The organism is Ruegeria arenilitoris (assembly GCF_013030265.1).
In the GTDB taxonomy this organism is placed as follows: Bacteria; Pseudomonadota; Alphaproteobacteria; order Rhodobacterales; family Rhodobacteraceae; genus Ruegeria; species Ruegeria arenilitoris_E.
In genome coordinates this window covers 56,763-279,879 of sequence record NZ_WPZQ01000002.1, presented here as the reverse complement: position 1 = coordinate 279,879, position 223,117 = coordinate 56,763, and the positions used below count along the sequence as shown (strand labels likewise).

The window sequence follows — 223,117 nt, the reverse complement described above, 5'->3', positions numbered from 1 at the left end:
GAAAGCCAAATTGGATGCCGGCGCAGATGAAGCGTTGACCCAGTTTTTCTTCGAGGCCGAAACCTTCTTCCGTTTCCGCGATGCCTGCGCGAAGGCCGGAATTGATAAGCCGATCGTGCCGGGCATTCTGCCAATCGAGAACTGGAAAGGTGCACGCAAGTTTGCTCAACGCTGTGGTGCCAACATCCCGACTTGGTTGGAGCAAGCGTTTGAAAAGGCAGTGCGAGATGGTCGCGAAGATTTGCTGGCCACTGCAATCTGCACCGAATTGTGCTCGGACCTGATCGAAGGCGGCGTCGATAAGCTGCACTTCTATACACTGAACCGACCCGAGTTAACGCGAGATGTTTGTTTTGCACTCGGTATTGTTCCGAAAGCTGAACTGCAAAACGTCGCCTGATTTCAAACAAGGACCCCTGTGCTGCCGGGCTGCTTCGTCAGTCCGGCTCTTTTTTATCTGGTTTTGCAACAGTACATCACCCTTACCGCGCGAAGACAATCTCACGCGGCTCATCCTATTGTTCGCCCAATACACCTCAATTCTTTGAGAAATTTGACAAAAAAACGTTAGCCCTCAAACTGGGCTTGTGTAGTTTAAAGAGTGTTTTGAGTATGGAGCCAGTTAACAGGATCCAGGCCCGGGTAGATGCGCTCGAGGCTCTTGGCCTCGGCCAATCGGCGGACGCCGAAGAAATTCGTGATGCATGGCGTCGTATCGCCTTTCATGCGCATCCGGATCACACCGATGGGGATTATTCCAATTTCTCCAACGCTAAAGCGGCGTATGACTATTTAAGAAAAGAGGGTTTCGCCAGCAAAGAAAGGCAAGGATCGGCGCAGCCGCGGCGACCCAAGCTGCGTAAACGTGTTGTCGAACTGGATGAAGACCAGATCGAGGCCTGCCATATCTTGCTAAACCCTGATTTGGCCATTCCGTACCGTCCAGATGGAATGGTTCAAAGCAATGATACTGCTTCCGTTCGCGACAACGCGCGGGCTTCGGATCATGTACCGGATGCCATTGGGTGTTACGGACGCGATCTGACCTTTTTTGTAGCGACCCCTGTCTGCGAAGGCTCAAACAGGGTTGCTTTGCCAACATCTATTCTGTCCAGCTGTCGCCGGAAAGAAACCGAAATCCTTGCGTTTCAGTCAAAGAGTTCAGGCTCAGGTGAAGTGGTTATTCCGGATTCGATCCGTCAGAGTAAATTCCCCGGCGCGCGAAGCGTGAGAATTCGTTTCGAAGCTGACGAACAGATGCGGGATGAGTTCTGGATCGCAAGCTAACCAATGATCGGGTGAAGAGCCCGGCCGATTAAGCCGGGCTTTCGATACTGAACCGTCGGTTTAATTGGACACAGGGCCTTCCGATGTGAATTTTGGAATGACGCTGGTCGAGGCGTCCGATGTTTCGATACCGGGCCAGTTGCCTTCGGCCAGATTGATGTTGCCCGGAACGTCTTCTTCCCAGAAGCCAACCACAACATCAGTGATGTTCAGGTACAGTTTATCATCGACAATCCGCCACAGGTTCGGGTTGGCCGGAACCTTGCCGCCTTTTGAAACGCCATAGGCGCAGTGGCCATCATATTGCGGGGCGTAATAGGCCGGGTTTTCCAGAAACTTGTCGCGGTTTTCCTCTGTCGAGAACGCCCAAGTGGACCCATTGTATTCCGCAGTAATATCCGACTGACCACGCACCGCTTCTGGTTGCGACTGTCCAACCGGCACCTGAGCAAGGTCACGGTAGGCGACGACATCGTAACCTGAGACGGCAAATCCGGTTCCATCAACATATTGCGGGCCAGCAAATGCCGGAACGGCCAGCGTCACAGCCGCGGCAAAGGTCAGGGCAAAGCGTTTCATGTGGTCAATCCTCTTATCTCAACTGTTTCCGGGCGCCGTTGTGGCGGGACTGGCATGACAATATGCGATTCTGGTGCACTTCGTAGTCCTGCTCGCGGCGGTGTGACATCCAACGAGGAAACGTGAGGAGATCGTCGCGGAATGTTACAAAGCCAGTGCAACATCGGGGCTTGGACTTTGACTTTTGCAACATTAGCTGTTGTGGCACCGGGTGCGCAGCCCGACAAAGGCATGAAAGGTAAGAGATGAGCGAGAACGCGACCTATACACCACCGAAAGTCTGGACCTGGGACAGCGAAAGCGGTGGACGCTTCGCAAATATCAACCGGCCCATTGCCGGCGCGACCCACGACAAGGATCTGCCAATCGGCAAACATCCTATGCAACTTTATTCACTGGCAACTCCCAATGGTGTCAAAGTGACTGTGATGCTGGAAGAACTGCTGGCACTGGGTCATGAAGGTGCCGAGTACAATGCCTGGCTGATCAATATCGGTGAGGGCGACCAGTTCAGCTCGGGTTTTGTCGAGGCAAACCCGAACTCCAAGATTCCTGCCCTATGGGACAGATCCGGCGATGAACCCATCCGAGTTTTTGAAAGTGCATCGATTTTGTTCCATCTGGCCGAGAAATTCGGTGAATTTCTGCCAAAATCAGGAACCGAGCGCACCGAAGTCATGAACTGGCTGTTCTGGCAGATGGGCAGCGCGCCCTATCTGGGTGGTGGTTTCGGTCATTTCTACGCCTATGCCCCGGAAAAATGGGAATATCCGATTAACCGCTTTGCCATGGAAGCCAAACGGCAACTGGACGTGCTAGAGCGTGAACTGGCAACCAAGACCTACATCGCCGGTGAAGACTACAGCATCGCCGACATGGCAATCTGGCCGTGGTATGGCCAGCTTGTTCTGGGTCGTCTCTATGACGCAGCAGAGTTCCTGGACGTCGAATCCTACAAGAATGTGATGCGTTGGGCCAAGGCGATCGACGAACGGCCCGCTGTTGTGCGCGGTCGCATGGTGAACCGTCCTTTCGGTGAACCTCACATGCAGTTGCATGAACGCCATGACGCCAACGACTTCGAGACACGCACGCAGGACAAGCTGGAACCTGCGGCCGAGTAAATAGCATCAAGGGAAGGGCCACGTCGGAGCATTAACTCCGCGTGGCCTTTTCATTTTAGAAATCTCTATTTTAGGATTGGCGGCTTTTCCGGATCACTTCCCGGAATGGGCCTTGAGATTTGCCGGACTTCTGGCTGAGGCAACTCAAAACGCAATCCGACATTGGCCAGCGCTGCGGCCGTTGGCTCGTCTGCATTGAAGAAACCAACATCCAATGCACCGGCTTCAATGCCAGAAAAGGTAAGCGCCTCCGATACGGCTTTGGCGAGCGCGGCCTCGGCCCCATCCGAGGCGCCGACGAACCCAAGCAAATGCCCCTGCCCGCCAAGGTCGTTTTTTGTGCCCACCAGAAACGCAGCACTGGCAAGCCCCGCAGCGGTCGCCAATTTGGTGTCCAATGCCGTGAGCATCCTGTCCGGCAATCCGGAAGGAGGCAGAAACTCCGCCAGTCTCTGTTGTACTTCTTCCGGCCCATGCTGAAGGGTGCTGGCAAGCCAGCCCAAAGCCTCAGCTGGAATCAACATGGATGAAGGGGCCGTATCCAGGTTCAGACCCAGTCCGATCCCCTGCCCGGACAACATCGCTGCCAGTACCCGGCCAGACAGTGCAACATAAGGTGCCGGTCGGCCCGCGAAACCAGCCAATCGTTCTTCACGATCAAATGCCAGTACAAAGCGGCCGTCTGCCACCTCAAACAGTTCGGGTAATATGTTTTCGTCCCGTGCCTCTTCGGTCAACATCAGGAACAGTTCGCAATCAGCCAGCCGTTCGAAAAACCGCAGCCGCGCTGCATCGTCCTGTGGGTTTGCCTCCATCTCGGCATGGGCAGCATCCAGGGCCGTTGTGTCAGTCATTCAGCACCTCTTGTACCCGCGCACGCAAAACCGGCAACAGTTCAGCTTCGAACCACGGGTTCTTCTTCAACCATGCCGTATTGCGCCACGACGGGTGAGGCAAGGCAAAGACACGCGGCGCATGGTCTCGCCAGTTTCGAACAGTCTCCGTGACAGGTGTTCGGGCGCCCAGGTGATACTTATGTGCATGGCCGCCAACCAACACAGTCAGAGGCACTTCACCCAACTCCTCCATCACCTTGTCATGCCACGTGTGGCCACAGATCGGGGGCGGCGGCAAGTCGGCCTTGCGGTCGTTATAGCCGGGAAAACAGAAAGCCATCGGCACAATGGAAATCTGCGTCCTGTCATAAAACACGTCCTCATCCAGGCCGAGCCATTCACGCAATCGATCACCCGACGGATCGGTAAACGGACGACCGGATTCGTGGACGCGCGCACCGGGAGCCTGGCCTGCGATCAATATTCGTGATCCCGATTGAAACCAGACCACGGGGCGCGGTTCATGCGCCGTATAGGTTTGCGCAAATGTATCTGCGCATAGACGGCAGGACCGGATCTGATCGGCCAGCAAATTCATAGGATGATAAGGTTTCCTCAATCCAGCTTGTTCATTGCTTGTCATGAAGATAATGGTCCTGCGATTTCGATCCAGTGGTGGAGCCACAGGTCACACAATCCTGAACAACGACCGGAACGCATTGATCATTTGTTTCATATTTCGACATAATGTGGCCAACATGGATCGGTAGCAGAAACGCTGGTGATACGATCCGACGAATGACAGACATCAAAGGAACGATCAGCAGGTCGTGAATGCTTGAATTTGAGAACGTCAGCAAATCCTTCTGGACCGGGACGCGCCGAAAGGTGATCCTGGACAATGTCTCTTTCCGGGTCGAGCTGGGCAAATCCCTCGGGGTTCTGGCGCCGAACGGGACAGGAAAGACTACTCTTATCAACATGATGGCCGGGCTTGAGCAACCCGATGAAGGCGTTATACGCCGCGAATGCCGGGTCTCGTTTCCGATGGGGTTCACCGGTGGCGTTTCCAAACGCATGTCCGCTCTGGAAAACGCGCGATACATCGCCAAAATCTACGGTATGGATCCGGACTATGTCGAAGCCTACTGCCGTTGGCTGTGTGGCTTGGGTGAATATTTCAACCAGCCGCTGGCCACTTATTCGGCTGGCATGCGCGCGCGGTTCACATTTTCGCTGATGTTGGCGCTGGACTTCGATATGTACCTTATCGATGAAGGAATGCCCTCTACCACGGACGTGGAGTTCAACAAGAAGGCCGGTGAAATCCTGCAGGAGCGTTTACGAACCACGACCCTGGTGATCGTTTCGCACAGCCCCAAGATACTTGAAAAATTCGCACGACAAGCGGCTGTGCTTGTCGATGGGCAGCTCTACATGTTTGAAACCTTGGAAGAGGCAAAGCAGCTATATGACTACCAAACCCAAGGCTAAAAAATTCAATTCAGGCGACGCGCCGCAAGGGGAAGGAACCGCTGAAGCACGCTCGGAAGCGATTTCCCGAATCCGGCGGGCAACCCAACCCCCCACCGCCACCGGCGAAAGTCAGCCGGGCATTGAATTGGATGCCATCAAACGCGAAGGGTTGACTGGCCGCCAGTTACGAGTAGCTCGTCGACTGGCGCAAAAAAATGGGTTGGCGGCCACATCCGATTACGATGCAGTTCGGTTACTGCGTCAGAAAGGCATTGATCCGTTCCAGCGCACCAATCTGCTGGAACTTGCGGCCTCATCGGGTTCTGAAGCAAATAGAGAAACTGACCCTAAAGACACTATTAATATCCAACTGCCCCAAACGGTTAAAAGGGCACAGGAAAACTTACCAGGGCCAGAGTTGAGCCCCGCCCAACGTCGTGAATATGAGATCGGGCAAATCCAGAAAGACGTCGCCAAACGTCGTCGACGCAAACTCATTGGGCTATTCGCGCGTTTGGCTGTTTTTGTTTTGCTGCCCACGATAGTCGTTGGATATTATTTCTACCGCGTGGCAACGCCCATGTACGCAAGCGATTCCGCATTTTCCATTCTGCAGGCAGATGGTGGTGGAGCGATCGGAGGCTTGCTGTCGGGAACGCAATTCGCCACAGCACAGGATTCCGTTGCGACCCAGGAGTTCCTTGAATCCAAAGATGCGCTGCAAAGGCTCGACAAAGATGTCGGGTTTACCGAGATTTTCCAACAGGATTGGATTGATCCAATTCAGCGCCTGTCCCCCGATGCGAGCCTTGAAGAGGCCTATAAGCTATACAAAAAAATGATCACGATCGGGTATGACCCAACCGATGGTATCATTCGGATGGAAGTTGCCGCACCAGATTCTGAAACCTCGGTTAATCTGTCTAACCTGCTGATTTCTTATGCCGAAGAGAGAATTAATGGGCTGACCGAATTGAAGCGCGAAGATCAGATGCGGGACGCCTTGAGGGGCTTCGAAACTGCGCAAGAGGAACGCCGAAAAGCACAAGAGAACCTGATTGAGTTGCAAATGCAGGGCGCCGTGCTTGATCCGGAAAATGTCCTTGCAGGCATGCGCGGGCGCATCAACGAAATCGAAGTTCAGTTACAGGACAAAGAACTGCAACTTGCAGCGCTTCTGGACAATCTTCGACCAAACAAAGCCAAGGTTGACGGCGTCAGGGCAGACATCGAACGACTGGAAGCCGTTCTTGCCGAACTGAATGCCGAAATGCTGGACGCGTCTGCAGGCGAAAATTCGCTTGCCCGATTGAGCGTTCGCATTCAGATGGCTCAAGCCGATCTGGCGGCACGGGATATGATGCTCCAAACCGCTTTGCAGCAGATGGAAACAACACGCACCGAGGCTAACCGAAAGGTTCGGTATCTTACGGTGTCCGTAAACCCGGTGGCCAGTCAGGAACCCACCTATCCACGCAAGTTTGAAAATACGATTTTGGCTTTCCTGTTGTTTGCTGGTATCTACCTGTTGATTTCGCTTACAGCGTCAGTCCTTCGTGAACAGGTATCCTCGTAAGACTCATGAAACATGTAAAAATCGCCGATCTGACAGTTGGCAACGACCTTCCGCTTACCATCATCGCCGGTCCCTGCCAGCTTGAGACCGCGGACCACGCTCAGATGATCGCGGGCACAATGAAAGAAGCCTGCGAAGCCGCTGGTGCACAATATGTCTTCAAGGCTTCGTATGACAAAGCCAACCGGACCTCGCTATCCGGCAAGCGCGGAATGGGTATTGATGCAGGACTCAAGGTTCTGGACGATATCCGCAAAACCATGGGCATACCGGTTCTGACCGACGTTCATTCCGAAGCGCAATGCGCGATCGCTGCCGAGGCCGTGGATGTGCTGCAGATCCCGGCCTTCCTTTGTCGCCAGACAGACATGTTGCTGGCCGCAGGGAACACTGGCGCCGTGATCAACGTCAAAAAGGGTCAGTTTCTTGCCCCTTGGGAAATGCAGAACATCGTCACCAAGATCGAAAGCACCGGCAACCATAATCTCCTCCTGACCGAGCGTGGGGCTTCGTTTGGCTATAACACTCTGGTCGCGGACATGCGGTCGTTGCCGATCATGGCGCAGACTGGCTACCCAGTCGTCATGGATGCAACGCATTCGGTGCAGCAGCCTGGCGGCCGCGGCGGATCATCAGGCGGGCAGCGAGAATTTGCACCCGTTATGGCCCGTGCCGCAGTTGCGGTGGGTGCAGCAGCAGTATTCATGGAGACCCATCAGGATCCCGACAATGCACCCTGTGATGGGCCAAACATGATCTACCTGGATCAGATGCCCAAGCTCGTTGACACGTTGATGCGCTTTGATGCGCTGGCCAAAGCCAACCCAATTCAAATTTAACGATCGAGATATTTGATGACCAAGCCAATCCCCGAGGTGACTCCGAACACCTGGAATTTTCTGCGCGACCCTATGATCACTCCCACCGGATTTCGCGAATATGACGCCCGCTGGAAATACCCTGAGGAGATCAACCTGCCCGGCATGACTGCCCTTGGTCTGGGACTGGGTACGCAGATGCATAAGCGCGGCATCGAGCCGGTAATCGCGGTTGGCAACGACTATCGTGACTATTCTCTGGCCATCAAGAATGCGCTGATCCTTGGGCTGATGCAGGCCGGTATTCAGGTCAAGGACATCGGCCCGGCTGTCAGCCCGATGGCCTATTTTGCACAGTTCCATCTGGACGTGCCTGCGGTGGCAATGGTCACTGCCAGCCATAACCCCAACGGCTGGACCGGCGTTAAGATGGGCTTTGACAGGCCTTTGACCCATGGCCCTGACGAGATGTCCGAGCTGCGCGATATCGTGCTGAACGGTGAAGGCGTCGCCCGTGAAGGTGGCTCTTACGAATTCGTTGATGGCGTGAAAGAGGCTTATATCAACGATCTGGTGGGCGATTTCAAAATGTCACGTCCGCTCAAGGTGGTTTGCGCCACCGGGAACGGCACAGCTTCGGCCTTTGCCCCCGAGTTATTTGAGCGGATCGGCGTCGAAATCGTACCCAGCCACAACGAGCTGGACTACACTTTCCCCAACTACAACCCGAACCCGGAAGCCATGGAAATGCTGCATGACATGGCCGACACCCTCAAAGCCAGCGGCGCCGATCTGGCGCTTGGCTTCGACGGGGATGGCGATCGTTGCGGCGTCGTTGATGATGAAGGCGAAGAGATTTTCGCCGATAAAGTCGGCGTAATCATGGCCCGCGATCTGGCCAAGCTGCATCCCGGCTCGACCTTTGTGGCGGACGTCAAATCCACCGGCCTGTTCGCCAGCGACCCCGAGCTGCAGGCGCATGGCGTCAAAGCTGACTACTGGAAGACCGGTCACAGCCATATGAAGCGTCGCGTCAAGGAAATCGGCGCGCTGGCCGGGTTTGAAAAGTCAGGACACTACTTTTTGGCCGAACCTATCGGGCGAGGCTATGACTGCGGAATGCGCGTAGCCGTCGAGATCTGCAAACTGATGGACCGCAACCCGGATCAGAGCATGTCTGACCTGCGCAAGGCCCTGCCTAAAACATGGTCGACCCCGACCATGTCGCCCTATGCAGCCGATACCGAAAAGTATGACATCCTCAAACGGTTGGTCGACAAGCTGGTCGCCAAGGCGGATGCAGGCGAGACATTTGCCGGACGTCCGATCAAGGAGGTCGTGACCGTAAACGGTGCTCGGGTCATTCTGGACAATGGCAGCTGGGGTCTGGTGCGCGCGTCGTCGAACACCCCCAATCTGGTTGTCGTCTGTGAAAGCAGCGAAAGCGAAGACGAAATGCGCGCTATTTTTGCGGATATTGACGCCGTCATTCGCACCGAGCCCAATGTCGGTGACTACGACCAGACAATCTGATCACTGAAACAATACGGGGCACCTTAGGTGCCCCGTTTTCGTTTGGCTCGAAACATAGCTCAGTCGCCACCGAACAATTTCAGAAGACCTTTCTTGGCCTCTTCTTCGAGTTTGCTTTTGAGCGCATCCTCGATCTGATCGCTGTCGGTGATTGTGGTATCCAGTTCATCCCCGACCTTCTTCAGGACCTTGTCCTTCGCATCCTGTTCAAGTTCCTTGACCTTACCTTCGGCCGCAGCCTCGATCACTTTGGTCAGGTCAGGCCGGATCGATGGGTCGCTCCATGGTCCGACGATACGAACGGGTACTGCGATACCCTCGCCTGAATTTGCCCTCAACGCGACTGGTGTGAAGAGATAGTCAATGTCACGGGCACCCAGCCCGACACGCCCTTTGCCATCTGCCCTGTAATTCTTGAGGGTCATTAACAGATCTTCATTGGTCAGGTTCCCACCATCCATGGTGAAGCTTGCGGTCAGGCTGTTGAAGACCGTCGTCCCTCCTGACACGTTGCCGCGCCCCATCAGGCGATCGAGATCAATACCCGAGATGACGCCGCTTTCAACATCAAGGCTACCGGATCCGCTGAGCGAATTCATAATTTGATTTTCCGTTTGCCCCACCCCAAGGAATTTGAGGGAACCTGATCCGGTGCCGGACAGACGTTCTATGCCACCCAGAGTACTCAGTGCCTGCTGGATGTTTATCCCGGTCGCTGTCAGATCTCCCCCGACCGACAATCCGTTTCTGTTGTTCGCAACGACCTGACCATTCAGTTGCCCCGAAAACAAAGTAGCCGGATGCATTTTCAGAACGGCCCGTGATCTATCAAGGCTCATGGTCAAATCACTCGCGCCAAAGGTCATGCCCGGCACGGCGATTGAGTTGGCTTGCAGCCGGATATTGCCATTTGCCAGCGACAAAGCAGACGCATCAATCGGGTCATTGGACCAACCCTCTGAAACAGGTGCTGCAGCGCTGCTCCCGCCACCGGTTGAGGTGCTGGTCGCTTCGGTTCCGGCAATCTGTGAGAGATCAAGATCCCCGCCATTCAGTCGCGCTGTCAGATGCGGGGGATCAGAAATGACAATGTCGGCCTCTCCATCGAACCGATTGTTATCCAGAACGGCGCTCATCCCGCGCAATGAGATGCGACCATCTTTGGTATAGGTCATTTGGCTCGAGACATTCGCAACCTGCCCCAGCCCGTATGGGACCGAAACTCCGCCCTGACCAAACGCCGCCAACATCTGTTCGGTGCTGGATGTCTTGATCCGGGTCTTGCCATCCATTTCACCGGCAATGTTCACTCGGCCCGAGAAACCGATATCTCCTCCCGGAGCTGTCATAGTCAGCTCAAGCGGCGTTACCACGCCGGATGCGAATGCGGGCAAATCCGGGATCGTAAGGTCTACTTCAGCGCTCCCGCCGGGTACTGACATGCTTGCCTGCATCTCCATAGGGGCGTCGATTTCAGGCCATCTGGCCGCCAGATCAACATTGGCGAAATCCATCTTAATCTCGCCATTCTCGACATAGATCAGCCTTGCGTTGGTCAGTTCCAGACGATCAAGGGTAATTGCACCCGGCTCCGCTGCGGAGGGTGTACCTACCTCATTCGCCGGTACGGTCGCACCCGACTGCGCCACAGTGAGTTCCCAGTTCCCGCGCCCTTCGGACAACTCAAGCCGCAACACGGGGTCCTCTGCCAACACGCGTTTGATTCGCAGATCGCCTGCCAACAACGCTGATGCGTCCACGCCCACAGCCAGACTATTGGCGCTCAGCATTGGTTGTGGACCAGCCCATGATGCGTTTCCAAAGGTGACCGGACCTGTTTCCATTCCCAGAACAGGCCAGAAGGACAAGCGCACGTCGCCGGAAAGGGTCAGTTCACGTCCGGTCTGCGCACGCACCTGTTCGGCCAGTATGGCGCCGAGTTTATCCCCCGGCATCAACAACAACGCGCCTATGACCAGCCCGAATGCTGCAACCAGTATGAATAGGATTCGCACCAACCATTTCATGTTTTGCCCTCTGCCTTTTCGGCTTGTCTGCTCGATGACAAGTCAGCCCTGTGCGCGCAACATTTGCAAGGGGAAGCGTTCCCCACTATATGCCGCGCCATGACCACGAACCCGCCAAACCTCCGCCCCGACCTGGCCCCTGCCGCCCGGATCACCGAGACGCCACGTTCGAACCAGCCTACCATCGGCATGGTCTCATTGGGCTGTCCCAAAGCACTGGTCGACAGTGAACGCATTCTGACCCGCCTTCGTGCCGAAGGATACGGCATATCACCCGACTATTCAGGCGCGGATGCCGTGATCGTGAACACATGCGGGTTTCTCGATAGTGCCAAGGCGGAATCGCTGGATGCGATCGGCGAGGCACTGGTGGAAAATGGAAAGGTCATCGTGACCGGCTGTCTGGGGGCCGAACCGGATTACATTCGCGAACATCACCCGCGCATCATGGCCGTCACCGGCCCGCACCAGTACGAACAGGTTCTGGATGCTGTTCACTCGGCCGTGCCGCCGGACCCGGATCCGTTTGTGGATCTGTTGCCCGCCAGCAGCGTACAGCTCACCCCGCGTCATTACAGCTATCTGAAGATTTCCGAGGGCTGTAACCACAAATGCAAGTTCTGCATCATCCCGGACATGCGCGGCAAACTCGCCAGCCGGCCAGCACATGCAGTTCTGCGTGAGGCGGAAAAACTGGTCGATAATGGGGTACGCGAGCTATTGGTCATCTCGCAAGACACCTCAGCCTATGGGCTGGATCGCAAGTATGATGTGAACCCGTGGAAAGACGGTGAGGTGCGTACCCACATAACCGATCTGGCCCGCGAGCTTGGAAAGTTGGACGCCTGGGTCCGGCTTCACTACGTATACCCCTATCCGCATGTGCGCGAACTGATCCCGCTCATGGCTGATGCGGGGTGTAACGTGCTGCCATATCTGGACATTCCCTTCCAGCATGCCCACCCCGACGTCTTGAAACGCATGGCTCGCCCCGCAGCAGCAGCCAAAACCCTGGATGAGATTGCAGCCTGGCGCGCAACCTGCCCGGACATCACCCTGCGGTCGACCTTCATCGTGGGGTATCCTGGTGAAACCGAGGCAGAGTTCCAAACACTGCTGGACTGGTTGGACGAGGCACAACTGGATCGCGTCGGGTGTTTTCAGTACGAAAACGTGGACGGTGCAAGATCGAATGATCTGCCGGATCATGTCCCCGCCGAAGTCAAACAAGACCGGTGGGAACGTTTTATGGAAAAGGCTCAGGCGATCTCAGAAGCCAAGCTGGCCGCAAAAGTCGGACAAAGGATCGAAGTCATCGTGGACGAGGTCGATGGCGACGCGGCAACCTGCCGGACCAAATCCGACGCTCCCGAGATTGACGGCAACCTGTTCATTGATGAAGGCTTCGAGGCCTTGAAGCCGGGCGATATCGTGACGGTCGAAGTGGATGAGGCCGGTGAATATGATCTGTGGGGCTGAACTGTCTGACATTCTGATCAGACAAACCCACAGTACCGCTGATGAAGTGCGATAGGCAAAGCGTGACCCAAGTTTATTGGCAAACAGCGCGCCTTTGACCGATCATAGACATGAAACCCTGTCCCAAACGGAGGTTCTCATGTTTCGCGTGTTTCGACCTATCCCACGATGCGCTGCTGTCATCGTCGCAGTACATCTGCTCTCAGGCCCGGTTTCCGCGCAGAGCTATGACAGTAGTGTTTCCGGCTTCATTACGGTTGGATCAGTCAAGCTGAGTATTCACCAGCGAAGTCAGCATCATGTTCGCAGATACTATTACGCTCCGACTATCCGGCACTACTCAACCAGACCACATGTTAGCTATGGCTCAACCTATAAAGTCCGACCACATCATGGGGTCAAACGTCACAAATACAAAGGCTACTACTATCCAGCGCCAAAGCGGTATGTGTTCAAACATCGAAAACACCGGTTCGGGCTGCGGTTTCAGAACTAAGAATTGTGGAGCGCTGGCTAAATCAAGCTGAACAACACAACCAGCCAGGCAACCCCAGCTGCTACTGCAGTTAGCGCCACGGCTGCGCTGGCTGCATCTTTTGCCTGCCCTGCCAAAGTGTGATGTTCGGTTGAGGTGTGATCGACCGCACGTTCGACAGCTGTGTTGAACAACTCAGCCGCCAGAACCAGGATTCCCAACGCGAGAATCATGGCACGTTCGCCCGCAGTCAACGGCAGCCAAAACGCCAATGCAGCCGAGAACACATTGAGCCATCCCCAGACACGGAACGAGTATTCCTCGCGCCAGGTCGTGATCACGCCCTGCCAGCTCCAGCGTGTTCTGTCACGCAGTCGTTGAAAGAAGTTCAGCATTTGGCCTTCCGGGCGCTTGGTTCAGTTATTGAACAAAACCAGCATTTACACGTTATGGCCAGAAAAGAAAAACCGCCAAACGGCGGCTCGAACTTTGATCGAATGTGCAGGCGGCCCCCAATAGGACCGCCTGCGGAATGCTTATTGTGTGACCGGGTTACATACGGTCTGACCTGCTTCGGTCGTGGCCAGCTGGTAACCTGCCGAGCAGCTTGCGTTGCCTTGCTTGTCATAGCTAGGCTGTACGTAGATCGGGGTCGGTTCTTCCTGCTGCGAGCACGCGGCCAGAACAACTGCGGTTGCGCAGAGAGCAGCGAATTTGAGTTTCATGTCCATCAATCCTCTATTACTTTTCTGATATTGCCCAGTTTTTCGGGGCCGTCGTCAGAATACGGGCTTGTCACCAATCTGGCAACCGAATCGATAACGGCTTCGTGATTAGAAGCGAAACCACGCTTGCCCGGCAACCTGCAGGTGCATTGATCGGGCCTGCCGCTACCCTTTTTGCCCGATCAGGCTAAGCTGTGTCATCGACATAAGCCAAATCGGAGTAGCCAGATGTCAGATGCACCCATCATCGCACAGAAATCCCCCTTTCCCGTCGAGGTAACCGAGGGCAAGAGTTATTTCTGGTGCGCATGCGGCAGATCCAAACGTCAGCCCTTCTGTGACGGATCACATAAAGGAACCGGAATCGAGCCGGTTAAATACACAGCAGAATCGAGCAAAAAGGTCTTTTTTTGTGGGTGCAAACAGACTTCCAAGCCCCCTCTGTGTGACGGATCTCATCAACAGTTATGAAGGTGTCTATCTCAGCTCGTTGAGGGTTTTGGCATTGGCGCAAAATTCTGGTGCGGCGATCGCCTGAGACTGCTGAATCGATAACCAGATCGCGCAATTTTCGCTGCATTCTGCGGCACGACAGCGCGTCACCATCTCGGCATAATCGTTGGCAGTAAGCCGCCCTTCAACCATCGCTTCGGTAAGGGAAACACCCATGCACCTGGCGACGGATCGGGTCAGCCAAAAGTGTTTTTCGATGTCGCCAAGCGAAGTTCGAGCCATCAGTTCATCCGCCGCTGATTTGCCTTAAGTGCGGCGAATCGCTTTCGGTTTGGGCAGTTTTCGGGGGCATGCGGCGCATTTTCATTCTGATCCAACCATTCAGGACAAGCGCAAGCCCATTCACACCCCCTGCAGGATTGAATCATCTCGGCCCAGCCTTCCTGGCTCAGTCGACCGACCTTATGGGCTGCTACAAGATCAGTTCCCGTGGCCTGCCCCATTCTGAGGATCAGGCGAACATGCGTCATAATTTGACCCAGATGCATCATCGAACAACCGCCTTACGGGATGAGATTCTGCAACAACTCCCGATTTCTGCAGTATTCCGGAGTTTGCTGCGAAGACGCGCTTTTCTGAAGAAAGGATTCGCAGTGGCTCGGATTGGGGCAGTTGGTGCATTTCAGAACAGCATCTGAAATCTCATCCACAGATACCTGCCCTTCGATGGCAGCGGTTTCCAGATCCACACCCAGCTTTGTGGCCATTTGATCCACGAGGCCGGCATGGTGTCGCAAAGTCTCACGGCTGGACATACGGTTTCCTTTCCCTGTCGCGCTTTGGGAAAAGGTATCAATCAAACCGATCTTTGCCCTTGATTCAGGTCAAGCACCGATACCGAGGTGATCCAGATAGAACCGCGTGGCATCCTGCACCCTACGAAAACGATCGCCGCCAAGCTTCTTGCCGCCATACCAGCGTGTCACGATGATAACGTGGTTCTCCATTTCAGCACGCTCCATCATCCGCAGGATCACCATGGCAGCCCCGCTTTCACCGTCATCGGCTTTCAGGGCTCCGGTCGGCAAAACAGCGGCCCAAGTGTTGTGCGTAGCCTTAGCGTAACTCTTGTAGGATTTGAGTTCCGCCAGAACAGCGTCAACATCCGCCCGGCTGGATGCAGAGGCGCCGGTGACAGCGTATTTTGATCCGCGATCGGTCAGCACCACGCCAAGGCGCGTCAGTTCTGTCATTGTGTCAGTCCCAATTGGGCCGCCGTTTCCAGAACGGCCTGCACGCGCTGAGCGTTGGGGGGGTGTGTGGCCAAAAAGCGGTCACCCGGATCAGGAATACGCTTGAAGTACTCCATTCCGACCAAGGGGTCATAACCCGCTGAATGTGTAATCACCGTACCCAGCCGGTCAGCCTCAAGCTCGAACCCCTTGATGTATACCTGCACCCCGACATCTGCACCCAGCTTTTGCGCAAGTTCAACACCCTCGTCATCAGCGCCATAATCCCGGGCCAAATTCCCAAAAATCTGCGCGCTTTCCTGAGAGTTTTTGGCCTGACGCGCAATATGATCCAGAACATGGTGGGCTGCTTCGTGCCCCATGACGAATGCCATTTCATCCGCGTTTTGCGTCGATTCGATCATCGTCTGGGTAAAAATAATGTAGGGTCGTTTCTTGTCATCCAGCGTCTGAAACGCATTGACCTCGGCATTTGGATCAGGATCGACAAGAATTCCGAACTCGCAATTCAGGTTGTTGGCCTGACGTCGGCAGGTATCGGTGGCGGCGGCGCTGACGGCGCGGCTGACTTGCCGAAAATCGCTCGCTTTCTGCTGCAGTTCCGGCGTTGAGGGATTCCACTGTTCTGCAGTGATGAAGCCAGACCCGCGCGGGCTAAGGCCGCAGGCAGAAACCAGCATGACCAGCAACAAGACATAACGGAGCATTCCGGGTCCTTTCAAAATCATGCCGGAAGGAAACCTTAGCGCGACACCTTCGGGCTTACCACACCTTCTGTTCCGAACAACGGGTTGCATTACTGCATTCGGATCGGCACTCTGACATCATGTTTTCGATTGAACATGAATTCGACTCGACGATCATTACTCTGGTGGACGAAGGCCCCAAGCCTTTGCAAGAGGATATCGTAATCAACAGTTTTGCCGAATGCGTGACGCTTGAGCAGATAGACCCCCGTACGGAACAGGTCCAGAAGATCACACTGTCACCGGAACAGGTCCGCGATCTGGCCGCTGCCCTCGATTTACCAGAGGGAGTCTATCAGATCCGGGAAACACCACCTGATCAAAGTGAATAGCAATTGCCAGACACCGCCTGATCCATCCTAAACACCTGTAGCAGTCTACAGCGTGGTAAGGCTTTGCATCGACTTGTGTTTTGTTCTTTGTGCCTCCATAGCCAATGTGATCTCCCGCCAAGCCGCCGCAAGGTATCAGAGATGTAGGACAGTTTTTTGCATTTGCCCTTGAAAAGGCCATGCACCTGTCCGAGATACACACTGCTGATGTAAAGGAAGTTAACATATGTCCTTGAAAAATCCGGCCGCACTGGAATTTCTGCTGTCGCGCCGATCCCGCCCGGCGAAAACCCTGATCGCACCTGCCCCAACACGGGAAGAACTGGAACCTTTGCTGACAGCCGCTGCTCGCAGCCCGGATCACGGCAAGCTTGAGCCCTGGCGCTTTATCGTTCTGCAAAAAGGCGCGATGCCGCGTCTAGCGGACCTGACCGAGAAACATGGGCGGGCATTGGGCAAAAGCCCCGAGGACATCGCCAAAGCCAGAAACCAATTCGATCTGGGACAACTCGCAGTAGCCGTCATCGAAGTGCAAAAGGAATCCCCCAAGATTCCAGCAATCGAACAAACCTATTCCGCCGGTGCAGTGTGTTTGGCGTTGCTGAATGCAGCTCTGGCTGCTGGATGGGGAGCAAACTGGCTGTCGGGCTGGCAAACTCATGACCGTGATTTCTGCAAGGAAGCCTTTGGTCTCGCTGAAAATGAACGTGTCGCTGGCCTGATTCACATCGCAACCGAAGGCACCACACCACCTGAACGTCCACGCCCGGACGTACCTGTACTGACCGAATGGGTTTCCGAATGATCGTTGTCCAGTCATTTCTCAAAGCCATCGGACAGATCGGGGATCCGCGTTTTCGCAAAGTTCTGCTGCTGGGCGTTGGCCTGACATTTGCCCTTCTAGTGGTCAGCTATGCAGGGTTCCTATGGCTGATCAACACGCTTGTCGGAGAACAGGTAACCCTGCCGATTTTGGGTGAAGTGACGTGGTTGAACGATCTTCTCAGTGTCTCATCTTTCCTACTGATGATGGTGCTATCGGTCTTTTTGATGGTGCCGGTGGCCTCGGCCATAACCTCGATGTTTCTGGATGAGGTTGCACAAGCGGTCGAGGACAAACACTATCCCTCCCTGCCCGCGGTCCCACGCATACCTTTTGGCGACGCATTGATGGATACGCTCAGCTTCCTAGGCGTCCTTATCGTTGCCAACCTGCTAGCTCTGATCCTTTATGCGATTTTCACGCCCTTCGCTCCGTTCATCTTCTGGGCCATGAACGGTTTCCTGTTGGGTCGGGAATATTTCACATTGGCTGCGATGCGGCGATTGGGCCGTGAAGGAGCGCGTAAACTGCGGGCAAAACATGTCGCAACGATCTGGATGGCCGGAACACTGATGGCCATTCCGCTATCCGTACCTCTCGTGAACCTCCTGATCCCGATCCTCGGGGCCGCGACGTTCACCCATATCTATCATGGGCTGTCAGGGACCAGACCCTGACTGTCAGCCCATCTGGTTCAGCCAGTCGAAATCCCGGACCGAGATCACGCCCGAGATGATAATCCCTGCAATGATCGCCCAGATCACTACCGAGATACCGGTGGTGATCCACATCTTTTTCTTCAGGTGATGCACTTCTGGCGCCCCTGCATGGGTACCCGGAACAATCTCACCCAGATCGCCCTGCGTTTTGATCCGCACGGGCAACACGATCAACAAGGTCAGGAACCAGATTACGGCAAACAGGACCAGAGCTGCTGTAATCGTCATAGTCGGCCCTCCGGCTTAGGGGTTACACCTGCTCCAGTTCAACAAGGCAACCATTGAAATCCTTGGGATGCAGGAACAGAACCGGTTTGCCATGCGCACCGATTTTGGGCTCTCCGGAACCAAGGACGCGCGCACCGGTTTCCTTGAGATGATCGCGGGCGGCAATGATATCTTCAACTTCGTAGCAGACATGGTGAATGCCGCCAGCAGGGTTCTTTTCCAGAAATCCATTGATCGGGCTGTCATCGCCCAAAGGATACAGCAATTCGATCTTGGTGTTGGGCAGTTCGATAAACACCACGGTTACACCATGATCGGGCTCGTCCTGAGGCGCGCCAACTTTTGCGCCCAGCGCGTTGCGATACTGCTCGGAAGCCGCTTCAAGATCCGGAACGGCAATCGCGACGTGGTTCAGGCGACCAATCATGGAACTCTCCTCTGTTCAGCGTTGCTGGGGTTATGGGGGTTGCCCCAACAAAGGGCAAGTGCGCCAAATTGCCCATTAACCCTGTGTTAGCCAGAAGTTCCTAGCGTGAGGCATCTGCTGAACAGGAGTTTTGCCATGGACGATTCGGGCCCATTCGCCACCTCTCCCGCCCTTCCCAACGCTACCCGGCCGTTGCTGGGGCAGACCATCCTTGTCGTTGAAGACAGCCGGTATGTCTGCGATGCAATGCGGCTGATGTGCATGCACAGCGGGGCGAGAATTCGTCGCGCGGATTGTCTGAAATCAGCACGCCGTCACCTTCAGATCTATCGCCCTTCCGTCATTGTCGTTGACATGGGACTGCCCGATGGGTCCGGTGATGAGTTGATTGCCGAGCTGGATCAGGCAACTCCCCGGATCAGCGTCATTCTGGGAATGTCGGGTGATGACGGTACGGAAGCAGCAGCGATGAAGGCTGGTGCGGATGGGTTCCTCGCCAAGCCGCTGACGTCGCTTGCTTATTTCCAGAAGAGTATTCTGGAACTTCTCCCCGAAGATCGCCGCCCGGGGGGCCTCCATGCTGTACGCGACGAGGTGATCCACCCGGACCCGATGGCTTACCAGGACGACATGGCACATATCGCTGACGTACTGACAGGTCCGACTGACAATCGCACGCTGGACTATGTGGCACAGTTCCTCAGGGCGGTCGCACGGGATGCCGAAGATATGGTTCTGGCTGAAGCCGCACAGCAACTGGCGGCATCACAGTCACAGGGCGCACCCGTTACCGCGCAGACCGCACGAGTAGCAGGTTTGGTGCAAAACCGGCTCAAACACCGGGAGGCCATCTAATATGACGATCGCTTACATCATCACAGCCACCGTTCTGTGCCTGTGGCTTTACCGCCAGACCAGAAGCACGGCGCGGTCAATTCGCGACAACCGTCAAAGCGTGGACAACCCACTTGATTGAACCTCAAAGCAAAGGCTCTATCGATCTTGATCAGAAGGATTTGAGCTGCACAAAACAGAACCGCCCGCACGTGGCGGGCGGTCTGACTATCAGTCTTGTGGGATGATGCGAAGACCCAGTTCCATCAACTGATCCGAAGTCGGGTCTGATGGTGCATCCATCATCAGGTCTTCGGCACGCTGGTTCATCGGGAACATCATGACCTCACGGATGTTGGCCTCATCAGCCAGCAGCATCACGATACGGTCGATACCTGCAGCACAGCCACCGTGTGGCGGTGCCCCGTAGTGGAACGCGTTGAACAAGGCACCAAAGCGGCTTTTGACCTCTTCTTCGCCATAGCCAGCCAGTTCGAAGGCCTTCAGCATAATCTCGGGCTTGTGGTTCCGGATTGCACCTGAAACCAGTTCGTACCCGTTACATGCCAGATCGTACTGATAGCCGCGCACATCCAGCGGATTGCCCTGCAGCGCTTCCATACCGCCTTGCGGCATCGAGAACGGGTTGTGCTCAAAATCAATCGCGCCGGTTTCTTCGTCCTGTTCATAGATCGGAAAGTCCACGATCCAGGCAAAGGCAAAACGATCTTTTTCGGTGAGGTTCAGCTCATCACCAATCACGTCGCGTGCCTTACCAGCGACCTTTTCAAAGGCTTTCGGCTTGCCGCCCAAGAAGAACGCCGCATCGCCAACGCCCAGACCCAACTGCTGACGGATTGCCTCGGTCCGCTCGGGGCCAATGTTCTTGGCCAGCGGGCCTGCCGCCTCCATCCCTTCGCCCTGATCGCGCCAGAAGATGTAGCCCATACCGGGCAGACCTTCTTTCTGGGCAAAAGCGTTCATACGGTCACAGAACTTGCGGCTGCCACCGGTTGGTGCTGGGATCGCGCGGATTTCGGTGCCTTCCTGCTCTAGCAATTTTGCGAATATCGCAAAGCCAGAACCACGGAAATGCTCAGACACAACCTGCATCTTGATTGGGTTCCGCAGGTCGGGCTTGTCGGTGCCGTACCAGAGCGCTGCATCCTTGTAGGAAATCTGCGGCCATTCCTGATCAACCTTGCGGCCACCGCCGAATTCCTCAAACACGCCGGTCAGAACCGGCTGGATCGTGTCGAACACGTCCTGCTGCTCAACAAACGACATCTCGAGGTCGAGCTGATAGAAATCGGTGGGTGAGCGGTCGGCACGCGGATCTTCGTCGCGGAAGCAAGGCGCGATCTGGAAGTACTTGTCGAAGCCCGACACCATGATCAGCTGTTTGAACTGCTGCGGAGCTTGCGGCAGCGCGTAGAACTTGCCCGGGTGCAAACGCGAGGGCACCAGGAAGTCACGCGCACCCTCGGGCGACGAGGCGGTGATGATCGGTGTCTGATACTCGCGGAATCCCTGATCCCACATCCGTTTGCGCATGGATGCAACAACGTCCGAACGCAGGGTCATGTTCTGCTGCATCGCTTCACGGCGCAGGTCCAGATAGCGATAGCGCAGGCGCGTCTCCTCGGGATATTCCTGATCGCCGAAGACCATCAGCGGCAGTTCGTCGGCGGCACCCAGCACTTCCAGCTCACGCACGTAAACTTCAACTTCGCCGGTCGGAAGTTTCGGGTTCACCAGTTCCGGGTCACGCGCTTTTACGGTGCCGTCGATACGGATACACCACTCGGAGCGGACCTTCTCCAGCTCGGCAAAGGCTGCGCTGTCGCCGTCGCACAGAACCTGTGTCACGCCAAAATGGTCGCGCAGGTCGATGAACAGCACGCCGCCGTGATCTCGTACCCGATGCACCCAACCGGACAGGCGAACGGTTTCACCAACATTGGCGGCGGTCAGAGCGGCGCAGGTGTGGCTGCGATAGGCGTGCATGGATCATATCCCTTCGGGCGCAAAATTCGTCGCGCCGATACACCGCGATCGCCCGTAGAAGTCAAGGGTTCGCCGCTCTATCGCATGCGATGTTAAGCAAAAGGCAGACAAATTCTTATTTTTTGGTATGTTTTCCGCATAGTGAACTTGAATAGTTTTTCCCGGTTTACGGGAGCCAGGCCATTTTGAAAGGAGATGTTGGCAAATGTGGCAAGCTATTTTCGATCGCATTTTGAGCGACTTCATCACCCGTGGGACGCTGCGGATCAGATACCCCGACGGGAGCGAACGCGAATATGGAGACGGGACTTCACCCGCGGCACAAATCTCGCTGCATGAAGCAGCTCTGCTGCCGCGCATGGTCAAGAACCCCGAGATGGCCTTTGGTGAAGGCTATATGGATGGTTCGCTGTCTATAGACGAAGGCGGTTTGGAAAACGCGATGCGGATTGCGATTCGCTCGGCAGCCGCAAACCCATTACCCATCGTTCAACGAATTCAGATGCGCGCCGAATACCTCATGCGCCCTCTGATCCAGCGCAATTCGGTGCCTCTGTCAAAACGCAATGTTGCGCACCATTATGACCTGTCGGATGATTTCTATCGTCTGATGCTGGATCCGGACATGCAGTATAGCTGTGCGTATTTTCAGACGCCGGACATGACGCTCGAGGAAGCGCAGAAGGCCAAGAAGGACCATATCGCCCGCAAGCTGTGCCTTGAGCCGGGGATGAGGGTACTGGACATTGGTTGTGGTTGGGGTGGCCTCGCTTTGACGCTGGCACAGAAGCACGGCGTTCAAGTCACCGGCCTCACACTGTCCGAAAATCAACACAGGACTGCAAACCAGCGCATTCAGGCGGCAGGCCTGCAGAAGCAAATTCAAATCCGGCTTATGGACTATCGAGAGGTTGAGGATCAGTTTGATCGCATCGTATCTGTCGGCATGCTGGAACATGTGGGTGCACCCCAGTTTCAGACTTATTTCGACCGGATTTCCGATCTGCTGCATCCGGAAGGTGTTGCCCTAATCCATTCGATTGGGCGCAACGGTCCGGCCACCAATCAATCCCCGTGGCTGAGCAAATATATCTTCCCGGGCGGCTATGTCCCGTCGCTAACCGAGCTGGTGGGCCCGGTATCACGTACAGGGATGTGGTTTCTGGATATCGAGAGCCTTCGATTGCACTATGCAAAAACACTGAGGTGCTGGCGCGATCGGTTCGAGCACAATCTGGATCAGGTTCGTGCGATGTATGATGACCGATTTATCCGGATGTGGCGGTTCTATCTGACGGCCTGCATTCTGGTTTTCGAGGAACGCGATCAGACTGTTTTCCAGTTGCAGCTTGGTCACAAACGAGATGTGGTGCCACTGACAAGAGATTACCTCTATCAGTCACCTCAGCCCATGCGTGATGCTGCGGAATAGCTGATCAACTCAGAATGGCCGTTGCACGTTGCCGGAATAAAAGAAAATGCCCAGACCGGCTGCAAAGATGATGTTGCCGGCGATAGCGTGCAACAGAACCGCGTAGAAGAATGACCCACGCTTGCGATAGGCCCACGAGAACAGAAGCCCGCCAGCAAACGTCATCACTGCAACGATCCAGCTCCAGTACATCAGATGTGCGAATGAAAAGATCGCTGCGTTCAGTACATCGGCTGCGCGCCCCGTTGGCAGTATCCCGTGATACCGGCGGTAGAACAGTGGTCTGAAAAGCAGCTCTTGCGGCAGGGCAGACAGCAACGGATAGCCAACCCAAATGAAGGCCAGCATTTCCGGCCTATGGATCAGCAGAAAGAATGCTGCATCAGGGCGGGTCGCTTTGACCAACACGGTGCAAACGGCAGCCATTGCCACCGTGAACAGGACTACCTCTCGCCAGGACCAGTTTCGCCATCCATAGCGCAGTTCAGCCCACGAAAATCCCGGAGTGTTATGCAGCAGAATGATCCCAAGACCGGTGAATGCAAACAATGCCGGGAACATCCAGTTGGGTGGAAACAGCACAGCGATCAACAGTGGCGCCGCGATGAAAAAAGCACCAAATTCCAGTCGCAACCGCATCTCAGGAACAGCGGCTCTGGTCAATTCCCCCTGTTCGCTCACTTTATTGCCAGCTCCACGCGGATCAGCCCCCTCAAGGAATTACCCATATGCACATTCTTCGCCTCATGCAGATCGGTCAAGGTCAGAGTCGCTTCGGTAACCTTTTCTGTTTCCAGCAATTCTTCGCGCAGAATACCGGGCAGCAATCCCGACGAAAGTGGCGGTGTCAGCCAGCGCCCGTCTGGCGTTTCCAGAAAGAGATTGGTGATCGAGCCTTCACAAAGCTCCTCCTTCTCGTTGAGGAACAGTAACTCATCCATATCATCAGGCAGAGACGCCCGGGCCGTATCATAAATCGCCCGTCGGGTTGTCTTGTACCGCAGCCAAGGATCGGAAGAGTCCAACCGAATATCCGATATCCCAAGCCGCCAGACCGATAGGTTTTCAGCGAGGGGGCCGGTTGTGACTTCGTACTGTCCCGCCCTATCCAAGGTCAGCCTGCAGCGCAGGGGATCGTTTCCGGATACCGGGTTCAACGCTTGGATCGCCAAGTCGGAATCAAATGGAATGCCCAGGGCATCAGCAGACCGCGCCATACGCGCTAGATGCCGCTGCAGGCGCACGAAACCCTGCTCAGGCCGAAAGGCCAGGGTTTCGATCAGGCGGAAATCAGGCTCAGTTGGTGGGCAAACCGGGCTTTCCATAGCGCTTCCTCATATTCGGACGGGGCTGTGCTGTCCCACACAACGCCGCCACCCACATTCAGCGTGGCCTCGCCGTCTTCAACCATCAGCGTACGGATAGCGACGTTGAATTCGGACCTACCGTCTGGTGCGGCCCAACCAATCGTGCCGCAATAGATATCACGCGGCCATGGCTCAAGATCCGAAAGAATCTCCATCGCACGAATTTTGGGAGCTCCGGTGATTGAACCACAGGGAAACAGCGCGGTCAAAATGTCTGACAACCCGGCCCCTACCTGCAGTTGCGCCTGAACCAGTGACACCATCTGATGCACGGTGGAATAGGTCTCGACCTTGAACAGCTCAGGCACTTTAACCGTCCCTGGCAACGCAACCCGACTGATATCGTTGCGCAGCAGATCGACGATCATCAGATTCTCCGCCCGGTTCTTTTCATCCTGCGACAGAAACGCGCGACGCCGGGCATCCTCGGCCAAATCCTCGCTGCGCGGTTGCGTACCCTTCATCGGGCGGGTTTCAATCCGACCATCGGCGTCGGTTCTGAAAAATAACTCCGGCGACCGGCTGAGGAGGTCAGGCAATCCATCCTGCTGAACCAGCGCACCGTGACCTACGCGCTGACTGGATGTGAGCGCCGAATAGAGAGACGCGCTGTCACCCTCAAGTTTCAGATCGATCGGAAAGGTCAGGTTAGCCTGATAAATATCCCCGGCCCCAATCGCATCGTGAACTGATTGGAAGGCTTTGGTATAGCGCGCTTCATCCCATCGGGGCTGAAATTCCGTAACGCCGGATGATCCTGAGGGCAAATCAAGCTTCGCCGGCTGTTCGTAGACGCCAAAACACAACAACGGCAGGCGACGCCCTTCGGGCAGACGATCAGCAAGGCGGGTCTCCAGCACATATCCAAGCTCATAACTGGCATATCCTGCCAGCCATGCACCTTGCGCGCGTGCATCATCCAGCGCCGCCAAAGCCTGGGGCACGTCTTCCGCAGTGTCTGCGCGGATCACCTGAACAGGCCGATCAAAACTGGTTCCCGGCCCGGTCGGTCCCTGATCGAAACGAATACGCAATTGCTTCCTCATTTACCGTGTTGCGCGATATAGAGAATACGGTGTCGAGGGAAAGGGGGGAAAGCGGCAAATTCGCTCCTGTTTCCGATACCCCTTGAACCTTTTCGCGCTGTCCCTATAACGCACGACAATTTGGGCGCTTGGGCGGCGCCCGTGACTCGTGCAAAATCGAAGGGGCCAGGCCATGCCGAAGAGAACCGACATTCAGTCGATCATGATCATCGGGGCGGGCCCCATTGTCATCGGACAAGCCTGCGAGTTCGACTACTCAGGCGCACAAGCGTGTAAGGCGCTACGTGAGGAAGGGTACCGGGTTATCCTGGTGAACTCAAACCCGGCCACAATCATGACCGACCCCGGGCTGGCGGATGCCACCTATATCGAACCCATCACGCCCGAGGTTGTCGCCAAGATCATCGAGAAAGAACGTCCCGACGCCCTGCTGCCCACCATGGGCGGACAGACCGGCCTGAACACCTCGCTGGCGCTGGAAGAGATGGGTGTGCTGGAAAAGTTCGGTGTCGAGATGATTGGCGCCAAGCGTGATGCCATCGAAATGGCCGAGGACCGCGCCCTGTTCCGCGAAGCGATGGATCGCCTGGGTATCGAAAACCCGAAAGCCGAGATCGTGACGGCCCCCAAGGACGAGAGCGGAAAGAAAGATCTCGACGCCGGTGTAACACTGGCGCTGGATACGCTTGAAACTGTGGGGCTGCCTGCAATTATCCGCCCCGCCTTTACGCTGGGCGGTACCGGTGGCGGCGTGGCTTATAACCGCGAGGATTACATCCATATTTGCCGTTCAGGTATGGATGCCTCACCCGTAGGCCAGATCCTGATCGACGAAAGCCTGCTGGGTTGGAAAGAATATGAGATGGAGGTGGTGCGCGACACTGCCGACAACGCCATCATCGTCTGTTCGATCGAGAACGTTGACCCGATGGGCGTGCATACAGGTGACTCGATCACCGTGGCCCCTGCCCTGACTCTCACTGACAAAGAATACCAGATCATGCGCAATCACTCGATTGCCGTGCTGCGCGAGATCGGCGTCGAAACCGGTGGCTCGAACGTGCAATGGGCGATCAACCCGGTCGATGGCCGCATGGTCGTGATCGAGATGAACCCGCGCGTCTCGCGGTCTTCGGCGCTGGCTTCAAAAGCGACCGGGTTCCCGATTGCCAAGATCGCGGCCAAGTTGGCTGTAGGTTACACGCTGGACGAGCTGGATAACGACATCACCAAGGTCACACCGGCCTCGTTCGAGCCGACCATCGACTATATCGTCACCAAGATCCCGAAATTCGCCTTTGAGAAATTCCCGGGATCTGAGCCCTACCTGACCACCGCGATGAAGTCGGTGGGAGAGGCCATGTCCATCGGCCGTACGATCCACGAATCGATGCAGAAAGCTCTGGCCTCAATGGAATCAGGTCTGACCGGGTTTGATGAGATCGAAATCCCCGGACTGAACGTTGGCCTCTGGGAAGAGACCAGTGACAAAGCTGCCGTGATAAAGGCGATCAGCCAGCAAACGCCTGACCGTCTGCGCACCATTGCACAAGCCATGCGCCACGGCCTTACCGATGACGAGATTTTTGGCGTCACCAAGTTCGACCCGTGGTTTCTGGCCCGCATCCGCGAGATCATCGACGCCGAACGTCAGGTCCGCAAGGACGGCCTGCCGGTGACCGAAGAAGGCATCCGCAAGCTGAAAATGCTGGGCTTCACTGACGCACGTTTGGGCAATCTGACTGGCCGTGATGAAGACAACGTTCGCCGCGCGCGCCGCAACCTCGGGGTCAATGCCGTCTTCAAACGCATCGACACCTGCGCCGCCGAGTTCGAGGCACAGACGCCGTACATGTATTCGACCTACGAGGCCCCAATGATGGGTGAGGTTGAGTGCGAGGCACGCCCGAGCGACCGCAAAAAGGTCGTCATCCTCGGCGGTGGCCCAAACCGGATCGGTCAGGGCATCGAGTTTGACTATTGCTGCTGTCACGCTTGTTTCGCGCTGACCGAGGCTGGGTATGAGACCATCATGGTCAACTGCAACCCCGAGACGGTCTCGACCGACTATGACACCTCGGACCGCCTGTATTTCGAGCCGCTGACCTTTGAACACGTCATGGAAATCCTGACGAAGGAACAGGAAAACGGCACTCTGCACGGTGTGATCGTTCAATTCGGGGGCCAGACACCGCTGAAACTGGCGAACGCATTGGAAGCAGAAGGCATTCCGATCCTCGGCACCACACCGGACGCCATCGATTTGGCCGAAGACCGTGAACGCTTCCAGGCACTGGTCAATGAACTGGGTCTGAAACAGCCCAAAAACGGCATTGCTTCGACCGATGAACAGGCGCTGGAAATCGCCGAAGAGATCGGTTTCCCGCTGGTGATCCGCCCCTCTTACGTTCTGGGTGGCCGCGCGATGGAAATCGTGCGCGATATGGATCAGCTGCGCCGCTACATCAACGAGGCCGTTGTGGTCTCGGGCGACAGCCCGGTTCTGCTGGACAGCTATCTGGCCGGTGCGGTGGAACTGGACGTCGATGCGCTATGCGATGGCACCGACGTTCACGTTGCAGGCATAATGCAGCATATCGAAGAGGCAGGCGTCCACTCGGGTGACTCGGCCTGTTCGCTGCCGCCCTACTCGCTGTCGAAAGAGATCATCGAGCAGATCAAGGATCAGGCATTCAAGCTGGCCAAGGCGCTGAACGTTGTTGGCCTGATGAACGTGCAATTCGCGATCAAGGATGATGAGATCTACCTGATCGAGGTAAACCCGCGCGCTTCGCGGACTGTCCCATTCGTGGCCAAGGCCACCGACAGTGCGATTGCATCGATCGCTGCACGTGTGATGGCGGGTGAGAAGCTTTCGAACTTCCCGATGCGCCCAGCATATCAGGAAGGTCAGGATACCAAGATCGCCGATCAGATGACGCTGGCCGATCCGGACATGCCGTGGTTCTCGGTGAAAGAGGCCGTGCTGCCTTTTGCCCGGTTCCCTGGCGTCGACACGATCCTCGGCCCAGAAATGCGCTCGACAGGTGAAGTCATGGGCTGGGATCGCGATTTCCCGCGCGCCTTCCTTAAGGCGCAAATGGGTGCCGGGATGGTGCTGCCGTCTTCGGGTCGTGCCTTCATCTCGATCAAAGACGCGGACAAGACACCCGCAATGCTTGAGGCCGCACAAGTGCTTGCCGCACAAGGCTTCTCGCTGGTGGCAACCCGCGGGACCCAGACCTGGCTGGAACAACAAGGCGTCGCTTGTGATGTCGTCAATAAGGTCTACGAGGGTCGCCCGGACGTGGTCGACATGCTGAAAGATGGTCAGGTGCAGCTGGTGATGAACACCACCGAGGGTGCGCAGGCTGTTGAAGACAGCAAGGCAATCCGGTCTATCGCGCTCTATGACAAGATCCCCTACTACACCACAGCTGCAGCCAGCCATGCAGCGGCACTGGCGATCAAGGCACAGGCCGAAGGGGATGTCGCGGTGAAATCCCTGCAGGGATAAATCCCATCATTGTCAGATGATCAAAGCCCCGGTTCCGCCGGGGCTTTTTTTGTTCTTCCACGACCAACCAAGGCGCCGCATGATTGCTACGTCAGTCAGGGAGAAAACCCGTGAAACTTTTTACCACCTACGGATCGAACAACCTGCCGCGAGCTATCCGTTTCTATGACGCAATCTTCTCGGTCTTAGAACAACCGCGCCTGCCCGGGTGGTCAGAAGGCTGGGCAGGATGGGGTACGGAACCCGATGAAGGAGTCGGATTCTGGATATGTGCCCCGTATGACGGAGTGCAAGCAAGCAACGGTAACGGTACAATGATCGCCTTTCCGGCAAAGGATGCGGGTCAGGTTCGCAGGTTCCACGAGGCCGGGCTAGCAAATGGTGGAACAGACGAAGGTGGACCGGGCGTCAGAGATCGGTATGAGCCTGATTTCTATGTGGCTTATCTGCGCGATCCGGATGGCAACAAGCTTTCTTGCTTTTGTTATCACTACGACCCGGAAAAAGATAAGGGCGGCTGATCCAGCCGCCCCTGTTTGTTCACGCTGCCGCCAGTCTTCGTTTTTCCTCTCGCGAGAAAAAGATCATGTAGAAGACAGGGGCCGCGACCATGGTGAGGATCGTGGCAAAGGCCAGACCACCCATGATCGTCACCGCCATCGAGACAAAGAACGCGTCTGTCAGCAATGGCGCCATGCCCAGGATCGTGGTGATGGCAGCCAGCATGACGGGGCGCAGACGCGAGACCGAGGCTTCGATGATGGATTCGCGCAGGGGTTTGCCCGTTTCGCGTACCAGATCGATTTCCTCGACCAGAACGATACCGTTCTTGATCAGCATACCCGACAGGCTGAGCAGCCCCAGCAGAGCGGTGAAGGTAAAGGGAAGTCCTGTACCAAGCAGACCAATCACAACACCATTCACCGACATCGGCACCAGCAGCCAGATAATGATTGGCTGACGTATCGCGTTGAAAAGCAAAACGGAAATCAGCACCATGATCAGCAGGCTGAGTGGTAACTGCTTACCCAGGCTCTCCTGCGCATCGCCCGAATCCTCGAACTCGCCACCCCACTCCATCTTGTAGCCAAGTGGCAGTTCCATATCCTCGATTGCACTGCGCACTTCGGAGTGAACCTGAGCCGCCGTCAATTCGGGCGGGATTTCTGCACCCACCGTAATCGTAAGCACTCGGTCACGTCGATGAACCAGCGTATTGAGTGATTTGTACTCGAACCCATCCACCATTTGTTCGATTGGTACAAACTTCTGGGACTGGTCCGAATACACCACCTGATCGACAATCGAGTAATCTCCGTCCGCCGGACGGCGCAAGATGATCGGGATCAGGCGATCCCGCTCGCGCAGGACACCTCCGGTGATACCATCTGTCGAGAACTGCAGGGTGGCCGCGATATCTTCACGGGTCACACCGGCGGTCTGGGCGCGTTCGGTCGCGTAGATCGGCTGTACAGCCAGTTCCTGTTCGCGCCAGTCGTGGTGCACGTGCAGGGCATTCTCGGATGCCTCGGACATGCGCTGCACGGCCTCGTCAGCAAGCTGCCGCAACACAACCGGGTCGCTGCCCGAGAAGCGCGCCTGAATCGGATCACCACCACCGGGACCGAAAATCAGCCGCTTGGTGCGGAACTCACCTTCGGGGAACTGCGCCGAACCGAATGCGGCAAGATCAGCCTGCAGCGCCGGAATGTCATCCAGCGACTCTGTGCGGATGATCATGTGGCCGTAGCTGGGGTTTGGCTTTTCTGCTGCGTAGGTCAGCATGAAGCGTGTCGCCCCCTGCCCCACGAAGGTAGCGACAGAGACCACGTCATCACGCTCGGCCAGCCATTCTTCGAACACGGCCATATCCTCGGCTGTACGCGCGATGGGCGTGCCCTGAGGCAGTTTGTAGTGAACAAAGAACAGCGGCGTGTTGGAATTGGGGAAGAACTGCTGCTTCATCAGACCAAAACCTGCGAAACAGACAACCGTGACCCCGACGAGACCCACAACAACCAGCCAGCGGAAGCGCAAGGCCCAGCTCAGGATGCCCCCATACACACGGAACAGAATTCCGCCATAGGCATCTACCTCACCCTCTTTACCCTGCTTGAAGAAGTAGTGACCGAGAAGAGGTGTCACCGTGATCGCAAGCACCCAGCTGAGCAGCAGTGAGATGCCGATAACTGCAAAGAGCGAGAACAGGAATTCGCCTGTTGCGTCCGGGCTGAGGCCGATGCCGGCAAAGGCCATGATGCCGATAACTGTCGCGCCTAACAGCGGGACTTGTGTTTTCGACGCAACCTCTTCTGCCGCATCACGCGAGGACTTGCCGCGCAGCATCGAGATTTGCATCCCCTCGGCCACAACGATGGCGTTGTCCACGAGCATACCCATGGCAATGATCAGGGCACCAAGCGAAATACGCTCCATCTCGATCGAGAACAGGGACATGAAGAGCAACGTGCCGACCACTGTCAGCAACAGGGTCGAGCCCACTACTACAGCCGCGCGCCAGCCCATGAATATAGCCAGCACCAGAACAACGATTGCCACTGACATGGCGAGGTTCACGAGAAAATCGTTCGAGGCTTGCTCGACCACGACGTGCTGCTGATAGATCGGCAGGATCTCGACGCCAAAGGGAATTTCATTGTCGAGCTCTGCGAACTTGGCATCTGCACGTTTGCCAACCTCGACAATGTTCTCAGTTGCAAGACCCGCAATCCCGAGAGTGAATGCTTCGGTCCCGTTGAACCGGATCATGATGTCAGGGTCGTTCTGGCGACCGCGATAGACATCGGACATGTCGAACAGGTTGATGACCTGTCCCTGCGAACCAACCGACAATCCGGCAATGGCCGAAACACTGTCAGAGCCTTCCGCAGTCAGAATTGTTGTCCGGTCACTGTCGGATCGAAGCGAGCCTGATGCGTTCACTGAGTCGGCATTGGCAATCGCCTCATTGATCGCCTGCAGCGGAACGTTCTGGTTTACGGATATCGACAGGTCGGGTTCGACAAAAATCGCCTCATCCGGCAAGCCCTGGACTTCGACATCGGCAACGCCATCGACGGTCAGCAATTCCCGTCGCAGAAACGTTGCGAGCTCATGCTTTTCCGCATCCGAGAATCCTTCGGCTGTGACTGCGTAAAATAGGCCAAAGACGTCACCGAACCCGTCGTTTACATAGGGAGTGCCGACGCCAGAGGGCAAACCGCGTGCCGCATCGCGCACCTTGGCGCGCAGGCGGGTCCAGATGTCAGGCAGTTCAGAACCGTCATAGGTGGATTTGATTTCCACCTCGATCAGCGACTGGCCCGGCTGGTTGACCGAGGTGATGACATCCACCTCGCCCATTTGCTGGATGGCGGATTCCAGAGGCTCGGACACTTCCAGAGCCACTTGTTCTGCAGTCGCACCGGGATATTGAGTTGCTATGACCGCCTGTTTGATGGTGAAGGCTGGATCCTCGAGCCGCCCGAGGGACGAGAACCCCCAGATGCCTCCGAACAATGCGATCAGGATAACGAGCCAAGTGTAGATTGGCCGGTCTATAGACGCGCGCGCGATATTCATCTGTCCGCCCTTCAGTTCGCAAAGCCGCTAAAGCGGCGTACGGCCTGACCGTCGGTCAGAGTACCACCGCCGGCGACAACGATCTCATCCCCGTCGGACAAGCCCGACAGGACACGAACATCGCCCGTTTGCGTCGGTTCGATCGTTACCGGAACGCGACGGATGGTGCCTTCCTCAGCGCCAACCGGGGAAAAGACCATCACGCCCAGCTCTCCGTCGGCGCCTGCAACGATTGCAGTGGCCGGGACGACGATGCCGGTGCGCTGATCCTGTACCTGCACATTCACTGTGACAGAGGACCCGGGAAGAATTTGCAGACCTTCCGGCGGGGTCAGGCCGAACTGGATGCGGAATGTCTGGCCAACGCTGGAGGTTTCAGCGTCGAACTCACGAATCTCGAGCGGGAAGATTTGATCGCTGACAGGGAATTTCGCAGTGATCGTGATGTCATCCTGCTGGCCGGAGCGCTGGAACAGGATTTCAGGCACGTCCACCTCGATCCGCAGCTCGGACATGTCGTGGATCCGAACGATGGGGGTGCCGGCAGAGATGGTGGTGAATGCCTCGACCGCACGGCTGGAGACCAGCGCATCGAATGGCGCGGTCAGAGTGGCATGCTCCAGCTCGTATTCCGCATCGCGCAAGGCAATCGCGGCCAGTTGAGCGTTGGTCTCGGCATCATCGACGGCGACCTGGCTGGCCGTTGTGCCACGCAGACGTGACAGACGGGCGACTGTGCGGTCGGCCTGCTCTTTCTGCAGGCGGGCGCGGTCAAGCTGAAGCTCGAACGGTTCCTGATCCAGGCTGGCGATCAGATCGCCCTTTGCAATCACGAACCCTTCGGTCACCGGCATATCAACGATTTGCCCTGCGACCTGAAAGGCCAGGTCAACCGTCTGGCGTGCAGCGACACGGCCGAAGAACTGGCGCGAGAAACCTGGGGCTGTTTCACGTACCAGCATCAGTTTTACCGGTTTGGGGGTTTCTTGAGCGGCAATTGGTGATGCCAGAACGGCCAGAGCGAGGCCCAAAGAGGTCAGGAGTTTCATTTCTTCAATCCCTCGGGAATTCCCGTTTTCAGTATGTTGTCTCTGATTTTGCGCGCCAGACGCGCGAATTCTGCGGTTTCTTCGGCGTTCAGGCCGGAGGCGGTCTGAAACAGCTCTCCGGCGACTGTCACCAGCATGTTGCGGGCTTCTTCGCCCTGCTCGGTCAGGACCAGCAGCCAGGCACGGCGATCTTCGGGATCACGCTGACGCGCGAGATAACCGGCCTCTTCCAGCGCATCTGCGGTGGCAGTGATGGTGGACGGCACGGTCAGCATATCAGCCGCCAGAATGCCCATGCGTTTGGGCTGATCCAGCTTGATCAGCATGTGACATTCCTGATGGCTCAGGTCGGTTTCGATGCAATCAAAGCTCTCTTCGAGTTTCCAGTATAGCGCATAGACGCCCATCATCGCCTGAATCTCAGGCGTGAGGCGTCCTAGTCGGCTACTGATGTCATCCGGCATGGTGGGGCTCCATGGAAGTTAGGCGCCATATACTTCGAAATCTGAACTATTCAAGATGTGAAGTTGAAATCGGCAAAATACCCCATATTCCGTTAGGTAAACATCTCTTGATCAAATCCTGCGGTGACTGCATTTTGGGCAAATCCGAAACATTCAGGACCCGCCATGTATACGCCCGCCATCACCGGTACCGGTGTTTTCACGCCAGAGAACGTCATCACGAATGCAGAGCTTGTTCAGGCGTTCAACGCATATGCGGACAAGAAGAACGCTGAAAACGCCGAGGCAATTGCCGCCGGACGCATGGAACCGATGCAACATTCCTCGGAGGAGTTTATCCTCAAGGCCTCGGGCATCGAAAACCGCTATGTGATGGACAAAACCGGCGTCCTTAACCCCGACATCATGTACCCCACGTTACGTCAGCGGAATGATGACGAGCCCGGGATCATGACCGAGATGGCGGTGGACGCCTGCAAAAAGGCTCTGGCACAGGCCGGACGCACGGCAGAAGATGTTGATTTGGTGATCTGCGCGGCCTCGAACCACGAACGCGCCTATCCGGCAGTTGCGATCGAAATACAGCAGGCGTTGGGCATCAACGGGTTCGGCTTTGACATGAATGTCGCCTGTTCATCCGCGACCTTTGGCATTCAGGCAGCTGCGGACATGGTCCGGTCCGGCTCAGTTCGTTCGGCACTTGTGGTGAATCCCGAGATCTGCTCTGGCCATCTAGAATGGCGTGACCGCGATTGCCACTTTATCTTTGGGGATGTGGCGACGGCCACCTTGATCGAACGGATTGAAAATGCAGAAGGTCCGCATTTCGAAATCCTGTCGACCCGCTGCGCCACCGAGTTTTCGAACAACATCCGCAACAACAACGGCTTTCTGCGTCGCTCACGCCCGGACGGTATGATCGATCGCCGTGACATGCAGTTCATGCAGAACGGTCGCAAGGTGTTCAAAGAAGTGCTGCCGATGGTCAGCCGCCACATCAGTGATCACATGGACGCCGAAGGTGTCGAGAGCGGTGATCTGAAGCGGCTTTGGCTACATCAGGCGAACAAGACGATGAACGACTTCATCGGTAAAAAAGTTCTGGGCCGCGAACCCGAAGCAGGTGAGCAACCCAATATCCTGCAGGATTATGCCAACACCTCTTCTGCCGGGTCGATCATTGCGTTTTCCAAACATTCAGATGATCTTCAGGAAGGTGATATCGGCCTGATCTGCTCGTTCGGAGCGGGTTATTCTGTGGGCTCTGTGATCGTCAAAAGGCACAAATAAGCCAAAGTTCTCAGACATTCTGAACCTACAAAAGGTACGGCGCGTACGTGTCGCGCCATACCTTTCTGCAACCTGATCTCAAGCATTCTTCAGAAAATCCAAATCGTCTCTTAATTCCCGGTCGCCATGTGAACCCAATGCAATAACGCATATTGGTTCACGCTGCGTAAGGAGAGTTGCGCCATGCGAAAGAGTACGAGAGCTGGAATGGCCGCATTGGTTGCTGCACCGTTCCTTGGGTTAACAGCAGCCGGTAGCGCAATGGCCCAACCAGAGGTTTGCGATGCACGAACCGCACGCATCGCGGCAAACGCCGGTGACTACGCAGCGATGTGTGAGTGTACGCATGTCACGCCAAGCTTCCTGAAGCGCCTTCAAAAACGCTCGGATTTCGAAACCACCCTATTGAACACAGGACAAATGTGCCCCGGACTCGCAGGTTTGTTGAGTGACCTCCCGACGGCCTCCATTAATAGCCCCTCGAGCTTTGAAGGGCGTGAGACCGATTTCGCGGAGTTTGGTTCGTCGACAGAATTTGATTCGGGGTCAGGCAACAACGGAGGAAACCCCGGTAACGGCGGAGGTAGTGACGCCCCCGGTGGTGGGGGTGGAAATGACAACCCCGGCAATGGCGGCGGCAATGATGGTCCCGGTGACGGTGGTGGAAACGACGGTCCCGGTGATGGCGGCGGAAACGACGGTCCCGGTGATGGCGGCGGAAACGACGGTCCCGGTGATGGCGGCGGAAACGACGGTCCCGGTGATGGCGGCGGAAACGACGGTCCCGGTGATGGCGGCGGAAACGACGGTCCCGGTGATGGCGGCGGAAATGATGGCCCCGGTGATGGTGGCGGAAAAGGTGGCGGCAAAGGCGGTGACGGCGGTGGCAAGGGTGGCCACGGCGGAGGCAAAGGCGGTCACGGCGGTGGAAAAGGTGGCGACGGCAAGGGTGGTCATGGTGGCGGCAAAGGCGGCCACGGTGGCGGCAAAGACAATCGTTGATCACAATCGCCACGATTGGGGGCACTAGATGTGCCCCCACTGCCCAATTCGGCAATGACGAACCGGAAACAGGTAATCGATAGCTTTTCTGGGCAAGCCCTGACTGCAGCATGGCCGTTGATCAGACGCCCGATCGATCGAGTACGAGAATTTCAACGTGGTCTGCCGCTGTTTTTGCCCCTGTACGAAAATGGTCAGGGAACCCACATGGGGTGTACGCGGATTCAGCCATACCCATTTGGGCAAGGCTGAATCGTCAGCTAACGCTTTCTTCCTCGAGATGCAGCTTCATCTCGATCAGGACCTGCTGCAACATGCTGGTTTCCTTCAGCAAGCGCTTGGCCTCGTTTACCGTGATGATACCGTCCTCAATCGCGGCCTGGTACTCGGTCATCAGCATCGCGAACCTCTGACTGAGAGCGATGACATCAGAATTCACACCGCCTGTACGCGGTGCTTCCGTGTTTCTCCCGTCATATGACAGAGTGATGTTCTTGAGATCAGCCAGCGCCGAAGTCACATGCGGATAGGTCGCTACCGCCTCGAGCCGGGCAACGGCATCAACTGGCATAAACCTGTCGGCATGTTCGGCATTGTCGGAATAGTATCTGCCTAGCGTTGCTTTGGATTTTCCGGTGATCTCGCACGCGGCTTCGATTCCAACATCCTTAACCAATGCTTCGGTATGTTTTTTCAGATAGGCCCCGATATCTGCCATGTTCGTACCTTTGTTACCTGCGATGCCCTTTCCATCTGCTCTTGCGGGGGAAAGGGCGGGAAAATTTCCCATACTCGATTCATAATTGAAATGTCATACATTGGCTATCCCTCAGATAAACGAGGGCTTTTGTGAGTGAGTGGCGGCAGTTCATGCCGGTAACGAGTGATTGCAAGGCAGTATTTAAGCCTTGCGCTGTTTTGGCCATATGTTGGCCGACGGCGCCGCTGTTGTGGAAGCGGGGGTATCCATCCCCAAGAGCATCAGCTCGGCCTCTGCGACCGCGACGGCGGCGTCGCTTGGACCAGTTACATTGATCACTTGCCCGATTGGTTTCAGCAATTTAGACCCGCGCCATGGCAAAGCTTTACTTTAATTACTCGACCATGAATGCGGGCAAGTCGACCGTGTTGTTGCAGGCCTCGCACAACTATCGCGAGCGCGGCATGGATACTTACCTGATGACCGCCGCGATCGATGGGCGTGCGGGATCTGGTCGGATCGCATCCCGCATCGGAATCTCGGCCGAGGCAGATACGTTCCTGCCCGAAGATGACGTGTTTTCCATGATCGATTCCCGGCTGAAGCAGGGGCCTGTGGCTTGTGTCTTTATCGACGAAGCCCAGTTTCTGTCCGAAGAACAGGTCTGGCAACTGGCACGGGCCGTGGATGATCTGAAAGTGCCCGTACTGGCCTATGGGCTGCGCGTCGATTTTCAGGGCAAGCTGTTCCCCGGCTCTGCTGCGCTGCTTGCGCTGGCCGACGAGATGCGCGAGGTCCGGACCATCTGCAAATGCGGTCGCAAGGCTACCATGGTGATTCGTCAGGACGAGAACGGCAATGCCATCACCGAAGGGGCTCAGGTGCAGATCGGCGGGAACGAGACCTATGTCTCGCTCTGCCGCAAACACTGGCGTGAGGCGGTCGGGGTTTAGACAGGATTGGGCAGCGGTCGCCCGGCGACAAAGGCTGCAACGTTGTCCAGCGCCATATGGCCCATGTCGGTGCGCACCTCTTCGGTCGCTGTGCCCAGATGAGGTAGCAGCGTGACGTTCTCCATCTCTCGCAATACCTGTGGGACAGCGGGTTCGAATTCGTAGACATCAAGTCCCGCCCCCGCGATTTCACGGGCCTGCAACGCAGTGATCAGAGCGGATTCGTCCACAACTTCGCCCCGGGCGATGTTGATCAGAATACCCGAAGGTTTCATCGCTTCAAGCACGGGCGCGTTAATCAGATGCCGCGTGTCAGCACCGCCGGGAACAGCCAGAACAAGGAAATCGACCGAAGCGGCAAGTTCAAGCAGATCGGGCACGTAGTCTGCATTAAAGTTGAGCTCTTTTCGACTGCGCGCCAGATAGGCGACCTGCATTTCAAAACCGAAATGACAGCGCCGGGCAATGGCCTGCCCAATCCGGCCCATACCGACGATTCCGACCCGTTTGCCGGTCACGTGATGACCCAGCATCTGCGTCGGGTGCCAGCCCTGCCATTCGCCAGAGCGAACCAACCGTTCCCCCTCGCCCGCGCGCCGCGCAGTGGACAACAACAGAGTCATGGCGATGTCGGCTGTGGCGTCGGTCACTGCTCCGGGCGTGTTGGTTACTTGCAGGCCGGCCTGATGCGCGGCATCGACATCAATGTGATTGTAGCCAACACCGAAATTGGCGAGCAGTTTGCAGCGCGGTGACGGAACCTCGGCAAACACCTGATCTGAAAACTGATCACCCAGAGTTGGAATCACGATGTCGAACTCGGACAAAGCGCGCGCCATCTCGTCATGGCTCAAAGGCGCTGTTGATTCGCGAATTTCCACGTCGAAATCCGCTCGTGCACGTGCTTCGACCGCAGGTGTCATAGGTCGCGTAATCCAGAGCTTCATCAGTGCATCCTTCCGCCCACAGGAACCTTGCCATCAGGTCCGATCAGAACGATCTCACCCTTTTCATCCGGCAGGCCCAGCACCAGAACCTCGGACATGAACTTACCGATCTGGCGCGGAGGGAAGTTCACCACGGCCATCACTTGCTTGCCCACCAATGTGGAAGGGTCGTAATACGCGGTGATCTGCGCGGATGTCTTGCGCTCACCAACGTCGCCGCCGAAATCGATCCACATCTTGATCGCGGGCTTCCGCGCCTCAGGGTAAGGCTCGGCGCGGGTAACCTCGCCCACACGGATATCGACCTTGAGAAAGTCGTCAAAGGAAATCTCACTCACGCGACAGCTCCTTGGATCGGTTGGTTGCGGCTTTGACAGCGCGATGCAGCAGATCGGGAAAGCCTTTTTCCTCATGCATCAGCACTTCGAGCGCAGCTTGAGTCGTCCCGTTTGGCGAAGTTACATTGACCCGCAACTGAGACGGGTCCTCTTCTGCAGCCATGGCCAGCGCCCCCGCCCCGGCGACGGTGGATTTTGCCAGCTTCATCGCCAGCTCGTGTGGCAGGCCGTGCGCCTCACCCGCCTTGGCCAGAGATTCGATGAGGTGGAATACATAAGCCGGACCGGATCCGCTGAGACCCGTTACGGCATCCATCTGCGCTTCATCTGAAAGACGAACAGTTTCGCCGATGGCCGAAAGCAGGTTTTCCGCAAGCGTCAGGTCATCATCGGAGGCACTCTTGTTGCCAATCAGCGCCGTGATCCCCTGACGAATCGCAGCAGGTGTGTTCGGCATCGCCCGGACAATTGGCGTATCCTCTCCCAGAACACTTTCAAATGTCGCCAGTGAGGTTCCCGCAGCGATGGATACGAACAGGCTGCCACCACCGCCCAGCGCCTGAATGGCTGGCAGCGCTTCGCCCATCATCTGCGGTTTGACTGCAACGAGGACGACAGCAGGCGCTTCGGGCAGTGGCGTGTTGATATTGACGCCCTGCTCTTTCAGCCAATCGGAAGGGAATGGGTCAATCACCCAGACGGATGCGGCGGGCAGACCGTGATCCAGCCAACCCGCCAACATTGCGGACCCCATCTTACCGCATCCCAGAAGCACAAGCCCCTGCTCGGCGACACGTGACATGTCCATGATTGCCCCTCCCCTAAAAGCGTGGTTCGGGGCAAAGCTTTACGCGCGGCCGTAGGCCTCTGCAATGGCGACTTGCATCGCTTCTTCGGGCGTACGGTTGCCCCAGGTCACCAGTTGGATCGCGGGGTAATACCGCTCGGCGCTCAGCACCGCAGCGCTGATCATGGTATCGATCTGTTCAGGGCTGGCCATCTGACCACCCGCCAGAACCAGCCCGTACCGATAAACCATCAGCTTCTGGTTGGCCCAATAGGTAAATGCGCCTGCCCAGCATTGGTCATTCATCTTGTTGAGCAACTCATACAGCTCATTCTCACGCCCGGCCGGAGGCTCCATCTCGAAGGAGCAAACCATACGGAGTGTTTCGTCATAGTGGGACCAGGCGAGCGTGATCGAGTAAGTGCGCCACTGTCCTTCGACGGCCATGGCGATTTGATCGTCGCCGATGCGGTCAAAATCCCAGTCGTGATGTTCGGCCAGATGTTCAACAATATCGATTGGATGAAGGTCTTCTTCGAGAAACTGCTCGGAAAGGGCCATAATGCCACCTCACTACTCTCTAGCATTTCGGGGCTGGCAGCGCCCCAGCGCTAGTTGCCTGCTCTACAAGCCGGGCTTCCCCCGTAGGCCTGTACTAAATATGGTGCGACGCGAGCCGGGTTCTGGCAACCCTATTTATTGGGGATAACAGCAATAAGTTGTGGACAGCTGACAACGGCAATCAAAATATTGGCACAAATTGCAGCTTTGTCTTGATTAAATTCTGCGATGCGTCAAACTACACCGCACCGCACAACCCGACATTGGATTGCGCGGCGGTTAGTTTTGTCCCGAAAATCTGGATTCTGGTGAGGCGCGCTGGCGTTATTTATCCAGCTTTGCCTCGAGCGCAGCAATGCGCTCTTCGAGTTTGGCGTTTTCTTCGCGCGCTTTCTGCGCCATGGCGCGCACGGCGTCGAATTCTTCACGCGTGACGAAATCACGATCGGCAAGCCACCGGTCGATCATGGACTTCATCGCGTTTTCGGCTTCTTCCCGCGCACCCTGTGCCACGCCCATGGCGTTGGTCATCAGTTGGGAAACGTCATCAAGAATCTTGTTGCGGGTTTGCATGGCTTTACTCCGATATCGCGATTGGTCTCTATATGGGTAAAGAATGGCTCGGGCTCAAGGTTGACTTGCCCCTCTAACCCCGGGCAATGAGACGCACATGCAGGCTGTTCTGAATTTCCCCGATCTGTCGCCCGAACTCTTCTCGATCTCAGTATTCGGGATGGAGTTCGCCCTGAGGTGGTACGCACTGGCTTATATCGCAGGTATCCTGATTGCCTGGCGCATGGCGGTGATGGCGTTGCGGCGCCCGGCTTTGTGGCGGGACGACACGCCTCCGATGAAACCCGAACAGGTCGAGGATCTGATCACATGGATCATTCTGGGCGTGATTCTGGGTGGCCGGTTGGGTTTTGTGCTGTTTTATCAGCCCAGCTATTACCTGTCGCACCCGGCAGAGATCGTGAAGGTCTGGCAGGGCGGCATGGCCTTTCACGGTGGCCTGCTGGGCGTTGTGATCGCCTCTTACCTGTATGCGCGACGCCATAAGATACCGCTTCTGTCTCTGGGAGACCTTGTGGCTTACACGGTTCCGCCGGGCCTGCTGCTGGGCCGACTCTCGAATTTCGTGAATGCCGAATTATGGGGGCGACCCAGCGAACTGCCTTGGGCGGTGATCTTTCCCGGTATGGCTGCGCAGGACTGCCCCGGCGTCGTGGCCGGAATGTGTGCAAGGCACCCGTCACAGCTGTATGAGGCGGCGCTGGAAGGTGTGATACTGGGCGCCGCGTTGATCTGGCTGGCCTATCGCCGCGGGGCGTTTCACAAGCCCGGCCTGATCATGGGGCTGTTCCTTGCCGGGTATGGCGTCTCGCGCTTTATCGTCGAATTCTTCCGTCAGCCTGATGCGCAGTTTGTGTCACCGGGCAACCCGCTGGGACTGGCATGGCATGCTAGCGGATACGGCCTGACAATGGGTCAGTTGCTATCCCTGCCCATGATCGCACTTGGCCTGTGGTTCGTGCTGCGCGCCCGGCGGGCTGTATGACACTGTTGGACCACCTGATCGCGCGCATCCGGCAGGATGGCCCGATGAGCGTGTCCGACTATATGGCCGAATGCCTGTTGCACCCAGAATTGGGTTACTACAGTACACGTGACCCGTTGGGCGCCAAAGGGGATTTCATCACAGCCCCAGAAATCAGCCAGATGTTTGGCGAGTTGATCGGATTGTGCCTGGCACAAATCTGGATCGATCAGGGTCAGCCATCCCCCTTTTCGCTGGCCGAGCTGGGACCCGGGCGCGGCACCCTTATGGCTGACATTCTGCGCGCGACGCGAAACGTCGCGGGTTTTCATGAGGCGGCTCAGGTGCTGCTGCTGGAAGCATCTCCAGCGCTAAGGGATCTGCAGGCCAAAACGTTGAACGGGTTTGAGGTGCGCTGGATCAACACCATCTCTGACCTACCTGAACAGCCCCTGTTTCTGGTGGCCAACGAGTTCTTTGATGCCCTGCCCGTGCGCCAGTTCATTCGTGACGGTGAAGGCTGGCGCGAAAGGTTGATCGGCGAAGATAGCGGGGCGCTGGCATTCGGACTTGGGCCAGACGCCGCACAAGCCGCTCTACAGGACAGACTGACAGATACAAAGGATGGTGATCTGGTCGAACTCTGTGCCGCGGCGATTCCCGTTTTGACCTGCATCGCCGAGCGCATTTCCAACAAAGGTGGAGCAGCTTTGATCGTGGATTATGGCGACTGGCGTTCGCTGGGCGATACGTTGCAGGCCCTGCAGGCCCACGAGCGCTGCGACCCCTTGGGCGACCCGGGTCAGGCTGATCTGACGGCTCATGTGGACTTTGAACCGCTGGCTCTGGCAGCACGTGCCACAGGCTGCGCGCATTCCCGTCTGACACCACAGGGTGTGTTTCTTGAACGGCTGGGCATCACCGCGCGGGCGCAGGCATTGGCAAAGTCCCTGAGCGGTTCGGAGCTGGAAGAGCTGATTGCCGCACATCGCCGGTTGACGCATCCTGCGGAAATGGGAAACCTGTTCAAAGTGCTGGGCCTTTTTCCGGCACATTCGGCGCCACCACCGGGACTGGAATCATGACACTGGAAATTCTCACCTCGGACATGCTGTCGCCCGTCAGGCATGGTTTCTTCAGCCGTCGCGGCGGCGCGTCATCAGGTATCTTTGCTGGTCTGAACTGCGGCTATGGTTCATCCGACCAAACCGAGGCCGTTGCGCTGAACCGAAAGCGGGTGGCAGATGCCATGGAAGTTGAACCCGAGGCGCTGATCGGAGTGCATCAGGTGCATTCTCCAACAGTTGTGACGGTCGACGGCCCTATCAGTGGTGACAAACCAAAGGCTGATGCAGTTGTGACCGCAACGCCCGGGCTGGCCCTGACGATCCTGACGGCTGATTGCCAGCCGGTCCTGTTTGCAGATCCTGATGCGAATGTGATTGGTGCCGCCCATGCAGGTTGGCGCGGAGCTTTGGATGGTGTTCTCGAAGCCACTCTGGATGCGATGGAAGCCCTGGGGGCACGCCGCGAAAACACACGTGCCGTGATAGGCCCGTCGATCTCGCAACGCGCCTATGAGGTCGGGCCTGAATTTATGGACGATTTCATGGCCGAATCTCAGGAAAACGCCCGTTTCTTTGCAAATGGGCAGGATGACCGGCTGCAATTTGACCTGCCGGCCTTTGGCCTGCACCGGCTCAGACAGGCCGGTGTCGGGCAAGCCGAATGGACAAGACACTGCACATATTCCGACCCGGAAAGATTTTATTCTTACCGCCGTGCGACGCACGCAAGTGAAGCCGATTATGGCCGCCTGATTTCCGCCATAAGATTGTAGAATTTGCACCAAATAAGGCAGGCATGCCCCTTTTTTGCCACATTTGTTGTGTTTATCAGACTCAGAATCGTATGAAATTTTTGCCAGTGCTCAGATGGTTATCTGATTTTCGGACATTTGAATTCTGGCATCCGAAGTAAAGAGGTGCTGCCAACCTTCATTTCCGTCCTGAATTCTTCCCGGAACAGCCTTATCGCTGCCGCAAATCGGCGCCACGGTTAGTCCAGATGGGAAAAAGGGGCCTTAGACCCCAACAGAGCAGGATCAGTGAAATGAAGACTAAATCTCGCTTTCTCAGCGCCGTTGTCGCGGCCATCAGGGAACAGGAATTGGAGATGCCCTGGAAGCGAGTTTCAAGTCACTCTGTCAGAGTTGCCCGCCGCCTAGCGGCGAAACGCTGACAAAGGACCCCAAAAGGACCAAGCTGCCGGTCCCGATGGGTAAGACACATCAGACGTTGTTCCGGTCTGGTGTGACCAATGCCACAGAAGTTTGCTTGTGGCAGTGTTACGGAGCATGTGTGCGCAAGCAATTTAGGCTTGCGGGTTACGAGTTTGTCTGGGGGGTCAATGTGTTGACCAATGGAATGCGAAATTCATTCGCTGTGCACCGCCACACCGGCGGTCGCCCGGGGGTTACCCATTTATTTCAAGACAAAGAACTGAAGTCGTCAGGCGAGTTTGCACGGGGGGTGTCGCCGCCTGATCGAAATTTAGAGGGGTCGGAATACATATGACTATTCCAAATACGCTGGCGCGCGCCGCCAGAAATGCTGTTGAGACGTCGGCATTATTGCGGGAAGCTCCGCGGCCGGGAACAAAACAGAAGGCGCAGCTGCGACGCTATGAAGTCAGCACGTTGTTGAAAAACGGGGATGTTTCACAAACGCGCCACATCGCACCTGCTCTGCCAGTCTTTGAAGACGCGTTCTGCGCCTTTACACGCGGATCGCTGGTCGAAACCGAACAAGGGCCTATGGCGATCGAAGACTTGTTGCCGGGCGATACGGTTCTGACACAGGATGGCACGTCTGAGACTGTGTTGTGGAAGGGATCTGTCACTCTGATCCCGGGGCGTGAAGATTCACGCGGTCGCACTCGGCCACTGACCCGATTCATGGCAGATACATTTGGCATGCAAAAGCCGATGTCAGGTGTGATTGCGGGTCCGGCAGCGCGGCTACTGGGAACACCTTCGCATCTGCGTCATTTGAATGGCGGCGAACCGATGCTGACGCCGGTCGGCGAGTTTCAGGACGGGATGGGTGTTATCGAAACGCAGCCGCCAACGCCGGTCGAGCTGTTTCACATCTGTCTGAAGCGGCATTCGGTGATCCGGGTTGATGGCCTTCAGTTCGAGACCTATCACCCCGGCGTAAACGCCATCAGGATGATGAGCCATTCGCTGCGCTCAATCTACATGAACCTGTTTGCGCATGTTGAATCGCTGCACGATTTTGGCCCACTATTGATGCCACGTGCCGGAGATGGAGAGATTGACGCTATATCAGCGTGAGTAAGTTAACGATTACTGCAGTGTGGGGGCATTATGCAGATATTACTTGGTTGGGCCATTTCATTGGCCGTTGTAGCGATCCTGCCTGCGTGTAGGGCACCACTTAAACGCGTCGTGTTTACGCCGTCCGGTTCATTCGTTCTTCTAACACATCGAACGGAACCCCGGGCTCATCTTTTGCACCGCGGATAACAAGCGAAGTCTTGACGCTGGCCACGTTCGGCGTGGTCAGCAATTCGCCTGTCAGAAACTGCTGAAAGCTGCTGAGGTCAGGCGCCACGCATTTCAGGATAAAATCAACCTCGCCGTTCAGCATGTGACATTCACGGACCAGAGGCCATTCACGGCATCTTTCTTCGAAGGCGCTCAGTTCCGTTTCGGCCTGACTCTCAAGACCGACCATCGCGAAAACCTGAACCTCAAAACCCAGTTCGCGAGAGTTTACTTCGGCGTGGTAGCCGCGGATGTAGCCGGTTTCTTCCAGAGTACGAACGCGTCTGAGACATGGAGGAGCCGAGATACCAACACGTTTCGCGAGCTCAACATTGGTCATACGACCGTCTGCCTGCAACTCCGCCAGAATCTTGCGGTCAATCTCATCCAGCCGTGTCGTGACCATGAAATGCTCCTGAATTTTTCGGTTCTTATATCAGCACCCCGGCGATGCGCAATATTGTTTCGCATTTGCGCAATATTCTTTGTTTTCAATATGGTCGTTTTTGTCGTGGTATTCCGGTAGCGCATGACAGATGCGTGAGCGGAAGGGGCTTTAAGCAGCGCGCCCCGGTCGTTATATCCAAGCGCGACGGACTAAGGGTCCGCAGAGGCAGATCGAGTGGGGGTACCATGGCCGAAACGAAACACACCAAGGTTCTGATTATCGGATCAGGGCCAGCCGGATACACCGCCGGCGTCTATGCCAGCCGTGCGATGTTGGAACCTGTCCTTGTACAGGGTATCGAGCCCGGTGGACAGTTGACGACAACAACGGATGTCGAAAACTATCCCGGTTTCACCGAGGTTCAGGGCCCCGACCTGATGATCAAGATGCAGGAACACGCCACGGCCATGGGGTGTGAGGTCATCGGCGACATCATCAGCGATCTGGATGTCAGCCAACGTCCGTTCACTGCAAAGGGTGACAACGGAACCACCTATACTGCAGACGCCGTGATCCTTGCGACAGGCGCCCGCGCCAAATGGCTGGGCCTGCCTTCAGAGGACAAGTTCAAAGGATTTGGTGTTTCAGCTTGTGCAACCTGCGATGGTTTTTTCTATCGCGGGCAAGAGATCGTAGTGATCGGTGGCGGCAACACCGCCGTTGAAGAGGCTTTGTTCCTGACGAATTTCGCCAGCAAGGTCACACTGATCCATCGACGTGACGAGCTGCGGGCCGAGAAAATCCTGCAGGATCGCCTGTTCAAGAACGAAAAGATCGAGCCGCTGTGGTTCCACGAACTGGACGAAGTGATCGGCACCGACGCTCCGCTGGGCGTCGAAGGGGTCCGCGTGAAGAATGTAAAAACCGGCGAGATCACTGAGATTCCCTGTAAGGGCGTCTTTGTTGCCATCGGCCATGCGCCCGCGAATGAGCTGGTCAAGGACACGCTTGAGACACATATGGGCGGCTATGTCGTGACCAAACCGGGTTCGACCGAAACCTCGGTTCCGGGTGTTTTTGCAGCCGGTGACCTGACCGATCATATTTACCGTCAGGCGGTGACATCAGCTGGCATGGGGTGCATGGCCGCCCTGGATGCCGAGCGTTTCCTGGCAGAGCAGGAATAAGCGCGTGATTGAATTCTCCGGCCCGGTCTGGAGAATTCTGTTCCAGTCTCAGGCAGGGTCCCCGCTCGACCCTGCCCGAGCACCAGAAGGCCGGTTTCACCATGGTGGTCAATCCGCGCTCTATGCGTCGCTTAGTGAAGTAGGGGCCGGAATTGCAATCCGGCGCTACGTCTCAGCGGGTGATCCGGCACGGGTTATCCAGCGATGTCAGGTCACCGCATCGCTGCATGATTTGCGCGGCCGACCTGAAGTATCCTTGGTCTGGCAGGACATAGCCGCCGCTGACCTCCCCTCGCCGACATGGGCCTACTCCGACAAGGCGCGCGCAATAGGCGCACAAGGGATGCTGTATAGCTCACGATCCCGCCCCGACCTGAGTCATCTGGTGCTGTTCGACATAACACCGACAACCATCCGAACAGTGGGCCAGCCCCACCCCTGGCACCCTGACGCTTACCTCTCTCTTGACCCATGACCGCTGCCAAAGCAGACTTGATGCAAACATGGCAGTAAGCGGGTGGGATCATTGAAGAGTGCTCTTTGGCAGGGCAGCTGGGCAACCCGCATCCGGATCGCAAGCGGTCTGGCCCTTTTCGTCTTTGCCTTTTTTCATTTTATCAACATCGGTCTGGGCCTGTTTCATACCGATTATCTGCATGGAATGCAGGATGGTCGTGTCGCGGTGACGCGGCATCTTATCGTAAGCCTGATCCTGTACACCGCGCTTCTGTCCCATGCCGGGCTGGCATTGGCCTCGGTTGCCCAGCGCCGCACCCTGCGCATGCCATTCAGCACCGGCCTGCAGATTGTTTTGGGGTTGCTGATCCCACTGCAGCTTATCTCTCACATCATCCAGACCCGTTATGCCAATCTGGCTTATGACGTGAATGACGAGATGGGTTACATCATCATTCTGATGTGGCCCAATTCCGCCATCTGGATGCAGAGCATTCTGTTGTTACTGGTCTGGATCCATGGCTGCATTGGCCTGCACATGTGGCTGCGCATTACAAGTTGGTGGGGAAAGCTGGCCCCCTATCTCATTGGCATTGCTGTATTTGTTCCAAGTTTCGCTTTGACTGGCGTACTAACCGAAGGTCGGCGCATCTGGATGGACTTTGCCGACGAAGATCTGCGCGAGCAGTATATCGAGCACTATAACTGGCCCACACCGGAACAGTTTCAAACGATGTTCAGCATCAAGGACAACGCCCTGATGGCATTCTGGTTCTCGCTGGGTGTGACTGCACTGGTTTACATCGGGCGCAAGCTTTGGCGGCGCAGACATTCGGTTCGCATCCGGTATGTGCATGGACCCGATATTGTGGCCGAAAAGGGTATGACTCTGCTGGAGATGTCTCAGGCCAACGGGATTCCGCACACAGCGCTATGTGGTGGCAAGGGCCGCTGCACCACTTGCCGTGTCTTTGTCGAAGACGGTGCTGACAGCCTTCCCCCGCCCAGCGAGGTCGAAGCGCGAAGCCTGTCAGCCGTAGATGCCCCCGAAGGCACGCGTCTGGCCTGCCAGATACGCCCAACTGAACCTATTACGGTTTTCCGAGTGTTCCGCCCCGATGGCGGGCGCAATCGCGCACATGCCAGTCAGGGGCAGGAACGGCAACTGGCGGTTCTGTTTCTGGACATGCGGGGTTTCACGGCCCGAACAACGGGTCAGCTGCCCTATGACATCGTTTTCCTGCTGAACCGTTTCTTTGACGCAATTGTTCCGGCGATCACCGCAGACGGCGGCGTGGTTGATAAATACATGGGTGACGGCCTGCTTGCCGTATTCGAAACGTCAGATACTGAAAGCTCGGCCAAGGCGGGTTTGAAGGCTGCAATGGATGTCGGACGTGCCCTGCAACGGTTCAATCAGCAACTGGAGGCCGAGGGCAGCCCCGAAATCCGTATCGGCATGGGATTGCATCTGGGCGATCTGGTTCTGGGGGAAATCGGCGCGGCCGGTCATGCATCGCGCACCATTATCGGCGACGCAGTCAACGTCGCCAGCCGTCTTGAAGCGGAAACCAAAGGGTTGGGTGCAGAGCTACTGGTCTCGGCCGAAGTTTTGCGCGCGGCCGGCATCGATTGTGATCGGCTGGATCTCAGCCTGTTCCAGCTGCGTGGCGTCGCTGATCCGGTTCCTGCGTTGCCCGTCACTCGGGCCACAGAACTGGAAGGGAGTGTTGCCACACCGGAACAGACCATCTCGGCATGACGAAATTGTCCGCATTCGGGGGGAAAATGATCGCCCTGAGACCATGAGACTGGAAAATCCTTCCAATCCTAAGAAAAACCGCGCATATCCTCCTTTGTTTCATGAACGCATATGGACTTTGAATAACCACCGGGGCAAATGCCCCAAAACACCCAAGATTCACTGGCAAAGACGCACCACGACAAGAGTATTCCCATGACGATGTTAAGTAATTTGGCCCCGATCCCCGAACTGTATGTGTCTTACGACTCGGCCCAGAAGCTGAAGGTCGAGGCCGCCGATCTGACCAGTTGGGATTTGAGCCCACGCCAGATCTGCGATCTGGAACTGCTGATGAATGGCGGATTCAACCCGTTGAAAGGTTTCCTGAGCGAAGCGGATTACGACAACGTAGTCGAAAACATGCGTCTGGCAGACGGGACGCTTTGGCCGATGCCCATCACGCTGGATGTGAACGAAGACTTTGCGGCTCAGATTGAGCTGGGTCAGGACATTGCCCTGCGCGATCAGGAAGGTGTCATTCTTGGCACCATGACGGTGACAGACCGTTGGACACCCGACAAATCGCGCGAAGCCGAGAAGGTCTTTGGCGCAGACGATCAGGCGCATCCGGCGGTAAACTATCTGCACAACGTCGCGGGCAAGGTTTATCTGGGTGGCCCGGTCACCGGCATTCAGCAACCCGTTCACTATGACTTCAAAGCGCGCCGTGACACACCAAACGAATTGCGCGCCTATTTCCGCAAGGTCGGCTGGCGCCGCATCGTCGCCTTCCAAACCCGCAACCCGCTGCACCGCGCGCATCAGGAACTGACTTTCCGCGCTGCGAAAGAAGCGCAGGCCAACCTGCTGATCCACCCGGTCGTCGGCATGACCAAGCCGGGCGATGTGGATCACTTCACCCGCGTGCGTTGCTACGAGGCGGTGCTGGACAAGTATCCGGCCTCGACCACCTCGATGTCGCTGCTAAATCTGGCCATGCGTATGGCAGGCCCGCGCGAGGCCGTCTGGCATGGCTTGATCCGTGCCAACCACGGTTGCACGCATTTCATCGTAGGCCGCGACCACGCTGGCCCGGGTAAGAACTCGGCCGGAGAGGATTTCTATGGCCCCTACGATGCGCAGGATCTGTTCCGTAAATACCAGGATGAAATCGGCGTCGAGATGGTCGATTTCAAACACATGGTTTATGTGCAGGAACGCGCGCAGTACGAACCGAACGATGAGATTCTGGACAAGGACAATGTCACGATCCTGAACATTTCGGGCACAGAACTGCGTCGCCGTCTGGCCGAAGGTCTGGAGATACCGGACTGGTTCAGCTTTCCCGAGGTTGTCGCTGAACTGCGCAAGACACGGCCGCCGCGCAGCCAGCAGGGCTTTACCGTGTTCTTCACCGGCTTTTCGGGTTCGGGCAAATCGACAATCGCAAACGCGCTTATGGTCAAGCTTATGGAAATGGGCGGGCGACCGGTCACACTGCTGGATGGTGACATCGTGCGTAAAAACCTGTCATCCGAGCTGGGCTTTTCGAAAGAGCACCGTGACCTGAACATCCGCCGCATCGGTTATGTGGCCAGCGAGATCACCAAGAATGGCGGCATCGCCATCTGCGCCCCGATCGCGCCCTATGCAACCACACGTCGCGCCGTTCGCGAAGACATCGAAGCTTTCGGTGCCTTCTGTGAGGTCCATGTTGCCACCAGCATCGAGGAATGCGAACGCCGAGACCGCAAAGGTCTGTACAAACTGGCGCGTGAGGGCAAGATCAAGGAGTTCACCGGAATCTCAGACCCTTACGACGTACCCGAGAGCCCGGAGTTGCGTGTCGAAACTGAGAATGTCGAAGTCGACAACTGCGCCCATCAGGTTCTTTTGAAGCTGGAAAGCATGGGTCTGATCGCAGGCTAACGCCCTGTAGAAACATCAAGAATGCCTCCAGATTCTGGGGGCATTTTCTTATTGCAAAACGGCGAGTTCATTCCCCAGAGACTCGCTTTGGCGATTGTCTCAGCCTACCGGCGCAAACAGGTGCTAAACCATTTGCGGCAGATCGACTTGCCCGCGCATCAGGACATGGCCCTTTCCGGCAACCTTGATGCCGGTCATTGCCTCAGTCGGACCCACGCGTGTGACCGTAGCTTGCCCGGGGCGCCCCATGTCGTGGCCCTGTTCCGCTGTAAAGCTGTCCTTTTGCATCAGGCCATATTTCCACAGATAGGCAGCCATCGCGCCAGTCGCTGATCCGGTGAACGGATCTTCGGGCGGGCTGGGCGGGGCGAGCAACAGGCGTGAGAAGGTATCGCCTGCCTCGGTCGCACCCTGCAAAGTCACCAGAAAAGGTTCGGCCATGTCCGACCCCGAATAGCCGGCCGCCTCTGCCACCTTGCGCAGCGGCCCTTCGACCAGATGTGCGGCGCGCAGGGCCTGATGGTCACGCAGAACGGTGACGCAGAAGGGCAGCCCGGTCGAGACCAGTTGCGGCGGCGAGATGATCGCATCTGCGGGCAGACTGATTGCCGAGGCCACCAGATCAATCGGCACATGGACCCCGAATTGCGGGGCAACCTGCGTCATTTCGATCTCATCTCCGATCAGATGGATTGCGACGATCCCTGCCCCGGTTTCAAGCGTCAGTTCATCGCCTTTGAACAGACCGCGCGACCGCATGGCGGCCACCGTGGCAATCGTGGGATGACCAGCAAAGGGAATTTCGCGGCTGGCGAGGAAGTAGCGGACACGAATATCCGCGACATCCGATGGGCCGGTAAACGTGCACTCCACCAGCGATGTTTCGCGGACATAGGCGGTGCAGACATCCACCGGCAATATGGCCCCGCCGTGGACAACAGCGCAGCCGTTACCTCCGAATGCCCGGTCACTAAAGGCATCCACCCAGTCAAAGTCGAACCAGCTCATGCCGCATCTCCCATATGCATTTCGTCGCGTCAGGGACGCGCCCTGCCGGTTCGCATGTTTCACCGCTGTAGCGGCGGATGTCACGTATTTTCAGAAAGTCTGGGGCCGTTCAGTGAACGGCCACCGGCGACAGGTCGTGCTGTCGCGCCAGCACAAAGGCCAGCTTGCGGTCAGATACCAACGCAAGTTGCTGACCATCGGAGTCGTGGACAGCATAAAGCTGGTCCAGATCTCCGGCCTGATCCTGCAGATCCTGAGGCAGGTCGGCTACGTCGACAGCCTTCACATATACGATCCGGTCGCCTTCGGTGTTGATCTCAATCGGTGTATTCATGCCTTACCCCTTTCTTATGTTGATCGTTTGCACCACGGTTTCGGGCACGGCGCGGGTCAGGTCGACATGCAGCAGACCGTTTTCCATAATCGCCTCGCCCACTTCGACACCATCTGCCAGCACGAACATGCGCTGAAACTGGCGCGCGGCGATGCCCCGGTGAAGGAACACACGTCCCTCACTGTCGTCGCGTTGACGGCCCCGGATAACCAGTTGGCGATCCTCGATCGTGATCGACAGGTCCTCTTCAGCAAAACCGGCCACGGCCAGTGTAATGCGGTAGGAAAGATCCGAGGTCTGTTCGATATTATAGGGCGGATACCCTTCATTTCCGGCCTTTGCAGACCGTTCAAGAAGGCGTTCCAACTGCTCGAACCCCAAAAGATGCGGGTATGAGCCAAGAGTAAGTTTCGACACGTTATTATCGTCCTTCATTGTCAAAGCGACGTGTTGTGCGGCCCCGTAGCGGCAACCGTACATAACAGAATATGGGAAGAAACCAGGATGTCCACAAGGTCTAGGCGGATTCACCGGAACACACTATTCTGTGTGGAACGCACCACCAGAATACTGAGTCGTCCATGAACGCACCCACCGACCTTTCGATGAAAACCGATGAAGTTCTGCGGGTTGAGCTGGAGGTTTTTCGTCGTCAGCACCGTGATCTCGATGAAGCCATCGAAGCACTGCAGGCCAAGGGCACAGCCGATCAGCTGACCGTAAAACGTCTGAAAAAGCAGAAACTGCGCCTGAAGGACATCATACGACTGATCGAAGATCGCCTGACCCCCGATATCATCGCCTGAGGCGCGCGTACCGCATTGCCTGACAGGCGGATTTGGCTATAGTGCGCGCTCTTTCCGAAGGCAGGGACGTAAGCGGATGAGCGATGTGAAAGTGGGGATCATCATGGGCAGCCAGTCGGACTGGCCCACGATGAAGGAAGCAGCAGATATTCTGGATGATCTGGGCGTGGCTTATGAGGCGCGGATTGTCTCGGCCCACAGAACACCTGACCGGCTTTGGGATTACGGAAAGACCGCTGTTGAGCGCGGATTGCAGGTGATTATTGCCGGTGCCGGCGGTGCGGCGCACCTTCCCGGAATGATGGCGTCCAAAACACGGGTTCCCGTGGTCGGCGTACCGGTGCAGACACGGGCGCTGTCGGGTGTCGACTCGCTGTATTCAATTGTTCAGATGCCCAAGGGCTTTCCTGTGGCGACCATGGCAATCGGTTCCGCAGGTGGTGCAAATGCGGGCCTGATGGCTGCGGGTATTCTTGCCCTGCAGGATGAGGCATTGGCCGAACGCCTGGATGCATGGCGCGAGGCGCTCTCGGCCTCGATCCCCGAGGAGCCAAGCGATGACTGAGGCGCTCGCCCCCGGGGCAGTAATCGGAGTTCTGGGCGGTGGTCAGCTAGGCCGCATGCTTTCTGTAGCAGCCTCGCGTCTGGGTTTTACCACCCATATCTATGAACCCGGTGCAAACCCGCCCGCAGGTCAGGTTGCAGATCGCGTTACCACCGCCGCCTACGATGACGAAGCCGCTCTGACGGCTTTTGCGAAATCCGTGGACGTCATCACCTATGAATTCGAGAACATTCCGACCGAGGCTCTGGATCTGCTCGAGGCGCATTGCCCCATCCGACCCGGGCGCGAAGCGCTGCGGGTCAGTCAGGACAGGTTGACCGAAAAGACGTTTTTGAAAGGGCTGGGGCTGAATACGGCGCCTTTCGCTGACATTACCGATCTGGACAGCCTGAACACGGCGATCGAAGAAATCGGCACGCCTGCGATCCTCAAGACCCGCCGCTTTGGCTATGACGGTAAAGGACAGGCACGGCTGCACGCACCTGAAGACGCCGAAACGGCATTGGCTGACATGGCAGGGGCTCCGGCCATTCTTGAAGGGTTCGTGGATTTCTCGCATGAGGTGTCGATTATCGCTGCGCGCGGTCTGGATGGGCAGGTTGCCTGTTTCGATCCGGGCGAGAATGTGCACCGTGACGGTATCCTGCACACAACCACAGTCCCTGCCCGCCTGCCCCCTGCACAACGGACCGACGCGATCCTGTTGGCGGCAAATATCCTTAACGCGCTGGATTATGTCGGTGTGATGGGGGTCGAGCTGTTTGTAACGCCGCAGGGCCTGATCGTGAATGAAATCGCACCGCGCGTTCACAACTCGGGGCACTGGACCCAGAATGGCTGTGCCGTCGATCAGTTTGAACAGCATATCCGCGCTGTGGCGGGCTGGCCGCTCGGGGATGGGCAGCGTCACTCAGACGTGGTGATGGAAAACCTGATCGGACACGATATGGACCGTGTGCCGGAACTGGCCCGCGAACGGGACGTGGCCCTGCATCTCTATGGCAAGGCCGAGGTCAAGGCTGGTCGCAAGATGGGGCATTTCAACCGGGTCGTTCGCTGAACGACCCCGGTTTCAGCCAATGAATCGCGTCGCGATGTCACCGGACATATGGCTGATACGACCCGCCGCAACAGTAGCCGCAATCCGATGGGTTTCGGCATCCAGTATCACCAGATCGGCGCGTTTACCGGGTGCCAAAGTACCACGATCATCCAGGCCCAGAACTCTTGCGGGGCCTTCAGATACCAAAGCCCAGGCCCCAGCCAGATCAAGCAACCCGGTTTTGGCCACCATCAGCGCGGCACGACGCGGGCTGGGATAGTGATAGTCCGAGGCCAGTGCATCACACAGCCCCATCGTGATCAGGTCCAACGCACTGACATTTCCCTTGTGCGAGCCACCGCGAACCACATTGGGTGACCCGAGAATGATATGATCGCCGTTCGAACGCGCCGCCTCGGCCGCGTCGAGCGTTTCAGGGAATTCAGAGATCGAAACGCCCCGATCACGCCACCATGCCCTTGTTTCTGCGGTGGCATCGTCGTGACTGCCCAGCCGGATACCTTGTTGACGCAGTTCTGCGCACAATGCGTCAAGCGCGTCCGGGACCTCTTCTTTTCTCGCATGCATATTCAGCAGCATATCAAAATGAGCGTCCGGATTGCGCCCCGCCTTGAGCGCCTGCCCCGTCAGTCGTGGCGGTTTGCGACCTTCGGCCAGACGGTCATGCGGCAGATGGTCGTTGAAAACGACGTAGGGCACCTGCCATTCGGCGATGCGGCCTGGCAGATCTGCATAATCCTCAAGCATGTGGGTTTCAAACCGCAACTGCGGGATCAGATCGGTCACTGTGCTGCCTTTGACAGACGCGATGGCATCAAAAACTTGTGCCGCAAATTCTGGTCCCCGTACGCCGCCTTCCCAGCTATGAAACTGGGCCAGCACGGCTGTCGTAATTCCGTTTGCCGCCAGCTCGGCCTCGACCGAAAGGATGCCTTCGGCCATTTGCTTCATTGCTCCGCGGCGCGGTGCGATATGGCGCTCGAACCCGTCACCATGCAGATCGATGATTCCGGGCAGAACGATATATCCCGACAGGTCAACCTGACGCCCGGTTCGATCCTGTTGAACAAGCCCGTCGCCGATGCTGAGTTCTGCAGGCACAACGCCTTCAGCGGGCAGCAGGACATCCGCGCCCGTGAATGTCAGTTCAAGTGATGTCATCGCGTAGGTTCCGACTCTGGTTCCGAGCAATCCTGCCCGATGCAGATCTCGTCTATTATGTCCATGACCCCATCAAGCCAAGTGATCTGCGGGTCAAACTGACCGTACTCAATAAAGTGTAACGCCTGCGCCATGACACGCGGGTTGTTCATCATGAATGTATGGGTCACCGGCAGGACGATATGATCAGCCATGCCCTCGACCTTGGTTGTTTCGACCGACACCTTGCCGTCATCCGTGCCATCAATCAGGGATGACCAAATCGGGTTCAGGGAATTCTCACCTGCAATGACGCCCAGCTCAAAATCTACCGGCGGCAGGCGGCGCGGCAGACCTTCTGGTCCTGTGCCTAACGCAAGACCCGCCGGTCCGTGCAACAGGCCAAACACCTCCCAGTCGCCCAGTTCGTCGACCAGCTGACTGCCCTGATTCGGCGGGCCCAACATGACGACGCGGCCGAGATTCTCGGGGTGGCTATCCTGCAGCCAATAGCGCAACAGGATGCCCCCCATCGAGTGAGCCACGATATTGACCTTGTCATCGCCACACGCGGCGAATGCATCCGGCAGGGTCTGATTGGCCAGATCCGGGATCGGCAAATCCGTCGAAGGGTACCCCGGTCGCACAACGGTGTAGTCGTGAACCCGGAACAACTGCTCCATGACTGAGAACGAGGCTTCGGTGCGCGCAAGTCCATGCAAAAGCACAACGCATTTAGCGCTGGCAACAGCGGGTGTCAGGAACAGGAGTATTGCGACCAGAAACCTCATGCCAGCCAGATAAGGCCTATCTTGCGCGGTTGGAACCCCTAGCGGCGCTTCAACCGCACCACGGCCAGTGCGATACCACCCAGCACCAGCATTGCTCCGACCATCAGTTTCAGACTTGCAATTTCGCCCAGCAGGATCACTCCGGCAATGATCGCAATGATCGGGACGCTGAGTTGGACAACCGCCGCTGCAGCCGGAGCAAGTAGCGGCAGAACCCGGTACCACAGGGCGTAACCCATCCCGGATGTGACCGCACCCGACAGGATTGCAAGCAGATAGCCAACAGCGTTGATCTGCCACTCAGCCCCAAACCATAGCAGAGCCAAAGCGGTAACCGGCAAAGCCGCCACGAAGTTTGCAGCTGTCCCGGCCAAGGCATCCGGCTCGGAGCGTCCGGCCAGCGAATAAGCGGCCCAGCCAACCCCGGCGGCGATCATCAAGGCGGCCCCTGTAAGATCGACCCGCAGCGCACCCGATGGCCACAACACAAACGCTAGGCCCGCAAGCGCTATGGCAGCACCAAGCATTTGCCGGGTGGTAGGGACCGCGCCGAATGCGGTATTCGCCGCAAACATGGTGATCTGGACCACACCAAACAGGATCAGCGCGCCAAGACCTGCATCCAGTGTCAGATAGGCCACCGAAAACCCGATCATATAGAGCGATAGCGCCCCTGCCCCGATGATCCTGCGCCTGTTCCGCAATGGCAGTTGCGTGCCACGCATAAGGACAAGAAGTGAAAGAACCAAGGCCCCGGACAATACCCGGACCACAGCAAAACTGGCCGGATCGCTGGCCGCGCTGTCGACCGCCAGACGGTTCAATATCGAATTTGCCGCAAAGGCGCACATGGTCAGGGTGGTCAGCAGGAATAGTCTCATATCAACCGGATAGCGGTTTAACAGAGTTTTGGACACTCACTTTCCTGCGGGCATAAGCTGCAAAAGGAAACGGGGCCGCCCAAAGGCGACCCCGTTCTTATTTCTCAGTGCGGCCCCTTTTCGGCAGCTTGGCCTGTTGGCCAAGCGCCTGTCGGGTTCGTCAGAATTCGCTGGTGCGAACTCGACGTGCTTACATCATGCCGCCCATGCCGCCCATGTCGGGCATGCCGCCTGCAGCAGGTGCGTCTTTCTGCGGCTTGTCAGCAACCATTGCTTCGGTGGTGACCAGCAGGCCAGCAACCGATGCCGCATCTTCCAGAGCGGTACGGACAACTTTGGCCGGGTCGATCACGCCGAACGAGAACATGTCGCCATATTCTTCGGTCTGGGCGTTGAAGCCAAATGCAGCGTCAGTGGACTCACGGACCTTGCCCGCAACAACCGCACCGTCAACACCTGCGTTCTCGGCGATCTGGCGCAGCGGCGCTTCGATAGCCTTACGAACGATGTTGATGCCTGCGCTCTGATCAGCATTTGCGCCTTCCAGGGCTTCCAGTGCTTTGCCGGCCTGAACCAGAGCAACACCACCGCCTACAACAACGCCTTCCTGAACAGCAGCGCGTGTTGCGTTCAGAGCATCGTCCACACGGTCTTTACGCTCTTTCACTTCAACTTCGGTCATGCCGCCGACGCGGATAACGGCAACACCGCCTGCCAGTTTGGCAACGCGCTCTTGCAGCTTCTCACGGTCGTAGTCCGACGAGGTTTCTTCGATCTGAGTGCGGATCTGAGCAACACGTGCTTCGATCTCGGCTTTCTCGCCAGCACCGTCGACGATGGTGGTTTCGTCTTTGGTGATTTCGATTTTCTTGGCGGTGCCCAGCATGTCCATGGTGACGGACTCGAGCTTCATGCCCAGATCTTCGGAGATGACCTGACCGCCGGTCAGGATCGCGATGTCCTGCAGCATGGCTTTGCGGCGATCGCCGAAGCCCGGTGCTTTGACAGCAGCAATTTTCAGGCCGCCGCGCAGTTTGTTGACAACCAGAGTTGCCAGCGCTTCGCCTTCGACATCCTCAGCAATGATCAGCAGCGGCTTTTGCGACTGGATCACCTGCTCGAGCAGCGGAACCATCGGCTGCAGCGAGGACAGTTTCTTTTCGTGCAGCAGGATCATGCAGTCGTCGAGTTCTGCAATCATCTTGTCTGCGTTGGTGACGAAGTAAGGTGACAGGTAGCCACGGTCGAACTGCATACCTTCGACAACATCGGTCTCGGTTTCCAGACCTTTGTTTTCTTCGACGGTGATAACGCCTTCGTTGCCAACTTTCTGCATCGCGTCTGCGATCTGCTGGCCGATTTCGGCTTCGCCGTTGGCCGAGATGGTGCCAACCTGCGCAACTTCTGCCGAGTCTTTAACTTCGCGCGAGGCGTCTTTGATGCCTTCAACAACCTTGGCAGTCGCCAGGTCGATGCCGCGCTTCAGGTCCATCGGGTTCAGGCCAGCAGCAACCTGCTTCAGACCTTCGCGAACGATGGCTTGTGCCAGAACGGTTGCGGTGGTGGTGCCGTCGCCGGCTTCGTCATTGGTGCGGCTGGCGACTTCTTTCACCATCTGCGCGCCCATGTTTTCGAACTTGTCTTCCAGTTCGATTTCCTTGGCAACCGAAACACCGTCTTTGGTGATGCGCGGTGCGCCGAAGGATTTATCCAGAACCACGTTGCGGCCTTTGGGGCCCAGGGTCACTTTAACAGCATCGGCCAGGATGTTCACACCTGCCAGCATGCGGTTACGGGCATCAGTGTCGAACTTGACGTCCTTTGCAGCCATGTCGTTTCTCCTTGAGAAAATGTATTGGAATGAAGATCAGAGAAGCGCGTGGGCTTACTCGATGATCCCCATGATGTCGCTTTCTTTCATCATCAGCAGCTCTTCGCCGCCGACGTTGACCTCGGTGCCCGACCATTTGCCGAACAGGATCTTGTCGCCAGCTTTAACAGCCATTGCGATCAGTTCGCCGCTGTCCTTGCGTGCGCCTTCGCCGGTTGCAACGACTTCGCCTTCGCTGGGCTTTTCTTTTGCACTGTCAGGAATGATCAGGCCGCCTGCGGTTTTCTCTTCGCTTTCGGTACGGCGAACCAGCACACGGTCATGAAGCGGTTTCAATGCCATCTTTGCAGCTCCTTGGGCTCAAAGTTTATCTATCCTCCCCTCGCCGTCTGGCGAGGCGTTAGCACTCAAGGGTAGAGAGTGATAACGACGCATAGCTAGGGGGTCGGTCAGAGCGAGTCAACAATATCGGCTGAACTTTTTTGATCTGCCTGATGGCTTTGGCAGGATCAGTTGGTTTCTTCCCAACTGTAGGCCCAGTGTTTCAGGCCCTCGGCCCCGGTCTCTGACAAGGCATAGACACCCTTTTCGACCTTATCGAACCAGCCGTAGTGATTGTCACGCATCAGGCGCGTCGCCGCTGCGACCCCAGTGGCCTTGGCTACGTCGGCCCCTTTGGCCGCACCGCAATCCGCCAGATGTGCCGCGCATTTCAGAGCATCCTGACGATAGGCTGTGACAATTCCGTGCCGGGTCGCGCCACCAGAATTGGGATCGCCTTGCAACCGGTCAAACTCGCGCAAAAGTCTGGCTTTGCGGATATTGGACTTACGCGGCGCATAAGGACCGGGGTCACATTGCACCTCAACCCTGCCATCTTGCCGGACCGTGATCAGCCCCAGACCCAGACGGCGACACAGGGCCAGATTGTCCCGCAGCGCCCGGCGTGCGGTCTTTCCTGTGGGCTTACATACTGCAATATACACCTGATCCGTCATCTTCAGCCGCGCTATGGCCTGATGAAAAAGGGCCAGCGAAAACCGCAGCTTCAGTTCAACGATCACGGGATCCTCCCCCTCACGCAGCGCTACGATGTCGGCTGCGCCCACTTCACCTTTCACGGCATAGCCCTGACGCTCCAGCAGCGCTTTGACGGGTGGGTAGAGATCCTGTTCGCGGTCCATTCGGCCATGCTAGGCAGTTTGGCCGGGAATGCCAGATGTCACGGGCAAAACTTCGAGATCAGACGGTTGCACCTTCTGACGCAGCAAGGCAACACTGTCCCTGAGCCAATAATCACACTGCCGGGATGGAACCGATGCGCCTGTTCAGCTTTTTCCTCTGTCTATTGCTGCCTCTGTCTGCACATGCAGCCTGCGAAGGGCGCGATCTTCGGTTGGATATGACTGCCGAACAACACCAGCAACTGGATGAAGCCGTGAGCCAAATCCTGTTTCCCGAAGGCAATCATTGGATCGCCCGCAAGGGGGATACGGTCCTGCATCTGATCGGCACCCTGCACACCAATGATGAGCGGATGGGAGAGGTGATCGAACGCCTGTCACCCGCACTGAGCGAGGCTGACGCGTTCTATTTCGAAATAACGCAGGATCAGATGGAGGCGTTCCAGAAGGACCTTGAAAAGGACTTCAGCCCTGTGCTGATCACCTCCGGGCCAACTCTGATCGATCTGATGGGCGAAGAGGACTGGGCCGTGTTTTCCGCGGCACTCGCTGAACGCGGAATTCCGGACTGGATGGCAGCCAAGATGCGCCCATGGTTTTTGAGCATGATGCTGGGCCTGCCACCCTGCCTGATGACCACCCCCGATGCGGATCGCGGCATGGACAAGCGCCTCTCCGAACTGGCTGAGGCGAAAGGCATCCCCCAATACTCGCTGGAACGCGTTGAGGACGTGATGAACATGTTCGACAGCCACCCGATCGAAGAACAGGTACAATCGCTGGTTCGGCTGGCCGGTGCGCTGCAGGCCGGGGATGATCACCTGATCACGATGGCCAACGCATATCTCGAAGAAAAGCACGCCGAAATCCTGCAGCTTGCCAAGCTTCAGGGGCTTGAGGCATCCGGCCTGACACCGGAGGAATTCGATGCCGAATGGAAAGGCTTTGAAGACCAGTTGCTGGTGCAGCGCAACGCTAACTGGATGGAGCAGATTCTGGACATCAAGGACCAGACCATCGTGATTGCGGTTGGCGCCGGGCATCTGAGCGATGAATACGGGCTGCTGAACCAGTTGCAGCAGGCCGGGTACACCCTGACGCGCGCTCCGTTCTAGCAGGAACCGGCAGGTCTCAGACCAACCGTCGCAGACGGGCTGCTGCAGGGTGACAAGCGGGATTGGCCGCCCTATAAGGCGCGCAAATTTCCAATCCTCAGGACGCTGATATGACAATCCAAGTATTTGGTCACAAATCCCCCGATACAGACTCGACCGGTTCGCCCATCCTGTGGGCCTGGTACCTGAACGAAGTCAAAGGTGAAAAGGCCGAGGCCGTGCTGCTGGGTGAGCCCAATACCGAAGCGGCGTTCATGCTGCAGCGGTGGGACCTGCCCAAGCCGCAAATCATCGAGGACGTAGCCGAGGATGCACCGGTTGTCATCGTCGACACCAACAACCCGGCCGAGCTGCCCGCCAGCATCAACAGCGCCGATATCCGCGCCATCATCGACCACCACAAGCTGGTTGGCGGTCTGGAAACCAAAGGCCCGATCGACATCACCGTGCGCCCGCTGGCCTGCACCGCTACCATCATGGTCGATCTGATGGGTGACGACGCCGCAAAGATGCCCGAAGCCATCAAAGGCGCGGCACTGACCTGCATCCTGTCCGACACGCTGGAGTTCCGCTCGCCCACCACCACCGCGCATGACCGCGCCGTGGCCGAAAAACTGGCAGCTGATCTGGGGCTGGACGTTTCGGCCTATGCAGCCGACATGTTCGCGGCGAAATCAGACGTGTCCTCGTTCTCGGACGCGGAACTGATCCGCATGGACAGCAAGGAATACGAAGTCGACGGCACCAAGTTCCGCGTCTCGGTTCTGGAAACCACCGCGCCGGGCGTTGTTCTGGACCGCAAAGCCAGCCTGGCGAGCTCGATGGTTGACGTTGCCAAGGAAGACGGCGTTGATCAGGTTCTGCTGTTTGTCGTCGATATCCTGAACGAAGAGGCCACCCTGCTGGTTCCGAACGATCTGGTCAAAGGCGTTGCTGAGAAGAGCTTTGGTGCAACCGTTGATGGTGACGCTGTGGTCCTGCCCGGCGTCATGAGCCGCAAAAAGCAGATCATCCCGAACCTGAAGGTCTGAACTAAAAACTCAGCTTCAAATATTGATGCAGCAGTTTTGTGTCCACGCGGGTCTATAACCCCGCGTGGACATTCCTTTTACAATCCATAGATTACTTTGCCTTTCTCAATTGCACCTGTGGTTGAAAACGACCAAAGTGCATGCACAAACAACGAAAGTGACGGAGAAAGATCTTTGTTTAGAAATACTGTGCTTGTTGGCGCTCTTATCCTGCCAATTGCAGCCTGCTCGACCACTTGGGACACGACAAATCTTGACAGCGACGTGAAAAAACAATCCGTCAACGCCGTGGCTGCAAATCAGATTAAACTGACAAGTTCCAACTTTGATCCTGCGACCCAAGTCAAGCTGGGCGAATTACAAGTGACCGTTAACAAAACCACTGCTTTCAACGCCGATCCTACTGTCGAACAGGTTGAGCAGAAACTCCGCGAGGATGCGGCAAAACTTGGTGCACTTGAGGTTGTTGAAACTGAAATTTCATCCGTAAAGATATCGCCTCTGAGTTGGGGTTCGCGCAGCGGGACTGGCGTTGCCGTTCGCCCAAAGTAAACAACCTTTGCCTTAAAGGGCGTCCGTTTCGGGCGCCTTTTTTTGCCAACAAGTATTTTGCGATGAGCATATCCGCTGTTAGCCTGAGCCCTAAACTCGGTGACCTATTGGATAAATATCGTGACCTCGCGCAAATTCAGCACCACGCGGGATATCCTGCGATTTGAAGGCAAGGACAAAGCTGCCTATTGGCGCCGCTTTGCCATGCTTCTGACGCTGTCCGTTGTGATTGCCACGATGGGTATGCTGCGCAATTCCGGGGCCGTGGTGATTGCGGCGATGCTGGTTGCACCCCTGATGACACCCATTCTGGGCGTTGCGGCTGCGATGGTGATGGGTTGGCTGAAACGCGCGTTGACCCTAGCGCTGATCGTGTGCTGCGCCGCGGTTCTGTGCGTTCTCATGGCGTGGTTCATGGTGTATGCGGCCGACGTTCCGCGGGGCGTTCTGATCCCTGATCAGGTTCTGGCGCGCACCGACCCGGGAACCGAGGACCTGATCGTTGCTTTGGCCGCAGGTGTCGCCGGGGCCTATGTTCAGGTCAACCGGTCCGAGCTTAGCCTGTTGCCCGGCGCGGCGATCGGTGTCTCGCTGGTTCCGCCGCTTTCGGCATCGGGAATTCTGCTGTATTTCGGCGAGCCAGCCGAGGCCTATGAGGCCGGTCTGCTGTTTGCAACGAACCTAGGTGCGATCATCCTGTCAGCCTGCGCCGTGTACATCGTTTACGCTGCCCGCTCAGTCGCGTTTGGCAAAGGCAGGCGCAAGCTCAACTTCACGGCAAGTGTGTTCGTGACGCTTGCCTTTCTGGCCGTTGTGGTCATTCAACTGGGGAAATCGACCTACAATCGCTATCTGGAAACCCGCACCGAAGCCGAAGTGGCGCAGGCCATTCGGGATTGGGCCGATCCGGTTTCGGTCGAAATCATCCGCATAGACGTCAACGCAAAGCGGAAGCAGGCCGAAGTCTGGCTGATCGTCGACCTTCCGGCAGAAGCTCAGTTCAAAGTCTCGTCCGTCGCCGGTTTGTTGCCAGAGCAGCTGCGTGAAAACCCCTTGGTCGACGTGCTTCAGGCCGAGCTTGGCCCCGGTTACCTTGCAATCATCCGGTATCAGACACGCATCGGCGCTCAGATCATTCTGGGCACTGAGAACGTGCAACAGGCACCTGATGTCGAAGAGATCACTGAAGACAACTAGCAGCAGCTTATGTGCGATGCGGGATGGTCAAGGCGCAAAAGCTTTGCCATAGCTGTCGCGACTCCGATTTCTGACCCAGAGGCCCTCATGACCCAGATCGTCACCTCGCTTGCCGAGATCTCCGACCGCTACAAGGCACTGTTCGTCGATCTGTGGGGCTGCGTCCACAACGGCATCACCGCCTATCCCGAAGCTGTCGAAGCGCTGAAAGCCTATCGTGAACGCGGTGGCAAAGTGGTTCTGGTTACCAACTCTCCCAAACCGCGGGCGGGCGTTGCCGAACAGCTGACGCATTTCAACGTCCCGGCGGATTCCTATGACACCATCGCCACCAGTGGTGATTCAGCCCGGTCTGCGATGTTCCGCGGTGAAGTGGGCGAGAAGGTTTATTTCATGGGGGAATGGGAACGCGACGCCGGTTTCTTTGAACCTCTGAAACTGCTGGATCACCCGCTGCACGTCGAACGTGTGCCACTGGATGAGGCCGAAGGCATTGTGTGCTGCGGCCCGTTCGATCCGATGGCTGACCCGTCAGTGAACCGTCCTGATTTTCTTTATGCCAAGCAAAAAGGTCTCAAGCTGCTCTGCGCGAACCCCGATATTGTGGTTGATCGCGGTGAAATTCGGGAATGGTGCGCAGGCGCGCTGGCCAAGCTCTATACTGAAATGGGCGGTGAGAGTCTGTATTTCGGGAAACCCCACCCGCCAATCTACGATCTGGCCCGGCGGCGGTTGCACGCCCTTGGGGTGGATGTCGTAGATTCCGACATTCTGGCCATTGGCGATGGCCCTCATACCGACATCGCAGGCGGCATGGGTGAAGGCATTGATTCCCTGTTTATCACCGGCGGTCTGGCTGCATCCGAGACAAAAACGTCGTACCAGCCTGACCCCGATGCTCTAAACGACTATATTATAAAGGAAAAAATCAACCCAACCTACTCGATCGGCCGCTTGCGTTAGTCAAAAAGGGGCTTGATTTTCTGCGCCTGCAAAGTAATAAAGTTGCCAACCTGCGGCCATGGGTGATTTTTTGTTTCCCGGCCATCATTGAGTGAGGGCGACATGTTGGACAATCTTCCACGCGGAACGATCTGCATCGAAGACATCGAAATGGGCATGACCCGGCACCTGCGCAAAGTGGTGACGGACGAAGACATTGAGATGTTTGCTCAGGTTTCAACCGACCGGAATCCTGTGCATCTGGACGATGACTATGCACGCGACACTATTTTCGAAGGCCGTATCGCACACGGCATGCTGACGGCCGGTCTGATCTCGGCAGTTATCGGCGAACAGCTTCCCGGTCATGGAACGGTCTATATGGGCCAGTCCCTGAAGTTTCTGGCACCCGTTCGTCCCGGAGATATGGTCTACGCCGAAGTTAAGGTGATCGATATCGACTTTGCCAAGCGTCGGGTAAAACTGGACTGTCACTGCGCGGTTGACGGCAAAAAGGTCCTGATTGGTGAGGCAATGGTTCTGGCGCCGTCCAGAAAGTTCGACTGAACCTCAGCCTACCTTCCATGTTCAGAGGGCGCCTATCACGGCGCCTTTTCTAATTGGCGGGCTTTGCAATCGGTCGAATTGTCGTAGAACTTGCGCATCAAAATTCTTCATTCGAAACGATTTCAGTATCTGCCATGGCCGCCTACCGCTCTTATATGATCTGCAGCAGCCCGCGCAGCGGCAGTACTTTGCTGTGCAAACTGCTCGAAGCGACAGGCATCGCCGGGAAACCTGAATCCTACTTCCATTCGCCCAGCCTTGAAGACTGGCTGGAAAGTTATGAGCTTGAGATCGGCGACTATCCCAATGTTGATGCAGCGCGGGTTGCTGTCTTTCGGGCAGCGCATGCAAAAGGACTGGCGGGCTCGGACGTGTTCGGATTGCGAATGCAGGGAAAGAGTTTGGAGTTCTTTCTGGAACAGCTCGGGAAGTTGCATCCCAATCAATCAACTGATGTGGCGCGGTTTCAGGCCCAGTTTGGCAAGCCCCTGTTCATTCACCTGACCCGCAGCGACAAGCTTGGACAGGCGGTCTCATTCGTGAAGGCAAGACAGACCGGGCTGTGGCACAAAAACTCGGATGGCAGTGAGCTAGAACGCCTCTCTCCTCCGGCTGAACCTGTCTACAACCGGGATGAGCTTGAGCGATGTAAGCACGAGTTCGAGGTGTTAGACGCAAGATGGCTGGATTGGTTTGCACAAGAGGGCATTAGTCCTGTGACCATTCATTATAATCAGCTTGCCCGAGATCCCAATGGCGAACTTGCAAGGGTGCTTACTGCTATGGATCTTGATCCCAGCGTCGCGCATGCAGTGGCCACACCAACCGCAAAACTGGCGGACAGCACCAATCAGGACTGGGTCCGGCGGTTTCGGACAGAAGATGCTGTACCCCGGGCGCGTTATTGACTGAATCAGGTGCTTGAACCCGGCCCCCAGTCCCGCTAGGCAAACGGAATGCAGATCATTCGGGATTTCCAGTTTGTTGAGCCAGAAGACCGAGGCGCCAGTGTTGCGATCGGCAATTTTGATGGCGTTCATATCGGTCATCAGTCGGTGATTGACCTTGCCCGCAATGAAGCACCGGATGCGCCGTTGGGTGTGCTCACATTCGAGCCTCACCCACGCGAATACTTCGCGCCCGACGCCCCGCCATTTCGCCTGATGCGCGGCAATGCCCGCGCCCACCGGCTTGAGAAACTGGGCGTACAGAAACTTTACGAATTGCCGTTCAACGCTGCTCTGGCCGGGTTGTCGCCCGAGGACTTTGCCCGAAACGTAATCTGCGACGGTCTGGGGTTGGCACATGTCGTGGTCGGGGCCGATTTCTGTTTCGGCAAGGGTCGCAGTGGGACAGCCCAGGATATGGAACGGTTCGGGCGCGAAATGGGCTTTGATGTCACAATCGCCCCCTTGATGGAAAGATCGGAAAACATTGTGTCATCAACTGCTATTCGCACAGCACTGACCGAAGGTCGTCCACGCGACGCGGCTGCAATGCTGGGGCACTGGCACCGGATCGAAGGCGAAGTAATAGGAGGAGAGCAGCGCGGGCGAGAGCTGGGCTTTCCCACGGCCAACATGTCGATCGAAGGGCTGCACCCGCCAAAATTCGGGGTCTATGCCGTTCTGGTCGACGTTCTGGATGGGCCGCATAAGGGCAGCTATCACGGCGCGGCCTCGGTCGGGACCCGGCCGATGTTCAATGGCGAAATCCCCAATATCGAAACATTTCTGTTCGATTTCTCCGGCGACCTTTATGGCTCTACCCTGTCTGTTGGTCTCGTCGATTACTTGCGCCCCGAAATGAAGTTCGACGGGCTGGATGGGCTGGTTGCCCAGATGGATTCGGATTGCAGTCAGGCGCGCGATATTCTGGCCGAACTATGAGCAAGGATCCGATTGAACGCGCAGGCCTGTCGCCGCGTTTCTGGGAACGCAAACCCATGCGCAAGCTGAACAAGCGCGAATGGGAAGCTTTGTGCGACGGTTGCGGCAAATGTTGCCTGAACAAGTTGGAGGATGAGGACAGCGGCGAGGTTGCCCTGACCTGCGTTGCCTGCCGCTTGCTGGATGATGAATCCTGCCGTTGCACGCAGTACGAAATCAGGCATCAGTTTGTTCCGGAATGCATCGTAATGACGCCGGACAATATTGATGAACACGCCTACTGGCTGCCCCAAACCTGCGCCTATCGGCTGCTTTGGGAAGGCAAACCCCTTTACGACTGGCACCCGTTGCTATCTGGTACGCCGAACAGCGTCCATGCGGTCGGCGTATCGGTTCAGGGACGCACCGTCTCGGAGTTCGAAACTCCCGAGGACGAGTGGGAAGAATACATAATTGAGGAGCCTATCTGATGCATTTCGCCTCTGACAATTCCGGACCGGTTCATCCGGAAGTTCTGGCCGCGCTGACCGAGGCCAATCAAGGCTATCAGATGGCCTATGGCGCAGACACTTTGATGAACGAAGTGCGCGATCAGATCCGCGGTATTTTCGAAGCGCCGGGGGCAGCAGTCTATCTTGTCGCCACGGGAACTGCTGCTAACTCATTGGCTCTGGCCACACTGACAAAGCCATGGGAAACCGTATTCTGCTCACCGGTTGCACATATCCACGAGGATGAATGCAACGCGCCGGAATTCTACAGCGGTGCCAAGCTGACGCTGGTTCCGGGTGAGGACAAGATGACGCCCGAAGCCCTGCGCGAGTCGATTCTTGCCGAAGAAACCCGTGGCGTTCACGGCCCTCAACGTGGTCCGGTTTCGATCACGCAGGTGACCGAGCGTGGGTCGGTTTATTCGCTGGGCGAACTGCAGGCGCTGTGCGGCGTCGCCAAGGAATATGGGCTGCCTGTGCATCTGGATGGTGCACGTTTCACCAATGCAATGGTCGCGCTGAATTGCTCGCCCGCTGAAATGACGTGGAAATCCGGTGTAGATGCGGTCAGCTTTGGCGGCACCAAGAACGGTCTGATGGGGGTCGAAGCGGTAGTCTTTTTTGACGAGAGCAAAGCCTGGGAGTTCGAGCTGCGCCGCAAACGCGGGGCGCATCTGTTCTCCAAGCACCGCTATCTGTCGGCGCAAATGGCGGCCTATCTGCAGGATGATCTGTGGCTAAGGTCAGCGCGTCAGGCCAATGGCAACTGCGCCCGCCTCGCCGATGGCCTGCGTGCAGCAGGTGCTGAGTTCTTGCACGAGCCCCAAGCCAACATGATTTTCGCCAGCTTCCCGCGCAGCAAACACCGCGCCTTGCACGACGCCGGTGCGGTCTATCATCTGTGGGGCGCTGAGCTGGAAGGCGAAGACGAAGATGAAATGCTGGCCTGCCGACTGGTGTGTGACTGGTCGATCGGCGAAGATCAGATCGACCAATTCATTTCGCTGCTCTGAGCCTATTCTGACCGGGTGTTCTCTTTTGCACCCCAGAACCTGAGCATCTGTTCAGCCGTTTCGTGTGGATGGGATATGGGCAGCATGTGCCCTGCCCCATCTATCACTCGGTCCGATGCAGATGGCAGACGGTTCTGAAGTCCGGTGTTGATCACCTGAATCGTGGGCTGAGTCCGTGATCCCCGCAAAAGCAGGACTGGCATCGTCGCGCGATCCGGTTGACCGGCTTTCAACAAACCAAGCCGGTCATCAAACAATACATCCTCAACCGGGGCGACCAGTTGGATACCCCGCTCCATCGCTGCCCGTGTTCGTTCGGGTAAATCCGGCCAACGGGGGCCGTCATCCAAAGTCCACATCCGATTGAACAACCGTGCAGCGAGCCTGTAGTCCTTTGCGGCAAGCGCAGTCAGATAGGGCTGAGCCTCGCGGTCATGATCCTGAACCAGATGTGGCGCATCGTGTTTCACGACGGCGAAAAACACGGGTTCGATTAGGACAGCACTGCGCACAAGCTCGGGATATTCGACAGCAAGCCGCAATGCGATCATCCCGCCGAACGAATGGCCGATGACATCCATTGGCTCGGTCAGTTGATCCAGAGCCTGTCTTGTTACAGCTTCAAAGACATCGCCCTCACCATCCCAGTCCGGGCTTTGCCCGTGAAACAGCATGTCCGGTGCAATCAGTGTCGCCTCATCCTTCAGCGCGGCGGCCAATCCGGCCCAGGCCCTTGAGTGGGCTATGGTGCAGTGCAGGGCGAGCACTTTGCGCTCCCCCTCTCCTAATTGCCGGACGAAAGTCGCTTGCGACGATGAGGCTTCGTCCTTCACCCCTTGGTCTCCGCCAGATGCCGGTCCAGATCATCCAGCCGATCCTGCCCCCAGAATCGCTGACCATCCGGCGTGATGTAGAACGGTGCACCAAACACGCCGCGATCCACCGCCTCTTCAAGATTTGCTGCGTAGGTTTCGGCGCCCACCAACAAGCCGCTGTCAGCCAGTTTGGGATCAAATCCCGCCTGCGTCAGGCAATCCCGGATGACATCATCCTGCGCGATGTCTTTATCCTCGGCCCAGCAGGCCCGCAGGATCGAGTGGCACAGTTTACCCACATCGCCTGAACCGTCCTGAATAGCGGCAATGATTGCATATGATGACGGCGCTGCATTTGTTGGCCAGTGCGCGGGCTGCAGATTGAAATCCATTCCCAGATTGCGGGATTGGCGCAGCAGTTCCTGCGCCCGGTATTCTATACGGGAAATGTGCCTGTCTTTGGGCGGCGTTCCCCCGGTACGGCCGAACAGAGCGATAATGTCCAAAGGTTTATAGGCGATCGTTGCACCATGTTTCGCCGCAACTTCCTCGAGTCGCATGCCTGCGAGGTAGGAATAAGGCGACAGTGTCGCAAAAAAGTAGTCAATGTCGGCCATGTGCACTTTCTCCGCTACGTTATCTTTGCGGGACGGTAAGGCCATGCTAAGCGGTGTCAACATCACGAATCTGTCACATTGCCATTGCTGCCCGGGGATTTTCAGCCGATGCCGACACTTCACGAACCCAAGCTAATCGCTGGGAACGCCAATCTTCCTCTTGCCGAAACCATTGCCCGCCGAATGAGCCTGCATCGCGGTGTTGACCAGGGTCTGGTCGACGCACGTGTCGAACGCTTCAACGACGGCGAGATCTTTGTCGAGGTCTTCGAAAACGTGCGCGGCGAGGATATGTTCATCATCCAGCCGACCTCGAACCCGGCCAACGACAATCTGATGGAGCTGCTGATCATCGCCGACGCACTGCGCCGCTCATCAGCGCAGCGTATCACCGCAGTCATTCCTTACTTTGGCTACGCCCGTCAGGACCGCCGCACCAAGGCCCGCACACCGATCAGCGCCAAGCTGGTCGCGAATATGCTGACCGGCGCGGGGATCGAACGCATCCTGACCATGGACCTGCACGCCGCCCAAATTCAGGGCTTCTTCGATATGCCCGTGGACAACCTCTATGCCTCGCCGATCTTTGCTCTGGACGTGAAAAACCAGTTCAAGGAACAGATGGATGAAATCATGGTGGTTTCGCCGGATGTAGGTGGCGTCGCCCGTGCTCGTGAGCTGGCCAAGCGGATCGGTGCACCTTTGTCCATCGTCGACAAACGCCGCGAAAAGGCGGGTGAAGTTGCTGAGATGACAGTTATCGGTGATGTGAAAGACAAGATCTGCCTGATCGTCGACGACATCTGCGACACCGCCGGAACACTCTGCAAAGCTGCGCAGGTTCTGATGGATAACGGTGCCAAGGAAGTTCACTCGTACATCACGCACGGTGTCATGAGCGGCCCTGCTGTTGAGCGAGTGACCAACTCGGTCATGAAGTCGCTCGTTCTGTCCGACACCATCCAACCGACGCCTGAAATCGCAAAGGCATCGAATATCCGTATCGTGCCAACAGCACCGATCTTCACACAGGCGATCCTGAATATCTGGAACGGCACAAGTGTTTCTTCGCTATTCGAAGACAAGACGCTGACACCGATCTACGAGTCGCTGTATCACGCGAAGTAATCCAAAACGGGCGGCCTGCTGAGGCCGCCCGGTTTCCTTTCTGGTCAACTGCGCGACGATAACTGCAGATGGCCGCCTTCCCAACCTTCTTGACTGCGACCCGTTTAATGTTTGCAATGATCCAATGTCGTTGCATGCGCTCTGAATGTTGCTCCGTAGCCAAAAGGGACAGGTTGTTGCTGGAATACTCCACGTTTCGAGAACGTCCGATCCCCGTAACCACAAACCCTCCTACAGCTTTGGACTATCGAGAGTTCCCTGTGGATCAAAGTGATCGGCGCGCTCAGGAGCCTCTGGTCGATCTGGCTGACTACGAGATACCAAGTTTCAATTATTACGCCCGCAGGGACGGCCTGAACACGCCCTACCGGCGTTGTTTTGCCACTTCGGACCCACATGTGCGAGTTCGCAAAGCTCTGGCTGAACGGCTTGCGGATATCAATGAAGAGCTCGCCAATCTGGGCATTGAGATTTATGCGCTGAATGGATTTCGCCCGATCTCGGTACAGCAGGAACTTTGGGACTTTTTTGTTGCCCGGGCGCGCAGGTCATTGAAAACTCCGACCGATGAGGAATGTATCGCCTTTGCGGGCCGGTATTGTTCGGACCCCCGCAGCTTTGATCCTGATGACCCACGCACTTGGCCAACGCACATCACCGGAGGCGCGATCGATCTGACGTTGCGAAACAAAGATACTAAAGAACACCTATTCTTCGGCGGAATTTTCGATGATCCCTCGGACATTACGCACACCACCTATTTCGAAGAGATCCTGTGTTCGGTGGATGGCGATCCGGAACAATTGTCGCTCAGCGATCAGGAGGCTCTGCAAAATCGTCGACTATTATACTGGGCGATGTGCAGTGCCGGATTCACGAATTACGCATATGAATGGTGGCATTTCGATCTTGGAACGCAGCTTTGGGCGGCAAATCGGTCACTCGCTGCCGCTGGCGAACCAAAGCATGCTTGGTATGGCCCCGCGTCGACATAGCTTGCAGGCCAGAGCAGGCACGTTCAGGAGATATCCCAGTCATCCTCGTGCGCCACTTCCCCGATCGCGGTCCATGCGGCGCGAATGCGGGCGATGCGGGTGTCGGACCATGTACGGAACACAGCGTTGAAGCCCTCGGCTGTGATATCCTCGGCTTTCACTTCGGCACGCAACGCAGACGAGGTATCCACATCCCAGAGGGAGACACCAATCTGTAAAACCGGAGGCGACCGGAACGGCTGACTGAACCTAACTGATTTGCGCCTTTCGCGCGGTCCCTGACCAGTCCACATGCTGCCACCATCGGAAAACTCCGAGAACAACAATACTTCGCCTTGGTCGATGCCGATGGGATGGGTCCGAAAAGTTTTCATTCTGTGATCTTTGTACTTGAATATAAAAGCCTTAGCCTGCCCCAGCAGGAAAATCACCAATAAAAAAACGGCCCCGCCTGGCGGAGCCGTTCATAATGATCAGAAAGTCACGGAGCCTTACAGGCTCATGTGCGTCCCAAGGGCTTCCATATCGGCCAGCAGCTTGGCAGCATCGTCGACGATGGTTTGATCATCGCCAGTCTTTGCCGCCTCGTGCGAAGCGCGGGCCTCAGCGATCAGGTCGTCCAGATGCGACCGGGTCACTTCGGCTACCGGAATGGCCTTTTCGGCCAGAACCGACAGGCCATCGCCGTTGATCTGAGCAAACCCACCGGTGACCAGGTATTCGCTGGACCCTTCGGGTGCTTCGACCTTCAGGATGCCCGGGCGCAGCGTGGTAATTGTGGGGGCATGATCGGGCATTGCCGTCATGTCCCCGTCCGCGCCGGGAATCTGGACCGCGGTGACCGCGAGCGAAGCAAGGCTCCGCTCTGGGCTGACGAGGTCGAATTGCATCGTGTTTGCCATCAGGGATACTCCTTAGGCGGCTTCTGCGGCCATCTTCTCCGCTTTGGCGATCACTTCTTCGATGCCGCCAACCATCAGGAAGGCCGCTTCGGGCAGGTGATCGTATTCGCCAGCGACAACCGCTTTGAACGACGCGATGGTCACATCCAGAGGAACCTGAACGCCGGGCGAACCGGTGAAGACTTCGGCCACGTCGAACGGCTGCGACAGGAAGCGCTCGATCTTACGGGCACGTGCCACGGTCAGTTTGTCCTCTTCCGACAGTTCGTCCATGCCGAGGATGGCGATGATGTCCTGCAGCGACTTGTAGCGCTGGAGGATCTGCTGAACGTCGGTCGCAACCTTGTAGTGCTCTTCACCAACGATGGCCGGGTCGAGCAGACGCGAAGTCGAGTCGAGCGGGTCAACCGCAGGGTAGATACCCTTTTCCGAGATCGCACGGTTAAGAACGGTGGTCGCGTCAAGGTGAGCAAACGAGGTTGCCGGCGCAGGGTCGGTAAGGTCGTCCGCAGGCACGTAGATCGCCTGAACCGAGGTGATCGAGCCCGACTTGGTCGAGGTGATGCGTTCCTGCAGGGCGCCCATGTCGGTGGCCAGTGTCGGCTGATAACCCACCGCCGAAGGAATACGACCCAGCAGAGCCGAAACCTCGGAGCCCGCCTGCGTAAAGCGGAAGATGTTGTCGACGAAGAACAGAACGTCGGTACCGGACTGGTCGCGGAACTGCTCGGCCAGTGTCAGACCGGTCAGAGCAACACGTGCACGTGCTCCCGGAGGTTCGTTCATCTGACCGTAAACCAGGGCCACCTGCGATTCCGACAGGTTGTCCGGCTTAATAACGTTCGATTCGATCATCTCGTGGTACAGGTCGTTCCCTTCACGGGTACGTTCACCAACACCCGCGAACACCGAGAAGCCCGAGTGCACTTTTGCGATGTTGTTGATCAGTTCCATGATCAGAACGGTTTTACCAACGCCGGCACCGCCGAACAGGCCGATCTTACCGCCTTTGGCGTAAGGGGCCAGCAGGTCAACAACCTTGATGCCGGTCACCAGGATTTCCGACTCGGTCGACTGTTCGTCGAACGCAGGTGCGGGCTGGTGGATTGCGCGGGTTTCAGATGCAACGACGTCACCCTTTTCGTCGATCGGCTCGCCGACAACGTTCAGGATACGGCCCAGAGTAGCATTGCCAACCGGAACCGAAATCGGTGCGCCTGTGTCGGTTACTTCCTCGCCACGGACCAGACCTTCGGTCGCGTCCATCGCGATGGTGCGGACAGTGTTTTCACCCAAGTGCTGAGCAACTTCCAACACCAGACGTTTGCCGTTGTTGGTGGTTTCCAGCGCGTTCAGAATTTCAGGCAGCTGATCTTCGAAGTGCACGTCGACGACGGCCCCGATGATCTGTGTGACTTTGCCTTTTGCATTCGCCATGTTTCGTCTCCGGTTTTCTTACAGCGCTTCGGCGCCGGAAATAATTTCAATCAGCTCGTTGGTGATCACGGCCTGACGCGAACGGTTGAACTGGATCGTCAGCTTGTCGATCATCTCGCCCGCATTGCGTGTCGCGTTGTCCATCGCGGACATCCGTGCACCCTGTTCAGACGCTCCGTTTTCGAGCAGAGCCGAGAAGATCGCGGTCGCAACCCCCTTGGGCAGCAAATCGGCCAGAATGGCCTCTTCGCTGGGCTCGTAGTCGAATACCGCACCGCTGTCGTCACCCTCGGTGTCCTCGAACGAGGCGGGAATGACCTGCTGTGCCGTCGGGATCTGGGTCACAACGTTGACGAACTTCGAGTAGAAGATCGTGGCAACGTCGAACTCACCCCCGTCAAAGCGGGACAAGATGTCCTTCGCGATGTCCTGCGCGTTGGTGTAACCGACGCGCTTGACCTCACTCAGGTCGATATGTCCAACGAACAAATCGCCAAAATCACGCTTGAGCGCGTCGCGGCCCTTCTTGCCGACGGTCAAAACCTTGACTGTCTTGCCTTTCAGGCGCAGCTCTTCCGCTTTGACACGGGCCAGCTTGGCGATGTTCGAGTTGAAGCCGCCGCAGAGGCCGCGTTCAGCTGTCATGACAACCAGCAGATGGACATCGTCACTGCCCGTACCACGGAGCAGCTTGGGGGCGCTGTCGCTGCCCCCGACCGAAGCCGCCAGCCCCGCCATCACGGCATTGAACCGCTCGGCATAGGGACGCGAGGCTTCGGCAGATTCCTGGGCGCGGCGCAGTTTTGCAGCCGCGACCATCTGCATGGCCTTGGTGATCTTGCGGGTCGATTTGACCGACTCGATCCTGTTTTTAAGGTCCTTAAGATTTGGCATATGCCCGCCTCTCCCTTAAGCGAAGGTTGCGGCGTATTCGTCCAGCGCAGCCTTGATCTTGTCGGAAGCGTCACCCTTGATCTTGGGATCTTCGTCCGTGATCCACTGAAGCAGATCCGCGTGCTTGCCACGCAGGTGCGCCAGCAGGCCAGCTTCGTAACGGCCAACATCGGACACGTCGATCTTGTCGAGGTAACCGTTGGTACCGGCGAAGATGACGCAGACGATTTCAGCGTTGGTCAGCGGCGAGTACTGCGGCTGTTTCATCAGCTCGGTCAGACGTGCACCACGGTTCAGCAGCTGCTGAGTCGCGGCGTCGAGGTCGGAACCGAACTGCGCAAACGCAGCCATTTCGCGGTACTGAGCCAGTTCCAGTTTAACCGGACCCGCAACCGACTTCATCGAGTTGGTCTGAGCCGAAGAGCCCACACGCGAAACCGACAGACCGGTGTTCACAGCAGGACGGATGCCCTGGTAGAACAGTTCGGTTTCAAGGAAGATCTGACCGTCGGTGATCGAGATCACGTTGGTCGGAATAAACGCCGAAACGTCACCACCTTGGGTTTCAATAACCGGCAGAGCGGTCAGCGAGCCCGCACCGAAATCTTCGTTCAGCTTCGCCGAACGTTCCAGCAGACGGGAGTGGAGGTAGAAAACGTCACCAGGATAGGCTTCACGTCCGGGCGGACGGCGCAGCAGCAGTGACATCTGACGATACGAAACAGCCTGTTTCGACAGGTCATCATAGATGATCAGAGCGTGGCGGCCATTGTCACGGAAGTATTCGGCCATCGCGGTTGCGGCATAAGGTGCCAGGAACTGCATCGGGGCCGGGTCGGACGCGGTTGCGGCCACAACGATCGAGTAGTCAATCGCACCGGATTCTTCCAGTTTCTTCACCAGCTGGGCAACGGTCGAGCGCTTTTGACCGATCGCAACGTAAACGCAGTACAGCTTCTTCGACTCGTCGTCGCCTGCTGCTTCGTTGTAAACTTTCTGGTTCAGGATCGCGTCCAGAGCAACGGCGGTTTTACCGGTCTGACGGTCACCAATGATCAGCTCACGCTGGCCACGGCCGATCGGGATCATCGCGTCAACCGATTTCAGGCCGGTTGCCATCGGCTCGTGAACCGATTTACGCGGGATGATGCCCGGCGCTTTAACGTCTGCAACACCACGCTTGGTTGCGTTGATCGGGCCTTTGCCGTCCAGCGGGTTACCCAGACCGTCAACAACGCGGCCCAGCAGTTCGTCGCCGATCGGAACGTCCACGATCGAATTGGTGCGCTTAACAGTGTCACCTTCTTTGATGTCACGGTCGGAACCGAAGATAACAACACCGACGTTGTCGCTTTCCAGGTTCAGCGCCATGCCCATGATGCCACCGGGGAATTCGACCATCTCACCGGCTTGCACGTTGTCTAGGCCGTATACACGGGCAATCCCGTCACCGACGCTCAGCACGCGGCCGATCTCGGCCACTTCGGCTTCCTGACCAAAATTCTTGATCTGGTCCTTCAGGATTGCAGAAATCTCTGCAGCTTGGATTCCCATTTATCCGACCTCTTTCATTGCATTCTGTAGGGAGTTCAGCTTCGAACGGATCGAACTGTCGATCATTTTCGAGCCCACTTTAACGACAAGACCGCCGATGAGGCTTTCATCAACGGTCGCATTGATTGTTACGGTCTTGCCCACACGCTCGGACAGCGTATTGGACAGTTTTTCCATCTGAGTTTTGGTCAGCGCCTTGGCCGACGCAACATCCGCGGTCACTTCACCGCGCTCATCCGCCAGCATGTCACGCAGGACCTGAATCAGTTGCGGAATAACAAACAGGCGGCGTTTCTCAGCCATCAGGCCCAGCGTATTGCGCAAGATGGTGTGCAGACCCATCTTGTCGGCAATCGCGGTAATCGCTGCTTCCTGTTCGGAGCGTGAAACCAGCGGCGAGGCGATCAGGTCGCGCAAGTCGGCGCTTTCGCCCAGAGCTGCTGCCAGATCATTGATGCCGGTTTCCAGACCTGAAAGGTCATTATTCTCTTTTGCGATCTCAAAGATCGCGGTGGCATAGCGCTCGGCGATGCCTGTGGAAATCGAAGCTGGTTCGGACACGTCCACCCTTCCGATATTTTGGGCCCCGAATTCGCGTTGCGGCAGCTACCCCGGGGGCGTGAAGAAACCCCGGCCAGACGGTCGGGGATCAAAATCACCGGGGGTCTAGCAGAGCCGAACCCAGCTCGCAACATATTATAGTGGTGACGGTTTTATCCACAATCTGTTTAAATTCATGCACTTAAGTTGAGTGCGACCCTTTTTATCAGCCGATCCGGTTGAAAAATGTTACCAACTTGCAGGTTTTTGCGATTCCTGTGACCTTTTTCCCGCATTTTTGGCCGCCGCAATACCGCTCCGGGGCACAAAGAGATCAGGCAGGCTTTAGCAGTCCATCCAGCGCTTTGATCGGGCGTTTTTCGGTGTCCTTGGTCACCGTGCCGCTGGGTGGCCGGATGAGTTTACTCACCTCGACCATCAACACGCCACCCGCCATCACAGACGGAATGCGCTGGCCTGTTCTCTCAATCAGGTTCCCGGATTTTAGCCAGAACCGGCGGAATGACGGCGGCATATAGAGCGCTGAACAATGGTTCTCGGGCACGAAGTGATGAGCCTTGAGCTGCTTCTCAAGCTGACTGGCAGTATAGGGGTGACCAAAGCCAAAGGGTGTCCGATCAGACCGGGACCAGAGGCCACCCCGGTTTGGCACGATGAACATAGCCTTGCCCCCCGGCCCCAGAACGCGCCAGCACTCATCAAGCAATTGGCTTGGTCTTTCTGAATTCTCAAGCCCGTGCATGACGACCAGCTTGTCTACATGCCCGGTTTCAATCGGCCACATCGTCTCTTCGGTCAGGACAGAAACGTTGGGCATACCTGCGGGCCAGGGCATTACCCCTTGCGGACCGGGCATCAGGCCAATCACCCGACGGGCATCAGCCAGATATGGACGCAACAACGGGACGGCAAAACCAAAACCAGCGACCGTCTGACCTTTGGCTTCGGGCCACAAATTGATTAACCGACCGCGAATGGCCGCTTGTGCCGCACGCCCCAGTGTGCTGCGGTAGTAAAAGTTCCTTAGATCCTGCACATCAAGATGCATTGCGGACACCCGGTCAATCGGCTTAGCTGGGCGCAGTCTAGCAACGAAAGGGCAAAAGGCCATGCCTCTTGAGATCGTCACAATTCCTTGCCTCAGCGACAATTACGCCTTTCTGGCCCATGACGCCACCAGCGGCGAAACCGCACTGATTGATGCCCCCGAAGCCGGGCCGATTCTGGCAGCCCTTGCAGAGCGTGGTTGGCAACTGAGCCATGTTCTGCTGACGCATCACCATTGGGATCATGTCGATGGTCTAGCCCCCATACTGGAGAAACACCCTGCAAAAGTTGTCGGGGCGGCGGCAGACGCGCATCGTCTGCCTCCTTTAGACTTGCAAGTTTCCGAGGGCGATACATTCGAGGTTGGTGGTGAACCGGTCGAGGTGCTGGATGTTTCGGGCCACACTGTCGGTCACGTTGCATATTACATGCCCAAAAGCAGCGTCGTGTTTACGGCCGACAGCCTGATGGCGCTGGGATGCGGCCGTCTGTTCGAAGGAGATGCCGCACAGATGTGGGCCTCGCTCAGCAAACTCGCTGCCCTGCCGGATGATACGCTGGTCTGTTCAGGTCACGAATACACGCAATCCAACGCCAGATTTGCCGTCACGGTCGATCCCGACAACCCCGACCTTAAAAAACGTGTCGCCGATATCGATCGCGCACGCGCTGCCGGAGAAGCGACCGTGCCGTCATTACTGGCCCTGGAAAAGTCGACAAACCCGTTTTTGCGTGCCGCTGACCCGGCGATTCTGGCGTATTTGGGGATGGAAGGCGCGGACCCTGCAGACGTATTTGCAGAAATCCGGTCTAGAAAAGACCGGTTTTAGGGCTTATTTGACGCTCCTCACGGCCACGGTCACGGGAAATGTGACTGTCAAGTGAAAGAAAACCCTTGAAGCCGGGGCGCGATCAACCAAACTCTAATAGTATGAGGACATGGTTGGGATGGGGATCCTGCCGATACTCGACCCCCTTCCGGCCCAATACAGAGGAGCACCCGCGTGCCTTCATTCTCGAGCACATTAGAACAAGCCATTCACGCGGCCCTGGCGGCAGCGAATGAAAGGCGTCATGAATTCGCAACGCTTGAGCATCTGCTGCTTGCGCTGCTGGAAGAGCCAGACGCGATCCGCGTCATGAAAGCCTGCAGCGTCGATCTGGACGAACTACGCAGTACATTGGTCGAGTTCATCGATGAGGACCTGTCAAATCTGGTCACCGATATCGACGGCTCTGAAGCGGTTCCAACCGCTGCCTTCCAGCGGGTAATTCAGCGCGCAGCAATCCATGTTCAAAGCTCAGGCCGTACCGAAGTCACCGGCGCCAACGTTCTGGTGGCAATCTTTGCCGAGCGGGAAAGTAATGCGGCCTATTTCCTGCAGGAACAGGATATGACCCGCTATGACGCGGTGAATTTCATTGCGCATGGAGTGGCGAAAGATCCGGCATATGGCGAAAACCGCCCTGTGACGGGTGCCGACCAGGTCGAGGACGAAGCGCAACCTGCCGCGAGCGAATCCGAACAGAAAGAGAGCGCCCTCGGTAAGTACTGCGTGGACCTGAACGCCAAATCGCGCGCAGGTGACGTTGATCCACTGATCGGTCGCGCCTCGGAAGTCGAGCGCTGCATCCAGGTTCTGTGCCGCCGCCGCAAGAACAACCCGCTGCTGGTGGGTGATCCAGGTGTTGGCAAGACTGCGATTGCCGAGGGTCTGGCCCACAAGATCGTGGCCGGTGAAGCACCCGATGTGCTGTCCAACACCACGATCTACTCGTTGGACATGGGCGCCTTGCTGGCTGGCACCCGCTACCGCGGTGACTTTGAAGAGCGCCTGAAAGCGGTGGTGACCGAACTTGAGGATCACCCGGATGCGGTGCTGTTCATCGATGAAATCCACACCGTAATCGGTGCAGGTGCCACTTCCGGTGGCGCAATGGATGCGTCGAACCTGCTGAAACCTGCCCTGCAGGGCGGTAAGCTGCGCACCATGGGCTCGACCACGTACAAAGAGTTCCGTCAGCACTTTGAGAAAGACCGCGCGCTCAGCCGCCGGTTCCAGAAGATCGACGTGAATGAGCCTTCGGTCGAGGACAGCGTAAAAATCCTGCGCGGCCTCAAGCCGTATTTCGAAGAGCATCACGAGATCAAATACACTGCGGATGCGATCAAGACCGCGGTCGAACTGGCCGCGCGCTATATCAACGATCGCAAGCTGCCGGACAAGGCGATCGACGTGATTGACGAGGCCGGTGCCGCACAGCATTTGGTCGCAGAAAGCAAGCGCCGCAAGACCATCGGTGTGAAAGAGATCGAGGCCGTCGTTGCCAAGATCGCGCGCATTCCACCCAAGAACGTCACCAAGGATGATGCCGAGGTTCTGAAAGATCTCGAAGCCTCACTGAAACGGGTGGTGTTTGGTCAGGATGAAGCCATTGAAGCGCTGTCCAGCGCGATCAAGCTGGCCCGTGCCGGTCTGCGTGAGCCTGAAAAGCCAATCGGCAACTACCTGTTCGCCGGTCCAACCGGTGTTGGTAAGACCGAGGTGGCGAAACAGCTGGCGGATACGCTGGGTGTGGAACTGCTGCGCTTTGATATGTCGGAGTACATGGAGAAGCACGCGGTTTCCCGTCTGATCGGCGCGCCTCCGGGTTATGTCGGGTTCGATCAAGGTGGTTTGCTGACCGATGGTGTCGACCAGCATCCGCATTGTGTGTTGCTGCTGGATGAGATCGAGAAAGCACACCCTGATGTGTTCAACATCCTCTTGCAGGTGATGGACCATGGTGAGCTGACCGATCACAACGGCCGCACAGTGAACTTCCGCAACGTGGTTCTGATCATGACTTCGAACGCAGGCGCACAGGAACAGGCCAAGGCCGCCATCGGCTTTGCCCGTGATCGCCGCGAAGGTGAGGATACCGCCGCGATTGAACGCATGTTCACGCCGGAATTCCGTAACCGTCTGGACGCAGTGATCTCGTTCGCGCCGCTACCGAAAGAGGTCATCCTGCAGGTGGTCGAGAAGTTCGTACTGCAGCTTGAGGCACAATTGCTGGATCGCAATGTGACCATCGACCTGACGCCAAAGGCTGCCGAGTGGCTGGCTGACAAAGGCTATGACGACAAGATGGGTGCGCGACCACTGGGCCGTGTCATTCAGGAACACATCAAGAAGCCTCTGGCCGAGGAGCTCCTGTTCGGCAAGCTGGCCAAAGGCGGTGTGGTCCGCGTATCTGTGATGAAAGGCGAGTTGAACTTGGAAATCCTCGGCCCTGATCAGCCGCGTATTCCTGGCGACAAGCCGCCATTGCTTACCGCAGATTGATTGCGCAACGTTTCAAACAGAAAACCCGCCTATCAAGGCGGGTTTTTTCGTCTGAGGCCAACAGCATGATTGCATGGCGGAACTAAGGGCGGGTTTGGGCCAGAGAACCCGACGACATTAGCGGATGCGTGGTTGACTGTTTCGCACCGGGCAAGGCACCGGTAACTGCTGTGATTGGCTGCCCTGTGCCGCGATATAGGCCGACAGGATGCTGTGCGCATAGCGCGGCCCATTAACCCCCTGAGACAGGGCAGACAGGACCGCAATGCCGACATCACGTGCTTTGCGAAACCGCCCAGCCTTGGTGGGCACAAAATACTCAAAATCTATGAACCGAATCTGGCGCCCGCTCCAGCACATATCTCGAAAGGCCGGGCGCCCATGTGCCAGATTTGCCGAATGTAAACGCGCCAAGGCCTGCCCAGCGGCGCGGCATGCTTTGAGTTTGTCCGCGGTCGTAACGTTTGCTTTCTTGCAAAGCTTGGTCAGGCTGGTGCCGGCGTCTTCGACCGCCATAAAATCCGGGCCTTCCGCTAATATCCTCGGTACGGCCGCGCCGAGACTCCAGAGAAAGCGATGAGCCCGCCGATCTCGGTCAAACGCCTGTTCAGGCTTGCCCTTGACCAACCAAAGGTGCGGAGCAAAACGCTCAATGCGTTTTAGCCAAAACCGGGTACCTCGTTGGGACTGGCAAAAAGTCACACGTTGATATGGGGCGCGCAACGCCTCATCCACTGAATTGTGTATCTCTGCCTTCTTGTCCGTCACGTTCTGCTCCGATTAACCTCAGGTAATAGATAGGAATTCCGCGCGTACATTTCACCTTATGTGGGTCAACATTCCGGTCGGTTCCGACCATTTTTTGCAATTTAGGATGTGGCATTGGTCAATACCGCTTAGTGAAATTCAGTTCGGTCCGAAGGTATTGCGCGCAAGCCTTGGTTGGTTTGGTCCGAGCGTCCGTGAAGGAAGCCGAGTTAATCCAGAAACCCAAAGCCCTGGTCGGCAGCAAAGTGCGGCCCCCACCCTCCACTGTTGGCAGCAAACTGACACAAATGATGTTCTTGCAAATCTGATCGTGCAGTTGCTCTATAACCGGACAATTCTGCTTTTGCGCGGGCGCAGGACACATATTTCGACGGAATCGTTCTCCCCTCGCGTTTCATAGTTACGTTTGAAACGCGAAAGGGAATTTGATGACCAAGACCGTCGCTATTTGGAGTGCTGCTTTCGCCCTGTCGGCCATCGCAGCCATTGCCACCGCTCAGCACAGATTTCGATATCACGACGAAACGAAAACCCGGCCCCTGAATTTAGTGGCTGCCACTGTCGATCCGGGCGCCAGTACCTCTGAGATTTCCGAGACCCGCAAAGCTCTCCGCGTCTCGGCAAATGGAATTCCCGACCACCTTGTCGGGCGCTTTCCCAACCGAGGTAACCCACACAGTATTTCTGCGCAGAATGTAAGCTTGAAGGTACCGGCCAACCCAAAGCCCAGGGGGACAGTCACGCCGCTTGAACTGGGCTGGAACTTTGGCGTGTCACTGAACGGTGTAGTGTTCGACCCGCTGGCAGCCGAGTTTTGGCACGGTGATCCCAGATCGGGTTGGTCCTACAACGCATTGGGCGGCGCGATCGCGCTGGGGCTTGATGAGAACCATGCGCACGTTCAACCAAACGGGAAGTACCATTACCACGGCATTCCGACGGGTTTAATTGAACTGCTGGACTATTCACCAGACAGGCACTCTCCACTGATCGGGTTTGCCGCAGACGGGTTCCCGATTTACGCAATGACAGGCATTGTGAACGGGAAGGTGACGGAAATGACGTCCTCTTATCGTTTGAAAAGCGGCAACCGACCGGGAGGTCGCGCGCCCGACGGCAAGTACGATGGCACTTTCAACGAGGATTTTGCCTATGTTCCCGGGCTCGGAACTCTGGACGAGTGCAATGGCGCATTCACCACTTCTCCCGAGTATCCGGAGGGAACCTACGCCTACTTTCTGACCGAGGAATATCCGGTCATACCCCGGTGCTTTGCCGGTTCACCAGACAAGAGTTTTCGCTTCGGGCGACGCTGACCGACCCACGCATTGGTTAGCGAGTTCTGACGTTATCTTTCGGTGAGTTTCAGCTCGATCCGCCGGTTTTGCGCCCGTGCCTCCGGCGTGTCCGCCGGGTTGACGGGCTGGAACTCACCAAAACCGTTCGCAGCAAGCCGATTTGGCGGGATACCCAGCGCGTCGACCATATAGCGCACCACGGACAAGGCGCGGCCCTGGCTCAATTCCCAATTGTCGCGATAGCGGCCGGAACCGGCCAGAGGAACGTTGTCCGTATGACCATCGACCCGGATCACCCAGTTCAGACCCTCGGGGATTTCGGCAGCAACGCTGCGTAGGATCTCGGCGACCTTCGCAACCTCCTGGCGCCCTTCCGGGGACAAGACAGCCGAGCCCGTATCAAACAGAACCTCGGATGAGAACACGAACCGGTCGCCTTCGATGCGGACGCCTTCCTGATTGCCCAGAACATCCCGAAGTCGGCCAAAGAACTCGGACCGGTAACGTTGCAGATCTTCGGCCTGTGCAGTCAGTTCCAGATTCTGCCCCGCCAATGCTTCGGCTTCTGCCTCCAGGCGAATGCGCTCGGCCTCTTCCAACAGGCGGCGTCGGCGTTCCTCGGATGCAGCGCGAGCCAGCGCAGCATTCAGGTCCTGTCCAAGCGTCTGGATCTGAACCTCGGCCGCAGCATTGCGATCCTTGTAGTCATCCAACAGCGCTTGCAGCGATCCCAGTTGGCCACGCAATGCTGCGATCTGCTGGTTCAGCAGAGCCGTTTCGCGTTGCGCCTTTGCCGAGATTGCCTTTTCGGCAGAGATCGCCTCGCGTGCAACAGCCAGAAGCGCTTCGCGTTCTTCGGCCAATGTTCTCTGAGACTGCGCCTCCAGCTGTGCTTGCGTCTGCGCCTCCAGCGCCGCCCTCAGCTGCGCCTGCAGCTCTTCGTTATCCAGCGCTCCAAACTGACGCTCAAGCTCGGCCCGGGCCGCTTGTGCAGCAGCCAGCAGGGTCAGGGTTTCCTCGGCCTCTTTACGCTGGGCTTCCAACGCCAGCGTCATCGCAGTCAGCTCCGCATCGGCATCCTGCAATCTGTTGCGCAGGTTATCGGCTGCGGCAGCCTCGGCCAGCCTTGCGGCCTCTTCATCGCTGAGCTGTTGTTCAAGTGCCGTAATCTGGGCTGCACGGTCTTCACCGCTTTGTTCAAGATCAGCAACCAGAGCCTCCAGTGCCTCGCGCCGAGCGGCAGCAAGGCGTGCGGCTTCGGCCTGAGCATCAATCTCATCCCGGCTTTGAGCCAAGGCAAGATTCAGAGCCTCTTGTTCGCTCAGAAGCTGCTCGCGTTGTGTTTCGAGGGCTGCGATATCGCCAAGTGCACGTTCCTGATCCGCCAACAACGCGGCGACCTGCGCCTCAAAATCCGTAATGCGAAGCTGCGCCTCATCCAACGCGACAGCCTGCCTGTCTCGCTCTGCTGTAAGTGACGAGATCAGAGCCTGCGCCTGCGTCAGATCGCTTTCAGCCTGAGAAAGCGTCGTGTTCAACGCCCCGAGCCGGGCTTGCAGCCGGCTGTTTTCGCGTTCTTCCAGACCGAGGGCCGCTGCAAGGGCCGAAACCTCGTCAGACAAGGCGGTCAGTTCATCCTCTTGTCCGGAAATCGTTTCGCGCAGCACGAACTGAACCACCATGAAGATGGTCAGCACAAAGGTCAGCACCATCAGAAGACCCGTCATCGCATCCACGAATCCGGGCCAGACAGAGCCCTGAAAACGTTGACCGGTACGCCGGGACAGTGCCATCCGTTACTCTCCCTCGGACGTCGTGCGAACGGCACCGCGTGGCAGGGTCAGCGCTTTGACCAGCAGTTCGAAATCCTTGCGCAATTCGTTCATGCTGTCCTGTCGCCCTGCAGAAATCTCTTCGAGAATACGTAGCAACTGAACGTCCATCGAACGCAGACGCATCCGGCTTTCAGCATCGATCCCCTCGCCTGCACCATGTTCGCGCATGTGATCCAGAAGGGCGTCCTGACTCAGAGCTACCCTTTCGAGCGCCGCTGTCACGCCTTCGCCTTCGGACTGACGTTGGTTCATATCGCCAATCACGTTCACCAATTGTCCCAGCTTAGCAGAAACCTCCGCTCTTTCCTCCTCCTGCGCTGAGAACAGATCCTGCAGCGCATCCATTTGCGCGGACATCGCATCCAGAACCGGAGTCAAAACCGCCAGTTCAGCACCACCTTCATCGCCCGAAGAAAATCCGACGCGGGTGATCGTCGACAGCCATTCCTCAAGCTCGCGATAGAAGCGGTTCTGTCCATGTCCTGCAAACAACTCGAGCAAACCAACAATCAGCGATCCGGCGAGGCCCAGCAGTGACGATCCAAAGGCCACGCCCATGCCTTGCAACTGGGCTTCAAGCCCTGTCATCAGACGGTTGAATACCGCCAGCCCTTCCTCACCTTCCTGCGGGTTCAGGCTGCGGATCGTGTCAACGATGGCAGGAACCGTTGTGGCCAGTCCAAAGAAGGTGCCCAAAAGGCCAAGGTAGATCAGAACGTTCGTGATGTATCGCGTGATCTCACGCTCTTCCTCGATCCGTTCAGCGACTGAATCCAGAATCGATCGAGTAGAGGTCGAGCTGATTTGCGAACGCGCCCCGCGCGAGCGGAGCAACGATGCAAGCGGTGCCAGCAGCTGCGGCGGGCTGGTGTCATCTCTTTCGACACCGCCGACAAAGGCTTCGATCCAGCGAACTGATCCGATCAGTTGGGTTACCTGATAGAAACAGGCGAATACGCCGATGACGAAGACCAGCAGGATGAAACCGTTCAGGTAGGGATTCGCATAAAAGACGGGCAGCACATAAGGCAGCGCCATAAAGACCCCAAGGCCCGACAAGCCAATTGCGATCAACATCATCACGATCTGACGAATGGGATGCGAGAATTGCGGTCTCGCGCCCTGCTGTGCCTGCGCCATGCGCGTCATTCCTGGTATTGCCTGCTCTGAGGCAAACCTACCGAATTAACAGTCGCTAGGCCAAGGGTTTATGCAGTAAGACTGCGGACCCGTTGCGACAACCACTCAAGATCCGGATCGCGTAGTCCGATTTCGGCCAGATGTTCAGCCGTATTGTACAGATATTCGGTGTTCGGACCGCGTCCGCCCACCGCATGGGCGATGATATTTGCCTGCTCTTCCAAAGGCATACCGCCGCAATACTGAACGTGATGCGGATCAATCACGTAAGTCACGGCGTTTACGACCTGTCCATTGTCCAGATCAACGTCCAGAATACGCTCGACATAGGCCGAAGAAATCAACTCACGTTCGCGCAGCTCGTCCAGCGTACGCTCTTCATGCCCGGCTTCGACGGCCAGGGCCAGACCGGTACAATTCGCATCACGTTGTTCATCCAGCGCCAACACAAGGCCTGGCTTGTCTTCGGTTCCGCGATGGTGGATCGAACTCATGCAGAATGAGCGGGCATATCCATGCAAAGTAGCGCGTTCGCTGCGCGCCACGGGAAATCCGGGATTCCACAGCAGCGATCCATATCCGAATACCCACATTGTCATTGCACTGGTCCTTGCCCGTTTGCGCCTATAAACATCAATTCCGAGGCAGGAAAAAGGGCCATTATTCTCATGCGCGGTCTCATACGAGTTCTTATCTTTTTAACGATTATCTGGAGCGCCTATTGGTTCGTCGCCGGCTACGGGCTGCGCAGCGCGGTCACCAGTTGGTTCGACAAGCAGCAGCAACTGGGCTGGCAGGCCGATTTCTCGGATGTGGGTACGGCAGGATATCCGACCCACCACATGACACGGCTGGATAATCCGGCACTGGCCGATCCCGTCAACGGCACAGCATGGAGCGCGGATTGGATCGAGTTCCAAAGCCCTGCAATCTGGCCCGGGCGTCAGGTGTTGCGTTTTGCCGATACGCCGCAGCGCCTGTCTTATTTCGATGAAACGGCGACCATTCAGGCCAGCGAGCTACAAGCAGAGCTGCAATTGCAACCGGGGGTCGCGCTGGAGTTGGAAAAGATGGCCCTTACCGCAGGACCATGGACCATTTCGAGGGAAGATGAGACTTCAGCAGCGGGTGACACACTTGGCCTGATCATGGCGCAAAGTGAAACGCCCGAGATTTATGCCGTCACGGCAACCATTGATGGGTTCACCCCGGGTGAAGACCTTCGCGGCCTTATGCGGACCGCTGCTTCGCTTCCACAATCCTTCGAGACGCTGGAATTGGACATGACGGTTACGTTTGACAAGCCGTGGGATCGGAGTGCGCTGGAACAACGCCGCCCGCAGCCTGTCGCCATCGATCTCGGGCTTGCTGAGGTCAAATGGGGTGAACTGCGCCTGTTCGCCACCGGAGAGTTGAACGTTGACGAACAGGGAATTCCGACCGGTGAGATCGCCGTCAAAGCTGAGAACTGGCGTGACATGATCGCAATGGCCAATGCCGCAGGCGCCCTGCCCGATCAAGCAGTTGATCCGGTCACCCGCGCGCTGAAGTTGCTGGCAGGCCTGGGCGGCAATCCCAACTCACTGGATCTGCAGCTGAATTTCCGCGACGGGTTCGTGGCGTTGGGCCCGTTGCCATTGGGTCCTGCACCGCGGTTGATACTGCGCTAGCGGCAGTACGGGCCGCTGCGATAACGGGCTGTATCCAGATGGAAATGGTCCCGGTGGTAGCGGTCCGAGTTCGGCCCCAGCACAGTACCAAACGGCCCACATGCGCCACGCCAAACTTTGATCAATTGCTTCTGCGAGGGATTCTTGCGCCAGCCATTGAGGACTGTCACAACCTCGCCATCCGCCATTTTAAAGCCCGAGATATCAATGGCCCGACCCTTGCCGTGTTCAGAAACTCGCGCGCCCTTGCGATTGTTCCGGGTGCGGCAGGCATAATGGGCCGCAACCTGCAGCTCAACAATCGGGCCACGGCGTTTGAAGGTGGGCTTGACTGACTTGTCGACCCAGTTGTTTAACGCGATGGCGGTCCCGCAATCCATGGTCGACGGGCGGCTTAACCTCACTCCGGATACCGATGTTATCTGCACGGCATCCTTGATGCCGCAGGCCTTGATCTTACCCGGCACTTTACCGACAGGTTTGCCCTGAATTGCGATATCACCACATACCGAGTTTTTGCGGAGCTTTCTTTTCTTGAAAAGTATCTCCTGCTCCAGCGCTTCAGGGCGCAGATATGGTTTCAGAGACACATCAGGGCTGAGCAGAGGCAGATCCGCAGGTCGTGCCGCAGCGGCCATCACCTGAGGAGACTCAGGCCTCAGCTTTGGCTGTATCTTTGGAATCGCTGCAATCGGCGCTGCACTAGCCAGAAGTAGCGCTGGCATCGCAGTTACATTGCCGGTTTCAGCAATTGGTCGCGCAACAGGAACCAAAGAGGTTTCGAGGGGTTTCGAACCGGCCGTGACTGGCGACAGCACTGCAAAACAGATCAGAAAACCGCCTCGAACAAGCCTCATGTCGTGGCCTTTCCTCGTCCAAAATCCGGGGCATCCGTATCCTGACCTGCATCAATGATGCCGCGCCGGATGGCCCGGGTACGGGTGAAGTAATCGAACAGCTGCTCTCCATCACCGGTACGGATGGCGCGCTGCAGGGCAAAGAGCTCTTCAGTGAAACGGCCCAGAATCTCAAGCGTTGCGTCCTTGTTCGTCAGGAACACATCCCGCCACATTGTCGGGTCCGAGGCCGCGATCCGCGTAAAATCACGGAAACCGGCGGCCGAATATTTGATCACCTCAGTATCTGTCACCCGCCGCAAATCATCTGCAACACCCACCATCGTATAAGCGATCAGGTGCGGTGCATGCGACGTCACCGCCAAAACCAAATCGTGGTGGTCAGCGTCCATCTCATCGACATTGGCGCCCATGCCTTCCCAAAGCGCTCGCAGTTGTGCGACGGCGTCGGGATCAGAACCCTTAACCGGAACCAACAGGCACCAGCGATTGTCAAAGAGCTCGGCAAATCCGGATTCCGGACCAGAATGCTCGGTTCCAGCCAGAGGGTGAGCGGGAACAAAATGCACGCCGTCGGGGATATACGGCCCGACAGCTTCGATCACATGACGCTTGACTGATCCGACGTCCGTGACAGTTGCGCCCGATTTCAGCACCGGGGCGATATCCTGCGCCACCGGTCCCATCGCACCAACAGGCACACAAAGCACCACGAGATCAGCGCCTTCGACCGCCTCTTGCGCAGTGTCACAGACGCGATCACACAGTCCGATGCGCCGCGCGGTTTCACGGGTGTCTTCGGAACGGGCATATCCCGTCACCTCTCCTGCAAGACCTGCGCGTTTGATGGCCCAAAACATCGACGAGGCAATCAGACCCAAGCCGATCAGCGCCACCCGGTCATAAATCTGGCTCATGCGGCGCCCCCTTTGAACGCGGTAATGGCCGCAAGCACGCGGCGGCAGGCTTCTTCGTCGCCTACGGTAATCCGCAGGGCGTTCGGCAGGTTGTAGCCCGCAACCTTGCGTACAATCAAACCCTGAGATTGCAGATAGGCATCGCAGGCCTCGGCCTCGGCCAGATCCGAAAAGCGGGCAAGGATGAAATTTGTATTCGATACGTCAGATGGCACGCCGATCTCTGCCAGTTTTTCGGACAGCCACGTGCGCAGACGCGCGTTTTCGGACCGGCAGAATTCGACATACTCCTCGTCGCGTATCGCTGCTTCAGCCGCAGCCAACGCAGTCAAAGACAGGTTGAAGGGTTGGCGCACGCGGTTCAGCACATCGATAATCGACTGGTGCGCATAACCCCAGCCGACACGCATCCCGCCCAGCCCGTAAATCTTGGAGAAGGTTCGGGTCATGATGACGTTCTCAAAACGATCCACCAGTGATGCCCCACCATCAAAACCATCTACGAATTCGGCATAAGCCCCGTCGATTACCATTAGGCAATCGACAGGAAGTTTTTCCGCCAAACGTGTAAGCTCGGCATCCGAAATCATGGTTGAGGTGGGATTGCCCGGATTGGTGACAAAGACGATCTTCGTTTGCCCGGTCACAGCCGCAAGGATTGCGTCGACATCAACCTTGCGATCCTTCTCATCCACCATGACAGGAGTCGCCCCCGCCATACGCGCGATGATCGGGTACATGGAAAATCCGTGCTCAGTATAGATCACCTCATCACCCGGACCGGCATAGGCCTGCGCCACGAATTGCAGAACCTCGTCGCTGCCTACACCACAGATGATCCGGCCAGCATCCAGCCCGTGACGCTCACCAATGGCTGCGCGCAACGAATAGTGATCTGTGCTTGGATAGCGATGCAGGGTGGTCGCGCTGTCACGCACGGCCTCGATCGCTTTGGGGCTGGGTCCGAACGGGTTTTCGTTCGAGCTGAGCTTGATGACATTCGCCACGCCTTCGACATGGGACTTACCGCCCTGATACAGAGCGATGTCCATGATGCCGGGTTGCGGAATGATCTGGTTCATGAGGGGCTCCTTGATTGCGCCCCTCATACATTTCTCAACGCCTTGAGAAAAGCGGCAATTCCCTCAGGCGGCTTTGAAGCGCGCTGTCGCCGGGTCGGCGTTGTAATAGGGCGCGAATTCCTCGGTCCGGTGCGACAGGTCATTGACGCTGTCGATGATGAACTGAACCGTCTCTTCGCTCATCAGATATGAGAAATTCAGACGCACCCAGCCGGGTTTCTTCATCTCTTCACCTGCTGACAACGCCGCATGCAACTGCTCGGAAGTCTCGCGATCAATATCCAGCAGGCGATGGGCATAGGGACCGGCGCAGGCACATCCGCCACGGGCTTGAATGCCGTAGATGTCACTGAGCATGCGGGTAAACAGCTGCTGATGAACCGGCTGCCCCGAGTTATCCCGAACAAGGAATGAAAAGATCGGCAGACGATGCGGATTATCCGCCCCCAGCAGAGTCAGGTTCGGGTTGTCACGCCAACCATCCAGAGCCATTTTGTTATACAGAACCTCTCGTCTTCCGATCTCATCAGTTCCGACAACATCCTTGACGATAAAGGCAAGCGCAGCCCGGATATCGCCGATGACATTGGGCGTACCGGCCTCTTCCCGCGTCGCCAAATCCTCGCTGTAGTCATGCCGCCACGGGGACACGAAACTTACGGTACCGCCACCCGGCCAACTGGGACACGTGCGCTGAACGGCGCGCTGATTGACTACCAATACACCTGATGCGCCCGGACCGCCGGGAAACTTGTGGGGTGAGACAACAATGGCATCCTTGCGAGCATCTTCGGGACCCATATTCATTGGCAGGTAAGGGCCGCCGCCTGCATAATCCCAAACGGCCAGCGCCCCATGCGCCTTCAGAAGACGCGTGACCGGATCGGGATCGGTGATGATGCCCGTTACGTTCGACGCGGCCGAGAAAGAACCAATGATCAGATCAGACCCTGCATTGTCAGCCAGTGTTTGTTCCAGCACTGCCAGATCAGGCCCGCCAGCGGGCGCTTCGGGAATTTCGATCACCTGCGCCTTGCTTTCCCGCCAAGGCAGAATGTTCGAGTGATGCTCGTATGGACCAATCAGGATAATCGGCCGGTCAGCCTCTTCCACTCCCAGTAAGCTGACCAGCCGATTAAGCCCAGCAGTGGCTCCGGACCCGGTAAAGATCACCGCGTCCTCTCCCCTCGCGCCAACAATGCGGGCTATTTCAGCACGCGCTTCGCGACGAAGCCGTGTCATGTAGGAACCGCAATAGGAGGCCTCGGTATGGCTGTTCGCATAGAACGGCAGCACATCTTGGGCGATAAAATCTTCGACCTGCCGCATCGCGCGGCCCGAAGCAACGTAATCCGCATAGACAAGCGGTACGTCCCCATGCAGACCAGGGATGAGGACACCCTCACCGATCAGCCCATCGCGCAGCGTGGAATTGTGAGTGGTGGATTGGATATCTGCACGAAACTTGGACAGGGTCATAACATAGGCTCCATATTGCATAACCAATGTGATTGATCTGGAGTGCAGAAACTTCACCATTCTTTGCCTGTATTTCCTCAAATTTGTGTCATATGATTAGATATGGCCCATAAAATAGATCATATTGACACCCTCATCCTGAAAGAACTGCAAAAGGACGCGACCCTCTCGCAGCGCGAGCTGGCGGATCGGGTTGGCTTGTCCCAGAATGCTTGCTGGCGGCGCCTGAAGGTGTTGAACGACGACGGCGTTCTACAGGGGTCTTCCGCGCGGATTGCACGGGAAAAGCTGGGGCTCAATCTTGTTGTCTTTGTGATGCTGCGTACAAGGCATCATTCGGCGGAGTGGCTTCAGGCGTTTCGCAGCCATGTCCTGACCATCCCTGAAGTAGTCGATTTTCATCGCATTGGCGGAGACTACGACTATCAGTTGAAAGTCGTGACCGAAGACATGGCCTCTTACGACAAGGTCTATCAGCGACTTATCGAAAAGGTCGAACTGGACAGCGTGACCTCGTACTTTGCCATGGAGGCTATTGCCGAAGGCCGGCCGCTGCCGATCTGATCAGGCCGTGAACAGCGGGCGTAGCCTGCGAAAGTGTGGAACTGCGATGGAACGAAAGGCCTTCAATTTGGCCGACGGCCACACATCTGGATGGGCCACCACCCAGATATCCGCATAAGGTTGCGGTGAAAGTGTCGGGAGTTGAACGAGACCGGTCAGTGACCGCCCCAGAAACATCGGCATCCTGACAGCACCTAACCCTGCCTGCGCGGCGGAAGACATCGCAACCATATCGTCAAATCGCATTCGAATACGCGAGCCGGGGTGTGTCTGCATCACCTCCTCAGACAGGTCTGGCTGTTTTTCATAAACCAACCAATCCACCGGCCCATGCGGGGTGTCCGACACACGCCGCATAAGTTCTGGTGAGGCATAGTAAGCCGAGAATTGTTCGGCCAAGCGCAGTCCCTTCAGAGTATCGCCCGGATTGCGACTGATACGGATGGCTATGTCTGCTTCGCGTCTGTTCAGGTCCACGATCTCATTGTCGGCCCGTACTCTGAGCTTAACACCGGGATGTTGCGCCGAGAACGCGTCCAGAACCGGTGAAAGTACATGCGCAATCAAAAGCTGAGGTGCTGTCAGGGTCAGCTCCCCTTCCAGACGCGTATCCTGACCGGATAACCCCCTGAGCATGGCATGCTCAGCACCTTCCATACTTGCCGCATGCTGCGCCACCAGATGTCCGGCCTCGGTGGGACGGTAGCCATCTGGCAAACGTTCAAACAACACTTCTCCAGTGGCGGTTTCCACGCGCGCAATTCGACGGGCAACGGTGGTGTAGTTTACACCAAGCCGCTCTGATGCAGCGGTCAAGGTGCGCGCGCGCACCACGGCCAGTACGGTTCGATAGTCATCCCAATTTATCGTCATACATGCGTTTATGCACAAGCCAACTGCAATTGCACGCGTTTTCGCAAAAACCTATCTAACATAGGTTTTACTTGCACAACCAAGGAGTAGATTGATGATTTATGCCTACGCCAAATTGACAGTAAAAAACCCCGATGCTCTGGCCGCCTATCGTGAAAAAGCCGGGGATGCGCTGGCACGCCATGGCGGTAAGGTCGAAACCGCGTCAGCAGAACCTACCGCTCTGGACGGCGCGCCAGACCTGCCGGACGTTGCCGCCGTTCTTTCATTTCCAGATCGCGAGTCCGCCTTGGGATGGATCAATGACCCGGCGCTGAGTGATGTCCACGCACTGCGCCGCAATATCGGATCGTCCGACATAATCCTGCTTGGGTAAATAAAGAAAGAGCCGCGCTTTTGGGCGCGGCTCTGAAACTTGGATCGTTTCGGCGAAGATTAGTTCTTCGCGTAGAATTCGACGACCAGGTTCGGTTCCATCATGACCGGGTAAGGCACATCGCTCAGGCCCGGTGCACGAACGAAAGTCGCGGTCATTTTCGAGTGATCAGCATCGATGTAGTCAGGAACATCACGCTCGGCCAGAGCAACAGCTTCCAGAACAACAGCCAGCTGCTTGGATTTGTCACGGACTTCGATCACGTCGCCTTCTTTGACGCGGTAGGACGGGATGTTGACCCGCTTGCCATTCACTTTGACGTGGCCGTGGTTCACGAACTGACGTGCAGCAAACACGGTTGGTACGAACTTGGCGCGGTAAACAACAGCGTCCAGGCGGCGCTCCAGCAGACCGATCAGGTTTTCACCGGTGTCGCCTTTTACACGCTCAGCTTCGGCGTAGATGCGGCGGAACTGCTTCTCGGTCAGGTCGCCGTAGTAGCCTTTCAGCTTCTGCTTGGCGCGCAACTGCAGACCGAAATCCGACAGTTTACCCTTGCGGCGCTGACCGTGCTGGCCGGGGCCATATTCACGACGGTTGATCGGGGATTTCGGACGGCCCCAGATGTTTTCGCCCATCCGGCGGTCGATTTTGTACTTGGCAGACGTGCGTTTGGTCACGGCTGATCTCCTTCGTTTAGGTCGAGGCCCAGCGGGCCACTATGAAGGGCGTTGTCCTCTTGAGGTCTCCCCCATGACAGGCATCCCCTTGCGGGGGCCACCAACACCAATGAAGTCGCGCTTATATCTTGGGAATTGTCAGAGTCAATATACTGAGGCCACCCTGCAGGAAAAATCCCGCGATGGCCGCATAGCCCTGCTTGCCACTTTATTCTGCTGCGTAAACAACGTGAGGAGTAGATGTCGACTCACGTTTCTCTTCTGAACGAGCGCCGGGAAACGCCACAACTGTCTGATCGACCTCCCGATCAAAATCAGCCAGGTCAGTTTGCGCCGAAACACTGCTCACCCAGAACTCCTGATCCCGTTCAGGACAACCGTTCTCAAAAATCAACACCGGGGAATCGCTTCCCTCAACTCTGATGAGTTCTGCCGAGAATTGCTGAGAGCCATTCGAAAACTCGATGGTCGCAACCGAACCGATTACGGGGCCAATCGCCGAAAGCATGTCGATGCCCGAGGTCAATAACGGTGCCACAGAGTGGGCCGTTTGCACCAAACCCATGGTCTCTGCGGCAGAAAGCTGTACTGCTTTACCACGCCATGACCAGGCGGACCCAACAGCTACGAGGGCAAGTGGCGCTGCCTCAAGCCCGTCAAGTTCTGTTTGATTCCAGGAAACCGCTATACGACCGTCTAAACCGGTACTCATCTGCCCACTCATACCTTTCAACACCCCACCAATTACAAGGCCTGTGTATCAACGATAAATTCGGCGGAAAAGAGACGTAATTGCAGCAATCACGAGATTGTTGCCTGTGCGTCAAATCAAATTGATACTTAGATCAACCGCATGTCAATCTGAATCATGCATATTTCCCGATATGCGCTCTCAAAGATCTAACGCCCTCATATATCAATACTGGTATCAAAACCGGGGTTTGCAAACGCACCACCCTAAGCACCAAGTTAAACCCGACAAAGCGAATCGTTTACCCTTGGCGTCAACACCATAGGCCTATGCTTTCAAACAGATTATCGCCTTCTGAATCAGCAAATGCGGATACGAGTGATCTGTCTGAACCGGCACCATCTAGTGACCAACTAGAGTCACTGTAAGCCTACGAAACCAATTTTTGATAATTGGAAAGCTCACTAATCTTCGTGAAGTGGTGCCCCCACACGGACTCGAACCGCGGACCTACTGATTACAAATCAGTTGCTCTACCAGCTGAGCTATAGGGGCGCTGGCGTCCGATTAATCACTATGGGAAGAGACCGCAAGCCCCAATTTAACCTGATCTTGCTGTAGACAGAATTTTCTGGTGTCAGCCTTGCAACCAGCTACCGGTCAGAAGGGCTACTTGCGCAACGAACCATCCAAAACCCGGCTTTACTATACGTAATGCGAGCGGGGAATTGCGCGCTAATGCGAGAGATGTGCCCAAAGCGCTATAGGCCGACTGCCCGACATCGCGTGAACATCCGCGGTTATAGCCTGAGCAACACAAGCGAATTGATTCGCCACCTCAGATCAACCGACCTGATAAAGTGAAGAAGGCCTGCAGTTGCGTCGCAGGGCGCTCTGGCGTTGCAAGTCGATCTCGAGCAAGTATGTGGAGAAATTGATCCCACCAATCGGAAACGGCGATGCAATGGCCGCCGTGTCCGAGTGGTGCTTGGTAAATCTGGCACATCATCAATGCGTGCCAGCTGTTCTTTCGAAGCCCGAGGAGGCGCTTTGAGACCTCCTCGGCAACGCTTACATGCCCAGCGCTTCCTTATACATTTCCAGAACCGCTTCTTCTTCGGCGATATCGTCTTTGTCGCGCTTTCTCAGAGCAACCACCTTGCGCATCACCTTGGTGTCGTAACCGCGGGCTTTCGCCTCGGCCATCACTTCCTTTTGCTGTTCCGCGATGTCCTTCTTTTCGGCTTCCAGACGCTCGAACCGTTCGATGAACTGGCGCAGTTCACCTGCTGTGACTCGATAGTTGGCGGCGGCCTGATCTTCGGTGATGTCTTCCATATGCGTCTCTCCCAAAGGCTAAAATAATCCGCAAGGTTTCGGGCAGTAAGCCGGATACATTGCTGCCGCTCTGGCCGCAAGCGCACTTTGGGCTGTCAGGCTTGTGCCAGCAGCGGTGATCCGCTAAGCGCGGTCGTGAAACAAGAGACATATGTGGAAAGCTATGTTCGACATCATCATCTGGGGCGGAGCTGCCCTGTCATTGGCCGGAATGCTTGGACTGGTATGGTGTATCCTGCGCGTGATGAAAGCGCGCAAGGCAGGCCTGTCGGATGATGAATTGCGCGCAGCGGTTCAGGCTGTACTGCCCTGGAACCTTGCATCACTGTTTTTATCCGTCATCGGACTGATGATGGTCATCCTCGGGATATCCTTTGGATGACCAACCGGTCAGACCGGCATGTTGTCAAAGCGCGCTTCAACCGCGTCTTCAAACAAAGCCGCGTCCAGCCTGCGCAGGCGTGACGGTATCTGCATGCGTTTCGCCCGCATCTGATCGACTATTCTGCTGACATTCGGTTGAAGGGCCAACCGGGTGTCCAGACATGCGCCGTTAAGCTTTTTTTCAAGCCGCTCGACTTCTGTGTAGAGATCTTGTGCAGTCATTTTGCATCCTCCCACTTAGCACCAGTCTGCCAGATATAGGTAACGGCATTAAGACCAACTTGAGACTTAATGAATGCCTGCGGAAATCCGCTCAGCTATTTTGCGATTTCGGGCGAGGCTCCGCAGGATGCATACTTATTACGCGGATTTAACTTTGGCTGCCTTGACAGACATCAAGTCGTGAATTGGCAGTTGTGTCACATTCCGCTATCACTATATGAAAAGTAAGAAGCACAGGAGGAGCACGTGACACCAATCGTAAAGGCCTTTTTTGACGAGCAGACAAACACGGTGTCTTACGTGGTTCAGGAACCCGAAGGCGCGGCCTGCGCAATCATCGACAGCGTGTTGGATTTTGACCATGCCTCGGGTCGCACGGACACAGGATCTGCCGATCAGATCATCGAGTATGTGACCGCAAACAACCTCAAGGTCGAATGGATACTGGAAAGCCATGTGCATGCCGACCATTTGTCAGCAGCACCCTATCTTCAGCAAAAACTTGGCGGGAAAATCGGCATCGGTAAGAATATTGTCGTTGTACAGGATACCTTTGGCAAAGTGTTCAACGAAGGTACGGAATTCCAGCGCGATGGCAGCCAGTTTGATGCGCTGTTCTCTGAAGGAGACAGCTTTCACATCGGCCAGATGCGGGGCGATGTCCTGCACACTCCGGGGCACACTCCGGCCTGTCTGACCTATGTTCTGGGTGATGCGGCCTTTGTAGGAGACACTCTCTTCATGCCAGACTTTGGAACCGCCAGATGTGACTTTCCGGGCGGTTCTTCGACAATGCTTTATGAATCGATCCAAAAGATCTTATCGCTGCCGGACGAAACCCGGATCTATGTCGGACATGACTACAAGGCACCGGGGCGGGATGAGTACGCGTGGGAAACCACTGTTGGTGAACAGAAAGCCCTGAATGTTCACATCGGCCAGGGCCGCAGCATCGAAGAGTTTACCGAAATGCGCGATGCCCGCGATGCAACATTGGGCATGCCACGACTGATCCTACCTTCGCTGCAAGTCAACATGCGCGCTGGTCAAATGCCCCCTGCCGATGAGGAAGGCGATGTTTTCCTGAAGCTGCCCATCAACAAAATTTGATGCACCTACGGCCTTAGACAAGGAGACACCTCACGATGAATCCGGAATGGATATGGGGTTTGATTGGCGGTCTGCTGATTGGACTTGGCGCAGCGGTTTATTTGCTGGGGAATGGACGCATTATGGGTGCAAGCGGCATTCTCGGCGGGCTGGTTGACGGCAGTGGCAAAAGCGAAGCGAAGGAACGACTGGCTTTCATTGCCGGTGTGATCGTCATGCCATTGCTACTGAAACCCTTGATCGCCCCTCAGGCAGCAACCCATTTGACCAGCGATCTGGCGGTTGTGATTATCGCCGGTTTGCTGGTCGGCATTGGCACGCGTATCGCGAATGGATGCACCTCGGGGCATGGTGTCTGTGGCATATCAAGATTCTCGCTACGCGGTATGGTCGCTACCGTGTTTTACATTCTGGCCGGTGGGATCACGCTTGTCTTGTTCCGCCATGTCTGGGGGCTAATCTGATGCGCGTTCTGATTGCGCTTATTGCCGGATCGCTTTTTGGGACTGGCTTGTTGGTTTCAGGGATGACTGACACGACCAAGGTTCAGGGCTGGCTGGACGTGTTTGGCAACTGGGATCCAACACTCGCTTTTGTGATGGGTGGTGCAATCCTACCTATGCTGATTGCCTGGCGCCTAACGCAAAGCCGGAAACCACTGTCTGGCGGCAACTTTCCAGTGCCGCCCAAACCCGAGATGGACAGACGGTTGATCTTCGGATCCGTGCTGTTTGGCATGGGCTGGGGATTAGCAGGTTTGTGCCCCGGTCCGGCAATGGCCTCGCTCAGTTATGGCGGGTTTGAGGGGCTGGTCTTTCTCGTTGCCATGATGGCAGGCATGTTTGCGGCTCCTAAAGTCGGCGCACAACTGGACAGGATTGCAAACGCGACCTAAGGATTTGCCATGGAGATTCGTCAGATTACCCCCCGCTATGCCGTCTCACCCCAGATCACGGTGGAAGACGTGCAAGCCATCGCCGAGGCAGGTTTTGCCAAGGTGATCTGCAACCGTCCCAACGTAGAGGTCCCGTCGGACATGCAATCCGATGCGATCGGCGATGCCGTTCGCGCAGCGGGCATGGAGTACGAAGTCCTAGAGCTCACGCATCAGACCATGACTGCCGAAAACGTCGCCTTGCAACGCGATCTGGCTGAAAGCTGCGCGGGACCGGTGTTGGCTTATTGCGCCTCGGGTACTCGCTGTTCCGTTGTCTGGGCTCTGGGTCAGTGCGACAGGATGAGCACCGACGATATTCTCGACGCGACCAGCAAGGCCGGATACGCGCTGGAAGGCCTGCGCCCTGCCCTTGATCAGATTCGCAATTCGAACACCTGATCAGAATTTCTGGTCTTGATCGTCCTGAAGCCCGGTCAACCCGGCCAACTGCGAAATCTCAGCCGCGATCTCGTCCGGATTCGAGGAGAGCGGGTTGTGATCCATTGGCAGCAAAGCGCTTGTGTCCAACGGGTCTAACACTGTCATCTCGGGCTGATCAGCCTCTCTCACGTCGGGCTGAGCGTGTCTGGTTCTGCTTTCAATGAATTCAGGCGCATCTGGCCCGGCAATCACTGGAATGTCCAATTCCTCGTTCACACGAATTGCCCGCATCCCGCCGCATTGCCCAAGGCGTCCGACAGCTGCCCGTGTTCGCTCGATCGTCAAAACGTCGATGCGATCCAGCCTCGCTCCGGTCAGAGGAAGAACATTGCCCACGTCCAGATCTGAAAGATCAGACAGGGGCAATGACAAACGACACATAACTGCGTTCAGCTCAGCCCTCATCACGCCCGTTGCCATTTCCAGAACAGGCCCAGCCTCAGTAGCCTCTGCTTCTTCTTCAGGTACAATTGCTGGCTGTTCCGGTATGAACATACTTAGCTGGCCCTGACGAACTCCACCCCCGAGATCAACGGTCAGGTCGAAGACACGATACTCATCCTCGACAAGCGCAAGGGACAGCGATCGAACATCTTCAGCTCGGGACAAGAATTCGTATCCGACGAAGCATTCACTATCGGCCGGAGCGTCAATTAGATCCGGAACCTGGGTCAACACACTTTCAATGAGTGGTGCAACCATGGCCGCATCCGTATCGGTGAATACACGATCCGGGGGCGAGCCTGATAGTATTTCGCCTATGGTCTGCATTTGCAGGATCGCTGAAACACAGCTGGTGTCCAGACAGACCGCAGCTGTCCGTCCGTCTTTGTTGGTAAACGCGAGCAGCAACCAAGCATCGGTCAGAGTCTGGCTTAGCGCGTCCGAGGGCTTGGTGGTTTGTTTGGCCCCGATGACGGACAGTGGCAGCTGAATGGTTTCAATTGCTGCCCGAGCCAATGCCAACCGCAGAGCCCGCAGGATAGGGCGGGGTTTATCCTCGGCATCAGCCTGCCCAACCACAAGTTTACGCGCCAAAGCTGCGCTGACGTCATTTGCCATGGCACCGAACCGCTTTCTGTTTATCGCCTGACACCCGGTCTAACCCGGCGACGGTTACGAATACCTTTAAATCGCAATCACTGGGCGGCTTGCTTGTGCGCCAGCGGCAGGCTGACCCGGAATGCGGCCCCCGCCTGCCCCGGTAAATAGCTGATTTCGCCGCCGAGGCGCTGCATGATCTCACGACAGATGGCCAGGCCCAGACCCGCGCCCCCGGCTTTGTCGAAGCCTACACGCGCGAATTTTTCGAACACCATCGATTGCGCCTCGGGTGGAATTCCACTGCCATTGTCGATGAAGTCGATCACGACCTGCCCCCCAACATCGTGCGCTGAAATGGTCAGGATCGGGTCGGGCGCATCACAGTACTTCTGCGCGTTCGAAATCAGATTAATGAAGACCTGGCCAAGGCGATCCAGATCAGTTTGCAGCGGCATGCGTTCGGAGGTCAGGCTGCGCCGTATCTCGAGCTTGCGATCTGTTCCGGCAAGCGCGGTAGAAATGGCGCGATCCAGAACAGTCCGCAACGTGCTGTCGCCCAAGTTCAGACTGACCTGCCCGCTTTCCAGAACACTGAGGTCCAGCAGATCATCCAGCAACCGAGTCAGACGCAAAGCCTCGTCATGGATGATCGCTGCATAACGCGTCTTTTCCTCGGCACTCAGCTCTTCGGTATCCCGCATGATCTCCGAAAATGCCCGGATTGAGGTCATCGGGGTGCGCAATTCGTGGCTCACCTGACCAAGAAAGGCATCCTTTTGCATCGAGATTTGCGTGAGTTTTTCATTCGCCTCACGCAACTGACGCGCCGTGCGGCTAAGCTCGGCAGATTTTGCCTCCATCTGACCTGAGTATTCCAGCAGTTGCGCCGATTCATCAGCCACCGCCAGCAGATCTTCGACCGAAACCGACGATCCGCCTACGATTTGCCCTACCATAGCATGAGCGGTAGCCGCTCCGACAGAACCGCTCAACTCACGTTCAAGACGCACCAGAAAACCCGGCGTAGGTTCGGGCAATCGTCCCCGACCACCCTGTTTCAACGCTTCGGCCTGAAAGAACACCTGCGCGGGAATCGTGCCAAGAATTCGCTGTGTCATGATCATCAGATCTTCGCTTTGGCCAACGGACCCGGTCCATCCCTGCGGGGCAACCGAATGGTCAAAGACATTCACGAATTGAGCGCCTTGCAACCGCTCCAGCGGGCTGGGAAAGCTCAGTAGGGATGCCACGCAAAAGGCGATGGTGTTCAGGGACAGCGACCACATGATCGTATGTACCATCGGATCGATCCCATCGATCCCGAACAACGCCTGCGGCCTGAGCCATCCCCAGCCAAATGGACCGTTTTCAAGGACCGAGGCAGGCATCACCCCCCCGCCCATTCCGGGCAACAGCAGCGTATAAATCCAGAGGAAGAACCCGACACTTAATCCAATCAGAGCACCGGTTCGCGTCGCTCCGCGCCAGAACAAACCACCTACAAGTGCTGGCAGAATCTGGGAAATCCCTGCAAATGCGACAAGCCCGATGGAGGCCAGCGCCGCACCCCCACCGGACAAATGGAAATAGAAGTAGCCCAATCCCATGATAACGGCGATCGAAACCCGGCGCGCCATCAGAACGATATTGCGTACGTCACCCGAAACCGAACCCGATCCTTCCTGAGTACTCAGCCAGATCGGCATGACAACATGGTTGGAGACCATGGTTGAAAGCGCCATGGCCGTCACAATCACCATCGATGTAGCCGATGAAAAACCCCCAATAAACGACAGCATGGCGAGCCATTCATTACCCTGAGACAGCGGTACCGTCAGAACAAAAAGGTCCGGATTTGATCCCTCGGGCATCAGGTCCAGCCCGATGACAGCGATAGGGACTACAAACAGGCTCATCAACAGCAGATACAGCGGAAAGGCCCAGGCCGCCGTTCTCAGGTGCCCCTCATCATCGTTTTCTACGACCATCACCTGAAACATACGCGGCAGGCAGACAAAGGCCGCTGCAGAAAGGAAGGTAATTGTGGTCCAGCGGCCCGCATCAACGTTCCACTGACCGATCTCAGAGGCATCAATACGGTCCATCATCGGACCAACACCGCCAGCTATTCCCCAGACGACAAATATACCGACTGCCAGCAGCGCAAACAGCTTGACCACAGATTCCAAAGCAATGGCCGTCACAACGCCGTGGTGACGCTCGTTCACGTCCAGGTTTCGTGTACCGAACAGAATGGCAAAGACTGCCAGACCAGCCGCAACCCAGAAGACACTCGACCCCTCACGATAGAGACCAGACGAATCCGCTTCGGCAAATATCGAGAACGAGAGCGTAATCGATTGCAATTGCAGCGCGATGTAAGGCGTGCCGCCCAAGACAGCCAGAATGGTCACACAAATCGCCAGAGTATTCGACTTGCCATAACGGGACGAAATCAGGTCGGCGATTGAAGTCACGCGCTGGCTGCGCCCTACGCGAACAAGTTTACGCAGCCCCCACCACCAACTGATCATCACCAGCGTCGGCCCCAGATAGATGGTGACAAATTCCAAACCCGAACGGGCGGCGTTGCCAACCGCGCCGTAAAATGTCCAAGCTGTGCAATAGATCGACAGGGACAGAGTGTAGATCAATGGCGATCGCAGCCATTTCCCACGTCCGGCAACCGCCATCCGGTCGGCGGCAAAGGCCACGCCGAACAACAGTACAACATAGCCAAGACAGACGAGTATCAGGACGTTTAATGTCGCCATTCGTCCGTCTCCGTATCCTCACGTGCTGCAAAACGCTTGGCCACGAAGCCGAAGAACATACTGATCAGGATAAGGGCGCCCCAACAACCAAAGATGTACAGGATGGCGGAGGAAAGCGGCACTGCGTCTTCTCCTGCGCTGCCATCTGGCCAGAGCAAGGGGAGCCCGATCAGAGCGGCACCCAGAAATGGCAGCAATCTCGCCGCATCAGACAATCTGCGCCGACGATAACTCTGACGTTCCAGGAAGAGCGACGGTCTTGTCGCCGTTGATTGACGTGCATTATCCTCCGACGTCATGACCGCGACGCTTGCGCATGAAGATCGCGCACAGCAGTCAGAACTTCGGTATTGGAAAATGGTTTGGTCATGAACCGGCTGACACCAGCTTGCTCCGCCATTTCCCGATCTCGGGATTGCCCCCTTGCCGTAAGCATCAACACAGGCAGGCCCTTCATCCCCTCAAGTTCTCGAAGGTCACGCAGGATGTCCATACCGCTCTTACCCGGCAGCATGACGTCGAGAATAACAAGGTCCGGATTTTCAGCTACAATCACCTGAACAGCATCCACGCCTTCGGCATGGGTCTCGACCTGCCAACCCTCACGAGTCAGCAGAAATCGGATCGCCTCGGTAATGTTTGGCTCGTCCTCGATCAACAGAACCTTACGGCTCATATTTGCAGTTCCTCCCCATGGCCGATCAGACGCGCGGCCATCCATCGCTGTCAGATTAATCGTTCTGTCAGGAAACTGTCAAAAAACTTCGCTAAGAATCGACGGCTCACGCCGTGATTCACATGCGTTTCTGGGGCAGATGCGACAGCTGGTCCCAACCTGAGCCTTCGCTTCGACATCTGGCGACGGATCTTCGACCGACAGCACCAGCATTGCCGAGTGATAAACGGGGTCCTGATCAAATGACTGTACAGGCTGAGGCCAGGCAATCGCATAGCAATCGAACTCGGCCGCGGTCCGGCCCAGCTGAACGATCCTTTTCCGGACAGGGACCAGAGGCCGATTAAGAGCTGTAAACAACGGCCATAACGGACAGCCTTCTCCGTGCCGGGGTAACGCAAATCCAGGCACAGGCTTGTAAAACAGGATACTGCCGGACGCATCACAAATTGCCAGACCCGCCGCCCGCGGCAGAAGGCTTTTCGGAACAAATGCCAACCGACGCAGCACTGTCGCCAGATCTACCGAAAATCGCGCCGCAAGCCCCATCGGATCCGGCTCAGCACCGCCCAACTCTTCCCGAAGCCTCTCCAGCGGAATTGCACGCGCGTCAGCGGCATAGGTCGCCAACAGGCTCTGCGCCACGGATTTTGCAGCGGATGTGTCCAGACCATCCAACGGAAACGAATCGGCTGCCGCACCTTCTTCGATTTCCGGGAAATGGTAATCTCGCTCGGCAAAGAACGCCTCGACCTCTTCCAGCGGCATCCCACGGCGGTCAGGCTCATCTTCGCTTTCATCCAGATAGGCAACCAGAGCCTTGGAACTTTCGGCCAGACGTTCAGCATCTTGGTGAATGTTGCGGTGGAAACGATCCCGCCATTCTGCATCAATCTCTTCGGGCTCGGCCAGAATCGCAGCGGTCGATCGGATTGCGGCGGCGGTCGAAAGCACCTCGTGCATCGAGGCCGCCAGATGCGGGTCATGGGTCAATCGATCTGACAGGGTCTCAACCGTGCGCTCCAAAGACACGACACGGCGATGCATCTGCGACAAGACACCTGCCCAGCCGGGGAAACGCCCCGCAAACTCATCCAGCGCATCCAGTTCGGCCGTTTGTCCAACTGCATCTGCAGCCGCCTCGCGCAGCGCCGCGATCAAGGTGGCCTCGATCCCTTGTGTTAGCAACGAAGGTTCGACCGACAACGCCGAAGCGATATCGACCAGTAGCTTACCCCCAATCCGCCGACGATTATGTTCGATCAGGTTCAGGTATGACGCCGAAATACCAACCCGGCGCGCAAGTTCCGCCTGACGCAGACCGGAAATCTGTCGTCTTTCCCGTATTCGGCTTCCTGTCAGTGTGTCGCGCAAAGGCACAACTTTCCCTAAGGTGGCGTCGCCCGCTTTTCGGCCGGGCACACGATTTTTCAGAATAGTTGTTTAATTGTTATTGGTTGCAGTCCTATTTTCAAAGCACATTTACAGGATTTACTACTTTTCCGGTTTAATATCACTCAAGAGCCCATCATTCAGCCAAGTGATTGAGAGTTTCGCCCCTTCAATTCTGCCCCAATACGCGTCACCATAGGTATATGAGCGATCCAGCCTTTGAATACGCCCCGATCGGGCTCGTTGAGCTTGAGAACCGGATCATCCGGCGCTGCAATTTGCAGTTTGCCCGTACCTTTGGCGGCAGTGAGGAAGAGTATCGCAATATGCCATTGTTGCACCTCTATCCGTCAGTTGCGGATTGGGAACGCATCGGCGCGCGCAGCCTGCAGGTGATGCGAGACACGGGCTACTATACGGACGAACGGGTCATGCGACGCCGGAATGGCGATCTGTTCTGGTGCCGGGCACGCGGACGGTCACTGACACCGGACGATCCTTTCCGCCACGGCATCTGGAGCTTTTCCGACATCTCCGAAGAGCGCCCATTAGTAGAACTTACACAGCGTGAGCGCGAAGTGGCGATCATGTCGTGCAGAGGGTTGTCCGCAAAAGAAATCGGGGCTGAACTTGGCCTGAGTTATCGCACAGTCGAGGCTTATCGGGCCCGATTGCTGGAGAAGTTTGGCGCTCGAAAACTGCCCGAACTGGTGGCGAAATTGTCGGGGATGCCACTCTGATCCAGCTTGCCTCTCGCAATGTACACAAAAACCCCCATTTGACAGGCTGAGACTGCGCTTTTCATGGCCGACTGCATGGCTTATAACGCTGCGTAATTAGACCAAGCCCGCAAAAACAGACGGGCCAAAGGGGAACCGTCGAGGACACTCATGACAGATACCAAACACGAAGCGGATGTGGCGTTCATCAAGGCCTTGGCCGAACTGCTGCGCGAAAACGACCTGACCGAACTGCAGGTCAAACGTGAATATGGCGAAGAAGACAGCCTGAACGTTCGTGTCAGCCGGATGAACCAAGCCGTAGCTGCTCCGGTTCAGGTGGCCGTTCCAGCCGCTGCAGCACCTGCAGCCGCAGCACCCGCTGCAGCGCCAGCCCCGGCCGAAGCACCCGCAGCCGCGGAAGATCCGGCAAGCCACCCGGGCGCGGTAACCTCACCCATGGTTGGCACTGTCTACATGCAGCCCGAGCCGGGCGCACCCGCCTTTATCACCGTTGGCGCATCAGTATCCGAAGGCGACACGCTGTTGATCGTCGAAGCTATGAAGACCATGAATCATATCCACGCACCCAAATCGGGTACCATCAAGCGTATTCTGGTCAGCGATGGTGACGCCGTCGAATTCGGCACCCCTCTGGTTATCATCGAGTAAGGCGGGCCCATGTTCGACAAGATCCTGATTGCCAACCGAGGCGAGATCGCCCTGCGTGTGATCCGCGCCGCGCGCGAGATGGGTATTGCGACGGTTGCCGTGCATTCGACCGCCGACAGCGACGCGATGCATGTACGTATGGCCGACGAATCGGTCTGCATCGGCCCGGCACCCAGCCCGCAGAGCTATCTGTCGGTACCCGCGATCATTTCGGCCTGTGAGATCACAGGCGCGCAAGCGATCCACCCCGGTTATGGCTTTTTGTCCGAAAATGCCGAATTCGTGCAGATCGTCGAAGATCACGGCATCACCTTCATCGGCCCCACCGCAGAACATATCCGCGTCATGGGCGACAAGATCACAGCCAAGGACACGATGAAGGAACTGGGTGTTCCCTGTGTTCCGGGTTCAGACGGTGGTGTTCCAGATTTGGCTGCGGCCAAGAAAATCGGTGAAGAATTCGGTTATCCCGTCATCATCAAAGCCACCGCTGGTGGCGGCGGTCGCGGCATGAAAGTCGCGCAAAGCGCTGATGAAATGGAAAGTGCGTTCATGACCGCACGCGCCGAGGGCAAGGCTGCCTTTGGCAATGACGAAGTCTATATCGAGAAATATCTGACCACACCGCGTCATATCGAGATTCAGGTCTTCGGTGATGGCAAAGGCAAAGCGGTCCATCTGGGCGAACGCGACTGCTCGTTGCAGCGTCGTCACCAGAAGGTGTTCGAAGAGGCCCCCGGCCCCAGCATCACTCCGGAAGAGCGCGCCAAGATCGGTAAGATCTGTGCCGACGCGGTTGCCAAGATCAACTATATCGGCGCAGGCACCATCGAATTCCTGTACGAAAACGGTGAATTCTATTTCATCGAGATGAACACGCGTCTGCAGGTGGAGCACCCGGTGACCGAAGGCATCTTTGGTGTCGATCTGGTGCGCGAGCAAATTCGCGTCGCAGCGGGCGAACCGATGTCGTTCGGTCAGGACGATCTGGAAATCAATGGCCACGCCATCGAAGTTCGGATCAATGCCGAGAAACTGCCAAACTTCTCACCCTGCCCGGGCAAGATTTCTGCCTATCACGCACCTGGCGGTCTTGGCGTACGGATGGATTCAGCACTCTATGACGGCTATTCCATTCCACCCTACTATGACTCGCTGATTGCCAAGCTGATCGTGCAGGGCCGCGACCGGGATGAGGCGCTGGCACGCCTGAACCGTGCTTTGGGTGAACTGATCGTGGATGGCATCGACACGACTGTGCCCTTGTTCCACGCTCTGCTGCAGGAACCAGACATTCACAGCGGTGACTACAACATCCACTGGCTGGAGCACTGGCTTGCGGAGAACATGGCCCAATAAGTCTGTAAGGTCGAAGGGCGAACGCTCTTCGACCTTCGGGTATTCTGCATGAGCCTTTCACCCGAACTCCTCCTGCATGGGTATTCCATCGGCATTTTTCCGATGGCAGAACATCGTGACGATCCCGAGCTTTTCTGGGTCGATCCAAAATTTCGTGGTGTCTTCCCGCTGGATGGATTTCATATCTCACGCAGCCTCGCGCGCCGAATTCGCAACAGCGGGTTTGAGGTGTCAATCGACCAACACTTTGCAGGTGTCGTTGATGGCTGCGCAGATCGTACAGACACATGGATCAACGCCGAGTTACGCGGCTTGTATCTGGACCTTCATCAATCCGGCCACGCGCATTCTCTCGAAGTCTGGGAGGAAAATCAGCTAGTTGGCGGCGTCTATGGCGTTGTGCTGGGGGCGGCTTTCTTTGGGGAAAGCATGTTCTCACGCCGCACAGACGCATCGAAGGTTGCATTGGCCTATCTGGTGGACCGTCTGCGCCAAACCGGGTTCCGATTGTTTGACACACAGTTTCTGACTGCGCATCTGGCATCATTGGGCGCGATCGAAATCCCACGCAACCAGTATCGCCGAGAGCTTGAAGAAGCGATTAACGCCAGCGCAGATTTTACTGCCGCAATCGCTCAGTCGGCGGATGGCGTGATACAGCGGATCACCCAGACGTCATAACGCGCGTGATCCAGTGCATTCAGCGCGGGAGAGGTCGCAATCATCCAGCCATCGAACAGCTGCTCTGATTTGCCACTTTCCCAGATTGTCAGATAGGCGAAGGCATCCCCAGTCGGGTTATCCGCGGGGTATCGACAATCCCCAAGGGCAACATCCAGCCCGAATATGGCCTCTGTCTGGCCGCTCTGCAGTTCGACATCAACGGTCTGCCCGCTGACCTTATCCAGCCCACGCAGCATCGCGCCCGGGCCGGATTCCACCTTTTGCTGAGCAGCAGCACCCGTACCGGCCAGCAGCAATGCAAAAATAGCAGCCCGCATCATTCGCTACTGTCCCCGGCAACAAACTTGACCAACAGCGAGATCAGGCTGACCGCACCTTGTGTATCCTCCACCTCGTCTCCGGGCTCAAAATAGAACGGTGATCCGCCCGGCATGACCTCAACGAAGTTACCGCCCAGCAGACCTTCCGAGGAAATGACGATGGCGCTGTCATCCGGAATCTGGATACCGTCAGCAACCGAAAAGGTCGTATCAGCACGGTATGTCTCGGGATTGAGCGCAACGTTCGTAACGGTCCCGATCTTCACACCAGCCAACCGCACGTCGGTGCCGATCCCGACGCCTTCCAGTGAACGGAATGATGCGCCCAATTCATACCCGGCCCGGTTCTGAGACAGGCCTGTGGACTGGCTCGCATAGACGCCAAACGCGACGGCGCAAGCCAGCACGGCTCCGCCGACAAGAACTTCGGTCATGTTGTGGGTAGACATTGCTCGCCTCGCCTATTCAGGGCTCCAGGCCTCATAATCCTTGCGCTCAACCGGGTCCGGTCGGCGCAGAGATCCCGCCGGCGTATAGGCCAATGCGGTGCCGGTCAGGTTTTCCTGATGCGGCAGCTCCCAGGATTTGTGCTTTAACGGTTTTTCTGTCGGAGGTTCATCCCAGGTGCGATGCAGCCAACCATGCCAGTCCGGATCAATCCGGCTTGCTTCGGCTTCGCCATTGAAAATGACCCAGCGCTTGCTGTCATCGGCGTTGTGGTAAAACACGTTGCCCTGATCATCTTCGCCAACCTTGATACCCTTGCGCGCGGTGAAAATCTGCGTGTTCAGGGTCGCCCCGTTCCACCAGGTCACAGCTCGTAAAAGAGTGTTCAGGATTCCCATTGGCGCCTCCGGCAGTTATGCTCCTGAAGATATGGACCAAAGGCCGACCAAGGTCCAGTGTCAGCAGGGCCGCAGCCCTTATTCCGGCAAGATTGCAGTCACTTCGATTTCGATCCGGTACTTTGGATCGATCAGACCACATTCGATCATCGTCGCCGCTGGCGGGTTCTCACCAAAGGTTTCAGCCAGAATGGGCCAGCAAGGCTCGAACTCGGCACGGTCCGGCAGCATGTAAGTGACGCGCACCACATCGGCAAAAGACGCACCAGCATCCGTCAGGGCCTTTTCTATGACAGCCAACGCTGACCGACACTGCTCGGCCGCGCCGTCACCCTGACCGACAGTACCGGCAACGTGCACCCAGCCACCCGCGACGACAGCCCGGCAATATCCGACCTTTGCCTCAAACTCACCACCTGAAGAAATACGCTTGATTGTCATTGTGCCCTCATATGAAAACGGCGCGGATGATACCGCGCCGTGTAAATTCGGAAACTCTCTGAGTTCAGCCAGCTGACGCCGATTCGGGACCGGCATCCGCATAAATGATGAGCGGTTGCGATTCCGAAGTCACCGCCTCTTCGTTCACCACCACCTCGGTCACGTTCTTCAGACCTGGCAGTTCGAACATCGTGTCCAGCAGTATATCTTCGAGGATCGAGCGCAACCCGCGTGCACCGGTTTTACGCTCAATGGCCTTCTTCGCGATCGCCTTCAGCGCATCATCGGTAAAGGCCAGCTCGGCATCTTCAAGCTCGAACAGACGCTGGTATTGCTTAACCAGCGCGTTCTTGGGCTTGGTCAGGATGGTAACAAGTGCGTCCTCATCCAGGTCCTCCAGCGTCGCCAGAACCGGCAGACGACCGACAAATTCCGGGATCAAACCAAACTTTAGCAGATCCTCGGGCTCGAGGTCCTTGAAGATCTCACCAACACCGCGGTCATCATTGTCACGAACGTCGGCACCAAAGCCCATGGCCGAGCCTTTGCCACGTTGTGCGATAATCTTATCCAGCCCGGCGAACGCACCACCACAGATGAACAGGATATTCGTTGTATCAACCTGCAGAAATTCCTGCTGCGGATGCTTGCGGCCACCCTGGGGTGGAACGCTGGCAACGGTGCCTTCCATCAGTTTCAGCAGCGCTTGCTGAACACCCTCACCCGAGACATCACGGGTGATCGAAGGGTTTTCGGACTTGCGCGTGATCTTGTCGACCTCGTCGATATAGACGATGCCGCGCTGCGCGCGCTCGACATTGTACTCGCTGGCCTGAAGCAGTTTGAGGATGATGTTCTCAACATCCTCGCCCACGTAACCGGCTTCGGTCAGTGTGGTCGCGTCCGCCATGGTAAACGGAACATCCAGAATGCGCGCCAAAGTCTGCGCAAGCAGCGTCTTACCGCAACCGGTCGGACCGATCAGCAGGATGTTGGACTTGGCCAACTCAATATCGCTGCCCGCTTTCTGAGCATGATTAAGGCGCTTGTAATGGTTGTGAACCGCAACCGACAGAACCCGCTTGGCAGTGGCCTGACCGATAACATAGTCATCCAGAACTTCGCAGATGTCTTTTGGTGTCGGCACACCATCCGAAGATTTAAGGCCACTGGCCTTGGTTTCTTCGCGAATGATGTCCATGCACAGTTCGACGCATTCGTCACAGATGAACACCGTCGGGCCCGCAATCAGTTTACGCACCTCATGCTGACTCTTGCCGCAGAAACTGCAGTAGAGCGTGTTCTTGCTGTCACCGCCTGAATTCGTCGCCATGATCTACCTTTCGGGCTCCATCCCTGCGCGCCGCTGCGTCGCGCTTGCGCCTGTTCATGCAGCTTAGGCCAGCACTGTGGCAGCTACAATCTCAAAATCACACCTCGCGCTACACGCGCGAGGTTTTGATCTTAGCTTTCTTCAACATCCATCTTAGCGCGGTTCTCGACGATTTCGTCGATGTGACCCCACTCTTTCGCCTCTTCCGGGCTCATGAAATTGTCACGATCCAGAGCTTTTTCAACAGCTTTTTTGGTCTGTCCGGTATGACGCACATAGATATCATACAGGCGATCCTTGAGTTTCTGCGTTTCGGCAGCATGGATCATGATATCGCTGGCCTGACCCTGATACCCGCCGCTGGGCTGGTGCACCATGATACGGCTGTTGGGCAGTGAAAAGCGCATGCCCTTCTCGCCACCGGCCAGCAGAACTGATCCCATCGATGCTGCCTGACCGATCACCAACGTCGAACATTTCGGCTTGATGTACTGCATTGTGTCGTAAATCGACAAACCGCTGGTCACCACGCCGCCGGGCGAGTTGATGTAGATCGAGATTTCCTTGTTCGGGTTTTCCGCCTCAAGATGCAGCAACTGTGCAACAACCAGATGGCTCATTCCGTCGTGGATCGGGCCATTGATGAAGATGATCCGCTCCTTCAGCAGGCGCGAGAAAATGTCGTAAGCCCGCTCACCCCGGCTGGTCTGCTCGACGACCATGGGAACGAGCGTATTCATATAGGTGTCAACTGGATCGAACATTCGGAACCTGCCTGCTTTGCAATGGATCGGGACACTACCCGAAGAATAGTTACATGAGTCTTAGTATCGGCACCGGGGGGCCGCAAGGGGTGCAGCAGACATCGCTTCGCTAATGTAGGATTCGTGGCGAATGGGGAGCAGGGACTGCTGAACTACTGAGCGTTACTTCGACCGCTAAAATCCGCAAGCCGAATGCCGCATAGACGCACTAGGGAGTCATATTCCGGCATTTTCCCCGTTATCCATCACGCTATTTTGATCCATACATATAGAAATACATGTTCGAAACATGTACTGAAATGGCTCGCCTTCAGCGAAACTTACGTAAGGGAACAATAGCCCGCAAGCCGGGCCCGAAAGGAAAACAATCTAGATGGCACTTCCCCAGCTGTCCCAGGACATGACTTCAGAAGATCTCGACCGAATGGTCGATAATGCGACGCGCGCATCGAATTTCCTCAAGGCGATCAGTCATGAAGGTCGTTTAATGATCCTGTGTCATTTGGTTTCCGGTGAGAAATCCGTAACCGAGCTGGAAGAGCTTCTGTCTGCCCGCCAGGCTGCCGTTTCCCAACAATTGTCCCGCCTCCGTCTTGAAGGGCTCGTGACACCGCGCCGCGAAGGCAAGGCTATCTACTATCGTCTGACCGATGATCGCCCCCGCCGCATGCTTGAAGTGGTTTACGAGCTGTTTTGCAGCGACGACAAATCCTGACGGGGACTGGTAGTGATTGGCGTTGTTAATAACGCTGCAAGCCGCTCTAGTTACACACGACCCTGAGGGCTGTTGATCAAACCAGCTGGCAGAGCCGTTCCGGATTGGCGTTCAGCAATCAAAGAGATCACTTGAAAACTCCCTGCATTCACACCTTTGGGTGCGGTTTTGATGAGGATCGTGACAGTTTGCAGCGCAACGGCACGTATATTCAGTTCGAGATTCCAACACCTTCTCAAGATAACCAGAAATCAAAAACGCTCAAAATGCTGGCCCGGGCCTCAGAAAGGTGCTACCGACAAAATAACTGAGTAGCCAAGGAGATACCTATGATCCGCACACTTCTGATTGGTCTGAGCCTGTTTGCCCTCACCGCCTGCGAAACCGCAAAAGGCGCTGGCAAAGATATCGAGAAAGCAGGCGATGCCATCCAGGGCGCAGCGACTGACGTTCAGGAAAATCTCTGACTTCTTTCTGCATATTGTGAGAATGCCGCGCACAACCCCAATATATGGTTGATGCAAGGTCTGAGCCGAGCTACAATCAAAAGTACAGGTGCATAGACGCGGCATTGCATCATCTGACGCTACTACGGGGTTCTTTTGCGCAAGCGAAAGAACCCCGTTCCCTTTTTCAGGGTGGTGAGTGGTAGCCTGTATGAAACCGGGGTCCGGCAAAAGGAAAAGGCGTCAGGTGCGCAGACGCGGTCTTTGCATGCACCCATACGGATGCCCCTGACGCCTTGCCGGGTCGACACGCCCGAGGGACGTCCCGATCCAGTTGCTCCGATCCCGGGAGGACCGCAGCCGCCACGTTGTACGCGAGGGTACTTCGCAGCACGCATTGACCTTCTGAGAAGTTGATCACCCGGCATGGGTACGAGACCCGACATCGGCTGATCACCCACCGGTAAGCCCTTGCAGTAAAACACAAATCCGTAGGACCTGCTCTCCCTGCTCTGGCCCCCTGGCCTTTGCGTCCTACCGTGGTTCCTAAGAACCTTGGCAGTGATCAGACTGTTGCACCCGCACCCCCGATCCGACAAGAAAATAGCACTGCAGCATGAAAATTAGACGGGGATAACCTGTTGGTATCCACAGGGAAAGCCATGTGGATAACTCCAGAACATGCGAAACTTCGCAGGGTTGACGGCGGAAAAGTCCGGACATGAAGGATCGAGCGGATTTCGGACGCTTTCTGCGCCTGCAAAGGCCCCCGCACGGTCATTTAGGCAGAAATTGCAGGATTTGTACAAAGCTCAGACCCCAGATCTTTCGAATCGTACAACCGGAGATTCGCCGATGCGCTGCACAATTTCCCACGCCCGCGCCCATCTGGGAGAGCTGGTCACCCGCGCACAGGACCCGCGTCAGGTGATCATTCTGACCCGACATGGCAAACCAATGGCCGCGCTGGTCTCGGTAACCGAGGTCGAGCGGATCTGGCATCTGCAGGACGACGATGAGATCGGTTGGAAACATCCCCTGAGCGGCATACGCGGAATGTGGTCGCGGGGACGAAACATTCCGGGAATGGAACCGGGGCCGGACGGCAGCTATGTCACCGCGCGCGAAGCCGCGCTGAAGGTCCGCGAGATCCAGATGACCCGTGCCGAGGAACGCCGCATATTAGCACGTGGCGGTCTGGATCCTGTCGCGGGCGGCGAACTGGCCGCCCGGCCCGTCTCCTCCCTGTGGAGACGATGGTTCCGTTTTTGAGAAGCGTTCCGACCCGCGCGTGGCAACCTACTAACCTCCGCTGCATTCACAATCGCAGCAGCGGTACTTACCCCCTACAATCGCCCGGGCCGGAAACGCTTCAGTTCACCTGACGTTCCAGAACGGTGCTGTAGGTCGTTCCGTTACGCAGGCTACGGAAATCGGCAAAAATCTTGCCATCTTCGTACCGTGCATCGATCAACGCATTCGCGCCGATCACCAGCGGTGAGGTTTCAATGATGCCGATCGAACCCGAGCCATCGAGGCTGATGGTTCCGGTGGCCTCATATTCGTTCCATTCGGTATCACCGTCCCGACGCCACTTGCTGGGCCCCCAGAAGACATTGTCTTCCTGCATCTGGACGTCGAGCATCCATTCGGCCTGATTGAAGCGGGGCTGATCGCCCTTGTAGTAATGGCTGGGCTGGACGGTCGTATAAGACCCGACCCAGGTGCCGCGCAGATCCGGTGTGGTATCGGCCAGTGCTGCGGTTCCGAGGGCGAGGGACGTGGCCAGAGCGGCTGCTCCGGCAGTCATGTATCTGGTCATGGGGATCTCCTCCTGAATGCGACCCTTCGAGGTTCGAAAGCGAACATCTCTGCTGTGGCCTACAGATTGGGAGGAGGTTGGATGCTTACAAGTTACCTAAGGGAAACTTCATGATTGGTTTAGATGAGCGTTAGTTGGAGAGGCCGGACGAAACCTGATAGCCGACCCTACGGTCAATCAATATACCAGAAAGCAACGTGCAGGTCTTGGCCTACTTTCGCCTTAACTCTGAGAAAACAAACGACGAGCCGACAATGCAAAGAATGACGACTGAGACCCAAACACTCTCTCCGCGATCAACAACTCTCGAATAATACAAAAGAACGGCGAGGCCTAGAAAGGCCAACAACTTCCAGATGACTGACGCCTTCAATGATCGATCCTGTGACTATTGTTGGCCTCTTAGCAAAATGGGCCAAAGCACTGATTGTCACAACCTACACGCAACCAAGCTTCACTTGAAGCCATCATCTTCGGCAACGGTTGATGAAAAGAGATGAGGGCCGCGACCGACCCGAGGGGTGAGGCCCGTCTCGGAAACGGTCCAGTGGACCGTTTCAGGGCCGATCGGGCGGAGCCCCGGGGCGCAAACGCGCCGCCCCATGGGGGCGGGTCGGCGCGGCCCGGCGGTGCCGCCGGGCGGGAAAGTTGAATTACTTTGTTTAGGACAAATTCTGCCTGACGTCGTTGTTCAATCAGTGACTGAAGCTTTGCAATGAGTTCGAATTTGTAGGAAGTTTCAAAATGGAACACTTGCTTATCCCGACAGTATATTGGCAACAAATTATTATGACTAAAGACGAACTACTATTACTTGCAGAGACAGCAACTACGGAAGATGACCAATTTGACTTTAAGAGAGAGTTCCAGCCTCAAAAGAAGGCTGCGTTTTGGGTCGAGTTGATTAAAGATATCGTCGCATTTGCGAATACTAGAGGCGGAGCAATCGTATTCGGCATCAATGATGATGGCTCGTTATCTGACGATAATTGCGAAGGACTGCTCAGCTTTGATCCGGCAAAACTAACTGATCAAATCAATAAATACACTGGTACTCAGTTCTCGCAGTTTTGGATTACTTCGGTCGGTAGAAACGGCGTCTTTCACCCAGCCTTGATCATCGAACCAACTAGAATTCCCATGGTTTTCAAGAAAGTGGGAACATACGAAACCGATACCGCCGTTCAAAAAACCGCGTTTAGCTTGGGTACAGTTTATTTTAGACACGGAGCCAAAAGCGAACCCGCCACTCAAGACGATCTCAGATCATCATTCGATAGGGAACTCCGCCGCGTGCGGGAAGAGTGGTTGGGAAGCATGAGGCAAATTGTTGAGGCCCCACCTGGATCAACCGTAACAATTGCTGAACCCGAGGAACCGATCTCGGAGCTTCGGCTTTCGAGTGACCCCAATGCGCCTGCCGTAACGATTAAAAATGTCAGTGATACGCACCCTCACCGACAAAAAGAACTAATCAGAAAAGTTCGAGAAAGAGTTCCCGGAATTGGCCGCTTCAACAGCCACGATATTCAAGCTGTGAAGTGTGCCGAGGACATCAACGAAGAAACTAGACCAGATTTCGTGCACAAACCTCATGAGCTGGCAAGCCCACAATACAGCGAAGGCTTTGTTGATTTCATATGTAGTCAGGTAGAGGGCAATGGTCTTTATTTGATTGGGTGCCGTGAGATATTGAAAGCCGCACGCTATGGGACCGATACCAGCATACTGGGTTGAATACACTAATCAACCGTGTGGGCACGCAGTTGGCTGCGCCAACCGCTTTCGCCCACCCGCCGTAAAAATGGCCAGCTTTAGCTGTCCATTTTTAAGGCGCTAATAAACGCCTCCTGCGGGATATCCACCTTCCCGAACTGGCGCATCTTCTTCTTACCTGCCTTCTGCTTGTCCAGCAGTTTGCGTTTCCGCGTGGCGTCGCCGCCGTAACATTTTGCGGTCACGTCCTTGCGCAGGGCCGAGAGGGTCTCGCGCGCGATGACCTTGCCTCCGATGGCGGCCTGGATCGGGATTTTGAACATGTGGCGCGGGATCAGGTCCTTGAGCTTTTCGCACATCGCGCGGCCCCGCATCTCGGCCCGGTCGCGGTGAACCATGGTTGACAGTGCATCCACAGGCTCATCATTCACCAGCACCGACATCTTGACCAGATTATCCTCGGTATAACCGGTCATCTGGTAGTCGAACGAAGCATAGCCCTTGGTCACCGATTTCAGGCGGTCGTAGAAATCAAAAACGACCTCGTTCAGCGGCAGGTCATAGACGACCATGGCGCGGCTGCCCGCATAGGTCAGGTCCAGCTGAATGCCGCGGCGGTCCTGACACAGTTTCAGCACGTCGCCGAGGTATTCGTCAGGCACCAGAATGGTCGCCTTGATGCGCGGTTCCTCGATATGGTCGACCTTCGACGGGTCGGGCATGTCGGCGGGGTTGTGCAGCTCGATCATCTCGCCGTCTTTCATGTAGACGTGATAGATCACCGACGGCGCGGTTGTGATGAGCTCGATATCGTATTCGCGTTCGATGCGGTCGCGTATGACCTCAAGGTGCAGAAGGCCAAGGAAGCCGCAGCGGAAGCCAAAGCCAAGTGCGGCCGAGGTTTCCATTTCAAAGCTGAAGCTGGCGTCGTTGAGCGCCAGTTTGTCGATCGCATCCCGCAGGTCTTCGAATTCGGCCGAGTCCACCGGGAAAAGACCACAGAACACCACCGGCTGCGCGGGTTTGAAGCCGTCCAGCGCGTCTTCGGTACCGTTGCGGTCATTGGTGATGGTGTCACCAACGCGGGTGTCGCGGACCTGTTTGATCGAAGCGGTGAGAAAGCCGATCTCACCGGGGCCAAGGCTGTCGACCATCTCCATCTCGGGCCGGAAGACACCGACCCGGTCGACATGGTGCAGGGTGCCGTTCGACATGAACTTGACCCGCATGCCCTTTTTCAGCGTGCCGTCCATGATGCGGACCAGAACGATGACGCCGAGATAGGCGTCGTACCAGGAATCCACCAGCATCGCCTTGAGCGGCGCGTCGAGATTGCCCTGCGGCGCGGGCAGTTGCTGCACGATGGCCTCGAGCGTCTCATGGATGCCCTGCCCCGTCTTGGCACTGACCTGAATGGCGTCGGTCGCGTCGATGCCGATCACATCCTCGATCTGTTCGGCCACGCGGTCACAATCGGACGCGGGCAGGTCGATCTTGTTCAGCACCGGCACGATCTCATGATCGGCGTCGATGGCCTGATACACGTTCGCCAGCGTCTGCGCTTCAACCCCTTGGGTCGAGTCGACAACCAGCAGAGAGCCCTCGACCGCGCGCATGGACCGTGAGACCTCATAGGCAAAGTCCACGTGACCGGGCGTGTCGATCAGGTTCAGCACGTATTTCTCGCCATTGTCGGCGGTATAGTCGATGCGAACCGTGTTGGCCTTGATGGTGATGCCGCGCTCGCGCTCGATATCCATGCTGTCGAGCAGCTGTTCCTTCATGTCGCGATCCTTGACCGTTCCGGTCTCTTGGATGAGCCGGTCAGCAAGGGTGGATTTACCATGGTCGATATGCGCGACGATGGAGAAATTGCGGATATGAGCGAGGTCTGTCATAGCGTCGGGATATGGTTCGAAAACGGGCGCTGGTCAAGGTGGGACCGCACGATCCGAAACCCTTTATTTGTAGGGTTCACCGGACGGGCCAACAATCCGACTTCATGGCTGTTCGCATTGAACGTAGCAGGCGAACTGTCAGCGTAGTCCATTCTTCACCAACTCGGCGTTCATCCAATGCGTTTCACTTTGCACGTGGCCCTCACGGACGTATTTGGCCAGATGGGTTGGCATAGCTTCTTCCGCGTACGCTGCGGTGGTTCTTACGACAAATCCTTCTTGTGTCGACAGGTCCAGATTGCTGATTACATCAGCGATAGACTTCTCCGAAAACTGTCCCCGAAACAGAACCGGCACAGGTGAGATGCCAAGTTCAGCGAACCGCAACAAGGTTGCGTCCCAAGATTGCACCACATTCCCTTTTACATAGGCAAAACCCAGAAAATACGTTGGTAGCCGGGAATAGGCGATGGAATGCCGGGCAAACAAGTACTCTCCAACAATACGTTCATCCGGTGACAGCAGGGGCGAGACACCCGCTGCGAATGCTTTGATCCAATCGCGAGATGGGTGATAACGCGCATCCAAACTCCGTGGGTGACAGCCATCGCAATGAATAGTTGTGTTTTCACCATCCATTTTTTCTGTAAAGATGACCTCTGCTGCATTGAGCAGAGCAGCAACATCGGACATGATTTTATCATCACTAGTCGCGCCCGGTGACTGGGGCAGATGAAATGTACGACCATATTTCCGGAGCATTGGTCTTTTCTCAATCAATTGAACCAAATAGTTCGCTGCACCAAACGCGACATTTCAGACTCGTACAATCACTTTTTCGAACCAAGTGATTGATCCGCATCGCAACTTGCACAATACTCTGCCGCAAGCCGAGAGGGACGCAGATCTCTCCGGGCAGGCAAACACGAGGCTTGAGCATGAAACAGTTCCTCTTAATAGCATTTTGCGCAACGTCGTTGACAGCAGTGGCTCCGGCACCAAGCGAGGCTGCACAGATTAAACGGGCATGTCTGGCATCGGACCGGTCAGCAGCGACGCGGTCTCGGTGCAGTTGCATTCAGCGCGTCGCGGATCAGGCGCTGACCCGCAGTGACCAGAAGACCGTAGCCAAGTGGTTCACCGACCCTCATCAGGCGCAAGTTCTGAAGATGTCGAAGACCGCGCGCGATGATGCGTTGTGGGATCGGTATCAGGCCTTTGGCCAGATGGCACAGGCGATCTGTAGCTAACCCATTCTGAATACTTGACCTGACCCCCGCTGCGCCTCAGAAATGGCGCAGCGAAAGGGAAGTTGCATGGTTATGAAAGGGCTGACCCTGCGCGGGCTCGAGGTGTTCGAAGCTCTGGCGCGGACGGGATCGGTGGCGCAGGCCGCCGAGATCACGGGGCTCAGCCAGCCCTCGGTCAGTCAGCAATTGCGCAATCTGGAAAAGGCACTAGGCACCGATCTGGTGGATCACGGTCGGCGGCCGATGCGGCTGACACAGGCCGGGCGCAGCTTTCTGGCCCGGGCCGAGGCGGTTCTGGGCGAGTTGCAATTGGCGCAAAGCGAACTGACCGTCATGGATCTGGGCCATCTGACCACGCTGTCGATCGGCCTGATCGATGATTTCGACAATGACCTTACACCGCGGCTGGCGACTCTGCTGGCCGACAGTCTGACACGGTCGAAATTCAAGCTGATCACGCTGTCCAGTCTCGATCTGTTTCAGGCACTTGAAGAGCAGCGTTTGCATCTGGCGGTTTCGGCCCATAGCGGTGAGGTGCTGGAAGGTGTGGTGGAGTATCCGCTGGTTCAGGACCCATTCATTCTGGTGACCCCCAAAACAGCGGATAACGTTGACGATGCGCTGCAGAACCTGCCATTCCTGCGCTATGCAAGGGAACAGCTGATCAGCCGACAGATCGAAAGCCATCTGGCACGCAATCAGATGGAGTTCGAGGAGCGGTTCGAGATCGGCTCGCATCTGGCCCTGATGGCGATGGTGGCGCGTGGTCTGGGCTGGGCCATCACGACACCGTTGGGATATATGCGCGCAGCGCGCTTCCATGAGGGCCTGACTGCCTACCCTGCCCCGTTTGGCGAAAGCTCACGCATGATCTCACTCTTCACCCAGTCGGACTGGTCCGATCAGGTGCCGCGCGAGGTAGCCGGGATGATGAGGCGCCTGATGCAGAGCCAGATCATTGATCCGGCAGTCGCGCAATTGCCCTGGCTGAGCGGGCAGCTGAAGGTGATTGGCGACTAGCTCTGCAGATGGGCGTTCAGGCCCGCGACTGTCTCTTCGATCAAGTCCAGCGCCCCGTCGAAATCCCGTGTGTAGTACGGGTCAGGCACGTGGTCGGCACCGGCCTGTGGCGCGAAATCAGTCAGCAGCCGCACAGGGGTCTCATTGCCGTACGGGCGCAGCGCCTCGATATCCGAAATATTGTTGGCATCCATCCCGATGATCAGATCAAACCGATCAAAGTCAGCGGCGGTGAACTGGCGGGCACGCAGGTCCGAGATATTCAGCCCGCGGGCCCGCGCGGCCTTTTGCATCGGGCCATAGGGTGGATCCCCGATATGCCAGCCCGAGGTTCCCGCGCTGTCAGATTCGAATTGCGGTGCGCGGGCGCGAAAGACGCCCTCAGCAGCGGGTGAACGGCAGATATTGCCCAGACAGACAAAGAGGATACGGTGGGTCATGGGCATGGTTTATCGCGCGGAGGTGAAATGGAAAAGATCGTCATTCTGACCGGAGCCGGAATTTCGGCGGAAAGCGGTCTGGGTACTTTCCGTGATGAGGGTGGCCTGTGGGTCCAACACCGGATCGAAGATGTCGCCACACCCGAAGGGTTTGCCCGCAATCCGGCACTGGTGCACGCTTTTTACAATGCCCGACGGGTACAGGCTGCGAAGGCAGAGCCAAACGCCGCTCATGTTGCGTTGGCACGCCTACAACAGGACTGGCCGGGTGAGGTCATCATCGTCACCCAGAACGTGGATGGCCTGCACGAAGCCGGAGGTGCCAGTGATGTAATCCACATGCACGGTATTCTGGCCGGGGCGCTTTGTGCGGCGTGCGGACACCGATGGACTGCCCCCCCGGAAATGGCTGTTGGCGAACCCTGCCCGGCTTGCGCCGCACCAACCGCCCGGCCGGACGTGGTGTGGTTTGGTGAGATGCCCTATCGCATGGACGAAATTTATGACCATCTGGCCGAAGCATCCATCTTTGCCGCGATCGGCACATCGGGTCAGGTTTACCCCGCAGCAGCCTTTGTGCATGAGGCAATCGCATCCGGCGCGCGCACTATCGAGCTGAATCTGGAACCGTCTGCAGGTGTGTCCAGCTTTGACGAAACCCGCTTTGGTCCGGCAACCGAAACTGTCCCACAATGGGTCGCCAAGCTGCTGGGTCGCCGATAGGTGCGGCCCCTCGCGAAGGTAGAAGACATTTCACCAATTTCTCGTTTATGCTGAGAGCTCAACAAGCTGGGGGAGACCCATGACTGAAAACGAAACCCAAGACGGCGAAATCGTCGATGATGGCAGCATGGCGGGCCGGGATGCGCTCAGCGAGAATCTGGCCAATCTGTGGTGGACCTTCCTGTTGCGCGGGATATTGGCGGCTCTGGTCGGGATTGCAGCGCTATTCTGGCCCACAGGCAGCATTTCGTTGCTGCTGCGTCTGGTTGGCGTCCTTCTGGTTCTGGACGGTGCGCTTACACTGATGGGCTTTGGTCGCCGGGGGCTTGTCGGAGGCGTCGGTATCGGTGCGGTCCTGATAGGGCTTGTTCTGCTGTTCTGGCCGGAAGGTGTTGCCAAGGTCACGTTTTTCCTGCTGGGCGCCTGGGCGCTTATCATCGGCATTGGCTCGCTTATCGCGATTGGACAGATGCACGCCTCGGACCCGGAACGTGCGACCGTGCGGAATTCAGGCATCGTGGCGCTTATCATCGGGCTGGTGCTGGTGTTCTGGCCAGTAGGCGGGCTTGTCGCACTGGGTTGGGCAATTGCGTTCTCGGCGTTGGCCTTTGCTGTGGTCATGTTCTTCATGGCCGCCCGTTTCAAGTCAGCTGGAGACCGTGTTGGGATGCGCGTCATCAATCGCTAGACAGCCGCGATCTGACACCTACGCATCCAGACGAAAACAGGCCAAGCATTGCCCGGCCTGACGCATGAATAGGGCCGCATTGCGGCCTGAAGACAGGCGTTGCCTCAGTTCGAATGTCCGCCGTGGGCACCGCTGTCCTGACGTTCGAGATCGACGGGGATCTCAACTTCGATCTCGCCGGCCTTTTCAAAGACCAGAGTCACCGGAACCATCGCACCCTGTTCAAAAGGCTGCGACAGACCCATGAACATGACGTGGTCACCGCCACGCTGCAGCATGTGCGTTTCACCTGCCGGAATGGCAAAGCCTTCTTCGACGTGCATCATCTTCGCGACGCCGTTGTCATCAATCATGTGAGTATGAAGTTCAACGCGACCGGCAGCATCGGACGACACACCAATCAGACGATCATCAGTGTCGCCAGTGTTTTCGATCATCATGAAAGCTGCGCCCGCCTTGGCTGTTTTCCCCGAAGACCGGGCATAGGCGTCGCCAATTTTGATGGTGTCTTCAGCAAAAGCGGCGGTGGCAAGTGTTGCAGAGGCCAGCGCGGCGAGCAGAGTGGATTTGAAGGTCATTTGCCTTCTCCTTTTGAATTGTCTGACAGATTGAGAAGAGTTCAGACAGAAAAGGGAGGTGCCCGCGCGGGCTGTGAAGGCCGAGGCGCTGCGATCAGGCTTTCGACCCGATGCGCGGGAGAGGGCAGTACCCGATCCGGAGCCTCAGGTAGCCCGGGTTGTGCAACCGCAATAGCGCCCAGCAAAGTCAGAGCAAATTCGGGACAGAAATGAGGCGGTTTGGTCGGCTGGCCGTTCTCGTCCATGTAGACGACAACAGGGCCTTCGCCCGTGCACAGAACCATCTGACCGACAGCAGCATCTACACCACGTGACGCTGCAACGCTCTGCCCGGTTAGAACCAGAAGCAGAGACAATACAAAAGGCAGTGATTTCCGAAGCATCGATACCATTTCGACCAATGGTATAGGCCCAGGCCAGACGGGGCTTCAAGCGCAATCGGCGTGCTGAGACAGTTTGGCCAACCGCGCCGTATTCCCCGTCTGGTTATTCAGTATCCGGCAGATTTTGTTACCGGTTATCAAGGCCCGATCTGTTGGTCGGATCTATCGTCATACTTGTATGCAGCCGATTTACCCTTCGCTGGATAACGGTGCAGGTTCTGACTGCCTCGACCAAAATTTTCGAGGGAATTGCCAGAATTTCAGTAAGTCTTACAGGCATGAATATGGCCTCCGATTCTGAATAAGCTTAGACATAATTCAAATTCAGCATATCGTATGTGAACAATATCACTGTAGCACCCCTTATTATTCACAGTTTGGAATAATTCACCCTGATCCACCAACTTTGGATTTATGCCAGACTGGCTGGCAGTGACGCCGAAATCAGCTAAGTCATGGCCATGAAACCTATCGATTCAAGCGACATTCAATTTGTGCGATTGCCTGAGATTTCCCAGGACAGAATCATGAAGCACATGTCTGATCCTCGCGTGGCGGCGCATCTGCCGCTGATGACATCGCCCTGGGATTCAGCTCAGGTGCAGAGCTTTGTCACAGCCAAAGAAATGTACTGGAAACGCGACGGATTGGGGCACTGGGCTATCCTTCACAGGGGGGACTATGTCGGCTGGGGCGGTTTCCAACGAGAAGGCAAAGACTGGGACTACGGGCTGGTTCTGACTGCAGATTCGTTTGGGCTGGGGAATGCCATCACACGAAAAGCACTGGAATTTGCCCGTAATGATCCGCGCATATCCTCGGTAACCTTTCTGCTGCCACCAACCCGGCGCAATCTGGGCGCCCTGCGGCGGCTTGGTGCCGTTTCCGAGGGTATGGTCACATATGATGATACCGGGTTTCAGAAATTCAGGCTGCAGACCCCTTGAAGACCGATACGTACAAAGAAAAACCCCTGCTCCATCAGGAACAGGGGTTCGAAATTTCGCAGTGAAAAAGCGTTACGCCGAAGCTTGTGCTTTGGCGATTTCTTTTTTCACTTTCAGTGCGTTCGCGGACAGTTCATCATCCTTGGCTTTCGCCAGGAAAGCGTCCAGACCACCACGGTGGTCAACTGAGCGCAGAGCAGCTGCCGAGATGCGCAGCTTGACGCCACGACCCAGTGTTTCCGACTGCAGTGTAACGTCGTTCAGGTTGGGCAGGAAACGACGACGAGTTCTGTTTTTGGCGTGACTGACATTGTTGCCAGTCATCGGGCCTTTTCCGGTCAGTTCGCAACGGCGCGACATGGTTTCTTCCTTTGTTTCTGGTGGCCGGGCATAACGCCCTCGGCCAAATCACAAGGGGCGCAACCCGAAGTCGCGCCCGAAAACTGGTTGGATGCGTGTAGTGGGAATCGCACGGAGGGTCAAGACGGGCGGGGCGAAATCTTTTGCCGGGATTTCAGATTCCCTGCCAGCGGCTTAGTTCTACAAAGCCCAGAATACATGAAGCAAGGGTATGAGCGTGCCAAATGCCTTCAGATCGCCTGCAACAGTGGCTTGTTGTTCTTCAGGTGCCGCGCGACCAGCTGCGCCTGCTGGCGGCCCTTGGGAATATAGCTGGCTGGATTGGGGGCATAGTTCATCTCGGCCAGTTCCGGGAAGATATCAAAGATCTCACGCCGCGCTTCAGGGCTCAGGGATTTGAGCGCTTCCGGCCCGGTATAAAGGCTCTCGCTAGGGGCGCCTTCGGCAAAGACGATTTCGTGACGATCGAAAAGCAGGTGGAAGTACTCAACACTTTCGACTGTCTCATCGACAAAGATCCCGGGCAGCGCAATCAGCTTGATCGCCGGGATCAGCACATCGGATGCTCCGAACATACGTTCGGCAATCCTGGACTGCACCAGCATCCTGTGTTGGCGCGACACCAGCAAGTCACGTTCTGGCAAACCACCGCCCAGCGCTCCGGCAAGGATACGAACCGGGCGGCGCTTGGCATTATCTTCAAGCGAACCGGTGTCAAAGCGGCGGCGACCGATCCAGCGGAGGGGTTGCATCCCATGACCTTTGGTCGGGACCATATCGCCGGTGCGCAGATCCTGCACGCGAACCGGACCACGTTCTGATAAGATCAGAGTATCACGGGTAAAGCAGACAAAGCCGGTACCTGTTTCAAAGGTGCTGTAGGTAACGGTGATCCCTGATGGCAGGGTAAAGGTGCCCCCGGAAAGGGAATAGCTGGTTCCGGCGACAACCGTGAAGGTGCCAAATGTGCTGTCATTGACTACCGTGCCTTCGGGCAGGTTAAGCGCATCGGTTCCATTACCACCCCGAACGTCTCCGGAGACGTTTGTGCTGCTGAAATTGAGAGTATCGTTGCCACGTCCCAACCGGATGTTGCCGATACTTGAGCCTTGAACATTGACGGTATCGTCATCCCGCCCCGCATTGAGTTGCCCGCCAATGGAACTGTCGGAAACATTTATGTCATCATTTCCGGCATTGCCACGAACGCTGCCTGAAATGGTGCTGTTGGTCACATTGATCTGGTCGGCCCCGCCACGGGCCCGAATGTCATCGATCGGCGTCCCCTGCGGAGTACCGTTCAGTGTCCCGTTGTCATCGGTGACATCAATATTGTCAGCGCCATTTGTCCCGGTGATATTGGGCATTATCGGCAGTTTCCGTTAGCATCGGCTGCGCTCAAACTACCCGAGCAAACGCACTTAGCCGGGCAATCTGAGCAACCAAAAATTGAACACGCATACAGAATACATGTTTCTGAGCGAACGAACTACCTCTGACAGTCGTGCGAATTCAATCTGTTGCGAGGATGCTCAGCATGTAATCCGCAGCGGCAGACGGGCTGAGGCTACCTGAACCAACCTCCGTGCCAAGGCGATCCATCTCGGCACGGGCAACTGGCGTTTCCAGTCGGGCCAGCAGGGCATGGCGCACCTCCTGATCAAACCAAAACCGAGCCTGAGTGGCGCGATTTGCATCCCAATGACCATTGCTGCGGCGCCACTCGGTCAAGGCCTGCATCTCTTCCCACGCCTGTTCCAGCCCATGTTCCTCAACCGCTGAAACGGTCATGGCCTTGGGAAAACTCTCAGGATCCTGTGGCCGCTTGCGCAACAGGCGCAGTGCCCCGGCATAGTCGGCGCAGGTGCGGGTCGCCGTGGCCTTCAGATCACCGTCGGCCTTGTTCACAAGGATCATGTCGGCCATTTCCATGATACCACGCTTGACCCCTTGCAGCTCGTCCCCGCCTGCGGGTGCCAGTAGCAACAGGAACAGGTCGGACATTTCGGACACAACGGTTTCAGACTGCCCCACGCCCACAGTTTCGATCAGCACCACGTCAAATCCTGCAGCCTCGCACAGCGCGATGGCCTCGCGCGTGCGACGGGCGACGCCGCCCAGATGGCTTTGGCTGGGGGATGGGCGGATAAAGGCGTTCTTCTCGCGGCTCAGACGCTCCATCCGGGTTTTGTCACCGAGGATCGAGCCGCCCGAGCGGGCCGAACTGGGATCGACAGCCAGAACCGCGACGCGCAGCCCCTGCCCTGTCAGCATCATGCCAAAGCTCTCGATAAACGTGGATTTACCCACGCCTGGGGTTCCTGAAAGACCAATCCGCAGCGACTGGCGGCCACTGCCCGCCAATTGGTCAAGTAACTGCGCAGCCTGTTCGCGGTGATCGGCGCGTTTACTTTCGACCAGCGTGATCGCTCGGGCCAGTGCCCGCCGATCCCCGTTCAAAATCCTGTCACCCAGGCTGTCTATGTGCATACTGCCCCCAATCTTAACGGCATGACTACTTGCCGCCCCCAGAACCGATTTGTCCAGCCCGGACCGACGAGGAATTTTATCCAATGTCATTTGTTTTAATACGTGTGTTTCCGTTGATACTCGCCATGCTGCCTGTTGCCGGTCTCGCAGAGGTTAATCAGAGCCAGTTTGCGTTGCGCGCCCTTGGGGTCAAGGTGGGCGAAATGGCGTTGAGTTCCGATATAAACCAAACGCGTTATGCCGTGACAGGCCGGTTGGGAACAACGGGGCTTGCGGGCACAATCAAGCGGGTGCGCTTTATTCTGGAAGTCACCGGCCGACGCAAAGGCGCGCAGTTTCAGCCCAAAAGATATGTCGAGGACATGGACACCGGTCAGCGGGAATCGCGGGTACGGCTGGACTATTCCCGGGGGATAGCGCGCGCGAGTGGGCCAAAGGTTGGCGAAGTCAGCGACCATTCCGTGACCGATGCTCAGCAACGCGGGGCTGTCGATCCTCTGACGGCGATCTTCATGGTTTTGCGTGATCAGCGCGAGGCCGAACTGTGCACATTGCGCCAGAAGATCTTTGACGGCGAACGGCTCACTGAAATCGCCCTGACACGGCGCAGCAATTCCGGTGATATGGTGCAGTGCAGCGGGCACTTCACGCGACTGGCCGGATATCCACCCGGTGATCTGCGGCAGGGCAGCCGCTTTCCGGTTCTGGTAACCTACGCGCGTTCAGGTGACATCATGCGGGCAATGCGGGTCGAGGCAAAGACGATCTATGGCCCTGCCGTTGTCGTGCGAAAGTAGCCTTCGCTGGACGCCACAGGCGTGATCACCGATAAGGGCCGAATGACGACACGCCTGCCCATTGATGACGCCATTCCCGAATTGCTGGACACCCTGCGCAGCCATGGCCGCGCGGTGCTGCAAGCCCCGCCGGGCGCGGGCAAAACCACGCGGGTTCCGCTGGAAATGCTGCAGGCCGGTCTGTGCGAGGGCAAGATCGTGATGCTGGAGCCGCGCAGACTGGCAGCGCGCGCGGCGGCCGAGCGGATGGCCGAAACCTTGGGAGAGCGCGCGGGCGAGACAGTCGGTTATCGCGTGAGGGGTGAGGCCAAGGCTTCCAAGGCCACACGTATCGAGGTGGTGACTGAGGGCATTCTGACCCGGATGCTGCAGTCAGATCCGGACCTGCCGGGCGTCGGTGCAGTGATATTTGACGAATTCCACGAACGATCGCTGAACGCGGATCTGGGTCTGGCCTTGTGCCTTGAGGTGGCCGGTGCGCTGCGGGACGATCTGATCCTGCTGGCGATGTCGGCCACACTGGATGCCGAACCGGTGGGGAAGTTGATGAATGCCCCTCTGGTGACCTCGGAAGGACGCAGCTATCCGGTTGAGACGCGCTGGCTTGACCGACCGCTGGGCATACAGGCGCGGCGGCTGGATGCGCTGGTTGATCTGGTGGTTCAGGCCGAGCGCGAGACGCGTAACATTGGCGGGGGCATGTTGGTGTTTCTGCCCGGAGAGGGTGAGATACGGCGGGCTGAGACGGCCCTGACCGGGCGATTGCCCGATGGATGCGCGGTGCGCCCGCTATTCGGCGCCCTGCCCTTTGCCGCCCAGCGCGCAGCGATTGCGCCTGTCAAAGATGGGCGCAAGGTGGTGCTGGCGACCTCGATTGCCGAAACCTCGCTGACAATTCCTGACATCCGTGTGGTTGTGGATATGGGACAGGCCCGGCGCGCCAGGTTCGATCCGGGGTCCGGTATGTCGCGGCTGGTGACCGAACGCGTAACACGGGCCGAAGCAACCCAGCGCGCCGGACGCGCCGGGCGTGTGGCCGAGGGGCTGTGCTATCGGCTTTGGTCCAAGGGTGAGGAAGGCGCGCTGGCGGCGTTTCCTCCGGCCGAGATCGAAGCCGCGGACCTGACCGGGCTGGCTCTGGAATTGGCTCTGTGGGGTGCCGATGCGGGTGATCTGGCCTTTCTGACCGCCCCGCCCGAAGGCTCGATGGCCGAGGCGCGATCGCTGCTGGGCATGCTGGGGGCGCTGAATAGCAAAGGTCGAATTACGGATCATGGGCGGGCATTGGCTGCGCTGCCCTTGCACCCACGACTAGGCCATATGCTGGTTACAGCTGGCACGGATGCAGCGCAGCTGGCTGCCCTGATGGCCGAGCGGGATCCGCTAAAGGGCGCGCCTGTAGATCTGAACCTGAGGTTGGAAGCGGTTCGGGACATACGCGCCTTTCGGAAAAACCGGCCATGGCAGGCCAACCCTGCGGTTGTGGATCGGATCAAGCAGGAATCCAAGCGACTGAAAGCACAAGCCGGACAGGTACGGAACGATCTCAGCCCGGCCTCCATGGCCGCGCTGGCTTATCCGGATCGCATTGGCCAGCGCCGCAAGGGGGATGTTCCGCGTTACGTGTTGTCCGCTGGAAAAGGTGTTGTAATGGACAGCGGCGATACGTTGGCCGGAGCGCCCTATCTGGTAGCGCTCGACACCGATGGCAATCCGCGAGAGGCGAGATTGCGGATGGCCGTACAAATCCCGGAAAGTGAAATTCGTGACCTGTTCGCCGATCAGATCGAATGGGTCGAAAGCTGTGAATGGTCCAAACGCGAACGCAGGGTGATCGCGCGCAGGCAACAGCGGTTCGGGGCAATCACGCTGGATGATCGCATCTGGAAAGATGTGCCGGATGAAGCGATAGCGCGGGCCATGCTGGATGGTGTGCGAGATTTGGGCCTGAGGCTGGACGGCGCTGCTGCGCGTCTGGCCGCGCGGGTCGAACTGGTGCGTGCCGATGGGATAGAACTGCCCAATTTCTCGATCGAGGGCTTGCTATCAGAGCTGGAGGACTGGCTGCTGCCGATGCTGTCCGGTGTCCGCAATGTAGAAGACTGGAAACGGTTCGACCTGTTGCCGGCATTGCAGACCCGCTTGAGCTGGGAGCAGATGCAGGAGCTGGATCGTCGGGCTCCGGCCTCTTTCGTGACCCCTCTGGGGCGCAAGCTGCCGATTGATTACGGCAAGGCCGTGCCCGAAATCTCGGTTCGGCTGCAGGAGCTGTTTGGCGTGTCCAAACACCCAGTGGTCGGCGGTGAGCCTCTGAAAATCACTTTGCTTTCACCTGCACAGCGGCCCATTCAGATTACCCGCGACCTGCCCGGTTTCTGGGCAGGTTCTTACGCGGATGTGCGTAAGGATATGCGGGCGCAATACCCAAAACACCCCTGGCCCGAAGACCCAACTCAGGCAGACCCCACTTTGCGGGCCAAACGCAGGCGCGACTGACGCGGGCCGAAAAGCCCACCCACAACACACCTTGTACGTGGGATTTTCCCACATATTTGAATATATGTAACAAAATTCGGGCGAAAAACTACGATTTCCAACACGAAACTTGAGAAATACGTTGTTCATTGTTATGTGACATGAACTTTGGAACATACGCGTGAACTGACGACAAATTATGGCGAAAAAGCTGCGTAAAATATGGGATGAGGTCGCAAGACCGCTATTCCTGCGCCCCCGGCGGGTGCAGTTTGCAGCTTTGTGCACTCGCAAAACCGGGGATCGTGACGATGTTTTGCTGATCACCAGCCGGGACACTGGGCGCTGGATCATCCCCAAAGGCTGGCCAATTGACGGTCTGGATGGATCGGAAACAGCCCTGCAAGAGGCCTGGGAAGAGGCCGGTGTTCGGGTCGCCGATGCGGAAAAAGAGCCGATGGGTCACTACACCTATGACAAAGTGCTCAAGGATGGGACGGCTGAACCGGTTCTGACCAGCGTCTATCACGTTCGAGTCGCCGAGTTGTCCGACAAATATCCCGAGGCGCATCAGCGCGAGCGGGTCTGGGTTTCTCCTGACGTTGCGGCCGAACGGGTTCAGGAGCCGGAGCTGCGTGATCTGCTGCTTCAGATGTAACAGCATCACTACAATTTTATGACATCGCACTTGCTCCCGGCCGCATAACCATATAGCGCGCTGGCGCCGAAACAACTGACCCGCAGACCGATGTCCGATACACAATCCAAATCCCGCTGGCAGGCTCTGGACCGCGATCTTCAGCGCATCACAAGCGTTGAACGCGCTAACGCCTATGTGGCACGTCCGATGCTGGCGCCTGGTATTGCGCTGGCCTTTATTGCTCTGGCCGGGTTGTCGGCCGCTGTGCTGTTCGGGCATGCCGACGGCAGCATGATCGTTATCGCCGCCGCCGCATTCGGCGCCTATATGGCGATCAATATCGGCGCGAATGATGTGGCCAACAACATGGGCCCGGCGGTGGGGGCGAATGCGCTGACCATGGCCGGAGCGATCGCGATTGCCGCCGTTGCGGAAAGCGCGGGTGCGTTGCTGGCAGGCGGAGACGTGGTTTCGACCATCTCAAAGGGCATTATCGACCCGATGTCGGTTCAGAACAGCGAAGTCTTCATCTGGGCGATGATGGCGGCACTGATCTCTTCTGCGATGTGGGTCAATCTGGCGACTTGGATCGGTGCACCGGTATCGACAACCCATTCGGTCGTCGGTGGCGTCATGGGCGCGGGTATCGCAGCGGCCGGCTTTAGCGCGGTCAGCTGGGGAACCATGAGCGCGATTGCGGCCAGCTGGGTCATATCACCGGTTTTGGGCGGCGTAATCGCAGCCCTGTTTCTGGCGTTGATCAAGGCCAAAATCCAGTATCAGGACGACAAGATCGCTGCTGCACGCCGCTGGGTTCCGATCCTTGTGGCCGTTATGGCAGGGGCGTTTGCCACCTATCTGGCCGTCAAGGGCCTGAAGCGGATCGTGAAAGTTGATCTGGAAATCGCGATCCTGATCGGCTTTGCCTCGGGCGCGTTGGCCTGGGCCGTTACGGTGCCATGGGTCCGGCGCAAGTCAGAAGGGCTGGAGAACCGCACCCGGTCCCTGAAAACCCTGTTTGGCCTGCCGCTGGTGATCTCGGCCACATTCCTGAGTTTTGCGCATGGCGCCAATGATGTGGCCAACGCGGTTGGTCCGCTTGCCGCCATCGTCCATGTGGCCGAATTCGGTGATTTCGCCGCCAAGGTGGCGATCCCGACATGGGTCATGATCATCGGCGCCTTCGGCATTTCCTTTGGCCTGTTCCTGTTCGGACCCAAGCTGATCCGGATGGTCGGCAGTCAGATCACCAAGCTGAACCCGATGCGTGCCTTCTGTGTGGCTTTGTCAGCAGCTATTACCGTGATCGTTGCCAGCTGGCTGGGGCTGCCCGTCAGTTCGACCCATATCGCTGTTGGTGCGGTCTTTGGCGTTGGTTTCTATCGCGAATGGCACGCCGATCAGCGGTGGAAAAAGTCGAACCGTCAGCGCCCGGCTGACCTGAGGCTGGCCCGCGAAGAACACCAGAGACGCAAGCTGGTACGGCGGTCTCACTTCATGACTATTGTCGCAGCCTGGGTGATCACTGTTCCTGCGGCGGCGGTCATGTCAGCTGCGATCTTCTGGTTGCTGACGGCGTTCACCTAAACAATCGGTCGGTCTCAGCTGGCGAGCCCTGACAGAATCTGATCTGGGGTCAGCGCCTGCTGAGGCGTCTTTTTGATCAATTCCGAAACGCGCGCGCAGATCGGGGTCGGTACATTCACTTCAGCACCGATCCGGATGATTTCACCTTGCAGACTGTCGATTTCGGTCGGACGGCCTGCCATCAGGTCATAGGCCATCGACAAACGTGCATTTGGATCAATGGTCAGCATCCGGGCAGCGATACGACTAAACAGGGGCGTAGGCAGACGCAGGATATGTGGCGTCATCCATGCAGGCAGCGGCGTGGTTGAGGCGACAGGATGCCCTGCAGCCTTGAGAACCCCCAAAGCTTCGGTCATCTGATCCGCCATGAGACGACGCCAGTTGCGGTCCATAAGTTGTTCGCGCAGGGTTAGACCGGACAGTGCATTGAGCGCATTGTTGAGGTTGATGACCAGCTTACCCCACTGCACGGCCTCGATATCGTTGCTTTCGGTAACTGGCAGGCTAGGGCTGTTCAACTGATCAGCCAGCGCACCCGGCCCGTTCTGGATAACGATATCACCCGAGGTTGCGCGGTGGTAAGTCGCCGCATCGGTTGGCACCACGTTGAATGGCACCATGCCTGCACGGACGTCACGATCTGGTAACGCAGCACGCAATGTGCGGGCGTTCTCCATTCCATTCTGCCACGACAGGACTGGTGCCGACTTGGGCGCATGGTCAGAGATCAGCTTGGCCATCTCAGCCGTTGCACCGGTTTTGACAGTCACGATTATGACATCCGCACCCGCCAGACAGGCAGGGTCTTCGATCAGCACCAGACCATCGGCCGGGACCGTGGTTCTCAGACCCGAGAAGTCGGATACCGTCAGACCTTGCTCACGTATTGGATCGAGTACGCGGGCGCGACCCAGCAGCGTGACACGATGCCCTGCATCCGCAAGCAGAGCACCGCAATAGCAGCCAATGCTGCCCGCACCCGCAATGACAAGTTTCATGGTCGCCCTCCCCTTTCCGAAGAGGATTGCCGGGACCGTTCGTGCAGGCAAGCTTACCGTGACGTCGCAGAGTTGATATCAACGCGCCAGTCGCGGGCGGGTACGTTCCAGTTCGGCCGAGATCGGGATGAATTCCTGATCGTCACCGGGGGGCAGATGAAACGCGCCGTTGGCCCAATCGGCGGTTTTCCATTCACGGGTCGCGTTTTCGATCTTTTCCTTCGAGGAAGAGACGAAGTTCCACCAGATATACCGCTCTTCATTCAGTGTCGCGCCCCCCAGCAGCATCAGGCGCGCGCCCTCAGGGCCAGCCTTGACTGACAGATGGTCACCGGGGCGGAAAATCATCATATGACCAGCGTCAAAATTGTCGCCAGAAACCTCAATTGAACCCTGAGTGACGTAGACACCACGGTCCTCATGATCGTCGGGCAGTGGGAACGAGGCACCGGGTTCAAGCTGCACATCCAGATAAAAAGTCTCGGACAGCATCGAAACCGGGCTGGTTTCTCCATAAGCGGACCCAAGGATCAGACGCGCGCTGACACCTGCATCCTGAATATGTGGCAAGGCCCCCTGTTTGTGATGCTCGAACTCAGGTGCCATGTCTTCGTGCGCCTCGGGCAGCGCAAGCCAGGTCTGAATGCCAAACAAGCTGTGGCGCTTGCTGCGGGTTTCGTCACTGGTGCGTTCGGAATGGGTCACGCCCCGTCCAGCCACCATCCAGTTGACCTCACCCGGATAGATCATCTGATGCGTGCCAAGGCTGTCACGATGCTCGAACTCGCCCTGATACAGATAGGTTACGGTGCCAAGGCCGATATGGGGATGCGGACGAACATCGATGCCGCCTTCGGTAATGAACTCGGCAGGCCCCATCTGATCGAAGAAAATGAAAGGACCGACAAGCTGGCGCTGAAGAGAGGGCAGCGCACGTCGCACCTCAAAGCCGCCGATATCGCGGGCTCGTGGGATGATTAGCATGTCGAGGGCGCTGTTTTGGCTCGGGTTCCAGCTCATGACTGATCTCTCCATCTCGATCCGGGGTTTGAATTCATGAATTCACAGATAATGCGAGCCGGGATCTCATAAAGTGCGCGCACGCACAGATCGGGTGCGGATCGCGATGACCTTCGCTGTACTGTCCTGACTGACTTCAGGTGTAGCACGATGGGGTTATTGCCAGAACGTCCTGAAAATAAACATCTTATCAGAACGCAAAATCTCTTTCCCTGATTGAACCTGCTGGCTAAGGTCGCCGGAATCAAGACAACTAACCGGACGTATTACCCTTGATCTTCAGCAGTATTCTCTTTGTCGGCGGCACATTCGCGCTGACCTTCGGCAGCTATTTTCTGATGCGCTACGTGCTAGGTGAACACCGGGTGTTGGAATCGCAGGATCTGGCATCATCCACCGCATTTCGCATGGCTGCATTGTTGGGCCTGATGCTGGCGCTGGTGTTTTCTCAGGAGTTGTCCAACCTGAACAAGCTGAACCAGACAATCGGACGTGAGGCAAATAAGCTTGAAAGCGTGTTTCACGACCTGAAGCAGTATGGCGGCCCGGAAGCAGCCGAACTGCAGCGTGATATTGCATTGTATGTACATGAGGTGATTGAGGTCGAATGGCCCTTGCTGGATGTAAACAAGCAGCTCAGCCCCAATGCGGATCAGCTCTGGGCAAAACTCTACGATTCCATCCTGAACCTGCCCGCCCCGGATGATAGGCAGAGGTGGTTGCGCAATCGGATGCTGACACAGATTTCCGAGGTTGGGGATGAGCGCAGTACGCGTGAGATCGTGGCCCTGACCGACGTCAATCCGGCATTCTGGGTCATCACGTTTGTCGGGATTTCCGCAATTGCCGCGTCATTTCTGGCTTTCCCGCCGGTGTTTGGCAACATGATCTTGCTGACGATCTATGCGGGCTATGTCGGCACGGTGCTGTTTTTCATCAACAGCTTTGATTACCCGTTTTCAGAGTTTGGCGGTGCCCAGCCTGTGGCCTTGCAAATCCTGTTTGATCATTACCTTCAGCCACTTGTTCCCCCGGGCAGCGCACAGGGATAACAGAAAGAACCTAGGTCGGCGGCAGAACCAGTCGTCAGCGTGACAGGCGCTTTGCGTAGGTGGTTCGGTTCATTTCGACCTCTTGCACCGTGATACTGCCGACCCCAGGCATGGCCGAGGCCAGCGCGTCGAGGATCAGAGCGTTGAGCGCGGCACGCGTGGTTTCGCTGCGGCCCTGCATCAACAGCAGCGTGGCGTGGACAAATGTCTGAGGATCGGTCCCAATCCGGTAGAACGCGACAGGGGTGGCCCGAATTTTCAACGCGTCGGCGTCGAACTCTTCATGTGCAGCCAAAACGGTGAAGAGGTCATTGCAGATCGCCTGAAAGTCATGGGTATGTTCAAGACCTTCGGAAAATTCAAGGGTCACGTGAGGCATGGATTGCTCCGGAATGTGGGGACGGGCCGCGGGGACCCGCCCGATGACAGCTTTACACGCCCAGACACCAGCGCATGACCGCCTTTTGGGCGTGCAGCCGGTTTTCGGCCTCATCAAAGATGACCGAATTCGGACCATCCATGACTTCAGAAGTCGCCTCTTCCTCGCGGTGCGCAGGCAGGCAGTGCATGAACAGCGCGTCAGGTTTGGCGTGGGACATCAATTCGGCATTCACCTGATACGGGCGCAGCAGGTTATGGCGGCGTTCCTTGGCCGACTGGGAATCGTGCATCGAGACCCAGGTATCGGCAACCACCAGATCGGCGCCTTCTACGGCTTTGAACGGGTCACGCTCGACCACGATTTTTGAACCTTTCTGCCGCGCCAGTCCCATGAACTCTTCTTCGGGATCGAACTGGGCCGGGCCGGTGAAGGTCAGGTCGAAACCGAACTGGCCCGCCGCATGCAGGAATGAGGCGCAGACATTATTGCCGTCGCCGGTCCAGACTACCTTTTTGCCCGCGATCGGACCGCGATGTTCTTCATAAGTCTGAACATCTGCCATGATCTGGCAGGGGTGGGTGCGATCAGTCAGGCCGTTGATGACGGGAACATCGGAGTATTCCGACATCTCGGTCAGGATGGTTTCGTCAAAGGTTCGGATCATGATCATGTCGACATAGCGCGACAGGACGCGCGCGGTATCCGCGATGGTCTCGCCATGGCCCAGCTGCATATCCTTGCCGGACAGAACCATGGTCTGACCGCCCATCTGACGTACGCCCACGTCAAAAGACACGCGAGTCCGGGTGGATGGTTTTTCAAAGATCAGGGCGACCATGCGACCTGCCAGCGGCTGTTCGTCATCAGGGGCTGCCTTGGGGCGACCAAGGCGCGCCTGCTTCATCGCCGCGGCCTGATCGATCATGCCCCGCAGATCGGCTGCATCAGTTTTGTGTATATCGAGGAAGTGGTTCATTTCACTGTCACTTTTAGCTATCGAGAGTCGGGGACGCTGCCCCCGGCCCCCCGGAGTATTTTGGAAAGACTAGGATCAGGCGGTGGCGAGGCTGGCCTCGACCTGTTTGGCCGCTTTTTCGAGGCGGATCATCGCCTGCGCGATGTCGTCTTCGGTCAGCGTGAGCGGAGGCAGCAGGCGGATCACGTTATCAGCGGCAGGAACGGTTATGACCTCGTTATCATAACCGGCATTTACGACGTCGATATTGGTGGCCTTGCACTTGATGCCCAGCATCAGGCCCGAGCCGCGAACCTCTTCGAACACTTCGGGATGATCGGCAACCAGTCCCTCGAGTTTCTGACGCAACAAGCCAGCCTTGCGGTTCACACCCTCAAGGAAGGCAGGGGTTGCCACCTGATCCAGCACGGCGCACCCCACCGCGCAGCCCAGCGGGTTGCCGCCATAGGTGGAGCCATGCGTGCCAGCTGTCATGCCAGAAGCTGCATCTTCGGTTGCCAGAACAGCGCCAAGCGGGAAGCCACCACCGATGCCTTTGGCGACCATCATGATGTCGGGTGTGATACCTGCCCACTCATATGCAAACAGCTTGCCGGTCCGGCCGACACCACATTGTACTTCGTCCAGGATCAGCAACAGGCCGTTGTCATCACAGATCTGACGCAGCGCCTTGAGTTCCGCATCGGGCACCGGGCGAATACCGCCCTCACCCTGAATGGGTTCGATCATGATGGCGGCAGTCTTGTCGGTGATCGCATTGGTCACGCCGTCCAGATCACCAAACATCACATGCACGAAGCCGGGCAACAGTGGACCGAAGCCCTTGGTCATCTTCTCGGACCCGGCCGCTGCAATACCAGCAGAGGACCGGCCGTGGAACGAACCGTCGAAGGTGATGATTTCAACACGCTCGGGCTGACCTTTGTCATAGAAATACTTGCGGGCCATTTTTACGGCCAGCTCGCAAGCTTCGGTACCCGAGTTGGTAAAGAACACGGTGTCGGCAAACGTATGTTCGACCAGCTTGTCGGCCAGCGCCTGTTGCTGCGGAATCTGGTAGAGGTTCGAGACATGCCACAGCGCATGCGCCTGTTCGGTCAACGCGTTGACCAGTGCCGGATGTGCGTGACCCAACGCGTTCACGGCGATGCCCGCACCCAGATCAAGGAAACGTCGCCCGTCCGCCTCGGTCAGCCAGGCGCCTTCGCCCTTCACAAAGCTGAGGGGCGCACGATTATAGGTCGGCAAAACGGACGGGATCATCGGATCATCCTTTTCGATAGGTTGAGCCCAGTGACTGATACACTGAGGCCGGGTTCGTCAACTGATTTGGTGGGATTTGCGCTGATTTGGACAGCACAAAGGGATCAAACGGGCCGGTTACGCAAAAAAGCGTCGGCGTCGGAGGCGCAGGATATGTGCGTGTTTGATCATGGGACGCCGTATAGCGACAGGAATGCGATCTGAAAACCCAAAATCCTGTAGTACCGGAATTCTGATGCGGTTTTGCATTTCCGGCTTGCCATTTGGCATCGGCTGCCGCACCGCTTACGCATGTTCGTTCCCAAGAGCCATAATCCGGCGCTGGCCGCCATTCTGATCTTTGCGGCAAGCGCATTGATTGCGGGCACCACGCTGCTGGCCAAGGCGCTAGGCACGGATACGTTGGGTCCGGCGCTGCATCCGATGCAGATCAGCCATGGCCGGTTCATGTTTGCCTTTCTGGTAATCATCAGCGCCGTAGCCATCCTGCGACCGCCCCTGCGACGGCCGCATTGGGGCCTGCACATCGGGCGGACGACTTTTGGCTGGACCGGAATCACTCTGATGTTTGCCTCGGTCGCCTATATCCCTATCGCGGATGCGACCGCGATTTCGTTTCTGAACCCGGTGTTTGCCATGGTTCTGGCGATCCCGCTGCTGAAAGAAGGTGTTGGTCCGTGGCGCTGGCTGGCGGCGGCTGTTGCCCTGACCGGTGCACTTATACTGCTGCGCCCGACACCTGACAGCTTTCAGCCCGCAGCCCTGCTGGCGCTGTCCGCTGCTGCGGTGATCGGGATGGAGCTGATCTTTATCAAAAAGCTTTCGGGCAAGGAAATCCCCATCCAGATTCTGCTGGTCAACAACTCGATGGGGCTGACGATAGCCACTGTCGCGGTGGTGACGGTCTGGAAACCTCCGACGCCCGAACAATGGGCCGCATTGGCGGGGATCGGTGTCCTGATGGCCTGTGCGCAAGCCTGTTTTGTCAATGGCATGGCGCGGGCGGATGCTTCGTTTGTGGCACCGATCAGCTATGCCACGCTGATCTTTGCAGCGTTCTATGACTTCGCAGTGTTCGAGGTTGTGCCCGATATCGTGAGCGTCATTGGATCAAGCATCATCCTGACCGGTGCGCTGATCCTGGTCTGGCGCGAGGCACGCGCCAGAAGCAGCTAACAAAAATTTCCTGCGGAATGTCTGCGGGCGACCCCCATGTCGCAATCCCTCATGAAACCGAAATCGAAAGACGCAATTTGGGCGCAGTTGATTAGAGAGATTGCGCCATGCATGAACGTCGTATTCCCGAATGGGTTCGCCATGCCCCAGCCCCGTCTGTTCGTGATTTCGGCATCCTTGCCGGATTCGAAGCCATTGTCCGCGGCATCCTGATATCCGTCTTTCCGCTGGTCATGTACCGGGCACTTGGCGACGCCTCATCCGTCTCATTCCTGTATTTTCTGGTTGGGATCGTTTCGCTGGCCGCCGGGTTGATGGTGCCTTTTCTAATCCGGTTCGTACCGCGCAGATGGGCTTATTCCGCCGGCTGCGTCATGTTCATTGCCGGTGCCCTGTTGGCGATCGAAGGCAGCCCCGAAGCGGTCGTCGGCGCGCTTGCACTGAACACCGTGGCTGCGGTTGTGACGTTCATCTGCTTTAACGCTTATGTGCTGGACTACATCAGCAAAATCGAACTGGGCCGCTGCGAAACCAGCCGCATGTTCTACAGTGCCTTAGGTTGGACCGCAGGCCCGATGGCCGGTGTATTGCTGATGGAGGTCTGGGCCCCCGCCCCCTTTGTCATCAGCGCTGTTGCAGCAACCGCCATGCTGATCATGTTCTGGGCGATGCGGTTGGGCAACGGAAAGCTGATCACCAAGGCACGCGGACAAGCCAAGAACCCGCTGGCGTTTCTGCCCCGTTTCTTTGCTCAGCCCCGGTTGGTTGCCGGTTACCTGTTTGCGATGATCCGGTCCTGCGGTTGGTGGATTTACGTGGTGTACCTGCCGATCTTCGCTATCGAGAACGGTCTGGGGGAACAGCTGGGCGGCATTCTGCTGTCGGTCACTAATGCGATGCTGTTCGTTGCCCCGCTGATCTTGCGGTGGGTGCAGGGGCGTTCGCTGCGTTCGGCTGTACGGGTCGGATTTGCGGCCTGTGCCGCGTGCTTCCTTGCCGCTGGTTTCATTTCCGGCTGGCCTGTGGCCTCGGTCGCGGCGCTGGTCTTTGGATCGGTCTGGTTGATCGTATTGGATATCTGCGCGGGTCTGCCGTTCCTGATGGCGGTCAAACCGTCGGAACGGACTGAAATGTCAGCCATCTATTCCAGTTACCGTGATGTCTCGGGCATTTTGACCCCTGGTGTTGCCTCTCTGGTCTTGTTGGTCACTCCGGTTGCAGGTGTCTTTGCTGCGGGTGGGTTTGCCCTGTTTGGCGCATGGGCCGTTGCAGCGCGGCTGCACCCCCGTCTGGGTCGACCCCGGGTGCCGCTGCAGCCGGGATCATTGGCAGAACCGGCCTAGGCCTTGAGACGGTACCCGGTCCGCAACATCTGCCAGGTCAGTGCGCAGATCAGCAGGGTCGCTGCCGAGCAGACGGCAAGGCCCAGATAGGGCGAGCTGTCGGATACGCCGATCATACCATACCGCAGCCCGTCGATCAGGTAGAACACCGGATTGACGTGGCTGATCCGATTCAACAGCGGCGGCAGAGCATCAACCGAGTAGAAAGTGCCGGACAGGAAAGCCAGCGGCGTGACGATGAAGTTGGTGATCGCTGCCATCTGATCGAACTTGTTGGCAAAGATTCCGGCAAACAGACCCAGCGCACCCATAAACGCCCCGCCAAGGATCACGAAGAGCAAGGCAATCAGCGGGTTTACAGGCACCAGCCCAAGGACCAAAGCCAGCGCCGCAGCGACGACAAACGCGATGAGCACTCCGCGAGCGACACCCCCCGCCAGATAGCCCAGCAGAATCTCCAGCGGCGACAACGGCGGCATCAGCGTATCCACGATATTGCCCTGTACCTTGGCAATCACCATCGAGGACGAGGTGTTGGCAAAAGCGTTCTGGATCACCGTCATCATCATGATCCCGGGTGCCAGGAAGGTCAGAAAAGGCACGCCCATTACATCCGGTCTGCCCGGACCAACGGCGATATTGAAAATCAGCAGGAACAATCCGGCGGTCACAAGCGGCGCCAAAAGCGTCTGTGTCCACACCGTCAGAAACCGAAGAGTTTCTCGTTGCGCAAGCGTATACAGCCCCATCCAGTTGACCACACCAAAACGGCGCGTGTCCTGATCTGTAAGATTCTGCATGCTCTGTCCCCAACTGATTCGAAGATAGCTTGTAACTCGGGCCGCAGTGATTAGAATAGGGGGCTGAGACGAATTCCGAAGGCGGCCCGAATCCGGGGCCGCTTTCCCGCTTTTTGAAAGGCTGACGATGTCCTGGACTGACGAGCGCGTAGAACTGCTAAAGAAAATGTGGGGCGAAGGCCAGTCGGCAAGCCAGATCGCCAAGGAACTGGGCGGTGTGACCCGCAACGCGGTGATCGGCAAGGTGCACCGTCTGGGTCTGTCGAACCGCGCAACCGGCGCAAGCCCGGCCAAGGCGGAACCCAAGGAAAAACCGGCACCCGCACCAAAGGCCGAGGCCAAGCCCAAGCCCGCACCAAAGACCGAACCGGCGCGCCCGGCCCCGGCACCGGCCGCCGAGGCGAAACCCGCAACACCGCCACGCCGCCAGATTATTCCGGCCGGTCAGCCCCTGCCACCGCAGCCTTCGGCTAATGAAATCAGCCCCGAGGCGCTGGCCAAGGTGAATGAGGTCGAAAAGAAAGCCAAGAAGCTGACCTTGATGGAACTGACCGAGAAAACCTGCAAGTGGCCCGTGGGCGACCCCGCGACCGAGGATTTCTGGTTCTGCGGCCTGCCCGTTGAACAGGGCAAGCCTTATTGTGAAGCGCATGTGGGCGTGGCCTTCCAGCCCATGAGCTCGCGCCGCGACCGGCGGCGGTAAGACCTGTGCGCCAGGATCCGACAGCGATGGAGGATACCTGGCTTGCCCGGGCGAAACGATTGCTGGCGCTGGCCGAAACCGGCCAGCACTTTACCAAAGACCCGTTTGATCGCGAACGATACGACGAGATCGCGGATATGGCCCGCGCCATGCTGGCCGATCTTGGGCAAGTTCCGCTGTCGCGCATCGACGGTCTGATTTCCAAACACGCGGCAGGATATGCCACGCCCAGCATCGATATTCGCGGTGCGATTATCCGTAATGAGCGGATCCTGTTGGTGCGCGAGCGCAGTGACGGGAAATGGGCAATGCCCGGTGGCTTTGCGGATATCGGCAGCTCTCCGGCAGAAAACATCGAGCGTGAAGTTCTGGAGGAGGCAGGGCTACGCGTACGGGCGCGGCATCTCTATGCACTTCGCCACAAGGCGCGGCATCCCTACCCGGCAGACGCGCGGGATTTCTATAAGTTGTTTTTTCTGTGTGATGAGACCGGATCTGATGAACCGGTGGCTGGAGAGGAAACCAGCGAAGCAGATTTCTTCATGCTAGATACGTTGCCGGAACTGTCGCTGACCCGGTCCCTCAGGCAGGACATAGAAGCAGCGTTTGAAGCGTGCAGAAGCAGTCAAAATACAACCCGATTTGACTAGACTGAAAGCACGACAATGATCTGGATGTTAGCAACTGAGTCTACTGGCACCTACTCCGTTAACATCGACTTTCTGAATGGCGATTGGGACAAGAACACCTTGGAAGATATGTCGGTCGATATTGGCCGCAAGCCGCTTATGCGCGCGGATTACTATCAGTCCGGGCGACGGGTGAAGACAGACTTTTTACCTACTAGAGCCAAACGGAGTGGAGCAGGAACGCAACCAATCGAAGACTTCAAGGATGTTCGATTGGCTCAAATTTGCTCGAGCGCGTTTCGTGACTTGGTCGAGAAGTTTGATCCGCGGGTACATCAATTCGAACCTTTGAAGATACTCGATCGCGATGGCCAACCTGAGAAGCGCGATTTTTCTGGTTTTTTCCCAGCGTTCGGCTTCATGCGCTCGACCCAAACCGTGTGATTCCTCCTCTGAATCACCTAGGATATTACGACCAGACAATCCCACCCGCTGAATGGCATTTTGTTTTTCAACAAGCCACTGTGGGTTCGCAAAACGTATTTTGCACGGCAGAAGTTCACAACCTTATCTTTGTTTCCGACCGGTTAAAGCAAGCGATCGAGACAGCGAGCTTTCCGGGGATAAGGTTTGTCGGCCCCTACGACCTATCCTGACCCCTACTGCGCAGGATGCGAAGGTAGGTCCGGCATCGGCACCCAGCCCGGCAAATCGTCAGGTGAGACCGAGACATGCAGCCGTTCTGATCTGTCTCGCCCCACTTTCCGATGCTTGCGCAGCAGGAATATTTTACCCCAGCCGCGCCATGTTCCGACCGATGTTGCATTGGGATCGGTGGGGAAACGGTCTCGCCAGCCTTCGGGCAGGGGCAGACCGTGCAATTCGGCTTTGTCCAGCATCCAAACGAGTGAAATATTGCTGAGGGGCCGGGCCTCTTCATAGCCATTCAACTGACCGCCGACATCACCATGGGTGCCGCGGAACCAGACCTGATCGACATGGCCCTTGAATTCGGGCGTACATGTCCACAGCACGGGCTCGTACACTTCGCGCGTCTCGTCCAGTGCCATGGCGTGGTAGCCGTGGCGGATCGATGGTCCCAGGCGGTGGTTATGGAAAGCATGGCGTTCCTCTGCCCAGCGCCAGAGCAATGGCAGGCGCAGACCCAGCGCTTTGACGGTGTCCCAGACACCCACCATTTCGATCGCCACTTCTTCGTGGCAGAAATTGCGGCGAAAATCGCGCGCCGCCGCACCGCCTGGATTGCATTCGTAATGACGGTAAGCCTGTTTGATATTACGTTCGGTGGCGTGTTCGGCTTTGAGAAGGCCGATCATGTCGAGTACGCCAGCAAGGCTGCGCACACCGTAAGCACCCCGCGAATAGCCGATGAAATAAATCCGGTCTCCGGGTTTGTAACGCGACGCGAGATAGCCATAGGCACGACGGATCTGACGATTGATCCCGCGCCCCATCATCACATCCAGCGAGGATTTCCAGTTCTCCCACTGCACGCCCGCCTCGTAGAACACTGACACGCTGCTGCCCATTTCGCAGCACAGGCGATAGGTCTGCCCGGCATGGGTTTCATAGCCCTGCTCCAGCGTGGACATGGTGCCATCAAGGATGATGACATGGCTGATCGGTTCGCGGTGGCGCGTCTCGGCAGAGTGCTCGGACCGTAAGGGGCGTCCGAGCCATCCCAGAACCTTTTTACTCAGCCGCGACAGAACCATGCGTCAGCAATTCCCATACTTTGTGAGGTGTGAAAGGCATATCCGCCTGCCGCACCCCATGATCCCAGAGCGCATCCTGCACCGCATTTGCCACAGCGGCCAGCGCGCCCACGGTGCCCGCCTCGCCACAGCCCTTCATGCCCATCGGGTTGGCCGTTGACGGAACCGGCGCCGAGGTAAACTTAATCATGGGTACGTCTGCAGCGCGGGGCAAGGCGTAATCCATGAACGTTGCCGTGAGCAGTTGCCCTTCGGCATCGTGGACAACGTGTTCATTCAGCGCCTGCCCGATGCCCTGAACTACCCCGCCATGCACCTGCCCTTCGGCCAGCATCGGGTTGATAAGGTTGCCGAAATCATCAACCACAGTGTAGCGGTCAACGGTCACGACACCGGTGTAAGAATCGATCACGACCTCGGCAACATGGGCGCCATTCGGATAGCTGCGTGCCTCAAGCGTTGCGCGGGCTTCATGCTGCAAAAGATCGGTACGGCCATCAGCACGCGCCATATCAGCCGCTTCGATTAGGGTCGGCGTCAGGTTGGAGCCGGGCGCGCGAAAGGTTTCATGGTCGAAGTTCACATCGCTTTCCTCAACTCCCATCTTATTTGCAAGATAGGGCGTGAATGCGGCAACCATCGTATCGACCGTGACCAGCGTTGCATTGCTTTGCGTGGTGACCGAACGTGATCCGCCGGTTCCGCCCCCTTGCGCCAGCCGGTCGGAATCGCCCTGAACAACATTGATCCGATCCGCAGGAATCCCGGTCTGATCCGACAGAAACTGTGCATAGACAGTCTCATGCCCTTGCCCGTTTGATTGTGTCCCCACATAAAGGTTCACGGTCCCGTCCTCGCAAAACTCTACCTTTGCACCTTCGGAAGGATCACCCAAAATGCTTTCGATATAGTAACAAAGCCCCTGCCCGCGGATCAGGCCACGTTCGGCGTCCTTAGCTTTGCGTCCGGCAAAGCCCTGTGTCTGCTCGCCCGCCCGTGAGAGGACCATGTTGAAATCGCCCACATCATAGGTTTCGCCGGTTGCTGTCCAATAAGGGAACGCGTCCGGGCGTATGAAGTTTCTGCGCCGCAGTTCCCATGGATCGACGCCCAGTTCGCGCGCCGCGCGATCCATTACGCGTTCCAGCACATAGATCGCCTCGGGACGGCCCGCACCTCGATAGGCGTCGACCTGCGTGGTGTTGGTGTAAAACCCCTCAACCCGCAGATAGGTGGCTTGAACGTCGTAGACCCCCATCAGAACCTTGCTGAAAAGGTTGGTCTGGATCGCCTGCCCGAAGTGACTGTTGTAAGCCCCCAGATTGACCTTGCTGTGCACCCGGTAGGCGGTGATGCGGTTGTTTTCGTCAAAGGCCAGCTCGGCCAGCGAGGTCAGATCGCGGCCATGGTGATCGGACAGCATCGCCTCGGTCCGGCCCGACATCCAGTGCACAGGCCGGTCCAGCTTCATCGCTGCCACAGCAATCGAGAAGTATTCGGGATAGGGCATGGCCTTCATACCAAAGCCACCGCCGACATCCGGGGTGGTTACACGAATGGATTCCGCATCAAGCTTAAGCTTCTGGGCCAGCTGCGCCTTCATCCCCCAGACGCCCTGCCCCCCATATGAGAAGTGCAGGCGACCATCGCTCATACTGGCCTGACAGCCTCGTGGCTCAATCGAGTTCACGATGACCCGATTGTCATGGACGTTCAGGGAAACCGTGCGTGCAGCAGCTTGAAAGGCAGCTTCGGTTGCAGCCTCATCTCCCATGCCCCAGTCAAAGGCGCGGTTATTCGGTGCCTCGGGATGCAGGGTTTCCCCCCCGGCTTGAAGATCCAGCTTGGCGGGCAGATCATCTGTGTCCATCCAGATCAGTTCAACTGCATCATGGGCTTGTTCCAGCGTGTCTGCGATCACCACCGCCACCGGTTCACCCACGAAACGCACGCGACCCTTGGCCAGCATGTGTCGCGCGGGTGCAGCACCCGAGGACCCATCGCGGTTGGGCACGACCGTTGCACTCATTTCTGTATCAAAGCCCGCATCGGTCAGATCGTCGATTGTCAGGACCAGGTGCACGCCATCAGCCTCGCGCGCGGCATCCAGATCAAGCGAGGTGATTTCGCCGTGGGCAACCGGGCTGCGAAAAAACACTGCGTGCAGCGCATCCCCGGGGATCGCGTCATCCATGTATTGGCCCTGCCCGGTCAGAAACCGCTGATCCTCGGTCCGTTTGACCGATTGGCTTTTGCCGAATTTTTCCATTGCCTGATCCTCTGTCTGCCCACCGTCGCGACACTAGCTTTCTGCCAATTGATGTCCAGAGCCCTGAACATGGACGTGAGGCGACCTGCGTGTCGCAAAATGCAATGCCTGATCCGAAACGTGCTTCGTAGTCTGAAGATGTGGTTCAGCCTGATGGAGATATCATGACAAACCCAATTGCCCTGACGAACGGTCGCCTGACACCAAAGCAGATCGATGATTACTGGGAAAGCGGCTTTGTCTTTCCGATACCTGTGTTCAACAACTCGGAAGCAGCTGATCTGCGCTCCGAACTGGAAGAGATCGAGCGTGACTGGCGCGAGGCTGACCTGCCGCTGCCCCTAAACATGTACAAACGCGTGAACGCGCATGTGGTGATGCCGCTGGTGACACGCATAGCGCTGGATGCGCGGGTGCTGGATGTGGTTGAGGGGGTTCTGGGACCTGACCTGCTGTTGTGGTCGGCGGAACTGTTCATCAAAGAGCCGCACACCAAGCAGGTGGTCAGCATGCATCAGGATCTGACCTATTGGGGCATGGGTGAGACACCGGATCAGGTAACGGCGTGGATCGCACTGTCGCCTGCGACGATCGAGAGTGGATGCATGGATTTTGTCAGGGGCAGTCACAAGAACCCGATCCTGCCGCATACCGACACTTTCTCGGACAACAACCTGCTGTCGCGTGGGCAAGAGATTGCGGTTGAGGTAGCCGAAAAGGACAAAACCCATATCGAACTGCAGCCGGGTCAGATGTCATTGCATCACGGCCTGACCATCCATGGCTCGGGGCCAAACCTGTCGGAAGACCGGCGCATAGGTCTGGCGATCCGATACCTAAATCCAAACGCACAGCAAAAGGTAGCTGATCGCGATTATGCCATTCTGGCGCGGGGTGAGGACCGGGTCGGGAACTTTGTTCACATCCCGGAGCCGACCGGGTTGTTCGCTGCCAACGCGTTGGATCTGCATGCGCGTATCCGGGCTGATCAGACCAAGGCACTGGCCCAGGGCGCGGCCGAGACCCTGCATCTGTATGAACCTGCACCACCAAAGGCGGGTTAAACAGCCGCGCAGACCCTTCCCCTTCCCTTACGCATTCGCTATTGCAGGCGCTGACCCGAGATTGATGACGCAGGACGCACCCCATGGCGATGGAAAAGACATTCAACGCGGCCGAGGCCGAGGCCCGCATCTACAAGGCCTGGGAAGAGGCCGGAGCCTTCAAGGCAGGCGCGAACAAATCGCGCGACGAAAGCTTTACCATCATGATCCCGCCGCCGAACGTGACAGGCGCGCTGCATGTGGGTCATGCGTTCAACAACACGCTGCAGGACATCCTGACCCGCTGGCACCGGATGCGCGGGTTCGACACGCTGTGGCAGCCTGGTCAGGACCACGCGGGCATTGCCACCCAGATGCAGGTGGAAAAGATGCTTGCCGCCACTCAGCAGCCCGGTCGACGCGAACTGGGCCGCGAAGCGTTTCTGGACAAAGTCTGGGAATGGAAAGGCGAATACGGCGGTACGATTATTGAGCAGTTGAAACGTCTTGGCTCGTCCTGCGACTGGTCGCGTAATGCCTTCACCATGGCAGGTGCGCCGCGCGACCCGCGTACAGGTCATGAGAACTCGCCGAACTTCCACGACGCGGTCATCAAGGTCTTCGTCGACATGTACGAAAAGGGCCTGATCTATCGCGGCAAGCGTCTGGTCAATTGGGACCCACATTTTGAAACCGCGATCTCGGACCTCGAAGTCGAGAATATCGAAGTCGCGGGTCACATGTGGCACTTCAAATACCCGCTGGCCGGTGGCGAGACTTATACCTACGTCGAAAAAGACGAAGACGGGAACGTTATTCTCGAGGAAGAACGCGACTATATCTCGATTGCCACGACTCGCCCGGAAACCATGCTGGGCGATGGCGCGGTTGCGGTTCATCCCTCGGATGAGCGGTATGCACCCATCGTTGGCAAGCTCTGCGAAATCCCGGTTGGCCCGAAAGAACATCGCCGCCAGATTCCGATCATCACTGATGACTACCCTGATCCCGATTTCGGCTCGGGCGCAGTGAAGATCACCGGCGCGCACGACTTCAACGACAATATGGTCGCCAAGCGTGGTGGCATTCCGATGTACCGCCTGATGGACACCAAAGGCGCGATGCGGGCCGATGGCGCACCTTACGCAGACGAAGCAGGCAAGGCGCAGGAATACGCCCGTGGGCGTGAGTTCACCGAGAACGAGATCGACGCGATCAACCTCGTCCCAGATCACCTGCGCGGGCTCGACCGGTTCGAAGCGCGCGCCAAAGTGGTTGAAGAAATCACTGCCGACGGTCTGGCCGTCATGACCCGCGCCGATGACGCGCGTCTGGGTTCGACCGCTTTGAAGCCCGAGCACGAAGGCGCAGACAAGCTGGTGCCGCTGGTCGAGAGCAAACCGATCATGCAGCCCTTCGGCGACCGCTCGAAAGTCGTGATCGAGCCGATGTTCACCGATCAGTGGTTCGTCGACGCCGAAAAGGTCGTCGGCCCCGCGCTGGATGCGGTCAAAGACGGCACGGTCAAGATTATCCCCGAGTCGGGCGAGAAGACTTATTACCACTGGTTGGAAAACATTGAGCCCTGGTGCATCTCGCGCCAGCTGTGGTGGGGGCATCAGATTCCGGTTTGGTATGGGCCTGCGTTAAAGCCAGAGAACACGGCATTTGACGGCTTCGATTATGATGGCGATCTGGTCCCCTTCTGTGCGGCCACTAAAGAAGAGGCGGCCAAGCTCATCAAAGACTACTACGGCGTCGATGAAGTACTGGACGTTGCCGATAGCCATACCGACGCCTACAATTGGCACGCAGAGCTCAAAGACGCCGTTGGCAAGACAAATTTCGTTATTGTTGAAAGAGACCCCGACGTCCTCGACACGTGGTTCTCGTCCGGCCTCTGGCCCATCGGCACGCTGGGCTGGCCGGAGCAGACTGAAGAGCTGGAACGCTACTTCCCAACGGATGTTCTTATCACCGGCTTCGACATCCTGTTCTTCTGGGTCGCCCGGATGATGATGATGCAGCTGGCCGTAGTCGATCAGATCCCGTTTCACACCGTTTACCTGCACCAGCTTGTCCGCGACGAGAAGGGCAAGAAGATGTCCAAGACCACGGGCAACGTCATCGACCCGCTGGAGATCGTGGACGAATTCGGCGCCGACGCGCTGCGCTTTACCAACGCCTCGATGGCAGCGATTGGCGGCGTGCTGAAACTGTCCCGCGAGCGCATCACCGGTTATCGCAACTTTGGCACCAAACTGTGGAACGCCGTGCGTTTTGCCGAGATGAACGAGGTTTTTACCGACGCTGTGCCGCAACTGGACGTGGCCGACCTGAAACCCAAAGCCGCCGTGAACCGCTGGATCATCGGCGAAACCGCCCGCGTACGGGAAGAGGTCGATGCGGCGCTGGAGAGCTATCGCTTCAACGACGCGGCCAACGGGCTTTACGCCTTTGTCTGGGGCAAGGTCTGCGACTGGTATGTAGAACTCTCCAAACCGCTGTTGCAAGGCGACGACGCCGAGGCGCAGGCCGAAACCCGCGCCACCATGCGCTGGGTTCTGGATCAGTGCATGGTCCTGCTGCACCCGATCATGCCTTTCATCACCGAAGAACTGTGGGGGTTGACCGGTAGCCGCGCCAAGATGGTCGTCCACGCCGACTGGCCGACCTACGCCGCTGCTGAGCTGATCGACGCGGATGCGGATCGTGAGATGAACTGGGTGATCTCGGTCATCGAAAACACCCGCTCGGCCCGTGCTCAGATGCGGGTTCCTGCTGGCCTCTATGTGCCGATGCTGGTGACCGAGATCGACGCGAATGGCCAAGCCGCATGGGACCGCAACGAAGCGCTGATCAAGCGCCTTGCACGGATCGACAGCCTGACCAAGGCGGATGAACTGCCCAAAGGCACCATCTCGATTGCCGCCCCCGGAGCGTCCTTCGGCCTGCCACTGGCGGATATCATCGATATTGGCGCGGAAAAGGAACGGCTGGAAAAAGCCAAGGGCAAGCTGGCCAAGGAACTGGGCGGTCTGCGCGGGCGCCTGAACAACCCCAAATTCGTTGCCTCGGCTCCGGAAGAGGTGGTTGCGGAAGCCAAAGCCAACCTTGCAGCCCGCGAAGAAGAAGAAGCGAAACTGGACGAGGCGCTGGCCCGACTGGCGGAAATCGCCTGACCCTTCTTCAAAATCGCACGCTTTGAACCCCGCTGAGCCAAGCCCAGCGGGGTTTTCATTTGCCCGATGGCTTTTCCCCTTGTTCCCAGCAGCTTGTGGTTGTTAGCAATTCCTCAAATGATCTTGAGGCAGTGATGGCACGTCCCCTTCCCCCAGTGCAGACGATTTCAACCGGCCTTGTGGTAGCCGTGGTCGGCTTTTTCAGCTCTTTCCCGATCGTGCTGCAGGGCCTCGCTGCCATGGGCGCTTCGGCGGCTGAATCCGCATCCGGGTTAATGATGGCTGCAGTGGCGATGGGGCTGGCGGCGATCTTTCTCAGCCTGTGGTACAAGCAGCCGATCAGCGTGGCCTGGTCCACGCCCGGGGCGGCGTTGCTTGCAGTTTCGGCGACACCAGCCACAGGATTCTCGGGTGCGGTAGGTGCGTTCCTGTGCGCCGGAGCGCTGACCGTTCTGGCAGGCCTTTGGCGACCGCTGGGACGGTTGGCGGCAGCAATACCAACCACACTGGCGCAAGCCATGCTGGGCGGGGTTCTGCTGCCGTTGTGTATCATTCCGTTCAAGGCGGCAGTTGAGCTGCCATGGCAGGCGCTGCCCGTCATCCTGACTTGGTTTGTTGCGGGGCGGATCAACCGGCTGATCGCAGTTCCTGCTGCGGTTATTGCGGCGGCAATCGTCGTTGTTCTGAACGCGGGCGACAGCTCGGTCCGGCCCGAGCATCTGGTGGCTGCTCCTGTCTGGACCATGCCAACCTTCTCGGTCGCTTCGGCCGTGGGGATCGGCATCCCACTGTTCATCGTCACTATGGCAACACAGAACATCCCCGGTATCGCGGTGATGCGCAGCTTTGGCTACTCGCCGCTCGCCGGCAGGCTGTTCTCGGCCGTTGGAGGTGCCAGCATCCTATCCGCACCGTTCGGAGCGCCCGCCACCTGTCTCGCCGCCATCACCGCAGCCATGTGCTCGAACGAAGACAGCCATCCAGACCCGAACCAGCGCTATTGGTCGGCGGTCATGGCGGGTGTGTTCTACTGCGTTTTCGGCGTCTTTGCGGTGGCGATTACCGGATTCGCGGCCCATGCCGATCCGATGTTGATGGGGACATTGACGGGTATTGCCCTGATCGGCGTCATGGCAAACGCGACCTTTGCCGCGCTCGAGGTTCCTGCCGAACGAGAGGCTGCAATCCTGACATTTGCGATCACCGCCTCGGGCATCACCGTATTTGGCTTGGGCGCGGCGGTCTGGGGCTTGGCGGCAGGCGGCATTGCGTATCTGGTTACCAAGCGGGCGCGGTAAGCGCTTTCGCCTGCACCCGTGGTGGAGTATAGTTCGGTCATGCTTGGATCACTTGGAAAACTGGTAGAGCGTCAGATCAAAAAGGCACAGGCCGAAGGACAGCTGGAGGGGCTGGATGGTGAAGGCCAACCCTTGCCCGATCGTTCAACCGAGGCGCAGACTGACCCGGCCCTTGCAGCCGGACACCGGATCATGGCGCAAGCCGGTGTTCTGCCCGAAGAGTTCGGGATCAAGAAAGAGCTGGACGCAGCCCGAAAGGCCTATCCCACGCTGACAGATCCGGCTGAACGCAAGGCCGCAATGGCGCGCATCGCGGACCTTGAGATGCAGTATAATATGGCCCGCGATGCCCGCAGGGCCTTTATGCGGTGATCACTTGAATTCCGGCTTTCGGCCTTGCATCTGGGCGGCGATGACCTCGATCTGATCCAGTTTGCCAATCAGTTCCACCTGTTCGGCGGATTCTTCCAACAAAACCTCGGCACGGGACTTGCTTTCGGCCACTTCAATCAGCCGTTTGGCTGCACGGATCGCTGATGGGCTTTTGCCTGCGATGTCTTCAGCCAGCGCCAGTGCTTCGGTCAGAGGATCGTCCGACAGTTTCGTCACCAGCCCCCATTCTGCCGCCTGTGGGGCACCAATCGGGCGCGCAGTGTAGGTCAGCAGGCGCAATACATCCGAGCGGACGAGTTGCGGCAGCAGGGCCATGCCTCCCATATCCGGGATGATGCCCCATTTCATTTCCATAACCGCCAGCTTGGCCTCGGGGTGTGCGATGCGGACATCCGCACCCAAGGCAATCTGCAGACCGCCACCATAGGCGACCCCCTGTATGGCGCAGATCACCGGCACCGGAACACGACGCCAGACCATGGCAAGTTCCTGCATCTCATTGGCGTCTTCATGGCTGCGGGTCATAAGCCATTCGGTCGGATCCATATGAGCCATCTTGGCAAAGCTCGCCATGTCGAGACCGGCACAGAAGCTTTTGCCTTCACCTGACAGGACAACGGCGCGGGCATCCGAGGCCGCGACCTCCTGCCCGGCAGACAGGATCGCCTTGACCATCGCATCGTCCAGCGCATTCATCTTGTCGCCACGGGTCAGCGTGACATGAGCAATGTGGTCTTTGTATTCGACAGATACGCGCGCCATGCGAGCCTCCCAATCCTGCTTTTCAAGACAATGCCCCGAAAGGCCTACACAGTTCCACAGCGACGTCAGGGCATCTGTGATACAGGCATCCGACCGAACCATGGTGAATCAAGCGTCATGACGTAAAACTGGTCATCTACGATTTTTCCGCCGGTCGTGATCCCCAGTCGGCCATCCGGATCCTGCAGGGTCCGCAGGATGTTTCCCTGCCCATCGAACTGCACGATCATCCCGCGGTGGATTGGGGCCGGTCGCACCATCGGCCCCAGTCGCCAGATCACTTTGCGCAGGAACGGAAAGGGCATGAGTGCCTCGGACGGCACACGCGGGCTGGCGAAGGCCACCCAGTAAGTGCCATCCCCCTGTGCCTCGAGATTGTCGGGATAGCCGGGCAGATTATCGAGCAGCACTTCGGTCTCACCCGCCCGGGGGCCTTTCAGCCAAAGCTTGTGGACTCTCGCCCGCCCGGTTTCAGCAATAAGCAGAAAGTCCTCATCCGGCGACAGTGCTACGCCGTTGGTATAGACGAACCCTTCGGCAATTTTCTCGGTCGTACCATTCGGTGCGTGTCTGGCAACATAACCGGTATCGGATTGCTCCCAGATCGTAAGAACCGAGGTCGGTTTGGTTCCGCCCATGGTTTCGGGATCAAAGCGATCCGAGGAATTTGAAAAATAGACCGTACCATCCTGCCCGACGTCCAGTTGGTTGGCATAGATCACCGGTGCACCGTCAATTTCCGATACGACGGCCTCCAAAGTACCCGGCCCGGTCCAGCGCATCAGGCCTCTGAAACTGTCGGCGATAAAGAGCGCCCCGTCCGGCCCCGCCTTCAGACCCAATGGTCGACCGCCCAACCGGTCGACCTCAACCGGTGTATCCCCGTCGATGCGGTAGAGAATACCGGACAAGCTTGTGGTGTAGATCGTGCCATCTGGGAGGACGGCCAGATCTTCGGGGCCGATCTCACCTTCAGGCAGAGTGATGAGCTCAAGCCCGTCCAGATGCCTGTTTTCTTCGAAATCACCTGTGAAACCCGGCGGTTCAGGTGGCTCATACGCAACTGGTGCGACCGGGACAGGCCAGAATATCAGATAGGCAAGCCCGACAAGAACCAGGATCAGAAAATAGCGCATGACACCTCCTGCAACGTTTAAGTGCACCCTGCAGGGGAAGCAGCGCCAGAGCAAGGCTTGCCCCGACCGCAGGCTTACGATTATCTGCGCGCATGACTGGTCCCCGATACACCCCGCTTGCCCAATCCCTGCCCGCGACCGTGCCATTTGTAGGCCCCGAAACGCAGGAGCGTCAGCGCGGCGCGCCCTTTGCTGCACGTCTGGGGGCAAATGAAAGCATATTTGGCCCTTCCCCCCGCGCAATCGAGGCGATGCGACAGGCAGCGGGTGATCTTTGGATGTATGGCGATCCCGAGAACTATGATCTGCGTCATGCATTGGCGGCTCATCATCGTGTAGACCCCGAGAATATCGTTGTTGGTGAGGGGATTGACGGTCTACTGGGCTATCTTGTGCGCCTGATCGTTGGCCCGGGCGATGTAGTCGTGACCTCGGACGGCGCCTACCCAACCTTCAACTACCATGTGGCCGGGTTTGGTGGGGTTTTGCACAAGGTGCCCTATACTGGTGATCACGAGGACCCTGCCGCCTTGTTCGCTAAGGCGGGTGAGGTGAATGCCAAACTGGTTTATTTGGCCAATCCTGACAATCCGATGGGCAGTTGGCATTCTGGCAAAGAAATCGTTGCGGCAATGGAGGCGCTACCCGAAGACTGCCTGCTGGTACTGGACGAAGCCTATGTGGAATGTGCGCCGGAAGGGACAGCCGCACCTTTGGCGGCAGATGATCCGCGTGTGATCCGGATGCGGACGTTTTCCAAAGGGTATGGCATGGCCGGTGCACGGGTGGGATATGCCATTGGTGCCGTCGAACTGATCGCGTCCTTCAACAAGGTTCGCAACCATTTCGGTATGAACCGCGCGGCACAAGTTGGGGCATTGGCCGCGTTGCAGGACTACGAGTGGCTGGCGCAGGTTCAGGAACGGATCACTCAGGCACGCGAGACAATTGGACAGATCGCACGCGATAACGGGCTGGTCCCCCTGCCCTCGGCCACCAACTTTGTCGCGATTGATTGTGGGCGTGACGGAGAATTTGCAAAGGCTGTGCTGAATGCGCTGGTGGATCAAGGCATCTTTGTTCGTATGCCATTCGCCGCCCCCCAAAATCGCTGTATCAGGGTAAGCTGCGGTGAGGCCGCCGATTTGCAGGCTTTTGCCGCCGCACTACCTAAGGCATTGGCGACGGCAAACAGCCAACTCTAGTCTTTATCGGCCAACGCGGCTGCCGCTGCCTCCAGTGCTCCGGCTCCGCGCGGGATGTTCAGGGCGGCCATCGCCGTTTCGACACCCCCCAGCATACCCATCACCATCTGGCCGTTGAGGTGCCCCATATGGCCCAGACGGAAATAGGAATCCTCACACACCATACCCAGACCAATGCCCAGCGTAAGGCCCAGATTGGATTCCGTGTAGTCGCGCAGTGGTGTGCCCCGTCCTTCGGTCAGGCGCAGCGCAGTGACCGCGCGGCTGCGATGCGCGCGATCTGAGACGTTGAGATGCAGCGCACCGCCTTCGGCCCATGTTTCACAGGCAGCCCAAACCGCCTCGGCCAGTCGCTCGTGACGCGCCCAGACATGTTCCAACCCTTCGGCATGGATCATGTCCAGCGCGGCACGCAGACCATAGATATGGTGGGTCGGGGCAGTGCCGCCAAAATACTGATAGAACCAGTCCGGCTCAGCACGCGGTTGCCAGTCCCAATAACCCGAGACACGAGGCATCAAGGCGCGTTTGGCCTTTGCCTTATCGTTGAAAAACACAAAAGAAACGCCCGCCGGGACCATCAGACCCTTCTGACAGGCCGCAACCATGACATCCACGCCCCAGGCATCCATTTCGAACCGGTCGCAGCCCAGCGAAGCGATGCAATCCGCCATCAACAAAGCCGGGTGGCCCAGTTCATCCAGCAAAGCGCGCAGAGCTGGAATGTCGTTTCGGATCGAGCTTGAGGTATCGACATGCACTGCCAGAACACCCTTGATCCGATGATCCGTGTCAGCCTTCAACGCCTCGGCAATCCGGTCGAAATCCCAAGGGGAAGATGTTCCGAAATCGATGAGTTCAACCTCGGCACCGATCGCACGGGCCATTTCGGCCCAGCCATGGGTGAAGCGGCCCGAGGCCGGAGCAAGAATGGTCTCACCCGGCGCAATGACGTTGGACAGCGCCCCTTCCCACGCACCATGACCGTTGGCAATATAGATCGCCACATCATGACGTGTACCGGCCACTCGGCGCAGGTCTTCGGTCAGGGCGGGCATCATTTCGACCAGTTCACCCGCATAGATATTGGGGGATGGACGATGCATCGCCTGCAACACCGCATCGGGTATGACGGAAGGTCCGGGAATGGCGAGATAATCGCGCCCGTGCGCGAGAGAAATTTTGCTTGTCATGAGATCGACCTGTACGAATTCACGCCTACCCTAGCGTGGGCTTTCGCGACGTCAATCCATCAGAGAGGCAGCCTCGCGCGCAAGTGTTTCGATACCCGACCAATCTCCGCCAGAAACCATCTGTTTGGGCGCAACCCAGCTGCCGCCTGCGCAGACAACATTGGACAGAGACAGGTAATCACGGGCATTTGACGTAGATACGCCACCAGTCGGGCAGAATTTGATCTGCGGCAGCGGTGCGCCGATGGCCTTCAAGGCGGGTGCACCTCCCGAGGCTTCGGCCGGGAAGAACTTGAGCATGTCATAACCCTTTTCGAGCAGCGCCATGGCTTCGCTTGCGGTGGCCGCGCCGGGTAGCAGCGGCAAGCCCTCAGCCTCGCAGGCCGCGATCAGGGCATCTGTTGCGCCGGGGGATACGCCAAACTGTGCACCAGCCTCTTTGGCGGCACGAACGTCTTCGGGTGTGACCAGAGTGCCGGCACCAACAACTCCGCCGGGCACTTCGGCCATGGCGCGGATCGCGTCCAGCGCGGCGGGTGTGCGCAACGTGACCTCAAGCGCAGGCAGACCACCCGCGACCAGTGCCTCGGCCAGAGGACGCGCCTGTGCCGCGTCATCGACGACCAGAACCGGGACAATGGGCGCGAGCGCGCAGATTTCGCGGGTACGTTGGGACTTGGATGTCATGGCTCAGGCTCCGAATATGCTTGCACCGGCATCAGCCGGGCCGACGGTGTTGCGGAATGCTGTGAACAACTCACGCCCGACGCCGTGTTGATGTGCAGACAGATCAGCCGTGACAGGTATCCGCTCCAGAACACCCTCCGTCAGGATTTCCAACTCGCCGGTAACGGCATTGACACGAAGTATGTCGCCATCTCGAAGGCAGGCAATCGGGCCACCCTCAAGCGCTTCGGGACAGACATGAATCGCAGCAGGAACTTTGCCCGAAGCGCCAGACATGCGTCCATCGGTTACCAGCGCCACCTTTTGACCCCTGCCCTGCAGAATCGACAAGATCGGAGTCAGAGAGTGTAGTTCGGGCATCCCGTTGGCCTTTGGCCCCTGAAACCGGACAACAACAATGACGTCATCCGTGAACTCTCCGGCCTTGAATGCTGCCTTGACCTCATCCTGATCGTGAAACACGCGCACGGGGGCCTCGACCACCTGATGTTCCGGGGCCACGGCAGAAACCTTCATAACCGCGGTGCCCAGATTGCCGGTCAGACGCGACAATCCGCCTGTGGGCTGGAAGGGGTCATTGGCGGGGCGAACGATCTTTTCGTTCAGGCTGTGGCCCGCGCCTTCTTGCCAGACCAGTTGCCCATCGATCAGCTTGGGTTCCTGCGTATAGTGCTGAAGACCACGCCCCGCGACAGTCAGAGTATCGGGGTGCAGCAGACCATCCTCAAGCAACGTTCCGATGCAATATCCAAGGCCACCCGCCGCGTGGAAGTGGTTCACGTCGGCCAGACCATTCGGGTAGACTCGCGCCACCAGCGGAACCACAGCCGAGATGTCAGAAAAATCCTGCCAGTCCAGCACGATACCACCCGCGCGGGCCATTGCAATCAGGTGGATCAGCAGGTTGGTTGATCCGCCTGTCGCCATCAGACCGACGATCCCGTTCACAAAGGCACGTTCATCGAGGATTTGGCAAACCGGGGTATAGTTGTTGCCCAGCGCGCTGAGGGACAGGGCGCGGCGTGCGCCTTCCTCTGTCAGCGCATCACGCAGGGGCGTGTTCGGGTTGATGAAGCTGGATCCCGGCAGGTGCAGCCCCATAAACTCCATCAGCATCTGGTTTGTATTTGCAGTGCCATAAAAGGTGCAGGTCCCGGGGCCATGGTATGCAGCCATTTCGGCGGCCATCAGTTCTTCGCGTCCGACTTCTCCGGCAGCGAATTGCTGGCGAACCTTGGCCTTTTCGTCGTTTGGCAGTCCACTGGTCATCGGACCTGCGGGTAGAAAAACGGAAGGCAGATGCCCAAAGCTCTGTGCCGCGATGACCAGACCGGGAACGATCTTGTCACAGACGCCAAGGAAAACAGCGGCATCATAGGTGTTGTGGCTAAGTGAAACAGCCGCAGCCAGCGCAATCACATCACGCGAAAAGAGCGACAATTCCATGCCTGCTGCACCCTGCGTGACGCCGTCACACATTGCGGGAACTCCGCCCGCTACCTGTGCAGTGCCACCTGCGACACGCGCGGCCTGACGGATCAGTTCGGGGTAGCGTTCAAAGGGCTGATGCGCCGAAAGCATGTCGTTGTAGGCGGTGACAATGCCCAGATTTCCGGCGTGGCCCGTGGCCAATGATTGCTGGTCATCGCCTGCGCCTGCATAGGCATGGGCCTGACCACTGCAGGACAGATGACCGCGCGCTGGCCCGGCTGAACGCGCCTGCTCCATCCGTTCAAGATGAACCGAGCGCAATGGCGCGCTGCGATCGACGATCCTTTGTGTGACATCGGTGATGACGTTGTGAACCATCTCAACCTCCGATCTGGCGCCAGCGGCGCCCGTCGCGATGCATCAGCATCAATGCTTCTTCGGGTCCGGAACTACCCTGATCATAGCGCGAAGGGCGATCGCCCCGCTCTTCCCAATCCTGAATGATGGGATCAACCCAGGCCCACGCCGCTTCGGCCTCATCCCCGCGCATGAACAGGGTCTGATCACCGCGGATCACGTCCATGACCAGACGCTCATAGGCGTCCGGCGATTTGGACTCGTCACCCAATGCATCAGCAAAGCTCATGTCCAAGGCCACGTCGGACAAGCGGAACCCACCTTGCCCCGGCTCTTTGATAGTTGTGCGCAGGGTGATGCCTTCGTCAGGCTGCAGCCGGATTACCAGCACGTTGCCGTGCAGAGGACCAACATTGGGAAAAATCGTATGTGGCGGATCGCGGAAGAACACCGCAATCTCGGATTCACGGGCACGAAGGCGTTTGCCGGTACGTAGGTAGAACGGGACACCCGCCCAGCGCCAGTTCCCCAGATGAACCTTGAGCGCGATATAGCTTTCGGTGCGGCTGGCAGGGTTGCCCACGTGATCCAGATAGCCATCGCCCCCCTTGTCCGTGCGATACTGACCGCGCGCGATATCGGCGGGCGCAACCGGTTCTAATGCTTCGATGACTTTGACCTTTTCGTCCCGGACCGCATTTGGTGAGAACTTCGAGGGCGGCTCCATGGCCGTCAGACACAAAAGTTGGACAAGATGGTTCTGGATCATATCCCTCATCGCGCCGGATTGATCGTAATAGGCCCCGCGCCCCTCGACGCCCACAGTTTCGGCCACGGTTATCTGGACGTGGTCGATATGGGTGGAATTCCATAGCGGCTCGAACAGCGAATTGGCAAAGCGCAACGCCATCAGGTTCTGAACTGTCTCTTTTCCCAGATAATGGTCGATCCGGTAAATCTGATGTTCATCGAAACACGCGCGCAGACCTTCGTTCAGCGCCTTTGCAGATGCAAGATCATGTCCAAAGGGCTTTTCGACGACGATCCGGCTGTCAGATGTCGCAAGCCCCTCGTCGTTCAAGCGTTTCGCTATTCCGGGGAACAGGCTTGGGCCTACGGACAGGTAAAAGGCGCGAACAACATCGGGGCGCAGAGATTTCCCGAGCGCTTTCCATCCGCTATCACCCAATGCATCGACCGGCACATATTCCACATGGGTCAGAAAACGATCCAGGACCTCCGGCGAAAACTCGGGCGCGAATTCCTTCATCGAGGCACGAACCTGTTCGCGAAAACCGTCATCATCCATTTCAGACCGCGCTGTCGCGATGATCCGCGCCTCTTCCGGCATCTGCCCGACTTCGAACCGGTGATAGAGGCCTGGCAGGATCTTGCGTTGCGCCAGATCGCCGGTCGCACCGAACAACACAAGGTCGAACGGATGTACCGGAATTACGCGTGAGACCATTGCAAGGTTCCTTTCGAGTTCACCGCAATCAGCTTAACATGGCGTTTGGCGCAGAAGTGAGACGCGCGTATACAGATAATGTTATCGCTAACATTTGTCGTTTCAATAGAAAGACCCGTCCCAAAAATCAAGCATGGATTTGCCGGATGCGCCAGTTTCGGGCTTACAGCGCCTCATCCCTGATTACGGAGCCATTCCATAACAGACGGGCGTACCGATTGTTCCCCGCGATGGCGGGCATCTGCGATGATCTTGCGCACATCCTGCAAATTCGATCGCAACAGCAGGCTTTTGACCGGGCCAATCGAGGCCGGGCGCATGGACAGGGTCCGGATACCCATCGCCGCAAGGCAGAGCGCCTCAACCGGGCGGCCCGCGTCCTCGCCGCAGAAACTGAGCGGCGTGTCCGAGATATTGCAGCGTTCGACAATCCGTTCGATGAAGGTTAGGAAGCTGACGTTCAGCGTATCATAACGACGGCGCACCAGTTCGTTCTCGCGATCTGCCGCAAAGAAGAACTGTTTCAGGTCGTTGCCGCCGACCGAGATAAAGTCCACCTCATCAAAGAATTTCTGCGGTGCAAAGGCCAAGGACGGGGTTTCCAGCATCGCGCCAACCTCAAGCGATTCCGGCAGAACATGACCCAACCGCTTTTCACGCTCGATGGTCTTGTTCACCTCCCAGCGGGCCTCGCGATATTCCTCGGCCTGCGCGACAAAAGGGAACATGATGGTCAGTGGGCGACCATCTGCGGCCCGCAGCAATGCCTGCAACTGCATCCGCATAACGCCACGCTTGTCCAGACCAACCCGAATGGCGCGCCAGCCCAGCGCAGGGTTCGGTTCCTCCACATGTTTCATGTAGGGCAAAACCTTATCCGAACCGATATCCAAGGTGCGGAATACCACACGCTTGCCGTGGGCGGCATCGAGGACGCGCTTGTATTGAGCGACCAACTCGGACCGTTTCGGCATTTGGTTGCGGATCAGGAATTGCAGTTCCGTTCGAAACAGACCAACCCCTTCGGCACCGGAATTCTCAAGCGACGGCAGGTCGGCCATCAGGCCCGCATTCATAACCAGATTGATCTGGGCACCGTCCTGCGTAATCGTTGGGGTTTCTCGGATCGACGCATAACGTTCCTGTGCCTTGGCCTGCATCGCGATCTTATCGCGGAAGGCACCGACAACAGTTTCCTCGGGGCGCAGATGAACGACGCCCTGATCCCCGTCGACCAGGATATGGTCGCCGTTCAAAGCCTCAGTCGTGATCCGGCCCACATGTACCACCAGAGGGATCGCCAGAGCGCGGGCTACGATAGTGGCGTGGCTGCCAACTGAGCCTTCCTCGAGCACGATACCCTTGAGAGAGCGGCCATATTCCAGCAGATCACCCGGACCGATATTACGCGCAATCAGGATCGGATCAGGTGGCAGATCCGCCCCGTTTGTTGCGCCCTGCCCAGTCAGAATGCGCAACAGCCGATTGCTGAGGTCATCCAGATCAGCCAGCCGTTCCCGCAGGTAGGGATCGGTAACCTGGCTCATGCGCGCGCGGGCCTGCGATTGCTCTTTCTCGACGGCCGCCTCGGCGCTCAGACCGCGGGCAATGTCTTCTTCCATCCGCCGCATCCAGCCTTTGGAATTGGCAAACATCCGGTAGGCTTCGAGAACCTGCAGCTGCTCCTTGTCACCGCCCTGAGAGATTTCGAGCATCTTGTCGACGCCCACCCGCAATTCGTCCACCGCCTCGGTCAGGCGCTCCAACTCGCGATGCGGATCGTCCGCGATGGGATTGGTGACAACCACGCGGGGTTCATGCAGCCAGACATGACCTTCGGCCGACCCTTCCTGAGCCGGACCACCACGCAGCAGAACCGATTGTTGGTGCAGGGGTGACAGGGCCGCACCTTCACCGACAAAGGCACCCAGCTCCGCCATTTCGGCCAGAACCATTGCGACCACTTCCAGCGCATAGACCTCATCAGCGGAAAATTCGCGCGCTTCACGGGACTGCACAACCAGAACGCCCAGCTTTTCGCCCAGACGCTGCACCGGCACACCAAGGAAAGAAGAAAATCGTTCTTCGCCCGTTTCGGGCATATATCGGAAGCCTTTGGCCGAGGGTGCATCGGCTGTGTTGACCACTTTGCCGCTGTTTGCGACGCGACCCACCAGCCCCTCACCCATGCGCATACGGGTTTTGTGCACCGCTTCGGGCGACAGACCTTCGGTCGCACAGAGCTCGAGCGTGTCTTCATCCCGGAACAGATATATCGAGCAGACCTCGGCCTGAATGCTGTCGGCAATCAGATGCGTGATCCGGTCAAGACGTTCCTGACCGGCGGCTTCGCTCGCCATCTCTTCGCGCAGCCGCCCCAGCAGCTTGCGGGATTCTGTTTCCGTACCGTCCGCCATCGCCTAATCGCTTTACGGTGTCAGGCGTGACCTTTGGCCGATCAGCTCAGGCCGCCTTGTCCAGTTCAAAGGCATCATGCAGTGCCTGAACAGCAAGTTCCATGTATTTCCGATCCACAAGTACGGAAATTTTTATCTCAGAGGTTGTAATGACCTTGATGTTGATCCCCTCATCCGAGAGCACCTTGAACATTTTAGCCGCAACACCCGACTGCGAACGCATGCCGATTCCGACGACCGAGACCTTGCAGACATCCTGATCCGCAACCAGTTCGGCGTAGTTCAGCTCGCCTTTTTCCTTGATCGCCAGCAGGGCCTGTTCGGCGCGGGTCACCTGATTGGTGGGGCACGAGAAGGTCATATCGGTGCGACCCTCATCCGAGATATTCTGGACGATCATGTCGACATTCACACCCTCATCGCTGAGCGCGGTGAAAATGATCGAGGCGATACCGGGGCGGTCCGCAACCGAAACAACGGTCATCTTTGCCTCGTCCCGCGAATAGGCCACACCGGCCACTACATTGGATTCCATGATATCCTCCTCGTCGACAACCAGCGTACCGGCCTCGTCGGATTGTTCCTCAAAGCTTGAGAGAACACGCAGTTTCACCTTGTAGCGCATCGCCAGCTCGACCGAGCGGGTCTGCAGCACCTTGGCCCCCAGCGAGGCCAGTTCGAGCATTTCCTCGAACGAAATTCTGTCCAGTTTGCGCGCCTTTTCACAGATGCGCGGATCGGTGGTGTAAACACCATCGACGTCAGTATAGATATCACAACGCTCGGCCTCAAAGGCGGCGGCGAAGGCAACAGCGGTGGTATCAGATCCACCCCGACCCAGCGTGGTGATGCGGCCTTCGGGGCTGATACCTTGGAAACCGGCAACGACCGCTACGCGCATACCCTCGCCGAACTTCTGGTTGATATTGTCGGTCGGAATTTCTTCGATCCGCGCCGCCGAGTGGGCACCGTTGGTGATCAGAGGCACCTGCCAGCCCTGCCAGCTGCGCGCAGGAATATCCATTTCCTGCAGGGTCAGAGACATCAGACCGGCGGTCACGTTTTCCCCGGACGACACAACCGCATCATATTCGCGGGCGTCATAAAGCGGCGAGATCTCATCAACCCAGCCGACCAGCTCATTCGTTTTGCCGGACATGGCCGATACGATGACAATGACATCATAGCCTTTTGCCACTTCGACACCGATGCGTTTTGCAGCACGGCGGATGCGGTCAAGATTGGCGACTGAAGTGCCGCCGAATTTCATCACGAGTACGGGCATGGGGGCAAGTGTCTCCGCGCCTTGGAATTCCGGTCTCGTGCCTCTTATGCGAGGGGGACCGCAAGAGCAAGTGGGCAAAGAACGCGAGGCTGCGCGAAAGGTGCGCTTTACATTGGAAGGTGGCAATGCCAGCGTGACGTCAACGACTTAGACCAAGAGGTTTCCCATGCTCCGTTTTGCTTTTGTCATTGCTTTTATGTCATCCCCTGCAGTCGCTCAGGTGGCGACCCAGGCCGGGACAGACGGTAAGAATGCATTGGGAACCGTTCCCTGCGCTGCCCTGGCTGGTGAACCACTGCAGAGCTGTAACGCGGAATTGCGTCGCCGCGATGATGGTACAGCAACACTTGCGGTTGCCTTGCCCACGGGTGAAGTCCGTAACATCTACTTTACCAATGGCGAACCGGATTCGAGCAGCTCAACGTCGCAACTCACCTCGGAAACCCGCGGCGATATTCTGGTGATTTTCATTGATCCCGGCGAGGTTTACGAGATCCCCAAAGCGGCACTGAACACTCAGTAAGCGTGCGCGCGGCCGTCCCAGGTTTCAAAACAGCCCGAGCTATCTAGGCTGAGCGCTTCAAACCGGTCAGTCAGGCCTTCAACGGCCTGATCGGTCGTGATCTCGGCTGCGGGACCCCCCATGTCCGTCTGAACCCAGCCGGGATGGTAAATACCAACTGCAATACCATCAGCGCGCAGGTCCGTTGCCAGATTGCGCCCCAGATTGAGTGCAGCCGCTTTTGATGCGCGATAGATGTAGCTGCCACCCGGCGCCCGTGTATGCGATGCCATCTGAGACGACATGATCGCGATCTTGCCCTTGCTGGCCTGCAAATTGGGCAACAGGGCCTGAACCGTCAGAAACACGCCCGTCACATTGGCCGCAAAACTCTGGGCCCACATCTCGGCCGGATAACCGTCGATATCGTGCCCTTTATCCAGATAGACGCCTGCGTTGCAGATCAACAGGTCAATGGGCCGGTCTTCAAGCAGCGACGCCACAGTCCTATGCTGCGCGGGATCCGTCACATCCAGTGCCAGATCACTGCTGCCATCCCGGGCGGTTCCGGTGACGTCATGCCCCCGGGCCCGATAGTGATCCGCAAGCGATCGGCCAATTCCACGATTGGCGCCCGTAATCACGATGTGCATGATTTAGTTGGTCTTTCTGCTGGGAACAAAGGGCAGTGGCGCAACAGGGACCCCATCTTCGATCAGGGCCTTCGCCTCTTCCGGCTTGGCCTCTCCATAGATCGGTCGGTCCGGCGACTCGCCCAGATGCATCTTGCGCGCTTCTTTCGCGAAATTCTTGCCAACGTAGTCAGAGTTTTCTTCGACTTTACGGCGCAGTTCGGTCAGCACCTTCTCGACATCTGCGGCAGTCGGCTCGACACTGATTTCTTTGGATTCCGGTGGCGCAACCTGTGTTTGAACCTTGGCATTTCGTGCAGGACGCACCCGAGGTGTCATGATTGCCTTCTCCACCTTCGCCGAACCGCAGATGGCACAGGTCACCATCCCGGCTACCGCCAGCTTGTCAAAGGCTGAGGCAGACTGGAACCAACTGTCAAAGCTGTGGCCTTCACTGCATTTCAAGGCGTATTGAATCATTTTCCATCCAATATGTCGGTTGTCGAATAGATACCGACAGACATGGCAATATCAAGTCTTTCCGGCGGCAGTTCAGTGCGGATGGGGATCAAATCTGCGCAACATTTCTGCGAGATCGTGATCAGTAACCCGAAGCGCTGCTTTTTTAGGCAAAAACCACTTGAGCCGACGTTCGCCACACTCGGGATACGTTGTCTCCAACCGATGCACATGCAGCGGAAAGACATCCACAAGGCACAACACCGACCCTCGATCAGGATGGCGCTTCACATAAGAGAAACGGCCTAGACCTTCAGTGGAACAGGTACCGATAACGCCCGCTTCTTCCCATGCCTCCTGCCCTGCGGTTTCAGATGGGCTGAGGCCATCGATCAGCCACCCCTTGGGGATAATCCAGCGATTGGATCGACGTGTGGTGATCAGCAGGATTTCTGGCCCATCCTTTACGAGCCGGTAACACAGCGCTGCAGACTGAGGCACAACGGGAAGTTTCCCGGCCTTGCAGAGTACATCTGGCGATAGCCTTGCGTTCATCACGCTGTCACGCCTTTCAACTGGGTATCTTTGCCTGTCTGCCGGATCGATTTTTACGTTATTTTGCGGTCCGATAAACAACAAATACCACATGAGGCGCTTATTGCCAAGTTACAGGGGATAGGCTGATATCAGTGCAGCATGCGCTGCGACAGGCGCTGAACAAGCTCTGGGTGCGGAATATCTGCGTCAATTGCCAATCGGCGCAAGCCAAAATGAACCCGCGCAACCTGCTGATAATACCGGGTATAGACGTAGTTAGTACCACCGCCGGCCAAAGCCCCAAGCAAAGGCACAGACTGTGCAGCCAGTTTTTGCCCCAGCACAACGGACAAGCGTGGTGCAACCATCGCGATCAGTTTCTGCATTGCGGGGCCGGTCAGTGTCAGACGCACAGAATAGAACCCCAGATCCGAGCCATCATCCTCGGACATTGGTCCTGCTGCAGACAATACCCGAATGCAATCGAATTTCACGTTTTCCGCTGCAGGATCAAAGCCTTCCCGAGCAGCTGCTCCTTGAATCGAACGCAGCAGCATTGCGGTCGTCGCCGGCAGTTCGACAAGCGCGGTTGACATGCCACCCAATCCACCAGCGGCCCCCATAGCGGTCGTAATGGCGGTATTGACCCAGGGCTTTTGGTCCGGAACGGCCCGTCGTGTCCCTTCTGCAGCGTGCATAGCGGCCCATAACGCATGTTCTGTCGCGTCGGTCAGACCCGACCGGACTGGCTCGGGGAGTTGATCAAGCAGCGATTCTGCGGACCCGCCAAGCCTGTTGAGCAGTTTAACCCCTGCCCCGCCGGCGGATCTGTAATGTCCGGCAAGCCGGTCAAGTTCAGCCTCTGTATCAATTTTTTCGATCAGAACCACGTCCTGCATATGTGCCCTCCTGTGCATAAGACATTGGCACTTTGATGGGATGATTCAATAGGTCAGCGGCTCCAGCGCGTGACCGAGCCGGTGATTCCAGCCCATGTACCATCGGTCAGTTCCATGCCCAGAATACGCTCGGGGTTGGTTGGTGGCGGCATTTCGACCCCTAGTAACCGGGTAAAGCCAAAGCGCGCGTAGTAAGGCGCGTCACCCACCAGCATTACGCGATGCCATCCCATGCGACGGCCCGCTTCGACGCCTTCATGAATGAGATAGCCGCCCAGTCCTTCGCCCTGATGGGTTGGGTGGACTGCGACAGGCCCCAGCAACAGCGCATCGTGATCGCCGACATGAACAGGCCAGAACCGGATTGCACCGGCCAATATCCCCTGACCGTCGCGGGCCACCATGGACAGGCCCTGAACCGGCGGGACGTCATCGCGCAAACGATATGAGGAAAGCGCTTCGCGCCCCGGGGCAAAGCACAGGTCATAGAGGGCTTCGACCTCCCACCAATCGTCCGGCTCTTCCGGCCTTATCCCGAACTGCTGCACCCCGGCCCTCTTTTCATCTCTGGCATTCGCCCTAGCACTTCGTTACGCCTTGGGCAAACGCTTGGAGATAAGATGTTCTATCGCCCCGAAGACGGCCATGGTTTGCCGCACAATCCCTTTAACGCCATCATCACCCCTCGCCCCATCGGATGGATATCGACCCGGGATGCGAACGGGATCAACAATCTGGCGCCTTATTCCTTTTTCAACGGCGTCGCCTACACCCCGCCGCAGGTGATGTTTGCAACAACTGGCACCAAACATGATCAGGACGGCGGTAAGGACAGTATCGCCAATATCGAAGCCACGGGCGCGTTCTGTGTGAACGTTGTGGCCCATGCCCATCGCGATGCGATGAACGCAAGCTCAGCAGGATTGCCAAAAGACATCGATGAGTTCGAGCATGCCGGATTGACCCCAATTGAATGTGAGACCATCCCCTGCGCGCGGATCAAAGACGCACCGGCGGCGCTGGAGTGTAAGCTGACCCAAATCGTCACGCTGCCGGGCGAAGCGAACCGTGTTGTTTTCGGCGAAGTAACCGGTGTGCATCTGCACGACGATCATATTCGCGACGGAAAGTTCGACGTCACCTCGTTCAAACCACTGGCCCGCCTCGGGTATCGGGATTATTCGGTTGTCAGCGACCTGTTCAGTCTTTCAAGGCCGGATGATTGATGCCCCTGCCTGATCCTTCACGCCGATATCCGATTACCCTGCCCGATGGCTCTGACCATCGGGGAACCGTATTTCTGTCTCAGGCGATTGATCACCCGCAGTTTCAGGCGGGCGCGTTCAGCTACGCGTCGGATTTCGATGCACCTGACGACTGGGCCTTCCGGCTGGCACCCTACCTGTTTCCCTTTTCCCGAGAGAAACTGGTGCTGGGCAAGTTCTGCCAGATCGCTCATGGCGTACGGTTTATCACCGCGTCTGCCAATCACGCCACAGACGGGCTGACCTGTTTTCCGTTTCCGGTTTTCGATCCGGATCGTATGGCAGGTTATCAACCTGATAGCCGGGACACTGTCATCGGGAACGATGTCTGGATCGGCTATGGCGCGATGATCCTGCCCGGTGCGCGGATCGGAAACGGGGCGATCATCGGCGCGGGATCGGTTGTTCGCGGCGAAATTCCTCCATACGCCATCGTCACAGGCAATCCGGCAGAGGTCAGACGGTTCCGCTTTGACCCCGAAACTGTCGAACGATTGCAGGCGCTGAACTGGTGGGACTGGCCGGCCGAAAGCGTTGCGCACGCCGATGAGGCATTGTTGTCCGGTGACATAGATGCGCTGGAACGGATGGTCCCAAAGTAAAAGGGCGGCCTGATCGGCCGCCCCTATTTCATTCAGTGTCCGCCCAGAATGCCGGTGCGGACCGAGTAATCCACGGCCAGACCATAGTCCGGGTCATCGTCACTATCGACCATCAGGTGACCCGCCTTGTTCAGCAGCTTGTGACAATCGCGGCTGAGGTGGCGCAACATGACGCGCTTACCGGCGGCCTCGTATTTGCCAGCAATGTTTTCGATAGCCTGCAGAGCCGATTGATCGACAACCCGACTGTCGGCGAAATCGACAATCACGGTTTCCGGATCATTTGCTACGTCGAACAGTTCTACAAACCCTTCAGACGACCCAAAGAACAACGGGCCCTGAATCTCGTAGACCTTAGCGCCTTTTTCAGTTTCGGACTCGCGCGTCACCGCATGAATACGCTTGGCGTTGTTCCAGGCATAGGCCAGCGCAGACACGATCACACCGACCACAACTGCAACTGCAAGGTCCTCCATCACGGTTACCACGGTCACCAGTACAATGACGAACGCATCCATCAGTGGGACCTTGCGCAGGATGTTGAACGAGTTCCAGGCAAAGGTTCCGATCACGACCATGAACATCACGCCAACCAGTGCGGCCAACGGAATTTGCTCGATCAGGGGGGCAGCGAACAGGATAAAGACCAACAGGAACAGCGCCGCAGCGATACCTGCAACACGCGTACGGCCGCCCGATTTTACGTTGATCATCGACTGACCGATCATCGCGCAACCGCCCATACCGCCGAAAAAGCCGGTGACAACGTTGGCTGCACCCTGCGCAATACACTCCTGCGAGGCACCGCCGCGCTTGCCCGTGATTTCACCCACAAGGTTCAGGGTAAGCAGGGATTCGATCAACCCGATCGCTGCCAGAATGACGGCGTAGGGCAGGATGATCTCAAACGTTTCCCATGTCAGCGGAACCATCGGGATATGGAAGGACGGCAGCCCCCCTTCGATCGAGGCCAGATCGCCGACGCGTGGAACATCCAGACCGAAGCCAATGACCAGTGCGGCAACGACGACGATACCGGCCAACGGTGCAGGTACGATACGTGTGACGCGCGGCATGACCCAAATGACCGCCATGGTCAAAGCAACAAGGCCCAGCATGGTATAGAGCTGCATGCCCGACAGCCATTCGCCGCCACCCATGCCGTGCCCGGTATTTTCCATGGTTCCCGGCACTTTGAACTGACCCAATTGCGCCAGGAAAATCACAATGGCCAGACCATTCACAAAGCCCAGCATCACCGGATGAGGCACAAGACGTATGAACCGCCCCCAGTGCATCGCGCCTGCAATCACTTGCAGGATGCCCATCAATACCACTGTCGCGAACAGGTATTCCACGCCGTGCTGCGCAACCAAGGCCACCATGACCACGGCCAGAGCACCGGTCGCACCCGAAATCATACCCGGGCGCCCACCAATCAGTGCAGTGATCAGACCCACAAGGAATGCCGCATAAAGGCCAACCAGCGGGTGAACCCCTGCGACAAAGGCAAATGCAACAGCTTCGGGCACAAGAGCCAGAGCAACGGTCAGGCCGGACAGCAATTCGATACGCAGACGCGACATGGTCAGTCCCTCGTCGGGCATCCAGCGCAGGTCAGGTATGGCTAGGCGATTGGCAAAGCTTGCCAGCAAGGCTCGGGGCATTGGACAGTCCTGTGGGTTAATTTGTTCGCGCGAAGGGGGCCTTTTATATGCAATCCCGTGTCAGAGCTACCGCGCTGGGTGGGACACTGCCATGCTTTAGTCGCATACCAACTCTCTCGCAATAACGTGAGTTGAAGATCACAGCAGTCACAAGCAACTCTGCAACATGCGCTGGATCATTCTACTTTTGCTATTCCCGATTTCTGCAATTGCGCAGGACTTACAAGGCAATGACACGGCCGGGAACTGGCGTGTGACCCACTATGAAGCATACGGGATATGGAATTCCATCTGCGATGAGCGTGAGGAAAACGGTGCGTTGCGGCAACGATGCTATATTCGACGCGCAGATGTTTTTTCGTTGCGTCCGAAGTTTGCCGCCCAGTTCGTATTCATCACACCGGCCCCCGAAGATTATATAATCGAGTTCGGAATTGAACCCGGCACACTGTTCAGCCCGTCCGGGTTCCGGATCGACCAAGGCGAAGACGTGATCTGGCGCACGCGCCGACCGGGCTGCCTGACGGGCCTCAGCTGCACCTTTGCCGGAGAAGGCGCGCAGGACATTATCGACGCCATGCTGACCGGTGAGGCCTATCGCTTTGTCTTTCGGGATCGGCACGGGCAATCACAGGAACTGACATGGCCGCTGGATGGTTTTGATGCGGCATGGCTGGACTTTAGGAGCCAATCCGACATTCGCGGATTGTTAACAGCGGAAGAATAGGTGCAAACCCTTGTCAAAGCGGGTCGCAAACCGCAGATATCCAAGACAAACAACCTGCGGGGAGAAGATCAGTGACCCAAACCAAAATTGCCGTCATTGGCGGATCAGGCATCTACGAAATCGACGGATTGGAAAATGCGGAATGGGTCAGTGTTGAAACGCCGTGGGGCGATCCATCGGATCAGATCCTGACCGGCTCTCTGGATGGCGTCGATATGGCCTTTCTGCCACGCCACGGGCGCGGGCACGTCCATTCGCCGACCGAAGTCCCCTATCGCGCCAACATCGATGCGCTGAAACGGCTGGGTGTGACAGATGTAATCTCGGTCTCGGCCTGCGGATCATTCCGCGAGCATATGGCACCGGGCGATTTCGTGATCGTCGACCAGTTCATCGATCGGACCTTTGCGCGGGAAAAGAGCTTTTTTGGTACGGGCTGCGTCGCACATGTCAGTGTCGCGCATCCCACCTGCCCGCGCCTTAGCGATGCCTGTGAAACTGCGGGTAAGGCTGCTGGCATCACGATCCACCGCGGCGGGACCTATCTGGCAATGGAAGGGCCGCAATTCTCAACTCTGGCCGAGTCGAAGATGTATCGCGAGCAATGGGGTTGCGATGTGATCGGCATGACCAACATGCCCGAAGCGAAGCTCGCCCGCGAAGCGGAACTTTGCTATGCCTCCGTCGCGATGGTCACGGACTATGACAGCTGGCACCCCGATCACGGTGAAGTGGACGTAACCGCCATCATCGCCACGCTGACCGGGAATGCCGAAAAAGGCCGGGCGCTGGTCAAAGGGCTGCCGAAACTGCTGGGGTCCGAACGCGAACTTTGCCCGCATGGCTGCGACCGCGCGCTGGAATTCGCGATCCTGACCGCACCCGAGAAACGCGATCCAGCCGTTCTGGCCAAACTGGATGCGGTTGCCGGGCGGATTCTCTGACACCCAACAGGGTTGCCCTTAGTTGGCTGGCAGGTTCTGACGAACCTCCTGCCACAACCCGTGCGACCACAGGTCGTTGTGTGTGCCGCCCGGTATCATGAACAGCTGGGCCTTCGCGCCGGAGAGTTCCGCAAGCTTCTTGCTGTGGTGGGCTGGAACCGTTTCATCGTCGGAACCGTGAAAGATCAGGATCGGAACCTCGACATCATCGATAAGGTCGCGGGTGGCGAAGTGGTCTTTCATCAGCGCTGACACCGGCAGCCAAGGGTATCTTTCGGCTGCCACGTCAACTGTCGCTGTAAAGGGTGCTTCGAGTACCAGGAGTTCAGCTTCCGGGCGCTGTTCGGCCACGGCGGTCGCGACGCCCGTACCTAGGCTTTGTCCGTGCAGGATGATAGTCTCGCCCTGGGTTTCGAGCAGATCAAACAGCTCGACACCATCCGAGATCAGGGCCTGCTCCGACGGTTCGCCGGGACTGCCGGGATATCCCCGATAGCTGGGGGCAAGCAGTCCGAACCCGCTGTCAACAATCTCCTCAAGACGTTGAACCCGGTCACCCAGGTTGCCGCTTTGACCATGAAAGAACAGGACCGTTGGTGCCCCTTCGGCGCTGGCAGGAACGGACCAAGTGGTCAGCTCAACCCCATCAGACATCGGAACCTTTAGGACAGTCGCATCCGCCAACCCAACAGCTTGCGGTTCGGGTAAAACACCTGAGGGTTTGAACAGCAAAGACCGCTGATTGAGATACATGTATCCTGCGGCTGCCACATAAGCGATGCCGCCAACGGCCACCACAGAGACCAATGCACGTTTCAGCCAACTGCGCGTTGGTTGGCCGGTTTGGATCTGCTGTTCATTGTCAGTTGTATGCGGTTGTGTCACCCGAGCCTCCTGAGGCGAAATGGTCCTCATAGTCTTGTGTCCGCATATGGGCGTTTCAAGACAGGTGTATCAACCTTAATCCGAGCTTTAAGGTTGCTCGCCCAATGCGCCACAGCCACTGTGCCACCCGGAACTCTCACATTCCTCAAATAAACACAGAACATCCATGACCAGGCCACCACATACACAGCAGCGAAGCCATTACAAATCAGCGATCTGCTGACACGAGCCCAGAGTTCGGGGGTACCCCAAACTCCGCTATGCCCCCTCTTAGCGCCTGAGTGCGGCTATTCGATACGTACCAGTTGCCATTCAGCCTTGATCCGCGTCAGCCAACCGATCTTGAGAACCTCATGTTTAGGCATCGGCTGCATGCAACCTGCGCCACAGTCCATCGGTATGATGCTCGACCGGGACAGCTGAACCAGTTTCGGCATGTCGGGCTCATCCGGCGCATAGTAAACCATATCGACGATAAAGACCGACTGATCAGGCATACGTACGCGTTCAACCACACGCTCAAGGCAGTTCTGCTCAAGCTGGGTACTCAGCTCATCGCTGCGATAAATCTTGTTGAATTCCCACACGACATGCGCGCCTTCGAGGTTCATCTCATGAAGAATCTTCTCTCCGACGAACTGTCCCACCTGCGAGATCGCATCATTGAAGCCCTTTCCCCACTCATTGACGCCGGCAAACCTGACCGGTGCTGCCTGGAACGTATCAGCCATGTGCAAACGGCACAGTTTGATCGCCATGAAATCACCGGCCGAATGATCAAATGCATAGGCATCACCGGGTCGCGGACTATCCAGACGATGGGCTGGGATGCTGTTTCGGTCATAGCGCAAATCGGCCTCATCCGCGTCCAGCACCAGCGGTGCTGTGAACGCCAGAACAGCGATAACGATCGCCACCGCAATCAGGTATCCAGAGCGTTTGCGCAACTCGTCAAGTGCGCCTGACCAGGTCATTGCTGCACCTTAGGACAACACAGGTTGCCTCCACATTCTGTGTACCCTTCTGGGCAGCTATTGGCGTTTCCCGTCTGAGCAACGACAGCAATAAAGAGCACAAACACTGCAGCTAACCACTTCATAACAAATACTCCTTCTTAAAAAATGCGAATATTAACATAAAACATCTCAAAAAGCGACTCGCGATGGGAGTTTTCACCTTATTCACAGCTGCTTTGGACGCCTTGTCTGGTTGACTTTCCCGGCCCCGCAAGCCTAGCTGATCCGAGCTATTTTCAATCGCGGAACACGTGCATCATGTCCTTGGATATCTGGTTGGCTTTTGTTGCGGCTTCTACGGCACTTTTGTTGATACCGGGGCCCACGGTATTGCTTGTTCTCAGCTATGCCCTGTCCAAGGGACGTAGTGTTGCCGTTGCCTCGGCCTCGGGTGTAGCTGCGGGTGATTTGTTGGCCATGACCGCCTCTCTGCTAGGGTTGGGTGCGCTTGTTCTGGCATCGGCAACCCTGTTCACCGCGCTGAAATGGGTAGGTGCGGCCTATCTGGTCTGGATGGGCGTCAAGCTGTTGCGCAGCGCACCCTCGGGAGGTCTAGAGACCGTTTCGACCGGGCGTGATGTGACGACTCAAAGTGTCTTTGGCCATGCGGCGGCCGTTACGGCGCTGAACCCGAAATCCATCGCCTTCTTTATCGCATTCGTGCCGCAGTTTCTGCGCCCTGCCGATCCGCTGGGCCCGCAGTTCCTTATCCTGATTGCAACGTTTGTGGGGCTGGCCTGGCTGAATGCGCTGGCCTACGCACTGCTGGCGGATCGCCTGCGTCAGATGATTGGGCGTCCGAGCGTGATCACCGGTTTGACGCGATTTGGAGGGTTAACCCTGATCGGAATGGGGCTGGCCACTGCCCTTTTGCGTCGGCCAGCCTGAGTGCCTTCAACTAAAGAACAAGAAATGGCTGTCCGCTGCCAGCCACAACCTGTGCACTAGTTTTCGGCGTTCTCTTTCATGAAACCGCGGATGAAGCGCCGGATTTCCCGGGCTGCAGATGTGTCGAGTTCCTTGCAAAGCTCGACAAATGCGTCACGTTCGTCCTTATCCAGCCGTAGCACCAACTGACTGTTTTTCTTGGTAGATCCCTTACCGTCTTTCTTTCCCACGCGCCCTTACTCCGACGATCCCTTGATTCTTATCGCGATACATTGTATATACATCGCATAGAAGTTGTAGATATCGAGCACCTAACAATAAAAAAGGAATTAGGCAATGAACCTTCATGCTGCTCAGGCATTTCTGCTGCGCGACCAGCGCAACTGGCGCAAACCACACCTGTCGTGGCTGCCAGCTGCGCTTTATCGCTATTACGGTCTGCCAAAGGCGGTACCAGACCGCCACAAATGATCGCAGCTGGGAAACTTTCCTTGCATGACCCCGTCTGATGGGCCAAACACCCGCGCGTAATTTGACGCAAGAGGGTTGGCCCATGTCCATAAACAAAACGGTCAAGGATTACATTCGGACCATCGTAGATTTCCCGCATGAAGGGATCATGTTCCGGGATGTGACAACCCTGTTCGCCGACCCGCGTGGGTTTCGCATGGCGATTGACCAGATGCTGCACCCTTATGCGGGTGAGCGGATCGACAAAGTGGTCGGTCTTGAGGCGCGCGGGTTTATCCTGGGCGGGGCAATTGCGCATCAGTTAAGCGTCGGGTTTGTGCCGATCCGCAAAAAGGGCAAACTGCCCGGCACAACCATCAGTCAGGACTACAAGCTGGAATACGGCGAGGCGATCGTTGAAATCCACGATGACGCAATTCAACCGGGTGAGAAGATTCTGGTGGTTGACGATCTGTTGGCAACTGGCGGCACGGCTGCTGCGGGCATCAAGCTGATCGAGCGGCTTGGCGGTGAAATCGTCTCCTGTGCCTTCGTGATTGATCTGCCCGAGTTGGGTGGTCGCAAAGTACTGGAAGATATGGGCATGGACGTTCACGTCCTGTGCGAATTTGAAGGCCTTTGACCTACTTACTTTCACGATTTCGTGATTGGAAATCTACGAATTGGCGGGCTTAGCCCACCCTGACCCGGTTTCAAGCCGGAACATTCTTCACGCAAGGTGATCTTGTCGCGATGCGCCCCCGTACCCCTGATGATGCCACCTGAGGCATTCATTCAACAAGGGATATGAAGTCATGTTTCGCAAAATCGCTGTAGCTGGTGTCGCTAGTATTCTGTTCAGCACGTCTGCAATGGCAGACGGTCATGGAAAAGACATTGTGGACACTGCTGTCTCGGCAGGCAGCTTTACAACTCTCGTAGCTGCCGTTCAGGCCGCTGAACTGGTTGATACTCTGAAAGGTGAGGGTCCATTCACTGTTTTCGCCCCAACAGATGAAGCTTTTGCTGCCTTGCCTGAAGGCACGGTAGAGACGCTGCTGAAGCCTGAAAACAAGGATCAACTGGTGGCCATCCTGACCTACCACGTGGTTCCGGGCAAAGTAATGTCGGGCGATCTGTCAGATGACATGACCGCTGCAACCGTGCAGGGCGGTGAGATCACCATCGATCTGGATTCGGGCGTGATGGTCAACGATGCCAACGTTGTTCAGGCCGATATCGAAACCAAGAACGGCGTGATCCATGTGATCGACAAAGTAATCATCCCTGCTTCATAAGCGGATGTCAGGCACGGCTCGCATTTGTCGGGCCGTGCCTAATCCTTCAGGATCGCACCGGGGTTCATAATCCCTTTGGGGTCAAGCGCTGCCTTGATGGCGCGCATCGCCTGCAGCTTGGCAGGGTCCCCGTAGCGCTCAAGATCATCGACTTTGAGTCTACCGATCCCATGTTCTGCGCTGACGGACCCATGGAATTCATGGACTAGGTCATGAACCGCGTGTTTGACCGTCGCCCTTTTCTCATCAAACTCTGCTCTGTCGTGCCCCTTAGGCGGGAAAACGTTGTAGTGCAGATTTCCATCGCCCAAGTGACCGAAGCAGTTGATGCGATAAGGTCCCAGCGAGGCGACCAGCTCTGCGCCCCGTTCAATGAATTCAGGTATCGACGAGATCGGGATCGAGATGTCATGGCTGGATACGGAGCCGACCAGGCGATTAGCCTCGGGGATACGCTCGCGCACCGCCCAGAGCTCTGCACGTTGACCTTCGCTTTGCGCAATTACACCATCACTGACCAGATCTTGACCCAAAGCCGTCTGGAACAGGCTTTCGAGCGCCTCTGACGGGTCGTGCCCGGCCGCCAAACCCAACTCGATCAACACGCTCCATTCAGGTGGATCGGAAAACGGTTGGCGTACGTCGGGCAGAACCTCGGTCAAGAAGTCCATCCCCTGTCGGTGGATCAGTTCAAATGTGCTGACATCCTCCCCCACCTGATCCCGCGCAAGGGCCAGCAGATGAATGGCAGTATCAGGAGAGGCCACCTGAAAGATCGCGGTGCCGATTCCGGTTGGTCTGGGAAACAGTTTGAGAGATGCAGCCGTGATGATGCCAAGCGTTCCCTCAGAACCGATCAGCAGATTGCGCAGATCATATCCAGTGTTGTCTTTCCTCAACCGGCTGAGCCCGTGCCAGATGTCCCCGTTTGGCAGTACCGCCTCGAGCCCCAGGCACAGATCGCGGGTATTGCCATATCGCAAAACGTTCACGCCCCCCGCGTTGGTGGCGAGGTTGCCCCCAATCCTGCAAGACCCCTGCGCAGCAAGCGCCAGAGGGAACAGCCGATCTGCAGCCTCGGCGGCGGCCTGCACGTCCGCCAGAATGGCACCAGCTTCGGCCACCAGAACATTCTCGGTCGGATAGACACCCCGGATCGCTGTCATACGCTCTAGCGAGATCACCAAAGGGGCTGGATCATCCGCCATGACCTGCCCGCCAACCAGCCCGGTGCCGCCGCCATAAGGAACCACGGGCACATTCGCATCAGAGGCCAGCCGAACTAGCGCGGCGACTTCTTCCACATTGCGCGGCAGGCATAGGACGCCAACATGCCCGGCAAATCTGCGACGGGGTTCTTCGAGATATCGCGGCTCGACCGGGCGCAATATGTCGTCACCCAGTTGGGTTCGGATTCGCTGGGCAAAGCACTCATCTGCAGGGTTCAAAGTCATACCCATTCCATGCCCAAGGCAGAAAGTTTCGGCAAGTCTTATTCCAACTCAATCAGATAGCGCGGTTCAAGAACGACAACCGTGGGTCGATCCGGAAGTGTTCGCAACGATACTTCAATCTCGGATACGCCGTCCCGCTCAACCGGAAAATCGTTTCGTATCCCGCTCAGAAACCGCTCCAGTGAGTAATCCGAAAACCAATGCATCGGAATGATGACCGAGCTTTTCAGCCGCCGCAGCACTGAAATCATTTCAGGCAGAGGCATGGTGGTTCCGCCATCTACCGCTGCCATGACAACATCCAGCCGGCCCAGCGCTGCGAATTGCTCATCCGACGGGACGTGATGCAAATGACCCAGATGGCCGATACACAGCCCCTCAACCTCGAAGACGAAGATGGAATTGCCGCGTTCCTCAACCCCACCATAGGCTGACCGGATGTCGGTGGAAACGTTCCGGATCAGCATTTCCCCCAGATCAAGATGATGGTCGATGCCTTGCCCGAACTCTCCCCAGCCTTCCAGAACATGAGGGATCGCAGGATCGGGATGCGCGGTCCAGTGGGTGCTGTGTGCGTGGTTCATGGTCACCACATCGGGAATCAGGGCGGCCCCACCGATGAACCCTGTGAAATCGGTGACGGCATTTAGCCCGCCATGTGTTTGAAGCAAAAACGAGGCATGAGCGACATAGCTGATCCGGACGGAGAACTCCGACACTGGATCCTGCCATGCAGCCTTATGAAGATACTGAATGCCGGGAATTTCGTTGGCGATGGCAATACAGTGGCTGGGCCGCCGCTCCTGCGCTACGGCGCCTTCTGCAATCACCAACAATGCCAGAACAGCCCAGCGCATGATCAGAGTTTAGCGCAACATCGCCACAAGTCATGCTTCTTGTTTGATAAGGGTCAGTTTCCAGGCTCAGGCGTCAGCCTGCATCCGTCCGACCGCGCCGATCAGACCGCAAACTGGCATACAGAACATGGGTGCGCCAGCGGCCACCGATCTGCAGGTAAGACTGCGCGACGCCCTCGTATTTGAAGCCGGAGCTTTCGAGCAACCCGCGCGAAGCTTTGTTTTCCGGAAGGCAGGCGGCTTCGATCCGGCTAAGGTCCAGCCGGGTAAATGCATAATGCACCATCGCGCCAATCGCTTCGCGCATATAACCCTGACGAGCAAAGGACTGCCCGGTCCAATACCCAAGCGTCCCCGCCTGAGCCGGGCCGCGACGTATGTTGTCCAAAGTAATTGCGCCTAACAGCACATTGTCGCTGCGCCTGAACAGAAACAATGGGACGGCGGTACCGCTGGCCACCGAACGCTGTGCCCAATAGACCCGGTTGGTAAAGGATTTGCGGCTCAGGTGGTCCTTTGCCCAAACCGGCTCCCACGGGGTCAGGTATTCACGCGACGCTCGCCGTAGAGCAGACCAGTCATGAAAATCGGAATGAACGGGTGGTCGCAGACTCAACCGTTCAGTTTCGAGTTTCAGCTTGCGTCTGCCCAACAGCATCAAGCCGCGCGCCTCTCCTGCAATTCAGCCAGTGTCGGTGCGCCTGAGACCGGCCCGTAAAGCGCCAGAGCGGCAGGCGCTTTGATTGCCATCTGCTCAGCGAACACGCGCACATCCTCGGTGCTGACCGCATCAATCTTGGCCACCGTATCCTCAAGGGATGGGACACGGCCCCAGATCTGAACCAGTCGCGCCAACCGTTCGGCTCGGTTCGACGGGCTTTCCAGTCCCATAAGCATTCCGGCCTTCATCTGCGCACGGGCACGGGCAACCTCTTCGGAGGTCATGTCCTCAGCCGCGCGCTTCATCTCGTCAATGGTGATGGTGGCAAGCTCTGCGACCTGATCCGCCGATGTACCGGCGTAGATCGTGGTTGTCCCGGTGTCTGCATAGGCTCCGGTCTGCGCAAAGATCGTATAGCAGAGCCCGCGTGTTTCACGCACCTCCTGAAACAGCCGCGAGGACATGCCGCCACCCAGTGCCGTCGAATATATCTGTGCGGTATAGATCGCATCATCACGGTAACCGGGGCTTTCCAGGGCCAGCGCAAAATGGGCCTGCTCCAACTCTTTCTCCTGCCGCGCTTCACCACCGGTAAAGCGCGCAGGTTCGGCGATCAGCCCTGTACGTGGTTGCAGATGACCGAACATCTCTTCAGCCATTTTCATCAGCTGATCGTGATCCACGGCACCGGCGGCTGACAGGATCATCTGATCGGGGCCATAGTGCTCAGCCACAAAGCCAGAGAGGTCCTCTCGCGAAAACGCACTGACCCGCTCGGTCGGGCCCAGAATTGTCCGACCCAAGGGCTGATCGTGATAGCTCTGCTCCTGTAACCAATCAAAGATTACATCATCCGGCGTGTCATAGGCCTGACCGATCTCCTGCAGGATCACGCCACGCTCGACCTCAATTTCGCGCGGGTCGAAAACGGGATTCAGAACGATGTCGCCAATCACATCCATGGCCAACGCCACATCGTCTTTCAGGACGCGCGCATAATAAGCCGTCACCTCGCGCGAAGTGTAGGCGTTGATATACCCGCCTACATCCTCGATCGCCTCAGCGATTTGCAGCGCAGATCGGCGCTCGGTTCCCTTGAAGGCCATGTGCTCAAGGAAATGCGCAATACCGTTCTGCTCGATCCGCTCATGCCGCCCACCGGCGGTTACCCAGATGCCGATGGCCGCCGATTGCAGCCCCGGCATGTGTTCACTGACGATACGAAATCCGTTCTTCAGTTGGTCTTGTCTGACAGTCACTCAGCAATATGCCTTTTGATATGATCCTCGAGGGCACCCAGATCATTCGCTATGCGGGTCACCCGTTCCGGACGTTCATACAGATCAGACATGCGGGATGGAAGAGGCGGATGTTCGCCGCTCGCCTTCTCGACCGCTGCCGGGAACTTTGCCGGGTGGGCAGTGGCTAGCGTGATCATCGGAACGCCGGTGTCGCGATGCTCTTCCGCGACCTTGATACCAACGGCTGTATGCGGGCAAACGAGTTCAGCGCTATGGGCCAGCGTGTGCTTGATCGTCTCGAGCGTTTCGTCTTCGGACACTCGGCCCGAGTCAAAGCTTTCGCGCAACGCTTCCATCGCGCCTTGGCTGACATTGAAGCCACCATTCTTGAGCTCGTCCATCAGCTGCGCAATTGCGCCGCCATCCTCGCCATAAGCGTAGTAGAGCGCACGCTCAAAGTTCGAGCTAACCTGAATATCCATCGACGGGCTGATCGAGGGGATGGTGTCACCCTTGAAATACCCCTCGCCCGACAGGCAGCGGTGCAGGATGTCGTTCTGGTTGGTAGCCACGACCAGACGGTCAATCGGCAAGCCCATGCGCTTGGCTAGGTACCCCGCGAAGATGTCACCGAAATTGCCGGTTGGCACTGTGAAGCTGACCTTGCGATGCGGCGCACCAAGGCTGACAGCGGCTGAGAAGTAATAGACGATCTGCGCCAGCACACGGGCAAAGTTGATCGAGTTCACCCCTGCCAGCTTCACCCCGTCGCGGAAATCAAAATCGTTGAACATATCCTTCAGCGCAGCCTGACAATCGTCGAAATCGCCATCCACGGCCAAGGCATGCACGTTGCTGTCCGCTGGCGTTGTCATCTGGCGACGCTGCACTTCCGATACTCGGCCATGCGGATACAGGATGAACACATCCACCGCATCCAGACCCCGGAACGCCTCAATCGCGGCCGAGCCGGTATCGCCACTGGTCGCGCCCACGATGGTCACACGATCTCCACGTCGTTTCAGTGCCACCTGGAACAGCTGACCGATCAGCTGCATGGCAAAGTCCTTGAAAGCCAGAGTTGGCCCCTGGAACAGCTCCAACAGGAAGTGGTTCTCGTTCAACTGCTTCAGCGGCGCGCGGGCGTCATGACCAAAACCCTCGTAGGCGCGCGCGATGATTTCCTTGAATTCGTCCTCACCAAACGATCCGCTGACATAAGGCCACATTACCCGAAAAGCGATTTCCTCGTACGGCAACCCGGCCAAAGCCGCGATCTCGTCCTGCGACATGACCGGGATTTCGGCGGGCAAATACAGGCCACCGTCGCGGGCCAACCCTGTCAGCATCGCCTCTTCAAAAGTCAGTTCGGGCGCCTGCCCACGGGTCGAGATATATTTCATGGCTCGTTACTCTCAGAAGGGGCGCGGCTGCGCCACAGGAAGTACCCGGTCATCGCGGCCCAAACCAGGGCCAAACCAAACCAGGTGATTGCATATTGCAGATGGTCATTCGGTATGCCGGCCGTGTCGACAGGCAAAGGCGTAATGCCGGGATCGGTTTGCGAACGCGCGATCAGCAGGATCGGCTCGGCCCCTAAAGCTGCGGCAAGATTGGGCACATCGCGCGCAAACCAGATGTTGTCATCGATGTCGGGCTCGGGCGTGTAACCGTCGATCTCATCTGGCCAATGCAGATTACCGGTGACCTCCATCGGACCAGTCCGGCGCTCGATCTGCTTCGCAGTCACAGGCACAAAACCCCGATCCACCAGGATTGTCCGGTCTTCGGTACTGAAAGACTGAATGATGCGATACCCTGCCCCGACCTGCTTGACCGAGACCAGAACGTGGATCTCACCCGGCTCCATCTCGCCCTTGATCGTAACTGGCAAATACTTGTCGGTATCGGGCGACACATTTTTCGGCAAATCAACAGGATCAGCAGATATCCGATTTTCAATCTCGGCCAATACGTCCTGTTTCCACGCCAGACGCTGAACCTGCCAGACCCCCAGCGACACCAGGATCGCCAGACCGGCGATACCAAAAATCAGCAGGAAGAGAATGCGGCGCATGTCGGGTCCAGATTATATCATTTGAAGGCTCTGCATGAGCCGGCGTCTTGTTAAGGGCTACACCTGCAGAAAGGCAACCGTGCAATTGTATGGGGCGCAATATTGCGCCCCGGATAGAGAAAAAGCCGCCCCGAAGGGCGGCTTTTGCAATTGGATCACCTGTCCGGCGTTACATCAGCGGGGCCTGGCCCCAGATGTAGACGGCGAAGAACAGGAACAGCCATACGACGTCAACAAAGTGCCAGTACCATGCGGCTGCTTCGAAACCGACGTGTTTCTCGGGCGTAAAGTCACCGCGTAGTGCGCGGATCAAACAGACGCTCAGGAAAATGGTCCCGATGATGACGTGTGCACCGTGGAAACCGGTTGCCATGAAGAAGTTCGAATAGAACTGATCATCACCGAATTTCCAGCCCTCATGCGCCAGCAGTTCATAGTATTCAAACGCCTGCAGGAAGGTAAATGCGATACCCAGTACGATACCGATCGCCAGACCGTTGATCAGCGCCTTGCGGTCATTGTCGTGAACCAGTGCATGGTGTGCCCAGGTAATTGCACAGCCCGACAGCAGCAGGACCAGAGTGTTGATCAGCGGCAGGTGGAACGGGTCAACCGCGTGGATGTCCGGCTGGATGTACTCGGTGCCGGCATAGTCGTACATGGGGTACATGCGGTGTTTGAAGAACGACCAGAACCACGCGAAGAAGAACATCACCTCGGACATCACGAACAGGATGAAGCCGTAGCGAAGGCCGATGCGAACCACTGGTGTATGGTCACCAGCACGGCTTTCGGCAACAACCTCTGACCACCATGCGAACATGGTATAAAGCACAGCCACCAGACCCGCCCAGAACATGAACGACGTGATACCATGCATCCAGAGGACAGCTCCGAACAGCATCACAAAGCCGCCAATCGCGCCGATGAATGGCCAGATTGATGGGGCCAGAATGTGGTAGTCGTGGTTTTTAGCGTGTGCCATCAGCGTCCCTCACCTACAGGCGTTAGTTCGTGTTTGTATCTGCCTGCACTTCAAGGGCGGCATAGCCCTCGGGCAGGTCAATTTCGTAGAATGTATACGACAGTGTGATCGTATGAACATACTGTGCTTCGGGGTCTTCGACGATTTCCGGATCGACGAAGAAGGTGACAGGCATTTCGACCCGCTCACCCGGTTGCAGAACCTGCTCGTCAAAGCAGAAGCAGGCAATTTTCTGGAAATATCCACCGGCAGAATAGGGCGTCACGTTGTAGGACGCCTGCCCCGCGATGGGTTTGTCTGTCGGGTTGTATGCCTCATAAAAGGCCAGCCCGGTTTCACCGATGCGCACTTTCATCTCGCGCTCGACTGGTTTGAATTCCCAGGGCATGTCCTTGGCTTTGGATGCATCGAAGCGAATGGTGACGATCTGATCCAGAACGTCATCCGGAGCCTGCTCGGCGACGCCAGTGGTGCCACCAAAACCCGTTACCCGACAAAACCAGTTGTAGAACGGCACGGACGCCCAAGCGAGGCCGCCCATCAGAACAACAACGCCGACCAGTTGCACAACCGTTTTCTGTGGACCCGACATCGCCATCAGTTCTGCACCTCAGAAGTTGGAACCGTAAAGTCGGTACCGGAAACCTTGACAATGGTCAGACCAAAGATGATCACGATGAAGGCCGCCAACGTCAGTCCAACACCAAGATTGCGGCTGAACCGGCGCTGATGCAGTTCGTGGCTTTTGCGCAAGCTCATCACCAGCCTCCCAGACCGTAATTTTTCAAAAGCGCTTCAACCAGAATAGCGCCAAAATGCAGGAAGAGGTAAAGCAGCGACAGCTTGAAGAAGCTGCGTTCGACCTTGAAGTTGTCGGCTTCCGCGTCCTCTTCCGTGCGCCGAGAGATTTTCCATGCTCCGCGCAGGAACAGCGCATTCAGGACGACAGCAACCACCAGATAAACCGGCCCGCCGATACCCGAGAATGCAGTCCCGATCGCCAGCAATGCCAGCAAAACGGTGTAGACTAGAATATGCGTGCGGGTCGCCTTGCGACCGTGGGTGACGGTCAACATCGGTACACCGGCATCGTCATAATCCGAGCGCATGAACAGCGCCAGTGCCCAGAAATGTGGCGGTGTCCACATAAAGGTCAGGGCAAACATCAGCCACGGCTCAATCGACATCGAGCCAGTTGCCGCAACCCATCCGATCACCGGAGGGAATGCACCTGCGGCGCCACCGATCACGATGTTCTGGGGCGTCGAGCGTTTCAGCCACATTGTGTAGATGACGACATAGAAAAAGATCGTGAAGGCGAGGAACGCGCCGGCAAAGATATTTGTTGCCAGCGCCAGCATCATCACGGACATGCCGGAGAGGGCCAGACCCAGGGCCAGCGCTTCGCCTTCCTCAACCTTGCCAGACGGGATCGGCCGACCTTTGGTGCGCTTCATCACCTTGTCGATATCGGCATCCCACCACATGTTCAGCGCGCCCGAGGCACCGCCGCCAATGGCAATGAACAGGATGGCACAGAATCCGACAAAGGGGTGCACCGGAACCGGCGCGGCCAACAGCCCGACCAGAGCGGTGAACACAACCAGCGACATCACACGCGGCTTCAGCAGGGCGAAATAATCGCCAAAGCTGGCCTCGTCCGCGCGGGTCTGCGCGTTCACGGTGCTGGCATTGATGCTTGCGTCGCTCATTTCCGGTCCTTTTGGGGCGAAAGCTGCGCGTAAGACGCGCAGCCTGCTTTATTTGATGCGCGGGATGGGTACCCGCACGTGCTGTCAGTTCGATGCAACCTGATAGGCAGCCGGCTGACCCGCATATTCTTCAAGTGCGCCTTGCAGCCACTGCTCGTAAGCCTCTTCGCTGACCACTTTGACAGTGATCGGCATGTAGGCATGGTCCTTACCGCACAGTTCCGAACACTGACCGAAGTAGATGCCTTCCTTGTCTGCCTGGAACCACAGCTCGGCCAAGCGGCCCGGTACACCATCCTGTTTCACGCCGAAGGACGGGATGGTCCACGAGTGGATCACGTCTGACGCGGTAACCTGCATGACGACGATCTTGCCAACAGGCACAACAACTGCGGTGTCGGTGGCCAGCAGCCACTCATCTTCGCTGTAGCCTGCGTCTGTCAGTTTGGCGCGCATTGCGTCATCCAGAACGAACGGTGTCACATCTGCGTCCGCAGGGCGTGCGCCTTCGTCCAGAGTTGCGGGGTGACCCAGCAGATAGCTGTCGAAAGCAAAGTCATGATCGACATATTCGTAGGTCCAGTACCACTGGTTGCCGACGACTTTGATCACAACGTCACCTTCCGGGATTTCCTGCTGCTTGAACAGCACCGGCAGTGAGAAGGCACCGATGAAAACCAGAATCAGGATCGGACCCAGGGTCCATGCGATCTCGACCGGAGTGTAGTGCGAGAATGCAGCGGGTTTCGGGTTTGCGCGCTGATTGTAGCGCACGATGCAATAAACCAGCAGGCCAGCTACGAGCACACAGATTGCGGTGATGATCACCAGAATCATATCGTCCAGACGCTGGATCCCATCCGCAAGGCTGGTGGCGGCGGGTTGGAAACCGATGCCGCCGTCGACCGGCTTGCCAATAATCTCAAGCTCCTGAGCCATGGCGGGAAGGCTGGAGAGGGCTGTGGCAAGCCCCGAAAGCATCAAAGCATTCTTCATGTTCTGTCCTGATCGTTTGATCTTTGCTTCTCTCGCGAAAAGGCGTGAATCGGTCACACCTCTCCCGTTGTCTTTGGCCGCGTTAAAAACCATATTCCGTCGGGTAGATAAAGCAAAATGCTTGCGTCAAACAGACGCTATTTTTGATCTGGATCAAACCCGAAAGGCAGCAACCGATGACTCAAGCCCCGTTTCGACCTTTTGAAACCGCCCTTCCTCACGATGAAGCGCTGGCCGTTCTGCAGTCTGCCACAGCGGGTGCAGAGGACGGAGAGCTTTATGTTGAACGGCGTAAATCCGAGTCTCTGGTCTTCGATGACGGGCGTCTACGCACCGCTTCCTATGACGCTTCTGAGGGATTTGGACTGCGCGCGGTTCAGGGTGATGTGGCAGGGTATGCGCATTCGACCGATGTCTCGATCCCTTCGCTAAAACGCGCGGCCGAAACCGCACGGCTGGCGGTTGGGGACGGTGGTGGAACGCTTGCCGATGCACCGCGCGCCACAAATACACGGCTTTATACAGACGAAGATCCGATCGAATCCGCCAGCTTTCCGGTCAAGATCGATACGCTGCGCGAGATTGATGCATTTGCGCGTGACCTCGATTCCCGTGTGGTTCAGGTCAGCGCAACCATCGCCGCCGCGGTGCAGGAGGTTGAGATCCTGCGCCCCGATGGTGTTCTTGTCCGCGATGTAAGACCGATGACCCGCCTGAATGTCTCGGTGATCGTCGAACAGAATGGTCGCCGTGAAAGCGGTTCCGCTGGCGGCGGTGGACGTGTGGGTCTTGATGGTCTGATTGATCCATCAGACTGGCAGGACAAGGCGCGCGAAGCGTTGCGCATTGCTTTGGTTAATCTGGATGCAATCCCCGCGCCTGCCGGCGTGATGGAAGTGGCGCTTGGCCCTGGTTGGCCCGGCATTCTGCTGCACGAGGCCATCGGTCATGGCCTTGAGGGTGACTTCAATCGCAAAGGAAGCTCAGCCTTTGCTGGGCTGATGGGACAGCAAATTGCCTCGAAAGGCGTGACCGTAGTTGATGACGGCACAATCCCGGATCGTCGCGGATCGATTACCGTGGATGACGAGGGCACCCCAAGTTCGCGCACTGTACTGATCGAGGACGGCATCCTGACCGGTTACATGCAGGACCGTCAGAACGCGCGATTGATGGGTGTTTCGCCAACCGGCAATGGGCGGCGGCAGAGTTATGCCCACAAGCCCATGCCACGCATGACCAACACCATCATGCTGGGTGGTGATGCAGATCCTGCTGAACTGGTGGCCGATATCAAGGATGGCATCTGGGCGGTGGGCTTCGGCGGTGGGCAGGTCGACATCACAAATGGCAAGTTCGTGTTTTCATGTACCGAGGCTTACCGGGTCGAGAACGGCAAGATCGGTGCACCCGTCAAAGGCGCGACGCTAATTGGCGACGGGCCATCGGCGTTGAAACGTATCCGCGGTCTGGGCAATGACATGGCATTGGATCCCGGGATGGGCACTTGTGGCAAAGATGGTCAATGGGTGCCGGTGGGCGTTGGCCAGCCAACTGTTTTGATGGACGGCCTGACCGTTGGTGGATCGGCAGCCTGAGTCGCAGGTCAGATCAGGCCTTAACAGCTCGAGGTTAACTCGGGCTGTTGCCGTACCGAATATTGAAATCGCTATGCGATTTTCTCATAAAGATCCGCAGAAGCACTTATAATTAGATATCATATACTTACGAAAGTTCTGCGGAATATTCTTAGACAGACTTCTTAAAATTTTCGTCGATTCACAAGCTGTTAACCCCACATCTCGTAAACCTGTTTTGCAATCAGGCGGAGCATCGGATGACCGAAGAGCAGCTATCTTCCCATCACCCCACACTCCCACCCACCACGGAAGAAGACCGGTTTTCCTGGCTTCGTCTGATGCGTTCGCGAAAGGTTGGTCCGGCGACATTCCGGCGCCTGCTGCGCGAACATGGCTCGGCGCAGAATGCGCTGGCCGCGCTGCCGGAAATGGCACGCGCTGCCGGAATCGAAGGGTATGAAATCTGCCCACCCGGCGTGATCGAGGCGGAACTCAAGGCCGCAAAGGCTGCGAATGCGCAGCTTTTGTGCCTTGGGGCCGCTGACTTTCCAAAGAGTCTGGTCGATCTGTCTGATGCTCCACCAGTGCTTTGGGCGATTGGGAACCTGTCGGTCCTACAACGCCCGATGATCGCATTGGTTGGGGCACGCAACTGTTCCTCGCTTGGGTCACGCATGGCACGCGCATTGGCAGCGGAGTTGGCGGAGCATGACTATGCAGTGGTTTCCGGCTTGGCGCGCGGAATCGACACCTCGGCTCATCTTGCGACCATGGCAACCGGAACCGTGGCGGTAATGGCTGGCGGTGTCGATGTGATTTACCCGGCCGAAAACGCCAAGTTGGCGGAGGATCTGCTTGAGACCGGATTGCGCCTTTCGGAACAGCCGATGGGCGTCACACCTCAGGCAAGACATTTCCCACGCCGCAATCGCATCATTTCAGGACTGGCACAGGCGGTGGTCGTCGTGGAAGCCGCAGCAAAATCAGGCAGCCTGATTACTGCCCGGGATGCGTTGGATCAGGGGCGTGAGGTTCTTGCGGTCCCCGGCCATCCTTTCGATGCGCGGGCGGCAGGGTGCAATCTGCTGATCCGGGATGGAGCCACATTGGTTCGCTCGGCGCAAGATGTGATTGAGGCCCTTCCACAGCAATCGGCTGATCCCGGCAATGAGCCATCTGTCCCCACGCCTTGCCCGAATGTGACCCCCAATACTGCACAGAAAGGCAAGGATGGGCAGAGGTTGCATAACGAAATACTGTCCCGACTTGGCCCTTCGCCCATCGCCGAGGATCAATTGATCCGCGATATAGCCGCTACGGCCGGGGAAATCGGCCCTGCGCTGGTCGATCTGGAACTTGACGGGCGAATCCAAAGGCAGGCCGGTGGATTGCTGTCTCTGGCAAGTTAGGTGCCTGATTTGGGGGGCACCCCAGTCGTTATTGAATACAAACAGGCGATTATCCCCCTGAGATTCCGGTCGAAAACAGTCATTTTAAGGAACGCATTGACAATTCCTCCTTGCCCCACACATTTTGCACGGCCATAGAAGGCGCCAAATCCGTCGAGCGAGGTTTTTCACTAAATGCCTGTAGTTGTTGTAGAATCCCCGGCCAAAGCTAAAACAATCAATAAATACCTTGGCCCCGACTACACGGTTCTGGCCTCGTATGGTCACGTTCGGGACCTTCCACCGAAGGACGGATCTGTCGATCCAGACCACGAATTTTCGATGAAGTGGGAGGTCGGCAACGACAGCCGAAAACACGTCAAGGCGATCGCTGACGCCCTGAAGGAAGACAACGCACTGATCCTTGCGACCGACCCCGACCGCGAGGGAGAAGCGATTAGCTGGCACCTGCAGGAAGCGCTGACCAAGCGCCGTTCCATCAAGAAAGATACTCCGGTAAGCCGGGTCACTTTCAACGCGATCACCAAAGAGGCGGTGACACAGGCCATGCAGAACCCTCGCGAGGTCGATATGCCTCTGGTCGAGGCTTATCTGGCCCGTCGCGCACTGGACTATCTTGTGGGCTTCAACCTGTCTCCGGTTCTGTGGCGCAAGCTGCCGGGCGCAAAATCGGCTGGACGCGTTCAATCGGTCTGTCTGCGTCTGATCGTCGAGCGTGAGATGGAGATTGAGGCCTTCAAACCAGTTGAATACTGGTCGGTAAAAGCGCTGTTCGAAACACCACGCGGTCAGACCTATGAGGCCCGCCTGGTCACTCTGGCTGGTAAAAAGCTGGACAAACACGATCTGGCCAATGCCACGCAGGCGGAGCTGGCGGTTCAGGCTATCACCAGCCGCGCGCTGAGCGTGACATCGGTTGAGGCGAAACCAGCGGCGCGCAATCCCAGCGCCCCATTCATGACTTCGACCCTGCAGCAAGAGGCCAGCCGCAAGTTCGGCATGGGCGCGCGACACGCCATGCAGGTAGCGCAGCGATTGTATGAGGCGGGTTACATTACCTATATGCGAACCGACGGTATCGACATGGCTCCCGAGGCTGTTGCAGCCACGCGTGACGCCATCGCTGATCGGTATGGCGCGGAATATGTTCCAGACAGCCCGCGTATCTACAAGAACAAGGCCAAGAACGCCCAGGAAGCGCACGAGTGTATCCGCCCAACGGATATGACCCGTGATGCCAAGGCTCTGAAGGTGACGGATGAAGATCAGCGCAAACTGTATGACCTGATCTGGAAACGTACGATTGCTTGCCAGATGGCTGCAGCTCGGCTGGAGCGTACAACGGTCGAAATCGGCAGCGATGATGGTCAGGTTGGTCTGCGTGCCACGGGTCAGGTGGTGCTGTTTGACGGGTTCATGCGCGTTTACGAAGAAGGCCGAGATGACGTGGCCGACGAGGATGAAAAGCGCCTGCCACAGATCATGCAAGGCGATCCGGCTCGCTTTGCCAAAACCTCATTGCGGGATCAGTTCGCGAAGGCGACCAGTGAAACTGGCGACAAGGTCGCGAAAGAGGCCGTTCTGTCCGAGAACGAATCCGTTCTGGCGCTGCAGCACCACACGCAGCCACCACCGCGTTACACCGAGGCCACACTGGTCAAGCGGATGGAAGAGTTGGGAATCGGTCGCCCGTCAACCTACGCCTCAATCGTGACCACGATTCAGGACCGGGAATATGTGCGGAAGGACAAGAACCGGTTGATCCCTGAGGAGAAGGGCCGGATCGTTACGATCTTCCTGCTGAACTTCTTCCGGCAATATGTCGGGTACGAGTTCACCGCAAATCTGGAAGAACAGCTGGACGATGTCAGCGCAGGCGACCGGGATTACAAGGATCTGCTGGGCAAGTTCTGGCGCGATTTCTCAGCTGCAATTGGTGAGACGTCTGAACTGCGTATCTCGGAAGTGTTGGACAAGCTGGACGAGGCGCTGGCGCCGCAGCTGTATCCGCCAAGAGAAGATGGGTCCGATCCGCGTATCTGCCCGAAATGCGGTGTGGGTCAGTTGCACCTAAAAACATCCCGGACCGGCGGTTTCGTGGGCTGTGGGAACTATCCCGAATGCACTTACACACGCCCCATTGCCGGTGAGGGTGCCGAAGGGGATGAACGTCTGTTGGGCGAAGATGCAGGGGATGAGATCTGGCTGAAATCCGGGCGCTTTGGTCCCTATGTTCAGCGCGGTGAATCAACACCTGAAAACAAAAAACCACCTCGTGCCTCTCTGCCTCGTGGGTGGAGCAAGGACGACATGGATCTGGAGAAGGCAGTGACTCTGCTGAGCCTGCCGCGTCAGATTGGTGAACATCCCGAAGGTGGTATGATCAGTTCTAATTTCGGGCGATTTGGGCCTTACCTGATGCATCAGCTGCCGGAAGAGGCAAAGCCGGTCTACGCCAACCTCAAAGACCCCAACGATGTATTTGAGATCGGCATGAACCGGGCTGTGGAATTGCTAGCTGAAAAGCGCGCCAACCCTGGGCGACGCGGTCAGGCGGCTGCGAAACCGCTCAAAGAGCTGGGAGAGCATCCGGATGGCGGCGCCATGCAGGTTCTGGACGGGCGCTATGGACCGTATGTGAAATGGGAAAAGGTCAACGCGACCATTCCCAAAGACATCAAGCCGGAAGATGTGACGCAGGAAATGGCCATCGAACTGGTAAACGAGCGCGCAGCCAAAAAGGGTACCAAGAAAAAAGCCGCACCCAAGAAAAAGACCGCTGCCAAGAAGACGACCAAAAAGGCGGCCACTTGACGGTCGGCTAGGTAGAAATACCACCTACCCCTTGGTTTCATTGACTTCCCCGTGACGCGGCGGCACAACCTGCGCCATCACCATGTCATTGGGGGAGTTTTCCATGAAGAAAGTCTATGCCAATGCCACCGAAGCGCTCGATGGAGTGATCTCGGACGGCATGATGATCGCGGCGGGCGGTTTTGGCCTGTGCGGTATTCCCGAGCTACTGCTTGAGGCCATCAAGGACTCGGGCGCTCAGAACCTGACCTTTGCCTCGAACAACGCCGGCGTCGACGATTTCGGGATCGGCATCCTGCTGCAGACCAAGCAGGTCAAAAAGATGATCAGCTCTTACGTTGGCGAAAACGCCGAGTTCATGCGCCAGTACCTGAGCGGTGAGCTGGAGCTGGAATTCAACCCGCAAGGCACACTGGCTGAGCGTATGCGTGCCGGTGGCGCTGGCATCCCCGGCTTCTACACCAAGACTGGTGTGGGCACCGTGATCGCCGAGGGCAAAGAGCACAAAGACTTCAATGGCGAGACTTACATTCTGGAAGAAGGCATTTTTGCCGATCTGGCCATCGTCAAAGCCTGGAAAGCCGACGACACTGGCAACCTGATTTTCCGCAAGACCGCGCGAAACTTCAACGTGCCTGCTGCGACCTGCGGTAAGATCTGTATCGCTGAAGTTGAAGAGATCGTACCGCGCGGCTCACTGGATCCCGATGCCATCCACCTGCCCGGCATCTATGTGCATCGCATCATTCAAGGCGAGCATGAAAAGCGCATCGAACAACGCACCACCCGTAAGAAGGAGGAAGCATAATGCCCTGGGATCGTAATCAGATGGCCGCACGCGCGGCACAAGAGCTGGAAGACGGCATGTATGTGAACCTCGGCATCGGTATTCCGACGCTGGTGGCGAACTATGTGGGTGACAAAGACATCACCCTGCAGTCCGAGAACGGTATGCTGGGCATGGGCCCCTTCCCTTTTGAGGGCGAAGAGGACGCAGACCTGATCAATGCCGGTAAGCAGACGATCACCGAACTGTCTCGCACGTCTTATTTCGACAGCGCGACCTCCTTTGCGATGATTCGGGGTGGTAAGATCGCTGCCGCTGTTCTGGGCGCGATGGAAGTCGATGAAGAGGGCGATCTGGCCAACTGGATGATTCCCGGCGTGCTGGTCAAAGGCATGGGCGGCGCGATGGATCTGGTTGCGGGCGTTGGCCGCGTGATCGTTGTGATGGATCACACCAACAAGCACGGCAAATCCAAGCTGCTGAAGAAATGCACCCTGCCGCTGACCGGCAAGAAGGTGGTGAATCGCATCATCACCAATCTGGGCGTTCTGGACGTGGTTGAGGGCGGCCTGAAAATCATCGAGATCGCAGAGGGCGTGACCGAGGACGAGATTCGCGCTGCGACTGAGGCCAATATCGTCAACTGATCCTGTAGATACGGAAAGGCCCGCCTGAGAGCGGGCCTTTTTCAATTCAGGGTCTGGAAAACGCACCCGTCAGAGATCAGTTCAGGTGGCGTGGCGCAAAGCGCTCGGGCGACCTGAAATGCCGCCAGAACCTTGGGAACGTAATCGCGGGTTTCGGCATAGGGTGGCACACCGCTGTGTTTACGCACTGCACCCTCTCCTGCATTATATCCAGCCAGAACCAGGATCGGATCGTTTCCGAATTCCCCCATCAGCCAGTCCAGGTACTTTACACCACCGGCTATGTTCTGCTCGGGCTTCAGGCTGTCCTTGACCCCGAAACGTTCGGCAGTCGCTGGCATCAACTGCATCAACCCCTGCGCGCCTGCAGAGCTGACAGCATCCGAGCGCCCCGCAGATTCAACGGAAATCACAGCAAGCACCAGCGCCGGAGAGACCTCTGTGCCTATTGTTGAGCGCAGAATGTCGACCCCTCTTTGCTGTACGATATTCTGAAGAGTCTTCAACCGTGGTGAAGTAACACCCGTCGACGAAAGTGCCTGGAAAGCACTATCGAGTCGGCCAGCACCGGCTTTTGCCAATTCGGGTGAAATCGTTTCCCAGAATGCCTTGTATGACCCGACAGGTTTTTTTGGCGCATCTGGCAAAGGCAGATCGGCCGGCGGTTTTGCACGTGCAATGATTTCTGGCACCACCAACTCAGTCCCCGTGCTGGGAGCTGAAGGCGATGACGCGTGCTCTTCCTCGGTGATCTGAACAGTCACGCGCGGTCGCGCGCCGGGCTTAGGAGCCTTGATTCTTTTGTATACGCCGCGTGGCTCTACATCAGCTGCGGGCACAGGCGCCGCCGTTGCGAATAGCAACGCCAAAACGCCGGCGCATGTAAGTGCGTCCCGGAGATACATTCTGCCTGCCTCATCTTTTCTTTTGGGTTGATTTGATACGCGAATCTTCCCGCAAGGCCAGAAAAACAAAGCGAAATGGGGCGATTTCGCCTCATTTGGCGTAAATTTGCATCGCCCCCCACGGTTCCGTCAAATGGCACAACATTTTTTTTCATTATTTTTCAATTAGTTATAAAATAAATGACTAAAAAGTTAAGCTTGAGGCGAAAAATTCGCTGTTTGGCCCAATTCCTGCCACGCACGAAGAGCAATCATAGTGCCATGCCGAGACGATCGGGGGCTGACTGAGAGAGAAAGCTCTGACAAGACGCCGAGGTTAATTAGAGTTAGATCCTTTAGGAGGGACGAAACATGATCAAGTTCATCAAGAACTTCCGTAAAGACGAAGACGGTGCCGTAACTGTAGACTGGGTCGTTCTGACCGCTGCTGTTGTTGCTCTGGCTGCTGTTGCATACAACCAGGTCCGTACTGGTGCCAGCGATCTGGCAGACAGCGTAGAAAGCGCGCTGACCGGTGTTACCGTAACCACGCCGAACTTCAACTAAGTTAATCTTAGTCACACCAACCTCCAGTACTATTCTATAGGCTGTATGGTTGACCAAGCTATCTGGGGGCCGCGCCTTTCGTCGAAGGCGTGGCCCCTGTTTATAAAATCGCTGCCAATCTGGTGAAACTATGCCGATCAATCTAGCCGAGTTTCTTTCGAACGAAGACGGTGCCGTCACTGTAGACTGGGTTGTCCTGACTGCTGCTGTCGTGGGCCTTGGAGCAATTGCTTATGCGAGTCTCTCGACATCTTTTCAGCACGTGGATTCGCAAACTGGTTCGGCCCTCGCAAATATCGAGATCAGACGGCCTAACTTTTAAAGAAGGGGCGTAAATCGCCCTTTCCCGAGACTATTTCGGTGTTGTAGTCCGTTTAATCGAGAACCCGAAGAAAATCTCCGATTGTCCCCCTTTTCGACACAATTCGTATCTATACCCAATCGAGATGAATCCGCACCTCGTGTGGAGATTTGCCTAGAGTAACAGTAATACAAGGGGACGCGAATGCGTGCTGTATTTGGACTTGTCCTGATCGTTGGGGTCGCATTGGCCGGTGGTGCCGTCTACATGGCCCGCAACTATATTTCTGAGTATCAGGCCCAGCTGGCGCGTGAACGGCAGGCCGCCCAGGAAGCCTTGGCCAATGCCAAGGTTGATGTCGTTCCGACCGTCGAGGTCGTCGTATCGAATCGCACACTTAAATACGGCGAACCGCTGACGAAAGAAGATGTCCGGTTGGTTGAGTGGCCTGAGACCGCTGTTCCCGAAGGCAGCTTTACCGATATGACGATTCTGTTCCCTGAAATCGCAAACGGCGACCGATTCGTCTTACGCACAATGGAGAAAGACGAAGCTTTGATGGAGGTTAAGGTCACCAAACCCGGTGAAGCAGCTGGCCTGACCTCTCGTCTTGAAAAGGGCATGCGCGCATTCGCCATCAGCGTTGACGTCGCATCGGGCGTTTCAGGCTTCCTGCGTCCGGACGATATTGTCGATGTTTACTGGACCGGCTCGCTGCGCGGTGCTGTTCAGGGCGCTGACGGGGAAATAACCCGACTGATTCAAACCAACATTCAGCTGATTGCGGTGGACCAGACCGCCGGTTCCGACGTCACCGGAACAACGATCGCACGTACGGTAACCGTTGCGGCGACGCCCGAACAGATCGCTGCTTTGGCACAAGCACAAAACACAGGACGTCTTTCTCTGGCGCTGGTTGGCGTGCAGGACGAAACCATCGCATCCGCGATCGAAGTTGACCAAAGAAAGCTGCTGGGAATCGAAGAAGAGGCTCCTAAAGTCCAGCCTGTTCAGGAAAAAGTCTGCACCATCCGCACACGCCGCGGCGGAGAGACAGTCACAACAGAGATTCCCTGCACAAACTGACATCAATTCAGTCTGTTAACAGGTAAAGGCCACACGTATCGTGTGGCCTTATCTATTGGAATGTTGCGCATTATCCACATAAGGAAAATTCCGGAAACCATTGATTATTGCAATAAATCCCGAATTCGCGCAGTGTTTGGCACCATAGGGCGCAAGACCCAAAAAAATCGAGTGGTGATCGGAGAGGCAGGTCACATGACAATACGTTCCTGGATTAGTGCATCCCTGTTGGGGATGGCACTTGTTATGAGCCCAGTTGGCAATGCCGCCTGGGCAGAAAACATTCGCGTGGTTAAAAACGGAACAGCTGAAACGCTGGATGTTCCGATGAACCGCGCAATCGTGGTAGAAAGCGAACAGCCGTTCGCGGAACTCAGCATCGCCAACGCAGGCATCGCTGATATCTCCTCGCTTTCAGACCGCACAATCTATGTTCTTGGTAAAGCGCCCGGTCTGACCACGCTGACCCTGTTTGATGGCGCAGGTAACCTAATCACGAACGTCCGGGTGCGCGTTGCACCGGATGTCTCTGAATTTAAAGAGAGACTTCGCCAGATTCTTCCGAATGAGCGAATCGAAGTTCGGACCGCAAATGACGGCATCGTGCTTTCGGGTGTTGTGTCCAGCTCGGCTCGATTGGCACGAGCACTGGAACTGGCGGAACGGTATGCACCTGAGCGCGTATCGAATCTAATGAGTGTCGGTGGCGTACAGCAGGTTATGATGAAAGTCCGGTTTGCCGAAATGAACCGGTCGGTTGCAAAGAGCTTAACAGCTTCGCTTGGCTTTAGAGGGGGCGACGTGACGGGCGGCTTCAATGGCCTGAACACTAATTTCGCTCTTAACAATGCACTGAACAACAACATTCCTCTGACACAGACGAATACCGGCGCCATTCTCTTTGGTTTCGGTGTAGGATCGACGCAAGTTCGTTTGTTGCTTGAGGCGCTGGAGGCCAAAGGCTTGGCTCGCAGCCTGGCGGAACCGAATCTGTCAGCCTTGTCTGGGCAGGAAGCGGAATTCCTTGCAGGTGGCGAGGTGCCAATTCCGGTTCCGCAGGATGACGGTGTTGTTGCCATCGAATACAAGACGTTTGGCGTGCAATTGCTGTTCGTGCCGCGGGTTACAGACAGCGATGTGATCAACCTGGAAATGGGTGCTGTGGTGTCGAGCATCGATCCTAACTCGGAATTCACTATCAACGGCGACCGTGTTCCAAGCTTCATCACCCGCACCACGAGAACAACCGTTGAATTGCGGGACGGTGAGAGTTTTGCCATTGCGGGCTTGATTCAGGACAACTTTACTGACTCGAACAACCAGGTCCCGTGGTTGGGTGACGTTCCGGTCCTTGGGTCGCTGTTCCGCAGCTCTCAATATCAGCGTCAGCAAAGTGAACTCATGATTATCGTAACCGCACATCTGGTATCTCCGACACGTGGCGAAGCGCTGGCGCTACCCACGGATCGGGTAAAACCGCCCAGCGAATTCGATCTGTTCGTGAATGGCAAAGTCTCACGGACGACGCGCGATGGCAGCGGCGCAGCCTCGGAAGTCGCCAAACAAGGCTTTGGCAATTCCTACGGCTACGTGCTGGATTGATTGAGAGGATAGGACCAATGCAGAAGTGGATCTTAACACTGGGTCTTACAGTCGCTGTCGCTGGTTGTACTCGCGAAGCTGGCTATGAAATCGATCAGGGTACTTTCGGTAACGCAGGTCATCACAACACTCTGGTGATGACCGGCCAACTGACATACGGGCAGATTCTGGCGCGTCGCTTTGCGGCAGAAGTACCGAGCCAGATAAACTTTGCCTTTGACAGCGCCCAACTGGACGCATCAGCTCAGCGCATTCTGTTGCAGCAGGCGGACTGGATCAAACAGTTCCCCGAGGCGCGGTTCCGTGTATACGGGCATACCGACGCTGTTGGTTCGGCCGGCTACAATAAGAGCTTGGGCATGCGACGCGCCCAGGCGGTTGTATCGTTCTTTGCCCAGCAGGGGATTTCACGATCGCGGCTTGAGGCTGTCGTTTCCTTCGGAAAGACGAGACCTCTTGTTGCAACGCAGGATCGGGATCGCCGGAATCGCCGCACTGTTACCGAAGTCTCAGGCTTCTTCGACAAGCATCCGCTGGTGCTGGACGGCAAGTACGCCGAAGTCATCTATCGCGAGTACGTCGAAAGCGCGACCGCCATCAGCATCATCCAAGCGGATGATGGCGGCGACGGCGGCGGCGGCGGCGGCGGACAATAAGTCCAGATTGGGCGGCATCGTCGCCCAATTCCCTACAATTGGTTCTTTTGCGCCAAATTCTCGCCCAAGTTTCGAGTGAATTTGCGAACAATAGGGTGACCTGCGGCCAGAATTGACCGCTTTAGGGCGACAGCAGACCGAATAGCGATCTTCGACGTTCTCTCGTTTGCTGCGCTCTCACGACGAGGATTGTGTTTATGACGAGCGCCACGCCGCAAGACGAAAATACTGCCATCCTGGCCTGCACGATCAGCCGTGATGTCCAGAATTTTGATCTGTTGATCGAAGACATGGAAGCTGCGCTGGGGGAGCGTTGGGGGGATCTAGGTTTTGCCGAAGCGCTCGCCTTCTTCAGCCAGCCCGAAGCCGAATCGCTTCAGTTCGTTGCCCTCGCGATTGACGGCGAAGACGAAGACAACCTGACCCTGATGGGCGAGATCATCTCGCAGGCCAAGGAAAAGAAGATCAAGGTTGTTCTCATCGCCGAAGATGTGACCCCTGCGTCATTGCATCAATTGCTGCGCAAAGGTGCTGACGAATTCGTCCCCTACCCTCTTCCGGAAAACGAGTTGCAGGAAGCAATAGACCGGATGAACAAGCCGGATCCGGTTCATGTACCGCAAGCTGACGCTGTGCATCTGTCGAACGGGGATTCCAAAGAAGGTGCGCTTTTTGTCGTTCAAGGTCTGGCCGGCGGTGTCGGTTCGACCACATTTGCGGTCAATCTGGCCTGGGAGTTGGCAACGGTGTCCGACAAGGATGCCCCCAAAGTATGCCTTATCGATCTGGACCTGCAATATGGCACAATCTCGACGTATCTTGACCTGCCCCGTCGCGAGACGGTGTTCGAGATGCTGTCCGATACGGCCTCAATGGACGAGGAAGTATTCGGCACTGCATTGCAGACTTACGAAGAAAAGATGGAAGTGCTGACTGCACCGTCGGATATGGTGCCGCTGGATATCATCACCCCTGAAGATGTACAGCGTGTAATCGATACGGCCCGCGCCCACTTTGATTATGTCATCGTAGATATGCCCAAAACGCTGGTCCACTGGTCTGAAACCGTTTTGCAAGCTGCGCATGTATATTTCGCCCTTATCGAGCTGGATATGCGCTCTGCTCAGAACGCATTGCGCCTGAAACGCGCATTGCAAGCCGAAGAGCTGCCGTTCAACAAGCTTCGCTTTGCTTTGAACCGGGCCCCCAAATTCACCGACCTGAATGGTAAAAGTCGGGTCAAACGCATGGGCGAAAGCCTGGGCATTTCAATCGATCTGCAACTGCCTGATGGCGGAAAGCCAGTCATGCAAAGTGGCGATCACGGTCTGCCCCTGTCCAGTTCAGCGGCCAAAAACCCGTTACGTCGGGAAATCGCAAAACTTGCGAAATCGCTGCATAGCCTGGGCACAAGTGACGCCGAAGCAGCCTAACATCAGCCCGAGGGGGAGCCGCAGTGTTTTCACGATATAAGAAACAACCCGCCGGACAGCCGGTTGAAACGGCGACCAACGCTCCGGCGCCAACCCCTGATGCCGCAGCTGCGCCAGCGGCAGCAAAATCTAACGCAATCGCTCGCAAGCCGCTGCAAAAGAAGGCAGCCGAGGTGACGGGATCTGATCGGGAACGCAAACGCAAAGAGCGTTTGGGTGAGATCAAGATCGAGCTGCACCGGGAGCTTTTGGAAAACCTGAACCTCGCGGCTCTGGAAAATGCTGCTGAGGCGGAACTGCGGACCGAGATCAGCGCAATTGCCAGCGAAGTTCTCGAAACACGCAATATCGTTCTCAATCGCGAGGACCGGACGCAGCTCAACAAGGAACTCTATGACGAGGTGACCGGCCTTGGTCCGCTGGAGACATTGCTGCGCGACGACACGGTCAACGATATTCTTGTCAATGGTCCGCAACAGATCTTTGTCGAACGATTCGGCAAGCTGGAAGTCAGCGACATTACCTTTAAAGACGAAAAGCACCTGATGCGGATCATCGACAAGATCGTATCCGCTGTGGGTCGTCGCGTCGATGAATCAAATCCTTATGTTGACGCCCGTCTTGCTGATGGCTCGCGTTTCAACGCGATGGTGCCGCCGATTGCGGTTGATGGCTCACTGGTTTCCATTCGTAAGTTCAAAAAAGACAAGCTTGGCATCGACGATCTGGTCAATTTTGGTGCGTTTACGGAAGAAATGGCAGCTTATTTGCAGGCTGCCGTCTCGACCCGTCTGAACGTTATCGTTTCGGGCGGTACGGGTTCTGGTAAAACAACCACTCTCAACGCTTTGTCCAGCTTCATCGATGATGCTGAACGCATCCTGACGATTGAGGATACAGCGGAACTTCAGCTGCAGCAGACCCATGTAGGTCGGATGGAAAGCCGCCCGCCCAACGTCGAGGGCAAAGGCGAGGTCAGCCCGCGCGACTGTCTGAAAAACGCCCTGCGTATGCGTCCTGACCGCATTATCGTGGGCGAGACGCGTGGCGCCGAGGTTATCGACATGTTGCAGGCCATGAACACCGGCCACGACGGATCAATGACCACAATTCACGCCAACTCGGCCCGCGACGGTATCTCACGTCTGGAGAACATGATCGCGATGGCCGGTATCGAGATGCCGATCAAAGCGGTCCGCAGCCAGATCTCATCGGCTGTGAACCTGATCGTACAGGCTAGCCGTTTGCAGGACGGCTCGCGTCGGATGACCTCGATCACCGAGATCACCGGCATGGAAGGTGATGTGATTTCCATGCAGGAAATCTTTCGTTTTCAACGCGTTGGCTTGACTCCAGACAACAAGATCATCGGTCACTTTACCGCGACAGGTGTACGCAGCCACTATTCCGAGCGGTTCCGGCTGTGGGGCTTTGATCTGCCCTCGTCGATCTACGAACCCACCACAGTGTAGGAGATCCGGATATGCAACTGCCCGTAGAGGCGCTTATCTATGTCGTGATCTTCGTCGGAGTTTTGCTCCTGGTCGAAGGTATCTACCTTGTGGCGTTTGGCAAATCGATCAGCTTGAACAGCCGGGTCAACCGGCGGCTGGATATGCTCGACAAGGGCGTCGGCCGTGAGCAGGTGCTGGAACAGCTGCGCAAGGAAATGCAGCAGCACATGAAGTCGCAGAGCATCCCGCTCTACTCGTTGCTGGCTGACAAGGCCCAGAAAGCGGCTATCGCCTTCAGTCCCCGCCAACTGATCATGATCATGGCTTTGCTGTCTGGTCTGGCCTTTATGGGGCTGAGCATTGGCACCACCGCCGATACTGTCTTGCGTGCAGCTATCTCGGTCGCGATCGGCATCGGCGCTGTATATGCTTGGGTAAACAGTAAAGCCAAAAAGCGTATGGCGCTCATGGAAGAGCAATTGCCCGATGCCGTGGAACTCATGGTTCGGTCGTTGCGCGTTGGTAACCCGTTCATATCTTCGGTTCAGATTGTTGCCAACGAAGTACAGGATCCCTTGGGCACGGAATTTGGCGTCATTGCAGATGAATGTGCATATGGCCGGAGCGTGGGTGAAGCTCTCAAGGATATGGCCGAACGTCTGGGAATGCAGGATTTGCGTTTTTTGGCCGTTGCCGTCGCGATCCAACAACAGTCCGGTGGTAACCTTGCCGATATTCTGGCCGGGCTTGCTCAGGTTATTCGTGCACGCTTTCGTCTGTTCAGACGCGTCAAAGCGATCACCGCCGAGGCTCAATGGTCCGGTAAGTTTCTGTCCGGTTTCCCGCTGGTCTGTCTGGTATTCATCCTGGTGAAGGATCCGAACTACTATGACACGGTCATAGATGAACCATACTTCATTCCGGCCTGCTTCTTTGTCGGCATCATGCTGACACTGAACGTGATCGTTATGAAAATTCTGACCAACATTAAGGTCTGAGGAGTCACCGATGGAATTCTTGACCTATGTAAACGACATGCTGACAGAGCAGCTGGGTGAATTCGGACCCCTTATCGTTGTTGGGGTTTTAGGTCTGTTCATGATCCTGGTGACTGTTCCGCTGATGCTGAATCAGCCCGAAGACCCACTGAAAAAGCTTCAGCGCTCGAATACAGCGCCGAAGAAAGAAAAAAAGAGCAAAAAGGACCAGCTCAGAAACTCTGGGCGGAACGAAAATCTCGAAAAATTCTCGAGTTTTCTTGAGCCGCAGAACGAAGACGATCTGTCTGCTATGCAACTCAAGCTGCGTCAGGCTGGCTATCAGTCCAAAGACGCGGTGCGGTTCTTCCACTTTGCCCAGTTCGCCCTGGCCATTGCCGGTCTGTTGATCGGCGTGCTGCTGATCACAGTGTTCTCCAGCGGAGAAGAAGAGCTTACTGGTCAACAGATGGCGATGCGCGTTCTGATCCCGGGCGGTATCGGCTACTTCATCCCGAAATACTGGATTACCCGACGTGTCGCGGAGCGCCAGGAGGCGATTACGGCGGGCTTCCCGGATGCACTTGACCTGATGCTTGTCTGTGTCGAAGCGGGTCAGTCGATGGATCAGGCGATCGTTCGAGTGGCGGCGGAAATGCAAAGTTCTTACCCTGACATCGCGCAGGAGTTCGAAGTGGTCGCATACGAAATGAAGGCCGGTAAGGACAAAGATACGGTTCTGCGTGATTTCGGAACACGCTGCGGGGTGCAGGATGTCAGTGCATTTGTAACCGTGATGATCCAATCGGCAGCATTTGGTACATCGATCGCCGAAGCCCTGCGGGTCTATGCCGGCGAAATGCGTGACAAACGCGTGATGCGCGCCGAAGAAGCCGCGAACAAGTTGCCAACCAAAATGACACTTGCCACAATGATGCTGACGGTCCCCCCGCTTCTGATCATTCTGGTCGGTCCATCGGCAAAAGGCATCATGGAGTTCGGAAAAGGCGGCGGGGTCGACTCGGGACTCTAATCCCTTCGTTAGGCCTGCTACAGGAGTCTTTATCAGGGTGTTTCGCAACTTTCCAATCTTGGCCACCGTGGTTCTTACCATGGTGGCTTCTTGCACTGACACCGGTCTGAACAACGGCCCTTTCCCTCCCGGAGTCGACCCAAAGGGCGAAGCCGCGGACGAGCTAACCGTCGGAAACAGGCTGATGGCCGCAGGGGAATATGAGCTGGCGCTCGAGTCTTTTACCCGCGCTGCTTTGGATGAGGGGATGACCCCTCAAATCCTGACTTCGCTTGGGACAGCGAATCTGGGCCTCAGGCGTCTGGGCCAGGCGGAAACGCTTTTACGTCGCGCCGTGGAAGACGAGCCTGACTGGCCTGTGGCGTGGAATAATCTGGGCGTGTTGCTGATGGAAACCGGTCAGTATCCCGAGGCGTCGCAGGTCTTTCAAAGGGCCTACGCCCTGGACAATGGCGAAAGTGACGCAATCCGTGACAATCTGCGGTTAGCACTCGCAAAAATGGAAAATCCTGTTAATAATACCCCTCAAGAACAAGAATATACGCTGGAACAGCGGGGCAACGGTGCGTTCGTGCTTCGCAAAACCCAGTAACAGAGGCGAGAGCAGTAAAAGGACGCAAAAAATGCGCCAACTATTCCTGATTCCGACAGCAGTGGCGTGTGGGCTGGTTCTTTCCGCCTGCGCAAAAGAAACCGAAGAAGAAAAAGTTGAACGCACTTTCCAGGAAGTGAACGTCATCGACGAAACCAACCTGAACGATGTGATGCTGAGCGCTGCCGACCCCAACGAGGCGGTCACCTATTTTCTTGGCGCTGCCAGTAAAAACCCGGACCGCATCGACCTTCAGCGTGGTTTGGCCATTTCGTTGACACGTGCCAAGCGCAACACCGAAGCGGCGGTTGCGTGGAAACGTGTTCTAGATATGAAGGGTGCGACCAACGCCGACAAAGTCGAATACGCAGATGCGTTGGTTCGCGGCGGCGAGTGGAAGCGCGCCAAGGCCGCTCTGGATGCGGTCCCCCCCACTTATGAGACGTTCCAGCGCTATCGACTGGAGGCACTGGTTGCTGACTCCAGCAAAGACTGGAAACGCGCCGATCACTTCTATGAAACGGCCGTCGGCCTGACAACGCGCCCGGCGGGCGTTATGAACAACTGGGGCTATTCAAAGCTGAGCCGTGGCCAGTATGCCGAAGCCGAGCGTCTGTTCACCGAAGCAATCCGCCAGGACAAGTCGCTGTTCACGGCCAAGAACAATCTGGTTCTGGCCCGCAGCGCGCAGGGCAACTATTCAATGCCTGTGGTTCCGATGTCGCAAGCCGAGCGCGCACAGCTGTTGAACACGATGGGAATTTCGGCCGTAAAGCAGGGCGACCTGACGACCGCCAAAAACCTGTTCCGCGAAGCAATTGCAACTCATCCACAGCATTTCGACGAAGCTGTTCGCTCGCTCCGCGCGCTCGAGGAAGCATAAATCATGCAAATACCCGCAACGGCCGCGATGTGGTTTTTGCCGTTTGTTCTGCCGATCTGCTTTTACGTAATATTCACGGATATGCGGGAGATGCGGATTAAAAACCATGCGGTCAAAGCGCTGACCTGGGTATTTGTCATTGTTGGTTTGTTTGCACTTCCTCCATGGTCAGGACCGTGGCTTGAGGGAGAGATCGGTCCATTGTCCTTTTCGCTGCCCATCTATCTGTGGCAGTTATTCCATCTGGTCGTGGTTATGTTCTTTGCCATTCTTTTGACCGCTGCGGGAGCGATGGGAGCCGGTGACGCAAAATTCTGTGCATCAGCTGCGCCCTTTATCTGGCTGGGGGATCTGATGGTTCTGATGGCCATCGTTACGGCGTCAATCCTTGGCGCTGTGACCACCCATCGGCTCGTAAAATACACCGCTTTGCGCCGCATCGCGCCGGATTGGAAAAGCTGGGACACGGGTAATCGCTTCCCAATGGGGTTTGTCCTGGCCGGGAGTTTGTCCATCTATTTGATTTTAGGTATATTTTACGGCTCCTAAACCATCATCAGTACGCCTTGCCCGCGCCTTGGTCCTGCCACAAAGCTGCGCCAAATTTTTCGCAAGCGACCCCTGTTCGGGGCATTTGACGTGACAACCTGATAGACGAGCAACGCTCATGAACATGCAGACGACCTCCGTTGTAGCCCCCCCTGCCCCCAAGGGCTTGGGTGAAATGCGGCTTCCACTGGTGATGATGCGGGACATTCTTCTGAAAACAATCTTTCGTAAGAATGTGGATACTGTATCTGACATCGCCTCAGCCATTTGCTTGCCGGGCGCGGTTACCCAGGAACTGGTGGACATGGCGCGCGAACAGAAACTCCTGCAGGCGACGGGTACGCTGAATGCCAACAGCGGTAACGAGATGGGCTATCAACTCACCGACGCTGGAAAAGCGCGTGCTTTGGACGCGCTCAGCCAGTCCGAATATTTCGGCGCAATGCCAGTACCGCTGGATGTCTATCGCGAACAGGTCAAACGCCAATCGATCCGCAACATTCAGGTCACGCGTGACCAGTTAACTGGCGCGATGGGGCATCTGGTTTTGCCCGACAGTCTGCTGGACCATCTGGGACCCGCGGTCAGCGCGGGTCGTTCGATCCTGATGTATGGCCCTCCGGGCAACGGTAAGTCCTCGATTTCAAACGGTATTCGGGATGCGCTGGGAGATAACGTTTATGTCCCTCGCGCCATCGAATATGCCGGTCAGGTGATTACGGTCTATGACCCGATCGTTCACACCGCGATTGAGCAGGAAGCGGATGACCCCAACAGCATTCGTCGCCGCAAACGCTTTGACACGCGCTATGTACAATGTGAGCGCCCAACGGTGGTCACCGGTGGTGAACTTTCGCTTAGCATGCTGGATCTGGTCTACAATCCGACCGCACGTACCTATCAGGCGCCACTACAGCTGAAATCCACCGGCGGCATCTTTATCGTGGACGACCTTGGTCGTCAGGCAGAACCGCCACAGGCACTGATCAACCGTTGGATTGTTCCGCTTGAGGAAAGCAAAGATATTCTTGGCCTGCAGTCGGGTGAAAAGTTCGAAGTTCCGTTCGATACGCTGGTTATCTTTTCGACCAACTTCCACCCGAATGAGATTTTCGACCAAGCGGCTCTGCGCCGGATCTTCTTCAAGATCAAGATCGATGGCCCGAATCAGGAAAACTTCCTGAAGATCTTTGCTATGGTTGCCCGTAAACGCGGCATGCCACTGGATGAGTCAGCGCTGGTTCATCTGCTCAAGGTCAAATACCCGACGATCAACAATATCTATGCGAACTATCAGCCGATCTTCCTCATCGATCAGATGATCTCGATCTGCGAGTTCGAGGGCATCCCCTATCAGATGAACCCTGACCTGATCGATCGTGCATGGGCCAACATGTTCGTCAAAGAAGAACATATCGTCCACTAGGAACACCTTCCCCCCTGCCATTCTGATCACGGGCGGGTAATCTGCAGTCATGACGCAGATTCCCGCCCGGATTGACAATTGGTTTGCCGCCAAAGGCTGGTCCGTTCACCCCCATCAGCAAGACATGTTCGACCGGGCGCAAAATCCGGCAACGGTGCTGATCGCCCCCACCGGCGGGGGCAAAACCATGGCTGGATTCCTCCCGTCACTTGCCGAACTCGCTGATGGCAAACACAATGGCCTGCATACGATTTATGTCTCTCCTTTAAAGGCGCTGGCTGCAGATATCCGACGTAATCTGCGCGTGCCGGTAGAAGAGATTGGCTTACCCATTCGCATCGAGGATCGAACAGGCGACACCTCGGCCACCCAAAAGAAACGCCAACGCGCCGACCCACCGCATATCCTGCTGACCACGCCCGAGAGTCTGGCTCTGCTGACCTCATACGAGGATGCGGCCCGTATGTTCAGCGGCGTTGAAAGGGTGATCGTGGATGAAATCCACGCTCTGGCCGAAAGCAAACGTGGTGATCAGCTGATGTTGGCGTTGGCCAGGTTACAATCACTTAACCCTGCGCTGCGACGCGTAGGACTGTCGGCAACAGTAGAGGACCCAGAGGCAATCGCGCGCTTTCTGGCCCGCCATCCCGACCCTTGTGAAGTTGTGCAAGCCGATCCCGGCCCGGACCCAGATATCTCAATGCTGGAAACCGAGGAGATGCCACCATGGTCAGGTGGTGGTGCCGCTTATTCGACCCCCGCAGTGTTGGACCAAATCAAGAAACACAAGACGACACTGATCTTTCACAACACCCGCGCACAGGCCGAAATTTTCTTTCATAATCTCTGGCTAGCCAACGACGACGCCCTGCCTATTGGCATCCACCACGGCAGTCTTGACCGGCAACAGCGCGAGCGTGTCGAAGCCGCTATGGTTCGCGGAGACCTGCGCGCCATCGTCTGTACCGGCAGCCTGGACCTGGGGATCGATTGGGGCGACGTGGATCTGGTGATCCAGATCGGAGCACCAAAGAATGTCAAACGGCTGGTTCAACGCATTGGACGTGCCAACCATCGTTATAATGCACCATCCAAAGCCTTGCTGGTCCCAGCCAACCGTTTCGAAGTGGTAGAATGTATCGCGGCGCTAGAGGCTGCAAAAGCGCATGAGCTGGATGGAGAACCGCGCGGCCGCGGCCCGCGCGATGTCCTATGCCAACACATCCTGATCGCTGCAGCCTCGGGGCCATTTGATGCGGATACTCTGTTTACCGAGATGACGTCCGCGGGACCCTATGCGCAACTGGATCGCCCCCAGTTTGATGCCTGTCTCGATTTCTGTGCGACCGGCGGCTACGCGCTGCGTGCCTATGATCGCTGGCAGCGCCTTCTGCAACGTCAGGATGGGCTGTGGCAACTTCGCGACCCCAGAGCTGCGCAGCGTATCCGAATGAATATGGGCACCATTCAGGACACTGACACGCTGAAAGTGCGCCTGAAAAGAAATCGCGGGCGCAAGCCGCTGGGTGAAGTGGAAGAAGCCTTTGCCGCGTCTCTGACGCCCGGAGATACGTTTTTGATCGGGGGGCAGATCGTACGATACGAAGGGTTGCGCGAAATGACGGTCGAGGTGAGCCGACGCGCTGACCGGAAACCCAAGATCGCCACCTTTTCCGGTACGAAATTTGCCACCTCTACACAGTTGAGCGATCGCATCCTTCGTATGTTCGCACAGTCAGACTGGCCTCAACTGCCACCACATACAGCGCAATGGCTGTCCTTGCAGCGTGACCTCTCACAGCTGCCGCAGCGTGACAGGCTGCTGATCGAGAGCTTTCCCAGCGATGGGCGAGAACATTTGTGTGTCTACGGTTTCGCTGGTCGCAATGCCCAGCAGACACTGGGCTTGCTGGTCACCAAACGGATGGAAGAAACAGGATTGGCCCCATTGGGCTTTGTGGCAACTGATTATGCCACTCTGATCTGGGGGCTGGATGCTGTGACCGACCCGCGCCCGCTGTTTCAGATTGATGCCCTGCGCGATGGTCTGGAGAACTGGCTCGCAGGAAATGCGGTGATGAAACGTACCTTTCGCGCCTCGGCCACGATTACAGGTCTGATCGAGCGAAACACAGGCGGACAGCGCAAAAGCGGACGGCAGGCAACGTTTTCCTCAGACATCCTGTACGACACTTTGCTCAAATACGATCCGGATCACCTGCTGATGCAAATCACCCGTGAAGAGGCGATGCGCGGGCTAGTCGATTTCGGACGGATTGAGGCCATGATCGAACGTATCGGTGATCGGATCGATCTGTTGCGCCTGGATCGAGTTTCACCGCTGGCCGCACCTCTGTTCCTTGAAGTCGGTAAAGTCCCTGTCAAAGGCGCCGCCGAGGAACGCCTATTGGCAGAAGAGAGCGCCCGTCTGTTGCAAACTGCAGGTTTGGCGGAAGTGTAACGCTGCCTCTTGCAAACACTGCTCAAACGGGCAAAGAACGGATCATGAACAGTCTAGAGTTTTCCTTTGCAGGTCAGCGCCTGCGCGCGCTGGGTTCAGGGGCTTTGTGGTGGCCGGAACAGGATTTGCTCTGTGTGTCAGACCTGCATCTTGGAAAATCCGAAAGGATGGTCCGGCGCGGAGGCCCCGCCCTGCCCCCTTACGATAACCGCGAGACACTTGCACGACTGGCGACAGATCTTGAGTACACCGCAGCAGGAACAGTGATTTGTCTTGGCGACAGCTTTGACGATCTGGATGCGTCTCTGTCACTGACTGATGACGAACGGTTGCGGATTTCAACGCTTCAGGCTGGGCGTCATTGGATATGGATTGAGGGCAATCATGATCCGGGACCAGTGGAGCTGGGTGGAACGCATCTGTCCGAATGGTCCTGCGATTCTCTGGTGTTCCGGCATATCACGCAGTCCCACGATCGCGGTGAGGTTTCCGGTCACTACCACCCTAAAGCGCGCATTCTTGTCAAAGGACGCTCGATCACGCGCCCTGCCTTCCTGCTGGACAGCGATCGCATGATCTTACCCGCCTATGGGACATATACAGGTGGGTTGCGCAGCTCTGAAAAGGTTCTGAGCGAGATCATGGCACCCGACGCCAAAGCGATACTGACAGGACCGCAGCCTCTGATCGTGCCAATGCCAAGATGACGGCTCAGAGCAAACCATCCTCAACCAATTTCGGTTTGTATTTCCTGCTCACGGGGACCAGATCACCGTTCTGAAGTCGCAAGAAAATCTTCCCGTCCATCCTCTCGGTGCCGGTGATAGAAGCATCCGTCACCCAATGTGATCGATGCGTACAATGCCCCGGGACAGGCTCCATCTCATTGATGGCGTCAGTAAATCGAGACCTGATGGTGAATGTCCCATCCGAAGTCACAACATCCACATTGTGGTCACGCACGGTCAGCCGATAGATCTGGCCGGAAAATCCACTTGGCAAACGGTTCGTCAGTCGCGGTTTGATCGATTCTTCCGGCTGAGATGTCGAGTCGGCGACATCGCTACTGCTCACCAGGACCAATCCAGCGCTAAACAATATCCCATAGGTACCGACCGACAACAGGTCCGGCGCATCCTGACCGCTGAACGTATACAGCATCCAAGCAAGCAGCCAAAGCGATGGTGTGAAGAGCGCAAGGATCAGGATCGTGAAGGTCACGTTTGGCATGGATCGGCCTAACTGATCAAAGTGGCCATTTACCAGTGTTTTTGAGGTCCAAGTAGCTGCCACCGCCAGCATCATCACGCCGATCCAAAAAACGAGGCGTTGGGAAAATGGCAGATCCATTTCGCGGAAGGGTGGAAAAGAGTAGGCAAGCAGAGGAATAAATACGAGACCGGCGATCACCCTCTGAGGGCTACACGCGGCAAGTATCTTGCGTAGCTTTGACGTCATACCAAACTAACAAGCGGTCTTCCGAAACCCAGCCCAGATGCCTCGGGCGACCTGCACTTATACTTCGTAACTGGCTGGAATAACGTGTTTATCACGATATGTCAGACATTCAAACCCGTTTATGGGATAAAGTCACATTCGTGATCAACCGCAATAAATTTGGATAATTTTGGTAACAATCAGCCAAATTTAAAGGGGGGCCGGGCAGAATTACTCTGCCCGGCGAAATGTCTTAGGCAGTCAGGCCTTCGGGCTCTGGCAGGCTATTTGCACGGCAGCATGCGGTCAGAGTATTTGCCAGAAGGCAGGCAATGGTCATTGGGCCAACACCGCCGGGTACAGGTGTAATGGCGCCTGCACGCTCAGCCGCGCTGGCATAGTCCACATCACCGACCAGCTTGTTCTTACCATCACGCTCAATGCGATTGATGCCCACGTCGATGACAGTGGCGCCTTCTTTGATCCAGTCACCAGGCACCATTTCCGGGCGGCCAACTGCAGCGACGACAATGTCGGCGCGGCGTACAACGTCCGGCAGGTCCTTGGTGCGCGAATGCGCGATGGTCACGGTGCAGCTGTCACCCAGCAGCAGTTGCGCCATCGGCTTGCCCACAATGTTCGAACGGCCGATCACGACTGCGTCCATGCCGGACAGCGAGCCGTGGTGGTCACGCAGCATCATCAGGCAGCCCAATGGGGTACAAGGTACCATCGACTTCTGCCCGGTGCCCAACAGACCAACGTTCGAGATGTGGAAGCCATCAACATCTTTGGAGGGGTCTATCGAGTTAATGACCAGATCTTCGTTCAGGTGCTTGGGCAGAGGCAACTGCACCAGAATGCCATGTACAGCCGGATCGTTGTTCAGCTTGTCGATCAGGGCCAGCAGATCTTCCTCGGATGTATCGACGTCCAGCTTGTGCTCGTACGAATTCATGCCGACTTCGACGGTCATCTTGCCTTTCGAGCGGACATAAACCTGGCTGGCTGGGTCTTCACCCACCAGAACCACGGCGAGACCGGGGGTGATGCCATTTTCTTCTTTCAGCTTTGCGACCTGATCGGCCACCTGCGCGCGAACCTTGGCCGCAAAGGCCTTTCCGTCGATAACCTGCGCTACCATCCTTTGATCCCTTCTTTCAAAAAACGGATCGGGCGCGGAAAGCGCCCGGTTCTTCAGTCGGGGCCGAGCACGCGTTCTTCGCGGGCAATCGACCAGTCAATCAGTATACGCCAGAGCTTTTCGGCAAGATCGGGGTCCATGCCCAACTCATCCGAGCTCTTGCGCACACGCTGCACCACTTCTTCGACACGATCCGGGATGCGGGCTGGCAGCCCCTCGCCGGGTTTCAGCTGAGACGCGCGGTCGATATAGCCTGCGCGCGTAACCAACAATTCGATCAATTGGCGGTCCAGCTTGTCGATCTGAGGCCGCAATTCCTGCATCGAGTGACAGTCTTGCGGTGGTATCAGAGTGGGCATTTTAATCTCCTGTGGCCCGGGGATATCCCCGGACCACGAGATGTCTTATTTGGGGGCTTAGAACAAGCCCTCGATCTCACCTGCGTCGTTAAGACAGATGGTTTCCGCAGCCGGCTTGCGAGGCAGACCAGGCATGGTCATGATCTCACCGCAGACGACCACAATGAAGCCGGCACCTGCGGACAGACGCACTTCGCGAACCGGAACCGAGTGGCCGGTCGGCGCGCCGCGCAGGGTCGGATCGGTCGAGAACGAGTACTGGGTTTTCGCCATGCAGACCGGCAGGTTGCCATAGCCAGCTTCTTCCCACTCACGCAGTTGGTTGCGGATCTTGTTGTCAGCCAACACCTCGTCGGCGCGGTAGATGCGCTTGGCGATGGTTTCGATTTTCTCGAACAGCGGCATGTCGTCCGGGTAGATCGGCGAGAAATTCGCGCTGCCACCTTCGACAATTTCGACGACTTTCTCAGCCAGCGGTGCGGACCCTTCCGAGCCCAGCTCCCAGTGACGCGACAGAATTGCCTCAACGCCATGCTCACCGCAATAGTCGCTGACCGCCTGCACTTCGGCATCGGTGTCGGTGACAAAGTGGTTGATGGCGACAACAACTGGCACACCGAACGATTTCACGTTCTCGATGTGGCGGCCCAGGTTGGCGCAACCATTAACAACCGCTTCCACGTTCTCCGCACCCAGATCGGCTTTGGCAACGCCACCGTTCATCTTCATCGCGCGCACGGTTGCAACCAGCACCACTGCAGACGGAGCAATGCCCGCCTTACGGCACTTGATGTTCATGAACTTCTCGGCACCCAAGTCAGCACCGAAACCGGCTTCGGTCACAACATAGTCAGCGACTTTCAGAGCGGTTTTGGTCGCGATGACTGAGTTACAGCCGTGTGCGATGTTCGCGAACGGGCCGCCGTGGACGAATGCCGGGTTGTTTTCCAGCGTCTGCACCAGGTTCGGCTGCATCGCGTCCTTCAGAAGAACGGTCATCGCGCCTTCGGCCTTGATGTCACGGCAGTAAACCGGTGTCTTGTCGCGGCGGTAAGCAACGATGATGTCGCCCAAACGCTTTTCCAGGTCTTTCAGGTCGTTTGCCAGGCAAAGGATCGCCATGACTTCGGACGCCACAGTGATGTCAAAACCTGCCTCACGCGGGAAGCCGTTCGATACACCACCCAGTGAAGCTGTGATCTGACGCAGGGCGCGGTCGTTCATGTCGACCACGCGGCGCCACGCGACGCGGCGGGTGTCGATCTCGCATTCGTTGCCCCAGTAGATGTGGTTGTCGATCATTGCCGACAGCAGCGAGTGAGCTGAGGTGATGGCGTGGAAGTCACCGGTGAAGTGCAGGTTCATCTCTTCCATCGGAACAACCTGCGCGTAACCGCCACCTGCAGCGCCGCCCTTCATGCCGAAGTTCGGGCCAAGCGAGGCTTCGCGGATACAGATCATCGCGTTTTTACCGATGCGGTTCAGGCCGTCACCCAGACCAACGGTGGTAGTGGTCTTACCTTCACCCGCCGGGGTCGGGTTGATCGCGGTCACGAGGATCAGCTTGCCGTCTTCGCGGTCCTGAACCGAGTTGATGAAGTCCTGGCTAACCTTCGCCTTATCGTGGCCATAGGGCAGCAGGTCTGCAGAATCGATGCCGATTTTTGCGCCGATTTCCTGGATCGGCTTTTTGTTCGCCTCACGGGCGATTTCGATGTCGGATTTGTAGCTCATTGGGCAGGGTCCCTGATTGAATGCCGTGCGAAACCGACGCTGAACGTCGGCGCTGGACAACCCATACCGTTGTGTACAATTGCGATGGATAGAGATTCCGACATAATCATGCCGTGAAACGTCGTAGACGCCATTCAGCAGTTTCAAATCGGAAACGACGGCGCCTTATGGTGCCCAGCTACGCTGATCCGGCACAAACAGGGACAATGTATCACCAACCCGCAGATTTCCGGGACATTCAACCCATGCGGTGACGCCACGACGACCCTGTGCAGCAGGCTTGAACGCAGCGCCATGTCCCGGTGCTTCGTTTTCGATTTCACGGCCGGGTATAACGCAAGGGCGGTTTTCCATATCAATTGTGACGGTCAACCCGCCCGAGGCCTGCAGGCGTGACGACGGAGGCACATAGGTAAAGTCAGGTATCCCTCTTACGACGATGCTCACACCCAGCAATGCAGGATCAAGCGTTTCAAGCCCCATGTCAGCTGCGATTGCATCCATTTCTTCCGCGGACAGAATCGACAATTGGCGCACATTGCGGATTTCGGTTCCCTGCGGGTAGAGGTTCTTTACCCGAACGCATGAGGCACGGTTGATCCCTTCGTGGCGCGCGCCCTGATCTCCGGCAAATCCCAGATGCAATTCTTCGACGGATCTGGCGCGAATGTTACTGCCCGATGGAACGTGACCAAGCCAGACGACTTCGCCTGAAAACTCCGTTTTTCGCAAAACCGGCATGCTGCTCCCTCGCTTTCTTTTTGCTCAAGGTCGCACCCTAAACTCATCCATTGCAAATTGAAGGGCCAAACAAAAAAGACCCGGGTCCAGGCCCGGGTCTTTTCGAATTATGTGGTTGGTTCAGGCTCCATCCCACCGTCCGGCGGCGATTTCTTGGCCTTGGTTTTGGGAATCGCCGTGACACTTGGTGCGCTGCCCTCATCCGAGCTGTCGCTTTCATCATCGCCTTCGTTTGGCGAGTCACCGTTCATCACGCGCTTGATCTCATCACCGGTCAGAGTCTCATATTCCAGAAGGCCCTGAGCCAGACGTTCCCACTCTTCATTGTGGTCGGTCAGGATTTTGTGCGCTTGCTCATACCCTTGCTGGATCAGGCGTTTCACCTCTTCCTCAATCAGCTCTTTGGTATGTGCTGAGACCGAGAAACCAGCGGTGTTACCCGAGTAGCCTTCATGGGCTTCGGCATAGTCGATGTTACCGACCTTGTCGGACATGCCCCAGCGCATCACCATGGCGCGCGCCAGTTGGCTGGCCTGCATGATGTCGCCCGCCGGGCCGTTCGAAACGTGATCTTCACCATACTTGATGACCTCAGCAGCCTTACCTGCCATGGTCATGGCCAGCTTCTGTTCACACTCATCACGGTGATAGTTCAACTGATCCATCTCAGGCAGGCTGACAACCATACCCAATGCACCACCGCGTGGAATGATCGTCGCTTTGTAGACCGGATCACACAGCGGCAGAGTCATACCAACAACGGCGTGGCCGGATTCGTGATAGGCTGTCTTTTCCTTCTGATCCTGCGTCAGCACCATCGAGCGGCGCTCGGCCCCCATCATCACCTTGTCTTTCGCGTTTTCGAAATCTTCCATGGTGACAAAGCGGCGTCCCACACGGGCGGCCATCAGCGCCGCCTCGTTCACGAGGTTGGCCAGATCGGCACCCGAGAAGCCCGGAGTACCGCGTGCAATGATGCGCAGGTCGACATCGGGGCCCAGAGGCGTCTTACGTGCGTGCACGCCCAGAATTTTCTCACGGCCTTTGATGTCGGGGTTACCAACGGTCACGTTGCGGTCAAAACGGCCCGGACGCAGCAGCGCGGGATCCAGAACGTCTTTACGGTTGGTGGCCGCCAGAATGATCACGCCTTCGTTGGCCTCGAACCCGTCCATCTCGACCAGCAACTGGTTGAGGGTCTGTTCGCGTTCATCGTTACCGCCGCCATAACCGGCACCACGATGGCGGCCCACGGCGTCGATCTCGTCGATGAAAACGATACAAGGCGCGTTCTTTTTGGCCTGTTCGAACATGTCGCGCACACGGGATGCACCAACACCAACGAACATTTCAACAAAGTCGGAACCCGAAATAGTGAAGAACGGTACACCAGCCTCACCCGCAATCGCGCGGGCCAAAAGCGTTTTACCAGTACCCGGAGGGCCAACCAGCAGCGCACCTTTGGGAATCTTGCCACCGAGGCGCGAGAATTTCTGCGGGTTGCGCAGGAATTCCACGATTTCTTCCAGCTCTTCCTTGGCTTCGTCGATGCCAGCAACGTCATCAAAGGTCACTCGGCCATGCTTTTCGGTCAGCATCTTGGCTTTGGACTTGCCAAAGCCCATCGCGCCGCCTTTGCCGCCGCCTTGCATCCGGTTCATGAAATAGACCCAGACGCCGATCAGCAGCAGGAAAGGCAACAGAGTGATCAGGAACGACTGGAAACCCGATTGCTGCTGTTTTTCAGCGCGTACGGGGATGTTCTTGTCGATCAGCAGCTTGGTCACTTCTGCATCTGCAGGTTTGATCGTGACATAGTTGCCGCCGGTATCAGTGGAGTAGCGAATTTGTTCACCGTCGAGGGTGACGTTCTTGACGTCACCGGCCTCGACCGAGCTGACAAACTCGGAATAAGTTTTTTCATTGCTCTGGAGCGTTCCACCCGGTCCACTGAACAGATTGAACAGTGCAAGGATCAGCAGGAACAGAACAACCCAGAAGGCGATGTTACGAGCGTTGCCCAAGGAAAATCTCCCAACAGATTTCGGCAGATGGGGATCTGCCGGGTTGCTCCTTAAAATAGAGATGATTGTGGCAGGTTCAATGCGATAAAAACGATGCGTAAAAGTCTGGCACATGCGGGGCCAGTTCTACGCTCCAGCCATTGGCATATCCGGCAAGCGGTGCAGACAGCAGTTCATCCCCTCGCCAAACCGCAGGTGAGGATAGAATCGCCGCTCGGGGGCGCCCCACCAAACGCCAGTCATCAAGGCGTGAGATTCCGCGCTCGCCAAGCGGGCGCACCCTTGTTTCAGCTGCGCTCGGCCCGTTGAGAACCCAGCGCCTATCCCACGGGGTTCCCGGATGCGCTGTCTGATCCTTCACCGCGTTTAGTTCCCTGCAAATCCAAGCATTATTGCCTTTGGGGATCACCAGGCACCCCCCGACAGACACTGTCTGCCTTGTCAAAAGCGTATCAACCACTTGATCAACCGCGCTCTGACGTGGGGGATATCCGCCCTGTGTGATCCAACCGAAGGTTCCCACCAAGATCCTGCGCTGGATTTCTTGAGGCAGTGCTTCAAACCCATTCAAGTCGATACACACATCACCGGATTCAACCACGGCGATCTTGCGGGCGGATTCCTGCGCAAACAGCTCCAACGCATCACGCGCTTGTGCAAGGTTGCCAGCTACCCTGGACAAGGTTTCAGCAGTAATTCCGATGTTGCCAAGACCTGTCAGAGCCTCACGGGTCTTGATCCGGTCAAAGCGCGCGTCCCGATTCGATGGGTCCTCGATCCATGTCACACCAGCCGCGTTCAGATAGTCGCGCAGCCGGGCGCGGGTGATCGAGAGCAGCGGACGCAGCAGGTCGATGCCGCCTTGTCGACGAACCTTGGCCATGGCCGACAAGCCCGTGACCCCAGCAGAACGCGCCAGACGCATCAGAAGGGTTTCGGCCTGATCATCCGCTGTGTGGCCCAGCGCAATAGCTGCGATACCACGGCTTTGCGCCCATTCGGCGAGCAATCTGTATCGAGCACGCCGGGCCTGATCCTGAAGGTTGCCGGAACCGTCCCAACCTTCCCATTTCAAGGTCTCGTGAGGCACGCCCAAATCTGCTGATCGCCTTGAAACAGCAACGGCCTCATCCGCAGCTTCAGCACGTAAACCGTGATCGACTGTTGCGGCATAAAGTTCGAAACCTTCCGTTCGGGCGATCCCAGCAAGCAGATGTAAAAGTGCGGTGGAATCACTCCCGCCGGAAACCGCCACGCCGATGCGACGCGGCAGCGGTTCCGGCAGATGTCGCAGGATTTCGGCCCTCAGCGTGTCTGCGTCAGAGGTCAAGAACAGCCCAGCGACGCCATTTCCTGAGTGGCAGACGCAACCGATGGAGAAGCGGGGAAGCGCACACCGACCTCACCCAGTGTAATACATGCCTGATCGGTTTGCCCCAGACGACCCAGTGCTGCGCCGAGCTCATAAAGCGCTTCGGGTGCGACAGGTCCTTCGGAATCCCCGGTAAAGCTTGCCAGAAACGCCTTGGCTGCTTCGCGGGTGTCACCCAGACCTTCCAGTGCCTGTCCACGCTTCAGATTGGCCTGAGGTGCAAGCGGGCTGCCCGGATAGGATGTGTCGAACTGTGCAAACATA

General features: G+C 57.0%; 233 protein-coding genes and 1 tRNA gene (2 of these 234 only partly in view). 110 read left to right on the top strand and 124 right to left on the bottom strand.

Annotation, left to right across the window (positions count from 1 at the left end; translation table 11 throughout):
- Both metF and GOX61_RS04240 read left to right on the top strand, forming a co-directional pair.
- Positions 1 to 400, top strand: the 3' portion of a protein-coding gene (gene metF / locus GOX61_RS04245) for a methylenetetrahydrofolate reductase [NAD(P)H] (RefSeq protein WP_170331502.1). The gene continues 467 nt to the left of window position 1, outside the view; 400 of the gene's 867 nt are visible here — the last part of the coding sequence; its start codon lies beyond the left edge, outside the window; it ends in the stop codon at positions 398 to 400.
- 212 nt (positions 401 to 612) lie between these two features.
- On the top strand, positions 613 to 1,287 hold the full coding sequence (locus tag GOX61_RS04240; protein ID WP_155145442.1) for a DnaJ domain-containing protein: 675 nt from the start codon (positions 613 to 615) through the stop codon (positions 1,285 to 1,287).
- 60 nt (positions 1,288 to 1,347) lie between these two features.
- Here GOX61_RS04240 and GOX61_RS04235 read toward each other — a convergent pair whose 3' ends face one another.
- On the bottom strand, positions 1,348 to 1,866 hold the full coding sequence (locus GOX61_RS04235) for a YHS domain-containing (seleno)protein (protein WP_155145444.1): 519 nt from the start codon (positions 1,864 to 1,866) through the stop codon (positions 1,348 to 1,350).
- Positions 1,867 to 2,111: 245 nt separating this feature from the next.
- Here GOX61_RS04235 and yghU point away from each other — a divergent pair, with 245 nt between their 5' ends.
- Positions 2,112 to 2,990, top strand: a complete 879-nt coding sequence (gene yghU, locus GOX61_RS04230) for a glutathione-dependent disulfide-bond oxidoreductase (RefSeq protein ID WP_170331501.1) — start codon at positions 2,112 to 2,114, stop codon at positions 2,988 to 2,990.
- 65 nt (positions 2,991 to 3,055) lie between these two features.
- Here yghU and GOX61_RS04225 read toward each other — a convergent pair whose 3' ends face one another.
- Both GOX61_RS04225 and GOX61_RS04220 read right to left on the bottom strand, forming a co-directional pair.
- On the bottom strand, positions 3,056 to 3,844 hold the full coding sequence (locus tag GOX61_RS04225; protein WP_170331499.1) for an SseB family protein: 789 nt from the start codon (positions 3,842 to 3,844) through the stop codon (positions 3,056 to 3,058).
- Positions 3,837 to 4,424 carry a uracil-DNA glycosylase family protein gene (locus tag GOX61_RS04220; protein ID WP_170331497.1) on the bottom strand — a complete coding sequence of 196 codons (588 nt, stop codon included), beginning with the start codon at positions 4,422 to 4,424 and terminating at the stop codon, positions 3,837 to 3,839. Before GOX61_RS04220 ends, GOX61_RS04225 begins: the two co-directional genes overlap by 8 nt.
- Positions 4,425 to 4,660: 236 nt before the next feature.
- Between GOX61_RS04220 and GOX61_RS04215 the strand changes: the two genes are divergently transcribed.
- The 4 genes from GOX61_RS04215 to GOX61_RS04200 are packed head-to-tail and all read left to right on the top strand — an operon-like array spanning position 4,661 to position 9,229.
- Positions 4,661 to 5,320, top strand: a complete 660-nt coding sequence (locus tag GOX61_RS04215; protein ID WP_155145450.1) for an ABC transporter ATP-binding protein — start codon at positions 4,661 to 4,663, stop codon at positions 5,318 to 5,320.
- Positions 5,298 to 6,878, top strand: coding sequence for a capsule biosynthesis protein (locus GOX61_RS04210; RefSeq protein WP_170331495.1), 1,581 nt, complete (start codon positions 5,298 to 5,300; stop codon positions 6,876 to 6,878). The genes GOX61_RS04215 and GOX61_RS04210 overlap by 23 nt, the downstream gene beginning before the upstream one ends.
- 5 nt (positions 6,879 to 6,883) lie before the next feature.
- Positions 6,884 to 7,717, top strand: a complete 834-nt coding sequence (gene kdsA / locus GOX61_RS04205) for a 3-deoxy-8-phosphooctulonate synthase (RefSeq protein ID WP_155145454.1) — start codon at positions 6,884 to 6,886, stop codon at positions 7,715 to 7,717.
- Positions 7,718 to 7,732: 15 nt separating this feature from the next.
- Entirely contained in the window at positions 7,733 to 9,229 is a 1,497-nt protein-coding gene (locus GOX61_RS04200) for a phosphomannomutase/phosphoglucomutase (RefSeq protein ID WP_170331494.1), read from the top strand.
- A gap of 59 nt (positions 9,230 to 9,288) precedes the next feature.
- On the opposite strand, the gene GOX61_RS04195 is transcribed toward GOX61_RS04200, so the two are convergent.
- Positions 9,289 to 11,256 (bottom strand): AsmA family protein, encoded by a 1,968-nt coding sequence (locus GOX61_RS04195; protein ID WP_170331492.1) that lies wholly within the window; start codon positions 11,254 to 11,256, stop codon positions 9,289 to 9,291.
- A 99-nt stretch (positions 11,257 to 11,355) separates the two neighbouring features.
- On the opposite strand from GOX61_RS04195, the gene rimO reads away from it, so the two are divergent.
- Entirely contained in the window at positions 11,356 to 12,735 is a 1,380-nt protein-coding gene (gene rimO / locus GOX61_RS04190) for a 30S ribosomal protein S12 methylthiotransferase RimO (protein ID WP_170331490.1), read from the top strand.
- A 139-nt stretch (positions 12,736 to 12,874) separates the two neighbouring features.
- Positions 12,875 to 13,231, top strand: a complete 357-nt coding sequence (locus GOX61_RS04185; protein WP_170331488.1) for a hypothetical protein — start codon at positions 12,875 to 12,877, stop codon at positions 13,229 to 13,231.
- Between the two features lie 17 nt (positions 13,232 to 13,248).
- Here GOX61_RS04185 and GOX61_RS04180 read toward each other — a convergent pair whose 3' ends face one another.
- A complete protein-coding gene (locus GOX61_RS04180) occupies positions 13,249 to 13,605 on the bottom strand; it encodes a diacylglycerol kinase (RefSeq protein ID WP_170331486.1) in 357 nt (118 codons plus the stop codon).
- Positions 13,606 to 13,746: 141 nt separating this feature from the next.
- Positions 13,747 to 13,935 carry a hypothetical protein gene (locus GOX61_RS04175; protein ID WP_209016144.1) on the bottom strand — a complete coding sequence of 63 codons (189 nt, stop codon included), beginning with the start codon at positions 13,933 to 13,935 and terminating at the stop codon, positions 13,747 to 13,749.
- Positions 13,936 to 14,163: 228 nt separating this feature from the next.
- Here GOX61_RS04175 and GOX61_RS04170 point away from each other — a divergent pair, with 228 nt between their 5' ends.
- Positions 14,164 to 14,406, top strand: coding sequence for a CDGSH iron-sulfur domain-containing protein (locus GOX61_RS04170; RefSeq protein WP_155145466.1), 243 nt, complete (start codon positions 14,164 to 14,166; stop codon positions 14,404 to 14,406).
- A 6-nt stretch (positions 14,407 to 14,412) separates the two neighbouring features.
- On the opposite strand, the gene GOX61_RS04165 is transcribed toward GOX61_RS04170, so the two are convergent.
- From GOX61_RS04165 to GOX61_RS04145, 5 genes are all read right to left on the bottom strand, one after another.
- Positions 14,413 to 14,670, bottom strand: coding sequence for a DUF6455 family protein (locus GOX61_RS04165; RefSeq protein WP_170331483.1), 258 nt, complete (start codon positions 14,668 to 14,670; stop codon positions 14,413 to 14,415).
- The gene (locus GOX61_RS04160; protein ID WP_254436740.1) at positions 14,670 to 14,936 is read right to left on the bottom strand and encodes a DUF6455 family protein; all 267 of its coding nucleotides are present in this window, start codon (positions 14,934 to 14,936) and stop codon (positions 14,670 to 14,672) included. The genes GOX61_RS04165 and GOX61_RS04160 overlap by 1 nt, the downstream gene beginning before the upstream one ends.
- A 15-nt stretch (positions 14,937 to 14,951) precedes the next feature.
- A complete protein-coding gene (locus GOX61_RS04155) occupies positions 14,952 to 15,203 on the bottom strand; it encodes a DUF6455 family protein (protein ID WP_155145470.1) in 252 nt (83 codons plus the stop codon).
- A gap of 69 nt (positions 15,204 to 15,272) precedes the next feature.
- Positions 15,273 to 15,641, bottom strand: coding sequence for a YigZ family protein (locus tag GOX61_RS04150; protein ID WP_170331479.1), 369 nt, complete (start codon positions 15,639 to 15,641; stop codon positions 15,273 to 15,275).
- Positions 15,638 to 16,348 carry a M48 family metallopeptidase gene (locus GOX61_RS04145; protein ID WP_170331477.1) on the bottom strand — a complete coding sequence of 237 codons (711 nt, stop codon included), beginning with the start codon at positions 16,346 to 16,348 and terminating at the stop codon, positions 15,638 to 15,640. The genes GOX61_RS04150 and GOX61_RS04145 overlap by 4 nt, the downstream gene beginning before the upstream one ends.
- A 119-nt stretch (positions 16,349 to 16,467) precedes the next feature.
- Here GOX61_RS04145 and GOX61_RS04140 point away from each other — a divergent pair, with 119 nt between their 5' ends.
- The 3 genes from GOX61_RS04140 (at position 16,468) to GOX61_RS04130 (ending at position 18,219) form a co-directional block, all read left to right on the top strand.
- Positions 16,468 to 16,719, top strand: a complete 252-nt coding sequence (locus GOX61_RS04140) for a hypothetical protein (protein ID WP_155145476.1) — start codon at positions 16,468 to 16,470, stop codon at positions 16,717 to 16,719.
- A gap of 226 nt (positions 16,720 to 16,945) precedes the next feature.
- Positions 16,946 to 17,524, top strand: a complete 579-nt coding sequence (locus GOX61_RS04135; RefSeq protein ID WP_155145478.1) for a nitroreductase family protein — start codon at positions 16,946 to 16,948, stop codon at positions 17,522 to 17,524.
- Positions 17,521 to 18,219: an EI24 domain-containing protein gene (locus tag GOX61_RS04130; protein WP_170331476.1), complete on the top strand. Its 699-nt coding sequence runs from the start codon at positions 17,521 to 17,523 to the stop codon at positions 18,217 to 18,219. The genes GOX61_RS04135 and GOX61_RS04130 overlap by 4 nt, the downstream gene beginning before the upstream one ends.
- Positions 18,220 to 18,222: 3 nt before the next feature.
- Here the strand turns inward: GOX61_RS04130 and GOX61_RS04125 are convergent, their stop codons facing one another.
- Positions 18,223 to 18,489: a DUF1467 family protein gene (locus tag GOX61_RS04125; protein ID WP_155145482.1), complete on the bottom strand. Its 267-nt coding sequence runs from the start codon at positions 18,487 to 18,489 to the stop codon at positions 18,223 to 18,225.
- A gap of 22 nt (positions 18,490 to 18,511) precedes the next feature.
- Complete coding sequence (mce, locus tag GOX61_RS04120; RefSeq protein WP_109313240.1) at positions 18,512 to 18,916, bottom strand: methylmalonyl-CoA epimerase; 405 nt, start codon at positions 18,914 to 18,916, stop codon at positions 18,512 to 18,514.
- A 135-nt stretch (positions 18,917 to 19,051) separates the two neighbouring features.
- On the opposite strand from mce, the gene GOX61_RS04115 reads away from it, so the two are divergent.
- Positions 19,052 to 19,771 (top strand): response regulator, encoded by a 720-nt coding sequence (locus GOX61_RS04115; protein WP_170331474.1) that lies wholly within the window; start codon positions 19,052 to 19,054, stop codon positions 19,769 to 19,771.
- A 210-nt stretch (positions 19,772 to 19,981) separates the two neighbouring features.
- On the opposite strand, the gene aspS is transcribed toward GOX61_RS04115, so the two are convergent.
- Positions 19,982 to 21,757: an aspartate--tRNA ligase gene (aspS, locus tag GOX61_RS04110; protein ID WP_170331472.1), complete on the bottom strand. Its 1,776-nt coding sequence runs from the start codon at positions 21,755 to 21,757 to the stop codon at positions 19,982 to 19,984.
- Positions 21,758 to 21,962: 205 nt separating this feature from the next.
- Between aspS and GOX61_RS04105 the strand changes: the two genes are divergently transcribed.
- On the top strand, positions 21,963 to 23,189 hold the full coding sequence (locus GOX61_RS04105; protein ID WP_170331464.1) for an SAM-dependent methyltransferase: 1,227 nt from the start codon (positions 21,963 to 21,965) through the stop codon (positions 23,187 to 23,189).
- 9 nt (positions 23,190 to 23,198) lie between these two features.
- On the opposite strand, the gene GOX61_RS04100 is transcribed toward GOX61_RS04105, so the two are convergent.
- Genes GOX61_RS04100 through GOX61_RS04090 form a run of 3 tightly spaced genes read right to left on the bottom strand, consistent with a single transcriptional unit; the run spans position 23,199 to position 25,602 of the window.
- Positions 23,199 to 23,870: a CPBP family intramembrane glutamic endopeptidase gene (locus tag GOX61_RS04100; RefSeq protein ID WP_367646932.1), complete on the bottom strand. Its 672-nt coding sequence runs from the start codon at positions 23,868 to 23,870 to the stop codon at positions 23,199 to 23,201.
- Positions 23,867 to 24,514: an aminotransferase class IV family protein gene (locus tag GOX61_RS04095; RefSeq protein WP_170331463.1), complete on the bottom strand. Its 648-nt coding sequence runs from the start codon at positions 24,512 to 24,514 to the stop codon at positions 23,867 to 23,869. Before GOX61_RS04095 ends, GOX61_RS04100 begins: the two co-directional genes overlap by 4 nt.
- Positions 24,469 to 25,602 carry an aminodeoxychorismate synthase component I gene (locus tag GOX61_RS04090; protein ID WP_170331461.1) on the bottom strand — a complete coding sequence of 378 codons (1,134 nt, stop codon included), beginning with the start codon at positions 25,600 to 25,602 and terminating at the stop codon, positions 24,469 to 24,471. Before GOX61_RS04090 ends, GOX61_RS04095 begins: the two co-directional genes overlap by 46 nt.
- 172 nt (positions 25,603 to 25,774) lie before the next feature.
- Here GOX61_RS04090 and carB point away from each other — a divergent pair, with 172 nt between their 5' ends.
- Entirely contained in the window at positions 25,775 to 29,119 is a 3,345-nt protein-coding gene (gene carB, locus GOX61_RS04085; RefSeq protein WP_170331459.1) for a carbamoyl-phosphate synthase large subunit, read from the top strand.
- Between the two features lie 110 nt (positions 29,120 to 29,229).
- Positions 29,230 to 29,640, top strand: coding sequence for a VOC family protein (locus GOX61_RS04080; RefSeq protein ID WP_170331457.1), 411 nt, complete (start codon positions 29,230 to 29,232; stop codon positions 29,638 to 29,640).
- Positions 29,641 to 29,659: 19 nt separating this feature from the next.
- On the opposite strand, the gene GOX61_RS04075 is transcribed toward GOX61_RS04080, so the two are convergent.
- The 3 genes from GOX61_RS04075 to GOX61_RS04065 are packed head-to-tail and all read right to left on the bottom strand — an operon-like array spanning position 29,660 to position 34,214.
- A complete protein-coding gene (locus GOX61_RS04075) occupies positions 29,660 to 32,701 on the bottom strand; it encodes an efflux RND transporter permease subunit (protein WP_170331455.1) in 3,042 nt (1,013 codons plus the stop codon).
- 11 nt (positions 32,702 to 32,712) lie between these two features.
- Positions 32,713 to 33,750: an efflux RND transporter periplasmic adaptor subunit gene (locus GOX61_RS04070; protein WP_170331453.1), complete on the bottom strand. Its 1,038-nt coding sequence runs from the start codon at positions 33,748 to 33,750 to the stop codon at positions 32,713 to 32,715.
- On the bottom strand, positions 33,747 to 34,214 hold the full coding sequence (locus GOX61_RS04065) for a MarR family winged helix-turn-helix transcriptional regulator (protein ID WP_155145503.1): 468 nt from the start codon (positions 34,212 to 34,214) through the stop codon (positions 33,747 to 33,749). The genes GOX61_RS04070 and GOX61_RS04065 overlap by 4 nt, the downstream gene beginning before the upstream one ends.
- Before the next feature lie 165 nt (positions 34,215 to 34,379).
- Between GOX61_RS04065 and GOX61_RS04060 the strand changes: the two genes are divergently transcribed.
- Both GOX61_RS04060 and GOX61_RS22335 read left to right on the top strand, forming a co-directional pair.
- Entirely contained in the window at positions 34,380 to 35,504 is a 1,125-nt protein-coding gene (locus GOX61_RS04060; protein WP_170331451.1) for a beta-ketoacyl-ACP synthase III, read from the top strand.
- Between the two features lie 183 nt (positions 35,505 to 35,687).
- Positions 35,688 to 36,506, top strand: coding sequence for a hypothetical protein (locus GOX61_RS22335; RefSeq protein ID WP_217353755.1), 819 nt, complete (start codon positions 35,688 to 35,690; stop codon positions 36,504 to 36,506).
- Between the two features lie 256 nt (positions 36,507 to 36,762).
- Here GOX61_RS22335 and GOX61_RS04050 read toward each other — a convergent pair whose 3' ends face one another.
- Complete coding sequence (locus GOX61_RS04050; protein ID WP_155137288.1) at positions 36,763 to 37,224, bottom strand: hypothetical protein; 462 nt, start codon at positions 37,222 to 37,224, stop codon at positions 36,763 to 36,765.
- Between the two features lie 356 nt (positions 37,225 to 37,580).
- Here GOX61_RS04050 and GOX61_RS04045 point away from each other — a divergent pair, with 356 nt between their 5' ends.
- The gene (locus tag GOX61_RS04045; protein WP_170331449.1) at positions 37,581 to 38,159 is read left to right on the top strand and encodes a thymidine kinase; all 579 of its coding nucleotides are present in this window, start codon (positions 37,581 to 37,583) and stop codon (positions 38,157 to 38,159) included.
- On the opposite strand, the gene GOX61_RS04040 is transcribed toward GOX61_RS04045, so the two are convergent.
- The 5 genes from GOX61_RS04040 to GOX61_RS04020 form a co-directional block, all read right to left on the bottom strand.
- Positions 38,156 to 39,106 carry a 2-hydroxyacid dehydrogenase gene (locus GOX61_RS04040; protein WP_170331447.1) on the bottom strand — a complete coding sequence of 317 codons (951 nt, stop codon included), beginning with the start codon at positions 39,104 to 39,106 and terminating at the stop codon, positions 38,156 to 38,158. The two genes, GOX61_RS04045 and GOX61_RS04040, sit on opposite strands and share 4 nt — an antisense overlap.
- On the bottom strand, positions 39,106 to 39,444 hold the full coding sequence (locus GOX61_RS04035) for a tRNA-binding protein (RefSeq protein WP_170331445.1): 339 nt from the start codon (positions 39,442 to 39,444) through the stop codon (positions 39,106 to 39,108). The genes GOX61_RS04040 and GOX61_RS04035 overlap by 1 nt, the downstream gene beginning before the upstream one ends.
- On the bottom strand, positions 39,437 to 40,252 hold the full coding sequence (gene proC, locus GOX61_RS04030) for a pyrroline-5-carboxylate reductase (protein ID WP_170331443.1): 816 nt from the start codon (positions 40,250 to 40,252) through the stop codon (positions 39,437 to 39,439). Before proC ends, GOX61_RS04035 begins: the two co-directional genes overlap by 8 nt.
- A 39-nt stretch (positions 40,253 to 40,291) precedes the next feature.
- Positions 40,292 to 40,792 (bottom strand): YbjN domain-containing protein, encoded by a 501-nt coding sequence (locus GOX61_RS04025; protein ID WP_155137255.1) that lies wholly within the window; start codon positions 40,790 to 40,792, stop codon positions 40,292 to 40,294.
- Between the two features lie 324 nt (positions 40,793 to 41,116).
- Positions 41,117 to 41,365, bottom strand: coding sequence for an accessory factor UbiK family protein (locus GOX61_RS04020; protein WP_155137258.1), 249 nt, complete (start codon positions 41,363 to 41,365; stop codon positions 41,117 to 41,119).
- A gap of 97 nt (positions 41,366 to 41,462) precedes the next feature.
- On the opposite strand from GOX61_RS04020, the gene lgt reads away from it, so the two are divergent.
- The 4 genes from lgt (at position 41,463) to GOX61_RS04000 (ending at position 45,684) form a co-directional block, all read left to right on the top strand.
- Positions 41,463 to 42,350, top strand: a complete 888-nt coding sequence (gene lgt, locus GOX61_RS04015) for a prolipoprotein diacylglyceryl transferase (RefSeq protein WP_170331442.1) — start codon at positions 41,463 to 41,465, stop codon at positions 42,348 to 42,350.
- Positions 42,347 to 43,414 (top strand): class I SAM-dependent methyltransferase, encoded by a 1,068-nt coding sequence (locus GOX61_RS04010; protein ID WP_170331440.1) that lies wholly within the window; start codon positions 42,347 to 42,349, stop codon positions 43,412 to 43,414. The genes lgt and GOX61_RS04010 overlap by 4 nt, the downstream gene beginning before the upstream one ends.
- Complete coding sequence (pgeF, locus tag GOX61_RS04005) at positions 43,411 to 44,169, top strand: peptidoglycan editing factor PgeF (protein WP_155137267.1); 759 nt, start codon at positions 43,411 to 43,413, stop codon at positions 44,167 to 44,169. The genes GOX61_RS04010 and pgeF overlap by 4 nt, the downstream gene beginning before the upstream one ends.
- 732 nt (positions 44,170 to 44,901) lie before the next feature.
- Positions 44,902 to 45,684, top strand: coding sequence for a Hint domain-containing protein (locus tag GOX61_RS04000; RefSeq protein WP_155137270.1), 783 nt, complete (start codon positions 44,902 to 44,904; stop codon positions 45,682 to 45,684).
- 118 nt (positions 45,685 to 45,802) lie between these two features.
- On the opposite strand, the gene GOX61_RS03995 is transcribed toward GOX61_RS04000, so the two are convergent.
- On the bottom strand, positions 45,803 to 46,303 hold the full coding sequence (locus tag GOX61_RS03995; RefSeq protein ID WP_170331438.1) for an Lrp/AsnC family transcriptional regulator: 501 nt from the start codon (positions 46,301 to 46,303) through the stop codon (positions 45,803 to 45,805).
- A 227-nt stretch (positions 46,304 to 46,530) separates the two neighbouring features.
- Between GOX61_RS03995 and trxB the strand changes: the two genes are divergently transcribed.
- From trxB to GOX61_RS03975, 4 genes are all read left to right on the top strand, one after another.
- Positions 46,531 to 47,472, top strand: a complete 942-nt coding sequence (gene trxB / locus GOX61_RS03990; RefSeq protein ID WP_170331436.1) for a thioredoxin-disulfide reductase — start codon at positions 46,531 to 46,533, stop codon at positions 47,470 to 47,472.
- Positions 47,473 to 47,476: 4 nt separating this feature from the next.
- Positions 47,477 to 47,947, top strand: a complete 471-nt coding sequence (locus GOX61_RS03985) for an RES family NAD+ phosphorylase (protein ID WP_367646931.1) — start codon at positions 47,477 to 47,479, stop codon at positions 47,945 to 47,947.
- Positions 47,948 to 47,998: 51 nt separating this feature from the next.
- The gene (locus tag GOX61_RS03980) at positions 47,999 to 49,690 is read left to right on the top strand and encodes an adenylate/guanylate cyclase domain-containing protein (protein WP_170331432.1); all 1,692 of its coding nucleotides are present in this window, start codon (positions 47,999 to 48,001) and stop codon (positions 49,688 to 49,690) included.
- Positions 49,691 to 49,885: 195 nt separating this feature from the next.
- Positions 49,886 to 51,601, top strand: coding sequence for a bifunctional sulfate adenylyltransferase/adenylylsulfate kinase (locus GOX61_RS03975; protein ID WP_170331430.1), 1,716 nt, complete (start codon positions 49,886 to 49,888; stop codon positions 51,599 to 51,601).
- A 123-nt stretch (positions 51,602 to 51,724) separates the two neighbouring features.
- Here the strand turns inward: GOX61_RS03975 and GOX61_RS03970 are convergent, their stop codons facing one another.
- The 3 genes from GOX61_RS03970 to GOX61_RS03960 all read right to left on the bottom strand — a co-directional run bounded on the left by GOX61_RS03970 (position 51,725) and on the right by GOX61_RS03960 (position 53,360).
- The gene (locus tag GOX61_RS03970) at positions 51,725 to 52,609 is read right to left on the bottom strand and encodes a PhzF family phenazine biosynthesis protein (protein ID WP_170331428.1); all 885 of its coding nucleotides are present in this window, start codon (positions 52,607 to 52,609) and stop codon (positions 51,725 to 51,727) included.
- A 109-nt stretch (positions 52,610 to 52,718) separates the two neighbouring features.
- Positions 52,719 to 52,943 carry a DUF1150 family protein gene (locus GOX61_RS03965; protein WP_155144857.1) on the bottom strand — a complete coding sequence of 75 codons (225 nt, stop codon included), beginning with the start codon at positions 52,941 to 52,943 and terminating at the stop codon, positions 52,719 to 52,721.
- Between the two features lie 3 nt (positions 52,944 to 52,946).
- The gene (locus GOX61_RS03960; protein WP_170331427.1) at positions 52,947 to 53,360 is read right to left on the bottom strand and encodes an Hsp20 family protein; all 414 of its coding nucleotides are present in this window, start codon (positions 53,358 to 53,360) and stop codon (positions 52,947 to 52,949) included.
- Positions 53,361 to 53,524: 164 nt separating this feature from the next.
- Here GOX61_RS03960 and GOX61_RS03955 point away from each other — a divergent pair, with 164 nt between their 5' ends.
- The 3 genes from GOX61_RS03955 to GOX61_RS03945 all read left to right on the top strand — a co-directional run bounded on the left by GOX61_RS03955 (position 53,525) and on the right by GOX61_RS03945 (position 55,374).
- Entirely contained in the window at positions 53,525 to 53,749 is a 225-nt protein-coding gene (locus GOX61_RS03955) for a YdcH family protein (protein ID WP_155144859.1), read from the top strand.
- A gap of 76 nt (positions 53,750 to 53,825) precedes the next feature.
- Complete coding sequence (purE, locus tag GOX61_RS03950) at positions 53,826 to 54,314, top strand: 5-(carboxyamino)imidazole ribonucleotide mutase (RefSeq protein WP_155144860.1); 489 nt, start codon at positions 53,826 to 53,828, stop codon at positions 54,312 to 54,314.
- Complete coding sequence (locus GOX61_RS03945) at positions 54,307 to 55,374, top strand: 5-(carboxyamino)imidazole ribonucleotide synthase (protein WP_170331425.1); 1,068 nt, start codon at positions 54,307 to 54,309, stop codon at positions 55,372 to 55,374. Before purE ends, GOX61_RS03945 begins: the two co-directional genes overlap by 8 nt.
- A gap of 12 nt (positions 55,375 to 55,386) precedes the next feature.
- On the opposite strand, the gene GOX61_RS03940 is transcribed toward GOX61_RS03945, so the two are convergent.
- From GOX61_RS03940 to GOX61_RS03915, 6 genes are all read right to left on the bottom strand, one after another.
- On the bottom strand, positions 55,387 to 56,538 hold the full coding sequence (locus tag GOX61_RS03940) for an alpha-D-ribose 1-methylphosphonate 5-triphosphate diphosphatase (RefSeq protein WP_170331424.1): 1,152 nt from the start codon (positions 56,536 to 56,538) through the stop codon (positions 55,387 to 55,389).
- Complete coding sequence (locus tag GOX61_RS03935; RefSeq protein ID WP_170331422.1) at positions 56,535 to 57,308, bottom strand: alpha/beta fold hydrolase; 774 nt, start codon at positions 57,306 to 57,308, stop codon at positions 56,535 to 56,537. Before GOX61_RS03935 ends, GOX61_RS03940 begins: the two co-directional genes overlap by 4 nt.
- Before the next feature lie 38 nt (positions 57,309 to 57,346).
- Entirely contained in the window at positions 57,347 to 58,189 is an 843-nt protein-coding gene (locus GOX61_RS03930) for a DMT family transporter (RefSeq protein ID WP_170331420.1), read from the bottom strand.
- 190 nt (positions 58,190 to 58,379) lie between these two features.
- Entirely contained in the window at positions 58,380 to 60,020 is a 1,641-nt protein-coding gene (gene groL, locus GOX61_RS03925) for a chaperonin GroEL (protein ID WP_170331418.1), read from the bottom strand.
- 54 nt (positions 60,021 to 60,074) lie between these two features.
- The gene (locus tag GOX61_RS03920) at positions 60,075 to 60,362 is read right to left on the bottom strand and encodes a co-chaperone GroES (protein WP_155144864.1); all 288 of its coding nucleotides are present in this window, start codon (positions 60,360 to 60,362) and stop codon (positions 60,075 to 60,077) included.
- 167 nt (positions 60,363 to 60,529) lie between these two features.
- A complete protein-coding gene (locus GOX61_RS03915) occupies positions 60,530 to 61,204 on the bottom strand; it encodes a DUF2161 domain-containing phosphodiesterase (protein WP_170331416.1) in 675 nt (224 codons plus the stop codon).
- A 134-nt stretch (positions 61,205 to 61,338) separates the two neighbouring features.
- Here GOX61_RS03915 and GOX61_RS03910 point away from each other — a divergent pair, with 134 nt between their 5' ends.
- From GOX61_RS03910 to GOX61_RS03865, 10 genes are all read left to right on the top strand, one after another.
- Positions 61,339 to 62,319 carry a TraB/GumN family protein gene (locus tag GOX61_RS03910; protein ID WP_170331414.1) on the top strand — a complete coding sequence of 327 codons (981 nt, stop codon included), beginning with the start codon at positions 61,339 to 61,341 and terminating at the stop codon, positions 62,317 to 62,319.
- Positions 62,320 to 62,429: 110 nt separating this feature from the next.
- Complete coding sequence (locus GOX61_RS03905; protein WP_170331412.1) at positions 62,430 to 63,350, top strand: manganese-dependent inorganic pyrophosphatase; 921 nt, start codon at positions 62,430 to 62,432, stop codon at positions 63,348 to 63,350.
- Between the two features lie 117 nt (positions 63,351 to 63,467).
- On the top strand, positions 63,468 to 63,902 hold the full coding sequence (locus GOX61_RS03900) for a hypothetical protein (RefSeq protein WP_170331410.1): 435 nt from the start codon (positions 63,468 to 63,470) through the stop codon (positions 63,900 to 63,902).
- Positions 63,903 to 64,022: 120 nt separating this feature from the next.
- The gene (locus GOX61_RS03895; protein WP_170331408.1) at positions 64,023 to 65,099 is read left to right on the top strand and encodes a DUF389 domain-containing protein; all 1,077 of its coding nucleotides are present in this window, start codon (positions 64,023 to 64,025) and stop codon (positions 65,097 to 65,099) included.
- Positions 65,100 to 65,186: 87 nt separating this feature from the next.
- Positions 65,187 to 66,062: a TIGR01459 family HAD-type hydrolase gene (locus GOX61_RS03890; RefSeq protein WP_170331407.1), complete on the top strand. Its 876-nt coding sequence runs from the start codon at positions 65,187 to 65,189 to the stop codon at positions 66,060 to 66,062.
- Positions 66,063 to 66,164: 102 nt separating this feature from the next.
- Positions 66,165 to 66,608: a MaoC family dehydratase gene (locus tag GOX61_RS03885; RefSeq protein WP_058275518.1), complete on the top strand. Its 444-nt coding sequence runs from the start codon at positions 66,165 to 66,167 to the stop codon at positions 66,606 to 66,608.
- Between the two features lie 155 nt (positions 66,609 to 66,763).
- A complete protein-coding gene (locus GOX61_RS03880; RefSeq protein ID WP_217353752.1) occupies positions 66,764 to 67,516 on the top strand; it encodes a Stf0 family sulfotransferase in 753 nt (250 codons plus the stop codon).
- A gap of 48 nt (positions 67,517 to 67,564) precedes the next feature.
- Positions 67,565 to 68,497, top strand: coding sequence for a bifunctional riboflavin kinase/FAD synthetase (locus GOX61_RS03875; RefSeq protein WP_170331403.1), 933 nt, complete (start codon positions 67,565 to 67,567; stop codon positions 68,495 to 68,497).
- The gene (locus GOX61_RS03870; protein WP_170331402.1) at positions 68,494 to 68,967 is read left to right on the top strand and encodes a YcgN family cysteine cluster protein; all 474 of its coding nucleotides are present in this window, start codon (positions 68,494 to 68,496) and stop codon (positions 68,965 to 68,967) included. The genes GOX61_RS03875 and GOX61_RS03870 overlap by 4 nt, the downstream gene beginning before the upstream one ends.
- Positions 68,967 to 70,001: a threonine aldolase family protein gene (locus tag GOX61_RS03865; protein ID WP_170331400.1), complete on the top strand. Its 1,035-nt coding sequence runs from the start codon at positions 68,967 to 68,969 to the stop codon at positions 69,999 to 70,001. The genes GOX61_RS03870 and GOX61_RS03865 overlap by 1 nt, the downstream gene beginning before the upstream one ends.
- 2 nt (positions 70,002 to 70,003) lie before the next feature.
- Here the strand turns inward: GOX61_RS03865 and GOX61_RS03860 are convergent, their stop codons facing one another.
- Both GOX61_RS03860 and GOX61_RS03855 read right to left on the bottom strand, forming a co-directional pair.
- Positions 70,004 to 70,834: an alpha/beta fold hydrolase gene (locus tag GOX61_RS03860; protein WP_170331399.1), complete on the bottom strand. Its 831-nt coding sequence runs from the start codon at positions 70,832 to 70,834 to the stop codon at positions 70,004 to 70,006.
- A complete protein-coding gene (locus GOX61_RS03855; RefSeq protein ID WP_170331397.1) occupies positions 70,831 to 71,433 on the bottom strand; it encodes a 2-hydroxychromene-2-carboxylate isomerase in 603 nt (200 codons plus the stop codon). The genes GOX61_RS03860 and GOX61_RS03855 overlap by 4 nt, the downstream gene beginning before the upstream one ends.
- Before the next feature lie 108 nt (positions 71,434 to 71,541).
- On the opposite strand from GOX61_RS03855, the gene GOX61_RS03850 reads away from it, so the two are divergent.
- Together GOX61_RS03850 and GOX61_RS03845 are read left to right on the top strand one after the other, a co-directional pair.
- A complete protein-coding gene (locus GOX61_RS03850) occupies positions 71,542 to 72,561 on the top strand; it encodes a ribose-phosphate pyrophosphokinase (protein WP_155144874.1) in 1,020 nt (339 codons plus the stop codon).
- Between the two features lie 176 nt (positions 72,562 to 72,737).
- The gene (locus GOX61_RS03845) at positions 72,738 to 73,556 is read left to right on the top strand and encodes a M15 family metallopeptidase (RefSeq protein WP_170331395.1); all 819 of its coding nucleotides are present in this window, start codon (positions 72,738 to 72,740) and stop codon (positions 73,554 to 73,556) included.
- Between the two features lie 23 nt (positions 73,557 to 73,579).
- Here GOX61_RS03845 and GOX61_RS03840 read toward each other — a convergent pair whose 3' ends face one another.
- The 7 genes from GOX61_RS03840 to GOX61_RS03810 form a co-directional block, all read right to left on the bottom strand.
- A complete protein-coding gene (locus GOX61_RS03840) occupies positions 73,580 to 73,930 on the bottom strand; it encodes an H-type lectin domain-containing protein (RefSeq protein ID WP_155144876.1) in 351 nt (116 codons plus the stop codon).
- Positions 73,931 to 74,047: 117 nt separating this feature from the next.
- On the bottom strand, positions 74,048 to 74,458 hold the full coding sequence (locus GOX61_RS03835) for a F0F1 ATP synthase subunit epsilon (RefSeq protein WP_170331393.1): 411 nt from the start codon (positions 74,456 to 74,458) through the stop codon (positions 74,048 to 74,050).
- Between the two features lie 12 nt (positions 74,459 to 74,470).
- Positions 74,471 to 75,895: a F0F1 ATP synthase subunit beta gene (gene atpD, locus GOX61_RS03830; protein ID WP_155144878.1), complete on the bottom strand. Its 1,425-nt coding sequence runs from the start codon at positions 75,893 to 75,895 to the stop codon at positions 74,471 to 74,473.
- Between the two features lie 18 nt (positions 75,896 to 75,913).
- Complete coding sequence (locus tag GOX61_RS03825) at positions 75,914 to 76,789, bottom strand: F0F1 ATP synthase subunit gamma (protein ID WP_170331391.1); 876 nt, start codon at positions 76,787 to 76,789, stop codon at positions 75,914 to 75,916.
- 15 nt (positions 76,790 to 76,804) lie between these two features.
- Positions 76,805 to 78,343: a F0F1 ATP synthase subunit alpha gene (gene atpA / locus GOX61_RS03820; protein ID WP_155144880.1), complete on the bottom strand. Its 1,539-nt coding sequence runs from the start codon at positions 78,341 to 78,343 to the stop codon at positions 76,805 to 76,807.
- Positions 78,344 to 78,904, bottom strand: coding sequence for a F0F1 ATP synthase subunit delta (locus GOX61_RS03815; RefSeq protein WP_170331389.1), 561 nt, complete (start codon positions 78,902 to 78,904; stop codon positions 78,344 to 78,346).
- 313 nt (positions 78,905 to 79,217) lie between these two features.
- On the bottom strand, positions 79,218 to 79,952 hold the full coding sequence (locus tag GOX61_RS03810) for a class I SAM-dependent methyltransferase (protein WP_170331387.1): 735 nt from the start codon (positions 79,950 to 79,952) through the stop codon (positions 79,218 to 79,220).
- Positions 79,953 to 80,013: 61 nt separating this feature from the next.
- On the opposite strand from GOX61_RS03810, the gene gloB reads away from it, so the two are divergent.
- The gene (gloB, locus tag GOX61_RS03805) at positions 80,014 to 80,781 is read left to right on the top strand and encodes a hydroxyacylglutathione hydrolase (RefSeq protein WP_170331385.1); all 768 of its coding nucleotides are present in this window, start codon (positions 80,014 to 80,016) and stop codon (positions 80,779 to 80,781) included.
- Between the two features lie 174 nt (positions 80,782 to 80,955).
- Positions 80,956 to 83,280, top strand: a complete 2,325-nt coding sequence (clpA, locus tag GOX61_RS03800; protein WP_170331383.1) for an ATP-dependent Clp protease ATP-binding subunit ClpA — start codon at positions 80,956 to 80,958, stop codon at positions 83,278 to 83,280.
- Between the two features lie 117 nt (positions 83,281 to 83,397).
- On the opposite strand, the gene GOX61_RS03795 is transcribed toward clpA, so the two are convergent.
- Complete coding sequence (locus tag GOX61_RS03795) at positions 83,398 to 84,048, bottom strand: phosphotransferase (protein WP_170331381.1); 651 nt, start codon at positions 84,046 to 84,048, stop codon at positions 83,398 to 83,400.
- 428 nt (positions 84,049 to 84,476) lie between these two features.
- On the opposite strand from GOX61_RS03795, the gene GOX61_RS03790 reads away from it, so the two are divergent.
- Complete coding sequence (locus tag GOX61_RS03790) at positions 84,477 to 85,364, top strand: YHYH protein (protein ID WP_170331379.1); 888 nt, start codon at positions 84,477 to 84,479, stop codon at positions 85,362 to 85,364.
- Positions 85,365 to 85,396: 32 nt separating this feature from the next.
- Here the strand turns inward: GOX61_RS03790 and GOX61_RS03785 are convergent, their stop codons facing one another.
- The 3 genes from GOX61_RS03785 to GOX61_RS03775 form a co-directional block, all read right to left on the bottom strand.
- Positions 85,397 to 87,139 carry a peptidoglycan -binding protein gene (locus tag GOX61_RS03785; protein WP_170331377.1) on the bottom strand — a complete coding sequence of 581 codons (1,743 nt, stop codon included), beginning with the start codon at positions 87,137 to 87,139 and terminating at the stop codon, positions 85,397 to 85,399.
- Positions 87,140 to 87,142: 3 nt separating this feature from the next.
- A complete protein-coding gene (locus GOX61_RS03780; protein ID WP_170331375.1) occupies positions 87,143 to 88,321 on the bottom strand; it encodes a biopolymer transporter ExbB in 1,179 nt (392 codons plus the stop codon).
- Between the two features lie 68 nt (positions 88,322 to 88,389).
- On the bottom strand, positions 88,390 to 88,920 hold the full coding sequence (locus GOX61_RS03775; protein WP_170331373.1) for a gamma-glutamylcyclotransferase: 531 nt from the start codon (positions 88,918 to 88,920) through the stop codon (positions 88,390 to 88,392).
- Between the two features lie 69 nt (positions 88,921 to 88,989).
- On the opposite strand from GOX61_RS03775, the gene GOX61_RS03770 reads away from it, so the two are divergent.
- Complete coding sequence (locus GOX61_RS03770; RefSeq protein WP_170331371.1) at positions 88,990 to 89,991, top strand: DUF2125 domain-containing protein; 1,002 nt, start codon at positions 88,990 to 88,992, stop codon at positions 89,989 to 89,991.
- On the opposite strand, the gene GOX61_RS03765 is transcribed toward GOX61_RS03770, so the two are convergent.
- The 4 genes from GOX61_RS03765 to GOX61_RS03750 form a co-directional block, all read right to left on the bottom strand.
- Positions 89,988 to 90,848, bottom strand: a complete 861-nt coding sequence (locus GOX61_RS03765; protein ID WP_170331370.1) for an extensin-like domain-containing protein — start codon at positions 90,846 to 90,848, stop codon at positions 89,988 to 89,990. The genes GOX61_RS03770 and GOX61_RS03765 overlap by 4 nt on opposite strands.
- Positions 90,845 to 91,765 (bottom strand): prephenate/arogenate dehydrogenase family protein, encoded by a 921-nt coding sequence (locus GOX61_RS03760; RefSeq protein ID WP_155144893.1) that lies wholly within the window; start codon positions 91,763 to 91,765, stop codon positions 90,845 to 90,847. The genes GOX61_RS03765 and GOX61_RS03760 overlap by 4 nt, the downstream gene beginning before the upstream one ends.
- Complete coding sequence (gene hisC, locus GOX61_RS03755) at positions 91,762 to 92,847, bottom strand: histidinol-phosphate transaminase (RefSeq protein WP_170331368.1); 1,086 nt, start codon at positions 92,845 to 92,847, stop codon at positions 91,762 to 91,764. Before hisC ends, GOX61_RS03760 begins: the two co-directional genes overlap by 4 nt.
- Before the next feature lie 63 nt (positions 92,848 to 92,910).
- A complete protein-coding gene (locus GOX61_RS03750; RefSeq protein WP_170331366.1) occupies positions 92,911 to 94,326 on the bottom strand; it encodes an aminotransferase class V-fold PLP-dependent enzyme in 1,416 nt (471 codons plus the stop codon).
- 102 nt (positions 94,327 to 94,428) lie between these two features.
- Between GOX61_RS03750 and GOX61_RS03745 the strand changes: the two genes are divergently transcribed.
- Entirely contained in the window at positions 94,429 to 94,890 is a 462-nt protein-coding gene (locus GOX61_RS03745; protein ID WP_155144896.1) for an Lrp/AsnC family transcriptional regulator, read from the top strand.
- On the opposite strand, the gene GOX61_RS03740 is transcribed toward GOX61_RS03745, so the two are convergent.
- Positions 94,891 to 95,763: a LysR family transcriptional regulator gene (locus tag GOX61_RS03740; RefSeq protein ID WP_217353751.1), complete on the bottom strand. Its 873-nt coding sequence runs from the start codon at positions 95,761 to 95,763 to the stop codon at positions 94,891 to 94,893.
- A gap of 94 nt (positions 95,764 to 95,857) precedes the next feature.
- Here GOX61_RS03740 and GOX61_RS03735 point away from each other — a divergent pair, with 94 nt between their 5' ends.
- On the top strand, positions 95,858 to 96,139 hold the full coding sequence (locus GOX61_RS03735) for a DUF1330 domain-containing protein (RefSeq protein ID WP_170331364.1): 282 nt from the start codon (positions 95,858 to 95,860) through the stop codon (positions 96,137 to 96,139).
- Positions 96,140 to 96,198: 59 nt separating this feature from the next.
- Here GOX61_RS03735 and rpsD read toward each other — a convergent pair whose 3' ends face one another.
- The 4 genes from rpsD to GOX61_RS03715 form a co-directional block, all read right to left on the bottom strand.
- Positions 96,199 to 96,819 (bottom strand): 30S ribosomal protein S4, encoded by a 621-nt coding sequence (rpsD, locus tag GOX61_RS03730; RefSeq protein ID WP_170325974.1) that lies wholly within the window; start codon positions 96,817 to 96,819, stop codon positions 96,199 to 96,201.
- Between the two features lie 208 nt (positions 96,820 to 97,027).
- On the bottom strand, positions 97,028 to 97,531 hold the full coding sequence (locus GOX61_RS03725; RefSeq protein ID WP_170331362.1) for a hypothetical protein: 504 nt from the start codon (positions 97,529 to 97,531) through the stop codon (positions 97,028 to 97,030).
- Between the two features lie 458 nt (positions 97,532 to 97,989).
- Positions 97,990 to 98,065 (bottom strand) — tRNA-Thr (locus GOX61_RS03720).
- 516 nt (positions 98,066 to 98,581) lie between these two features.
- Entirely contained in the window at positions 98,582 to 98,848 is a 267-nt protein-coding gene (locus GOX61_RS03715) for a DUF2312 domain-containing protein (RefSeq protein ID WP_155144903.1), read from the bottom strand.
- Positions 98,849 to 99,011: 163 nt separating this feature from the next.
- Between GOX61_RS03715 and GOX61_RS03710 the strand changes: the two genes are divergently transcribed.
- Positions 99,012 to 99,230: a hypothetical protein gene (locus tag GOX61_RS03710; RefSeq protein ID WP_155144905.1), complete on the top strand. Its 219-nt coding sequence runs from the start codon at positions 99,012 to 99,014 to the stop codon at positions 99,228 to 99,230.
- 8 nt (positions 99,231 to 99,238) lie between these two features.
- On the opposite strand, the gene GOX61_RS03705 is transcribed toward GOX61_RS03710, so the two are convergent.
- On the bottom strand, positions 99,239 to 99,454 hold the full coding sequence (locus GOX61_RS03705) for a hypothetical protein (protein ID WP_155144906.1): 216 nt from the start codon (positions 99,452 to 99,454) through the stop codon (positions 99,239 to 99,241).
- 246 nt (positions 99,455 to 99,700) lie between these two features.
- On the opposite strand from GOX61_RS03705, the gene GOX61_RS03700 reads away from it, so the two are divergent.
- Genes GOX61_RS03700 through GOX61_RS03685 form a run of 4 tightly spaced genes read left to right on the top strand, consistent with a single transcriptional unit; the run spans position 99,701 to position 101,900 of the window.
- On the top strand, positions 99,701 to 100,564 hold the full coding sequence (locus GOX61_RS03700; protein WP_170331360.1) for an MBL fold metallo-hydrolase: 864 nt from the start codon (positions 99,701 to 99,703) through the stop codon (positions 100,562 to 100,564).
- A gap of 35 nt (positions 100,565 to 100,599) precedes the next feature.
- On the top strand, positions 100,600 to 101,028 hold the full coding sequence (locus GOX61_RS03695; protein ID WP_170331358.1) for a YeeE/YedE family protein: 429 nt from the start codon (positions 100,600 to 100,602) through the stop codon (positions 101,026 to 101,028).
- Positions 101,028 to 101,459, top strand: coding sequence for a YeeE/YedE family protein (locus GOX61_RS03690; protein ID WP_170331356.1), 432 nt, complete (start codon positions 101,028 to 101,030; stop codon positions 101,457 to 101,459). The genes GOX61_RS03695 and GOX61_RS03690 overlap by 1 nt, the downstream gene beginning before the upstream one ends.
- Before the next feature lie 9 nt (positions 101,460 to 101,468).
- Complete coding sequence (locus GOX61_RS03685) at positions 101,469 to 101,900, top strand: TIGR01244 family sulfur transferase (RefSeq protein ID WP_155144912.1); 432 nt, start codon at positions 101,469 to 101,471, stop codon at positions 101,898 to 101,900.
- Here the strand turns inward: GOX61_RS03685 and GOX61_RS03680 are convergent, their stop codons facing one another.
- The 5 genes from GOX61_RS03680 to GOX61_RS03660 all read right to left on the bottom strand — a co-directional run bounded on the left by GOX61_RS03680 (position 101,901) and on the right by GOX61_RS03660 (position 107,810).
- Positions 101,901 to 103,004 (bottom strand): FliM/FliN family flagellar motor switch protein, encoded by a 1,104-nt coding sequence (locus GOX61_RS03680; RefSeq protein ID WP_170331355.1) that lies wholly within the window; start codon positions 103,002 to 103,004, stop codon positions 101,901 to 101,903.
- 77 nt (positions 103,005 to 103,081) lie between these two features.
- Positions 103,082 to 105,760, bottom strand: coding sequence for an ATP-binding protein (locus GOX61_RS03675; RefSeq protein WP_170331352.1), 2,679 nt, complete (start codon positions 105,758 to 105,760; stop codon positions 103,082 to 103,084).
- Complete coding sequence (locus GOX61_RS03670) at positions 105,748 to 106,059, bottom strand: hypothetical protein (protein WP_170331349.1); 312 nt, start codon at positions 106,057 to 106,059, stop codon at positions 105,748 to 105,750. Before GOX61_RS03670 ends, GOX61_RS03675 begins: the two co-directional genes overlap by 13 nt.
- Positions 106,056 to 106,436 (bottom strand): response regulator transcription factor, encoded by a 381-nt coding sequence (locus GOX61_RS03665; RefSeq protein WP_155144919.1) that lies wholly within the window; start codon positions 106,434 to 106,436, stop codon positions 106,056 to 106,058. Before GOX61_RS03665 ends, GOX61_RS03670 begins: the two co-directional genes overlap by 4 nt.
- A 78-nt stretch (positions 106,437 to 106,514) precedes the next feature.
- Positions 106,515 to 107,810, bottom strand: coding sequence for a helix-turn-helix domain-containing protein (locus GOX61_RS03660; protein WP_170331347.1), 1,296 nt, complete (start codon positions 107,808 to 107,810; stop codon positions 106,515 to 106,517).
- A gap of 221 nt (positions 107,811 to 108,031) precedes the next feature.
- Here GOX61_RS03660 and GOX61_RS03655 point away from each other — a divergent pair, with 221 nt between their 5' ends.
- From GOX61_RS03655 to aat, 4 genes are all read left to right on the top strand, one after another.
- Positions 108,032 to 108,568: a LuxR C-terminal-related transcriptional regulator gene (locus GOX61_RS03655; protein ID WP_155144923.1), complete on the top strand. Its 537-nt coding sequence runs from the start codon at positions 108,032 to 108,034 to the stop codon at positions 108,566 to 108,568.
- A 150-nt stretch (positions 108,569 to 108,718) separates the two neighbouring features.
- The gene (accB, locus tag GOX61_RS03650) at positions 108,719 to 109,219 is read left to right on the top strand and encodes an acetyl-CoA carboxylase biotin carboxyl carrier protein (protein ID WP_170331345.1); all 501 of its coding nucleotides are present in this window, start codon (positions 108,719 to 108,721) and stop codon (positions 109,217 to 109,219) included.
- Between the two features lie 9 nt (positions 109,220 to 109,228).
- Complete coding sequence (accC, locus tag GOX61_RS03645; protein WP_155144928.1) at positions 109,229 to 110,578, top strand: acetyl-CoA carboxylase biotin carboxylase subunit; 1,350 nt, start codon at positions 109,229 to 109,231, stop codon at positions 110,576 to 110,578.
- A gap of 48 nt (positions 110,579 to 110,626) precedes the next feature.
- On the top strand, positions 110,627 to 111,259 hold the full coding sequence (aat, locus tag GOX61_RS03640) for a leucyl/phenylalanyl-tRNA--protein transferase (protein WP_170331343.1): 633 nt from the start codon (positions 110,627 to 110,629) through the stop codon (positions 111,257 to 111,259).
- Here aat and GOX61_RS03635 read toward each other — a convergent pair.
- The 6 genes from GOX61_RS03635 to GOX61_RS03610 form a co-directional block, all read right to left on the bottom strand.
- Positions 111,214 to 111,582 (bottom strand): DUF2155 domain-containing protein, encoded by a 369-nt coding sequence (locus GOX61_RS03635; RefSeq protein ID WP_170331341.1) that lies wholly within the window; start codon positions 111,580 to 111,582, stop codon positions 111,214 to 111,216. The genes aat and GOX61_RS03635 overlap by 46 nt on opposite strands.
- A complete protein-coding gene (gene mlaD, locus GOX61_RS03630) occupies positions 111,579 to 112,031 on the bottom strand; it encodes an outer membrane lipid asymmetry maintenance protein MlaD (RefSeq protein ID WP_170331339.1) in 453 nt (150 codons plus the stop codon). The genes GOX61_RS03635 and mlaD overlap by 4 nt, the downstream gene beginning before the upstream one ends.
- Positions 112,032 to 112,043: 12 nt before the next feature.
- Positions 112,044 to 112,427: an NADH:ubiquinone oxidoreductase subunit NDUFA12 gene (locus GOX61_RS03625; protein ID WP_155144935.1), complete on the bottom strand. Its 384-nt coding sequence runs from the start codon at positions 112,425 to 112,427 to the stop codon at positions 112,044 to 112,046.
- A 78-nt stretch (positions 112,428 to 112,505) separates the two neighbouring features.
- Positions 112,506 to 112,868 carry a RidA family protein gene (locus GOX61_RS03620; RefSeq protein ID WP_155144937.1) on the bottom strand — a complete coding sequence of 121 codons (363 nt, stop codon included), beginning with the start codon at positions 112,866 to 112,868 and terminating at the stop codon, positions 112,506 to 112,508.
- A gap of 64 nt (positions 112,869 to 112,932) precedes the next feature.
- Entirely contained in the window at positions 112,933 to 114,201 is a 1,269-nt protein-coding gene (gene clpX, locus GOX61_RS03615; RefSeq protein ID WP_155144939.1) for an ATP-dependent Clp protease ATP-binding subunit ClpX, read from the bottom strand.
- 131 nt (positions 114,202 to 114,332) lie between these two features.
- On the bottom strand, positions 114,333 to 114,965 hold the full coding sequence (locus GOX61_RS03610) for an ATP-dependent Clp protease proteolytic subunit (protein ID WP_155144941.1): 633 nt from the start codon (positions 114,963 to 114,965) through the stop codon (positions 114,333 to 114,335).
- A 373-nt stretch (positions 114,966 to 115,338) separates the two neighbouring features.
- On the opposite strand from GOX61_RS03610, the gene GOX61_RS03605 reads away from it, so the two are divergent.
- The 3 genes from GOX61_RS03605 (at position 115,339) to GOX61_RS03595 (ending at position 117,398) form a co-directional block, all read left to right on the top strand.
- A complete protein-coding gene (locus GOX61_RS03605; RefSeq protein ID WP_155144943.1) occupies positions 115,339 to 115,680 on the top strand; it encodes an ArsR/SmtB family transcription factor in 342 nt (113 codons plus the stop codon).
- A 329-nt stretch (positions 115,681 to 116,009) separates the two neighbouring features.
- Positions 116,010 to 116,147 (top strand): entericidin A/B family lipoprotein, encoded by a 138-nt coding sequence (locus tag GOX61_RS03600; protein WP_155144945.1) that lies wholly within the window; start codon positions 116,010 to 116,012, stop codon positions 116,145 to 116,147.
- Between the two features lie 834 nt (positions 116,148 to 116,981).
- Positions 116,982 to 117,398: a type II toxin-antitoxin system Phd/YefM family antitoxin gene (locus GOX61_RS03595; protein WP_170331337.1), complete on the top strand. Its 417-nt coding sequence runs from the start codon at positions 116,982 to 116,984 to the stop codon at positions 117,396 to 117,398.
- 100 nt (positions 117,399 to 117,498) lie between these two features.
- Here the strand turns inward: GOX61_RS03595 and GOX61_RS03590 are convergent, their stop codons facing one another.
- On the bottom strand, positions 117,499 to 117,948 hold the full coding sequence (locus GOX61_RS03590; protein ID WP_155144949.1) for a hypothetical protein: 450 nt from the start codon (positions 117,946 to 117,948) through the stop codon (positions 117,499 to 117,501).
- A gap of 744 nt (positions 117,949 to 118,692) precedes the next feature.
- Between GOX61_RS03590 and GOX61_RS03585 the strand changes: the two genes are divergently transcribed.
- The gene (locus GOX61_RS03585; protein ID WP_170331335.1) at positions 118,693 to 119,685 is read left to right on the top strand and encodes an RNA-binding domain-containing protein; all 993 of its coding nucleotides are present in this window, start codon (positions 118,693 to 118,695) and stop codon (positions 119,683 to 119,685) included.
- A gap of 77 nt (positions 119,686 to 119,762) precedes the next feature.
- Here the strand turns inward: GOX61_RS03585 and lepA are convergent, their stop codons facing one another.
- Positions 119,763 to 121,562, bottom strand: a complete 1,800-nt coding sequence (gene lepA / locus GOX61_RS03580; RefSeq protein ID WP_170331333.1) for a translation elongation factor 4 — start codon at positions 121,560 to 121,562, stop codon at positions 119,763 to 119,765.
- Positions 121,563 to 121,700: 138 nt separating this feature from the next.
- Positions 121,701 to 122,255, bottom strand: a complete 555-nt coding sequence (locus GOX61_RS03575; RefSeq protein ID WP_367646929.1) for an RNA ligase family protein — start codon at positions 122,253 to 122,255, stop codon at positions 121,701 to 121,703.
- Positions 122,256 to 122,500: 245 nt separating this feature from the next.
- Between GOX61_RS03575 and GOX61_RS03570 the strand changes: the two genes are divergently transcribed.
- Together GOX61_RS03570 and GOX61_RS03565 are read left to right on the top strand one after the other, a co-directional pair.
- Entirely contained in the window at positions 122,501 to 122,812 is a 312-nt protein-coding gene (locus GOX61_RS03570; RefSeq protein WP_170331329.1) for a hypothetical protein, read from the top strand.
- A gap of 66 nt (positions 122,813 to 122,878) precedes the next feature.
- Positions 122,879 to 123,832 (top strand): LysR family transcriptional regulator, encoded by a 954-nt coding sequence (locus GOX61_RS03565; RefSeq protein ID WP_170331825.1) that lies wholly within the window; start codon positions 122,879 to 122,881, stop codon positions 123,830 to 123,832.
- On the opposite strand, the gene GOX61_RS03560 is transcribed toward GOX61_RS03565, so the two are convergent.
- Positions 123,829 to 124,272, bottom strand: a complete 444-nt coding sequence (locus tag GOX61_RS03560) for a low molecular weight protein-tyrosine-phosphatase (protein WP_170331327.1) — start codon at positions 124,270 to 124,272, stop codon at positions 123,829 to 123,831. The two genes, GOX61_RS03565 and GOX61_RS03560, sit on opposite strands and share 4 nt — an antisense overlap.
- A gap of 27 nt (positions 124,273 to 124,299) precedes the next feature.
- On the opposite strand from GOX61_RS03560, the gene GOX61_RS03555 reads away from it, so the two are divergent.
- Together GOX61_RS03555 and GOX61_RS03550 are read left to right on the top strand one after the other, a co-directional pair.
- Entirely contained in the window at positions 124,300 to 124,995 is a 696-nt protein-coding gene (locus tag GOX61_RS03555; protein WP_170331325.1) for an NAD-dependent deacylase, read from the top strand.
- Between the two features lie 79 nt (positions 124,996 to 125,074).
- Positions 125,075 to 125,683: an HdeD family acid-resistance protein gene (locus GOX61_RS03550; RefSeq protein ID WP_170331323.1), complete on the top strand. Its 609-nt coding sequence runs from the start codon at positions 125,075 to 125,077 to the stop codon at positions 125,681 to 125,683.
- 104 nt (positions 125,684 to 125,787) lie between these two features.
- Here GOX61_RS03550 and GOX61_RS03545 read toward each other — a convergent pair whose 3' ends face one another.
- Positions 125,788 to 126,261 (bottom strand): copper chaperone PCu(A)C, encoded by a 474-nt coding sequence (locus tag GOX61_RS03545; RefSeq protein ID WP_170331321.1) that lies wholly within the window; start codon positions 126,259 to 126,261, stop codon positions 125,788 to 125,790.
- Between the two features lie 41 nt (positions 126,262 to 126,302).
- Entirely contained in the window at positions 126,303 to 126,644 is a 342-nt protein-coding gene (locus tag GOX61_RS03540; RefSeq protein WP_209016108.1) for a hypothetical protein, read from the bottom strand.
- A gap of 536 nt (positions 126,645 to 127,180) precedes the next feature.
- On the opposite strand from GOX61_RS03540, the gene GOX61_RS03535 reads away from it, so the two are divergent.
- The gene (locus GOX61_RS03535; RefSeq protein WP_254436739.1) at positions 127,181 to 127,591 is read left to right on the top strand and encodes a hypothetical protein; all 411 of its coding nucleotides are present in this window, start codon (positions 127,181 to 127,183) and stop codon (positions 127,589 to 127,591) included.
- 72 nt (positions 127,592 to 127,663) lie between these two features.
- Here the strand turns inward: GOX61_RS03535 and rpmB are convergent, their stop codons facing one another.
- The 3 genes from rpmB to meaB form a co-directional block, all read right to left on the bottom strand.
- Positions 127,664 to 127,951, bottom strand: coding sequence for a 50S ribosomal protein L28 (gene rpmB, locus GOX61_RS03530; protein ID WP_008756960.1), 288 nt, complete (start codon positions 127,949 to 127,951; stop codon positions 127,664 to 127,666).
- A gap of 230 nt (positions 127,952 to 128,181) precedes the next feature.
- A complete protein-coding gene (locus GOX61_RS03525; protein WP_170331317.1) occupies positions 128,182 to 129,318 on the bottom strand; it encodes a Hint domain-containing protein in 1,137 nt (378 codons plus the stop codon).
- Positions 129,319 to 129,463: 145 nt separating this feature from the next.
- Complete coding sequence (gene meaB / locus GOX61_RS03520) at positions 129,464 to 130,441, bottom strand: methylmalonyl Co-A mutase-associated GTPase MeaB (RefSeq protein WP_170331823.1); 978 nt, start codon at positions 130,439 to 130,441, stop codon at positions 129,464 to 129,466.
- Between the two features lie 83 nt (positions 130,442 to 130,524).
- Here meaB and GOX61_RS03515 point away from each other — a divergent pair, with 83 nt between their 5' ends.
- From GOX61_RS03515 to GOX61_RS03500, 4 genes are all read left to right on the top strand, one after another.
- Positions 130,525 to 131,238, top strand: coding sequence for a DUF3108 domain-containing protein (locus GOX61_RS03515; protein ID WP_170331315.1), 714 nt, complete (start codon positions 130,525 to 130,527; stop codon positions 131,236 to 131,238).
- 42 nt (positions 131,239 to 131,280) lie between these two features.
- Positions 131,281 to 133,734, top strand: coding sequence for an ATP-dependent helicase HrpB (hrpB, locus tag GOX61_RS03510; RefSeq protein WP_170331313.1), 2,454 nt, complete (start codon positions 131,281 to 131,283; stop codon positions 133,732 to 133,734).
- A 178-nt stretch (positions 133,735 to 133,912) separates the two neighbouring features.
- The gene (locus tag GOX61_RS03505) at positions 133,913 to 134,371 is read left to right on the top strand and encodes an NUDIX hydrolase (RefSeq protein WP_170331311.1); all 459 of its coding nucleotides are present in this window, start codon (positions 133,913 to 133,915) and stop codon (positions 134,369 to 134,371) included.
- Between the two features lie 90 nt (positions 134,372 to 134,461).
- Complete coding sequence (locus tag GOX61_RS03500; RefSeq protein ID WP_155144981.1) at positions 134,462 to 135,940, top strand: inorganic phosphate transporter; 1,479 nt, start codon at positions 134,462 to 134,464, stop codon at positions 135,938 to 135,940.
- A gap of 14 nt (positions 135,941 to 135,954) precedes the next feature.
- Here GOX61_RS03500 and GOX61_RS03495 read toward each other — a convergent pair whose 3' ends face one another.
- Together GOX61_RS03495 and GOX61_RS03490 are read right to left on the bottom strand one after the other, a co-directional pair.
- Positions 135,955 to 136,941: a 2-dehydropantoate 2-reductase gene (locus GOX61_RS03495; protein WP_170331310.1), complete on the bottom strand. Its 987-nt coding sequence runs from the start codon at positions 136,939 to 136,941 to the stop codon at positions 135,955 to 135,957.
- A gap of 78 nt (positions 136,942 to 137,019) precedes the next feature.
- Positions 137,020 to 137,961 (bottom strand): pirin family protein, encoded by a 942-nt coding sequence (locus GOX61_RS03490; protein ID WP_170331308.1) that lies wholly within the window; start codon positions 137,959 to 137,961, stop codon positions 137,020 to 137,022.
- A 272-nt stretch (positions 137,962 to 138,233) separates the two neighbouring features.
- Here GOX61_RS03490 and GOX61_RS03485 point away from each other — a divergent pair, with 272 nt between their 5' ends.
- Positions 138,234 to 139,013 carry a DUF4239 domain-containing protein gene (locus GOX61_RS03485; RefSeq protein WP_170331306.1) on the top strand — a complete coding sequence of 260 codons (780 nt, stop codon included), beginning with the start codon at positions 138,234 to 138,236 and terminating at the stop codon, positions 139,011 to 139,013.
- A 34-nt stretch (positions 139,014 to 139,047) separates the two neighbouring features.
- Here GOX61_RS03485 and GOX61_RS03480 read toward each other — a convergent pair whose 3' ends face one another.
- The 3 genes from GOX61_RS03480 to GOX61_RS03470 form a co-directional block, all read right to left on the bottom strand.
- Positions 139,048 to 139,392 (bottom strand): 5-carboxymethyl-2-hydroxymuconate Delta-isomerase, encoded by a 345-nt coding sequence (locus GOX61_RS03480; RefSeq protein ID WP_170331304.1) that lies wholly within the window; start codon positions 139,390 to 139,392, stop codon positions 139,048 to 139,050.
- 52 nt (positions 139,393 to 139,444) lie between these two features.
- Complete coding sequence (argF, locus tag GOX61_RS03475) at positions 139,445 to 140,371, bottom strand: ornithine carbamoyltransferase (protein WP_170331303.1); 927 nt, start codon at positions 140,369 to 140,371, stop codon at positions 139,445 to 139,447.
- A 75-nt stretch (positions 140,372 to 140,446) separates the two neighbouring features.
- A complete protein-coding gene (locus GOX61_RS03470; RefSeq protein WP_155144994.1) occupies positions 140,447 to 141,634 on the bottom strand; it encodes an aspartate aminotransferase family protein in 1,188 nt (395 codons plus the stop codon).
- 291 nt (positions 141,635 to 141,925) lie between these two features.
- Between GOX61_RS03470 and GOX61_RS03465 the strand changes: the two genes are divergently transcribed.
- Positions 141,926 to 142,810, top strand: coding sequence for a DMT family transporter (locus tag GOX61_RS03465; RefSeq protein ID WP_170331301.1), 885 nt, complete (start codon positions 141,926 to 141,928; stop codon positions 142,808 to 142,810).
- A gap of 107 nt (positions 142,811 to 142,917) precedes the next feature.
- A complete protein-coding gene (locus tag GOX61_RS03460) occupies positions 142,918 to 144,153 on the top strand; it encodes an MFS transporter (RefSeq protein ID WP_155144998.1) in 1,236 nt (411 codons plus the stop codon).
- Here the strand turns inward: GOX61_RS03460 and GOX61_RS03455 are convergent.
- The gene (locus GOX61_RS03455) at positions 144,150 to 144,953 is read right to left on the bottom strand and encodes an ABC transporter permease (protein ID WP_170331299.1); all 804 of its coding nucleotides are present in this window, start codon (positions 144,951 to 144,953) and stop codon (positions 144,150 to 144,152) included. The two genes, GOX61_RS03460 and GOX61_RS03455, sit on opposite strands and share 4 nt — an antisense overlap.
- Before the next feature lie 127 nt (positions 144,954 to 145,080).
- Between GOX61_RS03455 and GOX61_RS03450 the strand changes: the two genes are divergently transcribed.
- The 3 genes from GOX61_RS03450 to GOX61_RS03440 are packed head-to-tail and all read left to right on the top strand — an operon-like array spanning position 145,081 to position 146,729.
- Positions 145,081 to 145,656 carry a GcrA family cell cycle regulator gene (locus tag GOX61_RS03450; protein WP_170331297.1) on the top strand — a complete coding sequence of 192 codons (576 nt, stop codon included), beginning with the start codon at positions 145,081 to 145,083 and terminating at the stop codon, positions 145,654 to 145,656.
- A 26-nt stretch (positions 145,657 to 145,682) separates the two neighbouring features.
- Positions 145,683 to 146,306, top strand: coding sequence for an NUDIX hydrolase (locus GOX61_RS03445; RefSeq protein WP_170331295.1), 624 nt, complete (start codon positions 145,683 to 145,685; stop codon positions 146,304 to 146,306).
- A gap of 15 nt (positions 146,307 to 146,321) precedes the next feature.
- Positions 146,322 to 146,729 carry a hypothetical protein gene (locus GOX61_RS03440; RefSeq protein WP_170331293.1) on the top strand — a complete coding sequence of 136 codons (408 nt, stop codon included), beginning with the start codon at positions 146,322 to 146,324 and terminating at the stop codon, positions 146,727 to 146,729.
- Between the two features lie 215 nt (positions 146,730 to 146,944).
- On the opposite strand, the gene GOX61_RS03435 is transcribed toward GOX61_RS03440, so the two are convergent.
- Together GOX61_RS03435 and GOX61_RS03430 are read right to left on the bottom strand one after the other, a co-directional pair.
- A complete protein-coding gene (locus GOX61_RS03435) occupies positions 146,945 to 148,021 on the bottom strand; it encodes a DUF2235 domain-containing protein (RefSeq protein ID WP_170331291.1) in 1,077 nt (358 codons plus the stop codon).
- Positions 147,999 to 150,290 (bottom strand): xanthine dehydrogenase family protein molybdopterin-binding subunit, encoded by a 2,292-nt coding sequence (locus tag GOX61_RS03430; protein WP_170331289.1) that lies wholly within the window; start codon positions 150,288 to 150,290, stop codon positions 147,999 to 148,001. Before GOX61_RS03430 ends, GOX61_RS03435 begins: the two co-directional genes overlap by 23 nt.
- A gap of 164 nt (positions 150,291 to 150,454) precedes the next feature.
- Here GOX61_RS03430 and GOX61_RS03425 point away from each other — a divergent pair, with 164 nt between their 5' ends.
- The 4 genes from GOX61_RS03425 to GOX61_RS03410 all read left to right on the top strand — a co-directional run bounded on the left by GOX61_RS03425 (position 150,455) and on the right by GOX61_RS03410 (position 156,185).
- Positions 150,455 to 151,354, top strand: a complete 900-nt coding sequence (locus GOX61_RS03425; protein ID WP_170331287.1) for a phytanoyl-CoA dioxygenase family protein — start codon at positions 150,455 to 150,457, stop codon at positions 151,352 to 151,354.
- Between the two features lie 83 nt (positions 151,355 to 151,437).
- A complete protein-coding gene (locus tag GOX61_RS03420) occupies positions 151,438 to 154,515 on the top strand; it encodes a valine--tRNA ligase (RefSeq protein WP_170331285.1) in 3,078 nt (1,025 codons plus the stop codon).
- 134 nt (positions 154,516 to 154,649) lie between these two features.
- A complete protein-coding gene (locus GOX61_RS03415; RefSeq protein WP_170331283.1) occupies positions 154,650 to 155,813 on the top strand; it encodes a benzoate/H(+) symporter BenE family transporter in 1,164 nt (387 codons plus the stop codon).
- A gap of 39 nt (positions 155,814 to 155,852) precedes the next feature.
- Positions 155,853 to 156,185 (top strand): DUF1992 domain-containing protein, encoded by a 333-nt coding sequence (locus tag GOX61_RS03410; RefSeq protein WP_155145017.1) that lies wholly within the window; start codon positions 155,853 to 155,855, stop codon positions 156,183 to 156,185.
- On the opposite strand, the gene GOX61_RS03405 is transcribed toward GOX61_RS03410, so the two are convergent.
- Both GOX61_RS03405 and GOX61_RS03400 read right to left on the bottom strand, forming a co-directional pair.
- A complete protein-coding gene (locus tag GOX61_RS03405; protein ID WP_170331281.1) occupies positions 156,186 to 156,968 on the bottom strand; it encodes a crotonase/enoyl-CoA hydratase family protein in 783 nt (260 codons plus the stop codon). It abuts the gene before it with no gap.
- A 65-nt stretch (positions 156,969 to 157,033) separates the two neighbouring features.
- Positions 157,034 to 158,104, bottom strand: coding sequence for an SMP-30/gluconolactonase/LRE family protein (locus GOX61_RS03400; RefSeq protein ID WP_170331279.1), 1,071 nt, complete (start codon positions 158,102 to 158,104; stop codon positions 157,034 to 157,036).
- A 92-nt stretch (positions 158,105 to 158,196) separates the two neighbouring features.
- Between GOX61_RS03400 and GOX61_RS03395 the strand changes: the two genes are divergently transcribed.
- The gene (locus GOX61_RS03395) at positions 158,197 to 159,309 is read left to right on the top strand and encodes a pyridoxal phosphate-dependent aminotransferase (RefSeq protein WP_170331277.1); all 1,113 of its coding nucleotides are present in this window, start codon (positions 158,197 to 158,199) and stop codon (positions 159,307 to 159,309) included.
- On the opposite strand, the gene GOX61_RS03390 is transcribed toward GOX61_RS03395, so the two are convergent.
- The 6 genes from GOX61_RS03390 to GOX61_RS03365 form a co-directional block, all read right to left on the bottom strand.
- Positions 159,306 to 160,502 (bottom strand): pyridoxal-phosphate-dependent aminotransferase family protein, encoded by a 1,197-nt coding sequence (locus GOX61_RS03390; protein ID WP_170331275.1) that lies wholly within the window; start codon positions 160,500 to 160,502, stop codon positions 159,306 to 159,308. The two genes, GOX61_RS03395 and GOX61_RS03390, sit on opposite strands and share 4 nt — an antisense overlap.
- A 51-nt stretch (positions 160,503 to 160,553) precedes the next feature.
- On the bottom strand, positions 160,554 to 161,189 hold the full coding sequence (locus GOX61_RS03385) for a bifunctional 4-hydroxy-2-oxoglutarate aldolase/2-dehydro-3-deoxy-phosphogluconate aldolase (RefSeq protein WP_170331273.1): 636 nt from the start codon (positions 161,187 to 161,189) through the stop codon (positions 160,554 to 160,556).
- Between the two features lie 3 nt (positions 161,190 to 161,192).
- Positions 161,193 to 162,998, bottom strand: coding sequence for a phosphogluconate dehydratase (edd, locus tag GOX61_RS03380; protein WP_170331271.1), 1,806 nt, complete (start codon positions 162,996 to 162,998; stop codon positions 161,193 to 161,195).
- A gap of 1 nt (position 162,999) precedes the next feature.
- Positions 163,000 to 164,445, bottom strand: a complete 1,446-nt coding sequence (zwf, locus tag GOX61_RS03375; protein WP_155145033.1) for a glucose-6-phosphate dehydrogenase — start codon at positions 164,443 to 164,445, stop codon at positions 163,000 to 163,002.
- Positions 164,446 to 164,618: 173 nt separating this feature from the next.
- On the bottom strand, positions 164,619 to 166,862 hold the full coding sequence (ptsP, locus tag GOX61_RS03370) for a phosphoenolpyruvate--protein phosphotransferase (protein ID WP_170331269.1): 2,244 nt from the start codon (positions 166,860 to 166,862) through the stop codon (positions 164,619 to 164,621).
- 46 nt (positions 166,863 to 166,908) lie between these two features.
- Positions 166,909 to 168,147 (bottom strand): aspartate kinase, encoded by a 1,239-nt coding sequence (locus GOX61_RS03365; RefSeq protein ID WP_155145037.1) that lies wholly within the window; start codon positions 168,145 to 168,147, stop codon positions 166,909 to 166,911.
- A gap of 166 nt (positions 168,148 to 168,313) precedes the next feature.
- On the opposite strand from GOX61_RS03365, the gene GOX61_RS03360 reads away from it, so the two are divergent.
- Complete coding sequence (locus GOX61_RS03360) at positions 168,314 to 168,670, top strand: hypothetical protein (protein WP_170331267.1); 357 nt, start codon at positions 168,314 to 168,316, stop codon at positions 168,668 to 168,670.
- Here GOX61_RS03360 and GOX61_RS03355 read toward each other — a convergent pair.
- From GOX61_RS03355 to GOX61_RS03335, 5 genes are all read right to left on the bottom strand, one after another.
- On the bottom strand, positions 168,664 to 169,302 hold the full coding sequence (locus GOX61_RS03355) for an SDR family oxidoreductase (RefSeq protein ID WP_170331265.1): 639 nt from the start codon (positions 169,300 to 169,302) through the stop codon (positions 168,664 to 168,666). The genes GOX61_RS03360 and GOX61_RS03355 overlap by 7 nt on opposite strands.
- A gap of 3 nt (positions 169,303 to 169,305) precedes the next feature.
- Positions 169,306 to 169,761 (bottom strand): DUF1178 family protein, encoded by a 456-nt coding sequence (locus tag GOX61_RS03350; protein WP_170331263.1) that lies wholly within the window; start codon positions 169,759 to 169,761, stop codon positions 169,306 to 169,308.
- Positions 169,762 to 169,833: 72 nt separating this feature from the next.
- Positions 169,834 to 170,295, bottom strand: coding sequence for an NUDIX hydrolase (locus tag GOX61_RS03345; RefSeq protein WP_170331261.1), 462 nt, complete (start codon positions 170,293 to 170,295; stop codon positions 169,834 to 169,836).
- A 131-nt stretch (positions 170,296 to 170,426) separates the two neighbouring features.
- Positions 170,427 to 171,176, bottom strand: coding sequence for an EcsC family protein (locus GOX61_RS03340; RefSeq protein ID WP_170331259.1), 750 nt, complete (start codon positions 171,174 to 171,176; stop codon positions 170,427 to 170,429).
- A 53-nt stretch (positions 171,177 to 171,229) separates the two neighbouring features.
- Positions 171,230 to 171,724 carry a GNAT family N-acetyltransferase gene (locus GOX61_RS03335; protein WP_170331257.1) on the bottom strand — a complete coding sequence of 165 codons (495 nt, stop codon included), beginning with the start codon at positions 171,722 to 171,724 and terminating at the stop codon, positions 171,230 to 171,232.
- A gap of 72 nt (positions 171,725 to 171,796) precedes the next feature.
- Between GOX61_RS03335 and GOX61_RS03330 the strand changes: the two genes are divergently transcribed.
- Together GOX61_RS03330 and GOX61_RS03325 are read left to right on the top strand one after the other, a co-directional pair.
- The gene (locus tag GOX61_RS03330) at positions 171,797 to 172,402 is read left to right on the top strand and encodes a flavin reductase family protein (RefSeq protein WP_170331255.1); all 606 of its coding nucleotides are present in this window, start codon (positions 171,797 to 171,799) and stop codon (positions 172,400 to 172,402) included.
- Positions 172,402 to 173,043 carry a CatB-related O-acetyltransferase gene (locus GOX61_RS03325; RefSeq protein ID WP_170331253.1) on the top strand — a complete coding sequence of 214 codons (642 nt, stop codon included), beginning with the start codon at positions 172,402 to 172,404 and terminating at the stop codon, positions 173,041 to 173,043. The genes GOX61_RS03330 and GOX61_RS03325 overlap by 1 nt, the downstream gene beginning before the upstream one ends.
- 32 nt (positions 173,044 to 173,075) lie before the next feature.
- On the opposite strand, the gene GOX61_RS03320 is transcribed toward GOX61_RS03325, so the two are convergent.
- Complete coding sequence (locus tag GOX61_RS03320) at positions 173,076 to 174,710, bottom strand: SulP family inorganic anion transporter (protein ID WP_170331251.1); 1,635 nt, start codon at positions 174,708 to 174,710, stop codon at positions 173,076 to 173,078.
- A gap of 166 nt (positions 174,711 to 174,876) precedes the next feature.
- Between GOX61_RS03320 and GOX61_RS03315 the strand changes: the two genes are divergently transcribed.
- Both GOX61_RS03315 and GOX61_RS03310 read left to right on the top strand, forming a co-directional pair.
- On the top strand, positions 174,877 to 175,437 hold the full coding sequence (locus GOX61_RS03315) for a hypothetical protein (RefSeq protein WP_170331249.1): 561 nt from the start codon (positions 174,877 to 174,879) through the stop codon (positions 175,435 to 175,437).
- Between the two features lie 71 nt (positions 175,438 to 175,508).
- Positions 175,509 to 176,381, top strand: a complete 873-nt coding sequence (locus GOX61_RS03310) for an S-methyl-5'-thioadenosine phosphorylase (RefSeq protein ID WP_170331248.1) — start codon at positions 175,509 to 175,511, stop codon at positions 176,379 to 176,381.
- Positions 176,382 to 176,399: 18 nt separating this feature from the next.
- On the opposite strand, the gene GOX61_RS03305 is transcribed toward GOX61_RS03310, so the two are convergent.
- Together GOX61_RS03305 and GOX61_RS03300 are read right to left on the bottom strand one after the other, a co-directional pair.
- On the bottom strand, positions 176,400 to 177,266 hold the full coding sequence (locus GOX61_RS03305; protein ID WP_367646927.1) for an alpha/beta hydrolase: 867 nt from the start codon (positions 177,264 to 177,266) through the stop codon (positions 176,400 to 176,402).
- A gap of 287 nt (positions 177,267 to 177,553) precedes the next feature.
- On the bottom strand, positions 177,554 to 178,240 hold the full coding sequence (locus GOX61_RS03300) for a hypothetical protein (RefSeq protein ID WP_170331244.1): 687 nt from the start codon (positions 178,238 to 178,240) through the stop codon (positions 177,554 to 177,556).
- Positions 178,241 to 178,540: 300 nt separating this feature from the next.
- On the opposite strand from GOX61_RS03300, the gene GOX61_RS03295 reads away from it, so the two are divergent.
- Positions 178,541 to 179,170 (top strand): LysE family translocator, encoded by a 630-nt coding sequence (locus tag GOX61_RS03295; protein ID WP_170331242.1) that lies wholly within the window; start codon positions 178,541 to 178,543, stop codon positions 179,168 to 179,170.
- Between the two features lie 56 nt (positions 179,171 to 179,226).
- On the opposite strand, the gene GOX61_RS03290 is transcribed toward GOX61_RS03295, so the two are convergent.
- Positions 179,227 to 179,400: a hypothetical protein gene (locus GOX61_RS03290; protein WP_155139608.1), complete on the bottom strand. Its 174-nt coding sequence runs from the start codon at positions 179,398 to 179,400 to the stop codon at positions 179,227 to 179,229.
- A gap of 106 nt (positions 179,401 to 179,506) precedes the next feature.
- Here GOX61_RS03290 and GOX61_RS22525 point away from each other — a divergent pair, with 106 nt between their 5' ends.
- From GOX61_RS22525 to GOX61_RS03280, 3 genes are all read left to right on the top strand, one after another.
- Positions 179,507 to 179,641 (top strand): hypothetical protein, encoded by a 135-nt coding sequence (locus GOX61_RS22525; protein WP_256372725.1) that lies wholly within the window; start codon positions 179,507 to 179,509, stop codon positions 179,639 to 179,641.
- Between the two features lie 82 nt (positions 179,642 to 179,723).
- On the top strand, positions 179,724 to 180,263 hold the full coding sequence (locus tag GOX61_RS03285; RefSeq protein ID WP_170331240.1) for an adenine phosphoribosyltransferase: 540 nt from the start codon (positions 179,724 to 179,726) through the stop codon (positions 180,261 to 180,263).
- 172 nt (positions 180,264 to 180,435) lie between these two features.
- Complete coding sequence (locus GOX61_RS03280) at positions 180,436 to 180,918, top strand: fasciclin domain-containing protein (protein ID WP_170331238.1); 483 nt, start codon at positions 180,436 to 180,438, stop codon at positions 180,916 to 180,918.
- Between the two features lie 38 nt (positions 180,919 to 180,956).
- Here GOX61_RS03280 and GOX61_RS03275 read toward each other — a convergent pair whose 3' ends face one another.
- The 11 genes from GOX61_RS03275 to coxB form a co-directional block, all read right to left on the bottom strand.
- On the bottom strand, positions 180,957 to 182,372 hold the full coding sequence (locus tag GOX61_RS03275; RefSeq protein ID WP_170331236.1) for an FAD-binding oxidoreductase: 1,416 nt from the start codon (positions 182,370 to 182,372) through the stop codon (positions 180,957 to 180,959).
- A 38-nt stretch (positions 182,373 to 182,410) separates the two neighbouring features.
- Positions 182,411 to 183,229 (bottom strand): MBL fold metallo-hydrolase, encoded by an 819-nt coding sequence (locus GOX61_RS03270; protein ID WP_170331234.1) that lies wholly within the window; start codon positions 183,227 to 183,229, stop codon positions 182,411 to 182,413.
- A gap of 73 nt (positions 183,230 to 183,302) precedes the next feature.
- Complete coding sequence (locus tag GOX61_RS03265; protein WP_155139599.1) at positions 183,303 to 183,887, bottom strand: GNAT family N-acetyltransferase; 585 nt, start codon at positions 183,885 to 183,887, stop codon at positions 183,303 to 183,305.
- Positions 183,887 to 185,149, bottom strand: coding sequence for a M16 family metallopeptidase (locus tag GOX61_RS03260; RefSeq protein ID WP_170331232.1), 1,263 nt, complete (start codon positions 185,147 to 185,149; stop codon positions 183,887 to 183,889). Before GOX61_RS03260 ends, GOX61_RS03265 begins: the two co-directional genes overlap by 1 nt.
- Positions 185,146 to 186,534: a threonine synthase gene (gene thrC / locus GOX61_RS03255; RefSeq protein ID WP_170331230.1), complete on the bottom strand. Its 1,389-nt coding sequence runs from the start codon at positions 186,532 to 186,534 to the stop codon at positions 185,146 to 185,148. Before thrC ends, GOX61_RS03260 begins: the two co-directional genes overlap by 4 nt.
- Positions 186,531 to 187,208: an SURF1 family protein gene (locus GOX61_RS03250; RefSeq protein WP_170331228.1), complete on the bottom strand. Its 678-nt coding sequence runs from the start codon at positions 187,206 to 187,208 to the stop codon at positions 186,531 to 186,533. Before GOX61_RS03250 ends, thrC begins: the two co-directional genes overlap by 4 nt.
- Before the next feature lie 169 nt (positions 187,209 to 187,377).
- Positions 187,378 to 188,193, bottom strand: coding sequence for a cytochrome c oxidase subunit 3 (locus GOX61_RS03245; protein WP_155139594.1), 816 nt, complete (start codon positions 188,191 to 188,193; stop codon positions 187,378 to 187,380).
- 22 nt (positions 188,194 to 188,215) lie between these two features.
- Positions 188,216 to 188,791 carry a cytochrome c oxidase assembly protein gene (locus tag GOX61_RS03240; protein WP_170331226.1) on the bottom strand — a complete coding sequence of 192 codons (576 nt, stop codon included), beginning with the start codon at positions 188,789 to 188,791 and terminating at the stop codon, positions 188,216 to 188,218.
- Entirely contained in the window at positions 188,791 to 188,952 is a 162-nt protein-coding gene (locus tag GOX61_RS03235) for a hypothetical protein (protein ID WP_170331225.1), read from the bottom strand. Before GOX61_RS03235 ends, GOX61_RS03240 begins: the two co-directional genes overlap by 1 nt.
- A complete protein-coding gene (gene cyoE, locus GOX61_RS03230) occupies positions 188,952 to 189,905 on the bottom strand; it encodes a heme o synthase (protein ID WP_170331223.1) in 954 nt (317 codons plus the stop codon). The genes GOX61_RS03235 and cyoE overlap by 1 nt, the downstream gene beginning before the upstream one ends.
- A gap of 84 nt (positions 189,906 to 189,989) precedes the next feature.
- A complete protein-coding gene (gene coxB / locus GOX61_RS03225) occupies positions 189,990 to 190,901 on the bottom strand; it encodes a cytochrome c oxidase subunit II (protein WP_155139588.1) in 912 nt (303 codons plus the stop codon).
- A 176-nt stretch (positions 190,902 to 191,077) separates the two neighbouring features.
- On the opposite strand from coxB, the gene tldD reads away from it, so the two are divergent.
- From tldD to GOX61_RS03200, 5 genes are all read left to right on the top strand, one after another.
- Positions 191,078 to 192,499 (top strand): metalloprotease TldD, encoded by a 1,422-nt coding sequence (tldD, locus tag GOX61_RS03220; protein ID WP_170331221.1) that lies wholly within the window; start codon positions 191,078 to 191,080, stop codon positions 192,497 to 192,499.
- Positions 192,500 to 192,738: 239 nt separating this feature from the next.
- A complete protein-coding gene (gene dprA, locus GOX61_RS03215; protein WP_170331219.1) occupies positions 192,739 to 193,890 on the top strand; it encodes a DNA-processing protein DprA in 1,152 nt (383 codons plus the stop codon).
- A gap of 174 nt (positions 193,891 to 194,064) precedes the next feature.
- Positions 194,065 to 196,704 carry a type I DNA topoisomerase gene (gene topA, locus GOX61_RS03210; RefSeq protein ID WP_170331217.1) on the top strand — a complete coding sequence of 880 codons (2,640 nt, stop codon included), beginning with the start codon at positions 194,065 to 194,067 and terminating at the stop codon, positions 196,702 to 196,704.
- 103 nt (positions 196,705 to 196,807) lie between these two features.
- Positions 196,808 to 197,512, top strand: coding sequence for a CoA transferase subunit A (locus GOX61_RS03205; RefSeq protein ID WP_170331215.1), 705 nt, complete (start codon positions 196,808 to 196,810; stop codon positions 197,510 to 197,512).
- Positions 197,512 to 198,138, top strand: a complete 627-nt coding sequence (locus tag GOX61_RS03200) for a CoA transferase subunit B (protein WP_155139579.1) — start codon at positions 197,512 to 197,514, stop codon at positions 198,136 to 198,138. Before GOX61_RS03205 ends, GOX61_RS03200 begins: the two co-directional genes overlap by 1 nt.
- A gap of 41 nt (positions 198,139 to 198,179) precedes the next feature.
- Here GOX61_RS03200 and GOX61_RS03195 read toward each other — a convergent pair whose 3' ends face one another.
- Positions 198,180 to 199,043 carry a lytic transglycosylase domain-containing protein gene (locus GOX61_RS03195; RefSeq protein ID WP_170331213.1) on the bottom strand — a complete coding sequence of 288 codons (864 nt, stop codon included), beginning with the start codon at positions 199,041 to 199,043 and terminating at the stop codon, positions 198,180 to 198,182.
- A gap of 351 nt (positions 199,044 to 199,394) precedes the next feature.
- Here GOX61_RS03195 and GOX61_RS03190 point away from each other — a divergent pair, with 351 nt between their 5' ends.
- From GOX61_RS03190 to pdeM, 14 genes are all read left to right on the top strand, one after another.
- Positions 199,395 to 199,589 (top strand): hypothetical protein, encoded by a 195-nt coding sequence (locus GOX61_RS03190; protein WP_155139560.1) that lies wholly within the window; start codon positions 199,395 to 199,397, stop codon positions 199,587 to 199,589.
- 505 nt (positions 199,590 to 200,094) lie between these two features.
- Complete coding sequence (gene cpaB / locus GOX61_RS03185; protein WP_155139558.1) at positions 200,095 to 200,976, top strand: Flp pilus assembly protein CpaB; 882 nt, start codon at positions 200,095 to 200,097, stop codon at positions 200,974 to 200,976.
- Positions 200,977 to 201,171: 195 nt separating this feature from the next.
- On the top strand, positions 201,172 to 202,578 hold the full coding sequence (locus GOX61_RS03180; protein WP_155139557.1) for a type II and III secretion system protein family protein: 1,407 nt from the start codon (positions 201,172 to 201,174) through the stop codon (positions 202,576 to 202,578).
- A 17-nt stretch (positions 202,579 to 202,595) separates the two neighbouring features.
- Entirely contained in the window at positions 202,596 to 203,234 is a 639-nt protein-coding gene (locus GOX61_RS03175; RefSeq protein ID WP_155139555.1) for an OmpA family protein, read from the top strand.
- 197 nt (positions 203,235 to 203,431) lie between these two features.
- Complete coding sequence (locus GOX61_RS03170; RefSeq protein WP_155139553.1) at positions 203,432 to 204,667, top strand: AAA family ATPase; 1,236 nt, start codon at positions 203,432 to 203,434, stop codon at positions 204,665 to 204,667.
- 23 nt (positions 204,668 to 204,690) lie between these two features.
- Positions 204,691 to 206,139 (top strand): CpaF family protein, encoded by a 1,449-nt coding sequence (locus GOX61_RS03165; RefSeq protein WP_170331212.1) that lies wholly within the window; start codon positions 204,691 to 204,693, stop codon positions 206,137 to 206,139.
- An 11-nt stretch (positions 206,140 to 206,150) separates the two neighbouring features.
- The gene (locus GOX61_RS03160) at positions 206,151 to 207,119 is read left to right on the top strand and encodes a type II secretion system F family protein (protein WP_155143336.1); all 969 of its coding nucleotides are present in this window, start codon (positions 206,151 to 206,153) and stop codon (positions 207,117 to 207,119) included.
- Positions 207,120 to 207,129: 10 nt separating this feature from the next.
- Positions 207,130 to 208,131 (top strand): type II secretion system F family protein, encoded by a 1,002-nt coding sequence (locus GOX61_RS03155; protein WP_170331210.1) that lies wholly within the window; start codon positions 207,130 to 207,132, stop codon positions 208,129 to 208,131.
- A 79-nt stretch (positions 208,132 to 208,210) separates the two neighbouring features.
- Positions 208,211 to 208,723 carry a tetratricopeptide repeat protein gene (locus GOX61_RS03150; RefSeq protein WP_155143343.1) on the top strand — a complete coding sequence of 171 codons (513 nt, stop codon included), beginning with the start codon at positions 208,211 to 208,213 and terminating at the stop codon, positions 208,721 to 208,723.
- 31 nt (positions 208,724 to 208,754) lie between these two features.
- Positions 208,755 to 209,606: a tetratricopeptide repeat protein gene (locus GOX61_RS03145; RefSeq protein ID WP_155143334.1), complete on the top strand. Its 852-nt coding sequence runs from the start codon at positions 208,755 to 208,757 to the stop codon at positions 209,604 to 209,606.
- Between the two features lie 3 nt (positions 209,607 to 209,609).
- The gene (locus GOX61_RS03140; RefSeq protein ID WP_170331208.1) at positions 209,610 to 210,155 is read left to right on the top strand and encodes a prepilin peptidase; all 546 of its coding nucleotides are present in this window, start codon (positions 209,610 to 209,612) and stop codon (positions 210,153 to 210,155) included.
- 118 nt (positions 210,156 to 210,273) lie between these two features.
- A complete protein-coding gene (locus GOX61_RS03135) occupies positions 210,274 to 211,581 on the top strand; it encodes an ATPase (protein WP_155143332.1) in 1,308 nt (435 codons plus the stop codon).
- 49 nt (positions 211,582 to 211,630) lie between these two features.
- A complete protein-coding gene (locus GOX61_RS03130; RefSeq protein ID WP_170331206.1) occupies positions 211,631 to 214,042 on the top strand; it encodes a ligase-associated DNA damage response DEXH box helicase in 2,412 nt (803 codons plus the stop codon).
- 44 nt (positions 214,043 to 214,086) lie between these two features.
- Entirely contained in the window at positions 214,087 to 214,749 is a 663-nt protein-coding gene (pdeM, locus tag GOX61_RS03125) for a ligase-associated DNA damage response endonuclease PdeM (protein ID WP_170331204.1), read from the top strand.
- A 4-nt stretch (positions 214,750 to 214,753) separates the two neighbouring features.
- Here the strand turns inward: pdeM and GOX61_RS03120 are convergent, their stop codons facing one another.
- The 8 genes from GOX61_RS03120 to ybgF all read right to left on the bottom strand — a co-directional run.
- Entirely contained in the window at positions 214,754 to 215,392 is a 639-nt protein-coding gene (locus tag GOX61_RS03120) for a LytTR family DNA-binding domain-containing protein (protein ID WP_254436737.1), read from the bottom strand.
- Positions 215,393 to 215,732: 340 nt separating this feature from the next.
- On the bottom strand, positions 215,733 to 216,623 hold the full coding sequence (gene folD, locus GOX61_RS03115; RefSeq protein ID WP_155143328.1) for a bifunctional methylenetetrahydrofolate dehydrogenase/methenyltetrahydrofolate cyclohydrolase FolD: 891 nt from the start codon (positions 216,621 to 216,623) through the stop codon (positions 215,733 to 215,735).
- A 53-nt stretch (positions 216,624 to 216,676) separates the two neighbouring features.
- The gene (locus tag GOX61_RS03110) at positions 216,677 to 216,982 is read right to left on the bottom strand and encodes a chorismate mutase (protein ID WP_155143327.1); all 306 of its coding nucleotides are present in this window, start codon (positions 216,980 to 216,982) and stop codon (positions 216,677 to 216,679) included.
- Between the two features lie 57 nt (positions 216,983 to 217,039).
- Positions 217,040 to 218,716, bottom strand: coding sequence for a formate--tetrahydrofolate ligase (locus GOX61_RS03105; protein ID WP_155143326.1), 1,677 nt, complete (start codon positions 218,714 to 218,716; stop codon positions 217,040 to 217,042).
- A 165-nt stretch (positions 218,717 to 218,881) separates the two neighbouring features.
- Positions 218,882 to 219,457, bottom strand: a complete 576-nt coding sequence (locus tag GOX61_RS03100) for an MOSC domain-containing protein (protein ID WP_170331200.1) — start codon at positions 219,455 to 219,457, stop codon at positions 218,882 to 218,884.
- A 107-nt stretch (positions 219,458 to 219,564) separates the two neighbouring features.
- Complete coding sequence (gene ftsH / locus GOX61_RS03095) at positions 219,565 to 221,481, bottom strand: ATP-dependent zinc metalloprotease FtsH (protein WP_170331198.1); 1,917 nt, start codon at positions 221,479 to 221,481, stop codon at positions 219,565 to 219,567.
- 76 nt (positions 221,482 to 221,557) lie between these two features.
- Positions 221,558 to 222,811 (bottom strand): tRNA lysidine(34) synthetase TilS, encoded by a 1,254-nt coding sequence (gene tilS / locus GOX61_RS03090; RefSeq protein WP_170331196.1) that lies wholly within the window; start codon positions 222,809 to 222,811, stop codon positions 221,558 to 221,560.
- Positions 222,808 to 223,117 carry the 3' portion of a tol-pal system protein YbgF gene (gene ybgF, locus GOX61_RS03085; RefSeq protein WP_170331194.1) on the bottom strand. 515 nt of this gene lie beyond the right edge of the window, so only the last 310 of its 825 coding nucleotides appear in the window; its start codon lies off the right edge, out of view; the stop codon is at positions 222,808 to 222,810. The genes tilS and ybgF overlap by 4 nt, the downstream gene beginning before the upstream one ends.

What these genes read in the sequence shown, in the direction of transcription:
- GOX61_RS04220 (WP_170331497.1), bottom strand. Translation starts at nt 4,424, where the DNA reads ATGAATTTGCTGGCCGATCAGATCCGGTCCTGCCGTCTATGCGCAGAT.
- carB (WP_170331459.1), top strand. Translation starts at nt 25,775, where the DNA reads ATGCCGAAGAGAACCGACATTCAGTCGATCATGATCATCGGGGCGGGC.
- GOX61_RS03490 (WP_170331308.1), bottom strand. Translation starts at nt 137,961, where the DNA reads ATGAGCTGGAACCCGAGCCAAAACAGCGCCCTCGACATGCTAATCATC.
- GOX61_RS03575 (WP_367646929.1), bottom strand. Translation starts at nt 122,255, where the DNA reads ATGTCCGATGTTGCTGCTCTGCTCAATGCAGCAGAGGTCATCTTTACA.
- GOX61_RS03130 (WP_170331206.1), top strand. Translation starts at nt 211,631, where the DNA reads ATGACGCAGATTCCCGCCCGGATTGACAATTGGTTTGCCGCCAAAGGC.
- GOX61_RS03500 (WP_155144981.1), top strand. Translation starts at nt 134,462, where the DNA reads ATGTCCGATACACAATCCAAATCCCGCTGGCAGGCTCTGGACCGCGAT.
- GOX61_RS03365 (WP_155145037.1), bottom strand. Translation starts at nt 168,147, where the DNA reads ATGCCCGTACTCGTGATGAAATTCGGCGGCACTTCAGTCGCCAATCTT.
- GOX61_RS03400 (WP_170331279.1), bottom strand. Translation starts at nt 158,104, where the DNA reads ATGCGCTATTTTCTGATCCTGGTTCTTGTCGGGCTTGCCTATCTGATA.
- thrC (WP_170331230.1), bottom strand. Translation starts at nt 186,534, where the DNA reads ATGAAATATATCTCGACCCGTGGGCAGGCGCCCGAACTGACTTTTGAA.
- GOX61_RS04065 (WP_155145503.1), bottom strand. Translation starts at nt 34,214, where the DNA reads ATGCCGGATGACATCAGTAGCCGACTAGGACGCCTCACGCCTGAGATT.
- GOX61_RS03765 (WP_170331370.1), bottom strand. Translation starts at nt 90,848, where the DNA reads ATGAGGCTTGTTCGAGGCGGTTTTCTGATCTGTTTTGCAGTGCTGTCG.
- GOX61_RS03885 (WP_058275518.1), top strand. Translation starts at nt 66,165, where the DNA reads ATGTTGGACAATCTTCCACGCGGAACGATCTGCATCGAAGACATCGAA.
- GOX61_RS03740 (WP_217353751.1), bottom strand. Translation starts at nt 95,763, where the DNA reads ATGACGATAAATTGGGATGACTATCGAACCGTACTGGCCGTGGTGCGC.
- pgeF (WP_155137267.1), top strand. Translation starts at nt 43,411, where the DNA reads ATGACACTGGAAATTCTCACCTCGGACATGCTGTCGCCCGTCAGGCAT.
- GOX61_RS03595 (WP_170331337.1), top strand. Translation starts at nt 116,982, where the DNA reads ATGCGCTGCACAATTTCCCACGCCCGCGCCCATCTGGGAGAGCTGGTC.
- tldD (WP_170331221.1), top strand. Translation starts at nt 191,078, where the DNA reads ATGACTCAAGCCCCGTTTCGACCTTTTGAAACCGCCCTTCCTCACGAT.
- GOX61_RS03420 (WP_170331285.1), top strand. Translation starts at nt 151,438, where the DNA reads ATGGCGATGGAAAAGACATTCAACGCGGCCGAGGCCGAGGCCCGCATC.
- GOX61_RS04020 (WP_155137258.1), bottom strand. Translation starts at nt 41,365, where the DNA reads ATGCAAACCCGCAACAAGATTCTTGATGACGTTTCCCAACTGATGACC.
- GOX61_RS03725 (WP_170331362.1), bottom strand. Translation starts at nt 97,531, where the DNA reads ATGAGTACCGGTTTAGACGGTCGTATAGCGGTTTCCTGGAATCAAACA.
- GOX61_RS04155 (WP_155145470.1), bottom strand. Translation starts at nt 15,203, where the DNA reads ATGTCCAGCCGTGAGACTTTGCGACACCATGCCGGCCTCGTGGATCAA.
- GOX61_RS03150 (WP_155143343.1), top strand. Translation starts at nt 208,211, where the DNA reads ATGGTGGCTTCTTGCACTGACACCGGTCTGAACAACGGCCCTTTCCCT.
- GOX61_RS03390 (WP_170331275.1), bottom strand. Translation starts at nt 160,502, where the DNA reads ATGACAAGCAAAATTTCTCTCGCGCACGGGCGCGATTATCTCGCCATT.
- accC (WP_155144928.1), top strand. Translation starts at nt 109,229, where the DNA reads ATGTTCGACAAGATCCTGATTGCCAACCGAGGCGAGATCGCCCTGCGT.
- GOX61_RS04130 (WP_170331476.1), top strand. Translation starts at nt 17,521, where the DNA reads ATGATCGTTGTCCAGTCATTTCTCAAAGCCATCGGACAGATCGGGGAT.
- GOX61_RS03920 (WP_155144864.1), bottom strand. Translation starts at nt 60,362, where the DNA reads ATGGCATTGAAACCGCTTCATGACCGTGTGCTGGTTCGCCGTACCGAA.
- GOX61_RS03275 (WP_170331236.1), bottom strand. Translation starts at nt 182,372, where the DNA reads ATGACTTTGAACCCTGCAGATGAGTGCTTTGCCCAGCGAATCCGAACC.
- GOX61_RS03465 (WP_170331301.1), top strand. Translation starts at nt 141,926, where the DNA reads ATGTTCGTTCCCAAGAGCCATAATCCGGCGCTGGCCGCCATTCTGATC.
- GOX61_RS03320 (WP_170331251.1), bottom strand. Translation starts at nt 174,710, where the DNA reads ATGCCCCGAGCCTTGCTGGCAAGCTTTGCCAATCGCCTAGCCATACCT.
- GOX61_RS03710 (WP_155144905.1), top strand. Translation starts at nt 99,012, where the DNA reads ATGTTCGACATCATCATCTGGGGCGGAGCTGCCCTGTCATTGGCCGGA.
- GOX61_RS04150 (WP_170331479.1), bottom strand. Translation starts at nt 15,641, where the DNA reads ATGACAGAACTGACGCGCCTTGGCGTGGTGCTGACCGATCGCGGATCA.
- aat (WP_170331343.1), top strand. Translation starts at nt 110,627, where the DNA reads ATGAGCCTTTCACCCGAACTCCTCCTGCATGGGTATTCCATCGGCATT.
- GOX61_RS03455 (WP_170331299.1), bottom strand. Translation starts at nt 144,953, where the DNA reads ATGCAGAATCTTACAGATCAGGACACGCGCCGTTTTGGTGTGGTCAAC.
- hrpB (WP_170331313.1), top strand. Translation starts at nt 131,281, where the DNA reads ATGACGACACGCCTGCCCATTGATGACGCCATTCCCGAATTGCTGGAC.
- GOX61_RS03355 (WP_170331265.1), bottom strand. Translation starts at nt 169,302, where the DNA reads ATGCACATCGTGATTACGGGCGCCAATCGTGGAATTGGCCGATCGCTT.
- GOX61_RS04175 (WP_209016144.1), bottom strand. Translation starts at nt 13,935, where the DNA reads ATGAAACTCAAATTCGCTGCTCTCTGCGCAACCGCAGTTGTTCTGGCC.
- GOX61_RS03205 (WP_170331215.1), top strand. Translation starts at nt 196,808, where the DNA reads ATGAAGAAAGTCTATGCCAATGCCACCGAAGCGCTCGATGGAGTGATC.
- GOX61_RS03155 (WP_170331210.1), top strand. Translation starts at nt 207,130, where the DNA reads ATGGAATTCTTGACCTATGTAAACGACATGCTGACAGAGCAGCTGGGT.
- GOX61_RS03690 (WP_170331356.1), top strand. Translation starts at nt 101,028, where the DNA reads ATGCGCGTTCTGATTGCGCTTATTGCCGGATCGCTTTTTGGGACTGGC.
- GOX61_RS03835 (WP_170331393.1), bottom strand. Translation starts at nt 74,458, where the DNA reads ATGGCAAACACGATGCAATTCGACCTCGTCAGCCCAGAGCGGAGCCTT.
- GOX61_RS03435 (WP_170331291.1), bottom strand. Translation starts at nt 148,021, where the DNA reads ATGGTTCTGTCGCGGCTGAGTAAAAAGGTTCTGGGATGGCTCGGACGC.
- GOX61_RS03570 (WP_170331329.1), top strand. Translation starts at nt 122,501, where the DNA reads ATGAAACAGTTCCTCTTAATAGCATTTTGCGCAACGTCGTTGACAGCA.
- GOX61_RS03955 (WP_155144859.1), top strand. Translation starts at nt 53,525, where the DNA reads ATGAACGCACCCACCGACCTTTCGATGAAAACCGATGAAGTTCTGCGG.
- edd (WP_170331271.1), bottom strand. Translation starts at nt 162,998, where the DNA reads ATGGTTCACAACGTCATCACCGATGTCACACAAAGGATCGTCGATCGC.
- GOX61_RS03410 (WP_155145017.1), top strand. Translation starts at nt 155,853, where the DNA reads ATGCTTGGATCACTTGGAAAACTGGTAGAGCGTCAGATCAAAAAGGCA.
- GOX61_RS03140 (WP_170331208.1), top strand. Translation starts at nt 209,610, where the DNA reads ATGCAAATACCCGCAACGGCCGCGATGTGGTTTTTGCCGTTTGTTCTG.
- GOX61_RS03970 (WP_170331428.1), bottom strand. Translation starts at nt 52,609, where the DNA reads ATGAGCTGGTTCGACTTTGACTGGGTGGATGCCTTTAGTGACCGGGCA.
- accB (WP_170331345.1), top strand. Translation starts at nt 108,719, where the DNA reads ATGACAGATACCAAACACGAAGCGGATGTGGCGTTCATCAAGGCCTTG.
- GOX61_RS03280 (WP_170331238.1), top strand. Translation starts at nt 180,436, where the DNA reads ATGTTTCGCAAAATCGCTGTAGCTGGTGTCGCTAGTATTCTGTTCAGC.
- GOX61_RS03680 (WP_170331355.1), bottom strand. Translation starts at nt 103,004, where the DNA reads ATGGCAAATGACGTCAGCGCAGCTTTGGCGCGTAAACTTGTGGTTGGG.
- rpmB (WP_008756960.1), bottom strand. Translation starts at nt 127,951, where the DNA reads ATGTCGCGCCGTTGCGAACTGACCGGAAAAGGCCCGATGACTGGCAAC.
- GOX61_RS03535 (WP_254436739.1), top strand. Translation starts at nt 127,181, where the DNA reads ATGTCTGATCCTCGCGTGGCGGCGCATCTGCCGCTGATGACATCGCCC.
- GOX61_RS03785 (WP_170331377.1), bottom strand. Translation starts at nt 87,139, where the DNA reads ATGGCACTGTCCCGGCGTACCGGTCAACGTTTTCAGGGCTCTGTCTGG.
- GOX61_RS03605 (WP_155144943.1), top strand. Translation starts at nt 115,339, where the DNA reads ATGGCACTTCCCCAGCTGTCCCAGGACATGACTTCAGAAGATCTCGAC.
- GOX61_RS03515 (WP_170331315.1), top strand. Translation starts at nt 130,525, where the DNA reads ATGTCATTTGTTTTAATACGTGTGTTTCCGTTGATACTCGCCATGCTG.
- GOX61_RS03325 (WP_170331253.1), top strand. Translation starts at nt 172,402, where the DNA reads ATGCCCCTGCCTGATCCTTCACGCCGATATCCGATTACCCTGCCCGAT.
- hisC (WP_170331368.1), bottom strand. Translation starts at nt 92,847, where the DNA reads ATGAACCAGATCATTCCGCAACCCGGCATCATGGACATCGCTCTGTAT.
- GOX61_RS03345 (WP_170331261.1), bottom strand. Translation starts at nt 170,295, where the DNA reads ATGAACGCAAGGCTATCGCCAGATGTACTCTGCAAGGCCGGGAAACTT.
- GOX61_RS04050 (WP_155137288.1), bottom strand. Translation starts at nt 37,224, where the DNA reads ATGGCAGATATCGGGGCCTATCTGAAAAAACATACCGAAGCATTGGTT.
- GOX61_RS04095 (WP_170331463.1), bottom strand. Translation starts at nt 24,514, where the DNA reads ATGGAAAGCCCGGTTTGCCCACCAACTGAGCCTGATTTCCGCCTGATC.
- GOX61_RS03200 (WP_155139579.1), top strand. Translation starts at nt 197,512, where the DNA reads ATGCCCTGGGATCGTAATCAGATGGCCGCACGCGCGGCACAAGAGCTG.
- GOX61_RS03865 (WP_170331400.1), top strand. Translation starts at nt 68,967, where the DNA reads ATGCATTTCGCCTCTGACAATTCCGGACCGGTTCATCCGGAAGTTCTG.
- GOX61_RS04045 (WP_170331449.1), top strand. Translation starts at nt 37,581, where the DNA reads ATGGCAAAGCTTTACTTTAATTACTCGACCATGAATGCGGGCAAGTCG.
- GOX61_RS03285 (WP_170331240.1), top strand. Translation starts at nt 179,724, where the DNA reads ATGTCCATAAACAAAACGGTCAAGGATTACATTCGGACCATCGTAGAT.
- GOX61_RS04195 (WP_170331492.1), bottom strand. Translation starts at nt 11,256, where the DNA reads ATGAAATGGTTGGTGCGAATCCTATTCATACTGGTTGCAGCATTCGGG.
- GOX61_RS04000 (WP_155137270.1), top strand. Translation starts at nt 44,902, where the DNA reads ATGACTATTCCAAATACGCTGGCGCGCGCCGCCAGAAATGCTGTTGAG.
- GOX61_RS03590 (WP_155144949.1), bottom strand. Translation starts at nt 117,948, where the DNA reads ATGACCAGATACATGACTGCCGGAGCAGCCGCTCTGGCCACGTCCCTC.
- GOX61_RS03965 (WP_155144857.1), bottom strand. Translation starts at nt 52,943, where the DNA reads ATGAATACACCGATTGAGATCAACACCGAAGGCGACCGGATCGTATAT.
- GOX61_RS22525 (WP_256372725.1), top strand. Translation starts at nt 179,507, where the DNA reads ATGAACCTTCATGCTGCTCAGGCATTTCTGCTGCGCGACCAGCGCAAC.
- GOX61_RS04200 (WP_170331494.1), top strand. Translation starts at nt 7,733, where the DNA reads ATGACCAAGCCAATCCCCGAGGTGACTCCGAACACCTGGAATTTTCTG.
- lgt (WP_170331442.1), top strand. Translation starts at nt 41,463, where the DNA reads ATGCAGGCTGTTCTGAATTTCCCCGATCTGTCGCCCGAACTCTTCTCG.
- GOX61_RS03100 (WP_170331200.1), bottom strand. Translation starts at nt 219,457, where the DNA reads ATGCCGGTTTTGCGAAAAACGGAGTTTTCAGGCGAAGTCGTCTGGCTT.
- GOX61_RS03670 (WP_170331349.1), bottom strand. Translation starts at nt 106,059, where the DNA reads ATGACGTCGGAGGATAATGCACGTCAATCAACGGCGACAAGACCGTCG.
- GOX61_RS03180 (WP_155139557.1), top strand. Translation starts at nt 201,172, where the DNA reads ATGACAATACGTTCCTGGATTAGTGCATCCCTGTTGGGGATGGCACTT.
- GOX61_RS04040 (WP_170331447.1), bottom strand. Translation starts at nt 39,106, where the DNA reads ATGAAGCTCTGGATTACGCGACCTATGACACCTGCGGTCGAAGCACGT.
- GOX61_RS03430 (WP_170331289.1), bottom strand. Translation starts at nt 150,290, where the DNA reads ATGGAAAAATTCGGCAAAAGCCAATCGGTCAAACGGACCGAGGATCAG.
- GOX61_RS03775 (WP_170331373.1), bottom strand. Translation starts at nt 88,920, where the DNA reads ATGACAATGTGGGTATTCGGATATGGATCGCTGCTGTGGAATCCCGGA.
- kdsA (WP_155145454.1), top strand. Translation starts at nt 6,884, where the DNA reads ATGAAACATGTAAAAATCGCCGATCTGACAGTTGGCAACGACCTTCCG.
- GOX61_RS03665 (WP_155144919.1), bottom strand. Translation starts at nt 106,436, where the DNA reads ATGAGCCGTAAGGTTCTGTTGATCGAGGACGAGCCAAACATTACCGAG.
- GOX61_RS03875 (WP_170331403.1), top strand. Translation starts at nt 67,565, where the DNA reads ATGCAGATCATTCGGGATTTCCAGTTTGTTGAGCCAGAAGACCGAGGC.
- GOX61_RS03635 (WP_170331341.1), bottom strand. Translation starts at nt 111,582, where the DNA reads ATGATGCGGGCTGCTATTTTTGCATTGCTGCTGGCCGGTACGGGTGCT.
- zwf (WP_155145033.1), bottom strand. Translation starts at nt 164,445, where the DNA reads ATGGTCTCACGCGTAATTCCGGTACATCCGTTCGACCTTGTGTTGTTC.
- trxB (WP_170331436.1), top strand. Translation starts at nt 46,531, where the DNA reads ATGGCCGAAACGAAACACACCAAGGTTCTGATTATCGGATCAGGGCCA.
- GOX61_RS03135 (WP_155143332.1), top strand. Translation starts at nt 210,274, where the DNA reads ATGAACATGCAGACGACCTCCGTTGTAGCCCCCCCTGCCCCCAAGGGC.
- GOX61_RS03610 (WP_155144941.1), bottom strand. Translation starts at nt 114,965, where the DNA reads ATGTTCGATCCAGTTGACACCTATATGAATACGCTCGTTCCCATGGTC.
- GOX61_RS04145 (WP_170331477.1), bottom strand. Translation starts at nt 16,348, where the DNA reads ATGCTCCGTTATGTCTTGTTGCTGGTCATGCTGGTTTCTGCCTGCGGC.
- GOX61_RS03540 (WP_209016108.1), bottom strand. Translation starts at nt 126,644, where the DNA reads ATGCTTCGGAAATCACTGCCTTTTGTATTGTCTCTGCTTCTGGTTCTA.
- GOX61_RS04170 (WP_155145466.1), top strand. Translation starts at nt 14,164, where the DNA reads ATGTCAGATGCACCCATCATCGCACAGAAATCCCCCTTTCCCGTCGAG.
- GOX61_RS03445 (WP_170331295.1), top strand. Translation starts at nt 145,683, where the DNA reads ATGGAGGATACCTGGCTTGCCCGGGCGAAACGATTGCTGGCGCTGGCC.
- GOX61_RS03760 (WP_155144893.1), bottom strand. Translation starts at nt 91,765, where the DNA reads ATGAGCCAGATTTATGACCGGGTGGCGCTGATCGGCTTGGGTCTGATT.
- GOX61_RS03425 (WP_170331287.1), top strand. Translation starts at nt 150,455, where the DNA reads ATGACAAACCCAATTGCCCTGACGAACGGTCGCCTGACACCAAAGCAG.
- GOX61_RS03340 (WP_170331259.1), bottom strand. Translation starts at nt 171,176, where the DNA reads ATGCAGGACGTGGTTCTGATCGAAAAAATTGATACAGAGGCTGAACTT.
- GOX61_RS04215 (WP_155145450.1), top strand. Translation starts at nt 4,661, where the DNA reads ATGCTTGAATTTGAGAACGTCAGCAAATCCTTCTGGACCGGGACGCGC.
- GOX61_RS03395 (WP_170331277.1), top strand. Translation starts at nt 158,197, where the DNA reads ATGACTGGTCCCCGATACACCCCGCTTGCCCAATCCCTGCCCGCGACC.
- clpX (WP_155144939.1), bottom strand. Translation starts at nt 114,201, where the DNA reads ATGGCGACGAATTCAGGCGGTGACAGCAAGAACACGCTCTACTGCAGT.
- GOX61_RS03505 (WP_170331311.1), top strand. Translation starts at nt 133,913, where the DNA reads ATGGCGAAAAAGCTGCGTAAAATATGGGATGAGGTCGCAAGACCGCTA.
- GOX61_RS03975 (WP_170331430.1), top strand. Translation starts at nt 49,886, where the DNA reads ATGACGATGTTAAGTAATTTGGCCCCGATCCCCGAACTGTATGTGTCT.
- GOX61_RS04115 (WP_170331474.1), top strand. Translation starts at nt 19,052, where the DNA reads ATGGACGATTCGGGCCCATTCGCCACCTCTCCCGCCCTTCCCAACGCT.
- GOX61_RS04240 (WP_155145442.1), top strand. Translation starts at nt 613, where the DNA reads ATGGAGCCAGTTAACAGGATCCAGGCCCGGGTAGATGCGCTCGAGGCT.
- GOX61_RS04210 (WP_170331495.1), top strand. Translation starts at nt 5,298, where the DNA reads ATGACTACCAAACCCAAGGCTAAAAAATTCAATTCAGGCGACGCGCCG.
- atpA (WP_155144880.1), bottom strand. Translation starts at nt 78,343, where the DNA reads ATGGGAATCCAAGCTGCAGAGATTTCTGCAATCCTGAAGGACCAGATC.
- GOX61_RS03450 (WP_170331297.1), top strand. Translation starts at nt 145,081, where the DNA reads ATGTCCTGGACTGACGAGCGCGTAGAACTGCTAAAGAAAATGTGGGGC.
- GOX61_RS03855 (WP_170331397.1), bottom strand. Translation starts at nt 71,433, where the DNA reads ATGGCCGACATTGACTACTTTTTTGCGACACTGTCGCCTTATTCCTAC.
- GOX61_RS03175 (WP_155139555.1), top strand. Translation starts at nt 202,596, where the DNA reads ATGCAGAAGTGGATCTTAACACTGGGTCTTACAGTCGCTGTCGCTGGT.
- GOX61_RS03905 (WP_170331412.1), top strand. Translation starts at nt 62,430, where the DNA reads ATGACAATCCAAGTATTTGGTCACAAATCCCCCGATACAGACTCGACC.
- GOX61_RS03790 (WP_170331379.1), top strand. Translation starts at nt 84,477, where the DNA reads ATGACCAAGACCGTCGCTATTTGGAGTGCTGCTTTCGCCCTGTCGGCC.
- GOX61_RS03930 (WP_170331420.1), bottom strand. Translation starts at nt 58,189, where the DNA reads ATGAGACTATTCCTGCTGACCACCCTGACCATGTGCGCCTTTGCGGCA.
- GOX61_RS03735 (WP_170331364.1), top strand. Translation starts at nt 95,858, where the DNA reads ATGATTTATGCCTACGCCAAATTGACAGTAAAAAACCCCGATGCTCTG.
- GOX61_RS04070 (WP_170331453.1), bottom strand. Translation starts at nt 33,750, where the DNA reads ATGAAACTCCTGACCTCTTTGGGCCTCGCTCTGGCCGTTCTGGCATCA.
- GOX61_RS03715 (WP_155144903.1), bottom strand. Translation starts at nt 98,848, where the DNA reads ATGGAAGACATCACCGAAGATCAGGCCGCCGCCAACTATCGAGTCACA.
- atpD (WP_155144878.1), bottom strand. Translation starts at nt 75,895, where the DNA reads ATGGCGAATGCAAAAGGCAAAGTCACACAGATCATCGGGGCCGTCGTC.
- GOX61_RS03915 (WP_170331416.1), bottom strand. Translation starts at nt 61,204, where the DNA reads ATGGACCGCGAACAGGATCTCTACCCACCCGTCAAAGCGCTGCTGGAG.
- GOX61_RS04060 (WP_170331451.1), top strand. Translation starts at nt 34,380, where the DNA reads ATGTATACGCCCGCCATCACCGGTACCGGTGTTTTCACGCCAGAGAAC.
- argF (WP_170331303.1), bottom strand. Translation starts at nt 140,371, where the DNA reads ATGAACCACTTCCTCGATATACACAAAACTGATGCAGCCGATCTGCGG.
- GOX61_RS04180 (WP_170331486.1), bottom strand. Translation starts at nt 13,605, where the DNA reads ATGCTGAACTTCTTTCAACGACTGCGTGACAGAACACGCTGGAGCTGG.
- cpaB (WP_155139558.1), top strand. Translation starts at nt 200,095, where the DNA reads ATGCGTGCTGTATTTGGACTTGTCCTGATCGTTGGGGTCGCATTGGCC.
- GOX61_RS03235 (WP_170331225.1), bottom strand. Translation starts at nt 188,952, where the DNA reads ATGAGCTTGCGCAAAAGCCACGAACTGCATCAGCGCCGGTTCAGCCGC.
- mce (WP_109313240.1), bottom strand. Translation starts at nt 18,916, where the DNA reads ATGATTGGTCGCCTGAACCACGTCGCGATTGCCGTTCCGGATCTTGAA.
- GOX61_RS03545 (WP_170331321.1), bottom strand. Translation starts at nt 126,261, where the DNA reads ATGACCTTCAAATCCACTCTGCTCGCCGCGCTGGCCTCTGCAACACTT.
- GOX61_RS03600 (WP_155144945.1), top strand. Translation starts at nt 116,010, where the DNA reads ATGATCCGCACACTTCTGATTGGTCTGAGCCTGTTTGCCCTCACCGCC.
- mlaD (WP_170331339.1), bottom strand. Translation starts at nt 112,031, where the DNA reads ATGTCTACCCACAACATGACCGAAGTTCTTGTCGGCGGAGCCGTGCTG.
- GOX61_RS03555 (WP_170331325.1), top strand. Translation starts at nt 124,300, where the DNA reads ATGGAAAAGATCGTCATTCTGACCGGAGCCGGAATTTCGGCGGAAAGC.
- GOX61_RS03385 (WP_170331273.1), bottom strand. Translation starts at nt 161,189, where the DNA reads ATGACATCCAAGTCCCAACGTACCCGCGAAATCTGCGCGCTCGCGCCC.
- GOX61_RS04105 (WP_170331464.1), top strand. Translation starts at nt 21,963, where the DNA reads ATGTGGCAAGCTATTTTCGATCGCATTTTGAGCGACTTCATCACCCGT.
- GOX61_RS03265 (WP_155139599.1), bottom strand. Translation starts at nt 183,887, where the DNA reads ATGCTGTTGGGCAGACGCAAGCTGAAACTCGAAACTGAACGGTTGAGT.
- pdeM (WP_170331204.1), top strand. Translation starts at nt 214,087, where the DNA reads ATGAACAGTCTAGAGTTTTCCTTTGCAGGTCAGCGCCTGCGCGCGCTG.
- GOX61_RS03750 (WP_170331366.1), bottom strand. Translation starts at nt 94,326, where the DNA reads ATGACCCTGTCCAAGTTTCGTGCAGATATCCAATCCACCACTCACAAT.
- GOX61_RS03525 (WP_170331317.1), bottom strand. Translation starts at nt 129,318, where the DNA reads ATGCCCAATATCACCGGGACAAATGGCGCTGACAATATTGATGTCACC.
- GOX61_RS03195 (WP_170331213.1), bottom strand. Translation starts at nt 199,043, where the DNA reads ATGTATCTCCGGGACGCACTTACATGCGCCGGCGTTTTGGCGTTGCTA.
- GOX61_RS03890 (WP_170331407.1), top strand. Translation starts at nt 65,187, where the DNA reads ATGACCCAGATCGTCACCTCGCTTGCCGAGATCTCCGACCGCTACAAG.
- GOX61_RS03935 (WP_170331422.1), bottom strand. Translation starts at nt 57,308, where the DNA reads ATGAGGTTTCTGGTCGCAATACTCCTGTTCCTGACACCCGCTGTTGCC.
- GOX61_RS03295 (WP_170331242.1), top strand. Translation starts at nt 178,541, where the DNA reads ATGTCCTTGGATATCTGGTTGGCTTTTGTTGCGGCTTCTACGGCACTT.
- GOX61_RS03415 (WP_170331283.1), top strand. Translation starts at nt 154,650, where the DNA reads ATGGCACGTCCCCTTCCCCCAGTGCAGACGATTTCAACCGGCCTTGTG.
- dprA (WP_170331219.1), top strand. Translation starts at nt 192,739, where the DNA reads ATGACCGAAGAGCAGCTATCTTCCCATCACCCCACACTCCCACCCACC.
- GOX61_RS03160 (WP_155143336.1), top strand. Translation starts at nt 206,151, where the DNA reads ATGCAACTGCCCGTAGAGGCGCTTATCTATGTCGTGATCTTCGTCGGA.
- GOX61_RS03625 (WP_155144935.1), bottom strand. Translation starts at nt 112,427, where the DNA reads ATGGGAATCCTGAACACTCTTTTACGAGCTGTGACCTGGTGGAACGGG.
- GOX61_RS03770 (WP_170331371.1), top strand. Translation starts at nt 88,990, where the DNA reads ATGCGCGGTCTCATACGAGTTCTTATCTTTTTAACGATTATCTGGAGC.
- GOX61_RS04140 (WP_155145476.1), top strand. Translation starts at nt 16,468, where the DNA reads ATGTTTTCGATTGAACATGAATTCGACTCGACGATCATTACTCTGGTG.
- GOX61_RS03850 (WP_155144874.1), top strand. Translation starts at nt 71,542, where the DNA reads ATGCCGACACTTCACGAACCCAAGCTAATCGCTGGGAACGCCAATCTT.
- GOX61_RS03655 (WP_155144923.1), top strand. Translation starts at nt 108,032, where the DNA reads ATGAGCGATCCAGCCTTTGAATACGCCCCGATCGGGCTCGTTGAGCTT.
- GOX61_RS03190 (WP_155139560.1), top strand. Translation starts at nt 199,395, where the DNA reads ATGATCAAGTTCATCAAGAACTTCCGTAAAGACGAAGACGGTGCCGTA.
- GOX61_RS04135 (WP_155145478.1), top strand. Translation starts at nt 16,946, where the DNA reads ATGTCCTTGAAAAATCCGGCCGCACTGGAATTTCTGCTGTCGCGCCGA.
- purE (WP_155144860.1), top strand. Translation starts at nt 53,826, where the DNA reads ATGAGCGATGTGAAAGTGGGGATCATCATGGGCAGCCAGTCGGACTGG.
- gloB (WP_170331385.1), top strand. Translation starts at nt 80,014, where the DNA reads ATGCCTCTTGAGATCGTCACAATTCCTTGCCTCAGCGACAATTACGCC.
- lepA (WP_170331333.1), bottom strand. Translation starts at nt 121,562, where the DNA reads ATGACAGACCTCGCTCATATCCGCAATTTCTCCATCGTCGCGCATATC.
- GOX61_RS03360 (WP_170331267.1), top strand. Translation starts at nt 168,314, where the DNA reads ATGCTCCGTTTTGCTTTTGTCATTGCTTTTATGTCATCCCCTGCAGTC.
- GOX61_RS04025 (WP_155137255.1), bottom strand. Translation starts at nt 40,792, where the DNA reads ATGGCCCTTTCCGAGCAGTTTCTCGAAGAAGACCTTCATCCAATCGAT.
- GOX61_RS04010 (WP_170331440.1), top strand. Translation starts at nt 42,347, where the DNA reads ATGACACTGTTGGACCACCTGATCGCGCGCATCCGGCAGGATGGCCCG.
- GOX61_RS03695 (WP_170331358.1), top strand. Translation starts at nt 100,600, where the DNA reads ATGAATCCGGAATGGATATGGGGTTTGATTGGCGGTCTGCTGATTGGA.
- GOX61_RS03245 (WP_155139594.1), bottom strand. Translation starts at nt 188,193, where the DNA reads ATGGCACACGCTAAAAACCACGACTACCACATTCTGGCCCCATCAATC.
- GOX61_RS03470 (WP_155144994.1), bottom strand. Translation starts at nt 141,634, where the DNA reads ATGATCCCGTCCGTTTTGCCGACCTATAATCGTGCGCCCCTCAGCTTT.
- GOX61_RS03940 (WP_170331424.1), bottom strand. Translation starts at nt 56,538, where the DNA reads ATGACATCACTTGAACTGACATTCACGGGCGCGGATGTCCTGCTGCCC.
- GOX61_RS03460 (WP_155144998.1), top strand. Translation starts at nt 142,918, where the DNA reads ATGCATGAACGTCGTATTCCCGAATGGGTTCGCCATGCCCCAGCCCCG.
- GOX61_RS03270 (WP_170331234.1), bottom strand. Translation starts at nt 183,229, where the DNA reads ATGCGCTGGGCTGTTCTGGCATTGTTGGTGATTGCAGAAGGCGCCGTA.
- GOX61_RS03120 (WP_254436737.1), bottom strand. Translation starts at nt 215,392, where the DNA reads ATGGATCTGCCATTTTCCCAACGCCTCGTTTTTTGGATCGGCGTGATG.
- coxB (WP_155139588.1), bottom strand. Translation starts at nt 190,901, where the DNA reads ATGAAGAATGCTTTGATGCTTTCGGGGCTTGCCACAGCCCTCTCCAGC.
- GOX61_RS03685 (WP_155144912.1), top strand. Translation starts at nt 101,469, where the DNA reads ATGGAGATTCGTCAGATTACCCCCCGCTATGCCGTCTCACCCCAGATC.
- GOX61_RS03495 (WP_170331310.1), bottom strand. Translation starts at nt 136,941, where the DNA reads ATGAAACTTGTCATTGCGGGTGCGGGCAGCATTGGCTGCTATTGCGGT.
- meaB (WP_170331823.1), bottom strand. Translation starts at nt 130,441, where the DNA reads ATGCACATAGACAGCCTGGGTGACAGGATTTTGAACGGGGATCGGCGG.
- GOX61_RS03565 (WP_170331825.1), top strand. Translation starts at nt 122,879, where the DNA reads ATGGTTATGAAAGGGCTGACCCTGCGCGGGCTCGAGGTGTTCGAAGCT.
- GOX61_RS04125 (WP_155145482.1), bottom strand. Translation starts at nt 18,489, where the DNA reads ATGACGATTACAGCAGCTCTGGTCCTGTTTGCCGTAATCTGGTTCCTG.
- GOX61_RS04165 (WP_170331483.1), bottom strand. Translation starts at nt 14,670, where the DNA reads ATGGCTCGAACTTCGCTTGGCGACATCGAAAAACACTTTTGGCTGACC.
- GOX61_RS03440 (WP_170331293.1), top strand. Translation starts at nt 146,322, where the DNA reads ATGATCTGGATGTTAGCAACTGAGTCTACTGGCACCTACTCCGTTAAC.
- GOX61_RS03945 (WP_170331425.1), top strand. Translation starts at nt 54,307, where the DNA reads ATGACTGAGGCGCTCGCCCCCGGGGCAGTAATCGGAGTTCTGGGCGGT.
- GOX61_RS03560 (WP_170331327.1), bottom strand. Translation starts at nt 124,272, where the DNA reads ATGACCCACCGTATCCTCTTTGTCTGTCTGGGCAATATCTGCCGTTCA.
- GOX61_RS03240 (WP_170331226.1), bottom strand. Translation starts at nt 188,791, where the DNA reads ATGGCGATGTCGGGTCCACAGAAAACGGTTGTGCAACTGGTCGGCGTT.
- folD (WP_155143328.1), bottom strand. Translation starts at nt 216,623, where the DNA reads ATGGTAGCGCAGGTTATCGACGGAAAGGCCTTTGCGGCCAAGGTTCGC.
- GOX61_RS03675 (WP_170331352.1), bottom strand. Translation starts at nt 105,760, where the DNA reads ATGGCGACATTAAACGTCCTGATACTCGTCTGTCTTGGCTATGTTGTA.
- GOX61_RS03405 (WP_170331281.1), bottom strand. Translation starts at nt 156,968, where the DNA reads ATGGCGCGCGTATCTGTCGAATACAAAGACCACATTGCTCATGTCACG.
- GOX61_RS04090 (WP_170331461.1), bottom strand. Translation starts at nt 25,602, where the DNA reads ATGAGGAAGCAATTGCGTATTCGTTTCGATCAGGGACCGACCGGGCCG.
- GOX61_RS04075 (WP_170331455.1), bottom strand. Translation starts at nt 32,701, where the DNA reads ATGAATATCGCGCGCGCGTCTATAGACCGGCCAATCTACACTTGGCTC.
- rimO (WP_170331490.1), top strand. Translation starts at nt 11,356, where the DNA reads ATGACCACGAACCCGCCAAACCTCCGCCCCGACCTGGCCCCTGCCGCC.
- GOX61_RS03880 (WP_217353752.1), top strand. Translation starts at nt 66,764, where the DNA reads ATGATCTGCAGCAGCCCGCGCAGCGGCAGTACTTTGCTGTGCAAACTG.
- GOX61_RS03995 (WP_170331438.1), bottom strand. Translation starts at nt 46,303, where the DNA reads ATGGTCACGACACGGCTGGATGAGATTGACCGCAAGATTCTGGCGGAG.
- ptsP (WP_170331269.1), bottom strand. Translation starts at nt 166,862, where the DNA reads ATGGCGGACGGTACGGAAACAGAATCCCGCAAGCTGCTGGGGCGGCTG.
- GOX61_RS03780 (WP_170331375.1), bottom strand. Translation starts at nt 88,321, where the DNA reads ATGGCGCAGGCACAGCAGGGCGCGAGACCGCAATTCTCGCATCCCATT.
- GOX61_RS04160 (WP_254436740.1), bottom strand. Translation starts at nt 14,936, where the DNA reads ATGCATCTGGGTCAAATTATGACGCATGTTCGCCTGATCCTCAGAATG.
- GOX61_RS03585 (WP_170331335.1), top strand. Translation starts at nt 118,693, where the DNA reads ATGGAACACTTGCTTATCCCGACAGTATATTGGCAACAAATTATTATG.
- GOX61_RS03870 (WP_170331402.1), top strand. Translation starts at nt 68,494, where the DNA reads ATGAGCAAGGATCCGATTGAACGCGCAGGCCTGTCGCCGCGTTTCTGG.
- GOX61_RS03620 (WP_155144937.1), bottom strand. Translation starts at nt 112,868, where the DNA reads ATGACAATCAAGCGTATTTCTTCAGGTGGTGAGTTTGAGGCAAAGGTC.
- GOX61_RS03550 (WP_170331323.1), top strand. Translation starts at nt 125,075, where the DNA reads ATGACTGAAAACGAAACCCAAGACGGCGAAATCGTCGATGATGGCAGC.
- topA (WP_170331217.1), top strand. Translation starts at nt 194,065, where the DNA reads ATGCCTGTAGTTGTTGTAGAATCCCCGGCCAAAGCTAAAACAATCAAT.
- GOX61_RS03840 (WP_155144876.1), bottom strand. Translation starts at nt 73,930, where the DNA reads ATGAAAACTTTTCGGACCCATCCCATCGGCATCGACCAAGGCGAAGTA.
- GOX61_RS03105 (WP_155143326.1), bottom strand. Translation starts at nt 218,716, where the DNA reads ATGAGCTACAAATCCGACATCGAAATCGCCCGTGAGGCGAACAAAAAG.
- GOX61_RS03910 (WP_170331414.1), top strand. Translation starts at nt 61,339, where the DNA reads ATGCGCCTGTTCAGCTTTTTCCTCTGTCTATTGCTGCCTCTGTCTGCA.
- GOX61_RS03110 (WP_155143327.1), bottom strand. Translation starts at nt 216,982, where the DNA reads ATGCCCACTCTGATACCACCGCAAGACTGTCACTCGATGCAGGAATTG.
- cyoE (WP_170331223.1), bottom strand. Translation starts at nt 189,905, where the DNA reads ATGAGCGACGCAAGCATCAATGCCAGCACCGTGAACGCGCAGACCCGC.
- GOX61_RS03825 (WP_170331391.1), bottom strand. Translation starts at nt 76,789, where the DNA reads ATGCCAAATCTTAAGGACCTTAAAAACAGGATCGAGTCGGTCAAATCG.
- GOX61_RS03480 (WP_170331304.1), bottom strand. Translation starts at nt 139,392, where the DNA reads ATGCCTCACGTGACCCTTGAATTTTCCGAAGGTCTTGAACATACCCAT.
- GOX61_RS03315 (WP_170331249.1), top strand. Translation starts at nt 174,877, where the DNA reads ATGCGCTGGATCATTCTACTTTTGCTATTCCCGATTTCTGCAATTGCG.
- GOX61_RS03300 (WP_170331244.1), bottom strand. Translation starts at nt 178,240, where the DNA reads ATGACCTGGTCAGGCGCACTTGACGAGTTGCGCAAACGCTCTGGATAC.
- aspS (WP_170331472.1), bottom strand. Translation starts at nt 21,757, where the DNA reads ATGCACGCCTATCGCAGCCACACCTGCGCCGCTCTGACCGCCGCCAAT.
- GOX61_RS03250 (WP_170331228.1), bottom strand. Translation starts at nt 187,208, where the DNA reads ATGCGCCGCATTCTCTTCCTGCTGATTTTTGGTATCGCCGGTCTGGCG.
- yghU (WP_170331501.1), top strand. Translation starts at nt 2,112, where the DNA reads ATGAGCGAGAACGCGACCTATACACCACCGAAAGTCTGGACCTGGGAC.
- GOX61_RS03745 (WP_155144896.1), top strand. Translation starts at nt 94,429, where the DNA reads ATGGCCCATAAAATAGATCATATTGACACCCTCATCCTGAAAGAACTG.
- groL (WP_170331418.1), bottom strand. Translation starts at nt 60,020, where the DNA reads ATGGCTGCAAAGGACGTCAAGTTCGACACTGATGCCCGTAACCGCATG.
- GOX61_RS04235 (WP_155145444.1), bottom strand. Translation starts at nt 1,866, where the DNA reads ATGAAACGCTTTGCCCTGACCTTTGCCGCGGCTGTGACGCTGGCCGTT.
- GOX61_RS03810 (WP_170331387.1), bottom strand. Translation starts at nt 79,952, where the DNA reads ATGCATCTTGATGTGCAGGATCTAAGGAACTTTTACTACCGCAGCACA.
- GOX61_RS03705 (WP_155144906.1), bottom strand. Translation starts at nt 99,454, where the DNA reads ATGACTGCACAAGATCTCTACACAGAAGTCGAGCGGCTTGAAAAAAAG.
- GOX61_RS04225 (WP_170331499.1), bottom strand. Translation starts at nt 3,844, where the DNA reads ATGACTGACACAACGGCCCTGGATGCTGCCCATGCCGAGATGGAGGCA.
- GOX61_RS03170 (WP_155139553.1), top strand. Translation starts at nt 203,432, where the DNA reads ATGACGAGCGCCACGCCGCAAGACGAAAATACTGCCATCCTGGCCTGC.
- GOX61_RS04185 (WP_170331488.1), top strand. Translation starts at nt 12,875, where the DNA reads ATGTTTCGCGTGTTTCGACCTATCCCACGATGCGCTGCTGTCATCGTC.
- GOX61_RS03350 (WP_170331263.1), bottom strand. Translation starts at nt 169,761, where the DNA reads ATGATTCAATACGCCTTGAAATGCAGTGAAGGCCACAGCTTTGACAGT.
- GOX61_RS03145 (WP_155143334.1), top strand. Translation starts at nt 208,755, where the DNA reads ATGCGCCAACTATTCCTGATTCCGACAGCAGTGGCGTGTGGGCTGGTT.
- GOX61_RS03330 (WP_170331255.1), top strand. Translation starts at nt 171,797, where the DNA reads ATGTTCTATCGCCCCGAAGACGGCCATGGTTTGCCGCACAATCCCTTT.
- GOX61_RS22335 (WP_217353755.1), top strand. Translation starts at nt 35,688, where the DNA reads ATGCGAAAGAGTACGAGAGCTGGAATGGCCGCATTGGTTGCTGCACCG.
- proC (WP_170331443.1), bottom strand. Translation starts at nt 40,252, where the DNA reads ATGGACATGTCACGTGTCGCCGAGCAGGGGCTTGTGCTTCTGGGATGC.